General features: G+C 52.7%; 191 protein-coding genes and 1 tRNA gene (2 of these 192 running past the window's edge). 90 read left to right on the forward strand and 102 right to left on the reverse strand.

The window, feature by feature from the left end; genetic code table 11:
* A protein-coding gene (locus ACTJIK_RS01225) for a vWA domain-containing protein (RefSeq protein WP_440644433.1) crosses the window boundary here: on the forward strand, positions 1–431 show its 3' end. The gene continues 580 nt to the left of window position 1, outside the view; the window shows 431 of its 1,011 coding nt (coding positions 581–1,011); its start codon lies off the left edge, out of view; it ends in the stop codon at positions 429–431.
* Between the two features lie 33 nt (positions 432–464).
* Positions 465–1,394, forward strand: a complete 930-nt coding sequence (rsgA, locus tag ACTJIK_RS01230; protein WP_440644434.1) for a ribosome small subunit-dependent GTPase A — start codon at positions 465–467, stop codon at positions 1,392–1,394.
* Between the two features lie 7 nt (positions 1,395–1,401).
* On the opposite strand, the gene ACTJIK_RS01235 is transcribed toward rsgA, so the two are convergent.
* From ACTJIK_RS01235 to ACTJIK_RS01245, 3 genes are read right to left on the reverse strand one after another with little or no spacing between them, the layout of a single operon-like run.
* On the reverse strand, positions 1,402–1,569 hold the full coding sequence (locus tag ACTJIK_RS01235; protein WP_440644435.1) for a hypothetical protein: 168 nt from the start codon (positions 1,567–1,569) through the stop codon (positions 1,402–1,404).
* 11 nt (positions 1,570–1,580) lie between these two features.
* Positions 1,581–1,730 carry a hypothetical protein gene (locus ACTJIK_RS01240; RefSeq protein ID WP_440644436.1) on the reverse strand — a complete coding sequence of 50 codons (150 nt, stop codon included), beginning with the start codon at positions 1,728–1,730 and terminating at the stop codon, positions 1,581–1,583.
* Between the two features lie 50 nt (positions 1,731–1,780).
* Positions 1,781–2,302: a gamma carbonic anhydrase family protein gene (locus ACTJIK_RS01245; protein WP_440644437.1), complete on the reverse strand. Its 522-nt coding sequence runs from the start codon at positions 2,300–2,302 to the stop codon at positions 1,781–1,783.
* 35 nt (positions 2,303–2,337) lie between these two features.
* Here ACTJIK_RS01245 and ACTJIK_RS01250 point away from each other — a divergent pair, with 35 nt between their 5' ends.
* Positions 2,338–3,519 (forward strand): aspartate aminotransferase family protein, encoded by a 1,182-nt coding sequence (locus ACTJIK_RS01250; RefSeq protein WP_440644438.1) that lies wholly within the window; start codon positions 2,338–2,340, stop codon positions 3,517–3,519.
* A 17-nt stretch (positions 3,520–3,536) separates the two neighbouring features.
* Here ACTJIK_RS01250 and ACTJIK_RS01255 read toward each other — a convergent pair whose 3' ends face one another.
* The 4 genes from ACTJIK_RS01255 to prfA all read right to left on the reverse strand — a co-directional run bounded on the left by ACTJIK_RS01255 (position 3,537) and on the right by prfA (position 7,431).
* A complete protein-coding gene (locus tag ACTJIK_RS01255; protein WP_440644439.1) occupies positions 3,537–4,661 on the reverse strand; it encodes an SGNH/GDSL hydrolase family protein in 1,125 nt (374 codons plus the stop codon).
* 149 nt (positions 4,662–4,810) lie between these two features.
* The gene (locus ACTJIK_RS01260; protein ID WP_440644440.1) at positions 4,811–5,497 is read right to left on the reverse strand and encodes an OmpA family protein; all 687 of its coding nucleotides are present in this window, start codon (positions 5,495–5,497) and stop codon (positions 4,811–4,813) included.
* A 145-nt stretch (positions 5,498–5,642) separates the two neighbouring features.
* Positions 5,643–6,212 carry a hypothetical protein gene (locus ACTJIK_RS01265; RefSeq protein WP_440644441.1) on the reverse strand — a complete coding sequence of 190 codons (570 nt, stop codon included), beginning with the start codon at positions 6,210–6,212 and terminating at the stop codon, positions 5,643–5,645.
* Positions 6,213–6,360: 148 nt separating this feature from the next.
* Positions 6,361–7,431 (reverse strand): peptide chain release factor 1, encoded by a 1,071-nt coding sequence (prfA, locus tag ACTJIK_RS01270; protein ID WP_440644442.1) that lies wholly within the window; start codon positions 7,429–7,431, stop codon positions 6,361–6,363.
* Between the two features lie 165 nt (positions 7,432–7,596).
* Between prfA and ACTJIK_RS01275 the strand changes: the two genes are divergently transcribed.
* Both ACTJIK_RS01275 and ACTJIK_RS01280 read left to right on the forward strand, forming a co-directional pair.
* Positions 7,597–8,739: an amidohydrolase family protein gene (locus tag ACTJIK_RS01275; RefSeq protein ID WP_440644443.1), complete on the forward strand. Its 1,143-nt coding sequence runs from the start codon at positions 7,597–7,599 to the stop codon at positions 8,737–8,739.
* Between the two features lie 21 nt (positions 8,740–8,760).
* Positions 8,761–9,858, forward strand: coding sequence for a mechanosensitive ion channel family protein (locus ACTJIK_RS01280; protein WP_440644444.1), 1,098 nt, complete (start codon positions 8,761–8,763; stop codon positions 9,856–9,858).
* A gap of 64 nt (positions 9,859–9,922) precedes the next feature.
* Here the strand turns inward: ACTJIK_RS01280 and ACTJIK_RS01285 are convergent, their stop codons facing one another.
* The 3 genes from ACTJIK_RS01285 to ACTJIK_RS01295 form a co-directional block, all read right to left on the reverse strand.
* On the reverse strand, positions 9,923–10,438 hold the full coding sequence (locus ACTJIK_RS01285) for a hypothetical protein (RefSeq protein ID WP_440644445.1): 516 nt from the start codon (positions 10,436–10,438) through the stop codon (positions 9,923–9,925).
* Positions 10,439–10,449: 11 nt separating this feature from the next.
* Entirely contained in the window at positions 10,450–10,986 is a 537-nt protein-coding gene (locus tag ACTJIK_RS01290; RefSeq protein WP_440644446.1) for a MerR family transcriptional regulator, read from the reverse strand.
* A gap of 95 nt (positions 10,987–11,081) precedes the next feature.
* Complete coding sequence (locus tag ACTJIK_RS01295; protein ID WP_440644447.1) at positions 11,082–12,050, reverse strand: M23 family metallopeptidase; 969 nt, start codon at positions 12,048–12,050, stop codon at positions 11,082–11,084.
* Between the two features lie 328 nt (positions 12,051–12,378).
* Between ACTJIK_RS01295 and alaS the strand changes: the two genes are divergently transcribed.
* The 3 genes from alaS (at position 12,379) to ACTJIK_RS01310 (ending at position 17,689) form a co-directional block, all read left to right on the forward strand.
* Positions 12,379–14,994 carry an alanine--tRNA ligase gene (alaS, locus tag ACTJIK_RS01300; protein ID WP_440644448.1) on the forward strand — a complete coding sequence of 872 codons (2,616 nt, stop codon included), beginning with the start codon at positions 12,379–12,381 and terminating at the stop codon, positions 14,992–14,994.
* Between the two features lie 393 nt (positions 14,995–15,387).
* Positions 15,388–16,368 carry a PDZ domain-containing protein gene (locus ACTJIK_RS01305; RefSeq protein ID WP_440644449.1) on the forward strand — a complete coding sequence of 327 codons (981 nt, stop codon included), beginning with the start codon at positions 15,388–15,390 and terminating at the stop codon, positions 16,366–16,368.
* A 154-nt stretch (positions 16,369–16,522) separates the two neighbouring features.
* Entirely contained in the window at positions 16,523–17,689 is a 1,167-nt protein-coding gene (locus ACTJIK_RS01310; protein ID WP_440644450.1) for a M12 family metallopeptidase, read from the forward strand.
* A 62-nt stretch (positions 17,690–17,751) separates the two neighbouring features.
* Here ACTJIK_RS01310 and ACTJIK_RS01315 read toward each other — a convergent pair whose 3' ends face one another.
* Complete coding sequence (locus tag ACTJIK_RS01315) at positions 17,752–19,125, reverse strand: aldehyde dehydrogenase (RefSeq protein ID WP_440644451.1); 1,374 nt, start codon at positions 19,123–19,125, stop codon at positions 17,752–17,754.
* A 91-nt stretch (positions 19,126–19,216) separates the two neighbouring features.
* On the opposite strand from ACTJIK_RS01315, the gene gatB reads away from it, so the two are divergent.
* The gene (gene gatB / locus ACTJIK_RS01320; protein ID WP_440644452.1) at positions 19,217–20,674 is read left to right on the forward strand and encodes an Asp-tRNA(Asn)/Glu-tRNA(Gln) amidotransferase subunit GatB; all 1,458 of its coding nucleotides are present in this window, start codon (positions 19,217–19,219) and stop codon (positions 20,672–20,674) included.
* Between the two features lie 209 nt (positions 20,675–20,883).
* On the forward strand, positions 20,884–22,029 hold the full coding sequence (locus ACTJIK_RS01325; protein ID WP_440644453.1) for a redoxin domain-containing protein: 1,146 nt from the start codon (positions 20,884–20,886) through the stop codon (positions 22,027–22,029).
* Between the two features lie 65 nt (positions 22,030–22,094).
* On the opposite strand, the gene ACTJIK_RS01330 is transcribed toward ACTJIK_RS01325, so the two are convergent.
* The 6 genes from ACTJIK_RS01330 to ACTJIK_RS01355 all read right to left on the reverse strand — a co-directional run bounded on the left by ACTJIK_RS01330 (position 22,095) and on the right by ACTJIK_RS01355 (position 35,056).
* Entirely contained in the window at positions 22,095–23,489 is a 1,395-nt protein-coding gene (locus ACTJIK_RS01330) for a RagB/SusD family nutrient uptake outer membrane protein (protein WP_440644454.1), read from the reverse strand.
* A 3-nt stretch (positions 23,490–23,492) separates the two neighbouring features.
* Entirely contained in the window at positions 23,493–26,342 is a 2,850-nt protein-coding gene (locus tag ACTJIK_RS01335; protein ID WP_440644455.1) for a SusC/RagA family TonB-linked outer membrane protein, read from the reverse strand.
* Between the two features lie 185 nt (positions 26,343–26,527).
* Positions 26,528–27,976, reverse strand: a complete 1,449-nt coding sequence (locus ACTJIK_RS01340; protein ID WP_440644456.1) for a SusD/RagB family nutrient-binding outer membrane lipoprotein — start codon at positions 27,974–27,976, stop codon at positions 26,528–26,530.
* A 25-nt stretch (positions 27,977–28,001) separates the two neighbouring features.
* Positions 28,002–31,208 (reverse strand): SusC/RagA family TonB-linked outer membrane protein, encoded by a 3,207-nt coding sequence (locus ACTJIK_RS01345; protein WP_440644457.1) that lies wholly within the window; start codon positions 31,206–31,208, stop codon positions 28,002–28,004.
* Between the two features lie 500 nt (positions 31,209–31,708).
* On the reverse strand, positions 31,709–32,410 hold the full coding sequence (locus ACTJIK_RS01350) for an IS1595 family transposase (RefSeq protein WP_440644458.1): 702 nt from the start codon (positions 32,408–32,410) through the stop codon (positions 31,709–31,711).
* Between the two features lie 243 nt (positions 32,411–32,653).
* Positions 32,654–35,056, reverse strand: coding sequence for an efflux RND transporter permease subunit (locus ACTJIK_RS01355; protein ID WP_440644459.1), 2,403 nt, complete (start codon positions 35,054–35,056; stop codon positions 32,654–32,656).
* A gap of 94 nt (positions 35,057–35,150) precedes the next feature.
* On the opposite strand from ACTJIK_RS01355, the gene porZ reads away from it, so the two are divergent.
* Together porZ and recO are read left to right on the forward strand one after the other, a co-directional pair.
* On the forward strand, positions 35,151–37,361 hold the full coding sequence (gene porZ / locus ACTJIK_RS01360) for a type IX secretion system anionic LPS delivery protein PorZ (protein WP_440644460.1): 2,211 nt from the start codon (positions 35,151–35,153) through the stop codon (positions 37,359–37,361).
* Positions 37,362–37,379: 18 nt separating this feature from the next.
* Positions 37,380–38,114, forward strand: coding sequence for a DNA repair protein RecO (recO, locus tag ACTJIK_RS01365; RefSeq protein ID WP_440644461.1), 735 nt, complete (start codon positions 37,380–37,382; stop codon positions 38,112–38,114).
* On the opposite strand, the gene ACTJIK_RS01370 is transcribed toward recO, so the two are convergent.
* From ACTJIK_RS01370 to rsfS, 4 genes are all read right to left on the reverse strand, one after another.
* Positions 38,115–38,879, reverse strand: coding sequence for a UDP-2,3-diacylglucosamine diphosphatase (locus ACTJIK_RS01370; RefSeq protein WP_440644462.1), 765 nt, complete (start codon positions 38,877–38,879; stop codon positions 38,115–38,117).
* A gap of 103 nt (positions 38,880–38,982) precedes the next feature.
* A complete protein-coding gene (locus tag ACTJIK_RS01375; protein WP_440644463.1) occupies positions 38,983–39,618 on the reverse strand; it encodes a LutC/YkgG family protein in 636 nt (211 codons plus the stop codon).
* An 8-nt stretch (positions 39,619–39,626) separates the two neighbouring features.
* The gene (gene ftsH / locus ACTJIK_RS01380; RefSeq protein ID WP_440644464.1) at positions 39,627–41,666 is read right to left on the reverse strand and encodes an ATP-dependent zinc metalloprotease FtsH; all 2,040 of its coding nucleotides are present in this window, start codon (positions 41,664–41,666) and stop codon (positions 39,627–39,629) included.
* Between the two features lie 71 nt (positions 41,667–41,737).
* Positions 41,738–42,142, reverse strand: a complete 405-nt coding sequence (gene rsfS, locus ACTJIK_RS01385; protein ID WP_440644465.1) for a ribosome silencing factor — start codon at positions 42,140–42,142, stop codon at positions 41,738–41,740.
* A gap of 153 nt (positions 42,143–42,295) precedes the next feature.
* Between rsfS and ACTJIK_RS01390 the strand changes: the two genes are divergently transcribed.
* Together ACTJIK_RS01390 and ACTJIK_RS01395 are read left to right on the forward strand one after the other, a co-directional pair.
* Positions 42,296–43,036, forward strand: coding sequence for a biotin--[acetyl-CoA-carboxylase] ligase (locus ACTJIK_RS01390; RefSeq protein WP_440644466.1), 741 nt, complete (start codon positions 42,296–42,298; stop codon positions 43,034–43,036).
* 349 nt (positions 43,037–43,385) lie between these two features.
* Positions 43,386–44,369 carry an aldo/keto reductase gene (locus tag ACTJIK_RS01395; protein ID WP_440644467.1) on the forward strand — a complete coding sequence of 328 codons (984 nt, stop codon included), beginning with the start codon at positions 43,386–43,388 and terminating at the stop codon, positions 44,367–44,369.
* A 71-nt stretch (positions 44,370–44,440) separates the two neighbouring features.
* Here ACTJIK_RS01395 and ACTJIK_RS01400 read toward each other — a convergent pair whose 3' ends face one another.
* From ACTJIK_RS01400 to ACTJIK_RS01415, 4 genes are all read right to left on the reverse strand, one after another.
* Positions 44,441–44,773, reverse strand: coding sequence for a translation initiation factor (locus ACTJIK_RS01400; protein WP_440644469.1), 333 nt, complete (start codon positions 44,771–44,773; stop codon positions 44,441–44,443).
* Positions 44,774–44,784: 11 nt separating this feature from the next.
* A complete protein-coding gene (locus tag ACTJIK_RS01405) occupies positions 44,785–45,672 on the reverse strand; it encodes a diacylglycerol/lipid kinase family protein (protein WP_440644470.1) in 888 nt (295 codons plus the stop codon).
* A 6-nt stretch (positions 45,673–45,678) separates the two neighbouring features.
* Positions 45,679–46,539 carry a carboxylating nicotinate-nucleotide diphosphorylase gene (gene nadC, locus ACTJIK_RS01410; RefSeq protein WP_440644471.1) on the reverse strand — a complete coding sequence of 287 codons (861 nt, stop codon included), beginning with the start codon at positions 46,537–46,539 and terminating at the stop codon, positions 45,679–45,681.
* A gap of 93 nt (positions 46,540–46,632) precedes the next feature.
* Positions 46,633–47,028 (reverse strand): DUF4783 domain-containing protein, encoded by a 396-nt coding sequence (locus ACTJIK_RS01415; protein WP_440644472.1) that lies wholly within the window; start codon positions 47,026–47,028, stop codon positions 46,633–46,635.
* 268 nt (positions 47,029–47,296) lie between these two features.
* On the opposite strand from ACTJIK_RS01415, the gene gpmI reads away from it, so the two are divergent.
* The 4 genes from gpmI to uvrC all read left to right on the forward strand — a co-directional run bounded on the left by gpmI (position 47,297) and on the right by uvrC (position 52,744).
* Positions 47,297–48,820, forward strand: coding sequence for a 2,3-bisphosphoglycerate-independent phosphoglycerate mutase (gpmI, locus tag ACTJIK_RS01420; RefSeq protein ID WP_440644473.1), 1,524 nt, complete (start codon positions 47,297–47,299; stop codon positions 48,818–48,820).
* 128 nt (positions 48,821–48,948) lie between these two features.
* Positions 48,949–50,238, forward strand: coding sequence for an LVIVD repeat-containing protein (locus tag ACTJIK_RS01425; RefSeq protein WP_440644474.1), 1,290 nt, complete (start codon positions 48,949–48,951; stop codon positions 50,236–50,238).
* Between the two features lie 116 nt (positions 50,239–50,354).
* Positions 50,355–50,936 carry a hypothetical protein gene (locus ACTJIK_RS01430; RefSeq protein ID WP_440644475.1) on the forward strand — a complete coding sequence of 194 codons (582 nt, stop codon included), beginning with the start codon at positions 50,355–50,357 and terminating at the stop codon, positions 50,934–50,936.
* Positions 50,933–52,744: an excinuclease ABC subunit UvrC gene (uvrC, locus tag ACTJIK_RS01435; protein WP_440644476.1), complete on the forward strand. Its 1,812-nt coding sequence runs from the start codon at positions 50,933–50,935 to the stop codon at positions 52,742–52,744. The genes ACTJIK_RS01430 and uvrC overlap by 4 nt, the downstream gene beginning before the upstream one ends.
* Positions 52,745–53,082: 338 nt before the next feature.
* Here the strand turns inward: uvrC and ACTJIK_RS01440 are convergent, their stop codons facing one another.
* The 9 genes from ACTJIK_RS01440 to ACTJIK_RS01480 form a co-directional block, all read right to left on the reverse strand.
* Positions 53,083–53,709, reverse strand: a complete 627-nt coding sequence (locus tag ACTJIK_RS01440; protein ID WP_440644477.1) for a DinB family protein — start codon at positions 53,707–53,709, stop codon at positions 53,083–53,085.
* 141 nt (positions 53,710–53,850) lie between these two features.
* Complete coding sequence (locus ACTJIK_RS01445) at positions 53,851–54,423, reverse strand: Crp/Fnr family transcriptional regulator (protein WP_440644478.1); 573 nt, start codon at positions 54,421–54,423, stop codon at positions 53,851–53,853.
* An 83-nt stretch (positions 54,424–54,506) separates the two neighbouring features.
* Positions 54,507–55,514 carry a gliding motility protein GldN gene (gene gldN, locus ACTJIK_RS01450; RefSeq protein ID WP_440644479.1) on the reverse strand — a complete coding sequence of 336 codons (1,008 nt, stop codon included), beginning with the start codon at positions 55,512–55,514 and terminating at the stop codon, positions 54,507–54,509.
* Positions 55,515–55,583: 69 nt separating this feature from the next.
* Positions 55,584–57,125 carry a gliding motility protein GldM gene (gldM, locus tag ACTJIK_RS01455; RefSeq protein WP_440644480.1) on the reverse strand — a complete coding sequence of 514 codons (1,542 nt, stop codon included), beginning with the start codon at positions 57,123–57,125 and terminating at the stop codon, positions 55,584–55,586.
* Between the two features lie 54 nt (positions 57,126–57,179).
* Complete coding sequence (gene gldL / locus ACTJIK_RS01460; RefSeq protein ID WP_440644482.1) at positions 57,180–57,911, reverse strand: gliding motility protein GldL; 732 nt, start codon at positions 57,909–57,911, stop codon at positions 57,180–57,182.
* Positions 57,912–58,039: 128 nt separating this feature from the next.
* A complete protein-coding gene (locus tag ACTJIK_RS01465; RefSeq protein WP_440644483.1) occupies positions 58,040–59,335 on the reverse strand; it encodes an SUMF1/EgtB/PvdO family nonheme iron enzyme in 1,296 nt (431 codons plus the stop codon).
* 391 nt (positions 59,336–59,726) lie between these two features.
* Complete coding sequence (locus ACTJIK_RS01470; protein ID WP_440644485.1) at positions 59,727–61,772, reverse strand: thioredoxin domain-containing protein; 2,046 nt, start codon at positions 61,770–61,772, stop codon at positions 59,727–59,729.
* Between the two features lie 102 nt (positions 61,773–61,874).
* Positions 61,875–62,540, reverse strand: coding sequence for a uroporphyrinogen-III synthase (locus tag ACTJIK_RS01475; protein ID WP_440644486.1), 666 nt, complete (start codon positions 62,538–62,540; stop codon positions 61,875–61,877).
* 159 nt (positions 62,541–62,699) lie between these two features.
* Entirely contained in the window at positions 62,700–63,671 is a 972-nt protein-coding gene (locus ACTJIK_RS01480) for a DUF4271 domain-containing protein (protein WP_440644487.1), read from the reverse strand.
* 118 nt (positions 63,672–63,789) lie between these two features.
* On the opposite strand from ACTJIK_RS01480, the gene hemW reads away from it, so the two are divergent.
* Positions 63,790–64,914 carry a radical SAM family heme chaperone HemW gene (gene hemW / locus ACTJIK_RS01485; protein WP_440644488.1) on the forward strand — a complete coding sequence of 375 codons (1,125 nt, stop codon included), beginning with the start codon at positions 63,790–63,792 and terminating at the stop codon, positions 64,912–64,914.
* On the opposite strand, the gene ACTJIK_RS01490 is transcribed toward hemW, so the two are convergent.
* From ACTJIK_RS01490 to ACTJIK_RS01550, 13 genes are all read right to left on the reverse strand, one after another.
* Positions 64,911–65,930, reverse strand: a complete 1,020-nt coding sequence (locus tag ACTJIK_RS01490; RefSeq protein ID WP_440644489.1) for an NAD(P)H-dependent glycerol-3-phosphate dehydrogenase — start codon at positions 65,928–65,930, stop codon at positions 64,911–64,913. The two genes, hemW and ACTJIK_RS01490, sit on opposite strands and share 4 nt — an antisense overlap.
* Before the next feature lie 100 nt (positions 65,931–66,030).
* Complete coding sequence (locus ACTJIK_RS01495) at positions 66,031–67,413, reverse strand: efflux RND transporter periplasmic adaptor subunit (RefSeq protein ID WP_440644490.1); 1,383 nt, start codon at positions 67,411–67,413, stop codon at positions 66,031–66,033.
* Positions 67,414–67,443: 30 nt separating this feature from the next.
* Positions 67,444–68,883 (reverse strand): TolC family protein, encoded by a 1,440-nt coding sequence (locus ACTJIK_RS01500; RefSeq protein WP_440644491.1) that lies wholly within the window; start codon positions 68,881–68,883, stop codon positions 67,444–67,446.
* A 149-nt stretch (positions 68,884–69,032) separates the two neighbouring features.
* Positions 69,033–69,695: an ABC transporter ATP-binding protein gene (locus ACTJIK_RS01505; protein ID WP_440644492.1), complete on the reverse strand. Its 663-nt coding sequence runs from the start codon at positions 69,693–69,695 to the stop codon at positions 69,033–69,035.
* Between the two features lie 26 nt (positions 69,696–69,721).
* Positions 69,722–72,145, reverse strand: coding sequence for an ABC transporter permease (locus ACTJIK_RS01510; RefSeq protein WP_440644493.1), 2,424 nt, complete (start codon positions 72,143–72,145; stop codon positions 69,722–69,724).
* Positions 72,146–72,157: 12 nt separating this feature from the next.
* Positions 72,158–74,548, reverse strand: a complete 2,391-nt coding sequence (locus ACTJIK_RS01515; protein WP_440644494.1) for an ABC transporter permease — start codon at positions 74,546–74,548, stop codon at positions 72,158–72,160.
* Position 74,549: 1 nt separating this feature from the next.
* A complete protein-coding gene (locus tag ACTJIK_RS01520; protein ID WP_440644495.1) occupies positions 74,550–76,910 on the reverse strand; it encodes an ABC transporter permease in 2,361 nt (786 codons plus the stop codon).
* 1 nt (position 76,911) lies between these two features.
* Positions 76,912–79,335: an ABC transporter permease gene (locus ACTJIK_RS01525; protein WP_440644496.1), complete on the reverse strand. Its 2,424-nt coding sequence runs from the start codon at positions 79,333–79,335 to the stop codon at positions 76,912–76,914.
* A gap of 12 nt (positions 79,336–79,347) precedes the next feature.
* Positions 79,348–81,753: an ABC transporter permease gene (locus ACTJIK_RS01530; protein ID WP_440644497.1), complete on the reverse strand. Its 2,406-nt coding sequence runs from the start codon at positions 81,751–81,753 to the stop codon at positions 79,348–79,350.
* Between the two features lie 11 nt (positions 81,754–81,764).
* Entirely contained in the window at positions 81,765–81,965 is a 201-nt protein-coding gene (locus ACTJIK_RS01535) for a hypothetical protein (protein WP_440644498.1), read from the reverse strand.
* A 2-nt stretch (positions 81,966–81,967) separates the two neighbouring features.
* On the reverse strand, positions 81,968–84,313 hold the full coding sequence (locus tag ACTJIK_RS01540) for an ABC transporter permease (RefSeq protein ID WP_440644499.1): 2,346 nt from the start codon (positions 84,311–84,313) through the stop codon (positions 81,968–81,970).
* A 14-nt stretch (positions 84,314–84,327) separates the two neighbouring features.
* A complete protein-coding gene (locus ACTJIK_RS01545) occupies positions 84,328–85,017 on the reverse strand; it encodes an ABC transporter ATP-binding protein (RefSeq protein WP_120517577.1) in 690 nt (229 codons plus the stop codon).
* Positions 85,018–85,053: 36 nt separating this feature from the next.
* Positions 85,054–86,301, reverse strand: coding sequence for an efflux RND transporter periplasmic adaptor subunit (locus ACTJIK_RS01550; RefSeq protein WP_440644500.1), 1,248 nt, complete (start codon positions 86,299–86,301; stop codon positions 85,054–85,056).
* A 335-nt stretch (positions 86,302–86,636) separates the two neighbouring features.
* Between ACTJIK_RS01550 and ACTJIK_RS01555 the strand changes: the two genes are divergently transcribed.
* The 6 genes from ACTJIK_RS01555 to ACTJIK_RS01580 are packed head-to-tail and all read left to right on the forward strand — an operon-like array spanning position 86,637 to position 94,220.
* Positions 86,637–87,983, forward strand: a complete 1,347-nt coding sequence (locus ACTJIK_RS01555; RefSeq protein ID WP_440644501.1) for a sigma-54-dependent transcriptional regulator — start codon at positions 86,637–86,639, stop codon at positions 87,981–87,983.
* Entirely contained in the window at positions 87,983–89,317 is a 1,335-nt protein-coding gene (locus ACTJIK_RS01560) for a sensor histidine kinase (RefSeq protein WP_440644502.1), read from the forward strand. The genes ACTJIK_RS01555 and ACTJIK_RS01560 overlap by 1 nt, the downstream gene beginning before the upstream one ends.
* Positions 89,318–89,352: 35 nt before the next feature.
* Entirely contained in the window at positions 89,353–90,018 is a 666-nt protein-coding gene (locus ACTJIK_RS01565; RefSeq protein ID WP_440644503.1) for a lysoplasmalogenase, read from the forward strand.
* Between the two features lie 31 nt (positions 90,019–90,049).
* Positions 90,050–91,672 carry a serine hydrolase domain-containing protein gene (locus tag ACTJIK_RS01570; protein WP_440644504.1) on the forward strand — a complete coding sequence of 541 codons (1,623 nt, stop codon included), beginning with the start codon at positions 90,050–90,052 and terminating at the stop codon, positions 91,670–91,672.
* A gap of 29 nt (positions 91,673–91,701) precedes the next feature.
* Positions 91,702–93,300: an L-aspartate oxidase gene (nadB, locus tag ACTJIK_RS01575; RefSeq protein WP_440644505.1), complete on the forward strand. Its 1,599-nt coding sequence runs from the start codon at positions 91,702–91,704 to the stop codon at positions 93,298–93,300.
* 23 nt (positions 93,301–93,323) lie between these two features.
* A complete protein-coding gene (locus ACTJIK_RS01580; protein ID WP_440644506.1) occupies positions 93,324–94,220 on the forward strand; it encodes a lysophospholipid acyltransferase family protein in 897 nt (298 codons plus the stop codon).
* 60 nt (positions 94,221–94,280) lie between these two features.
* Here ACTJIK_RS01580 and ACTJIK_RS01585 read toward each other — a convergent pair whose 3' ends face one another.
* The 7 genes from ACTJIK_RS01585 to ACTJIK_RS01615 form a co-directional block, all read right to left on the reverse strand.
* Positions 94,281–94,655: a LysM peptidoglycan-binding domain-containing protein gene (locus tag ACTJIK_RS01585; RefSeq protein ID WP_440644507.1), complete on the reverse strand. Its 375-nt coding sequence runs from the start codon at positions 94,653–94,655 to the stop codon at positions 94,281–94,283.
* 43 nt (positions 94,656–94,698) lie between these two features.
* On the reverse strand, positions 94,699–95,190 hold the full coding sequence (locus tag ACTJIK_RS01590) for a BON domain-containing protein (RefSeq protein ID WP_440644508.1): 492 nt from the start codon (positions 95,188–95,190) through the stop codon (positions 94,699–94,701).
* Between the two features lie 318 nt (positions 95,191–95,508).
* Positions 95,509–96,912, reverse strand: coding sequence for an MBL fold metallo-hydrolase (locus tag ACTJIK_RS01595; RefSeq protein WP_440644509.1), 1,404 nt, complete (start codon positions 96,910–96,912; stop codon positions 95,509–95,511).
* A 207-nt stretch (positions 96,913–97,119) separates the two neighbouring features.
* Positions 97,120–97,371 (reverse strand): ArsR/SmtB family transcription factor, encoded by a 252-nt coding sequence (locus tag ACTJIK_RS01600; RefSeq protein WP_244173086.1) that lies wholly within the window; start codon positions 97,369–97,371, stop codon positions 97,120–97,122.
* Between the two features lie 413 nt (positions 97,372–97,784).
* On the reverse strand, positions 97,785–98,459 hold the full coding sequence (gene tsaB / locus ACTJIK_RS01605) for a tRNA (adenosine(37)-N6)-threonylcarbamoyltransferase complex dimerization subunit type 1 TsaB (protein WP_440644510.1): 675 nt from the start codon (positions 98,457–98,459) through the stop codon (positions 97,785–97,787).
* Positions 98,460–98,471: 12 nt separating this feature from the next.
* Positions 98,472–99,119: a 3-hydroxyacyl-CoA dehydrogenase family protein gene (locus ACTJIK_RS01610; RefSeq protein ID WP_440644511.1), complete on the reverse strand. Its 648-nt coding sequence runs from the start codon at positions 99,117–99,119 to the stop codon at positions 98,472–98,474.
* Positions 99,120–99,124: 5 nt separating this feature from the next.
* On the reverse strand, positions 99,125–99,505 hold the full coding sequence (locus ACTJIK_RS01615) for a RidA family protein (protein WP_440644512.1): 381 nt from the start codon (positions 99,503–99,505) through the stop codon (positions 99,125–99,127).
* Between the two features lie 99 nt (positions 99,506–99,604).
* Here ACTJIK_RS01615 and ACTJIK_RS01620 point away from each other — a divergent pair, with 99 nt between their 5' ends.
* The gene (locus ACTJIK_RS01620) at positions 99,605–100,417 is read left to right on the forward strand and encodes a lysostaphin resistance A-like protein (RefSeq protein WP_440644513.1); all 813 of its coding nucleotides are present in this window, start codon (positions 99,605–99,607) and stop codon (positions 100,415–100,417) included.
* Between the two features lie 79 nt (positions 100,418–100,496).
* Here the strand turns inward: ACTJIK_RS01620 and ACTJIK_RS01625 are convergent, their stop codons facing one another.
* The 4 genes from ACTJIK_RS01625 to ACTJIK_RS01640 all read right to left on the reverse strand — a co-directional run bounded on the left by ACTJIK_RS01625 (position 100,497) and on the right by ACTJIK_RS01640 (position 105,403).
* A complete protein-coding gene (locus ACTJIK_RS01625; RefSeq protein WP_440644514.1) occupies positions 100,497–102,116 on the reverse strand; it encodes a L,D-transpeptidase family protein in 1,620 nt (539 codons plus the stop codon).
* Positions 102,117–102,245: 129 nt separating this feature from the next.
* Positions 102,246–103,793 carry an Rne/Rng family ribonuclease gene (locus ACTJIK_RS01630; RefSeq protein ID WP_440644515.1) on the reverse strand — a complete coding sequence of 516 codons (1,548 nt, stop codon included), beginning with the start codon at positions 103,791–103,793 and terminating at the stop codon, positions 102,246–102,248.
* Between the two features lie 441 nt (positions 103,794–104,234).
* Positions 104,235–105,092: a tetratricopeptide repeat protein gene (locus ACTJIK_RS01635; protein WP_440644516.1), complete on the reverse strand. Its 858-nt coding sequence runs from the start codon at positions 105,090–105,092 to the stop codon at positions 104,235–104,237.
* 23 nt (positions 105,093–105,115) lie between these two features.
* Positions 105,116–105,403: an HU family DNA-binding protein gene (locus ACTJIK_RS01640; protein ID WP_073084475.1), complete on the reverse strand. Its 288-nt coding sequence runs from the start codon at positions 105,401–105,403 to the stop codon at positions 105,116–105,118.
* A gap of 225 nt (positions 105,404–105,628) precedes the next feature.
* On the opposite strand from ACTJIK_RS01640, the gene mutY reads away from it, so the two are divergent.
* The 6 genes from mutY (at position 105,629) to ACTJIK_RS01670 (ending at position 111,514) form a co-directional block, all read left to right on the forward strand.
* Entirely contained in the window at positions 105,629–106,678 is a 1,050-nt protein-coding gene (mutY, locus tag ACTJIK_RS01645) for an A/G-specific adenine glycosylase (protein WP_440644518.1), read from the forward strand.
* Between the two features lie 172 nt (positions 106,679–106,850).
* Positions 106,851–107,330, forward strand: a complete 480-nt coding sequence (locus tag ACTJIK_RS01650) for a single-stranded DNA-binding protein (RefSeq protein WP_440644519.1) — start codon at positions 106,851–106,853, stop codon at positions 107,328–107,330.
* Between the two features lie 174 nt (positions 107,331–107,504).
* Entirely contained in the window at positions 107,505–108,815 is a 1,311-nt protein-coding gene (gldE, locus tag ACTJIK_RS01655) for a gliding motility-associated protein GldE (RefSeq protein ID WP_440644520.1), read from the forward strand.
* Between the two features lie 8 nt (positions 108,816–108,823).
* Positions 108,824–109,423 (forward strand): gliding motility lipoprotein GldD, encoded by a 600-nt coding sequence (gldD, locus tag ACTJIK_RS01660; protein ID WP_440644521.1) that lies wholly within the window; start codon positions 108,824–108,826, stop codon positions 109,421–109,423.
* A 7-nt stretch (positions 109,424–109,430) separates the two neighbouring features.
* Positions 109,431–110,015: a DUF3109 family protein gene (locus ACTJIK_RS01665; protein WP_440644522.1), complete on the forward strand. Its 585-nt coding sequence runs from the start codon at positions 109,431–109,433 to the stop codon at positions 110,013–110,015.
* Between the two features lie 119 nt (positions 110,016–110,134).
* On the forward strand, positions 110,135–111,514 hold the full coding sequence (locus ACTJIK_RS01670; RefSeq protein ID WP_440644523.1) for a LutB/LldF family L-lactate oxidation iron-sulfur protein: 1,380 nt from the start codon (positions 110,135–110,137) through the stop codon (positions 111,512–111,514).
* 46 nt (positions 111,515–111,560) lie between these two features.
* Here the strand turns inward: ACTJIK_RS01670 and ACTJIK_RS01675 are convergent, their stop codons facing one another.
* The 7 genes from ACTJIK_RS01675 to ACTJIK_RS01705 form a co-directional block, all read right to left on the reverse strand.
* Positions 111,561–113,045 carry a carboxypeptidase-like regulatory domain-containing protein gene (locus ACTJIK_RS01675; RefSeq protein ID WP_440644524.1) on the reverse strand — a complete coding sequence of 495 codons (1,485 nt, stop codon included), beginning with the start codon at positions 113,043–113,045 and terminating at the stop codon, positions 111,561–111,563.
* Positions 113,045–113,587: an RNA polymerase sigma factor gene (locus ACTJIK_RS01680; protein ID WP_440644526.1), complete on the reverse strand. Its 543-nt coding sequence runs from the start codon at positions 113,585–113,587 to the stop codon at positions 113,045–113,047. The genes ACTJIK_RS01675 and ACTJIK_RS01680 overlap by 1 nt, the downstream gene beginning before the upstream one ends.
* A gap of 95 nt (positions 113,588–113,682) precedes the next feature.
* On the reverse strand, positions 113,683–115,200 hold the full coding sequence (gene purH / locus ACTJIK_RS01685; RefSeq protein WP_440644527.1) for a bifunctional phosphoribosylaminoimidazolecarboxamide formyltransferase/IMP cyclohydrolase: 1,518 nt from the start codon (positions 115,198–115,200) through the stop codon (positions 113,683–113,685).
* Between the two features lie 12 nt (positions 115,201–115,212).
* On the reverse strand, positions 115,213–117,372 hold the full coding sequence (locus ACTJIK_RS01690; RefSeq protein WP_440644528.1) for a ComEC/Rec2 family competence protein: 2,160 nt from the start codon (positions 117,370–117,372) through the stop codon (positions 115,213–115,215).
* 93 nt (positions 117,373–117,465) lie between these two features.
* Positions 117,466–120,282 (reverse strand): carbamoyl-phosphate synthase large subunit, encoded by a 2,817-nt coding sequence (gene carB / locus ACTJIK_RS01695; protein WP_440644529.1) that lies wholly within the window; start codon positions 120,280–120,282, stop codon positions 117,466–117,468.
* Between the two features lie 172 nt (positions 120,283–120,454).
* Complete coding sequence (locus tag ACTJIK_RS01700) at positions 120,455–120,886, reverse strand: hypothetical protein (RefSeq protein ID WP_440644530.1); 432 nt, start codon at positions 120,884–120,886, stop codon at positions 120,455–120,457.
* Positions 120,887–121,176: 290 nt separating this feature from the next.
* Entirely contained in the window at positions 121,177–121,749 is a 573-nt protein-coding gene (locus tag ACTJIK_RS01705) for a helix-turn-helix domain-containing protein (protein WP_440644531.1), read from the reverse strand.
* 124 nt (positions 121,750–121,873) lie between these two features.
* Here ACTJIK_RS01705 and ACTJIK_RS01710 point away from each other — a divergent pair, with 124 nt between their 5' ends.
* From ACTJIK_RS01710 to acs, 4 genes are all read left to right on the forward strand, one after another.
* Complete coding sequence (locus ACTJIK_RS01710) at positions 121,874–122,116, forward strand: hypothetical protein (protein ID WP_440644532.1); 243 nt, start codon at positions 121,874–121,876, stop codon at positions 122,114–122,116.
* A gap of 84 nt (positions 122,117–122,200) precedes the next feature.
* Positions 122,201–122,467: a hypothetical protein gene (locus ACTJIK_RS01715; RefSeq protein WP_440644534.1), complete on the forward strand. Its 267-nt coding sequence runs from the start codon at positions 122,201–122,203 to the stop codon at positions 122,465–122,467.
* A 255-nt stretch (positions 122,468–122,722) separates the two neighbouring features.
* The gene (locus tag ACTJIK_RS01720; protein ID WP_440644535.1) at positions 122,723–123,868 is read left to right on the forward strand and encodes a tetratricopeptide repeat protein; all 1,146 of its coding nucleotides are present in this window, start codon (positions 122,723–122,725) and stop codon (positions 123,866–123,868) included.
* Between the two features lie 168 nt (positions 123,869–124,036).
* Complete coding sequence (gene acs / locus ACTJIK_RS01725) at positions 124,037–125,950, forward strand: acetate--CoA ligase (protein WP_440644536.1); 1,914 nt, start codon at positions 124,037–124,039, stop codon at positions 125,948–125,950.
* Between the two features lie 84 nt (positions 125,951–126,034).
* Here the strand turns inward: acs and ACTJIK_RS01730 are convergent, their stop codons facing one another.
* The 6 genes from ACTJIK_RS01730 to ACTJIK_RS01755 all read right to left on the reverse strand — a co-directional run bounded on the left by ACTJIK_RS01730 (position 126,035) and on the right by ACTJIK_RS01755 (position 132,784).
* On the reverse strand, positions 126,035–126,589 hold the full coding sequence (locus tag ACTJIK_RS01730) for a L,D-transpeptidase family protein (RefSeq protein ID WP_440644537.1): 555 nt from the start codon (positions 126,587–126,589) through the stop codon (positions 126,035–126,037).
* Between the two features lie 118 nt (positions 126,590–126,707).
* The gene (locus tag ACTJIK_RS01735; protein WP_440644538.1) at positions 126,708–129,644 is read right to left on the reverse strand and encodes a M16 family metallopeptidase; all 2,937 of its coding nucleotides are present in this window, start codon (positions 129,642–129,644) and stop codon (positions 126,708–126,710) included.
* A gap of 117 nt (positions 129,645–129,761) precedes the next feature.
* Positions 129,762–130,106, reverse strand: coding sequence for a hypothetical protein (locus ACTJIK_RS01740; protein WP_440644539.1), 345 nt, complete (start codon positions 130,104–130,106; stop codon positions 129,762–129,764).
* Between the two features lie 132 nt (positions 130,107–130,238).
* Positions 130,239–131,168: an outer membrane beta-barrel protein gene (locus ACTJIK_RS01745; protein ID WP_440644541.1), complete on the reverse strand. Its 930-nt coding sequence runs from the start codon at positions 131,166–131,168 to the stop codon at positions 130,239–130,241.
* Positions 131,169–131,194: 26 nt separating this feature from the next.
* A complete protein-coding gene (locus ACTJIK_RS01750; RefSeq protein WP_440644542.1) occupies positions 131,195–132,271 on the reverse strand; it encodes an anti-sigma factor family protein in 1,077 nt (358 codons plus the stop codon).
* A 27-nt stretch (positions 132,272–132,298) separates the two neighbouring features.
* Positions 132,299–132,784 carry an RNA polymerase sigma factor gene (locus ACTJIK_RS01755; protein WP_440644543.1) on the reverse strand — a complete coding sequence of 162 codons (486 nt, stop codon included), beginning with the start codon at positions 132,782–132,784 and terminating at the stop codon, positions 132,299–132,301.
* Between the two features lie 448 nt (positions 132,785–133,232).
* Here ACTJIK_RS01755 and kbl point away from each other — a divergent pair, with 448 nt between their 5' ends.
* From kbl to ACTJIK_RS01775, 4 genes are all read left to right on the forward strand, one after another.
* A complete protein-coding gene (kbl, locus tag ACTJIK_RS01760; RefSeq protein ID WP_440644545.1) occupies positions 133,233–134,435 on the forward strand; it encodes a glycine C-acetyltransferase in 1,203 nt (400 codons plus the stop codon).
* Between the two features lie 225 nt (positions 134,436–134,660).
* Positions 134,661–135,464 carry a penicillin-binding transpeptidase domain-containing protein gene (locus ACTJIK_RS01765; protein ID WP_440644546.1) on the forward strand — a complete coding sequence of 268 codons (804 nt, stop codon included), beginning with the start codon at positions 134,661–134,663 and terminating at the stop codon, positions 135,462–135,464.
* A 109-nt stretch (positions 135,465–135,573) separates the two neighbouring features.
* Positions 135,574–136,617, forward strand: a complete 1,044-nt coding sequence (locus ACTJIK_RS01770) for a VWA domain-containing protein (RefSeq protein WP_440644547.1) — start codon at positions 135,574–135,576, stop codon at positions 136,615–136,617.
* A complete protein-coding gene (locus ACTJIK_RS01775; RefSeq protein ID WP_440644548.1) occupies positions 136,614–137,345 on the forward strand; it encodes a tetratricopeptide repeat protein in 732 nt (243 codons plus the stop codon). The genes ACTJIK_RS01770 and ACTJIK_RS01775 overlap by 4 nt, the downstream gene beginning before the upstream one ends.
* 193 nt (positions 137,346–137,538) lie before the next feature.
* On the opposite strand, the gene ACTJIK_RS01780 is transcribed toward ACTJIK_RS01775, so the two are convergent.
* Positions 137,539–138,411, reverse strand: coding sequence for a helix-turn-helix domain-containing protein (locus ACTJIK_RS01780; RefSeq protein WP_440644549.1), 873 nt, complete (start codon positions 138,409–138,411; stop codon positions 137,539–137,541).
* 155 nt (positions 138,412–138,566) lie between these two features.
* Here ACTJIK_RS01780 and ispG point away from each other — a divergent pair, with 155 nt between their 5' ends.
* Together ispG and ACTJIK_RS01790 are read left to right on the forward strand one after the other, a co-directional pair.
* On the forward strand, positions 138,567–140,555 hold the full coding sequence (gene ispG, locus ACTJIK_RS01785; protein WP_440644550.1) for a (E)-4-hydroxy-3-methylbut-2-enyl-diphosphate synthase: 1,989 nt from the start codon (positions 138,567–138,569) through the stop codon (positions 140,553–140,555).
* 294 nt (positions 140,556–140,849) lie between these two features.
* The gene (locus ACTJIK_RS01790) at positions 140,850–141,437 is read left to right on the forward strand and encodes a hypothetical protein (RefSeq protein ID WP_440644551.1); all 588 of its coding nucleotides are present in this window, start codon (positions 140,850–140,852) and stop codon (positions 141,435–141,437) included.
* A gap of 51 nt (positions 141,438–141,488) precedes the next feature.
* Here ACTJIK_RS01790 and metH read toward each other — a convergent pair whose 3' ends face one another.
* Complete coding sequence (gene metH / locus ACTJIK_RS01795) at positions 141,489–144,197, reverse strand: methionine synthase (RefSeq protein WP_440644552.1); 2,709 nt, start codon at positions 144,195–144,197, stop codon at positions 141,489–141,491.
* 20 nt (positions 144,198–144,217) lie between these two features.
* Positions 144,218–145,234 (reverse strand): homocysteine S-methyltransferase family protein, encoded by a 1,017-nt coding sequence (locus tag ACTJIK_RS01800; RefSeq protein WP_440644553.1) that lies wholly within the window; start codon positions 145,232–145,234, stop codon positions 144,218–144,220.
* Positions 145,235–145,688: 454 nt separating this feature from the next.
* On the opposite strand from ACTJIK_RS01800, the gene ACTJIK_RS01805 reads away from it, so the two are divergent.
* The gene (locus ACTJIK_RS01805; protein ID WP_440644554.1) at positions 145,689–145,889 is read left to right on the forward strand and encodes a hypothetical protein; all 201 of its coding nucleotides are present in this window, start codon (positions 145,689–145,691) and stop codon (positions 145,887–145,889) included.
* A 99-nt stretch (positions 145,890–145,988) separates the two neighbouring features.
* Here the strand turns inward: ACTJIK_RS01805 and ACTJIK_RS01810 are convergent, their stop codons facing one another.
* Both ACTJIK_RS01810 and radA read right to left on the reverse strand, forming a co-directional pair.
* Positions 145,989–146,672, reverse strand: coding sequence for a ComF family protein (locus tag ACTJIK_RS01810; RefSeq protein ID WP_440644555.1), 684 nt, complete (start codon positions 146,670–146,672; stop codon positions 145,989–145,991).
* 36 nt (positions 146,673–146,708) lie between these two features.
* Positions 146,709–148,085 (reverse strand): DNA repair protein RadA, encoded by a 1,377-nt coding sequence (radA, locus tag ACTJIK_RS01815; RefSeq protein ID WP_440644556.1) that lies wholly within the window; start codon positions 148,083–148,085, stop codon positions 146,709–146,711.
* A 584-nt stretch (positions 148,086–148,669) separates the two neighbouring features.
* Between radA and ACTJIK_RS01820 the strand changes: the two genes are divergently transcribed.
* The 6 genes from ACTJIK_RS01820 to pyrH all read left to right on the forward strand — a co-directional run bounded on the left by ACTJIK_RS01820 (position 148,670) and on the right by pyrH (position 153,324).
* Complete coding sequence (locus tag ACTJIK_RS01820) at positions 148,670–149,365, forward strand: zinc metallopeptidase (RefSeq protein WP_440644557.1); 696 nt, start codon at positions 148,670–148,672, stop codon at positions 149,363–149,365.
* A gap of 243 nt (positions 149,366–149,608) precedes the next feature.
* Complete coding sequence (rplM, locus tag ACTJIK_RS01825) at positions 149,609–150,052, forward strand: 50S ribosomal protein L13 (RefSeq protein ID WP_440644558.1); 444 nt, start codon at positions 149,609–149,611, stop codon at positions 150,050–150,052.
* A gap of 13 nt (positions 150,053–150,065) precedes the next feature.
* Positions 150,066–150,455, forward strand: a complete 390-nt coding sequence (gene rpsI, locus ACTJIK_RS01830; RefSeq protein ID WP_074241452.1) for a 30S ribosomal protein S9 — start codon at positions 150,066–150,068, stop codon at positions 150,453–150,455.
* A gap of 45 nt (positions 150,456–150,500) precedes the next feature.
* The gene (gene rpsB, locus ACTJIK_RS01835) at positions 150,501–151,517 is read left to right on the forward strand and encodes a 30S ribosomal protein S2 (protein WP_440644559.1); all 1,017 of its coding nucleotides are present in this window, start codon (positions 150,501–150,503) and stop codon (positions 151,515–151,517) included.
* Between the two features lie 118 nt (positions 151,518–151,635).
* Positions 151,636–152,460 carry a translation elongation factor Ts gene (tsf, locus tag ACTJIK_RS01840; RefSeq protein WP_440644560.1) on the forward strand — a complete coding sequence of 275 codons (825 nt, stop codon included), beginning with the start codon at positions 151,636–151,638 and terminating at the stop codon, positions 152,458–152,460.
* Between the two features lie 174 nt (positions 152,461–152,634).
* Entirely contained in the window at positions 152,635–153,324 is a 690-nt protein-coding gene (pyrH, locus tag ACTJIK_RS01845; protein WP_440644561.1) for a UMP kinase, read from the forward strand.
* Positions 153,325–153,676: 352 nt separating this feature from the next.
* On the opposite strand, the gene ACTJIK_RS01850 is transcribed toward pyrH, so the two are convergent.
* The 3 genes from ACTJIK_RS01850 to ACTJIK_RS01860 form a co-directional block, all read right to left on the reverse strand.
* Positions 153,677–154,357 carry a hypothetical protein gene (locus ACTJIK_RS01850; RefSeq protein WP_440644563.1) on the reverse strand — a complete coding sequence of 227 codons (681 nt, stop codon included), beginning with the start codon at positions 154,355–154,357 and terminating at the stop codon, positions 153,677–153,679.
* A 749-nt stretch (positions 154,358–155,106) separates the two neighbouring features.
* Entirely contained in the window at positions 155,107–155,286 is a 180-nt protein-coding gene (locus ACTJIK_RS01855) for a hypothetical protein (RefSeq protein WP_440644564.1), read from the reverse strand.
* Between the two features lie 368 nt (positions 155,287–155,654).
* Positions 155,655–157,625, reverse strand: coding sequence for a sensor histidine kinase (locus ACTJIK_RS01860; protein ID WP_440644565.1), 1,971 nt, complete (start codon positions 157,623–157,625; stop codon positions 155,655–155,657).
* A 419-nt stretch (positions 157,626–158,044) separates the two neighbouring features.
* On the opposite strand from ACTJIK_RS01860, the gene ACTJIK_RS01865 reads away from it, so the two are divergent.
* The 6 genes from ACTJIK_RS01865 to ACTJIK_RS01890 all read left to right on the forward strand — a co-directional run bounded on the left by ACTJIK_RS01865 (position 158,045) and on the right by ACTJIK_RS01890 (position 160,710).
* Positions 158,045–158,326 (forward strand): hypothetical protein, encoded by a 282-nt coding sequence (locus tag ACTJIK_RS01865; protein ID WP_440644566.1) that lies wholly within the window; start codon positions 158,045–158,047, stop codon positions 158,324–158,326.
* A 95-nt stretch (positions 158,327–158,421) separates the two neighbouring features.
* On the forward strand, positions 158,422–158,691 hold the full coding sequence (locus tag ACTJIK_RS01870; protein WP_440644567.1) for a hypothetical protein: 270 nt from the start codon (positions 158,422–158,424) through the stop codon (positions 158,689–158,691).
* Positions 158,692–158,862: 171 nt separating this feature from the next.
* A complete protein-coding gene (locus ACTJIK_RS01875) occupies positions 158,863–159,630 on the forward strand; it encodes an exodeoxyribonuclease III (protein WP_440644568.1) in 768 nt (255 codons plus the stop codon).
* Complete coding sequence (locus ACTJIK_RS01880; RefSeq protein ID WP_440644569.1) at positions 159,627–159,929, forward strand: DUF4286 family protein; 303 nt, start codon at positions 159,627–159,629, stop codon at positions 159,927–159,929. The genes ACTJIK_RS01875 and ACTJIK_RS01880 overlap by 4 nt, the downstream gene beginning before the upstream one ends.
* Positions 159,930–160,225: 296 nt before the next feature.
* Positions 160,226–160,495: an HU family DNA-binding protein gene (locus ACTJIK_RS01885; protein WP_074241463.1), complete on the forward strand. Its 270-nt coding sequence runs from the start codon at positions 160,226–160,228 to the stop codon at positions 160,493–160,495.
* Between the two features lie 98 nt (positions 160,496–160,593).
* Positions 160,594–160,710, forward strand: coding sequence for a 30S ribosomal protein THX (locus tag ACTJIK_RS01890; protein ID WP_440644571.1), 117 nt, complete (start codon positions 160,594–160,596; stop codon positions 160,708–160,710).
* 108 nt (positions 160,711–160,818) lie between these two features.
* Here the strand turns inward: ACTJIK_RS01890 and pdxH are convergent, their stop codons facing one another.
* Positions 160,819–161,466: a pyridoxamine 5'-phosphate oxidase gene (gene pdxH, locus ACTJIK_RS01895; RefSeq protein WP_440644572.1), complete on the reverse strand. Its 648-nt coding sequence runs from the start codon at positions 161,464–161,466 to the stop codon at positions 160,819–160,821.
* 95 nt (positions 161,467–161,561) lie between these two features.
* Between pdxH and ACTJIK_RS01900 the strand changes: the two genes are divergently transcribed.
* The 9 genes from ACTJIK_RS01900 (at position 161,562) to ACTJIK_RS01940 (ending at position 173,608) form a co-directional block, all read left to right on the forward strand.
* A complete protein-coding gene (locus ACTJIK_RS01900; protein WP_440644573.1) occupies positions 161,562–162,704 on the forward strand; it encodes a DUF3298 domain-containing protein in 1,143 nt (380 codons plus the stop codon).
* A 3-nt stretch (positions 162,705–162,707) separates the two neighbouring features.
* Entirely contained in the window at positions 162,708–165,866 is a 3,159-nt protein-coding gene (locus ACTJIK_RS01905) for an ATP-dependent helicase (protein WP_440644574.1), read from the forward strand.
* 50 nt (positions 165,867–165,916) lie between these two features.
* Positions 165,917–167,374: an Ig-like domain-containing protein gene (locus ACTJIK_RS01910; RefSeq protein ID WP_440644575.1), complete on the forward strand. Its 1,458-nt coding sequence runs from the start codon at positions 165,917–165,919 to the stop codon at positions 167,372–167,374.
* Positions 167,375–167,396: 22 nt separating this feature from the next.
* The gene (gene recR / locus ACTJIK_RS01915; RefSeq protein ID WP_440644576.1) at positions 167,397–168,020 is read left to right on the forward strand and encodes a recombination mediator RecR; all 624 of its coding nucleotides are present in this window, start codon (positions 167,397–167,399) and stop codon (positions 168,018–168,020) included.
* Between the two features lie 91 nt (positions 168,021–168,111).
* Entirely contained in the window at positions 168,112–168,636 is a 525-nt protein-coding gene (locus ACTJIK_RS01920; RefSeq protein WP_440644577.1) for a glutathione peroxidase, read from the forward strand.
* 5 nt (positions 168,637–168,641) lie between these two features.
* Entirely contained in the window at positions 168,642–169,169 is a 528-nt protein-coding gene (locus tag ACTJIK_RS01925; RefSeq protein ID WP_440644578.1) for a hypothetical protein, read from the forward strand.
* Between the two features lie 21 nt (positions 169,170–169,190).
* Complete coding sequence (locus ACTJIK_RS01930; RefSeq protein WP_440644579.1) at positions 169,191–170,327, forward strand: DNA polymerase III subunit; 1,137 nt, start codon at positions 169,191–169,193, stop codon at positions 170,325–170,327.
* Between the two features lie 255 nt (positions 170,328–170,582).
* Complete coding sequence (gene ricT / locus ACTJIK_RS01935) at positions 170,583–172,082, forward strand: regulatory iron-sulfur-containing complex subunit RicT (protein WP_440644580.1); 1,500 nt, start codon at positions 170,583–170,585, stop codon at positions 172,080–172,082.
* A gap of 65 nt (positions 172,083–172,147) precedes the next feature.
* Complete coding sequence (locus ACTJIK_RS01940) at positions 172,148–173,608, forward strand: rhomboid family intramembrane serine protease (protein ID WP_440644581.1); 1,461 nt, start codon at positions 172,148–172,150, stop codon at positions 173,606–173,608.
* Between the two features lie 2 nt (positions 173,609–173,610).
* Here ACTJIK_RS01940 and ACTJIK_RS01945 read toward each other — a convergent pair whose 3' ends face one another.
* The 4 genes from ACTJIK_RS01945 to lptB all read right to left on the reverse strand — a co-directional run bounded on the left by ACTJIK_RS01945 (position 173,611) and on the right by lptB (position 177,877).
* Entirely contained in the window at positions 173,611–174,660 is a 1,050-nt protein-coding gene (locus tag ACTJIK_RS01945; RefSeq protein ID WP_440644582.1) for a nucleoid-associated protein, read from the reverse strand.
* Between the two features lie 90 nt (positions 174,661–174,750).
* Positions 174,751–175,500 (reverse strand): 3-oxoacyl-[acyl-carrier-protein] reductase, encoded by a 750-nt coding sequence (fabG, locus tag ACTJIK_RS01950; RefSeq protein ID WP_440644583.1) that lies wholly within the window; start codon positions 175,498–175,500, stop codon positions 174,751–174,753.
* Positions 175,501–175,550: 50 nt separating this feature from the next.
* Positions 175,551–177,086 carry a GH3 auxin-responsive promoter family protein gene (locus tag ACTJIK_RS01955; protein ID WP_440644584.1) on the reverse strand — a complete coding sequence of 512 codons (1,536 nt, stop codon included), beginning with the start codon at positions 177,084–177,086 and terminating at the stop codon, positions 175,551–175,553.
* Positions 177,087–177,115: 29 nt separating this feature from the next.
* Positions 177,116–177,877 (reverse strand): LPS export ABC transporter ATP-binding protein, encoded by a 762-nt coding sequence (lptB, locus tag ACTJIK_RS01960; protein ID WP_440644585.1) that lies wholly within the window; start codon positions 177,875–177,877, stop codon positions 177,116–177,118.
* 146 nt (positions 177,878–178,023) lie between these two features.
* Between lptB and metF the strand changes: the two genes are divergently transcribed.
* The gene (gene metF, locus ACTJIK_RS01965; protein WP_440644586.1) at positions 178,024–178,977 is read left to right on the forward strand and encodes a methylenetetrahydrofolate reductase [NAD(P)H]; all 954 of its coding nucleotides are present in this window, start codon (positions 178,024–178,026) and stop codon (positions 178,975–178,977) included.
* A gap of 205 nt (positions 178,978–179,182) precedes the next feature.
* Here metF and ACTJIK_RS01970 read toward each other — a convergent pair whose 3' ends face one another.
* The 4 genes from ACTJIK_RS01970 to ACTJIK_RS01985 all read right to left on the reverse strand — a co-directional run bounded on the left by ACTJIK_RS01970 (position 179,183) and on the right by ACTJIK_RS01985 (position 183,136).
* On the reverse strand, positions 179,183–179,896 hold the full coding sequence (locus tag ACTJIK_RS01970) for a porin family protein (protein ID WP_440644587.1): 714 nt from the start codon (positions 179,894–179,896) through the stop codon (positions 179,183–179,185).
* 336 nt (positions 179,897–180,232) lie between these two features.
* On the reverse strand, positions 180,233–180,856 hold the full coding sequence (locus ACTJIK_RS01975; protein WP_440644588.1) for a porin family protein: 624 nt from the start codon (positions 180,854–180,856) through the stop codon (positions 180,233–180,235).
* An 80-nt stretch (positions 180,857–180,936) separates the two neighbouring features.
* Positions 180,937–181,635, reverse strand: a complete 699-nt coding sequence (locus ACTJIK_RS01980; RefSeq protein WP_440644589.1) for a porin family protein — start codon at positions 181,633–181,635, stop codon at positions 180,937–180,939.
* Between the two features lie 100 nt (positions 181,636–181,735).
* Positions 181,736–183,136, reverse strand: a complete 1,401-nt coding sequence (locus ACTJIK_RS01985) for a redoxin domain-containing protein (RefSeq protein ID WP_440644590.1) — start codon at positions 183,134–183,136, stop codon at positions 181,736–181,738.
* 42 nt (positions 183,137–183,178) lie between these two features.
* On the opposite strand from ACTJIK_RS01985, the gene rlmD reads away from it, so the two are divergent.
* From rlmD to ACTJIK_RS02025, 8 genes are all read left to right on the forward strand, one after another.
* Positions 183,179–184,588: a 23S rRNA (uracil(1939)-C(5))-methyltransferase RlmD gene (gene rlmD / locus ACTJIK_RS01990; protein WP_440644591.1), complete on the forward strand. Its 1,410-nt coding sequence runs from the start codon at positions 183,179–183,181 to the stop codon at positions 184,586–184,588.
* A gap of 40 nt (positions 184,589–184,628) precedes the next feature.
* The gene (locus tag ACTJIK_RS01995) at positions 184,629–185,483 is read left to right on the forward strand and encodes a rhomboid family intramembrane serine protease (protein ID WP_440644592.1); all 855 of its coding nucleotides are present in this window, start codon (positions 184,629–184,631) and stop codon (positions 185,481–185,483) included.
* A 37-nt stretch (positions 185,484–185,520) separates the two neighbouring features.
* On the forward strand, positions 185,521–186,495 hold the full coding sequence (locus ACTJIK_RS02000; RefSeq protein WP_440644593.1) for a rhomboid family intramembrane serine protease: 975 nt from the start codon (positions 185,521–185,523) through the stop codon (positions 186,493–186,495).
* Positions 186,496–186,570: 75 nt separating this feature from the next.
* Positions 186,571–187,659: an endonuclease/exonuclease/phosphatase family protein gene (locus ACTJIK_RS02005; RefSeq protein ID WP_440644594.1), complete on the forward strand. Its 1,089-nt coding sequence runs from the start codon at positions 186,571–186,573 to the stop codon at positions 187,657–187,659.
* A 120-nt stretch (positions 187,660–187,779) separates the two neighbouring features.
* A complete protein-coding gene (locus ACTJIK_RS02010) occupies positions 187,780–188,895 on the forward strand; it encodes an endonuclease/exonuclease/phosphatase family protein (protein WP_440644595.1) in 1,116 nt (371 codons plus the stop codon).
* A gap of 92 nt (positions 188,896–188,987) precedes the next feature.
* On the forward strand, positions 188,988–190,484 hold the full coding sequence (cysS, locus tag ACTJIK_RS02015; RefSeq protein ID WP_440644596.1) for a cysteine--tRNA ligase: 1,497 nt from the start codon (positions 188,988–188,990) through the stop codon (positions 190,482–190,484).
* 2 nt (positions 190,485–190,486) lie between these two features.
* Positions 190,487–191,452 (forward strand): M28 family peptidase, encoded by a 966-nt coding sequence (locus ACTJIK_RS02020; protein ID WP_440644597.1) that lies wholly within the window; start codon positions 190,487–190,489, stop codon positions 191,450–191,452.
* Positions 191,453–191,454: 2 nt separating this feature from the next.
* Positions 191,455–192,078: a DNA-3-methyladenine glycosylase family protein gene (locus tag ACTJIK_RS02025; protein ID WP_440644598.1), complete on the forward strand. Its 624-nt coding sequence runs from the start codon at positions 191,455–191,457 to the stop codon at positions 192,076–192,078.
* On the opposite strand, the gene ACTJIK_RS02030 is transcribed toward ACTJIK_RS02025, so the two are convergent.
* Positions 192,071–192,718 carry a hypothetical protein gene (locus ACTJIK_RS02030; RefSeq protein ID WP_440644599.1) on the reverse strand — a complete coding sequence of 216 codons (648 nt, stop codon included), beginning with the start codon at positions 192,716–192,718 and terminating at the stop codon, positions 192,071–192,073. The genes ACTJIK_RS02025 and ACTJIK_RS02030 overlap by 8 nt on opposite strands.
* Before the next feature lie 195 nt (positions 192,719–192,913).
* Between ACTJIK_RS02030 and ACTJIK_RS02035 the strand changes: the two genes are divergently transcribed.
* The 3 genes from ACTJIK_RS02035 to ACTJIK_RS02045 all read left to right on the forward strand — a co-directional run bounded on the left by ACTJIK_RS02035 (position 192,914) and on the right by ACTJIK_RS02045 (position 198,608).
* The gene (locus ACTJIK_RS02035) at positions 192,914–196,000 is read left to right on the forward strand and encodes a SusC/RagA family TonB-linked outer membrane protein (RefSeq protein ID WP_440644600.1); all 3,087 of its coding nucleotides are present in this window, start codon (positions 192,914–192,916) and stop codon (positions 195,998–196,000) included.
* A gap of 10 nt (positions 196,001–196,010) precedes the next feature.
* Positions 196,011–197,774, forward strand: coding sequence for a RagB/SusD family nutrient uptake outer membrane protein (locus ACTJIK_RS02040; protein ID WP_440644601.1), 1,764 nt, complete (start codon positions 196,011–196,013; stop codon positions 197,772–197,774).
* Positions 197,775–198,143: 369 nt separating this feature from the next.
* Positions 198,144–198,608 carry a hypothetical protein gene (locus ACTJIK_RS02045; protein ID WP_440644603.1) on the forward strand — a complete coding sequence of 155 codons (465 nt, stop codon included), beginning with the start codon at positions 198,144–198,146 and terminating at the stop codon, positions 198,606–198,608.
* 68 nt (positions 198,609–198,676) lie between these two features.
* Here ACTJIK_RS02045 and ACTJIK_RS02050 read toward each other — a convergent pair whose 3' ends face one another.
* On the reverse strand, positions 198,677–201,682 hold the full coding sequence (locus tag ACTJIK_RS02050; protein ID WP_440644605.1) for a glycoside hydrolase family 3 N-terminal domain-containing protein: 3,006 nt from the start codon (positions 201,680–201,682) through the stop codon (positions 198,677–198,679).
* Here ACTJIK_RS02050 and ACTJIK_RS02055 point away from each other — a divergent pair.
* The 4 genes from ACTJIK_RS02055 to ACTJIK_RS02070 all read left to right on the forward strand — a co-directional run bounded on the left by ACTJIK_RS02055 (position 201,671) and on the right by ACTJIK_RS02070 (position 204,015).
* Entirely contained in the window at positions 201,671–201,997 is a 327-nt protein-coding gene (locus ACTJIK_RS02055; protein WP_440644606.1) for a hypothetical protein, read from the forward strand. The genes ACTJIK_RS02050 and ACTJIK_RS02055 overlap by 12 nt on opposite strands.
* A gap of 31 nt (positions 201,998–202,028) precedes the next feature.
* Positions 202,029–202,637 carry an adenylate kinase gene (locus ACTJIK_RS02060; protein WP_440644607.1) on the forward strand — a complete coding sequence of 203 codons (609 nt, stop codon included), beginning with the start codon at positions 202,029–202,031 and terminating at the stop codon, positions 202,635–202,637.
* A gap of 215 nt (positions 202,638–202,852) precedes the next feature.
* Positions 202,853–203,884: a GTPase ObgE gene (gene obgE / locus ACTJIK_RS02065; protein WP_440644608.1), complete on the forward strand. Its 1,032-nt coding sequence runs from the start codon at positions 202,853–202,855 to the stop codon at positions 203,882–203,884.
* Between the two features lie 57 nt (positions 203,885–203,941).
* Positions 203,942–204,015 (forward strand) — tRNA-Thr (locus ACTJIK_RS02070).
* Here the strand turns inward: ACTJIK_RS02070 and ACTJIK_RS02075 are convergent.
* The 5 genes from ACTJIK_RS02075 to ACTJIK_RS02095 all read right to left on the reverse strand — a co-directional run bounded on the left by ACTJIK_RS02075 (position 204,015) and on the right by ACTJIK_RS02095 (position 209,435).
* Positions 204,015–205,259 (reverse strand): DnaJ domain-containing protein, encoded by a 1,245-nt coding sequence (locus ACTJIK_RS02075; protein ID WP_440644609.1) that lies wholly within the window; start codon positions 205,257–205,259, stop codon positions 204,015–204,017. The genes ACTJIK_RS02070 and ACTJIK_RS02075 overlap by 1 nt on opposite strands.
* A 144-nt stretch (positions 205,260–205,403) precedes the next feature.
* Positions 205,404–206,405, reverse strand: a complete 1,002-nt coding sequence (recA, locus tag ACTJIK_RS02080) for a recombinase RecA (protein WP_440644611.1) — start codon at positions 206,403–206,405, stop codon at positions 205,404–205,406.
* Between the two features lie 236 nt (positions 206,406–206,641).
* Complete coding sequence (locus ACTJIK_RS02085) at positions 206,642–207,307, reverse strand: hypothetical protein (RefSeq protein ID WP_440644613.1); 666 nt, start codon at positions 207,305–207,307, stop codon at positions 206,642–206,644.
* A gap of 15 nt (positions 207,308–207,322) precedes the next feature.
* Positions 207,323–208,747 carry an RNA polymerase factor sigma-54 gene (gene rpoN / locus ACTJIK_RS02090; RefSeq protein WP_440644614.1) on the reverse strand — a complete coding sequence of 475 codons (1,425 nt, stop codon included), beginning with the start codon at positions 208,745–208,747 and terminating at the stop codon, positions 207,323–207,325.
* A 76-nt stretch (positions 208,748–208,823) separates the two neighbouring features.
* A complete protein-coding gene (locus ACTJIK_RS02095; protein ID WP_440644615.1) occupies positions 208,824–209,435 on the reverse strand; it encodes a ribonuclease HII in 612 nt (203 codons plus the stop codon).
* 108 nt (positions 209,436–209,543) lie between these two features.
* Between ACTJIK_RS02095 and ACTJIK_RS02100 the strand changes: the two genes are divergently transcribed.
* The 3 genes from ACTJIK_RS02100 to typA all read left to right on the forward strand — a co-directional run bounded on the left by ACTJIK_RS02100 (position 209,544) and on the right by typA (position 214,882).
* A complete protein-coding gene (locus ACTJIK_RS02100; protein WP_440644616.1) occupies positions 209,544–210,584 on the forward strand; it encodes a COX15/CtaA family protein in 1,041 nt (346 codons plus the stop codon).
* Positions 210,585–210,630: 46 nt separating this feature from the next.
* Complete coding sequence (locus ACTJIK_RS02105) at positions 210,631–212,883, forward strand: patatin-like phospholipase family protein (RefSeq protein ID WP_440644617.1); 2,253 nt, start codon at positions 210,631–210,633, stop codon at positions 212,881–212,883.
* A gap of 184 nt (positions 212,884–213,067) precedes the next feature.
* On the forward strand, positions 213,068–214,882 hold the full coding sequence (gene typA, locus ACTJIK_RS02110; RefSeq protein WP_440644618.1) for a translational GTPase TypA: 1,815 nt from the start codon (positions 213,068–213,070) through the stop codon (positions 214,880–214,882).
* A gap of 65 nt (positions 214,883–214,947) precedes the next feature.
* On the opposite strand, the gene ACTJIK_RS02115 is transcribed toward typA, so the two are convergent.
* Positions 214,948–215,262, reverse strand: coding sequence for a YbaB/EbfC family nucleoid-associated protein (locus ACTJIK_RS02115; protein ID WP_440644619.1), 315 nt, complete (start codon positions 215,260–215,262; stop codon positions 214,948–214,950).
* A gap of 66 nt (positions 215,263–215,328) precedes the next feature.
* Here ACTJIK_RS02115 and ACTJIK_RS02120 point away from each other — a divergent pair, with 66 nt between their 5' ends.
* Genes ACTJIK_RS02120 through ACTJIK_RS02130 form a run of 3 tightly spaced genes read left to right on the forward strand, consistent with a single transcriptional unit; the run spans position 215,329 to position 218,363 of the window.
* A complete protein-coding gene (locus ACTJIK_RS02120; RefSeq protein ID WP_440644620.1) occupies positions 215,329–216,567 on the forward strand; it encodes an NAD(P)/FAD-dependent oxidoreductase in 1,239 nt (412 codons plus the stop codon).
* A 6-nt stretch (positions 216,568–216,573) separates the two neighbouring features.
* Positions 216,574–217,665, forward strand: a complete 1,092-nt coding sequence (locus ACTJIK_RS02125; RefSeq protein WP_440644621.1) for a DUF2891 domain-containing protein — start codon at positions 216,574–216,576, stop codon at positions 217,663–217,665.
* Between the two features lie 14 nt (positions 217,666–217,679).
* Positions 217,680–218,363: a DUF2569 family protein gene (locus tag ACTJIK_RS02130; RefSeq protein WP_440644622.1), complete on the forward strand. Its 684-nt coding sequence runs from the start codon at positions 217,680–217,682 to the stop codon at positions 218,361–218,363.
* 11 nt (positions 218,364–218,374) lie between these two features.
* Here ACTJIK_RS02130 and ACTJIK_RS02135 read toward each other — a convergent pair whose 3' ends face one another.
* From ACTJIK_RS02135 to ACTJIK_RS02155, 5 genes are all read right to left on the reverse strand, one after another.
* The gene (locus ACTJIK_RS02135; protein ID WP_440644623.1) at positions 218,375–218,701 is read right to left on the reverse strand and encodes a Dabb family protein; all 327 of its coding nucleotides are present in this window, start codon (positions 218,699–218,701) and stop codon (positions 218,375–218,377) included.
* Between the two features lie 3 nt (positions 218,702–218,704).
* On the reverse strand, positions 218,705–220,012 hold the full coding sequence (locus ACTJIK_RS02140; RefSeq protein ID WP_440644624.1) for an amidohydrolase family protein: 1,308 nt from the start codon (positions 220,010–220,012) through the stop codon (positions 218,705–218,707).
* Positions 220,013–220,039: 27 nt separating this feature from the next.
* The gene (locus tag ACTJIK_RS02145; protein ID WP_440644625.1) at positions 220,040–221,230 is read right to left on the reverse strand and encodes an FtsX-like permease family protein; all 1,191 of its coding nucleotides are present in this window, start codon (positions 221,228–221,230) and stop codon (positions 220,040–220,042) included.
* Between the two features lies 1 nt (position 221,231).
* Entirely contained in the window at positions 221,232–221,882 is a 651-nt protein-coding gene (locus ACTJIK_RS02150; protein ID WP_440644626.1) for an ATP-binding cassette domain-containing protein, read from the reverse strand.
* A 94-nt stretch (positions 221,883–221,976) separates the two neighbouring features.
* A complete protein-coding gene (locus ACTJIK_RS02155; protein ID WP_440644628.1) occupies positions 221,977–223,719 on the reverse strand; it encodes a DUF4836 family protein in 1,743 nt (580 codons plus the stop codon).
* A 167-nt stretch (positions 223,720–223,886) separates the two neighbouring features.
* On the opposite strand from ACTJIK_RS02155, the gene ACTJIK_RS02160 reads away from it, so the two are divergent.
* From ACTJIK_RS02160 to ACTJIK_RS02170, 3 genes are all read left to right on the forward strand, one after another.
* Positions 223,887–224,168, forward strand: coding sequence for a YciI family protein (locus tag ACTJIK_RS02160; protein WP_440644629.1), 282 nt, complete (start codon positions 223,887–223,889; stop codon positions 224,166–224,168).
* A gap of 401 nt (positions 224,169–224,569) precedes the next feature.
* Complete coding sequence (locus ACTJIK_RS02165) at positions 224,570–227,809, forward strand: SusC/RagA family TonB-linked outer membrane protein (RefSeq protein WP_440644630.1); 3,240 nt, start codon at positions 224,570–224,572, stop codon at positions 227,807–227,809.
* 17 nt (positions 227,810–227,826) lie between these two features.
* On the forward strand, positions 227,827–229,539 hold the full coding sequence (locus ACTJIK_RS02170) for a RagB/SusD family nutrient uptake outer membrane protein (protein ID WP_440644631.1): 1,713 nt from the start codon (positions 227,827–227,829) through the stop codon (positions 229,537–229,539).
* Positions 229,540–229,697: 158 nt separating this feature from the next.
* Here the strand turns inward: ACTJIK_RS02170 and msrB are convergent, their stop codons facing one another.
* Positions 229,698–230,162, reverse strand: a complete 465-nt coding sequence (gene msrB / locus ACTJIK_RS02175; protein WP_440644632.1) for a peptide-methionine (R)-S-oxide reductase MsrB — start codon at positions 230,160–230,162, stop codon at positions 229,698–229,700.
* Between the two features lie 257 nt (positions 230,163–230,419).
* Between msrB and mutL the strand changes: the two genes are divergently transcribed.
* A protein-coding gene (gene mutL / locus ACTJIK_RS02180) for a DNA mismatch repair endonuclease MutL (protein ID WP_440644634.1) crosses the window boundary here: on the forward strand, positions 230,420–230,686 show its 5' portion. The gene runs 1,584 nt beyond the window's last position; the window shows 267 of its 1,851 coding nt (coding positions 1–267); it begins with the start codon at positions 230,420–230,422; its stop codon lies off the right edge, out of view.

Consider the following 230,686-nt stretch of genomic DNA (forward strand, 5'->3'; position numbering starts at 1 on the left):
AAAGCAAGGTGATCGTGCTGCTGACGGACGGCGTGAACAACACCGGCCTGGTGGACCCGCTCACCGCGCTGGAGATCGCCAAAGCCTATAAAGTGAAAGTATACACAGTAGGCGTAGGCACCATCGGCAAAGCTCCCTCTCCCACCCCCATGCCGGACGGCAGCATACAGATGCAGATGGTGGATGTGCAGATAGACGAGCCGCTGATGAAAAAAATAGCCACCGAAACCGGCGGCCGCTACTTCCGCGCAACAGACAACACGTCCCTGCAAAACATCTACCACGAGATCGATAAGCTGGAACGCACCAAAGTGGAGATCACCTCTTACAAACGTTATAAAGAACATTTCTTCCCGCTGGCGATGATAGCGCTGGCCTGCATGCTGCTCGAAACAGTGCTGCGGTACACGCTCTTCAGGCGCCTGCCGTAAGGCCGCCTGCGCGATTTGCCTTATATTTACACCGTGCAAGCAACGATCTACAAGTCCACCGGCAGTTGGTACTCCGCTAAAACGATCACAGGCGATTTTTTACAGGCCCGCATCAAAGGCCTGTTCAAGATCGACGAGGATATTACTTCCACCAATCCCATCGCGGTGGGAGATGAAGTGAGCATTGAGCTCGAAGAAGGAGAGAACGCCCCCGCCATCATCACGGATATCGCCAAAAGGAAAAACTACATCGTGCGAAGCTCCCCGCAGGGCAAACACAAAAAACACATCGTTGCCTCCAACCTCGACCAGGCTATGCTGGTATGCACCGTCAAGGAACCCCGCACCTCACAGGGTTTCATCGACCGCTTCCTGGTTACGGCCGCTGCTTATCATATCCCGGTTATTCTTGTGTTCAATAAAAAAGATGTGTACAAAGCGAAGGAGATGGAAAAGTTTGAACATTGGAAAGCCGTGTACGAGGAGATCGGTTATACCGTGCTGCTCACCGCCGCCAGTGCGGGCGAGGGCATCGAAGAACTGAGAAATTTACTGAAAGATAAGACCACCCTGATCTCCGGCCATTCCGGCGTGGGAAAGTCCACCATCATCAACCAGCTGCTGCCGCTTTTGCAGCTGAAAACGAAGAACGTGAGCGGCTGGAGCGGCAAAGGCCTGCACACCACCACCTTCGCGGAAATGTTCGACCTGCCCGGTGGCGGACGGTTGATAGACACGCCGGGCGTGCGTGAGTTCGGTATCGTGGATATTCCCAAAACAGAGCTGTCCCACTATTTCCTGGAAATGCAGCCCTACCTTCCCGGCTGCCAGTTCAACAACTGCATTCATATGGATGAGCCCGGCTGTGCGGTGAAGGAGGCGGTAGAAGAAGGAGAGATCGATATGGACCGGTACGTGAGCTATGCCACCATACTGGCTACGATTGAAGAAACGACTTATTGATTATCACTTAATGCCGCCTCCGGAACAATCCTTTTTTGGGCGGTTTGCTCATTTCATCCATCACCCGTTCCGCACCCAGGTTCTTCACCGGCGTAGGGCAGCCCGTTTTCTGCGCCCGGCAGCCAAAGGCCATGATCCCGCAGGCCAGCATCATCCATAAACATAACTTACGCATAGCCAGGCAGTTTAGAAGAGTTTCATCTGTTTGCCGGCCTTGCTGTTCTGCTTCTGGTTACCGGAATTGTAGAAAGTGCTGCCTGGGCAACCTTGTTTCTGGGAGGCGCAACCAGCCGCTAAAAAGGCCAGCCAGAGCCATAACCACCATTTTCTTTTCATAGGTAAGGGCATTATATCTCATGCAATATAATGTTTTTTTATAACGCGTGTTACACCTGGTCACGGAACCAGTCCGCGTACATGATATAATTATTCGCGATCCGGTCTATCTCCCCATGGATCAGCTCCTGGCTGATGGTTTTCACCTTTTTGGCGGGCACGCCGGCATAAATGCAGCCCGCTTCCACCTGGGTGCCTTCCAGCACCACGGCGCCGGCTGCAATAATGGTGTTGCTGCCGATGTGCGCATTGTCCATCACGATAGCGCCCATGCCTATCAGCACATTATCTTCCACCGTACAGCCATGCACGATGGCATTGTGGCCCACGGAAACGTTATTCCCGATCACGGTCTTCGTTTTCTGGTACGTGGCGTGGATCACCGCGCCGTCCTGTATATTTACTTTATCTCCCATCCGGATGCTGTTCACATCCCCGCGCACAACGGCGTTGAACCATACGCTGCAATTCTTTCCCATTACAACGTCTCCCACGATAGTCGCATTCGGCGCGATAAAACAATTGGGCCCCATCTGCGGGTGCACTCCTTTAACTGGTAATATTACTGGCATGTTACAAATATAGAACTTCACTAACTTCGCCCCTAATGAATAACAGGCAGCTTTTTTTACAACATGTGGCGCAAACCTCCGACGCTCCCATGGCGCTGGAGATCGTGAAAGCCCGGGGCATGTACATGTGGGATGCGGACGGGAAACAATACCTCGACCTGATCGCCGGTATCAGCGTTTGTAATATCGGCCATTGCCACCCGGCGGTGGTAAAGGCTATCAGCGCGCAGGCGGAAACATACATGCACCTGCTGGTGTACGGGGAATTTGTGCAAAGCCCGCAGGTGGCCTACGCCAAATATCTTACGGATCATCTTCCGGCCGAGCTCAACAGCGTGTATTTCACCAATTCAGGAAGCGAGGCTACGGAAGGCGCTATGAAGCTGGCCAAACGTCATACCGGCAGAACGGAGATCATTGCCTTCAAAAACAGCTACCACGGCTCCACACAGGGCTCGCTGAGCATCATCGGCGACGAATACTGGCGCAATGCCTACCGCCCGCTGCTGCCGGACGTTCAGCATCTGCAGCATAATTCCATGGACATGCTCGGCAGCATCACGGAGCGCACTGCCTGCGTGATTGCGGAAACGGTCCAGGCGGAAGGCGGCGTGCTCGCCCCGCAAAAAGAATGGCTGCAGGCCCTCCGCCGCAGGTGCACCGAAACCGGTACTCTGCTGGTGCTGGATGAGATCCAGTGCGGCTTTGGCCGCAACGGCACGCTCTGGGCGTTTGAACAATATGATGTGATACCGGATATACTCCTGCTGGGAAAGGCCCTTGGCGGCGGAATGCCTTTAGGGGCGTTTATTGCCGGCCGCGAAATAATGTGGAGCCTGACGAACCAGCCCGTGCTGGGGCACATCACGACCTTCGGCGGTCACCCCGTGGCCTGTGCGGCCGGCCTCGCGGGAATGAAGGTGCTGGTAGAAGAGAACATGATGGCGGGCATTCCCGGGAAAGAGAAGCTGTTCCTGGAACTGCTGCAACATCCCAAAATTAAAGCGGTACGCTCCCGCGGGCTGATGCTGGCCGTGGAGCTGGAAAACTTCCCTGCCGTACAGAAAGTGATCGCGCATTGTATTGCCAATGGGGTGATCACGGACTGGTTCCTGTTTGCAGCCAACTGCATCCGCATTGTACCGCCGCTGATCATCAGCGACGAAGAGATCCGGAAGGCCTGCGGCGTGCTGCTGGCGGGACTGGATGCCTTATGAAGGAGAATTTAAAAATATTATTGAACGGCCTTAAGAAGCTCCGATTCCTTTTTTTCAACTGTAAGAAATGGGGGTATCGTTTGAAGATAATATAGTTTATGACCAAACTCCGTGGGGTGGTGATGGTAATCCCCCATCAGATCGCGGTATAACTTCTCTTTCGGCAAGGTTTCAAACTGCTGATAGATATCTGAAAAGTAGATCTTGTTCCTGGCCGCGATCTCGCGGAGCTTGTTGTTAAAATAGATTGTTGAAGACTCTACTTCCAGTTCCCAATAGGGGTTTTGCTGGAAAAAGCCAATGAGGATGCAGTCAATACCCGCCGCTGACAATCGTTTAATCCCTGCTTCTATTGCCGTTAAATTTCCGTCCATATTGGCCCCTTTGAGGTGCTCATTCATTCCAAACTCAACAATTACAACATCCGGCTTTTTTGCCACGAGGTAATCCAGTTTGGAAGTAAATAAACCGGTGGTGGCACCTCCTTCAGAATAATTTGTGACAGTAGGTTTGCAGCCGTATATATAGTTTATCGCTTTTGCCAGCAAACGAACATATATGGCTTGATCGCTGCTGTGAAAATATCGGGGCAAAGTATGTGCGCCAGCCGTTATAGATGTTCCAATGCAATCAATACTGATGTCGCTGCCAGAGGTAAGTTTCCCTTTTAACGATGTGGAAAGGAATGCTCCTTGTGGAGAAATTATTGAATCTTTGGAAGTGGTATAGTCCACCATCACCTGCCAGATTAAAGAAAGTTGCGGATTTCGGTTTGGATCTGGCTGCCAGGTGAATTTACCGTTCCCGTTCAGGACCATTTTATGCGTTGAAAAGTCCGGAATGGTTGAAAGTGCCCCTCTTTTAAGCCCTCCGTTTGATGTAACAAAATAGTCCGTTCCGGCTTTATATTCGGTTTGTTTCCCGGTTGCGTCAATTTTATACACCCGCTTGATCACTGCATCGTTTTTAAGGAGATAAGAAGGATTTTCGCTGGATAGGGCAATTGTCTCTCCCTGAACTTCGTAACGGGGAGTGGATGCGGCAGGTTTGTCCTTCCGGCAAGCAGAAAAAAGACAAACAAGAGCAAACAAAAAGGGAGCAACTCGGTATGCCAGGGATTTGTGATGAAGGTTTAGGGGCATCGGTAATAAGTATCAGTTAGGGGCAAATTTAGGGATTTTGTGTATTTGCACAGCCCTTTTTGTCCCTGCCTCACCTATAAACAAAGAATCCTCCCGGGAAACCGGGAGGATCGTTTCAAACTGCTTATGAGAAAATTCAACTAAAAGACTTATTGCTGGCCAGCTTCTTTCTTCGCTTCGGATTTCATTTTGTCGTTGGCGAAGATGGAGAATTCCACGCGGCGGTTTTGGGCACGGTTGGCCTCGCTGTCGTTCGGGAATTTAGGCTGGTTTTCGCCATACCAGAATGTTTGCACACGGTTGGCGGCTACGCCCTGCCCAACCAGGTAATTGGCTACCGATTTGGCGCGGCGTTCAGACAGTGAGTAGTTGTAGGAGTCCGCACCGGTATCGTCGGTATGGCCTTCCACGCGTACGTGCGTGTCAGGATATTTGTTCAGTACATCCGCCAGTTCGCGGATATTGCTTTGTGCGGTGGCGGTGAGGTCAGACTTGTCGAAGCCGAACAGCACGCCGGAGTTGAAGGTTACGTTGATGCCTTCACCCACGCGTTCAACGGTGGCATTGGGCACTTCGCTCTTGATCTCCTGTGCCTGTTTGTCCATTTTCTTACCGATGAGCACACCGGCGGTACCACCTACTGCCGCGCCGATGATGGCGCCGAGGGCTGTATTACCGGCTGCTTTCCCTATCACCGCACCGGCTGCGGCCCCGCCGCCGGTTCCTATTACCGCTCCTTTTTTCGTATTGTCCATGCCTTGCCAGGTGCTGCAGCCGCTGACAAGAAGTATCCCTGCTAAACCTATCGCCGCTAATGCATTCATTCGTTTCATCATAGTAAGTTTTATTTTGAGTATTAAAGCTTAAACAAATAGTCTGCCAAGAAAAAATCATCAGTAGTAAAGTTCCTGATAATCATATGCTTAAGGCAAAAGAAAACAGGCACACGGGTGCATTTGCCGCCTGCCTGTTCTCTTTGGCTTACTTACCGAAAAGGTTGCCCAATAAGCCGCCTAATCCGCCGCTGCCCTGTTGTTGTTTGGCGCCGCTGCTGATCATGCCTACAAGGTCCTGCATGTCCACATCTCCGTCTGCGTCCTTATCCAGGCCAAATTTGCCCAGCAGGCCGCCAAGGTTCACGCCGTTGGTGCTGCCGCCGGTAAGGGAACCGAAAATGCTGTCCAGCGAAAAACCGTTGTCAGACGGGTCGTTGGTCTTTTTAACCAGCGAGCCCAGCACGGCAGGGATGAGCGAAGCGGCAATGGAAGCGGCTGTGCCGCTGTTGAGGTTGAACTTCTGGGTGAGGTTGCTGATAAGATTACCGGAAATGTTGTTCACCACGGGGTTCTGGGAATCTACCTGGCCGTTGCTGTTGAACAGGCCCATAACTTCTTTTACATTTCCATTGGCAAGGGCATCCTGCAAACCGGAAGCGATAGAGTGAGTGGCTTCGCCGATAACTGCTTCATTCTGCTCATTGGGAATGGCAGGATTGGCCACCACTGTTTCCTGGGCGTTTTCACGCACCAATTGAACTAATTGATCTAACATTTTGTATGGGTTTAGGATGGATAAGAAAAACCGAGGTCACCGAACATTATGCATATCTCGATCTGGTAAACGGATCCGGGCCATTGTAGCATAATAACATCCCCGGCGAACAAATTGTTGCGGAAATTGTATAAGCGCTCAGTTAAATTTACATCCCGTCACCGGTCTTCATTTTCTCCGCATTTTCCGCGAACTGGAGTGCCTGCACCATGTCTTCTATTTCCCCGTTCATAAACGCGTCCATATTGTACACGGTCATGCCGATGCGGTGGTCCGTAATACGCCCCTGGGGATAATTATAAGTGCGGATCTTGGCGGAACGGTCCCCGGTGCTCACGAGGCTTTTCCTTTTCGAAGCGATCGCGTCCTCATGCTTGCGGACGGCGGCTTCGTATATGCGGGTGCGTAACATGCGCATGGCGATATCCCTGTTGGAGTGCTGGCTGCGGCCTTCCTGGCATTCCACCACCACGCCCGTCGGGATGTGGGTGAGCCTTACGGCAGACTCCGTTTTGTTTACGTGCTGGCCGCCCGCGCCGGAGGAACGGAACGTGTCCATTTTAATATCCGCTTCGCGAACGTCCACATCCACATCTTCCGCTTCCGGCAGCACGGCCACCGTGGCGGCCGAAGTATGCACGCGGCCGGATGCTTCCGTGGCCGGCACACGCTGCACGCGGTGCACGCCGGACTCAAACTTGAGTGTGCCATACACATCGTCGCCCGTCACTTCCACCACTACTTCCTTGTAACCGCCTACCGAGCCGGCGTTTTCGTTCATGATAGCCGTTTTCCAGCCTTTGTTCTCGCAATACCGCAGGTACATCCTCAGCAGGTCGCCGGCAAACAGCGCCGCTTCGTCGCCCCCCGTGCCACCCCTGATCTCCAGGATGGCATTCTTCTCATCCTGTGGGTCTTTCGGGATCAGCAGGTTGCGGATGTCCGCCTCCATCTGTTCCTTCTGTTCGTTCAGGCTTTCCGTTTCGTCCTTGGCCAGCTCGCGCATCTCTTCATCGCCGCTTTCCAGCACTTCTTTGTTGAAGGCAATGGAATCCAGCAGGTTGCGGTAAGCGTCGTACGCTTTCACGATCCTCTCCAGCTGGCGGTATTCCTTACTCAGCTTGCTGAACTGTTTATTATCCTTTACCACTTCAGGGTTGGTAAGCGCCAGGGATACCTGTTCGTACCGGCCTTTAATGGCATCTAATTTATCGATCATAATAAAATTTCTGTTTCCCTAAAGCGTTTACAGGCCACGGCGGATTATAATCATTCAGGGAAATTGCCGTATTTCGTAATTGCTTCGGGTTGCAAAATTACGTTTTTGCCCATTAATAAAAAGGGGGAAGCGGCCCGATCATTTTTAAATGTTAATTCGGAAAGCATGATCAAGCTAACAGCAGGGGATATATTCGACGGGCAGAAGTTCCTGGGGGCAGACCGCTGCCTCATTCTTGACGACGACGGCGCCATATCGGCAGTGGTGCCGCGCAGCTGGGCGGGAGACGGGATCATTGAAGTGGAAGGATGGCTCAGCCCCGGTTTTGTGAACACCCATTGCCATCTCGAATTAAGCCATATGCAGGGACTCATCCCCGAAGGCACCGGCCTGCCGGTTTTCCTGCAAACTGTCATGGAGCAGCGCGAAACGCCCGCGCCGGAGGTGATGCAGGACGCCATGGCCCGGGCCGCGGCCGCCATGAAAGCGGAAGGCGTTGTAGCCGTGGGCGACATCTGCAATACCGCAGCCAGCCTCGCGCTCAAAACGCAGCCCGGTATTTACTGGCACAGCTTCGTGGAATGTATGGGCTTTATTGACGCGGCCGCCCCGCGCAGGCTGGAACATTCGCTCGCCGTGCTCGCCCGCTTTAAGGAAAAGGGCCTGCCCTGCTCCATTGTGCCGCATGCGCCCTATTCCGTTTCCGCTACCTTATTCAGGCTGCTGGCCGGTATGGAAAACAATACGCCCGTTTCCATCCACAACCAGGAGTCTGCCTCCGAAGATTCCCTGTACCGTTCCAAAACAGGCGCTTTCCTGGATTTCTACCGGCATTTTAATATGGATATCTCGGGTTTCGGGATGACGGGCAAAAGCAGCCTCCGGAGCTATCTTCCTTATTTCGCCGCTACGCCGCGCATGCTGCTGGTGCATAACACCTACACCGAACCGGAAGACGTGCGCTACGCGGCTTCCCGCGAGCAGGAAATTTTCTGGTGCCTCTGCCCCAACGCCAACCTGTACATAGAAAGCCGCCTCCCCGATGTGAAAACACTCATGAACGAAGGCGCCCGCATCACATTGGGTACGGACAGCCTGGCGTCTAACAGGCAGCTGTCCATGTGGGAAGAGATCAGCGCCATCCACCGGCATTTCCCTGAAATACCGATGGCCGCCATTATGCAATGGGCAACCCTGAACGGGGCGCAGGCGCTGGGCATTTCAGCCACTTACGGCAGCTTCGAAAAAGGGAAAAAACCGGGGCTTGTGCAAATACACAATGGTAACGCGAAAGCATACACGATTTAATTATCTATACATTTGCCTCCTATGAACGATTTTTTAAACCAGCAATTCCTGGATAATTCCGTGAGGAACTATTTGATAGTGGCCGGTATTATCCTGTTCGTGTACTTCATCCGCCGCTACATTTCGAAAGGCCTTGCCGGGGGCATGTTCAGGCTCATCAGGCACTGGAGCCCCAGCATCGCGCAGCAGGAATTTGTGCAGCTGCTTTTTAAGCCGCTGGAATATTTCCTGCTCATGACCGCCTTTATCATGGCGAGCAACCACCTCGTATTCCCTTCCGAGCTGAACATCATCGTATACAACCGCACCGGCGACCCATACACCCTGCAAATGCTGCTGGGCACGCTGATCAAGATCGTGTTCAGCATAACCATCATCCTGATCCTTCTCCGCCTGATAGATTTCGTCTCGCTGATACTCGAAAAAAAAGCGGACCTCACGGAAGACAAAACAGACAACCAGTTCATCATTTTCTTCCGCGACTTTTTCAAAGCCATCATGTTCATCATCGGCGCCATGATCCTCATCAACATCCTGTTCGGGAAAGACGTGGTGGACAAGCTGGTAGCCGGCCTTGGCATAGGCGCGGCAGCCCTTGCCCTTGCCGCGAAAGAAAGCATCGAGAACCTCATCGGTTCGTTCATTATTTTCTCCGACAAACCTTTCCGCGTGGGGGATTTTGTGAAGGTGGATGCGTTCCAGGGTACGGTGGAAAAGATCGGCCTGCGCAGTACGCGCCTGCGCACGCTGGAAAAAACCTTCGTGACGGTGCCCAATAAAAAGATGGTGGACAGTGTGCTGGACAACCTCTCCCTGCGCACGCAACAACGCGTGGCGCTGAAGCTGGAGCTGGCGGGCGATACCCCTTCGGAAAAAGTGGCGGCCGTGGTAAAAGGCATTCAGGATTACCTGCAAAACCACGCAGATGTGGAACCGGGCTATTCCGTGAACCTGTTCGATTTCACCAAAGATTCCTACACCATACAGGTGATCTACATGACCAATATCCTGGAAGGCAACGCCTACCTGGAACTGCGGGAAAATGTGAACCTCGCCGCCATCAGCATCCTCGGAAAAAACGGGGTGCGGCTGGCTATAAGGCAGGACCCGGCGATGTGATCTCCTGTAAACGAAGAAGGCCGCCCAACAAGGCGGCCTTCTTCGTTATACGCAGTTTCACCTGCTACTCTTTTTTATCCATCTTCATGATGATCTGCGCCAGGTCCTGCTCCACAGATTCTTTGGAATTTCCGGAAATACGGCCTTCTTCTTTCCCATCGCGCATTACGAGGATGGTGGGCACGCGTTTTATTTTATACCCGTCCGCCACCTGGTTGCCGGTATTACCGGAATTGTCGGCGCCATACATGTGAATGCTTTCTTCGGGCACGCTGGCCAGGATCATTACTTTGTAAAAACGGCCCAGCAGGTTCTGGCTGGCTTCGTCGGTGGTGTTCACCAGCGCCACCAGCTGGATCTTGTCTTTATTGGATTTGATATAGTTCACCATTGTCGCGTTGGCGTCGTACCGGTTCACGCCGTTGTGGAACCAGGCAAACGCGGAATCGGCCAGCAGTTCTTTCATTTTGAATTCTCCTTTCAGCTGTTTGCCCTGAGCCGCGTGGTTGTGATTGCTCTGAGCCATGGTCACTGAGCTGAGCAACAGCCCGCATCCCAATAATACTTTGTGTAATCGCATAGTTTCGTGATTTATAATTGATCTTTTAACTCTGTCAGGAATTGCCTCACCTTTTGCAGGCTTTTGATCATCTCGAAGTTCCGGGAAGCGGAGCGTTTGTCTTCGCGCAGCTTCTGTTTCGCTCCTTCGATGGTGTACTTGCGCTCGCGCAGCAGGTGGTAGATGAGCTTCAGGTTATGGATGTCCTCCTGCCTGAAAAGCCTGTCGCCTTTCCGGTTCTTTTTGGGTTGAAGAATATCGAATTCATTTTCCCAGTAACGGATCAGGGAGGTGTTTACGCGGAACATGCCGGCTACTTCGCTGATGGAATAGTACTGCTTGTCTAACGTAAGCTTTTCCAGCTCCTGGATCACATGCGGGTCGCCAGCCAGTTCCTTCAGACTTTTGCGGCCCCGTTTTTTGCCTTTCGGCGGAGCGCCATCTACGGGAGCTTCTGCACCATTTGCCTCCACTTCGCCGTTCTCCGCGGTCTGCGGGCGGGCGGGCGTTTTGACGGGTGCGGGCTTTTGCGGCTCGGCGGCTCCGAATAAGTCCAGTTGCTGCATCATAACCGAAATGAATTGTATGGATAAAAAGAATACAGATACAATATTACGGAATCCCTTTTATGCACAACCCGCCTTTTCTTCCAATAATCATTCCATTAATCGAAAGACTGGTTGCCGGAACGGGCAATTTTCAGCATACGGTCAAATTGCTCGGGGGTGAGATCGTTATAGAAGAAGTACACGGGATCTACTTTGGTGCCATTTTTCATGACCTCGTAATGGCAGTGCGGGCCGGTGGATTTACCGGTGCTGCCTACCCAGCCCAGCACGTCGCCGCGCTTCACCTGCTGGCCGCGCTTCACTTTGATGCGCACCATGTGCCCGTACAGGGATTTATAGCCGTAACCATGGTTCACCACCACGTGGTTGCCGTAGCCCACGTCGCTGAGGGAAGCCTCTTCGATGGCCCCATCGCCCGTGGCGTAAATGGGCGTGCCCGAAGGCGCCGTGAAATCCAGGCCGCTGTGGAACTTCATGGTTTTGTAAATAGGATCGATGCGGTACCCGTAGCCGGAAGCGATACGGTCCAGGTCCTTATTGGCCACCGGCTGTATAGCCGGGATGGAGGCCAGCATTTTTTGTTTATTCTTGATAAGATCTTCGATCTGTATATATGATTTTTCCTGTGCTTTCACGCGGCTGTGCAGCTCGGCGAGCATATTGGCGGAAGCGGCAATGATCTCGGAGTTGGCTTTGGAGGCCAGCTGCGTGTTCTCTTCTTCCTTGGGTTTGCCCGCCCTCACGCTGTCCGGAATGGGCGCGGCTTCAAAAATAACACGGTAGATCTCGTTGTCGCGGTGCTGCAGCTCATCCAGCGAAGTTTTCATTTCCGCCATGCGGCCCTTCAGCGCGTCGTATTCTTCCTTCATGCTCTCAATATCCTGGCGCAGGAATTTTTCTTTGGGCGATTCCAGGAAACGGTAGGCGACGGACAGGAACAGGATGCCGGTTACAATGGCGGCGGACAGGAAACCGAGGATACGGAGGATCTTTACCCGTACGGAGACTACGAGCTTTTCGTATTTAAGCGTTTGTGTATTATAAAAATATTTGACCTTCTTCATGAACCTTGAGGGTTGATATGGTGCGCGCACGATTCAACGCGCTGCCCGGATTTTTAGTATCAGTGCATTCCCCGGTTTTTTCACAGGAAAACGGCGGTTATGCCTTGTTTTTATTTATTTCGATATTTTTGCACCGCATTCAACCTACGCTTAAAAAATTGTACGGTTAAACCGGGGTCCGCAAACCTAATGGAATTAGGTTAAAACGTCAACCTTTTGAATCTCAATTTCTCGGCGAGCCACTTTGCGATAAACACAAATTAAAGGGAAATTTGGGATGGATGCAATTATAAAGTTAAAATTAGATATTAATACACAGTAATATTTTATGACCGCAGCCGAGATCAGACAACAATTCCTCGATTTTTTCGCTTCAAAAGGCCACCAGATAGTGCCCAGCGCGCCCATCGTGGTGAAAAACGACCCTACCCTGCTGTTCACCAACGCAGGGATGAACCAGTTCAAAGACCTTTTCCTCGGCAATAAACCCGCGCCTTACAAAAGGGCGGCAGACACCCAGAAATGCCTGCGGGTAAGCGGTAAGCACAACGACCTGGAAGAGGTGGGCATCGATACCTATCACCACACCATGTTCGAAATGCTGGGCAACTGGAGCTTCGGCGATTATTTCAAGAAAGAAGCCATCCAGTGGAGCTGGGAACTGCTCACCGAAGTGTATAAACTACCGAAAGACCGTTTATACGTGACGGTGTTCGAAGGGGACGCCAGGGAGAACCTGCCGGCGGACACGGAAGCCATGGCCGCCTGGAAGGAATATATTGCGGAAGAACGCATCCTGATGGGCAACAAAAAGGATAACTTCTGGGAAATGGGCGATACCGGCCCCTGCGGCCCCTGTACCGAAATTCATGTGGACTGCCGTTCGGATGAAGAAAGGGCCAGTGTTCCCGGTAAAGACCTCGTGAACAACGACCATCCCCAGGTGATCGAGATATGGAACAACGTATTCATGCAGTTCAACCGCCTGAAAGATGGCAGCCTGGAACCGCTCCCCGCCAAACATGTGGACACCGGGATGGGCTTTGAGCGCCTCGTGCGCGTGCTTCAGGGCAAACAAAGCAACTACGATACAGACGTGTTCATGCCCCTCATTCACGCCACAGAGAAACTCTGCGGCAAACAATACGGGCAAACCGAAAAGACAGATATCGCCTTCCGCGTGATCGCGGACCACATCCGCGCCATCTGCTTCACGATCGCGGACGGGCAGCTGCCATCCAACAACGGGGCGGGTTACGTGATCCGCCGCATCCTGCGCCGCGCCGTGCGGTATTATTTCTCTTTCCTGGACGTGAAAAAGCCCCTGCTGCATGAGCTGGTACCCGTGCTGGGCGCACAGTTCAGCAAAGTGTTCCCCGAGCTGGAGCAGCAGGCCGATTTTGTGAAGAAAGTAGTGTTTGAAGAAGAGGCCGGCTTCCTCCGCACGCTGGACAGCGGGCTCAGCCGCCTGGACGTGATCACTGCCGGCGGAAAATCCAAAACCATCGAAGGCCCCGTTGCCTTTGAATTATACGATACATTCGGCTTCCCGCTGGACCTTACCATGCTGATCGCTTCCGAAAAAGGCTTTAAGGTGGACGAAGAAGGCTTCACCGCCGAAATGAAAAAGCAGAAAGACCGCTCCCGCGCAGCCACAGAGCTGGATATGGGCGACTGGACCCTTTTGCAGGATCAGCCTTCCGGCACCTTCATCGGCTACAACCAATTGAACGCGGAAGCCAAAGTGCTCAAATACCGCAAGATCAAAGCAAAAGGAAAAGAACAATACCAGCTGGTGCTGGACCAGACGCCCTTTTACGCCGAAAGCGGCGGCCAGGTAGGCGATACCGGCCTGCTGCGTTTCAACGGCGAAGCCATTGCCGTAACCGATACCAAAAAAGAAAACGACCTGATCGTTCATTTTGTGGACAGCCTGCCTGCTAAGATCGAAGGCACGGTACTGGCCGAAGTGGACGCTTCAAAACGGCGCGACACCGCCCGCCACCACTCCGCCACGCACCTGCTGCATGCAGCATTGCGCCAGGTACTGGGCACGCACGTAGCGCAGAAAGGCTCCCTCGTAAATGCGGACTACCTCCGTTTCGACTTCAGTCACTTTTCCAAAGTTACCGACGAAGAGCTGGCGCAGATCGAAACCATCGTAAATGAAAAGATCCGGGAAAACATTCCCGTGGTGATAAAGGAACTGCCCCGCGAAGAGGCGCTGAAACTGGGCGCTATGGCCCTTTTTGGCGAGAAGTACGGGGAAACCGTGCGGGTGGTGACCATCGATCCGGCTTATTCCATTGAGCTCTGCGGCGGCACGCATGTGGGCTATACCGGCGAACTGGGGCTGTTCAAATTCATCGCGGAAAGCGCGGTGGCAGCGGGCGTACGCAGGGTGGAAGCCGTAACCGGCGTCAAAGCTGAAACCTATGTGAACGAGCAGCTGGCGCAGCTGAAGGAGATCAAAGCGCTGATAAAAAATCCGAAGGAGCCCGCAAAGGCCCTGGAGACCATCATCAACGACAAATCCGCACTCGAAAAACAACTGGCTGCGCTGGAGCAGAAACAGGCCGCCCAACTCGCCGCTACGCTGCCACAGCAGGCCATAACGGTAAATGGGGTGCAGTTCCTCGGCGCAACGGTGGAAGCTGCCAGTGCGGATATGCTCCGCCAGGTGGCCGGGTCTGTGAAAGATCATTTAACAGCGCCATTCCTGGCAGTGCTCGTATCCAACATCGGCGGCAAGGCCCAGGTTTCCGTCGTACTGTCTGAAGATCTCGTGAAATCCAAAGGACTGAACGCGCAGAAAATTATCAAGGAGCAGGTAGCCGGCCTCATTAAAGGCGGCGGCGGCGGCCAGCCTACCCAGGCCAACGCCGGCGGCCAGGATGTAAGCCAGCTGCAGCAAGTGATCGATAATGTGAAGGGGATTTTGTAGTACGATTACAATTTTTAGCATAAACGGGCTTCCGGTCGGGAGCCCTTTTTTCTTTAATGATTATCCGCTTGTTCGTACGGGAAAGCCCCGTCATTGCGGAAGACTTGTGCAGGCAGGACGAACAAAGCCGTCATTGCGGGAAGCAGCAGCGCTAAAGCGGGCGGGGCGAAGCAATCTCTGCATTGGATTAGGAGATTGTTTCGTCGCGCTCCTGCACAAATCCCCCGCTGCTTCCCGCAATGACAGGCTTTCCTGATTAACGGGTAATCATTTTTATGGTTAACCCGGTAAATTCCCAACCGGCTTTTTAACAATCCCTTAAACCGCTATACCCGTTTTTAACATTTTTTTACCCTTCTATCCCATTAAATTTGCCCCAAAACCTTTAAAGCTATGCGCAAACTGTTGTACACTTTCAGCTTTGGCCTCCTGGCCATGGCAACACTGGTTCTCCCGGCAGCAGCCCAGGAAAAACGTTCCGGTAAACTGGGAGAGTATGATGAGATCGTGATCAAACGCAAAGGCGCCGCCAAAGACGCCAAAGTGACCGTCGAGATCAAAGACGGCGAGGTATTGATCGACGGGAAAAAGATCGACGAATACAAAGACGGCAACATTACCGTGCAACGCCGCGTGATCACGCCCCGCAACGGTAATATGAACAACGGCGGCATCCAGTTCTTCGACGATGAGGACAGCGATCTCCGTATCACTCCCGGCGCCGCGGTGCTGGGCGTTATCACGGAAAAGAAATCGCCCGAAGGCGCCACCGTTTCTTCCGTAGCGGAAGGCAGCGCGGCAGAGAAAGCCGGCCTGAAAGAAGGCGATGTGATCACCCGCGTGAATGACAAAAAAATAGCGGAACCGCAGGACCTCTTTGAGATCATCGGCACATTGAAGCCGGGAGACAAAGTGACTGTTACCTACCTCCGCGATAAAAAAGAACAGAAAACAGACGCCACGCTGGGCAAACGGGCTTCCATTTCCCCGCGCAGCTTCGGCCTCGATCCGGACGGCGATGAAGTGAATCCCTTCCGTTTCAGGATGCCGCAGTCGCCCGGCGGCCGCCCCTTCGGCGAGTTTTTTGGCGACCGGGCGCCTTCGCTGGGCCTCACTGTTCAGGATACTGAAGACGGCAAAGGCGCAAAAGTGACTGGCGTGAAAGAAGGCTCCGCTGCTGAGAAAGCCGGTTTCAAAACGGATGACCTGATCACGGAAATTGCGGGCGAAGCTGTAAAGAACGCGCGCGATGTAGCCGAGGCTTACCGAGGTCATAAAGACGAAGCCACCATTACCGCCAAAGGCACGCGCAACGGTTCAGCGCAAACCTACACCATCAAGGTGCCGAAGAACCTGCGCACGGAAAATTTGTAAAAAGTAAGGCAGATTATAGTTTAGTGTAAGCAAAGAGAAGCGGTCCGGTTTATCCGGGCCGTTTTTGGTTTTACTCACTGCGGCTTTATCGCAGCCGTTCGTTTTATCTTGTTTCTACCATGCAATCCCCTTTATTCATCTAAAAAAACGAACTATGAGAAACCAAATCGCAGCGTCCATCGCTGTAGTAATCCTGTTGCTCGCTACCGCCTGCAGTAAACCAGACAAGATATCCGAACTAAGCGGACCACCTGCTGAAAAATGCAACTCCTGCGGAGAGCTCTCAGGGCTCCAGCCTGGCGAAAAGCTCATTACTTTTGAGCGCAACGGCAGAAAAGTAACGCTAATCCAGAGCGGCAACAAATACAAGCTGGATCCCGATGTTTACCTGAGCGACCGGCAGATGGCCATCCTGAAAGGAGAATACAAAGGCGGTGAGGATAGCCGTACCGCAGGGCCTCCTACTTTCATACAACTCTGGCCCTCCAGAACTGTTTACTATACCCTTCACTGGAATCTTGCCAATCCGCAGGTCGTGGCCGATGCTATCGCTCACTGGCAGGCAAATACAAACCTGCAATTCGTTCTGCGGACCAACCAGCCGAACTTCATCGAATTTAAAACGGATGAAAACGCCTGCTGGTCGGAAAGCCTTGGCATGAAAGGCGGGTTGCAGATAGTAAACCTTGGATCATCCTGCACTGTCAGCAATGCAATTCACGAAATAGGCCATGCCATCGGGTTTTACCATGAATTAACAAGGAGAGATCGCGACTACTATGTTAACATGAACTGGGCTAACATCCATCCGGACTGGGTTTCCCAATACCAGACGTATTGGGAACGTGGTATTCCCGGCTTCGAAATCGGCACGATGGATTTCAATTCCATCATGATGTATGCTTCTTTCAACAGCAGCGCCCTGGATACAAACATACCGGTATGGACGGATAAGAACGGAAACACTCATTCACGTAGCACTACCTTGTCCGACGGCGATATCCAATTATACAACCTGCTCTACAACCCGCCAAGCATAGACATCGTTCGACTGAACCAGGTACGTGTTACGACCCCGGAAGGACGGGGATACGAATGGGAGGATGAGCTCAGGGTAACTACTTCGTTCAGTTGGCCCTGGCCGCTGGAGATCGCCATCTGGGTGCATGAAAGTGCCTACGGCGGCGGTTATAGCACGCACTACGAACATGTTACCCTCGACCCGGGGCAAACTACCCAGGCACTGGGTTCCGGATGGCAAATTAATGGCATAACTGGCGAATATTCCTATAAACGCACGGCCGCCACGGTTTACCAATAAAAAGTAAGCCAGGCGGACTTTCGCAAACAGGGCCGGCCAAAAGGTTGGCCCTGTTCGCATTCCTACTTCTGCACCATCTTCAGCATTTTCAGCTTGTTCTTAAACGGCGGGTATTTCACCGGAACATCCAGCCAGGTGGCGGTTTTCATCACGCTCTTTTCGTGTGTGAATTCGGAAAAGCTGTTGCGGCCGTGGTAGCGGCCCATGCCGCTGTAGCCGATGCCGCCGAAAGGCAGCTCTGAATTGGCGAAATGCACCAGCGTATTGTTGATGCAGCCGCCGCCGAATGCTACTTTTTCAATGAAGGCCTGCTCCGTTCTCCGGCTGCTGGAAAACACGTAAAGCGCCAGCGGGTATGGGTTGCGCGCGATCATGGCAATCGCGTCGTCTGTATCTTTGTAAGGAATAACAGGCAGCACGGGGCCGAAAATCTCTTCTTTCATCACGGGGGAATCAAAAGACACGTCTGTGAGTATAGTGGGGGCGATGAATTTATCCGCGCGGTTGGTTTGCCCGCCGGTATAAACGTTTCCCTGTGAGAGGTAAGCCTCTACCTGGCTGAACCGCTTGTCGTTGATGAGCCGCGGGAGATCAGGGCTTTCAGCGGGGTTTTCGCCGAAGAACTGGTGAATGGCCGCTTTCATGCGCTCCAGCAGCGGGTTCATCACCTTCTGGTGCACCAGCACATAATCCGGCGAAATGCAGGTCTGCCCCGCATTCCAGCACTTGCCCCAGATAATGCGCCGGGCGGCTACTTTCAGGTTCGCCTTTTCGTCCACGATACATGGGCTTTTACCGCCCAGCTCCAGCGTTACCGGGCTGAGGTGCGGCGCGGCCATTTCCAGTATCTTTTTTCCTACGGGAATGCTGCCGGTGAAAAAAATATGGTCAAAACGGTGCTGCATCAGCTCGGGGATCACCACATGCCCTTCCCCGGTCACCACCGCCACAAATTCAGGTTTAAACGCGTCCGCGATCACTTGCTGAATAACGGCTTCCGTGGCCGGGGCCATTTCGGAAGGTTTCAGGATGGCGCAGTTGCCCGCCGCTATGGCGCCGATCAGCGGGTTGATGAGCAGCTGGAAAGGGTAATTCCAGGGGCCGATCAGCAGGGTAAGCCCTTTCGGTTCGCGGTAGATCATGCTGCCGGAGGGATAATGCAGCAGCGGGGAACTTACCGGCTGGGGGCGCATCCACTGGCGAAGATTGGTGAGGGCGTGGTCTATTTCCTCGTACAGCAGTCCTATTTCACTGCCGTAAGCCTCCACGGGAGCCTTGCGCATATCCGCATACAAAGCCGCCAGGATAGCGTCCTCATGCCGTTTTATAGCCATCCTGAGTAGTTTGAGCTGCGTTTTCCTGAAAGCGGGCGGGCGGGTGGCGCCCGAGGCGAAGTAGCTGCGCTGGGCCTGGTAAATGTCGTGGATTGCCGTCATAGGGTATTGCTTGCCTGTACAATTTCGTGAAAATTCCCTGCTTTTTTGCAGTTTGAATATCTTTGTGCGAATCAGCAGGAAGAAAATCAATATGAGCGCGAGCATCGATTATAACAAGTATGAAGCGGTAATTGGCCTGGAAGTACACGCCCAGCTGCAAACGGAAAGCAAGCTGTTCAGCAGCGACAGCGCGGCTTTCGGCGGTTTGCCCAACACCCATATCAGCCCCGTTACCCTGGGCCACCCCGGTACCCTGCCCTTCCTGAACGGGAAAGCGGTGGAACTGGCCATCAGGCTGGGCTTTGCCTGCCATTGCGAGATCGAGAAAGAGAACTTTTTTGCCCGTAAGAACTACTTCTATCCGGACCTTCCCAAAGGTTACCAGATCAGCCAGCATACAGCACCTATCTGCATCGGCGGGTATGTCCCTATTTTTATTGACGGTAAAGGCCGCAACGTGCAGCTCAACCGCATCCACCTGGAAGAAGACGCAGGCAAAAGCATGCACGACCAGGACCCGGATAATACCATGGTGGACTACAACCGCGCCGGCGTGCCGCTGGTGGAGATCGTGACCGAGCCCGATATCCAAAATGCGGACGAAGCGTACGCCTACCTCACCGAGCTGCGCCGCCTCGTGCGCTGGCTGGAAGTGTGCGACGGCAACATGGAGGAAGGTTCCATGCGCTGCGACGCCAATGTTTCCATCCGCCTCAAAGGCGAAACCCGCCTCGGCACCAAGGTGGAAGTGAAGAACATGAACTCCATCCGCAACGTGAAGCGCGCCATCGAGAACGAGATCAAACGGCAGATAGAGCTGACGGAACAGGGCGGGCAGATCGTGCAGGAAACCCGCAGCTTCGACGCATCCAACGGCAGCTCCTTCCCGCTCCGCTCCAAGGAAGAAGCCAACGACTACCGTTATTTCCCCGAGCCGGACCTGGCGCCCTTCCGCCTTACCACTGAATACCTGGACAGCATCAAGGCTTCGCTGCCCGAGCTTCCGGAAGAAAAAGTGATCCGCTACACCAGCCAGCTGGGCCTTCGCGAGTACGACGCCCGCGTAATTGCCGACGATAAACCAACCGCCGATTATTTTGAAGCCCTCGCCGCCGCCACACCGCATTTACAGGCGGCAGCCAACTGGATGCTCGGCCCACTGAAATCATGGCTCAACGAGAACAATGCGGAGATCGGCAGCTTCCCCGTAAAACCCGCTGCCCTGGCGGAACTGATCGGTATTATTGCAGACGGGAAAGTGAACTTTTCCATCGCTTCCAGCCGCATACTGCCCGCCATGATTGCCGAACCGGGCAAAGGCGCCCTGGCCATCGCGAACGCGCTGAACCTGATACAGGACACAGACGCCGGCAGCATTATGCCGGTGATAGACGAAGTGCTGGCCAAATATCCCGCGAAAGTAGCCGAGTTCAGGTCCGGCAAAAAAGGGCTGATAGGATTGTTCGTAGGGGAAGTAATGAAGCTCAGCGGCGGAAAAGCAGACCCGAAGCTCACTAACGAATTATTAATGAAGCGTTTAAACGGTTGATAAGCCGCTCATCCCAAATAACGTGAATAAGGTGAATAAGCCCATATCACTGCCGGCTGGCTGCTGTGGCTTGTTATATGTTACATGCCGTTTTGACCGCGAAATGCATTAACATGCGCTCACCGGCTACATAATTTAACAAAACCAGGATAAGCTTCCCGGTAATTAACCCTATTTTTGAAATGAATATCAGATTTAAAGAAAAGCCCATGAAAAAATTAGCCATTTGGTTGTCTGCAACAGCCTTGCTGGCGGCGTGTAACAATCACCCGGAGAAAGGAGGATTCAAGATCGACCTGCAACTTGCCAACGCACCGCTCGAAAAAGTGTATCTCGAAGAAATTGTAGGACAATCTACCAAGATAGTGGATACCACTGCTGTGAAAGACGCATCCGGGAAACTGGAGCTGGACGGTATGGTGAGCGAACAGGGGTTGTACCGCATCCGTTTTGAGAACGGTAAATACATCCTGCTGGCCCTCGATGCCGGCGACATGAGTATCAAAGGCGATTACAACGAACTAGAAAAGATCCAGGTAAAAGGCTCCGAAGCCACCGAAGAAATACAGCAGCTCCTGAAATACTACAGCGACAAATCGCAGGTGCTCAGCAAGGAAATGCAGGCGATGGACAGCCTTCACCTCGCTAAAACGCCAGACAGCCTGCTGGCCGCACGCAGGGAGAGCTTCGAAAAAGAAGCCAATAATTTCAAACAACATTTCCTGGAAGCATCCAGGCAAAGCAAAAACCCCGTTCCCGCAGTATTTGCATTGCAGCTCGTAGGTTTCGAAGATGCGGAAGACCTGCTTTCACATAAAAAGGATTTTGAAGCGCTCGCCAAAAAATTCCCGGAGAACGCGATGGTGAAAGACCTGCTTTCCAATATCGCCGGCGTGGAGAAAGACTCCAAAACTGAAGCCAGCGGCGGCCCTTCGGCTATGATTGGCCAGCAGGCGCCGGACTTTACCCTGCCTGACCCGACCGGCAAACAGATCAGCCTCAGCTCTTTCAAAGGAAAATATGTGCTGGTGGATTTCTGGGCCAGCTGGTGCGGCCCCTGCCGCCAGGAAAACCCGAACGTGGTGCAGGCTTATCTCAAATACAAAAACAAGAACTTTACCATCCTCGGCGTATCGCTGGACAAAACGAAAGACGCATGGATGAAAGCCATTGCAGACGACGGCCTTGCATGGTCTCACGTTAGCGACCTCAAATTCTGGGAGTCTTCCGTAGTGCCCCTGTACGGCATTTCAGGCATTCCAACGAACATCCTCGTGGACCCTCAGGGTAAGATCGTAGCTGCGAACCTCCGCGGCAGCGGGCTGGAGCAAAAGCTCGGCGAACTATTGCAATAACATATTCCTCATAAAATAAAAAGGCGCCCCGCTTGGGACGCCTTTTTATTTTGCTGCAAACCCTGTCAGAATGCATATTTCGGATGCTGTGTCATATTCTGGTTCGCCTGTATTTCCTTCAGTGGAATGGGGAGATAATATGTCTTGTCGTTTGGCGTGAGCGTAGTGGGCTGGCCGGGAACCTGTATAACGTCTGCGGGTAAACGAACAATATTTTGTTTCCTGCGGCGCAGATCGTAATAACGGTGGCCCTCAAAAGCGAGTTCCCTGAAACGTTCCTGCTGCACCGCATCATTCAGCACATCCGCGTTCGCAAAGGTTTGGACAGTGTAGTTGCCGATACGTACAGCGCGCAGGTCGTTCAGATCGTCCGCCCCCCTGTTCAGCAGGCCTTTTTCGGCACAGGCCTCCGCACGGATCAGGTACATTTCCGAAACGCGGAACAGCTTGATATCTGCAAGGTTCGCCAGGGTGGGCTGCCCGCCCGCGTATTTCACCACGGTCCACCTGCGCGCGGCGCCGCCCGGGGAAAGGTCGCGGACGTATGCGTTGAACCGCACATCGCTGGCGGCATCCATTGCGGCCAGCAGCTTAAAGGAAGGCGCAAAGGCTACACGGCCAACACCGTCCCGGTAGAAGTCGCCGAACTTTGCATCCTGCGGTTCGCGTTTGAGTTTCCAGATCACGTCCGCCGTGCTTTTATCCGTCCAGATATCGGGGAACTGTGCGGCAGTGGCCAGCGGCACGGTGGTGATCACCTCGGTTGCGGCAGCAATGGCTGCATCCCAGTTCTGCTGGTAGAGCGCCGCGCGGGCCTGCATGGCGCTTATGCTTATGCGGGTAACACGGTCCAGGTCGTTGAAGGAAGCGGGAATATGTTGTTTTGCCAGCGCCAGGTCTTCATCGATCTGTTCGAAAACCTTGCGCACTTTGTCCCTGGCGGGCTTCCCGATATAAGAAGTGGTCATCACGGGGATGCCAAGAGAATCCGGGTGATAGTCCACGGCATAATGGCGCAGCAGCTCGAAGTGGCAGAAAGCGCGCAGGGCCAGCAGTTCGCCTTTCAGCTGGCGCAGCCAGGTTTCTTCCTGCGGGGAATAAGGCACATCGTCTATCACGTCAAGAATGCGGTTCGCCCTGTCCAGCACCTGGTAAAAGCTTTGCCAGGCAACGATCACATCGGGGTTCACGGGATCCTGCTTCCAGCTGAAAGCCTGTATGCCCCTGCCGCCGGTGTTTTCAACAGGCAGCATATTCTCATCCGCCAGCAGCGAGCTGATGCTGATGCTGGAAGTGCCCAGTCCCGCGTAAACACCCAGCACGCCGGTGTTTACATCGCTTACCGTTTCAAAGGCCACCGTCTGGTCCTTAATATCCGTAGGCTTGATGTCCAGCTCGCCCAGGCAGGACGTTGCAGCCATCCAGCAGCTTAATAAACCAAGTATGATAAAGTTCTTCATGTGCTAAAATTGTATGCTTACGCCCGCGGTAATGGTGCGTGGCGAAGGGTATTCAAAAAAAGCGTTGCCATTATTGTCTTCCGGGTCCAACCCGTCCCATTTCGTGAAGGTCAGCAGGTTCTGGCCTTGCAGGTAAACCGTTGCCTGGCGCAGGAACTGCGTAGGCTTTAATATTTGCGCCGGGATGTTGTAAGACAGTCTCGCGTTGCGCAGGCGAACATAGGACGCATCCTGCAGATCGCGGGACGTGAAGTTGCGCGTGTCCGAGAAGCTGGGAATGTCCGTTACGTCTCCCGGTTTGCGCCACCTGTCCAGCCACCTGCGGCTCTGGTTGCTGGCTGCGAAGGAATTGGTGTTCAGCGTATATACTTCAATAGAGTTGTAACGTAAAAAGTCCTGCGCGTAGGTGAAGAACACGTCCGCGGTAAATCCTTTCCAGTTCAGGCGGGTATAAAAACCGCCGTTGTAACGTGGTTCGGCGGAGCCGAAGTCTGCCACGCTCTGCGTGGCTACGTTGTAGTTGGAAGTGGGTTTACCTTCCCTGTCGTAATAAAATGCTTTCCCCGTCTGCGGGTCCACACCACCCCATTTTACGACATAATGCGAATTAACGGGTAAGCCTACACGGAGAATGTAGGTCCCTGCCGTGAACTCGTTCGTGCCGCCCAGGTCCATCACGCGGTTTTTATTGTATGCGATGTTGAAACCCGCCGTCCAGGTGAGGTCTTTGTTCCTGATGATGTCTCCGCTGATATCGGCTTCCACGCCGCGGTTACGGACGGTTCCGGCATTGATGGGGCGGGAAGAAAAGCCGCTCGTTTGTGAAAGCTGTTCTTCGAGGAAGAGCCCTTTCGTGCTGCGGTTATACCAGTCTGCGACCAGCCTGATGCGGCGGTTGAGCAGTTCTATATCGAGGCCGGTGTTGAATGTGTTGGTGTATTCCCAGTTGAATTCAGCATTGCCCGTTGAAGTGGGAACGATGGCGGGAGAGCCGTCGTAACGGCTGGCGCTGTAGCCTGCCGCATATGCGAAGTTCTGGGCAGACGGAGCGGCGGAAGAACCGTAGCTGGAACGCACCCGCAGCGTATTGATCCAGCTGAGCCCCTCCATGAAAGATTCCTTCCCGACATCATACCCCGCACCCACGGAATAGAAGCCATGCCAGCGGTTCTTTTCGGGCAGGGAAGAAGAGCCGTCTCTCCGGTAGCTAACGTTCAAGGAATATTTATCGTCATAGAGATAACGCGCCAGCCCCACCAGCGATATCAGTGCAGAACCCGTTTTGCGGCCTCCCACCTGCGGGATGAAGCTGTTGAGCGCAGAGCCCGGTGTTACGCCGGATAATGTGCCGTCCAGGCCGGGCGTAATGCCATAGCCCGTCACGGACATATTGGAATATTTGATGCGGTTGAATTCATAAAAAGCGCCCACGGTAAGGCGGTGCTTTTCCTGCAAGGTTCTGTCGAAAGTAAGGCCGGTAGTGGCGGTAAACTGGTAATAGCGGATCATTTCCTCGCGGTGCATACCCTGTTTGCCGGGCACGAAATCCTGGCTGCCGCTGTAGGAACCGGGCCTGATGGTGCGCGTCTCCACGTTCTCCCGGTAATCGAAACCCAGGTTGGATGAGGCGTACAGCCAGTCTGTAAAATAATATTTCAGGTCGGTATTGATCAGGCCTTTCAGCTGGTTCACTCTGTAGGTGCTGTTCTCCATCCTTTCAAGGGCATTGGATCCCTCTCTTGTGTCAAACGCTCCGCCGAGCTGGTTCTTGTTGCCGTTGTGCATCAGCACGCCGTTCACATAAGGAGCTTCATACGGCAGGGCGTAATACAGCGCCGCAATCGGATTGGGACCGGACGAGGTGTTCTCGCTTTCTATCAGGTCGTTATTCGTATAGCCGACAGCGGTATTAATGGCGGCGGAAAATCGTTTGGCGCGAACGTCCAGGTTGGTGCGGAAGGAATATCTTTCCAGCCCGGAGCGTTTTACGATGCCTTCCTGCTTCAGGTAACTGGCGGAAGAATAGAACCGGATGCTTTCGCTGCCGCCGGAAGCGCTGAGCTCGTATTCATGATAAGGCGCCGCCCTGCGCAGGAACTGGTCCTGCCAGTCTGTATTGATCCTGCGCATGCTGTCTAGAATGGCAGCATAGCGGGTTTGGGTGGCTGCGGGCAGCGCCGCGTTGGCGGGGTTGAGGGGGGAGAATATCCAGCCTGCTCCTAATGTGCGGCCTGTTTCCTGCCCTACTTCTTCTTCGAACCGGAGGCGCTCCTCGCTGTTCATCATGTCAAAATGCCTGCGCGCAACCTGCGAAAAGCCGTGCTGGGTGTTGAACCGCAGCGATATGTCCCCTGCCTTCCCTCTTTTGGTGTTGATCACAATTACCCCGTTGGCCCCGCGTGAGCCGTAGAGCGCAGTGGCGTTGGCATCTTTCAGTACGGTCACCGATTCAAAATCGGCAGGGTTCATTGACATAAACACACCGCTTTCCACCGCAATGCCATCCACTACATATAGCGGGGACACGGAGCCTCCGTAGGTAGCCTGGCCGCGGATAAGCACCCTCGCAGCCGCGCCGGGCTGGCCGCTGCCGGAAGCGACGTACAACCCGGCGGCACGTCCCTGCAACAGCTGGTCGAACGATGCCATGGGAATATTATTGATAGCGTTTCCGGGAATCGTGGAAACGGCGCCGGTGTATTGCCGGCGGGTGGCGGGAGAGTAGCCGGTGATCGCCACTTCATCCAGCATCCGGGGAACGTCCGTGGTGTCTGCCTTCCCGGATGGAACCTGTGCAACGCCGGGAATGCTTATGGCTGCCAGTAGCCATAAGTACAGCGTTTTTTTTCTCATGTTTTTCATTTGGGCCTCGTGAACAGATAGTTAATCAGGTAACAGAGGCCACAAAATACTGGTTTTCAGGGGCAAAAGCTACAACACAAACATGTGATAGAATATTATATAAAAGTTATCCTGACAGGTGGGACAAAAAAAGGGCCGGCATAATGCCGGCCCTTCTATCTGTAGAAGATAAATCTTTATTTTTTAGCCCACCAAACGGGTACGTCTATGGCTTGCAGGCCAGGGAAGTTGCCATTCCTGGTCAGCTCGGCCTGGGGATAAATAAAGCGCTGGGGGCGGTTGTTGTTACCGAGAACGGATGCCTGAGAACGTATCAGGAAGGTCGGGTAACCGGTACGGCGCCATTCGCTCCATGCTTCGAAGCCCTGCACGCCCACCATTGCAAAGTATTTCTGCGTGATGATGCGTTTGTGAAGGGTGTCTCTAACGGTAGGCGTCCATTTCACATCGGGCGCACCGCTGGCGATATAAGTATTTGCTTCGGTAGCGGAGCGGCCACCCCATGCAAAGCTCGCACGGATACCTGCCTCATACAGCGCCCTGGCATCGCCGGGAGCCCAGCCTTTCAGTACTGCTTCAGCTTGCAGGAAATAGCTTTCTGCTGCGCTGATCAGGATACCGGGAGTAGTGGTGCTTAACACACGTGCGCTCGGGTTAGACATGGGCGTGGTGCTGGGCACGTTATCAAATCCACCCTGGGGGATGGAACGGTACTGACCGGTAGAAAGGTTAAAGTAGCTGGCGATACGTGGATCGCTGTTCAGCTGCAACCGGCTGATGATGGTGCTGGAAGCTCCCTGGTTGCGGATCTGCAGCGCAGTGATCTCCGCAGCGATCGGGTATTGGTTACCGCCGGTAGTGGTGTAGTTCAGCTGCCAGTTGTTGGTGAGGAAAGCCGCGCCTGAAGCATATAACGCAGCGATACCTGCCTTAGCTTTCGTAGAATCCTCCGTGTTGGAAAGACGGAGATATGCACGAAGCTTCAGCGTATTGGCAAATGCAACCCATTCAGCGATAGGATCTGCTGCAGTTTCAGTGAACAGATCTTCAGAGCCAGGCTGATAGGCGTTATCAGGATCGATCATATTGGTCCCTTTGGTGATCCATGCAAAAATGCTGTCGTACACTCTACGCTGGGTATCATACTTGGGGCTGCGGTTGCCGGCTCCCATCAGTGCCTCGGTCATCGGCACATCACCGAAACCGTCTGTCAGCAATTGGTAAGCATATGCGCGCAGGATGTAGGCACGGGCAGACCACTGGTTAAATTTCGGCAGACGCTCGAGTACAACCAGGGAATCTATGTCAGACAGTGCGTTTGCATACAGGATAGCCCAGGCGCGGTCGAAGTCGCTGGGGCCGGAAGAGTACGCGTCAATGCTGCGGAACTGGCTGGCATTGGGTTTTTGCGTCCAGTACTGGCTCCAGAAGTTACCATATGTCTGGTATTGATAAGCGGTTACATGCGCAACAGACGCCTCGATAGAAGGCAGTATCTGATCCGGATTGGCTTTTGTGCTGGAGTTAGGGTTCACGTTGATGTCCAGGAAGTCTTTACAACCCGGCAGCGCGATCACCGCTAATGCTAAAGCCGCTATGATGGATTTTGTTTTTGTTATTTTCATGATCTTTCTCGTTTTCAGCTAAAGGTTAAAAACTCACTTTCAGGTTCACACCGAAGTTGCGGAGAGAAGGTTGTGCCGTAAAGTCAAAACCTTGCTCATTGCCTGCACCACCGGAGTTAACTTCCGGATCAGCAAACATGTTCTCTTTGGGTGTGGAGATCCAGAGGTTGTTGCCAAACAGGCCGAAAGAAGCATCGCCGAACGGAGTTCTGTTCAGCAAGGTCTTAGGCAGCCTGTAGGAAAGGCTTACTTCCCTCAGCTTGATATAGGAACCGTCGATGATGTGGGCTGCATCCGGTACGATCTGCTGGTTAGTCCAGAAGTCCATCCATTGCGTTTCCACAGCAGTGTTGGGAATGTACTTGCCAGGATTTGCCCTGTCCCTTACTACAGTGTTGGGAACTACATAGGGCTGACGGTCGTTTACAACCGTTCTCGGCGTAGTACCTACGAAGGTCATGATATCGCTGGTTCTTGAATAGAAATAACCGCCTTGTTTGGTATCGAACAATACGCTCAGGCTGATACCTTTGTAGCTGAGGTTGGTACCCCAGGAAGCCATCCACTTGGGATTGTAGGAACCGAAGTAACGCGCGTCGGGGGTCAGCTCGGGCAGACCGCTTTCGTCGTTGATCACCATTCTTCCCTGGTCGTCGCGGAGATAGTCGCGTGCGTAGAAGGTACCGTAAGGACGGCCAACTGCGGCAACGATGCTCATACCGGAGATACCGCCTACCACTACCTGGTCTACACCGGGCAGCAAGGATACAACGGTGTTATCGTTCTTGGTGTAAGTACCGAACAATTCCCAGGTAAAGCCTGTGGAGGTTCTGATCGGTGTAACACGCAGGCCGAGTTCCACGCCTTTATTTTCCACAACACCTGTGTTCATGATCTCGCTGGCGAAACCGGTGGAGGGAGCGATGGGCGCAGCCAGGATCTGGTCTTTAGACTTGTTCTGGTAATAAGAGAAGTCTACAGACAGCCTGTTGTCCCACATGTTCAGCTCTGTACCTATTTCAAACGCGTTGGTCCTTTCAGGCTTCAGGTTCGGGTTGCCGATGATGTTGCTCATGGTCAGGCCGGGAGTGCCGTTAAAAGGAAACAGCGTATTGGCGAAACCGCCCAGGATCTGGGTTCTTACATAATAGTTCAGCAGCTGGTACGGGTCGGCGTCGTTACCTACGGAAGCGTAGCTCGCGCGGATCTTACCATAGCTGAGGAACTCGCCTATTTTGCTATCCTTCAGCAGCTCGGTGAATACGAACGCACCGTTTACGCTGGGATAGAAGAAGGACCTGTTGGCGGAAGGCAGGGTGGAAGACCAGTCGTTACGTGCGGTTGCACCCAGGAACAACATGTTCTTGTAAGCCAGGTTCAGTTCACCATAGAGGCCTACCAGGCGGCGCTGACTGTAGAAGTTCTCCGCTACGGGAGCGCCATTACTGTTATCCAGGTTATACCATCCGGGGATCACCAGACCATCGGAGTTCGTCTCTGCATCCAGTGTGGTGAAAGTACGCTGGCGGATGTTGTTACCCACCATGAGCGTAGCATTGAAGTCTTTGCTGAAGTCATGTCTTGCGGTAACCATCAGGTCATGAACGATATCGCTCAGGTTGATCTTCGTTTCTTCGTAAGCGCCGGGCAGGTTCTTTTCCGACCAGTCACCGTCAACAGGCAGCAAGTCTGCTTTAGCCTGTTTGATGCGGCGGCGGTCAGAGTAAACGTCTGCACCCAGCCTTTCGGTGAAGGTCAGCCAGCTGAGCGGCTTATAGGTAACGGTAAAGTTACCGGTAACGCGGTCTACGTCGTTGAGGTTCTTGAATTCCCTCAGTACCCAGTAAGGCTGGTTGGTGTAAGCGCCGTAGTAACCGTATTGGGGGTTACCGTCAGCATCCTGCAGCACGTCGCCGTAGCTGTAATAAGGGTTCTTCAGGTCGCCCATATCCTGTAAAGGAATGTCACGGGGAGTTTGCAGCACGTTGTCATACACAGAGCCATCGCCTTGGCCGCCCTGGATCATGTTGCTGTTGATCTTGGTGTAGTTTACGCCGATGGAAGTGCTGAATTTGTTGCTCAGTTCGGTGCTGCCGTTGAAACGTACGCCATACTTGTTGTATTTGTCGTAGTTGCCGGGCATTACACCGTCGGAGTTCAGCGAGTTCAGAGACAGGTAGTAGGTGGATTTTTCGTTACCGCCGGAGAGCGATACGTTGTTGTTCCAGGCTTTACCCATCTCGAAGAATTTCTTCACGTTATCCGGCTGTGCAGACCAGGGTTTGGAGAGACGTTGGCCGTTGATCTCCTGGCCCCATTCTTTCTGGGTACCGTCGAATTTCGCACCCCAGCTGAAGTTTTCCAGCAGGTCGGGCTCGAAGTGGAAGCCCTGGCCGAATTCGTTCTGGAAAGTAGGCAGCTTCAGGATGTTGGACAGCGTCAAGGCAGAGGTGTAAGTGATCTCCTGCTTGCTGTTGCCGCCCTTCTTCCCTGATTTGGTGGTGATGATCAATGCGCCGTTGGATGCGCGTGAACCATACAAAGCCGCGGCGGCAGGACCTTTCAGGATAGAGATATTCTCGATATCGTCCGGGTTGATGTCGTTACCACGGTTACCGAAGTCGATAGCGGAACGGCTGTCGCCGCCGCCGATAATGCTTTCGTTGTCGATGGGAACACCATCTACAACAAGCAGTGCCTGGTTGTTGCCGGCAATAGAAGAACCGCCGCGGAGTACGATACGGGAAGAAGAACCGGGTGCGGAAGCTGTACCGGTGATGTTCACACCTGCCACTTTACCGGTAAGGGCGTTCAGCGGGCTAACGCTCTGGCCCCTGGTGATCTCTTCAGCTTTTACTGTGGGAGCTGCATAACCCAGGGAACGTTTGTCGCGGCGGATAGCCTGCGCGGTAACCACGGTTTCGGTGAGGTTTGTAACATCGGCGCTGAGCACAATATTCACAGTTTCACCAGAGATCCTGGCTTCCTGGTCGCGCATACCGATGAATCTGATCACCAGCGTAGTCGCGCCATCAGGTACATTGAGGGTGTAATCACCCGTGGAGTTGGTAACTGTACCAACATTTGTTCCTTTTGCTAAAACGGTGGCCCCAATAATCGGGGTGCCGTCGTCTGCGGCAGTAACCTTTCCTTTAATGGTTCGGCTCTGCGCTAATACCTGTCCTGAGAGGCATACCAGGAGCAGGAAAAGCACGGTTAGACCTTTCCTCATAAGCATAATTTAGTTGTTTAACGAAATTTTAACAGACAAATATAAATTACTTAACGGTTTTTTAACGCAATTGGATTGTAATTTTTTTGGAGGCGACATAGATTTTTTTTTAAGTAATGAGTAATACTGGATAAGTTTGACACTATAGAGAATGCCTGCTTTCCGCCGCCACCGGGGGTTTGGGTGGGGTATAAAAAAGAAAAGCAGGCGACAAGATTATCACCCGCTTATCATCAACCAAAATCTAAATCGAGATCTTTAATGATGTCGTATGCACAGACCCTGGGTCGGCGCACAATGTCTTTATTGGTTGAAATGCTTGCTAGTAAAGGATTTGAACTGTTACTGCATGTCTTGCTAATGGTTTGATCGGATATAGAACTATAATCCCATATCAAACAGTTTGATAATGTCTTTTTCATAAGCGACAGATTCTGGTGCTGTAAACATACCAAGCTCTCAGCGATTTCCAATCTGCCGCTTACCCGGGAAATACCCGGTCAGGATAAGTTCAGTGGAAACGTTTTTAAGAGGTTGAGCAATACAGCATATAACTCTTCATGGCGGTAATTGTACCTGAACTCGCATTCTTTCAGGTGCAGGTAGGCCGTGTTCCGGTTGAGCCCTTTGAATTTGGCCAGGCGGTGCTTGGTGAGGCCCCAGAAGCCGTCCACATCGTCCAGCCCGGATTTGGCCGCATCCACCTCGTGGTGGTGGTTGCCCAAATGGTATAAACGGTATTGTCCAAGGTCTACCACACCGTTAAAACGGCGGATACGCTCGGCGCTCCCCACCGTTTCCAGCACGGAACGGCCGCGGGCGATAGCCTGGATCATGGACCTGCTCACATCGGGAAGTATCTCCGTGAACACCTTGTTGTCCTGCTTGTAAATACCGAAAATTACCGGCTTGATGATGCGGTCTACGTCTGTTTTCACAGCTACAGCCGTATCATGGCCCTGGTGGAGGGAATTGGCCCTGTGCGCCCAGGAGGCGGCACTGGTGGCAGTTTCAGGTTGCAGCGACTCGCAATATTTCACGATCTGCAACCTTATTTTTTTCAGGTAACTGTTGATGGTTACCCTGCTGACGCCGCTGATATTCGCTATCTGCGTGGCCGTCAGGTCTTCGGAGAATAACTTAAGTATCTCCTTAAATTTGCGCTCGGACAAATGAGCGCCCTTCAGGAACTTATTTTTCATGGACTAAGAGGTTAGAAATGGCAGTCTAAACCTCATACTTTTTCCCCGCTATATATAATGCTTTATTATAAGCGGCGATTTGTGTGTGATGAGCGCACCCTACTAGATTATTTTATGAAGTGGGCAAAAAAAATCCGTGGCATTGAGCCACGGACTATAGTTTGACAGGAATCACATGCAGAATAATTATCATGTCCCTGTTATGTTAATTTGTTTAAACGGCAGTAATCAATGATAAACGCATCAATCCTGCTTATCATCAAGCCCCAGTTCCTTCATCTCAAGGTCTTTCTCCTCGTCCAGCGCCTTCCATAATTCTTTCTTCTGCGCCTTCTTCTTCAACGCCTTTTCCATCCACAACAGCATAGCCGGCAGGATCGTCAGGTTCGTTACCATGGCCATTACCAGCGTCAGCGACGTGAGCCAGCCGAGCGCTTTCGTGCCCTGGAACTCGGAGAACGCGAAGATCATAAAGCCCGCAAACAGGATCAGGGATGTGTAAATAATACTCAAACCCGTTTCGTTGATGGTCTGCCTAACGGTGGCGGATATATCGAAATTATTGAGCGGCAGCTCCTGCTTGAAATTTACCAGGAAACGTATAGTCACGTCTATCGCAATACCCAGCGCTATGCTGAATACCAGTACGGTAGAGGGCTTGATGGCAATGTTCAGCCAGCCCATCACACCGGCCGTTACCAGCAGCGGGATGATGTTGGGTACCAGCGAAATAATCAGCATGCGCCAGGAACGGAACAGGTACAACATGCAGAACACGATCAGCACAAAAGCCAGCAGGATGCTCTCCAGCAGGCCGTTGATGATGAAGCGGCTGCCTTCCAGGAAAATGATGCTGGTGCCGGTAAAGGTCACTTTGTAATGGGCCGTGTCAAATATTTCGTTCACATGCGGGCGCAGCGAATCGATGAGGCGCGGCAGCTCCACGGAGCCGACATCCGCCATATTCACGCTCATACGCCCCACCTGGCGGGTGCTGTCCATAAAGGATGATACCAGCCTGGTGAATACAGACGCATTGTCGCCCCCTTTCATACGCAGGTAAGGCGCCAGGAAGCCGATGTCAAACTGGTTTGGAACGGTATAATTCAGGCTGTCTCCGTTATAATATGCCTGCTTCGCGAATTTGATGCCCTCGGCTACAGACAGCGGGCGGGCAAAGGCAGGCTGCTGTGCGATAATTGCGCTCAACTCGTCCAGCTTGGTAAGCGTTTGCAGATTCACCACGCCGTTCTTTTTCTTCGTGTCTATAACGATCTCCAGCGGCATCACGCCTTTAAAGTTCTTCTCGAAGAACTTCAGATCGGTATACAGCTTGTCTTTTTTCGGAATGTCGTCCACGATATAACCCACCGGCTTCAGGCGCATCATACCCAGGATCGCGGCCAGCACCATCAGGCCGGTGAACAGGTATACCATAGGCCGGTATTTGAACACCAGCGTGTTCAGCAGGTTGAGCACGGCGCGGCAGAGCTTGTTGTCGAGATAACTGGTGTGCTTGGTTTTCGGCGGAGGCAGGTAGCTCAGCACCGCGGGCAGGAAAATGAAGGAAATGAGGAATACCAGCATGATATTCACCCCGGCCACCACGCCAAAATGTTTGAGCAGCTCGCTCCTTGTAAAATAGAATACCCCGAAACCGATGGCAGCCGTGAGGTTGGTGAACAGCGTCACGATACCCATGCGCTGCACCATGCGCACCAGCGCGGTCATCTTTTCGCCGTGAACAGCGTATTCGGTATGGTATTTATTGAGGAAATATACACAGTTAGGAATCCCAATGACCACGATCAGCGGCGGAATGAGGCCGGTGAGCAGGGTGATCTTGTACCCGCAAAGCACGATGGTGCCTACGGACCATATCACGCCCATCGCCACCACGATCATACTCATCAGTACCGCGCTGAAGGAACGGAAGAACAACAGGAGGATGAACGCCGTGAGCACAAAGGAAATGGCGAGGAACATCTTCAGCTCGTCCGCCACCTTGGTGGCCATGATGGTCCTGATCATGGGAAGGCCGCTCATCTTCACATCAAGGTTATGCTCTTTGCCGAAAGCCTGCGCTGTTTTAGAAATGGCTCTCACCACTTTGATGCGCCCGGCGGAATTGAGCACATCTTTGTTGATCTGCACCGCCAGCAGGTAAACATGCCCTTTCGGGCTGTATAACAGTCCTTTGTAGAAGGGCAGGGAATAAAAAATATTGGCAAGGCTGTCCAGCTCCGCCTGCGTTTGCGGCACGGGCTGGAAAAGGTTGACGGCCCTGAGCTTGCGGGTGCTGTCGTCTTTCACGAGGTTCACGGCTACGGGTATACTCAGCGTGTTCTCCACGGCAGGGATCTTCCGCAGTTCGTCGTTCAGCTTCACATAAGAAGAAAAGAAGGGCATGCTGAAAAGGCTGTCGGTTTCGATCCCGATCACCATCATATTGCCATCTTCCCCGAACATTTTCTTAAACGACTGGTATTCAAGCCATTTAGGATTGTCCCTCGGGATGGCGCCGGTGAATTCATAAGATAACTCCACCTTGCTGGCAAAATATGCCATGACGCCCGTGCCTACAAACAACAAAGCGAGAAGCCATAAACGGAATTTTAATACAAAACCTGCCAGGCGCTGCCACATATTTTTTCTTGGTTTGATTTGCTAAAGGCCATAAAGGTAACTATTCATTATGATTTATGCATAAGAGATAATTCGTAATTGTTACATTTGGATCATGTTCCTCCGATCGCTGTTGTGTCTGCTTCTTTTCTCCCCCGGTGCATATGCCCAGTTGCTGCCCATCGGGCAATGGCGCGAGCATGCTCCCTGCCGGGAAGCCATTGCAGTGGCCACCGGGCGGGACCTCATATTTTGCGCCACTCCCTACAGCCTGTTCTCCGTTTCCCGGCCGGGTCATGAATTTACCCGCTACAGCAAGGTGAACGGCCTGCACGACGCGGGCATTGCCGTCATCGGCTGGCACGAAGGCAGCGCGTCTCTCCTGATCGCTTACCGGAACAGCAACCTGGATGTGCTGCGGAACGAAAACGTGGTGAACATCCCCGAGATCATGCAAAGGCAAACCTCGGGGGACAAACAGATCCGGCATATCGCTTTCAGCGGGCAGCGGGCTTTGCTCTCCACCGGCCTGGGCATTATTGTACTGAACCTTGACCGGGATGAAATAGAAGACACCTGGCTGCCGGCACAGGGCGGTACAGTGTTTTCAACAGCAGTAAACGGCAACACCTGCTACGCCGCGACTTCCGAGGGCGTCAAAAGGGCTTCCCTGCAAAGCGGCAACCTGGCGGATCAGCGCAGCTGGACGGATGTTTCCGCCGGCCTTCCCTCCCAGCCCATGACGGAGATCGCGGTTTCGGGCACTTTGGTGATCGGCCGGGTGAGAGACACCCTTTTTTCCTTACAGGGTGATGCATGGGTGAAATGGTATACCGCTTCCGCGCCGGTGCAGCGGCTTTCGGTCCAGGCAGGTATCCTCCTGAGCCAGGCCGGCAAAGTGCTGCAGCTTTCGCAGCAGGCCACGGTGATAGCGGAATACAGCCAGGCCGGGCTGATCAGCTCGCCGATGGACGCGGTGATGGCTGGCAACAGCACATGGATCGCAGACGGGCGGAACGGTCTGGTGCTGTATGAAAACGGGGTGTATGAATCTTTAACGCCCAATTCACCGGCAGGCATCGCCACTGGCGACCTCTTCATTCATAACAATGCCCTCTGGGCCGCTTCGGGCGGGGTAAGCGCGGGTTGGCAGGCAACAGGCAACACACAGGGGCTTTACCGTTTTGAGCGGGAAGAATGGCATAATTATGCTTTCCCGCTGCCTTATCACGATATCATTTCATTATCGGGCAACGGGCAGGAAATATATGCCGGTTCATTCGGCGGCGGACTGCTCACCATTCCCGAAAGCGGCAACTACACAGGCCTAAGGCCATTGGGCGATTCACTGATCAGCGGGCTGGTGGCGGATGCGGAAGGCTACCTCTGGGCAAGCTCCTACGGTGTAAACGGCAACCTGCTCGTAAAACGAAGGGATAATACCTGGCAACGCCTCACCATTCCCATCTTCCACACCGCCAATGCGGTGAGCCAGATCCTGATAGATGATAACAACCAGAAGTGGATCGTATCGCCGCGGGGCAGCGGGGTGCTGGTATTGAATCATGGCGCCACGGTTGAAAATACACAGGATGACCAGTGGAAGCTGTTCCAGGCAGGCGCCGGCAGGGGCAACCTCCCTTCCGGAGAAGTGTATTGCCTGGCAAAAGATAAGGAAGGATGGATATGGATCGGTACGGCCCGCGGCATAGGCGTGGTGCAATGCGCACCGGAGGTGTTCAATACAACGGGCTGCGACGCCATCTGGCCGGTAGTGCGCCAGGATAATTTTGCCGGTTATCTCTTCCAGAACGAAAGGGTAAACACGATCGCGGTAGACGGCGCCAACCGCAAATGGGTCGGCACGCATAACGGCGCATGGCTCATCAGTGCAGACGGCAGCCGGATCATCCGGCAATTCAACACCGCCAACAGCCCTCTTCCCGATAACATCATCCACCGCATCGCGATACACCCGGAAACGGGAGAAGTATTTTTTGCCACCGCGGCCGGGCTCATCTCCTGGCGGGGCACAGCCACAGAAGGCACACCGCAGCAGGGCGATAATGTAATGGTATTCCCTAACCCCGTGCCCCATGGCTACGAAGGCATCATCGCCATCCGCGGGCTGGTGCAGAATGCTATCGTCAAGATCACCGATATTACAGGCAAACTCGTTTACCAAACGCGCGCCCAGGGCGGCCAGGCGGTATGGAACGGGAAGGACTACACGGGTTACCGCCCGCAGAGCGGCGTATACCTCGTATTGGCCTCAGACGATACAGGGAAAGAAAAGATCGTCACGAAGCTGGTATTTATCCGCTGATCACCGAATTTTGCCAACATGCTGCACAAAACACCGGGTATCGTATTACGGACCGTTAAATATGGGGACACCAGCCTCATCATGAGCATCTTCACGGAGCTGTTCGGCGTACAGTCCTACATCGTGAACGGCGTGCGCTCATCCAAGCCCAAAGCTTCCAAAGGCAATATCCTCCAGCCCGGCAATATCCTCGATCTCGTGGTGTATCATCACGAACAGAAAAATATCCAGCGCATTTCGGAATTCAAACTCGGGCATGTATACACCTCCATGCACGTGAACATCGTGAAGAATACGGTGGCGCTTTACCTGATAGAACTGTTGCAGAAAGTGATGAAGCAGCCGGAACATTCGCCCGAACTGTACCATTTCGCGGAAAGCACTTTTAAAGCGCTGGATACAGAATCAACGCCGGTGGCCGCCAACCTGCCGCTGTTCTTTACACTGAAACTGGCCGCACACCTGGGTTTCCATTTCGGCGGCCATTATTCTGAATACACGCCTTACCTGGATCTGCAGGAAGGCGTATTTACAGACCTTCCCCCGCACCACACCCATTACCTGGATGAAGTAAGCAGCGCTATTACAGACCGCCTGCAAAGCATACGCGTTTTCGCGGACCTCGAAAAAATTGAATTGAACAAAGAGCGGAGAAGGAATATGCTCTATGCTTACCTGGAGTTCTACAAACTGCATCTCCCCGACTTCACCGAGCTGCAATCGCCGCCCATCCTGCATGAAATTCTCGGGTGATCATTTCCCGTAATACTTCAGCTCAGTGGTACTCCCGTCGAACACGGCGTAGGAATTATAATTGAGCCAGTCACCAAGATTGATGTAACGGCTGCGTTCGCCCACTTTGAGGTCCAGCGGCAGGTGCCGGTGGCCGAAAATAAAATAATCGAAATGTTCTTTTTGCAGTATCTCCCTGCTGTAGATCGCCAGCCATTCATTCTCTTCGCCTAAAAACTGCTCCAGCTGGGAGCCGGTGGCAGCGCGGCTTTTGCGGCTCCAGTAATTGGCCATGGAAATGCCCCAGTTGGGCGGGATGCACGAAAACAGCCAGCGGCAAACAGGGTTGCGGAATATTTTTTTCAGGAACTTGTAACCATGATCGCCGGGGCCAAGGCCATCGCCATGACCGATATAAAATCTCTTCCCGCCGATGGTATACTGCTGCGGCTCGAAGTAGACGGGGATCTCCAGCTCTTCTTCAAAATAGCCGTCCATCCACATATCGTGGTTGCCGATGAACACGGTGAAACCGATACCCTTGTCGCGCAGCTCGGCGAGCTTGCCCAGCAGGCGGGTGTACCCCTTCGGGATCACATGTTTGTATTCGAACCAGAAATCGAAAAGGTCGCCTACCAGGAAGATGTGCGCCGCATCTTTCGCCGCTTCGTCCAGCCACTGAACAATGAGGCGTTCCCTGTCCCGGCTCTTCTCCATATCAGGAGCGCCCAGGTGGAAGTCTGATGCAAAATAAACGCGCTTGCCCGGTGGCAGTAGTATTTCCATGACGGCCTTGTCTTAAATGTAAAATGCAAAAGTGATAAAATCCTTTTGCATTTTACAAGATTGAAAGCAAATCACAACCAAGTATTGTATTCAACAAATCATGTTATTCGTCCAGCAGGAAAACATATACTTCCTTGGGCCCGTGCACGCCTACCACCAGTGTTTTCTCGATATCCGCGGTACGGCTTGGGCCGGTGGCGAATGAGATCATGGAGGGCAGCTGGCCGGGGTATTTTTCCTTCACTTTATTGATCCCGTCTTTCAGGTCAAACACGAGCTGGTGCGTATAGGCCACCACGATGTGAACGGGGGCGTACACCGGCAGCGAGCGGCCCGAGGGCTGCGCGGCGCTCATGATGATGGTGCCTGTGCGGGCAATAAGGTATTCGCAGTCCGTAATAGCGGCGTCGAGCGTATGCACATCGCCTACGTTGATGTACGCCGGGTTGTACGGGGCCAGGATACTTTCCAGGGAAGGCGTCTTGCAATGAACATGCGTCCATTCCTTATTCTCCACGAGGGTTTGCAGGTTTTCGGCCAGCTCGTCGCGGGAGGAGCAGAAGATGAATTTGCCCTGGAGTTTGGAGAACTCTTCGGCGAACTTTATCTCAAGTCCGTCGTGCGCTGTTTCGAACACGGAGTTGTTGCCTTCTGCATTGGGGAAAGGCAGCTGAACCGGTTGGCTCAGCGCGTTTCTTACCCTTTTGAGAATATTTTCTTTTGCCGGAGATACTTTCATGTTGATCCCTATTCTGAAATCACGTTTGCTGGTGAAGGGTTGATGATGTCTGTAGGATGAACGCCGTCGGTGGTCATACCTTCCTTATTAGGCACCAGGTGCTCCCTGTGCGTTTCATACGGGCGTTTGCCGATGAGGCGCTCCAGGTCGTCTTTGTACAGCACTTCTTTCTTCAGCAGTTCCTGCGCCAGCAGCTTCACATTATCCAGCCTTTCGGAAAGCAGCGCCTTGGTGCGGGCATATGCTTTTTCGATCAGCAGCCTCACTTCCGTGTCGATCATTTTGGCGGTTTCTTCGGAATAAGGTTTGGTGAATGCCTGTTCGCTGTTGGGATCGTAGAAGGAAACATTACCCACCTTGTCGTTCATACCGTACACCGTCACCATGGCGTAAGCCATGCGGGTGATCACCTGCAGGTCGTTCTGCGCGCCGGTGGAGATCTTGCCGAACACGAGGTCTTCCACCACACGGCCGCCAAGGGTCATGCAGATATCGTCCATCAGCTGTTCGGTGTTGTACAGGTATTGTTCTTTCGGAAGGTACTGCGCGTAACCCAGGGCTGCAACGCCGCGGGGCACGATGGTCACCTTCACGAGCGGGTTGGCATGTTCGAGATACCAGCCGCAGATGGCGTGGCCAGCTTCGTGGTAAGCGATCACTTCTTTCTCTTCCGGTGAAATGATCTTGTTCTTTTTCTCCAAACCACCGATCACACGGTCTATCGCGTCGTTGAAATCTTCCATTTCCACTTCGGTCTTTCCTTTACGCGCTGCAATGAGGGCGGCCTCGTTACACACGTTGGCGATGTCTGCGCCGGCAAAACCGGGGGTCATGGAGGCGAGCCGCTTGATATCGAGGTTGGGGGAAGTTTTGATCGGTTTGAGATGCACGTTGAAGATGTGCTCACGCCCGTTCAGATCCGGCTTGTCGATGGAGATCTGGCGGTCGAAGCGGCCGGGGCGCAGCAATGCGCTGTCCAGCACGTCAGGCCGGTTGGTGGCGGCGAGAATGATGATCCCGCTGTCTGTACCGAAACCGTCCATTTCCACGAGCAGCTGGTTGAGGGTGTTCTCGCGCTCATCGTTGCTCATCATCACGTTCTTTCCTCGGGCACGGCCGATCGCATCTATTTCATCGATAAAGATGATACAGGGCGCTTTTTCACGGGCCTGCTTGAACAGGTCGCGCACACGGCTGGCGCCTACGCCCACGAACAATTCCACGAAATCGGAACCGCTCATGGAGAAGAAAGGTACCTGCGCTTCACCTGCCATGGCTTTTGCCAGGAGGGTTTTACCGGTGCCCGGAGGGCCTACCAGCAACGCGCCTTTGGGTATCTTACCGCCGAGCGCGGTGTATTTTTTCGGATTTTTAAGGAAATCCACGATCTCCATCACTTCCACTTTGGCTTCGTCGAGACCGGCCACATCATTGAAGGTGATGGTCACGCGGGTGCCTTTGTCGAAGAGGGTGGCTTTGGATTTACCGATGTTGAAGATGCCGCCGGGCCCGCCGCTTCCGCCGGAAGGGCCGCCCATTTTACGCATCAGCAATACCCACATGCCTATCAGCAATAGGATGGGCAGTAATATCTGCATCAGCGGTTCAAACCAGTTGGGCCGGTCTATATAAGACACGTTCATCTGGTCTGCCAGCGGCATGTCTGTCTGCGCTTTATCCAGTTCCTTTTGGAAGCTTTCCACGCTGCCGATGGTGAACTGGAAATGCGGTCCGGGATTTTCGCTCCCGAAACGGCCTTTGGATACGTTTTCGTATTTAGGATCTTTCAGCCGGTCTTTCTTGACATATACTTCAACCAGCCGCTTGTTCACCACCACGAGCTTTTCAACGTCCCCGGTACGGAGATACTGTTGCTGGAACTCCTTAAAACCGGAAAGTTCCTTGGGCTGGTTGGTGAGTGGCGGCAGGAAATTCATTGCCAGCAAGGCTATGCCGATGAAGGCATAGACCCAGTATATATTGAACTTCGGGCCTTTTTTCGGAGATTTTTCTGATCCCTTGTTATAGTTATTGCCTCCTTTTTCCATGATCGTTCGCTCCTTTACGAATGAGTGTTGTCTGTTTATACAAATAATTAATACAAAACCAGAGGTTTTGTTCAGTTTTCAAGATGTTCCATGCGTTCTGCATCGCTCCACATCTCTTCCAGTTTGTAGAATTTGCGGGTTTCGGGTATGAAAATGTGCACCACGATGTTCACATAGTCCACCAGGATCCACTGCTGGGCTGTGAAACCTTCATGTTTGTACGGCGTTTCATCCGTACTTTTCTTCACTTCCTCCTCCACAAAGTCCGCAATCGCCTTAACTTGATTATTGGAATTGGCCTCACAAATGATAAAGAAGTCAGCTACCGCTTCAGGGATCTTGCGCAGATCAAGGGAAACGACATTCTCCCCTTTTTTCTCCTGTATGGCCTTTATGATAGTGGTAAATATCTTACTGTTCCTGTTAATGCGTGTTACCGCCTTTTTTCTGGTATTCAGAATGGTTAAGGGTGCCAATAAAATGCTGTTTTTGTTAAAAATAAACTTTAATCTTCAAAATTACTAAACCAGCATCAAAATATAACGCCAGCCCATAGTTAGGTAGACGAATGAGCCGGTAAAAAATTGTTAAAATGTTTTACTTTGCTTTTTTCAAGTAAAACAGGCTTTGTGATAGGTAACCCATTTCACGTGCTGGCCGTAGTAGACAGCACCAATAACTATGCCATGGGACAGGTGAATGCAGGGCCTGTGGCAGACGGGAGCACCTGGTTTGCCATGGAGCAAACCGCCGGAAAAGGGCAGCGTGGCAAGCAATGGCTTTCCGCCCCCGGGGAGAACATTATGCTCACCACCGTGCTGCAACCCGCCCTCACACTGAATCAGCAGTTTATGCTCAGCGTTGCCGTATCCCTCGGGGCCTTCGATTTCTTCAGTAAATACGCAGGGGAAGAGACCCGCATCAAGTGGAGCAACGACATCTACTGGCGTGACAGAAAGGCAGGAGGCATACTGATAGAGAATGTTTTACGCGGTAGCATCTGGCAATATGCCATCGCCGGGCTGGGGATCAACATTAACACTCCCAGGTTCCCGGAACATCTTGTGAACCCTGTGTCCCTCCGGCAGATCACCGGTAAGAACTGGGATAGCCTAGAGCTGGCCCACGACCTATGCCGCTGCCTGGAGGAGCGCTACAGCCGTTTGCACCCCGCTATATTCGACCAGCTGCTGATGGAATATAAAGAACATCTTTACCGCATCCACGAACCGGCCCTTTACAGGATCAACGGCGAGATCTTCCAGGGAACTATTCATGATGTGCTGCCGGACGGGCGGCTGTGCCTCGAAAAAGGAAAAGAAATGCTGGAACTGGGATTTGGAGAGGTGGAATTCATTTTTGCGGACTAAGGCTGAAAAGCATGCTGGTATTGCTGTTACAGGGGATAAAATGAAAAAGCCAGTTTAACAACTGGCTTTTGGAGAAGTGGAATTTGTAAAGACAATATTCGATCGGCTTCTCCAAAAACGCCAGTCACGGGACGACCCCCTGATTTTGGTCAATAAATGGAGGTGTACAAGATGTATATTCTTTTTTGACCTGCCAAATATAAAAATGCAACAACAGTTGCAATTTCCACAAAAACCGCTCTGGTACTGCATTTCAAAAATGCGTTGAATTTTGCAATTTCCCGTTTGAATCATGCAACTGCCGGGATTTGCGCCCTCCGTACATTTGTATCCATAAATCCTATTTACAATGCAATACAGAACTTTAGGCAAATCAGGAGAAAAAGTTTCAGCCATCGGGCTGGGCTGCATGGGCATGGCTTTCGCATACGGACCCCGCAACGACGAAGAGTCGCAGGCCACGCTGGAACTGGCGCTGGAACTGGGCATCAATTTCTGGGACACGGCGGATATGTACGGCCAGGGATACAACGAAGAACAGCTGTCCAAAGTGCTGGCCACCCGCAGAAAGGATGTGTTCCTCGCCACCAAATTTGGTTTCCGCTACAACCAGGACGGCAGCACTTATTTCGACGGCTCGCCCGAATATCTCAAAAAAGCCTGCGATGCAAGCCTGAAGCGGCTCGGCATAGACGTTATCGACCTTTATTATTCTCATCGTGTAGACGATAAAGTGCCCATCGAAGAAACCGTGGGCGCTATGGCAGACCTCGTGAAAGCCGGCAAAGTGCGCTACCTTGGCCTGTCCGAGGCTTCCGCCGCTTCACTCCGCAAAGCCAGCGCAGTGCACCCTATCACCGCATTGCAAAGCGAATATTCCCTTTTTGTACGCGATATTGAAGCGGAGATACTTCCCACCGCGCGCGAGCTCGGCATCGGCATCGTGCCTTACAGCCCGCTGGGCAGGGGCGCGCTCACCAATACTTTGAGAGATATCAGCGAACTCGATCCCACCGATTTCCGACGCACCCTTCCCCGGTTTCAGCAGGAAGCGTTTGAGCAGAACCTCCGCATCGTGAATAGCCTCGAGGAAGTGGCGAACGGCAAAAACTGCACGCTGGCCCAGCTGGCGCTTGCCTGGCTGCTGGCGCAGGGAGACGATATAGTGCCCATCCCCGGTACCAAACGCAGGAAATACCTGCAGGAAAATGCGGGAGCAGTAGATGTGAAACTCAGCAACGACGACCTCAACGCCATCAATTCACTGATGGCCGGTTACCAGATAAGCGGCGAACGATATAGCGAAGGAGCATTAAAACTGGTGAACCGCTGATCAGTTCTCTATAAACAAAAAGGAAGGCCCGCAAAAGCCTTCCTTTTTTATTTTCTTTACTATGCGATATTTTATGAAACCTTGTAACCCCAGTCCCGCAGCCACTTCATCACCTTTTCCTTGTAATCCCCCTGGATCAGTATCTGCCAGTCTTTTACGCTGCCGCCGGTGCCGCACTTTGTTTTCAGCTCCTTGCCCAGCTTTTCCAGGTCTTCTTCTTTGCCGATGAAACCATCTACCACCGTCACCGTTTTACCGGCGCGCTGCTTGGTGTCCAGCTTCACTTTCAGCCGCTGTTCAGCCGGGGCAAGGGTTTCCTGCTCCTGCTGTTCTTCTTCCTTGTATTGATAATCCGGGTTGGTGGAATATACGATGCCGTTGGCGGAATTTTTTTTCTTGCTCATGACCGTAAGTTTTAAGCCCCTTTGGGAACGATGATCTGCAAAGCGCCCGGGGCGATACGAAAATACACAGTTTTCCCATTTGTAAGCGGCACGGCGTCCCCGTCTACCTGGAGGCAGTTGAGGTCCGGGCTGCTGACTATAATTTCTTTGCCGGTGAAATGTTTCATGAAACGGCTGCGGTCGATGGTGCCGCGCAGGGAATGCAGGCTCACGGGCAGCAGGTGCCAGAACCTTACAGGCGGCATGAGGCATACATCCAGCAGGCCGTCGAACACGCTGGCCTGCGGCGCCAGCTTGAATTCGTAACCGAACTGGTTGCCATTTGCCACCGTCATCAGGAATGCTTTTTCATTACTTTCCACCCCGTCGGTATTGATGGAATAATGCGCGGGATCGTAACCGGAAAAGCCGCCGATCACCAGCCGCGCATAATTGATCAAACCTCTTTTTTTGGAATGCCTGAAACGGTCCGCAACCAAGGCGTCGAAGCCTACGCCTGCGTTGCTCAGAAAAAGGTGCTCGTTCGCGAAACCCGCGTCCATAGCCATTTTCTGGCCATCGGCCACTATCTGGAGCGCCTGCACCGCATCCAGCGGGATCTTCAGCGCGCGCGCCAGGCCGTTGCCGCTGCCGAGAGGTACAATGGCCAGTGCAGTGCGGGAACCGAGCAGGCCCTGGGCAATTTCGTTGATGGAACCATCGCCGCCCACGGCCACTACGGTGTCCACTCCGCGTTTCACAGCTTCCCTCGCAAGGTCCGCCCCGTGGCCAAGGTATTGCAGGTAGGTCACTTCCACGCTGAAGCGCTCCGGCGGCAGCTGCTGCCGGATGGCCGCACCCATCTGCTTCTCACGGTCCGTTCCGGCCTTCCGGTTAATGATGATGAGTATCTTCCTCAAGGGTCTTTATTTGTGGGGATGGATAACTGCTTTCAGGCTAAGGTCCAGGCTGACGGCGTGGTGAATGATGGCGCCGACGGATACGAAATCCACGCCTGTTCTGGCGTAAGCTTCCACGTTTTCCAGCGTGATGCCGCCGGAGGCCTCGGTTTCGTATTTGCCCTGTATGAGTTCAAGGGCGGGGGGGATCTGCTCAGGCGTAAAATTGTCGAGCATAATACGGTGCACCTGGCCTACGGACAATATCTCCTGCACATCGGCCAGGCTGCGGGCTTCCACTTCTATTTTGAGGTTAAGCCCGTGCTGCGCCAGGTAATCCACCACAGCATTCACCGCGGGTGTAATGCCGCCGCTGAAATCGATGTGGTTGTCTTTGAGCATGATCATATCGTATAGCCCGATGCGGTGGTTCACACCGCCGCCGATGCGAACGGCTTCTTTTTCGAGCATGCGGAAGTTAGGCGTGGTCTTGCGCGTATCCAGCACTTTTGTGCGGTAACCTTTCAGTTTATCGGTATACCTGCGCGTGAGCGACGCGATACCGCTCATGCGCTGCATGCAGTTGAGCACGAGGCGTTCGGCCATCAGCAGGGTGCGCACGGATGCTTCCACTTCAAAGGCCCGTTCGCCGGCAGTCATTTCGTCGCCGTCTTTTTTGAATGGTTTGAATTGCATTTGCGGATCGAGATGGCGGAAGACAGCTTCGGCTACTTCCATGCCGGCAAGGATGCCGTTCTCTTTGATCTTCAGCTGGGCGGTGCCGCGAACGCCCGCAGGGATGGAGGCCAGGGTGGAATGGTCGCCGCCGCCGATGTCTTCCGCCAGCGCACTGCTGATAAATTGTTCCAATGCTTCTTTCTGTAACATATCCATGCAAAGTTGACGGCAAGTTACAAACAAAAAGGCCATCCCGCGAAAAACGGGACAGCCTTCAATTCCTTTTGCCTAAGCTATCTTGCTTTATTTACTTTCGAATCTTAACTCATTCAGGAACACCTCATTCCCCTTCTTTTGCAGGAAAAACGAGGTCCTGAAATTACCTCCTGACGTAACCAGGTTACCGATGGCATACCTGGAACCGCCGCCGGCCTCACCCTGGTGAAGTATCTCGAAAGACTTCACCGTGTTCTTGGAAAAAAAGTCCTTCAGAATGATCTCCGCCTGTGCCTTGCTGTAAGAACTGCTTTTGCCGGCTATGTTGATCTCCACTGTTTTATCCAGCTGTTTGCTCAGGGCGGCAGCGTTCCCCTGTTTGATGGCGCTGATCACATCCTCAAAAGGGCCGGCCATCAAGGTAAAGGCTGTAAGCATACCACCCGCCAACAATACCCCCAGCACAAAGATTAACTTTTTCATTATCCGTTTTTTGATTCGACTTATACTTTTATCTGCTGCTGATGAAACTAAAACTATGCCAAACTGTTGATGGTCAAGGAATATCCCATTATTGTGCTATATACTTTGTTCTTCTGCATTAAGAACTAATGATATATAAAACGATTAAATACAATAACTCCGGGATGGTCATTCCGGGGTTTATGCGGTGCAACACAAAAATTTTAAATACGGAAAGGGATGTTATTATTAATTTCACGACCCGATTCATTCATCAACGGAATTAAGTATGGAAACTAAAAGAGCGATCCTGATCATCATGGATGGCTGGGGCGAGGGCAAAGTACCTGCCGCAGACGCCATCCAGCACGCAAATACTCCTTTTGTAGACAGTTTATATGAACAATATCCCCATAGTTCACTGATCACCTGCGGCGAAGACGTTGGTCTGCCCGAAGGACAGATGGGGAACTCAGAAGTGGGCCACCTCAATATCGGGGCAGGGAGGATCGTCTACCAGGAGCTGCAACGCATCAACGTAGCCGTACGCACCGGGGAACTGGCCGCCAATACGGCCCTCCAGGCTTCTATGGACTATGCCCTCAACAACGATAAACCCTTTCACCTCATTGGCCTGGTGAGCGATGGCGGGGTCCACTCCCACATCAATCACCTGAAAGCCCTCGCCAGCATTGCACACGCACGCGGGCTGAAAAAGGTGTTCATCCACGCCTTTACAGATGGCCGCGATACCGATCCGAAAAGCGGGCTTGGTTACCTGGAAGACCTGCAGGCCCATTTGCAGCAAACTACCGGCAGCATCGCATCCGTGACCGGCCGTTATTACGCCATGGACCGCGATAAGCGCTGGGAAAGGGTGAAGCTTGCTTACGATGCGCTGGTGCTGGGCCAGGGCACGCCTACCCGCGACCTGCTTACTGCCATCAAGGCCTCCTATGCGGAAGGCATCACCGACGAATTCATTAAGCCCATTATAGTCACCGATGAGGCGCAGAAGCCCATTGCCACCATCCAGGAAGGCGATGCCGTGCTGTGTTTCAACTTCCGTACGGACCGTTGCCGCGAGATCACCGAAGTGCTCACGCAGGAAGCGTTCCCGGCCTTCGGCATGCAGCCGCTGGCGCTGAACTATACCACCATGACGGAATACGATAAATCTTTCCGCGGTGTGCACGTTATTTTCGATAACGACAACCTGGTGATGACGCTCGGCGAAGTGCTGGAAAAATATGGCAAGACCCAGATCCGCATCGCGGAAACGGAGAAGTACCCGCACGTGTCCTTCTTCTTCTCCGGCGGACGTGAAACGCCTTTCACGGGTGAAAAGCGCCTGCTGGTGCCTTCGCCTAAAGTGGCCACTTACGACCTGAAGCCCGAAATGAGCGCCCCGGAACTGGCGGATGTTATCGTTCCCGAGCTGGAGCAACGCACGGCTGATTTCATCGTATTGAACTTTGCGAATGCGGACATGGTGGGGCATACCGGCGTTTGGCCTGCAGCCGTTAAAGCCGTTGAAACCGTGGACGCCTGCGTGGCGAAAGTGGTGACCACCGCGCTGCTGAATGATTACGTGATCTTCCTGACGGCAGACCATGGCAATGCGGATTTCATGATCAACGAGGACGGAACGCCCAACACCGCGCACACGCTCAACCTGGTGCCATTCTTCATCATCAGCCACGACTTCAAAGGGCCGATCAAAAATGGTAAGCTGGGCGACCTGGCGCCTACCATCCTGCATTTCATGGGGCTGCCCATACCGCCGGAAATGACCGGGAACGTGCTGGTATAAAAGGTCAGAACAGATTCATTATAAAAGAGGCTGTCCCTGCTGAGCGGGACGGCCTCTTTCCGTTTTATTTCCCGCGGCTGTAACTTTTTTGTTTCCCCTCCCGTTTTACCATGAAATTCCAACTCCCTATGCGCCGCACAATTTTATTCACCCCCCTTATCGTGGTGATGTTGCTGGTCCTGAGCGGTTGTGTGAAAGAGAATTGCCATAACATTACAAAAGCGAAGATTTTCATCCCTGTTTACAAGGGCCTGAGCGAGATAAGAGCTGCCGCCGTGCAGACGCTTCCTGCCAGGGAAATTGCCCAAACGGGTAAGATCTATGTAAAAGGGAAATACATCCTGGTGAATGAGCCTTTCGGGGGCATTCACATCATAGACAACAGCGATCCCAGGTCGCCCCGGAATGTTTCATTCCTGAACGTACTGGGAAACATCGACATAGCGGTGCAGGACAATATACTGTATGCGGACAGTTACCGCGACCTGCTGGTGTTCGATATCAGCAACCTGGATAATATCCGGTTCGTGAAGCGGTTCGAGGACGTGATGGGTTATTCAGTAGATGACAGAGGCCGGTGGCTGGGCACGCCCGGCGGGCTGACGAGAGATTCCCTGCTTGTGGGTTATATCGAACGGGATACTACTTACAATCACCCCTGCGAAAGCCCGAAAGGCGAAGATTTTGTGCTGTACGACAACCAGGCGCTTGCTTTCAGTTCTTCGAGCTTTAAGGCTTCCGCCGGATCGGGCGCGGGGAAAGGCGGTTCCATGGCCAGGTTCGCCATTGCCAAAGATCACCTTTACACGATAGACCAGTCCCGGTTGCACAGCTATGACATCTCTATGCCGGCCAGCCCTGTAAAAGCGCCCCAGGCCGTACAGGTCGGCGGCGGCATCGAAACCATCTTCCCGTACCGGGATTACCTGTACATCGGCAGCACCAGCGCTATGTACATCTACGACCTGGTGGATCCGAACACTCCGGCCCGGCGTTCCATGGTAAGCCATTTCAGGGCCTGCGACCCGGTGGTGGTGGAAGGAACAACCGCTTATGTGACCGTGCGTACCGGCACTTTCTGCCAGGGAAACCTAAACGAGCTGCAGGTGTACGACGTACAGGATGCGGACCGCCCCGTGAAGCTGGCCACTTACCAGATGCTCAATCCCCACGGGCTGGGCATCGACAACGGCAGGTTGTTTATCTGTGAAGGCGGGCATGGCCTGCGTTTCATGAATGCGCCGTCGCCGGATAAGATATCGCCGGCCAACATGCAAACAGGGCTCAATGCTTACGACGTGATCCCCTTTGCGGGGGAAAACCGCCTGCTGGTGAGCGCAGTGGAAGGCATTTATCAATATGATTACACATCCATGGGCAATCCCGTATTGCTCAGCCGGATCGCAGTGAAAAAATAACCTGACTATAACTTTTTAGTGCTCTCGACAGATTTGCTCATGCATCAGATGCGCCGTTTTCACGGCGCATTATTTTTTGCCGCTATTTTCCCCCTGTTCCCATTAAATTTGCCGGTATGAGACCTGTAGTTTGGATCATTTCCCTTTGTGCCCTGGCCGTTGCCGGATGTGACGGGCAGCCCGGCCGGCCGGATTCCCTTCAGAAAGACAAGAGTTACCGCGCCCTCGGCAATTATTCCCGGGAGGAAATTGCACGGATGAAGGCACAACAGATAGGCATTACCAAAGTTGTGCGCGTGAACGGAAAGGCCGATTCGCTGGCTGTGAAGGACAGCGCGGGACTGGAAGCCCTTTTCAGGCCGCTGATGGACGCAGATGTGAGCAAACCTTCCCACTCCGGTGCCTATAACATAGATACGATCGCGGACCAGTTCCATGGCGATACCACCTTCATTTATCAAACCCGGGGCAAACAGACCTGGCCCGCCCAGCTCATACTGGACGTGGATAAAGAAGGCCGCATCAAAACCGCGCAGGTGTCGTCGTACACCAAAAACCTGGTGTACGAATACCGCCAGGAAGTGCTATACGAGCGCAACAAACAGCTCAGGGTCAGCACTTTCCAGAAGATCATCTTCCTGAAACCCGAGCACCTGGAAGTACAGGCCTGGTTTCACCCGACAACAAAAAATACATGACAGCCGCCGAATTTCAACAGATAGCCCATACATTGCCCGTACAGGCCGGTATTTACAAGTATTTTGGTACCGGGGGAGAACTGCTGTATATCGGGAAGGCCAAGAGCCTCCGTAAAAGGGTCAGTTCCTATTTCGTAAAGAACCATGATAATTACAAAACGCGGAAGCTGGTGGAGTCTATCCACCATATCGAATTCACCATCGTGGATTCGGAGCAGGATGCGTTTTTGCTGGAAAATTCCCTCATCAAACAATTCCAGCCGAAGTTCAACATCAATTTAAAAGATGATAAGACCTACCCGTTCATCATCATCAAACATGAACCTTTCCCCCGCGTATTCCTCACCCGCCGCATCATCAAGGACGGCAGCGAATACCTCGGCCCTTTCACCTCGGTGGGCAGGGTGCGCGAAGTGCTGGAAGTGATCCGCTACAACATTCCGCTCCGCACCTGTTCCCTGAACCTCAGCGAGCAGAATATCAAAAAAGGGAAGTTCAAGGTCTGCCTCGAATACCACCTGGGCAACTGCAAAGGCCCCTGCGAAGGGCTGCAAACGCAGGAGGACTACCGCGAAGGGCTGCAGCAGGTAAAAGAGATCCTGCGCGGCAACCTCTCGCCCGTGCTGAATATTTTCAAGGCGAAAATGCAGGAGCATGCGATGAATATGGAATTCGAAAAGGCGGAGATACAGCGCAAAAAGATCGAAAGCCTGCAGGCTTACCAGAGCCGCTCCACCATCGTGAGCTCCCGGGTGGGTAATGTGGACGTGTTCACTATCCTTTCCGAAGGAAACTTCGCGTACGTGAATTACCTGCGCGTGCTGAACGGCACCATTGCCGATACCAAAACCGTGACGCTGGAAAAAAAGCTCGAAGAAACGGACGAAGAAGTGATGGCCTACGCCATCGCGTATCTCCGCGACGCCTTCCAGAGTATGGCGAAGGAGATCATCCTGCCGTTTGAAGTGGAATTCCCGGAAGAAGGTGTTGCCCTCACCGTTCCGAAAGGCGGCGACAAAAAGAAATTGCTCGACCTTTCCGAAAAGAACGTGACCTATTTCCGTGAAGAGCTGCAAAAAAAGAAGATGCTCCACCTGGAAGGGAAAACGGATATGGAGAAGAAAAAAGTGCTGTACCAGCTGCAGGCTGACCTTGAATTGCAGGAGCTTCCCGTGCATATCGAATGTTTCGATAACTCGAACTTCCAGGGCAGCTACCCGGTTTCCGCCTGTGTGGTGTTTAAGGACGGGGTGGCATCCAAAAAGGATTACCGCCATTTCAATATCAAAACGGTGGAGGGGATCAACGACTTCGCGTCTATGACTGAAGTAGTTTTCCGCCGTTATAACCGCCTTTTGAACGAAGAACAGCCGCTGCCCCAGCTGGTGATCATAGACGGCGGTAAAGGGCAGCTGGGCGCCGCCATGGAAAGCATCCGCAAGCTGGACCTCATCGGCAGCATGACCGTGGTGGGCCTGGCGAAAAATGAAGAAGAGATATTTTTCCCCGGGGATAAAGACAGCATTAAACTTCCCTACGACAGCGAAAGCCTGAAACTTATCCGCCGCATCCGCGACGAGGTGCATCGCTTTGGCATTACGTTCCACCGGCAAAAAAGGAGCAAGGGCACTTTTAAGAATGAGCTGGAAGGGATCAAAGGTATTGGTGCAAACACTGCCACACAACTGCTGCAAACTTTCCGTTCGGTGAATAAAGTGAAACAGCTGTCGCTGGAGGAGCTGGTGAAAGAGGTCGGTCAAAGCAAAGCCCAGCTTATCTATCAGCACTTTCATGGAACTACGTCCTGAAGCAGGGTTGCAGCTATAGTAACAACAATCAGGAATATTCAGCGGAAGACAATCAGCAAAACTTCACAAAAAATTTTTACAACGAGACCTATAAAATGATGAGAGCCCGGTTTGAGAACCAGGCTCTTTTCCCCAAGTTAACCATTAAAAGACACAGATTTATTTGGACAGTCCCGGTTTTTACCGGGACCAATCTTTTCAGGTTATTTTTCTTTTACTAAAGTAGTATGAACAACGTATAGCAGTTGTTAAGAATTTGTTATCACCACAAAAATACAAACATGTTGGAATGCCCAACAGGATTGACTTTCAAGCGATTTTTCTTACGGCTGTTATGATTAACGAAACTGGTCTTCGAGGTACTGCATTGTAACCGCAGTTTGGGTGCTGCCGGTAACGGAATTTATTGAGCGGAGCGCTTGTAACAGGTGGCGTTGCTCGTGTGCGATAAGAAAGCGGAAGGTGTCTCCTGCATTGAGTTTCAGAAGACTTGACAGTGAAGTGGGCACACGCAGGCGGGTGAGGTTGATCTTTCCTGCGCGTTGAAGGAGCGCCTGCGTTTTTTCCTGCTGCGCTATAAATTCAGCGAGGATGGCGGGCGCATCTAATTGGGGAATGGGGCGATGACCTTTCGGGGCTTTCATCTTTGAGCGCAAAGCCCCGTCTGGTTTGGGTTGCATGAGGTTGGCAAAATAATTTCCGAGCCATCCGCTGCGGAATTTCGGCACTGCCGTCCAGTTATTCTTTTCTGCTTTGTTAATAGCTTGTTCAAGGGCGGGCAGGTAAAAACGGCCGTAGCCGTTCAGGTGGTCGAGGCATTGGGCTGCGCTCCAGCTGCCGGGGGCGGGCTGCTGTAACAATACGGCCTGGGGCTGGCTGGCAATTTTTGTACGGAAGGCATTCAGAATACCGTCCACATCGTTCCGGAGGCTTTGCAGCAGGGCAGCTGCTTGGAAAACAGGCATGATGGTGATTTTTATTGAGAGCTCAAAGGTAAACCCGTATGGCAGTGTAAATCTTTGCCTGCGCCAAGATTTTTACGGAAAGAAGAAGTGATGTTTGTTCTGCCCGAGATAGCGTTTACAGGTAAGTTAGGATTCCAAAGCTCAAAGCCGGGCGCTGCCTAGCAGCTTGCTGAATGTAGCCGGGTCGATGCCGAGGTAGGACGCGAGGTATTTGTGCGGGATCATTTGCAGCACATGCGGGCTGCGTGCCAGCAGGCGCCGGAATTTATGTTCCGCTCCCAGCGTCTGTATCTCGATCAGCCGTTCCATGACCCCGGCCATGGCGTGCATGGTACTGAGGTGCACCCAATGCGCGATCGATGGGTACTGCTGCATGAGGCGGCTCACATCGGCAAAAGAGATGCGCAGGAAGGAGCTGTGCGTAAGCGTTTCCAGGTAATACCGGCTGGGCTGCTGCAGGAAAAATGAATCGATGATGCCGGAAAAGGAGCCTTTGTAGGAGAATATCAGCGTGGCCTCTTTCTCCCCTTCAGACAGGCTGAAGGCCCTTTGCAGGCCATCCAGCACAAAGTAACCGTAGCGTTCTGTGTCTCCCGCGGCGGTAATGACCGTTTTCCGTTTGAACTCCACGGGATGCCAGCAGGCGGCCATCGCTTCCCAGACATCGTCTGGCAGCGGCACCAGGGCATGTACGGCGGCACGGAGCTCTTGCATGGGCCTAAGATATAAAAAAAAGCTGCCTCCCGTACGGAAGGCAGCTTTTCATTATTGTTCGCAGGATTTGAACCCTATCGCTATTAATATTCCCAGAGATCCTGCTCTTTATTAAAGATCTTGTCTTTAATGGCCTGCCCTTCCAGGAGGCGCATTACGCCGTCTTTAATATAGCTGTTGATATCCCTGTTGAACGCGTTCTTTTCCTTCACTACGAAGCTGGTAAAGAAGCGCATTTCGAAAAGATCTTCCCAGGTCATGGTAGCTGCGTCGTTATTCTGGTTGTAAACGTCGTATTTGGCCAGTACGGGGCGGAGATCGGGGTAATACAGCCAGAAGAGGGGGATAGAGGCGCGAACGGACCCGTCGTCGTTGATACGGGATACCATGGGCGCAATACCCAGGATGCGGACCTTCAGCGCGGAGGCTTCCTGGTCGAACACCCATACTTCCTTGATCTTGTATTGTTTGATGCTTTCAGGGTTGAATTCATCCCTGGTTTCCACCAGTTTCTCTTCGCCTGTTACGGGGTCTACGCTCCTTACAGACCTAACCTCGCCGGTCAGCTTGGTCATGATCTCATCGTAGCTCATGATGGTGCTGAAGCGGTCGTCGATGGGGCTGAAGGCTTCTACTTCCTTCGTTCTGATCGCATTGAGCAGAATATTGATCAACAGCTGGTTTACGCCTGTTTCGTCTTCCACGTTGTACTGGAAGGGGAGATTCATTTTTTCGCGGATATCTATCACCTGCCAGATCTGTTTTTCCCAGAACTTGTCGTCTTCGCGGATGTGATCATACGTGATGGGCACACGGTCGCGGATCGGGCTTTTCTCGGAAACGCCATCTATGCGGAGGGATTTACGCGGCGTATCTACGGGCGTGCCAATGCCGTCCTGCCGTAAAGACGGAGGAGGGGCCTGCTGCTGCATGGAGGCCGGGTCTGTACCGGCCGGTGCGGGCGGTACATTTACGGGCCTGCCAGTAGCGGGGTTGGTAACAGGCTGCTGCTGCGCGGGTTGCTGCGCAGGCGGCGTTGTGTTACCACCGCGGCGGCGGCTTTGTGCGTCTGCCGTGGTAGAGGCAAGCATGATTGCTAAAAATGCACTCCAGCTGATTTGTTTCAATATTACTGCTCGCATAGCCCAGTAATTAATTTGTTAGTTAAGCTTAAAATTGATGTTCTGCATGGAACGTACCTTGTTATCCGGGCCTTTTACCCTGATGTTCTCGAAGTACACCATATCGCCGGGTTTCAGCTGACGGAGGGAATTCACGATCTCCGGGTTTTTAGGCCAGTATTCGGAAGTTGCCTCACCTTCGGCATATTCACGGCTTCTTGAATCGATGGACATACGATAGCCTACTACAGCATAACGCACGCCTTCGAATACGAAATCTTCCAGGTCTGCACGCAGGCCCAGCTGCGCTTTAAAGTCCGCCACTTTCATCAGGGGGCCTTTGCTGACGCCCACTTTCATAGTGGGGTCAGGCACCATTTTCACACGGAATTCTTTTGAATCCAGCGTTTTCATTTTACCGTCTATCTCCGCGGAAACGGTGATAACGGCTTTGGTGCCAGGCTGTGAAGCGGTTACGATAAATTCACCCGGACCTCTTTTGCTGATCTGGGCGCCGCCGCCGCTCACGGATGCAACGATCTTTTCAGCAGGCACGCCGGCAGCGGTGATAGACACCGGGTTTTGCAGTGCTGCGTAGATCACGTTCATCTTGTCCGCGGAAATAGAGGTGGCGGAAGCACCTACTTTATACGTTTCGGTAAACGGTCTTGTGATCACTTCGCCGTTGGGCTTGGTGAGCTGAACGGTACCGGAAATGGTATGTTCGCCGATAGCGCCTACCTGCGTGGTATAAACGCCTTTACCAGCCTGTGCGGAAACGGGCTGGCCGTTGATCACGATGGTGGGGTTTACAGTGGAGCTGTAAGCGCCCATTACCACGGTGGCTTCAAGGGTCTGGCCCGAAGTGAAGTTTTTAGAGTTCAGTGATACGAATGCATCCAGCTGATCGAATTTGAAGTCTTTTTCAGACACTTCGGACAGCAGTTTGTCGATGATCATCGCCTCTGAGTTCTTGACGTCGTTCTGGAACTTGCTCAGCAGGGTGATGGCGGCTATAGACGGTACCATGTTGAAGTGGTAGGTCGTCCAGCTTTTTTTCACCGGGCCTTTCTGTTCCGGATCATCCACCCTCAGCGGGAGGTTCGCTTCGAAAGCCTTACGGTCTTTCGGATCGATGAGCGCAAGCATTTTTGTTCTGAGTCCCTGAAGCTGTTGCTGTAATGCGGGGCCTTTCTTCTGGTTCTCCATGATGCGCGTTGCAGCATCAAGGTTATCCTTTCCTTTCATCTCACCTTTTTCATTCAGGCCGTCGCTTGCAGCGATGATTTCTTTTTTAAGATTTTCTATATAGGTATGGGCTTCTTCAGACAGTTTTTTTACTTCTTCTGCCTTTACTTTAAAGGGACCTACTTTCGTGGCATCGTTCTTCATCAGTTCGGTGAACTGGTTATACGTTACCTTGTTTTTGCTGTCGATCGAGGTATTGGATGTTGTGATTGAATTATTTACGATGTCAAATGCATTCAAAATTTCGGCGGATACGTTCAAAGCCAGCATGGCTGTGAGCACCAGGTACATGAAGTTGATCATCTTCTGCCTGGGGTCTTTTGGTAATGCCATAGTTAATTACAAGTTTTAGATGATTGTGTCTTGTTTGGTCACTATTGCGTTACCTTACCTGCCCTGCATTGCCGTGAGCATGTTACCGTAAACTGTGTTCAGGTTACCGAGGTTGCGGGCCAGCAGGGAGATTTGTTCCTGAGTTTTCTTGGCGTCGTCAACGGAGCCGCTCATAGCCTGGGAAGCGCTCAGCAGGTTGCTGTAGAAGCTGTTCATAGCTTTGAGGTGGTTGTTGGTATCCTGCAATTCCAGTTCATAGATAGCGTTGAGGGAGGCCAGATTTTTGGTCATGGACTGTACCTGCTCGTGGAAATTACGGGTAGATTCGGATGCGTTATTGAAAGTGGAAACGGCTGCTGCTGCGTTGGTGTAAGCTTGTGTTACACTACCGATAGCAGATGCTGCTTCGCGTGTTTTCTGGGTGTAATCGCCGGTAGCAGCAACCACGTCGCTGATATCGCGCATTTTGTCCACCGTAGAGCCCAGCTTGGTGAAGTTTTCGCTCAGGCGGCTCAGGTTGGCAGGCGTGATGTCTGCTTCCTGCAGCATTTTGTCCATGTTGGCCAGTGCGGGGCTGCCTCCTGCTACTACTGCCGGGGCGGGCGCGTGACTGGTGTCCGGCACAAATGCGTACACGAAAAAGATGAGTGCCTCCACGCTCAGACCGAGGATCAGCGCCACGTCAGCGCCAGGCCAGTGCTGGAGTTTGAACAATGCTCCGATGATCACGACAGATGCACCTACGCATACAAAGAAGTTTAGCCATTTCGCTGTGTTAGGATTCATAGCCATAGGTTAAAATTTAAGTTTATGGGTGATTAAAAGGTAAAAAGCTCGTTTCAGGTTTGTCATGTCTTTCATCTCAATTCGATTTTACGGTTTATCAAGGATGGTTTTCAGCTACTGATCCTTTTTTATTTGCGGTTGAAATCGTTCTTAGACCTGCTCAGGAAGGCGATCGTGCAGCGGAAGCCGATGTACGACTTCGCACTGTCCTGGTACTCATAAGAGCGCGTGCCGTTCTGAAGGAAGTGGCCAATATCTTTCCAGCTGCCGCCTCTCACTGTTTTCCGCTTCATTTTCGGAGCCGCGTTGTCAGGCACGTCCATGCGCAGGTACGGGTTCATGTCTGAAGTGAAAGAGTAAGCGTTCTGGTAGAAAATGTCCTGCGTCCATTCGGCTACGTTGCCTGCCATGTTGTACAGGCCGTAATCGTTGGGCCAGTAAGCATCCGCGCGTACGGTATAAAAACCACCGTCTTCAGGATAGTTACCACGGCCCGGTTTGAAGTTCGCGAGCAAACAGCCTTTTTTGTTGCGGATATAATAACCGCCCCAGGGATACGGGGCCTGCTCACGGCCGCCGCGGGCTGCATATTCCCACTGCGCTTCGGAAGGAAGCTGGAACTTATCTTCAGTGAATTGTCTCTTGGAGGTACGGTAGTCTTCCCAGAACTTACTGCGCCATTCGCAGAAAGTGCTGGCCTGGTGCCAGGTCACGCCCACCACCGGGTAGTTGTCGAAAGCCGGGTGCCAGAAGTACATACGCGTCATCGGCTCGTTGTAGGCGTATGAGAAATCCCTGATCCAACAAAGGGTATCAGGATAGATCGCCACGTCTTTCTTCTCGATGAAGGTGTTGCGCGCTTTGTCCTTATTCTCGCGCAGCTTCGCTTTTTCCCAGTTGAAAGTCTCCTGGTGATACAGCAGCTTGCGCACGTCAATGTCCTTACGGCCATACAGGCGGTCGTCCGGCGCATAGATCATCGCGTCGATCTTCTCGTAGGTAGACGGGTCTTTCCAGTTGATCTTCTGTTTCCAGTCCACATAATCCTGTCCGTTGTCGTTTTTCACGTGGCCAAGGAGAATGTGCGCAATGGAATCCGTTACCCAGTTCACGAACTGGCGGTATTCATTGTTCGTAATCTCGGTGGCATCCATGTAGAACCCGGAAATGGAGATGGCTTTGTTCCTGGCCGTATAGGCATAGTTCACATCCTCATCGCTGGGACCCATGTGAAAAGTTCCGGAAGGCACATATACCATTCCGTAAGGTACGGGGGGGGAGTACTTCGGCCGGGGACTTACACCTATCAGCTGACCTTGTGCGTTTTTGGGGGTTTTACCACCACCGCAGCTGGCCAGGAGAACCGGCAGCAGTATGACCAACAGCCCACTACAATAATTAAGCTTCATAAGGGTGACTTTCATTAGAATACGATGATTTTTCCTGAACCGGCCAGATGCAGACCCCGCACATAGTCCTATTTTAGTCATTATTTCACCTGGTTGTGTATCAGAAAGATAGCAAATGTAATAAATAATTTTAATCCGTAGTTAGTTTTCACCCAACTTTTTCAATTCCACATATCAGGGCTACGTAACATATTTAAACGCACCATTTAACATTTTATTATGTAAACCGCCTTCCCTCACACAAATTCACCATGGCGGCATCCCCTTCGGGGGTGTTCTGTAAACGCTTGCCAGTCAAGACCATACACGCATCTAATATAAATATAATATTTATTTTGATATTATTGCTGTTATTTTTTTGTCGTAAGCGCTAATATATCAAAGGGAATGCAATTTACAACAAATTTCATATTAAATTAGTTATTTCCGATATATATTCGACAGGCTTAACACATTGGTAATCCCTACAGAGGTATATCAGCGTCTTCCCGGCCTGCAGCCGCTGCTGTAAAAGCGGCATATCCTCCACATCAGCCTCAGCACCCAGCAACACTTTATAAGGAACATACAATTCCCCCAGCTCCCGCATCCGCTCTTTATACAAAGGCCCTGCCACCGCCAGCTCAGGCGTGCCCTGCACCAGCCGCAGGATCATCGCCGCCCAAACCCCGAAGGATGTGGGATAACGGACCACCGTCTGAGACAGCCCCGCCGTCATTGCCAGCGCCCTGTCCGCCCACTCTTTCCTTTCGAATACAACGGAAAGATGCCAGAGATTATGCGCCATTACCGCATTGCCGCTCGGCACCGCGCCGTCGTAGATCTCCTTCTTGCGCACGATCACATCTTCCTGCCCTGCCGCGGTATAATAGAAATAACGCGCATTCTCGTCGCTGAATTGTCCGGTCACAAATTCCGCCAGCCCCGCAGCGGTGCGGATCCACTCCAGGTTGCCGGAGGTTTCCTGCAAAGCGGTCAGCGCGCGGATGAGGTTGGCGTAATCGTCCAGGAAAGCGGGATAACGTGCGTTACCTCCTTTATACGTATGCCAGAACGCCAGGGATGCCCCGGGCCTGCGCATATTTTCAAGAATGCAGTTCATTGCCTTTTCCGCCATCGCGAGGTAAGCCTTCTCTCCCAAAGCCGCTGCCGCCTTGCAGCAGGCGTGTATCATCAACGCATTCCAGCCCAATAATATTTTATCGTCCAGCCCCGGGCGGATGCGTTTGTCGCGGGCTGCCATCAGCTTTGGACGGCTCCTTTCAAGCAGCGCTTCCAGCTCAGCCGGCGTCATGCCCTGCTCCTGCGCTATGGTTTCCAGCGGCCGCGGCGCCCAGAGAATGTTCACGTCTTCCCAGTTGCCATGACGGCTCACATCATAATATGCGTTGAACGCGGGCGCATCTGCGCCCAGCAATGCGTTGATCTCTTCTTCCTCCCACACATAAAATTTTCCCTCCACTCCTTCTGAATCCGCATCCAGCGCGGAATAGAAGCCGCCTTCGGGCGCGGTCATCTCGCGCTGCACAAATGCCAGCGTATGGCGGATGGTTTGCGCATACCGTTGGTTGCCGGTGAGCTGGTAGGCTTCGCACAGCGTGTCTACCAGCAGGGCATTGTCGTACAGCATTTTTTCGAAATGCGGGGCCAGCCATTTCTCATCGGTGGAATAACGCGCGAAACCGCCGCCCAGCTGGTCGTAAATACCGCCATCGATCATCTTGTCCAGCGAAAGAAGGGCTTGCTTTAGCGCCGTTTCATCCCTGCTCACACGGTAATGCCGCAGCAGGTACTGAATGGCGAAGCTGCCCGGGAACTTGGGCGCATGGCCGAATCCGCCCCATTCTTTATCCGCCTGGCCCATGAGCGCCAGCACCATCGCATCCGCCTGCGCCTGCGTGAAAAGCTCGTCCTTCGGCAAACCGAGGTCCACTGTATTGACGCCGAACTGGTTGCTTTGCTGAAGATGCTGCGTGAGGTTGGCGGCCTGCTCTTCCAGGTCCTGCCGCTTGGTTTTGAATGCCTCGGAAACGGCCAGTAGCACTTCCGTCCACGAGGGGCGGTTGTAGGCTTTCTGCGGCGGGAAATAGGTGCCGCCATAGAAAGGCTGCCGGTCCGGCAGCAGGAACATGTTCAGCGGCCATCCGCCGTTACCGGCCATGGCCTGCAATGCGTCCATGTAGATATGATCGATGTCCGGGCGTTCTTCCCGGTCTATCTTGATATTCACGAAATGCTCGTTCATGAGCTTCGCGGTGGCCTCATTTTCAAAACTTTCCCGCTCCATTACATGGCACCAGTGGCAGGCGGCGTAGCCGATGCTCACCAGGATGGGCTTATTTTCTTCTTCAGCTTTCCGGAACGCCTCTTCTCCCCAGGGATACCAGTCCACCGGGTTATGGGCGTGCTGAAGCAGGTAGGGGCTGGTTTCCTTTGCAAGACGGTTTGCCATGGATCGGTCGAGTTAATGGTATAATAATCAGTACGAAAGTAGGATAAAACAAAAAGGGAACATCGTGAGGATGCTCCCTTTCCTATAAAATTTTTGTTACGCTTACTTTTTTGTCAGCCCCTGCAGGAACTGTTCCAGCGCGGCTACCATGGAAGGCGCCTGTGGTGCGGGCGCTTTCACGTCCAGGCGAAGGCCGGCCTCTTCCACGGCTGCGGAAGTGGTAGGACCGAATGCCCCGATGTGGGTGCCGTTCTGCTTGAATTTCGGCACGTTCTCGAAGAGAGACTTTACGCCGGAAGGACTGAAGAATACGATCATATCATATTCGGTGTTCGTCAGTACGTCCTTCACATCGTTCGAAACAGTTTTGTACAGGGAGGCTGTGGCATATTCGCACTTGTTGGCTTTCAACCACTCCTCGATGTCCTTTTTCTGACTGTCTGAGCTCGGGAAAAGGAATTTTTCATTCTCCCGGTGTTTGTTCATCACTTCCAGCAAGCTTTTGGTAGAGCCGTCGGCCCCATAAAACACCTTGCGTTTGCGGTAAAGGATGAACTTTTGCAGGTACAACGCCACGGCTTCTGTGATACAGAAGTACTTACAATCCTGTGAGACTTTTACTTTCAGTTCCTCGCATACGCGGAAGAAGTGGTCTACCGAATTCCGGCTGGTGAAGATCACGGCAGTGTAAGTGATGATGTCCACTTTCTGCTTTCTGAAATCTTTACCCGGCACTCCTTCCACACGGATGAAAGGATGGAAATCCAAGCGAACGTTGAATTTCTTAGCTAAGTCGAAATAAGGTGATTTCTCTGTCTCTGGCTTAGGTTGGGAAATTAGGATCGTTAGTTGTTTCTCCTGCAAATCTTTTTTTGGCCCGCCTTTTATCATACGTAATTTGCTCTTGTGTTAACAATAGCAGTAATCTTACGGATTACCAGTTAACCAAAGTAAAAGTACCTTTGTAATTATTAAAACCGGCACTACTTCGAATGCGCAAAGGTAAAGAAAAAAATGCAATTTGCTGAAAGAGAGATATTGACGGACCAGTGAATAGGACCTTACGTACCTGTATACAACCAGTAATACAATAAAGAATATTGAAATATAGAGGCAGATCGCCGCAATTTCAGGTTTACAGAACGCCAGTATCACCAGGAACGGCGCCAGCAAAATACCCAGTACTTTATTGATCAGGTAGAGAATAAACACGTAAGCGTCTATCAGCTCCTCGTTCCCGAACAGCCAGCCGCAAAATCTCAACACGAGGTATTTCACCATGTAGATCACGCCTACCAGCAGCATCAGCCCGGGTATCAGCATCCAGGCGATCGCGCCGGTGGGGTAATCCAGCCGGTACATGAGCAGGTAGAGGTAGAGCCCGAGGCTTACCACGAAAAACACATTCAGGAGGAAGTTGGGGAACGGCGACTGCGAAAGCTGGTCCTTCAGCTGCCGCTGGCTGAGCGTGGGGTTAAAGAAAGCCCTGAACAGGTCCGAAAAATATTTGAGGTAAGCACTCCGGATGATGCCCAACAGCAGGATCACCCCGGCCACCACGTACACCAGCCAGTCCTGCGAAGGATCCCTCCGCATGGGGTTGATGTCGTACTGCACCTGTTTGCCTTCGCGGTTGAGATACATATGCTTTTTTTCCAGCGCCGCCATGATGGTGTCGTAAGCATGCACTTTGGGCGCAGCGGCCGCTGCCAGGGAATCACGCAGCGCGATGGAGTCCCGCGCGATAGAGTCCTTTATGGCAACGGAATCTGCCTTAACTTTGCGTACAGCCGCAGCGGCGGGTTTGGGGGAAACCGTTTTCTTAACAGCGCTGTCTGACTGCGCCCGGAGGGACAGTGAGCAGGTAACCAGCAGTAAGAACAACATCCAGGTTCGCAACGGTCTGTAAAATTTATAATGATGCAATTAACTATTCTTGTTCCAAAAATATCAACAAAACTCACATGTATTTTCGAGGTTTGCAAATAATCCCGACAATTCTTTCTTAAAACAACTCATGGCCGGTATCTATATCCACATCCCTTTCTGCAAAAAGGCTTGTCACTACTGCAACTTTCATTTCTCCACCTCGCTCCAGTACCGGGATGAAGTTTTGGAATGCATACATACGGAAGCATCCCTTCAGCAGGCATATCTCGGAGAAGAGGCCGTGCAGACCGTCTATTTCGGCGGCGGAACGCCCAGCCTGCTGGCGGGCACGGCCATCCGCGCGCTGCTGGATACGCTCAGGAAACATTACGCCATTGAGGAAAACGCCGAGATCACGCTGGAAGCCAATCCTGACGACCTTTCGGCAGACAATCTCCAGGCGCTCCGCGACGCCGGGGTGAACCGCCTGAGCATCGGGGTGCAGTCTTTTTTTGAAGAAGACCTGAAATGGATGAACCGCGCCCATAACGCCGCCCAATCCATCCAATGCCTGGAAACCGCCAGGGAAAAGGGGTTCGACAATATCAGCATAGACCTCATTTACGGCGGCCCTACCCTCACCGATGCGCGCTGGGAAGAGAACATTGCGAAGGCCATCAGCCTCAACATCCCGCATCTCTCCTGCTATGCGCTCACCGTGGAGCCGGGCACCGCGCTGGACAACTTCATACAACACCACAAGATCCCGCCCATCGATCCTGACCGCGCGGCGCATCATTTCGGGATGCTCATGCAGGCGCTTGAAAAGGCGGGGTACGAACATTACGAGATCTCCAATTTCGCCAAACCGGGCATGTATTCGCGGCATAACAGCAGTTACTGGCAGGGGAAGCCCTACCTGGGGCTGGGGCCGAGCGCACATTCGTACAACGGGCAGAGCCGGCAATGGAATGTGGCCAATAATTCGCTGTACATGCAAAGCATCCGCAAAGGCACGGTGCCTTTTGAGAAGGAGGTGCTGAGCCCGCAAATGGCGCTGAACGAATACATCATGATATCGCTGCGCACCCAGGCAGGCTGCAGCCTGGAAAGGGTTTCCTCGCAGTTCGGGGAGGACAAGAGCCGGCAGCTGCTCTCCGCCGGCGCTGAATTCATCGAAAAAGGATGGATGCTGCAGGAAGCCTCCATGCTCAGGCTTACCCGCGAAGGGAAATTTTTTGCGGACGGCATCGCCGCTGCTATGTTCTTCTAAACCAGCCCCTTTTCTATTTCCAGGAAAGCTTCTTCCATATGCAGGTGTTCCCAGAGGATGCTGTAGATCTTTTGCGCAATGGGCATATAGGCCCCTATTTCCTGGTTGATCTCGAAAATGCAGCGGCTGGCGTAATACCCTTCCGCGATCATATTCAACTCAAGCTGGGCGGCCTTTACGCTATACCCTTTCCCGATCATGTTCCCGAAAGTGCGGTTGCGGCTGTGCAGTGAATAACAGGTCACCAGCAGGTCGCCAAGGTAAGCGCTGGCGTTGTAATTATGCACCACGGCCTCTTTGCCGTGCCCTGCCTGGAATTGTTCGTATTTTTCGAGGAACTCCTGCATTTCGCGGAAGCAGTTGGTGATGAACACGCTCAGGAAATTATCGCCGTATTCGAGGCCGTGGGCGATGCCCGCGCCCATGGCGTAGATATTCTTCAGCACGGAGGCAAACTGCACGCCGTACAGGTCTTTATTCACGATGGTTTGCAGGTAGCTGTTGTTGAAACGGGCGGCCAGCTCTTCGGTGCCTTCGGCGTCGAGGCCGGAAAAGGTGAGATAGGAGAGCTTTTCATTGGCTACTTCTTCCGCGTGGCAGGGGCCGGTGATGGTGAAATAATTTTCCACCGGCAGGTTGAAGCGGTCCGCCAGGTAATCGTTGATGAGCTGGTTGGTGCCGGGCACCAGGCCTTTGATGGCCGAAACCACTTTTTTGCCGCTGAAAGCATCTGCGGGGAGGGCTTCCAGCACCTGCCGCAGGAAAGCGGAAGGAACGGCCAGTATCACGGTATCGCTGGCCTTCACGACAGCTTCAAGATCGTTGTTGACCTGCAGCAGCCTGGTATCGAAATAAACCGAAGTGAGGTAATGTTTGTTGTGGTGCCGGGATTGCAGGTGGCGGATAGTCTCTTCGCTGCGTATCCACCAATGTATGTTCTGGTTGTTATCCGTCAGTATCTTAGCGATGGCTGTAGCCCAACTGCCGCTCCCGATTATTCCTGTATGATGACCCATGCTCAACTTTCCCTGAATTTTCCTGCAATGTAATTAAATTCAGGGGGACAATAAAAAAGGAGGCATACAGATACGTATGCCTCCTTTTTTTATTATGTGTTTATTTCGTTTCTTCGAAGAGCTGCGATTTAGGCACCACCTTCACTTTCTTCCCGTTTTCCAGCAGCCGCGAAACGGCTGTGTACGGGCCGCTGATCACCTCCTGGCCTTCAGTGATGCCGGATTTGATCTGGATATTGTTATCGTCCTGGATGCCTACGGTCACCTCGGCCATTTTAACGGTATTGTCTTTTTGCAGGATGAACACCACTTCCTTGAAGTCGCGCTTGCCCTCTTCCGCAACGGGGGCGCCGCCTTCGGGCTTGGCGGCCGGTCCTTTCTTTTCTTTTTCGTCTTTCTTCAGGGTGTCCGCCGGGTTGCGCGTGGTTACCGCGTTGATGGGGATGGACAGCACCTGTTTTTCAGTACGCGTCTGGATGTCCACATTAGCGCTCATACCGGGCCTGAAGGGGAACCTGCGCGGGAATTTCGGATCCATGAGGTCTGCATAGGAAGCCGGCAGGATGCGGATATGCACCACATAGTTGGTCACCTGCTCCGCGGAGGAAGTGGACGCAGTAGCGGTGGCCGCGCCTTTGCTGGAACTGGCGATCTGCGTCACCAGGCCTTTGAATTTGCGGTTGGTATAAGCATCCACCTCGATGAGGGCGGAATCGCCGTATTTTACTTTCGGAATATCGTTTTCTCCAACATCCACCTGCACTTCCATGGTAGCCATGTCTGCAATGCGGAGCATTTCGGTGCCCGTCATCTGCGCGGTACCTACCACGCGTTCGCCTTTCTTAACGGAAAGCAGGGAAACGGTGCCGCCCATGGGTGAAAGAATGGTGGTCCTTCCCAGGTTCTTGTTGGCTTCGGTAAGGTTGGCCTGCGCGCTGGAAACGGCGAACTTCGCGCTGTTGATGCGCTGAAGGGCGGCGTTGTAATCAGACTGGGCGGCTTTATAGGTGGCCTCTGCTGTTTCGAATTCAGAACGGGAGATCACTTTCTGTTTGAGCAGTTCGGAATTTCGGTCGAAAGCCGCTTTGGACTGGTCCAGCCGGGCTTTGAAGGCGCTGAGCGCCGCGTCGCTGTTGGCCAGCTCGGCCTGGCTCTGGCTAACGGAGGCGGCTGCACGATCGCGGGCGGAGCCGTAGATATCTGCGTATATGCGTGCCAGTACCTGCCCCTTCACCACGGAATCTCCTTCTTCCACCATCAGGTCGGTAATTTCCCCGGAGATATCGGAGCTTACCTTCACCTCTACTTCAGGGAAGATCTTTCCGCTGGCAGAAACCACTTCAATAATGTCCCTTTTTGCAACCTTATCGACGGCTACTTTGACGCCCTCGTCTTTGCCGGAACCTTTTATAAATGCGATAAGGACTACCAGCACCACCAGGCCGCCGATAATCCAAAAAAGCAGTTTCTTTTTTTTCTTCATATACGCTTTGTATTTCTGTGCCCCGGAATACTATAGCGTTATTCGCTGGTCGCGATAGAATTCCAGTAATTTGATTTTAAATATATAGTCGTACAGGGCCGATACCCTGTCTATCTGCGCTCTGAAAAGGTTTGTTTGCGTGGTAACATACTCCACGGTGTTCATCAGGCCTACGTTGAAGCGTTTGGTGGCAAAGTCGTACGCTTTCTGCGAAGCCCTTTCGGTGGTAACGGCCGCCTGGTATTTCTGCAGGGCGCCTACCGCGTCCGCATGGGCGGTGTAGATGTCCTGGCGGAGCTTCTGGCGGTTGATGTCCAGCGTGAGCAGTTTATCCTGCATGTCGATTTTCGCTCTTTCCACATTGCCTCTCAGCTGCCACGCGTTCAGGATGGGTATGCTGAGGGTGACGCCGATGTTCTGCCCGAAGTTGTTGCTGAACTGTTCCCCGAAAGGCGTCAGCTTGCTTTGCCGGAATGCACCTGCTTTGAGGGCAGGGTATGTGGACCCGTTCACCGTCACGAAGCCGGTGGTATCCACATACGGGATGGGCGGGCCGAACTGCTGGTAATTGGAGTTGGCGTAATTGGTGCCTGCCCCGCCGCCGATGCTCAGGCTGGGGTACAGGGCGCCCTTGGCGGCAGCAAGGTTCCGGTTTGCCGCCTTCACCATCGCTTCATCGGCCTTGTAGCCCGGCTGGTTGGCCAGCGCGGCGCTGAATACCATTTCCGGATCGGTTTCGGCCAGGTTGAGCAGGGAAACGGACTCCACGTTCTCCGGCAGCTCGGTATTAAAAGGAACCGCGAAATCGAGGTTCAGCAAGGCTTTCATGGTCAGCACCCGGATAATGGAGTTGTTCTCCGCGGTAACGAGGGCGGAGCTGTCGCGCGCCAGCTGGGCTTCCAGGTCCGCCTGGTTGCTTTCCGGAACGGAGCCGGCAGCCACGAGTTTTTTGGTATTGTCCAGCTGGGCGATGCTCAGGTCTACCTGCGATTTGCTGATCTTCACCTGTTCGTTGGCCAGCAGTATCTGTAAAAATGCATTGGCAACGTTCACGCCCATATCATTCCGGGCCTTTTCCAGCTGGAAATTGGCCGCATATACCTGGTATTTGGAGGCCTTAATGGTGTTCTGCTTGGTGAACCACCCGAACAGGTCAGCGTCCAGGTTCATATTCAGCCCGGCATTAAAGAGGGTCTGGGTAACGAAGGTGTTGGTAGTGGGGTCGATGGAGCGGCCGAAACGGTAACCGGCGTTAGCCCCGGCGCCTATCGTAGGCAGCTGCGACATCCGGTTCTGCTTCAGGGTCAGCTCCTGTAAACGCTTTTGCAGCACGCTCTGCTGGAGGGTCAGGTTGTGGGTAAGCGCATAGTCCAGGCAACGCTGGTAGCTCCAGTTATCCTGGGCGGCCACCGGGTTGGCAAACAACAGAAAAGCCAGTAACGATGCAATTGCAAGGGACTTTATTTTCATAGCCTGACAAAAATATATTAATTGAGATGACTCCATTCGGCCGTACTTGATAGATGGCAAATTACTAGTAGGTATGGCTCCGGGCCACACGAATTTAAGGTAAAACATCATATGATGAGTTTTTAGCTTCCGGAAAAATGATGAAGAGTTTATTTCACCCGTCCGTCCATGATCTGGATAACCTTGTTGCCGTATCCGGCATTCAGGTCTGAGTGGGTTACCTGGACGATCGTGATCCCGTCCTTTTTATTAAGCTCGGCGAACAGCTCCATAATGGTTTTGGCCTGGTCTGAGTGCAGGTTGCCGGTAGGCTCGTCCGCAAAAATGACCGTGGGTTCGGCCACAATGGCCCTTGCTATGCCCACCAGCTGCTGCTGGCCGCCTGAAAGCTGGTTCGGGAACAGGTCTTTCTTGGCCACCATGTTAAAGCGGTCGAGGATATCCGCAACCCGGCTTTTACGTTCGGAAGAAGGCATGTTCTTATAGAGGAGAGGCGTTTCGATGTTTTCATACACGGTCAGCTCGTCTATCAGGTGGTAGGCCTGGAACACGAATCCGATCGCGCCACGGTGGAGCTGCGTCCTTTTTTTATCGTTCATTCTGTGGACCAGCTCGCCCTGGAAAAGATATTCCCCTTCTGACGGCTCTTCCAGCAGGCCGAGGATGTGCAACAGGGTAGACTTCCCCGAGCCGGAAGGGCCCATGATAGACACAAACTCCCCCTCGTGGATCACCAGATTCACATCCTTTAATATTTCATGTTTGCCAAACCCGACCGGGTAATGTTTTGAGATGTTGCGCAGTTGAATCATGATATTAATGTAAAATATTTTATTGATTATTCTGAACGAAGCGATTTCACAGGATTCATCAGCGCCGCGCGGATGCTCTGGAAGCTCACGGTGACTGCGGCGATCAGCACTGCCAGCAGGCCTGCCAGCACAAACACCCACCAGCTGATCTCGATCCGGTAGGCATAACTTTTCAGCCATTCGCTCATGATGTACCAGGCCACCGGCGTAGCGATCAGGATGGCCAGGGCCACCAGTTTCAGGAAGTCGGTTGCTATCAGCCCGGCAATGCCTGCCGCGCTCGCACCCAGCACTTTCCGGATGCCGATCTCTTTGGTGCGGCGCCCGATGGCGAGCATCGCGATCGCAAACAGGCCCATGCAGGAAATGATGATCGTGAGTACCGCGCCGCTGATAAATATTTTCATCAGCGTTCTTTCGAACTTGTATTGTTTTTCTGTGTTCTCATTTACGAAGGAGGCCAGGAAAGTTTGACCGGGTGCGGCTTTTCTAAATGCAGCTTCGATGGTTTTCATGGAAGCGGGCAGGTTGCCGGGCTTCGTTTTCACGAAAATATATTCCGGCTGCTCTTCCGGCCGGTTGAGATGCATGGTGAGCGGCCCTATTTCCTCATGTAGTGATTTGAAGTTGAAATCTTTCACTACGCCGTTGATGTGATGTTCCGGCCCGTCGTCGTCTATCCTGAAACGATAACCTACAGGATCTTTCACGCCCAGCGCAGCCAGTTGCTTGGCCATTTTTTCGTTGATCACAAGGCCGAATGAGTCAAGCCCCATGGAACGGTCGAAATCTTTGCCGCCAATGAGCTGAAGGTCCATAGTCTTTACATAGTCATAATCCACCGCCTGCCAGTGCGAGTGCACATCCTTATCGAACAGCTGGAAATTGATGAAGGAGGTGGACTGCACGCCGTCTAGCCCACGGCCGAAATTATTACCGGATGCGGTGAGCGAGAGGATATCCTGCTGCTGCCCCAGTTCCGCGCGCAGGCGCGCCAGCAGCTGGTGGCCGTCCAGGTCTTTGCCGACGGGTATGCTCACCACTTCGTGCGTATTGAAGCCAAGCGGCCTGTTGCGCAGGTAGCTCATTTGCTGCCATGCAATGATGGTGCCGCAGATCAGCAGGCAGGAAAAAACGAACTGGGTAACGATAAGGGAATTGCGGAAATAATTGGTCCTTCCCGTGGAAACTTTCCCTTTCAGCACCAGCAGCGTGTGTGTGCGCGACAGTACCCATGCAGGGTAGCCTCCTGCGAGGAGGCTGATGAGAAGCAGCGCCACGAGAATGCCTACGAGGAATTTTGGCTGGAGCAGCATGCTGAAAGCATATACTGCTTTGGAAAAAAACGCAGCGTTGTAATAAGGCAGTATAAAGTACGTGATGGCCAGCCCCAGCACAAGCGAGATCAGGAACAGCACCAGCGCTTCACCGCAGAGTTGCAGTACGAGCTGCCCTCTTGCCGCGCCGAGCGTTTTGCGCATGCCCACTTCCTTTGCGCGGGTGAAAGCGCGGGCCAGCGTGAGGTTCAGGAAGTTGATGCTGGCAATGAAAAGCAGGAAAGCAGCGATGAACAGCAGCATGTAAAGGATAGGCTTCTTGGCGTCCTGCAGGTTGCTGTAGTCGCTGAAATGTATTTCGTTCAAGGGAAGCAGCCCCAGGTGCTGCACGCCGCCGAACTTGTCTTTCCGGGCGCCGGCGGCTTTCATCCGCTGGATATCTTCAGCATAATATTTTTCCATGAAGGCCTTGCCTCTCCGCTCAATGTCTTCGGGGTTCGCGCCGGGGTTCAGCTGAACGAATACTTCCAGGCTGAAATTCCCCCAATGCTCACGGTCTTCCAGGTAGCTGGGATGGTTTTCCAGCCGCAGCAACGCATCGAAGCGGATACTGGAATTATTGGGCGCATTTTTTAATACGCCGCTTACAGTATAACTTTTCCACGCATTCCCCACGCGCAGAAGAACGGTTTTGCCCACCGGGTCCTGGCCTTTAAAAAAGATATCCGCCATTTTTTCGGTGATAAGCGCGCTGTTCATATCCAGCACACGGTTGCCGCGGGCAGCGGGGAAGCTGAAGATGTTCAGGAAAGCGCTGTCCACATACCTAAGCCCGATGCTTTGCGAGGTTTCCCCCACTTTCATTACGGAACCGCTGTTGGCCAGGCGGGTCATTTCTTTGATACCCGGCAATTCCTCTTTCATGGCCGGCCCCATAGGGTAGCTCATGTTGGAGTGCGACACGGTTTTTTCCGCATGAAATTCCTCCCGGTATGCCTGGTAGACAAAATCTTTCTTTTCGTGGAAATCATTGAAGGAAAACTCCCGGTACACCGTCATGCATAACAGCAAAGCGCCTGCAATAGCCACGGCCAGGCCGATGATGTTCACGGCAGACACCTGTTTTGCTTTCCAGATATTCCTCCACGCTATTTTGAGATAATTCCTGAACATAATGCTTGTTTTTTATTCTGATTTCAACGAACGCACGGGATTGACCATGGCCGCCTTTAAAGCCTGCGTGGCTACCGTAGCCAGCGCCAGCAGCAGCGCTGCAGCGGCGGCGGCAGGAAACACCCACCAGGGAATATTGATATGATAGGCAAAGTTCTGCAGCCAGCTGTTCATGGCATACCAGGCCACGCCTGAAGCGATGAAGGCGGCGATGCATACCAGTTTCGTCACGTCTTTGCTGAACAGCATCACGATGCTGCCCACGCTGGCGCCCAATACCTTCCGTATGCCGATCTCCTTGGTGCGCTGGCGCGTGGCGTATATAGCCAGGCCCAGCAGGCCGAGGCAGCTGATGAAGATAGCCACGCCGGTTGCCCAGGTAAGCAGCTTGCTTAATTTCTTTTCGCCGGCGTAAAACTGCGCTACTGTGTCGTCTACATAAGTGGCTTTAAATTCGTCGTCCGGGAACACCTGTTCCCATGCGGCTTTTATCTTGTCCATTGCACGGTGCGCGTCCGCATTCTTCCGCAGGGAAACGTGCAGTGAGGTTTTTGCCATCGGGCCTGCGGTGAGCGCCAAAGGAGGTATTTTCGCCTGCATTCCCTTGGTATGGAAATCGGCTATCACACCAACTACAGGCTTTTTTATATCGTTGAAGGTGAGCAGCTGCCCGACAGCGTCTTCCGGTTTTGTAAAGCCCGCGGCCCGGGCAAAGCTTTCATTGACAAGCATTTCCTTCACCGTATCCGACGGAAGCAGGTTGCGGCCCGCTGCCAGTTTGAGGTTATAGAAAGGAACATATTTTTCGTCGATGTATTTCACTTCCACCATAGAGGCTTCCGCCATGGCTCCTGTACCGAGCGCCATAGTAGTAGAGCTGGTGCCGGGTGAAGAAGGAGGAGCATATCCATAACTAAGCCCTTCCACTTCCGGGATCGCTTCCAGCTTTGATTTCAATGCAACGGTGTTATACTTCCAGCCCGGCGCTTTCAGGAAAAACCGGGCATCTTTGTCGAACCCGAGGCTCTTGCGGTAAGCGTACTTTGTTTGTTCTCCCACGATCACCGTAGCCATGATCAGCGCCAATGCAATAGCGAACTGCGAAACAGTGAGCACCTGGCGCAGGCGGGCTTTGCTGTTCACGCCGTACACCTGGTTCTTCAGCACTTTCACCGGCTGGAACCGTGCCAGCACAAAGGCCGGGTAAATACCTGCCAGCAGGCTCACCACCAATACCAGTAAGGGAATGAACAGGAACACCTGCCATTCGGCGAACATAGCCATGGTTACGCCATCGGGAATAAAGCTGCTGAATGCGTACAAAATACCCGGCACCAGGAACACGGACAGTATCGCGGCAAATGTGGTAAGCACAAAACTTTCACCGAGGAACTGCGCCATCACTTTCCCCCTGGAGCTGCCCAGCGATTTGCGTATCCCGATCTCCCTCGCCCTTTCACCCGCCTGCGCGGTTTGCAGGTTCACGAAGTTGATGCAGCCCAGCAGCAGCAGGAACACCACCAGCGCGCCCAGCTTGTAGAGCACGGGCAGGTCTGCCTGCCGTTGGTCGAACGCGCCGAAATCGGATTGAAAATGCAGGTCGCGGAGGGGCTGGAGGAAATATTGGTTCTTGGAATCTTTGTCCGCATGGTCTTTTATAATGTTCTCCAGCTGCGTGTTAATCTTCTCAGGCGCAACCCCGGGCTTCAGCAGCACGAACATGCTGATGGCGGAGTTAAAATTGTTCCAGTTGTCCCAGCCCCGCGTGCTTCTCATCCCCTTGTCGGATATGACGGTCTGCATAGACACAAATTCCTGGAAAGTGAAGTCTGTTCTGCCTTTCAGCGATTCCACGATACCACCCACTGTAACTCTCACTGAATCGTCGTACCGCACTTCTCTGCCGATCACGTCCGGCAAAGCCGTTCCGGGAAAATATTGCGCCGCCCGCTCTTCGGTGAGCACTACCTGCAAAGGGCTTTTCAGCACGGCAGGCGAGCCATACAGCCATTTGTATTCGAACAGGCTGAAATATTCAGGCTCTGCAAAGGTGATGCGTTTCTGCACGCCGAACTTCTGTTCCTGTACTTTAACATTCGGCGAATACTGGTAAAGGAATGTTGACTTCTCCACGCCGGTGCTCTGCTCGCGCAACTTGCCCAGCATACCGATGGGCACGCCGGAGGTTTTGATCTGCATCCCGCTGAAATCCAGCTGGGACACGATCCGGTACACGCGGTCGCGGTCTTTATGAAATTTATCGAAGGAAAGATCATAATGCACTATCATCCATATCACAAGCGCCGCGCTGATACCCACGCTGAGGCCCAGTATGTTCACGGCGGACATAAACCTGTTTTTCCAGAGGGTTCGCAATGCGATCCTGATGTAGTTCCTGATCATATTATTCAGTTCTGAGTGATTTCACAGGGTTCATGCGGGCGGTTTTCACCGATTGGTAGCTTACCGTGAGCATTGCCAGCACCAGGGCCAGCAGCGCGGTTGCGGCAAATACCCACCAGGAGATCTCCACATGGTACGCGAATTTGTCCAGCCAGCCGTGCATGAAATACGCGGCCAGCGGCATGGCAATGGCAACGGCTATCAGCACCAGCCGCAGGAATTCTTTGCTGAGCAGCACCAGTATCTGGCCGATGGTGGCGCCCAGCACCTTGCGGATGCCGATCTCTTTCGTGCGTTGCTGCGCGGTGAAAGTAGCCAGGCCAAACAATCCAAGGCATGCCACAAAAATAGCCAGCACGGTGAAGCTGGCGGAAAGACGGCCGATCACCTGCTCGCTGGTATACATCTTCGCAAAAGACTCGTCCATGTATTTTACGCTGAAGGGATATTCGGGATTGAATTTTTTGTAAACGGATTCGAGGCTGGCAAGCGCGGCTTCCGTCTTGTCGGGCTGAATACGCACGAGGAAGAAGCGGTTGGTGCCGCTGGCGTACCGGATAAGGGTGGGCGCGATCTTTTTTGAAAGATGTGAGCTGGAAAAATCTTTTACGACGCCGATCACCGGTTGTTTCTGGTCATCCACGGTCAGCAGCTGGCCCACGTACGGCGGTTTCAGCTTCATCAGCCTTGCGGCAGTCTCGTTGATCACCAGTCCCTGCTGATCTGTGGGATATTCGGCGGAAAAAGTCCTTCCTTCCACCATTTCCAGCTGCATTGTTTTCGCAAAATCGTAACCCACCCAGAGGTAATCGATCAGCACGGATTCATCGGCGCCTTTACCCGGCCAGGACAGGCCCTGGAAGTTGCTGCCAATGCGGATCGGCAGCTGGTCTGATGTGGAGGAGGCCACTATGCCGGGCATGCCTTTCAGCGCATTCATGAAAGCATTTTCGTTCCTGATAACGTTGCCTTCGTTCGTTATGTACACCACCTGGTCTTTGTTCAGGCCCAGGTTGCGGTTCTTGATGAACCTTATCTGCTGGTATATCAGGAAGGCCGCCACGATCAGGATGGTGGAGATCGCGAACTGGAAAACCACCAGCCCCTTCCTCAGCCAGATGGCGCTTGCGCGCAGCCGCAGCATGCCGCCTTTCAGCGTGGCCACGGGGTCGAGGGAAGAGAGGTAGAAAGCGGGATAACTGCCGGCGATGAAACCGGTGAAAAGCGCCAGGAAGAACAGTCCCAGCACATTGTACCAGGTAAATACCTTTACGCTCAGCGTTACGTTCACCATCTTTTCAAAGGAAGGCATCAATATCCACACCAGCAGTACAGACAATGCCGAAGCAATGAACACCAGCGCGAAGGATTCTCCCAGGAACTGCGAGATCAATGCCGGGCGGCCCGCGCCGATACTTTTGCGCACGCCCACTTCCTTGCTCCGCTGGATGGCCCTTGCGGTGGAAAGGTTCATGAAATTGATGCAGGCGATCAGCAAAACAAAAATGGCCACGATGATGAACAGGCGCACGTATTCAATACGTCCGCCGGCGAGCTTGCCCTTGTCGAACTGGCCTTTGAGGTAAATATCGGAAAAGGGATAAAGGAACACTTCTGTTTTGGAATCAGCCAGATTGCGCTGGATAACGCCTTTTGCGCGGGCGTTCACCTGGCGGAAATCCGCTTTGGGATCGAGCAGCACGTAAGTACGGGGAGCGTTGCTGTCCCAGTTCTTCAGCCACTGGTTCTCTTCCACTACTCTTTCAAAGGGCAGCAGCCAGGTGAAAGTGAAACTTGAATTGGCCGGCAGGTCTTTGATCACACCGCAAACCATATAATCCTCCTTGCCGTCCAGCCTGATGATCCGGCCGACAGCCTTTGCATCGCCAAACAGGCTCCTGGCCACCTTTTCCGTGAGCACGATATCGTTCGGGCGCTTCAGGGCGGTGGCGGGGTCGCCTTCAATAAAAGGAAAGGAAAAGATGGAAAAAACATCGTTGTTGGCGTACTGCCCTTCGAATTTCAGGTTCTTCTCCCCGACAGAAAAAAGTTTTTCGTTTAGCCACGACAGGTGGCCGGCTTTCAGGATGCCGGGCGTTTCAGCCTTCAGCGCATCTGCCAGCGGGCCGGGAGTGGCGGTTACCGTAAGTATTTCGTCGTGTGAATAGTACTGGTGCTCGTATACCTGGTAAATATTTTCCAGCTTCTGGTGGCTGCGGTTGAAGTTCCATTCATTGGCCACCCACAGCAGGATGAACATGCAACAGGTGAGGCCGATGGTAAGACCGGCTATATTGATGATGCCGAACGCCTTGTTGTTCCAAAGGTTCCTCCATGCGATCTTGATATAATTTCTCAGCATACTATTCTGTTTTAAGGGATTTGACAGGGTTGGCAAATGCCGCCCTGAGAGATTGGTACCCTATCGTACAAAGCGCCACGGCAAGGGCAAGAAGTCCTGCTGCCAGCAGCCACCACCATTTTATCTGAACGCTGAATGCAAAATTTTCCAGCCATGTGTTCATAAAATACCAGGCCAGCGGCGTGGCGATGATCATGGCAATGAATATCAGCTTTACAAAGTCTTTCGTAATAAGTTGTACAATGCTGCCGGAAGAAGCGCCCAAAGCCTTTCGTATCCCGATCTCGCGGGTACGCTGCATAATGGCCAGCACCGCCAGTGCGAAAAGGCCGAGGCATGACAATACGATGGCTACCGCTGCGGCATACACAAATATTTGAGTGAACCTTTCTTCACGGTTATATTGCCGGTTGATGTTCTCATCAATAAAACTGCCCCTGAAATCTGAACGCGGCGCGATCTGCGCCCATATAGCCTTCAGCTTGTCCATGATCCCGGGCAGGTTGTCCGGCCGCACTTTTACGAGCAGGTAATTGATGGGCATATCCGCGTACATCACCAGGCCCATGGGTTCCACGGGTTTGTGCAGGCTTTGGAAATTGAAGTCCTTAATGACGCCCAGCACTTTCATCTGCGTCTGGTTCAACGCATCCACCTGCAATATTTCACCGACAGGATTGACCACGCCCATTTTGCGGGCCATCTGCTCGTTGATGATGATCCCCGTACTGTCCGACCCGAAGCTTTGCGAAAAATCGCGGCCGTATTTTATGGAGAGGTCCATCGTTTTTGTAAAATCATATCCCACGTTCAGCCATGCCATGCTGATATTCCGGTTGTGGTAATCGAAGCCTATGGAATAGGAATAACTGCCACCGTCCTCGCCCATGCCGAGGTTGTTGGAGATGCCAGAAACGCTCAGCACGGAAGGCTCCGCGGCCAGCTTCTGGCGGAGGAGGGCCAGCGCTTCACGGCCGCCTATTTCCTGGCCAACGGGTATGCTCACAACCTGGCTGCTATTGTAGCCCAGCGGGCGGGCACGCAGGAAGTTCAGCTGCTGCCAGGCGATAAGCGTGCAGCCTATCAGCAGGATGGCAATGGCAAACTGCCCGATGATAAGGCCATTGCGAAGGCTGCCGGAGGTTTTGAGCTTCAGCTTCCCTTTAAGGATATTCACCGCGTCCATCCTGGTCATCACCAGCGCGGGATAACCGCCCGCCAGTACTGTTACGAGCAGGAACCCGCCGATCACCGAGGCGATCACCAGCGGCTGTTGCAACACGGCCGTTTCCAGCGAACTGCCGAAGATCAGCTTGTATTGCGGCAGTACGGCATAAAAAAGCGGGATGCTGATCAGCAGGGCCGCGGCGCAAACAATAGCCGCTTCGCCCCAGAACTGCATGCCTACCTGGAAGGGCAACGCGCCAAGCGTTTTGCGCAATCCCACTTCACGCGAACGGGTGAAGGATCGGCCGACAGAAAGATTGATAAAGTTGATGCAGGCGATGAAAAGTACGAACACCGACACCGCCAGCAGCATGTACAGGTAAGAGCGGCTGATGGTATCTCCCAGCCCGCGCATGTCCACATCCACATGCGCACTGAGCAGCGGCTGCAGGAGCAGCTGCATATATTGCCCGTTGGGTGCGGGCCGTGCGCCGTCGCGTTTGAGATCGCCGATATAATCGGCGTATTGTTTGCTGATGAAACCCTGCGCGGCCTTTTCGAAAGCGGCTTTATCCGCTCCCGGCTTCAGCCGCAGGATAAGATCGTGGTTGGTCACATCCCATTTGCCGACGCTGTTGGGATAAGTATATCCATGCTCGAAGAGCACTATTGCATCGAAGCGGATGCTGGAATTGGCCGGCATATCCGCCGCTACCGCGCTTACGGTAAACACTTTCCACGGCCCGCCGGACTGCACGCGCAGCTGCTTGCCGATAGGATCTTCCTTCCCGAATATTGCATCGGCTACGGGCCGGGTGAGCACGATATTATCACGTCCGGCCAGCGCCTGCGGCGCATTGCCTTTTTCGAGCGGGAAGGAGAACATGCTGAAGAAATCCGCATCGCCAAAACCCAGTTCCTTAAAAAAATGTTTGCCTTTATATTCTATTTCGCTGCTGTTGCGGTTATAGCGCGTGCCGTATTCCACGGCAGGGAATTGTTCCTTCAAAGCCTTCAGCATCGGCTCGGGCATGGAAGGCTGTAAGTCCGTGCGCTCAGGCTGCTGAACGGAAAAATAGGCGCGGTAAAGATCCTGCGGGTCCTTATGGAACTTGTTGAAGGAAAACTCATAGTACACGCTCAGCAACAGCAGCAGGCAAATGGTAAATGCCACGGTAAGCCCCAGCAGGTTGATAAGCGTATTGGTCTTGTGTTTCCACAGGTTACGCAGCGCTATTTTCAGGTAGTTACGGATCATTACCGGTAAAAGTTATTCCGAGCGCAATGAGCGCACGGGGTTCAATAATGCAGCCTTTACTGACTGGAAACTGATGGTCAGGAAGGCGATCAGCAAAGCCAGCAGGCCGGCCGCGGCGAAGGACCACCAGGGGAAATCCACCCTGAATGGGAATTCAGCCAGCCATTTGTTCATCCCGTACCAGGCCAGCGGCGAGGAAATGAGGATAGCTATGGCTACCAGCTGCAGGAAGTCTTTCGACAATAACGCCGTAATGCTTCCCACCGATGCGCCCAGCACTTTGCGGATGCCGATCTCTTTGGTACGCTGCCTGGCTACGAGCATGGCGAGGCCGAACAGGCCCAGGCAGGCGATTACTACCGCCAGCATGGCATAAGCCCCGAAGAGGCTGCCGGAGCGTTGTTCAACAAGATATTCACGGCCCAGCTCGTTTTCCACGAAGCGGTAATTGAACGGGAATGCGGGCATCAGTTTCTTCCATACTCCTTCTATCTGCGCCATCTGCTTCTGCCGGTCGCCTGGTTGGAGGCGCACCGTGAGCATGCCCGCCCTGCCATTGCGTATCAAAGCCACCATCGGCTCAATGGGCAGGCGGAGGTTCTGCATGTTGAAATCTTCCACCACACCGATCACCTTGCCGCTCCGCGGTACGGAGCTACCGCGCCATACTATCCTGCTGCCGATCACCGGTTCTTTCAGCTGGAGTTTTTTAACAGCCGACTTGTTGATCACAAAAGCATCCAGCGAATCGGTGGGATATTTTTCTGAAAAATCCCTTCCGGCCGCGAACTTTGCGCCGATATAAGTGAAATAATTGAAGTCTGCGCTGATCACGATCGCCTGCACGCTTTCGTCTTCCCTGGAACCTTCGCGGCCTACGGGGTTGTTGCTGACGCTCTGCCCGCCCAGCGGCATATTGGTGAAGGCCATTTGCTTCACAAACGGAAGCCGGCCCAGTTCTGTCTTGAAAGCTTCCCGGTACGGCGCCTGCTTGCCTGTATTCAGGTAAAAATTCACGAGCCCGCGTTTATCGTACCCGAGATCTTTCTCCTGCATGTAGCGCAACTGGGAATATATCACCACTGTGGCAATGATGAGCGCGATGGCGATCGTGAATTGCGACACAACAAGCGTTTTGCGGAAAAGTGAATTTCCGCCGCCTGCTTTCATGCCGCCTTTCAGAATGCGGACCGGCAAAAAGCCGGATAGGTACAACGCGGGATAACTGCCCGCCAACAGACCCACTACAAGCGCCAGCAACAGCAATCCGCCGTAAAGTGGCACCAGTTCCCGGCTGAACAGTTCCATCGTTTTATCGGTTACGAAATTGAAGCCGGGCAGCAGGATGGCCGCCAGCAAAATGGCCAGCAGGAACGACAGCAGGCTGATGATCACGGATTCCACGAGGAATTGCAGGATGAGCGCTTTTCTTTCGGCGCCCATTACTTTACGGAGACCTACTTCCATCGCCCTTTCGTTGCCGCGGGCTGTCACAAGGTTCATAAAGTTGATGCAGGCGATCAGGATGATGAACAGCCCGATGAAACCATAGATGTAAAGGCGCGACACTTTGTCCGTCTCGCTGGTATCTCCGTCGGGATAAAGGTGGATCCTGCTAAGCGGTTGAAGGACATACCAGAATTCATCGCCCAGCTTCCTGGCGTCCGGACGTACATGTTTTTCGGCGAAGGCGTCCAGCTCCGCCGTCATGGCTGAAGGCGCCACGCCTGGCGTCAGGGTCACAAAGGTCTGGTTAGACGTGAACCCGAACCAGGTATCTTCAGGCTTGTAACCCACTTTTGCGCTGTTCTGCAAAAAGGTGGAGAAAGGCATTAGCACATCGAACTTAAGGTCGCTGTCTGACGGAAGGTCTTTCGCCACAGCGGTCACGATGCAATCATAATCGTCCTGGATGCGGATCACTTTGCCAATGGGGTTCTCATTCCCGAAATATTTTTTCGCTGTGCTTTCTGTGAGCACAACGGTATAGGGGTCTTTCAGCGCAGTGGCGGGGTTGCCGCTCACCAGCGGGAAGCTGAACATCTGGAAAAAACCGTCGTCTGCAAAAACAGTATTCTGCTGGCGGTATTCTTCATTATTGGCTGAAATGATCACTTCATTCACTTCATAGAAACGCACCGCTTCCTTCACGCGGCTCAGCTCGCGCTTAAGGTTGGGCGCGGCGCCGAACTGGGTGATGCTCATCTGCCCGACGTCTCCCGCATTGCCTTTGATCTGCGAATTCAAACGGAAAATATCGTTGGCATGAAAGCGGTTATAGCCCAGCTCATGTTTGATGAACAGCACGATCAGGATGCAGCAGGCCATACCGATGGCCAGCCCGGAAATATTGATGGCTGTAATTCCTTTGTTGCGCAGCAGGTGCCGCAGGGCTACTTTGATGTAATTCCTGATCATGGTCGAAAGCTTTAAATAGTTGTTTTCCTCCGGTACTGGTCTATCAGGCAAAGGCCCGCTATCAGCACCAGCAGGAAGGGTACGATCACAAAAGGCGTCAGCGTAAGGAAGTCGTATCCGGAAAAGGAAGCACGTTCCGTTCCGCCGGAAAATGTAACCGGACTTAACTGGAAATCCAGCACCTTATGAATAAAACAATGCATCTTGCTCATAACTATTCAGTTTTCAGGGTGCGCACAGGGTTGGCCAGCGCGGCTTTTACGGATTGAAGGCCAATGGTGCCAACGGCTACCAGTACGGCCACTCCGCCTGCTGCGAGGAAAACCCAGAATGGTATGATGGTACGGTATTCATAACCCTGCAGCCACTGGTCTGTGGCATACCAGCTCAAAGGCGTGGCCAGCAGGATGGCGATGAACACCAGCTTCAGAAAGTCTTTGGTGATGAGCTGAACGATACCGGTAATGGAAGCGCCCAGCACTTTTCGGATGCCGATCTCCTTGGTGCGCTGGTGAATGGTGAATGTAGCCAGGCCGAACAAACCAAGACAGGACAAAAAGATGGCGACGCCCGCAAACCAGGTGAACAGCTTGCCGGTGCGTATCTCGTCGCTATGTAGTTTCGTGAATGTGTTTTCCACGAACGAATAATCAAAGCGGTAATCAGGATTGTATTCTTTCCATATTTTTTCTATCGCCGCGATAACCGCGGGTGTATTCTGTCCCGTGGTTTTTACGTACAATTGCCAGGTATCGGGCTTGTAACGCATGATCACGGGAGGTATTTTATCGTGCATGGAACCGATGTGGAAGTTCTTCACCACGCCGATGATAGTGCCGTCCACATCCAGCAGCTTGAACCTTTTGCCCACCGGGTCTTTCATCCCGATGATCTTCACTGCTTCCTCGTTGAGGATATAGCTGGTGGAATCGGCTTTGCCTCCGCGGAACATCCTGCCTTCTTTCATCTCCATTTCCATGGCGGGCATAAAATTTTCATCCACGCCAATGTGTTTGACGTTCAGGCTCATGTCCGCTGCGCGGCCGTCCCAGTCGGTATCGCTGGTGCTGTTGCCCAGAGCGGAGATGTTTGCATCGCCGAAGGTTACCACTCTTACGCCGGGGATCTTTCCCAGCCTGTCTTTTACGGCCTGCGCATGATATTGCATGTCGCGTACGGAGAACATCAGCAGGTTGTTCTTATTATAACCCAGCGGCTTGCTGTTGATATATTTCAGCTGCATGCCTATCACGAGCGTACAGCCTATCAGTACTACGGAAATAAAGAACTGTACCACCACCAGCGTTTTCCTGAACATGCCGCCGCTCATCGCGGTTCTGCCTTTCAGGTTCTGGAGCGGGTTGAAGCGGGTAAGATGGAAAGCGGGATATATAGCCGCCATCAGCAACATGATCGCGCCGCTGGCAACGAGCGTGAGCAGTATCTGCCCGCTGAGCATGGAAAACTTCACGGATTTCCCGGTAAGCTCGTTGTAGAAAGGCAGCAGCAGCCAGATAACAAGCACGGATAACAGCACCGCCAATACAAATACGATGGACGATTCTGTCATGAACTGGCGGAAAAGCTGCCAGCGGCTGGCCCCTATCAGCTTGCGCACGCTTATTTCAACAGCGCGCTGATGTGCGCGGGCAGTAGCGAGGTTCACATAATTGATACCGGCGATCAGCAGTATCACGAGGGCAACGATGAAAAAGATGCGCACGACTTTCATCAGGCTTTCTTCGCCGGTGATGTCGTACAAATGCAGGTCGCGCAGCGGCTGAAGGTTGTACCCCCTGCCCTGTGTGGCCTCGCCCGTGCTTCCTTTTATCCATTGCTGGCCGAGCAGCTTGCCGGTTTTCGCAATGTCCACGTTGGGCTGCATCAGCAGGTAAGTGGAAAGATAAAAGTTGCCCCAGTCGTCGTTCATAGACTTCCAGTAGTCCGGCGTGTAGTTGTCTATCCTCAATTTGAGCGGAAAAAGCATATTGTACCGGATGCTGGAGTTGCGCGGCATGTCTGCCATCACACCGCATACGGTGAACTGGAAATCTTTATCCACCGTGATCAGTTTACCGATGGGATTTTCGTTGCCGAAATATTTCTTCGCGGCAGATTCCGTGAGCACCACCGAATGATTATCCGGGAACACTTTTCCTTTCAGGATAGGAAAATCGAATACGGTGAAAAAAGAAGGATCGGTGTAGGCAACGGCGGATTCATAAAAGGTCTTCCCGCCGCCTTCAAATTTGGACATATCCCAGGCAACCGCCACACGCACCGCATCCAGCACACCGGGCACGGAACTGAGGGCATGCGGGGCCACGGCGGGTTGCGTTGCCTGCCAGTTCTGCATCCTGGCGCCGCTCATGAAGTGACTGTGTACTTCGTAAATATCTTTCCCTTTGGAGTGGAAATTGTCGTAGCTCCGCTCGTCCTGCACCCAGGTGAGCAGCAAAGTGCTCACGGCCAGGCCGATGCCCAGGCCCACGATGATGATGGAGGCGTAGAGCTTCTGCGAGAAGAGCGTTCTGAATGCGACTTTGATATTACGAAACATGGGCCGGTGTTTGTTTATACGTGAAATTGTTCCTTGATGTTCTCAGTTACCACCTTACCATCAAACAGGTTCACGATACGGTGGGCAAAGCCCGCGTCGTAAGGCGAGTGGGTCACCATGATGAGGGTGGTGCCTGCGTCGTTCAGTTCCTGGAGCAGCTTCATTACTTCTTCGCCGTTGGTGGAGTCCAGGTTACCGGTCGGTTCATCCGCCAGTATCAGCTTGGGTTTGGCCACTACTGCGCGGGCAATGGCCACACGTTGTTGCTGGCCGCCGGAAAGCTGTTGCGGGAAGTGATTGCGGCGGTGCATGATATTCATGCGTTCCAGCACTTCTTCCACTCTTTTTTTGCGGTCGGCTGCGGGTACTTTCAGGTACAGGAGGGGCAGTTCCACGTTTTCGAAAACGGTCAGTTCGTCTATGAGGTTAAAGCTCTGGAATACGAAGCCGATCGCTCCTTTACGCAGCTGCGCGCGCTGGCGTTCGCTCATGCGGGCCACTTCCTTGTCCCAGAAATGATATTCGCCGTGAGAAGGATTATCCAGCAGGCCGAGGATGTTGAGCAAAGTGGACTTTCCGCAGCCGGAAGGGCCCATGATGGCTACAAACTCACCATCCTGCACGTCCATATTGATGCCGTTAAGAGCGGTCGTTTCTACTTCTTCCGTAGTAAAGAGCTTTTGTAAATTGACTGTTCTGATCATTGTTGTGGTTTGTTAGTGATTGGATTGGTGAGCGGGTTAAAATTCCAGTACTTCCTTGTCCCCGAAGTTCTCATAGGATGAAGTGATCACCTGTTCGCCTTCGTTGAGGCCCTCCAGTACTTCGAAATACACAGGGTTTTTGCGGCCCAGGGATATTTTGCGTTTCACGGCGCGGTTGCCGCCTTTTTCAACTACATATACCCAGTTTCCGCCGGTATCTGAGAAGAACCCGCCCGCAGGCAAAAGTAAGGCTTCGGAAGATTTCCCGAGTTCGAGGCGGATAGGAGAGGATTGCCCGCGGCGGATACCTTCAGGTGCGGCTTTAACAAAGTTCATATCTACTTCAAAACGGCCGTTCTTTACTTCGGGATACACTTTCGTGATCTCCATCTCGTTCACCTTGCCGTTGAATTCAAAGTTGGCCTTCAGCCCGGCGAATATGCGCGAGATATAATGCTCGTCCACTTCGGCGCGCATCTTGAACCCGTCCATATCGTCGATCTGCCCGATATTCTGGCCGGCCTGTATGCTGGTGCCCACTTCCACGTTGATGGAAGACAGCTGCCCGTCTACCGGGGCGCGTACCACCAGGTTGCTCAGGTTCTCCTTCATCAGGCTCAGGTTACGCTGGGTGCGGGCAATGGTGCCTTCCAGCTGGATGATCTGGGTCCTGGCATTCTCCAGCTGATATTCCTGGCTCTGCACTTCGATCTGGCGCTGGCGGGAGAGGCGTTCAAATTCGCGCTTGGTTTTCAGGTACTCCTGCTCGGCCACCACTTTGTCTTTCCAGAGCTTATTGTTGCGGTCGTACAGGTCCTTTGCCTGGTCTACCTGGTAATCCAGGTCGCTGAGTGCCTTTTCCAGGGCAAACCGGTCCTGCTTCAGGCGCAGGCGGGTATTCTGCAGCTCGTTGATGAGGCGGTACATCTCGGTTTCACGGTTCACAAAGTCCATCATGAGCCGCTGGTTCTCAAGGGCCAGGATGGAATCCCCCCTTTTCACCATGCTGCCGCCTTCGAGGAATTTGCGGGCCACGTAACCGCCTTCGATGGCATCCAGGCGGATGGTCTTGAGCGGGTGCACCACCGCCGTTACAGCGATGTATTCGTCAAAGGAACCTTTGGTAACGGGAGAAATAGTGATCTTGTCCTTTTCCACGTTCAGCTTGCTCCTTTTGTCCGCGAAAATAAAGCTCCACAACACCAGCAGCACCAGGGCGCCGCCGCCGCCAAACAGGAATATCCTTTGTTTGTTCCAGAATTTCTTTTTGAGTTGTCTGTCCATGTTAGTAATTGCTGCCCCCGGTAAGTCAATCCATGTGCCAAGCCGTGCCAATTCGCCAAAAGCGCTACCATGGCCGACTTTAAGGCTATCCCCGCGTCCGCTCCTGTTCCAAAGCGGACAGGCGGTGTCCGAATCCGGACATTCCCCTGAACGCCCGCGCAGCTCCGAAAAATACCCCGGGGCTAAAAAAATCTTGTTTAATATTGTTGCCAGGGCGGTTTTAGGCAATCCGCCGCCCCTTGGAACCTGCTCATGGCATACGGCCGGAATACGTTTTGCAGTATGCCGATAACAAAATCTTTTGCAGTATATTCAAATAATAACTTTACAAGCTCATGAGTACCCAGCAAGGAAAAATTCTGATCGTAGATGATGATGTAGACGTATTACGCGCGGCGCGGCTGCTGCTGAAACGCCATTTCACCCAGGTGGATTTTGAAAAGAACCCGCAAAAGATACCCTACCTGGTGAGCAATTTTGAATATGACGTGATCCTGCTGGACATGAACTTTACTCGCGACCTCAGCAGCGGCAAAGAAGGCTTCGAGTGGCTGGACCGCATCCTGGATATCAATCCCAAAGCCACCGTGGTGCTCTTCACCGCTTATGGCGATGTGGAAATGGCCGTTCGCGCCATTAAAGCCGGCGCGGTGGATTTTGTGCTGAAGCCCTGGGAGAACGATAAGCTCCTGGCCACCCTGCAAACCGCCGTGCAAACCCATCAGTCCAAACAGGAAAAGAAAGCCGGAGGCGCCACCCTGCACACCGATAACGTGCTGATCGGCGACAGCCCCTCCATGCAGGAAGTGATGGAAACCGTTTCCCGGGTGGCCGGAACAGACGCCAATATCCTCATCCTTGGCGAGAACGGTACCGGTAAGGACCTGCTGGCCCGGCATATTCACTCCCTGAGCCTGCGCCGCGACAAATCTTTCGTGAGCGTGGACCTTGGCGCGCTCAGCGAATCCCTTTTCGAAAGCGAGCTGTTCGGCCACGTCAAAGGCGCCTTCACCGACGCGCGCGACGACCGCAGCGGCCGTTTCGAAGAAGCTAACGGCGGCTCTATTTTCCTGGACGAGATCGGTAATATCTCCATTCCCTTCCAGGCCAAGCTGCTCACCGTGCTGCAGAACCGGTCCGTTACCCGCGTGGGCTCCAATAAAGCACAGCCGGTAGACGTGCGCCTGATCTGCGCCACCAACCGCAACATTACCCAAATGGCCGCCCAGCAATTGTTCCGGCAGGATCTGCTGTACCGCGTGAACACCATCGAAATTCACCTTCCCCCCCTGCGGGACAGGAAAGAGGATATTGTGCCGCTGGCGGAATATTTCCTGGGCCTGTACCGCAAAAAATACAACCGCCCCGTTGCTTTCCTCCACGAATCGCTGACGGCCCAGCTGGAAAAATACGACTGGCCGGGCAACATCCGGGAACTGCAGCATGCTATCGAACGCGCCGTGATCCTTTGCCAGGGCAAAACCCTGATGCCGAAAGACGTGTTCGTGAAAACAAATGCCGCCGCCGAATCGCTGGATACCGGTTTCAACCTGGAGGAAATGGAACGCAATATGATCTCGCAGGCCCTGAAAAAATGCAACGGCAATATCACGGATGCAGCCAGGGAACTGGGTTTAAGCCGGGCCGCCCTGTACAGGCGCATGGAAAAATATAATCTCTGATGAACCGGTTTAGCTCGAATATCCTTTTACGCATCGTGGTGCTCATCCTCACGATCATGGCCGGCTGCTGGTTGTGGTGGAACGGTTACCCGCTGGTAGTGCTGCTGCTGGTGCCTTTCCTCATTGCGCAGGTCATGAACCTGTATTATTACCTCAACCGTGTGAACCGCAAGCTCACGCTGTTCCTGGAAGCCATCCGGTACGAGGATTTTTCCATCCGGTTCAGCGCAGACAATAAGCTGGGCAAGAGTTTCAGCGCCCTCAACCACCAGTTCAACGAAGTGCTGGAAGCATTCCGGCAAACGCGCGCCGAAAGGGAAGCCAACCTGAAATACATCGATACCATCATCCAGCATATCAGCATCGGCGTACTTTCCTTCGACGCCGACGGGAAGATCGAGCTGATCAATCCCGCCGCATTCAGGCTGATGGGCATTTACCGCCTGCGTTACCTGGACGAGCTGAAGAATGCACACCCCGATCTTGCAGAGCTTTTATTACAGCTGCCCGCCGGGCATAAGTCGTTGTACGCCACGCAAAACGGCCAGCAGCTGTCTATCCACGCAGCCACCGTACGTTTGCAGGGCCGGCTCGTGAAGCTGATCTCATTGCAGAACATCCATGCGGAGCTGCAGCAGAAAGAGCTGGAAGCATGGCAGAACCTCACCAAGATCCTGCGCCACGAGATCATGAATTCCGTAACGCCTATCGTGAGCCTCATCGGCACCATGCAGGAGATCGTGCAGCACGACATCCAGGCCTCCGAAGAGCAGGTGGAAGCTGTGGACGACCTGAAAGAAGCGCTCGAGACCATCGAGAGCCGCAGCAAGGGCATCATGAACTTCGTGAATGCCTACCGCGACTACACCACTTTACCCAAGCCGCAGTTCACCACCCTCAACCTCAAGCAGCTCATACAATCCGTGAGCAACCTGTTGCTGGCGGACATGAAGGCAGCCGGGATCTCTTACCGGGCGCATGTTTCGCCGGATAACATCGAGATACACGCGGATGAAACACAATTGCAGATGGTGCTGATCAATCTCATCAAAAACGCGATGGATGCGCTGGAACATACAGACAAACCGTTCATTCACGTGAAAGGTTCGCTGGGCAACGCACAGCAGATCGTCATAGAAATTACCGACAACGGGCCCGGCATCGAAACCGAAGCGATGGAAAAGATCTTCATTCCCTTCTTTACCACGAAAAAGAAAGGTTCCGGCATCGGGCTGAGCCTTTCGCAACAGATCATACAATCGCACGGCGGCCAGCTGAAAGTAGTGAGCCCTCCAGGAAAGGGTACAACTTTTTTTGTATTGCTCACTAACTAAAAAAGCGTATGTTGCCTGCCGAATTCCACAAGCGTATGCAACCAAAACACTGGGGAATAATATATTTCCTCATACTGCTGGCCGATTTGTGTGTGATAGCTTTCGACGTTCCCTATGCCCGCTTCGCCACGAAACCACTGCTCATGATCCTGCTCGGCTTCTACGGATGGTCGCAGGCCGGATCGCTGCCTCACCGCAGTAAAAATTTTATCCTGGCCGCCATCATTTTCTCATGGTCCGGCGATGTATTCCTGCTTTTCCCGCATTATTTCCTGGCAGGGCTCATCAGCTTCCTCACGGCGCACCTGCTGTATACCGGCTTTTTCCTCAGCGTTCAGCCCAAACCGAAGCCCGGCTGGAAAGAAGGCGCGGTGCTGGTGGTGATGATCGTATATGCATCCAGGTTAGTACAACGGATCACCGCAGATATGGGCGACCTGAAGCCGGCCGTGATCGCCTACACCGTGATCATATCCCTGATGTTCCTTTCCGCCGTGCGCGCCTTCGGGCTGAACAGCGGCAGGGCCGGGCGGTTCTGCATCAGCGGGGCTTTGCTGTTCGTGCTGTCTGATTCCATGCTGGCCGTGGAGAAATTCCTCATGCCCTTTCCCGGCAGCGGCATACTCGTGATGCTTACCTACGGCATGGCCCAGTTTATGATCGTGGACGGGAGCCTGCGGCATCTGCAAACAGCGAAATAATTTGTTATTTTTATAGAAACCCTTACCCCACATGAAAAGATTCCTTCTCCTTTTCTTCGTTGCCTTTTCCGCCGCCGGAGCTTATGCGCAAACCTGGCAGGATACCCTTACCCGTATTGAAGCCGCCTTTGCAAGATATAAGCCTGAAGGGCCGGGCGCTCAGATGGCCATCAGCCGGAACGGCAAAGTGATCTTTTCAAAAGCCTGGGGCATGGCGGACCTGGAGCATAACGTGCCCATGACTGCACAATCCCTCATCGAAGCGGGCTCAGTGAGCAAGCAGTTCACCGCCGCCGCTATCCTGCTGCTGGAGCAGCAGGGCAAACTTTCCCTGGACGATGACATTCACAAATACGTGCCCGAGCTGCCTGATTATGGCTATCCCATCACGCTCAGGCAGATGATGCAGCATACCAGCGGGCTGAAGGATTGGGGAAGCATAGCAGGCATTAGCGGCTGGCCGCGCGGCACAAAAGGATATAGCAACGACGATGCGCTGGCCATCATGATCAGGCAGAAAACCCTGAACAATGTGCCGGGCGCGGAATATATCTACAGCAACTCTAATTACAACCTGCTGGCCATCGTGGTGAAAAGGATAACCGGCCGCGAACTGGCAAGATTCTCCGAACAAGCCATTTTCCAGCCCGCCGGTATGCCGCTGAGCGTATGGCGGCTCAGCTACCGCCTGGTTGTAAAAAACCGTGCCATGGCCTATGCCCGCACGAACAGGGGTTTTGAGAACGACATGCCCAACGAAAGCGTGTACGGCCAGGGCGGATTGCTCACCACCGCCGAAGAGCTCATTAAATGGACGGAGTTTTACAGCAGCGGGAAATTCGGTTCTCCGTCCCTTTACCCGCAACAGGTCAAAACCGGGAACTTCAATAACGGCAAGCCTGGCAACTATGCCGCCGGCCTGGTGATAACGCCCGTCAACGGGCAGGACGCCATCATCCACAGCGGCGCCACCGCCAGCTACCGGGCCAACCTGGAATATTTCCCGAAACTCGGGCTGGTGTTCGCTTTCCTCAGCAACACTTCCGCGTTCGACGGTGATTCTACCAACCCCGCTTCGCTGGCTCGCAATATTTTTGTGCCGGAACCCGCGGCCGCCAAGAAACCTGCGGTTAAAAGCACTTTTAAAACAACTGAGGAAATGCTCCGGAATTATACGGGCTGGTATAAACGCAGTTCTGACGGCCGCGGAATTAAATTATCGCTGCATAACGACAGCCTTCTCTTTGGCAGCACCCCGCTGTTGCCTGCAGCGAAAAACACCTTCAAGACCGCCGCGGGCAGCACGGTCTTATTTTCTGAAGGGCAGTTCGTGCAGATCATGCCCAACAGCGACAGCCTCCTCTATACCGCCGTCGAGTTCGCCAATATAAACAACGACGGCGCTGCCGCCCGTTATGCCGGCGAATATTATTCCGAAGAAGCGGATGCGCCCATCACCATCAAAGCCGAAGGCACTGCCATATGGTTCATTCAAAAGATCGACCAGAAATTTCCCCTCACGCCACAGTACCGGGACGGGTTCGACAGCCCCTACGGGCCGCTGTACTTCGAACGGGACGCGCAGAACAGGATATCCGGCTTTAAAATATCCCCCGGCAGAGCGCGGAACATCCCCTTCGTAAAGGTTAAATAACGGGTATAATTACCTAATTTTGATGTTCTATGCATCAAACAGATTTCCTGGTAGTAGGCTCAGGAATTGCAGGGCTCACGTATGCCCTGAAAGTGGCCGAGCAATGTCCGGATAAAAAGGTAACCATCATTACCAAAACCCGGGAAGACGAAACCAATACCAAATATGCACAGGGCGGCGTAGCCGTGGTGAATGACCTGGAGAACGACAGCTTTGAAAAGCACATCGAAGATACCCTGATCGCGGGAGACGGCCTCTGCAACGAACAGGTGGTGGAGATCGTGGTGAAAGAAGGCCCGGACCGGGTGAATGAGCTTATCTCCTGGGGCGCCCAGTTCGACAAATCGCCTGACGGCGACTATGCCCTCGGCAAAGAAGGCGGGCATTCCGAGTTCCGCGTCATCCACCACAAAGACGTGACGGGCCGCGAAATAGAACGCGCCCTGCTCGAAGCCGTCCGCCGCAAAAAAAATATTGAACTGATCACCCACTGCTTCGTGGTGGAACTGATCACCCAGCACCACCTGGGTTACCTGGTTACAAAATCCACGCAGGACATTGAGTGTTACGGCATCTACGTCCTCAATCTCAAGACCAACAAGATAGAAAAGATATTGTCGCGGCTCACGCTGCTGGCCACCGGCGGCAACGGGCAGGTATACCGCACCACCACCAATCCCGTGATAGCCACGGGCGACGGCGTGGCCATGGTTTACCGCGCAAAGGGCAGGATCGAGAACATGGAGTTCATCCAGTTCCACCCCACCGCCCTCTACCAGCCCGGCGAAAGCCCTTCGTTCCTCATCACCGAAGCCGTGCGCGGCGACGGCGGCATCCTGCGCAACAAGAACGGGGAAGACTTCATGCACAAATATGATGAGCGCCTCAGCCTCGCCCCCCGCGATATTGTGGCCCGCGCGATAGACAGTGAAATGAAGATCACCGGTACCGAACATGTGTATCTCGATTGCCGGCATATGGACATGGAGAAGTTCATTCATCACTTCCCGAACATCTACGAAAAGTGCAAATCCATAGGCATAGACGTTAGCAGGGATATGATACCCGTGGCCCCGGCCGCGCACTACAGCTGCGGCGGCATTAAGACCGACGAGCACGGCCATACTTCCATCCGCAACCTGTACGCAGCCGGCGAATGCGCCAGCACAGGGCTTCACGGGGCAAACCGCCTCGCTTCCAACTCCCTGCTGGAAGCCATGGTATTCGCCCACCGTTGTTACCTGGATGCGGTGAAAGTGATAGATACCATCAGGCTGAAAGAAAATGTGCCGGACTGGAATACCCTGGGTACCACCGCTCCCCGCGAAATGATCCTCATTACGCAAAGCCTTAAAGAGCTGAAGCAGATCATGAGCGACTACGTGGGCATCGTGCGCACCAATGTGCGTTTGGAGCGCGCTATGCGCAGGCTGGACATACTGCATCTCGAAACGGAAGCCCTGTATAAGGAAACCGCCGTATCACCTCAGCTTTGCGAACTGCGCAACCTTATCACGGCGGGGTACCTCATCGTGAAAGGGGCGGCCTTCCGCAAAGAAAGCAGGGGCCTGCATTACAACACCGATTATCCATACAAAAGCGACCTCGTCGAAAATATTATCCTGTAGGGTACTTAAAGAGAAAGCGATCCATGTATTATATTTTACTGGCATTCTGTTACGGCGTTTCCATCCTTCCCCTGTGGCTGCTTTATTTCATCAGCGACGGGCTGTACGTGCTCGTGTACCATATACTCGGGTACCGCCGCAAAGTGGTGCTGGAAAACCTTCGCCAGGCATTCCCCGAAAAAACAGACAAAGAGCGCAGGCTGCTGGCCCGCAAATACTACCGCAACCTGACGGATATGATGGTGGAAACCATCAAGCTGCTTACCATGAGCAGCAAATCGCTGAACAAACGTTTTGACTGTGACCTTTCCGTTTTTCATAAGATCTATGCGGAAGGCCGGAGCGTGCAGCTCCACCTGGGCCATAATTTCAACTGGGAATGGGCGAACCTTTTTGCCAAGAACGGCGTGCAGTTTCCTTTCCTCGTTGTGTTCATGCCCATCAGCAATTCCGCGGTAAACCGCATGTTCAGGCACTTCCGCGAGAAATTCGGTTCAGTGATGATACCTGCCAACGATATGCGCAACGGTATGGCTCCCTGGATCGGGAAACAATACCTGCTGGGCCTGGTGGCGGACCAGAACCCAGGCAACCCGCGCCGCTGCTACTGGTACCCTTTCCTCAATAAGATGACCGCTTTCTACAAAGGCCCTGAAATGAGCGCGCGCCGTTACAACATCCCTGTGGTATTTGGCGATATCCGGAAAGTGCGGAGAGGTTATTACAAAGCAAAGCTTACCCTCGCGTTCGAAAACCCGATCAACGAGCCGGAAGGCCGCGTCACCGAAGCGTTTGTACAGTTCCTTGAGCGGAACATCCGCGAGCAGCCGGAAGTATGGGTGTGGAGCCACCGCCGCTGGAAACATGAGTATAAGGATGAGTATGCGTTTGAGAACGGCGGCGAAGACTACCCGCGCTGAAAGACATAAAAAACCCCGGCCATTGCGGCCGGGGTTTTACTTTTTATGACTCAGACAAGGTTATGCCGAAGGTATTTTCAGTTTCCAGCCCGGCTGGATCATATCAGGATCTTTTATCTTGTCTTTATTCGCTTCAAAGATCTTTTGCCAGGTAAGGCCGGGGTATTTCTTCGCGATCTTGCTGAGGTTATCGCCCGCCTGTACTTCATATTCCTGTTCGGCGCCTTCGGCCAGGGATATGTTCAGCACAAGATCTCCCGCGCGCATTTCCGGGTCCAGTTTTTCGTAGATGCCCCAGAGCTGGTCTTTTACCGCTGAAGATGGCGCTGTGCCGGTTACATACAGCACGCCGTTCTGTTCCGCTACCTGCAGGCTGCTAACGCCGCCGGTGTTGGCTGCCTGAACGAGTTCTGCGTATTTATCTTGTAATGCCATGATCGTACTTTTTTAAGGTTAATGGTGGATTGAAAAGCCGTGACTATTGCAGGGTGAGTTTGTTGTTCACCTTTTTGGGCTTGGCTTCATTGGCCGCCTGCATCACTTTGCGGAGGTCCGCTTTTTTGATGGTGCCGGTGAGGGTCACTTCGCCGTTCGCAATGGTAGCGGTTACCCCGGTAATGCCCGCTGCATTAATGGAAGAATCCACGCTGGATTTGAGCACATCGTCCGGGTTAATGGATACCGGCGGGGCGGGCGGAGGAGGCGGGGTGAGCATAACGTTGTTCACAACGGATTTAACGCCTTTTACGCTTTTGGCTGCGTCTTCAGCTGCGGTTTTGGCTGCATCGTCCATCACTTCTCCACTGAGGGTGGCAACACCTCCCTTTACTTCGGCTATCACACCCGGCGAAGCGGTAGACAGCTTGTCGTTCACTTCCTTCTGGAGTTTTGCATCGCTTGGCTTACAAGCATAAAGGAACACGCCTATCCCCAACAGGAAGGCGAGCAAAATGGGTTTGCGTTGTTTCATATGATTAGAATTTTATAGGAATTTAGCCAATTCCGGGCTAAACGACAATTATTTTTTCGTTTAATTAATTGTTAAGCAATTATTTATGCAATAGTAAATAATAAATGTAAGTGTAAAACTTTATATGTGTTTAAACCGCAAACTATATAACGAAGTATGACAAACCATGGCAAAGGCAGCAGCATAACCGCAGCCAACGAGCTTGCGTGCGCATGTTGGCAATGATGAAAATGTGGTTGGTCCCATTAACATTTGATTCCGCATGGAAATAAAAAACGCCGGAGCAATGCCCCGGCGTTCGGTATCGTCTGGAAAAGCTTAGTTCAGGATGTTCTTCTCCTGCACCGTTGTCAGCCCTTCCTGGTCTTTCATTTTGCCGTATCCGCCGTTCACATTGCGGAGGTTGTGAATGCCTTCCCGTTTCATGATGGAACAGGCTATAACGCTGCGGTAACCGCCCTGGCAGTGAACGTAGAGGTTCATGTGATCGTCCAGGTCCGCGAGGGTGCCGGGATCGGTCATTTCACCGAGTGTGATGTTGATGGCGTTCTTAATATGCCCGTCCGCATACTCTGCGGGCTTGCGCACGTCCACCACTACCAGGTTCGGATCGTGGGGAATGTCCATCGCCAGTTCATCGGGATCCACGGAAATGACCAGGTCGATCTTTTCACCGGCAGCCTGCCAGGCTTCATAACCGCCTTCCAGGTAACCTTCCACCTTATCGAAACCAACACGGGCCAGCCTTACGATCGTTTCTTCTTCCTGCCCGGCCGCCGTTACCAGCAGCATGGGCTGGTTAAAAGGCAGCAGGCTTCCCGCCCATTCCGCGAAGCGGCCTTCCAGGCCGATGCTGATAGAACCGGGCACAAAACCTTCCGTAAAAACATTCGCGTTCCGGGTATCCAGTATCACGGCGCCGGCAGCGGCCTTTTCTGAAAAATCTTTTATAGATAAGGGTTTCAGGCTTCTTTCCATGATGGTGTTCATCGCGTCGTAACCTTCTTTATTGATCTGCGCGTTGATGGGGAAATACTGCGGAGGCGCAGCCAGCCCTTCGGTCACCTGTTTGATGAAATCCGCCTTGTCTTCTGCCAGCAGCGCATAATTGCCGCGCTTTTCGTCGCCAATGGTGCTGTAAGTATTGGGACCGAGATTTTTGCCGCACGCGGAGCCCGGGCCATGCGCGGGATACACGGTTACATGATCGGGCAGGGTCTTGATCTTGTTCTTCAGCGATTCGAACAGGTAGCCTGCAAGTTCTTCCTTGCTGAGGCTCCCGCTGAAGAGGTCCGGCCGACCCACATCCCCGACAAATAAAGTATCGCCGGTGAAAATCGCGTTAGGCTCCCCTTTCTCATCCAGCAGCAGATAGCAGGTAGATTCCATGGTGTGGCCCGGCGTGTGCAGGGCTTTTATGGTCACCTTCCCTATTTTAAAATCCTCTCCGTCTTTGGCTATATGCACGGGGAAGCTGGTCACCGTCTCGGGACCATACACGATAGGCGCTTTGGTGGCTGCCGCAAGGTCCAGGTGGCCGGAAACAAAATCCGCGTGAAAATGTGTTTCGAAAATATATTTGATGGAGGCGTTCCTTTCATGCGCAAGCTCCAGGTAAGGCTCGATGTCTCTCAGCGGGTCTATGATAGCGGCTTCCCCTTCGGACTCTATGTAATATGCTGCTTCCGATAAGCAACCTGTATACAACTGCTTAATGAACATAATGGTTTTTGATTTTGGCAAAAATACGAAGAAGTTTTTCAACGGCCGATGACGGTTGTCAGCGCCCGGTCAAACTGTTGCCCGGTAGGATAAGGGGGATAAAAGGGCATAAAAAAGACTGTCTTCCCCGGAGGAGAAGACAGTCAGTTTCAGTATGGTGCAGGGCCTCTCTTCAGGCCACTTTTTTGGAAAAAGATTGTAGATGGATTATCCCACCAGTTCTTCGACAAACTTAGCTACTTCGGCAATACGCTGCTTGTTGATGGTATAGTGGATAAACTTACCGTCTCTTTCGGTAATCACGATGCCCGCGCGCCTCAGGATGGCCAGGTGCTGGCTTGCTACAGACTGTTCCAAACGCAGCTTCACATAGATCTCCGTTACAGTCATGCGCTTATGGTCCTCCAGCAGCTTGATCATTTGCTGGCGCAGTTTGTGGTTGATCGCTCTCAACACCATCGCGGCCTTTTTAACGGCAATGTAATCCAATTTGATCTGATCTTTTTCATTGTTACCTCTAGAAATAATAAGAGTATTAGAAGAGGTAGTTAATAATTGTTTTTCCATCGCAAAATAGTTTTTAAAAATAAACGAAATGACAGGGATCAACGGACAGTAAAACGCGATTGTTAGACAACAACCACGGATATTGATTATACAAAATTATAATATCTGTCACAATAAAAAAAATTTCTATACCTTCTTTTTTAATATATAATTCGGAATATGCCCCTTTTTTCCACAATTTGACGCTCGCATGACATTTCCGGGCGCGTTTTACTGTCCATACTGCCGTTCTCAGATTATAACGCGTTTCAATGCGTAATATGATGCGGCGAAATGCTAAAAATCTGCTAAAAAAATGGAGGATGTTATTGTTTTCCGGGGTGGAAGAAGGCTTTGAGATAGTGCGGAGCGAAGTACGCCACATCCTGGAAATCCTTGCTGGCAAAGGCTTTCTCGGCCAAAGGTATCATATGTGCGGCGGAAATCTGATAGGGGGGAAAAATGGCATTTGTAGGCGATCCTAACAATTCTTGCCATTTGGGGGCACCGTCACCGAAGAAAAATGTCGTTTTCTGCCCTAAAAGGGCACTGAATGCATGCGGTGAAAGTACCATCGCCTGCGGAGGCATTTCGGCCTGTAATGTATTGTTATACACCGCGGTAAACACTTCCATCCGCCGCGCATCGATCATGGGAACGTACCAGGCATCCTGCGGGTATTCCGCCTGCAACCCCGAGGCCATCATTTGTAAAGTGGATATTGCGATCAGCGGTTTTTTCCAGGCATAGCATAATCCTTTTACGGTGGCGGCGCCCACACGCAGACCGGTATATGAACCGGGGCCGGCGCTCACCGCAATGGCGTCCAGCTCTTCGTGCCTGATGCCGTGGCCGGCAAGCAGGCGCTGGATGAACAGGCCTGCCGTTGCGGCATGGTCTTTCTGGTCTGCATTGTGCAAGGTCTCAAGCTCTTCCCCATCCCTCGAAAGGCATACGGAGCCCAGCGCGGTGGCTGTGTCGATATGTAAGATCAGTGCCAAACTATAATTCTTTTAGAACGGCAGCGCCTCGTATTCCTCCCGCAGCAGCGGGCTGGGTTGGTAACGTTCGTTGCCGGTTTCCTGGTAAACGGCCTGCAGTATTTCGTATACGTTGCGCAGGCCTATTTTCTTGCTCCATTCAAAAGGGCCGAAAGGATAATTGGTGCCCAGTTTCATGGATGTATCAATGTCTTCCCGCGAAGCGGTGCCTTCCGCCGCGGTAAAATAGGCTTCGTTGATGATCATGGATACCACCCTCGGCGTTACCATCCCCGTTGCGGCTTTCACCAGCTGGTAATCCCATCCCAGCGCTTTCATCAGCTCATCAAACTTTTCACCATCACCGGTTGCGGATAATGCAGTTTCCAGCGGGTTCATGCCCATGAAGCCGGGCAGCCAGTTTGCCGCATAAATATGCGGGTACTGTTCCCATACTGGAGGCGATAGTTTCACGAGGCAGCCCAGCACGGGCACCTCCGGCTTCATTGCATAGAGCATAAGGTTCTCCGGCCGCTCGTCCAGCGAAAGGTCTATCACCAGGTCCGTTTCGCTGCTGATAAGCTGCAGTTCCGGCTCCCAGGTGCAATTGTGGCCCCCGGTGCTGCGGGCAGCGCGGAAGGCTTCCCAGCGCGTGGCTTCGCCTGTTACGAGGATGTCCATACGGTCTATTTAACAGCGATCATGGAAATCTCAACATTCACGCCTTTTGGCAAAGCCGTTACCTGCACGGTTTCGCGGGTGGGGAAGTAGCCGGAGAAATATTTTCCGTACACTTCGTTGATCTGCGAAAAATCATTCATATCCGTAATAAAAATAGTGCTCTTTACCACGTCTGAGAACTCCATGCCGGCTTCCGTCAGGATGTTCCGCAGGTTCTGCATCACGCGGTGCGTTTCGGTGATGATATCATCTTTCTCCAGCTGCCCGGTTTCAGGGTTTATGGCTATCTGCCCTGAAATGAACAGCATGTTGCCGGCTTTCACGGCCTGGTTGTACGGCCCGATAGGCGCCGGGGCATTATTGGTGTTGATGATCAGTTTTTCCATATGCGGAAAAAATAAGATTTTAGATACGCAAATTGCTTATATTAGCATTATAGTGTCAACCAAAGAAGCACCGTATCCCGCAACATTATCCGCACGGTTATGTATGTCAAAACCCAGTATGGTCTTTCATTAAACGGCGCATGGAAAATGCAGCTCAGCCTTTATGCCGGCTGGATTGCCGGTGCCGGCCTTCTTTATTTTTTTACCGGCAGCGACCTTTTGCTGTACACTTCCCTGCTCATCACTATTCACCTGCTCAGCGGCATCAGCGTTATTCTTTGCACGCTCATCAATAAAAAGGATAATTTCCGGCTCATCCCGAAGATCAATATTTCAGTGGAAACCTTCCTGATGGCATTCTCCATGGCGCTTGCGCTGGTAATGGTGAAAGACGGGCTCGGCTACCTGCTGCCCCTCCCTGCCTGGCCCGAACTGTCATTTACCTCCATCCACACCGGCTCCGGCTATATGATCATTGTATCGGTAATGCTGACCGCTTTTATGGAAGAGCTGCTGTTCCGCGGCATTATTATGGAAGCCTTGCTGCACCGGTACTCCGGCGGCGTGGCCCTGCTGCAAAGCTCGCTGCTTTTTATGCTGGCCCATCCCGATCCCGCGCAAATGCCGGGCACCTTCCTGCTCGGGCTGCTCACGGGCATATTCTACCTCCGCTTTCGCGACCTCTGCTCCTGCTTCCTCATACACCTTACACATAACGTTGCAGCCGCCCTGCTTATTTCGGCGGGCACATTCCAGTTCATGGCAGCGTCGCCGGTGATGTACACGATGATCATCGCAGGATGCGTGGTGGTGCTCACGGCAGGTTATTTCATGCTCAGGAAACTTACTCCCGCCGCGGCCAAACCGCTGCCGGAAAAGATCCGCCCGAAAGCCGTGCTGCTGACCAAATAAGAAAGCAAGGAACGCAAAGCCGCTTATCATCGACCAAAAGCCGCCCCAGGCAAAGCAATGCAGTGTTGCAAACCGCTTATCATTGACCAAATAACAATTTCGCCAGCTTGGCGTCGTGGCCGTATACGTCGTCGCGGAAATTGAGCCGGCCCTGGCTGTCTACCCAGGCAGTGAAATACCCGATGTACACGGGAAGCTTCGTCTTCAGCGTGACATACTTTTCTTTGCCCGCGTTCATGGCGGCGTCTATCTTCTGTTCCGTCCAGCTGGAGTCTTTCCGCAGCACCCATTGCGCCAGGCGTTTGGGCTCCGATACGCGGATGCAGCCGTGGCTGAAGGAACGTTTGGCTTCGTTGAAAAGGTTTTTGGCCGGGGTGTCGTGCAGGTAGATGTTGTATTCGTTCGGGAAAAGGAATTTCACTTTGCCGAGGGAGTTGCTGGGCCCGGGTTTCTGCCGCACGCTAATATTGTTGCCGCTGCCGGTCATCTCCATGTTATGCCTCCGCAGGTACGCGCTGCCGCTTTTGCGGATGCCGGGCAGCACTTCTTTTTTGAGGATGCCGGGCGGCACATTCCAGTAAGGGCTGAACACTACGTACTGCATTTCTTTGCTGAAGATCACCGTGCTGGCGCCGGGTGTGCCCACCACCACGTTGCAGCTCCAGGCCAGCTTACCGTCTTCATATGCATGCAGCCGGAACTCGGGGATGTTCACCAGGATGTAATCCGTCGTCACTTCCACAGGCACCCAGCGCAGGCGCTCCATGTTGAGCAACAGCTGGTGCATGTAGTGCTGCAGCGGGCGGTTCAGCGCATCCACGGTTTGCTGGCGGATAATGCCGTCCGGCTTGTGGCCCATGCGGGCCTGGTAATTGCGCAAAGCGGAATCCAGCAGGGGCGTGAACTTCGTAGTAGTGTCTTTTTCTTTATAATCACCGTAAAGCGCCAGGCGCGATTTTACGGCGGCGATCACATCGGAGGAATCGCCGGATTTGAATGTTTTCTTTTTATCCGCCAGCCTGATGGAATCATGCTGCGGATACTTTTTCACGAAGTCGCCCATTTTAGTAAGCTCGTCGCGGAGCAGCTTGTACTGGCGGTTCACAGGCTCTGTTGAGGCCAGCGCTTTCCTCGGGTTGCGGACGATCGAGTCCAGCAGGCTTTCCACGTTGATCTTTTTGCGGGGGATGAACCACTCCAGGTCTTTGGCATTGTCGCTGGTCATGCCCCCCCATACCTTATTCGCATATACGAAAAACTGCCCGGTGAGGCTCAGCTCTGCAACGGATACGATGGTATCCCTTCGGTTGAGGCTGTCGCCCATCAGCGCGATGGAATCGTAGAGGGCGCTCACGCGGCTGTTGTTCAGCGTGCTGTCTTTGATGCCGCTTTCCGCATCCTGGCGCATCATGTTCAGCAGGCCGCCGGCCTGTTCGGTGATGCCTTCTTCGTTGATCCATGCATAGTGGAAATCGCGTTTGCGGTAAAAGTCTTTGATCAGTTCGCTGTAGGGCCCGAATTCCGCATGCCGGGCAAGGAAGTCGCCAACCTGGTTGCTGTCCAGCGCCTGGGCGATGTATTCCTCTTTGGTGTAGTGCGTGGTATCGCGGTTGATGGCTTCAGACTTCGATTGTCCGCCTTGTTTACAGGCGGCCAGGGTCAGGACGGCGAATGCGGGCAGCAGGTATTTTTTCAGCATAGAAACGGAGTGGTTTACGAGGTATAACAATTGAATACCGTGTATGTTGAATGGCTATCAACAATTCAGCAACAATCATGCAAAAGGGCGTACCATTTGTCTGGCACGCCCCTTTTGCAATATCTTTTTTTACAATTTGATCTCTTCGTCGTTGGCGTCAAAGAAGTGGTATTCCGTGAGGTGATAGTTGGAATCCGCCCGCAGCTTGATCCATTTTTTGTGGGCGAAGTACCATTTCCACTGGCGGCTCCGCAGCCAGCCTTTGGTGAGGAAGGCGTACAATATCGGGTGCATGCGGATGGTGAGGCCTTTGTGCTGGTGGTTGAGCAGGTACAGGAGGTTCTTTTCGATGTCCTCAACGATCAGCATGGAAGCGCCTATTTTGCCGGTGCCTTTACAGGCCGGGCAATCTTCGGCCACGGAAATGGTGATCTCCGGTTTCACGCGCTGGCGGGTGATCTGCATCAGGCCGAACTTGGAAATGGGCAGGATGGTGTGTTTGGCCCTGTCCGGCGCCATGAACCGCTCCATGGCTTCGTACACCGTTTTTTTGTTCTCCGGCAGCTTCATATCGATGAAATCGATGATGATGATGCCGCCCAGGTCGCGCAGGCGCAGCTGGCGCGCGATCTCTGCCGCTGCTTCCAGGTTGGAGGCGAGGGCGTTCTGCTCCTGGTTGTTGCTGGAACTTTTATAGCCGCTGTTCACGTCTATCACATGCAGGGCTTCGGTGGCTTCGATAATGAGGTACACCCCGCTGTCCAGGTTCACGGTTTTACCGAACGACGCCTTTACCTGGCGGGTAACGCCAAAATGGTCGAAGATGGGGGCGCCGTTGTGGTAATAGGTCACGATGTCCTGCTTTTCCGGCGCGATCTTCTGGATATACGTCTTGGTGTCCGTATAAATATTTTTATCATTGATCACGATGCGGTTGAAGCTTTCGTTGAGCAGGTCGCGCAGGATGCTGGTAGTCTTGGTCTGCTCGCTGAGTATCTTTTGCGGGGCCTGGCCGTTGCGCAGGTTCTCCTGGATGGTTTTCCAGGTGTTCACCAGGGTGGTCAGGTCTTCGTGCAGTTCGGCGGTTTTCTTTCCTTCGGCGGCGGTGCGTACGATCACCCCGAAATTGGGCGGTTTGATGGCCTCTACGATCTTCTGCAACCGCTTCCTTTCCTCCGATGAATGTATCTTTTTGGATACAGCCACAATATTGTTGAAGGGGGTGATAACGATGAACCGGCCCGGCAGGGATATTTCGCAGCTGAGCCTGGGTCCTTTGGAAGAAATGGGTTCTTTGAGGATCTGTACGAGTATGTTGGGTTTACCGCCGAGCACTTCGGTGATCTTGCCTGTCTTTATGATCTCCGGTTCATTTTTGAATTTCCCGAAATCGAACGATTCGGATTTATCCGAAATGGATTGTTGGGTGAACTTTAAGAGAGACCGGATGTAGGGGCTGAGATCAGTATAGTGGAGGAAGGCGTCTTTTTCGAAGCCTACATCTACAAAGGCCGCGTTGAGGCCGGGAATGAGTTTCTTTACTTTGCCCAAATAAAGGTCCCCTACCGCAAAATTAGGATTGCCGCTTTCATGATGCAGCTCCACTAACTTCTTATCTTCCAGCAATGCAATTTCCACACCGGATGGTGCTGCATTTATAATCAATTCCTTATTCAAGCGTCAAAATTTTATCCATAAATACTTCACTTTAGTGCACCCGCAGTGTTAACACGGGAATACAACATGCCCAAATGAGAGGCCGGAATCTGGGACCGGCGATTCACTACGAGGAGAGGATTGTGCAAAGGGTTCAGTGATATACAGGATAAGTTCCGGAATCTGTAGGCCGGACTACGAAAACAACCTGCATGACTTTAGCAATTTAACAATTAAAGCTAAAATCATGCAGGATCGCTTAAAAAAATTTATCGTGTCGGGCCCTACCGTCTACTTATACCTGTTAGTATAAATGGCGGGGAAACAGGAGAATTATTTCTTACCTTTCTTATGACGGTTTTTTCTCAACCTTTTTTTGCGTTTGTGGGTTGCGATTTTATGTCTTTTTCTTTTCTTTCCGCAGGGCATACCTTTTTACGTTTTTAATGTTTTATAATATTATTACTTAATGCTCTTTATATACTCGTCTATCTCAGCGGCCAGGGCCGGATCTTTGATCAGCTTGCGGCATTGACGGAGAAGATCTATTGCTTTATCGTTCTCGCCTTTGCTCTGATGGGCCACTGCCAGCAGGAACATGGCTTTCGGCTCATCGGGCTTGCGTTCCAGCACTTTTTCCATGCGTTCGATCGCTTTGTCGAACTGGCCGGAGGTGATACTGAAGTTGGCCAAAGTAAGCTGAGCGTCCAGGAAATCCGGGTTCCGCTCCGCTACTTCCCTCAGAATGCCGATGCCTTCCATGGGCGCCGTGCTATTGCTGATAACAAGCAGCGTACCTTTCTTTACTTTCAGCGTGTCATTGTTTGGTTCAAGCGCGATAGCCCTGTCAAGCAACTCAAGGGCCTTGCCGGCCTCCCACTGTCTTACGCCCGCGTCCTGCGTGTGCGAGAGATGATCTAAAAATAAATTGGCTGCAAAGGTGAGGCTTTTTCCCGAATTTTCCAACTTAGCGGCTTCGGCGGCATAATGCGCAGCGATGGGGAGCTCGTTCAGATTGTCCCAGATAGTGTACAATTGCCGGTAAGCGGTGATCTGCTGGGTCTGGACATCACCGCGTACGACAGTATTTTCAAGCCCGGTAATTTCCACGAGCTTGTCTGCAGGCACTTTTTCCTTGGCCTTTTTGAGCAGATCATTAAAATCGGCAGCCTTAGCGCCCGCCATGGGAGCGCCTTCAGCGCTGTGGTCATGACCGGCATGGTCATGCCCCTGCACTTTGGGCGTTATACGGCCAAACGCAAACAGTACCGTAATCACGGCAACAGCAAGGCCAAGAAGGAGTAGTTGATTTCTTTGCACCTAATAAATGTTAGGATGCAAATCTAAGAACTTTTGAGCTTTTTAACTTCTGCTACAAACTCTTTAGATGGCTTAAATGCTGGAATGAAGTGTTCCGGGATCTCCACGGCCACGTTCTTCTTGATGTTACGGCCAATCTTGGCAGCTCTTTTCTTCGTGATAAAGCTACCAAACCCGCGGATGTAGATATGCTCGCCATTTGCTAACGCCTCCTTAACTTCCTTGAACATGGCTTCGAGTGTTACTAACACATCTACTTTGGGGATGCCGGTTTTTTCAGCAATGTTGTTAATCAAATCAGCTTTTCTCATAATGAAGCGGAGGATTACTTGTTTTCCAAAGTTATTAAAAAAAATTTAATTGCTGAATTTTCAAGCAAATAAAATTTATCTTTTTTTGTTATAGATACTGCGTTCTAAAAATACGTTTATTTGTGCTTCCGCTAATGCCTAAATCACTGCAAGTCAGCACTAATAAAGACTTTCAGAACACGAATATATAAAAAAACATCGACATATATAAATTATTTTGACCAAATGACCGATACAAAAAGATTTTTTACTGACCGTATTCTGACCTGGAACCGCTCCCACAACGACCGGAGCATGCCCTGGAAGAACGAAAAAAATCCCTATTTCATCTGGTTATCGGAGATCATCCTGCAGCAAACCCGCGTGGAACAGGGATGGCCTTATTACGAACGTTTCACCGCCGCGTACCCCACCGTGAACGATCTCGCCAAAGCCCCGGAGGAAGAGGTTTTCCGCCTCTGGCAAGGGCTCGGCTACTATGCGCGCTGCAAAAATATGCTCGCCGCCGCCCGCTCCATCGCCGCCGCCGGCAAATTCCCGGACACCTACGAAGGCATTGCCGCACTCAAAGGCGTTGGCGCATATACCGCGGCCGCCATCGCTTCTTTTGCCTACAACCTTCCCCACGCTGTGCTCGACGGAAATGTTTACCGTGTGCTCGCCCGCTATTTTGGCATAGACACGCCCGTGGATACCACCGCTGGCAAAAAACTTTTCACTCTACTGGCCAATGATGTGCTCCCCAAAAACCAGGCTGGCATTTATAATCAGGCGATTATGGATTTCGGGGCGGTAGTCTGCAAACCTCAGCAGCCGCGCTGCAAAACCTGTACGCTCTCGCTCCACTGCGAAGCTTTTCAAAAAGGATTAACAGACCTCGTACCCGTAAAATCCAAAAAATTAGTCGTAAAAAAAAGATATTTCCATTTTTTACTCCTCGAACAGAACGGGAAGATCTGGATCCGCAAACGCACCGCCAAAGACATCTGGCAGAACCTGCACGAATTCCCGCTCGTGGAAACTCCCGCCCCTGCCGGTATTGAAGCCCTCCGCCAAACCCCTGGTTTTCAACGCCTGCTGCCTGGCAAGGCCAAAGCGCTGGAACCCGGCGTGGAACTGAAGCAGCAGCTTACCCATCAAACCATCCATGCCAGCTTCATCCGCTTCAGCCTCTCCCCCGATTTCAGCCTGCCGGAAGATTATATGCTCGTGCCGGCCAACCAGCTGGAGAAATACGCCTTCCCGAAAATCATCACCGATTACCTGAAACGATAGACGACGTGCCGGAACGGCTTTAGTACCATATCATCCTGTAACCTTACCCGTAAGCCTTACCTGTCAATGGAAAAGGTAAAAATTCTATGCCTTGATTTGAAAAAAACATTAACTTTAGTAAGGTTGACCGTGAGATGAATAATTTATATCGGACAGATTAAAACCTACAATTATGAGAGGTGTTAATAAAGTAATCCTGATTGGCAATCTTGGCAGAGACCCCGATGTTCAATTCCTGGAAGGTAATATTGCAGTGGCTAAATTCTCCCTCGCCACTACCGAAACGTTTAAAGACAGAGCCGGCAAGTTGATTTCCCAAACAGAATGGCATACGGTTGTTCTTTGGAGAGGGCTGGCAGAACTGGCCCAGAAGTACCTCCACAAAGGCAGCCTCGTTTATATCGAAGGACGCCTCCGCACCCGCAGCTGGGAAGACAAGGAGGGCAACAAAAAATTCGCCACCGAAGTGGTGGGAGATAACCTGGTGATGCTGGACAAAAGGATGGATGTCAGCAACGGCGACCACCCCGTTCCCCATCACAGCACCGGTACCACTACCTCCACCTCTACCGGAGCCCCGCATCACGGAGAAGGTTATTCAGGCCTGGATATACCTCCCATGAGCGAACCGGCGGACGATCTGCCGTTCTAACACCCACCCGGCAGGTTAAATCTTTCCAACTATCCGCCCGTAACGGTACATTCTTTATATTTGCATGCGGGAAAGCGATTCAATCATTACAGACCTGAATTACTTTCCCATTATTTTTGACCAATACATTATAACTTGGCTTACCTGACGGCTAGCATTTTTTCGAAGAGTGTTTTGTTACAAGAGCTGGCATCGAATGCACCCAACCTGAATATAGTGGTGTTCCTGCTGGTCATATTCATTTTGTTACTGCTCACTTTCATTGTTTCCGGGGCAGAAGTGGCGTTTTTTTCCCTGAATTATAAAGACCTGAATGTGCTCAAAACCAGGCAGAGCAATGCCGGTAAAATGATCACCAGGCTGCTGGAAAAACCCAAATCACTGCTCGCATCGCTCCAGATCGCGAACATCCTGTTCAACATCGCCTTCATTTTTATTACCAATTACCTGATCGCCCAGGTGGAAACGTTAAGGGACCTGGAATTCCTGTCCTTCATCGTAAGGATCGCCATCATCACTTTCGTGCTGCTGTTCTTCGGCCAGATCCTTCCCCGCGTATGGGCCACCCAGAATAATATGCGCTTCGCCACCTATTTCGCCTGGTTCGTGCACCTCATCCACGCCACGCTGGAACCGGTGAGCGACTTCTTCGTGAACATGAGCGAAGGCATCGAAGCGCGCCTTTTCCACCGCAGCACCCGCCCCATCAACTACCACGAGATAGACGAGGTGATCGAAATGAGCGTGGAACCGGGCGCTTCACAGGAAGAAAAGAATATCGTGCGCGGCATCCTCAAATTCGGCAACATTGCCGTGAAACAGATCATGCGCACCCGGCTGGACGTGAACGGCCTGGAATATGACATGCCTTTCAGCCAGGTCGTGAAACAGGTGGCAGACCTCCATTACTCCCGCCTGCCCGTTTATAAAGTAAACCTGGACACCATTGTGGGCGTGGTGCATACCAAAGACCTTTTGCAGCACCTGGATAAAAAGGACGATTTCGACTGGCACGAAGTACTGCGCCAGCCCTTTTTTGTGCACGAACATAAACTCATCGAAGACCTGCTGAACGAGTTCCAGACGCGGCATATGCATTTTGCCGTGGTGGTGGACGAATTCGGCGGCACCTCGGGCATCGTGACGCTGGAAGACATCATGGAAGAAGTGATCGGGGATATCAAGGATGAATTTGACGAGGAAGAATTCAATTACAACAAGGTAAACGAGCATACATACGTATTTGAAGGCAAAACCATGCTGAACGACGTTTGCCGCATCCTCAACATCGCGCCGGACACCTTTGAAACCGTAAAAGGCGAAAGCGATTCCATCGGCGGGCTGATACTGGAACTTTCCGGGAAATTCCCCGAAGAGAACAGCGTGATCAGCTACGGGAATTTCGATTTCACCATCCTGGAAGTGACCAAGATGCGCATCCAGAAAGTACAGGTGAGCATTAAATCTGGTATTGAAACTGAATGAGACCGGCCGTGAAAAATTTACGCTATTTAGTCCTGGCAGCCCTTCTGCCCTTTTTCGGCGCCTGCCAGCAACAGGGCTACACACCCAAGCCCAGGGGCTTCTTCCGCATAGACCTCCCGGAGAAAAAATACCAGGTGTTCAACGAGCCGGGCTATCCCTACACTTTCGAGTACCCCGTATATGCCCGCATCGTGAAAGACAGCCTCTTTTTTGATGAAAAAGCCGAAAATCCCTGGTGGATCAATGTGGACGTCCCTGAGCTGAACGGCAAGATCTACATGAGCTACAAGGTGATAGGCCCTAAAAATGCGCTGGACAAGCTCATCAACGATGCCTTCAAACTGACCTACAAACATACCTATAAAGCGGAATCCATTGAGGAGCAGGACATTCACACGCCCAACAACGTGCATGGCCTGTTCTACGAAGTGGGCGGCAACGCCGCTTCCGCCAAACAATTCTACGCCACGGACTCCAATGCGCATTTTTTGCGCGGAGCTTTGTATTTTTACGCTCCGCCCAATGCGGATTCCCTGGCCCCGGTGAACAAATTCCTGGAAGAGGATATGCGGCACCTGGTCGAAACGCTGAAATGGAAAGCTAACTGAGCGAACGATGATAGTGATAGATGATAAATACATCAGTGACGATGTAGTTGAAAAGAACTTTGTATGCAACCTGAACGCATGCAAGGGCGCCTGTTGTGTGGCCGGAGATTGCGGCGCACCGCTGGAAGAGGAAGAACTGAAAATACTGAAGAAGATCTATCCCAAAGTAAAGCCCTTCCTCCGCCCGCAGGGCATTGAAGAAATAGAACGCACGGGGCTGCATACCTGGGACGATGAGCACGGCCATGTAACCCCCATCGTAAACGGCGCCATCTGCGCCTACGCCACCATAGACGATAACGGCATTGTAGGCTGCGGCATCGAAAAGGCCTGGAAAGCCGGTGCCATCGATTACCGGAAGCCCATTTCCTGTCACCTCTACCCCATCCGCATTACAAAATACGAGAGCTTCGAAGCAGTGAACTACGACAAGTGGAGCATCTGCAAACCCGCGTGCAAGCTCGGCAACCAGCTCCAGGTGCCCGTGTACAAATTCCTGAAAGAGGCCATCACGCGGAAATACGGCGAAGAATTCTACGAAGTGCTGGACAAGATCGCCAGCAAACAATACGAAACGGAAGACGATGAATAACCACCGGGCAGGTAGGTACAGGATGATAATTGATATAATTTTTCTGAATATTGATAGAATAGGCGCAATCTTTGCCCCGCAAAAACACGCGAACACTTTTTGACTATCTTTACAGGCATATGAACAAGACGGCAAGCACCTTTCTCTCCGAAAGCGAGATCAAAGCGGCTGATCTGGGTCACCGCAAAACGATCAACTTCAATATAGGCAAGTATAACGCCGCTGTGAAGAACGGCAAGCTCCAGTTCGCAGATCTGCCAACGGCGCGGGAACGCGCCAAGAACGTGAAATGGAAAGCCATCGAGAACCTGGACAAGCACCTGGAAGATTTCGAGATGAACTTCATCAAACGCGGCGGTAAAGTGATCTGGGCCGAAACGGCCGAACAGGCGCGCGAAGAGATACTGGCCATCTGCAAAGCGAAGAACTGCAAGACCGTGGTGAAGAGCAAATCCATGGCCACGGAAGAGATACACCTGAACGATTTCCTGCACGAAAACAATATCGAGAGCGTAGAAACGGACCTCGGCGAATACATCCAGCAGCTGGACGATGAGCCGCCTTACCACATCGTAACGCCCGCCATGCATAAAAGCAAGGAGCAGGTGGCGCAGCTCTTCCACGAGAAGCTCGGCTCCAGCCCCACGCTCAGCCCCGAAGAGCTTACGCTCGTGGCACGCGACAAGCTCCGCCAGAAATACCTGGAAGCGGAAGTAGGCATCACCGGCGCGAATTTCATCATTGCGGACATTGGCGGCATCGCCGTTACCGAAAATGAAGGCAACGCGCGCCTCAGTACTTCTTTCCCCAAAACGCATATCGCGCTGGTGGGCATCGAAAAAGTGCTACCCTCCATCAACGACCTCGCACTGTTCTGGCCGCTGCTGGCCACTTACGGCACGGGCCAGCAGATCACTTCCTACAATACCATTTTCACCGGCCCCCGCCAGGAAGGCGAAATCGACGGCCCGGAAGAGATGTACGTAATATTCCTGGACAACGGCCGCACGAACATCCTGCAGGACGTTGAAGCCCGGGAAAGCCTTTACTGCATCCGCTGCGGCTCCTGTTTGAATGCCTGCCCGGTGTACAAGAACATTGGCGGCCATACTTACAAAACCACCTACAGCGGCCCCATCGGCGCGGTGATCACCCCGCACCTGCAGGGGATCGAGAAATACATGCACCTCAGCTTCGCTTCATCGCTCTGCGGCAACTGTACGGAAGTATGCCCGGTGCGCATCAACCTGCACGAGCTGCTGTTGCATAACCGCCATAAGGCCGTGGAAGAACATCATACCACCGGCGCTGAAAAGCTCGGCTGGTTTGGCTGGAAACAAGCCTGCCTCAGCAGGCGCATGATGAACCTGGTAGGCGGCAAGACCAAAAACCTGGTGATCGGGAAACTGTTCGGCAACGCATGGGGCGACGATGAAAGAGGGCTGCCCATATTCGCGCCCAAATCGTTCAACCAGCTGTGGAAAGAAAGGAAAAAATAGAATTTATTATCTTTTTTATACGGGGGCTGAGGGATCAGCCCCTTTTTTATTCCGCGGGAACCAGCTCCACAGGCACTTGCAGGTGAACGGTGGATTTTTTCCCGTTCGAAGCGGGGAACCATTGAGGCCCGCCCTTGATATTTTCTACAGCGGCTTTGCCGGCTTCTTCATGGAAAGGCTGATGCGCTTTGATGTTTTTCAGCGTACCATCGGGCATTACGGTAAAGGAGACGGTTACCTCGCCGGAGAGTTTTTCTTTCAAACCTTTTACCGGAACGGTTTTGATGCTTTCGAGGTATTTTTTATACGCAGAATCTCCGTAGTATGGAGCAGCCGGGGCATTCTTCTTTTTCCTGACGGTGCCGTAACCTGCTACCACCACACTGCTGAGAGCCTGGCTGTTCTGCGGCAGGCTCACGTTCAGGTGGTTTTGATTGCCGGCAACTGCAACATTGGTCCTTTCGTATCCAATGTAGGAAAAATCGAGATTGAGCTTTTTATTCGGTTCCACTTTGAGGGCAAAATAACCCGCCGTGTCTGTCACCGCGGCTTTGTCTGTACCCTGCACCTGGATGGTCACGCCAGGCAGCTTCTGGCCGTTCATCGCGTCAATTACCTGGCCGCTGAGGATGCGGAGGTCGTTTTCTTCGGAATAGCGGCGATATTGGGATTCAGCACCGGTTACCACGCCTTCCACTTTGTTGCCCTGTGCCAGGGCTTTCCGCACGGCAAGCTCACTGCCGGTATCTTGTTTAGTACTGCCGATCAGTATTGTGTCTATGATATTACTCTTTACCTGCGTTTTTTCCTCTTTCATGACGAGTGGGGCGGGAGCGGCCGCATACGCAGAGGTTTCAGCAGCCCTGGCGGCCGGAGGAGGCGGTGGGACAGCGGTTCTGGCAGTCTGTGCTTTCTTTGCATCTTTCATCTTTGCCCGGGTCACAGCATCTTCTCCCGGCCGGTCTGAACGTGCCTGCTGCTGGGCATTCTGAAGGGCCAGGTCCTCAGCGGGAGGAATTGCTGCGCGGGGCGCGGAATCTTGCTGCACGGCCGCCGATCCCGAAAACGTATCCGCTGCATCCGCCGCATTCATATCCGGTTTGGTCAGTTCTACAGTGTCTTTTGCTCGCGGTGCTTGCGCAATATTTTGCTCACGTGGATCTTTATTCAACAACAATACCCCGCCAACAGACAATATCACGAGAATGATAGCAGCCGCAGCCCAGCGGTAATCCAGGCGGCGGACCTTGCCTTTTGCCGGCTCAACAGCCGTTTCAGACCCGGTGGCGGCTACAGGAATGGCAGTTTCATTCCCCCTGTTAACGCGCTCATCCAGGCGAGCCTGGAGGTCTGCAATGGCCGCAGACTGGTCCGGCTCATACATAGCATACCCTTCCAGCGCGTCAGCCAGGAACGGATCGTCCAGCGCCTGTTTTTCCAGGGCGTGCATGGTCTTATCGTCCAGCTCGCCGGCCAGGTACCGACGGATGAGGTCCGCAGTTGGTTTGATATGTTTTTGATTATCAGGCATTAATTCTTCTCCATACAAATTTTGAGATTCCTCTTCCCGTTCTGTATATAACTCTTCACCTTCGTCATTTCGTACCCGGTGATCTCAGCCACTTCACGGTAGCTTTTCTCCTGCAGGTAAAACAGGTTCACACTGCGCTTTTGCTCTTCCGGCAAGGTTTCCAGGCATCTTTCCATGGCCTGGAGGTTCGCTTCCAGGTTAAACCCGTTTTCAGGATGAATATTTTCGCCGGATTCCATAAATCCATTATCGTCTATGGAAACAACCCTGCCTTTGGCAGCCCTGATCTTCATCAGGCAATGGTTACGGCTCAGCACATGCAGCCAGCCCCTGAAATTCTGCACCTCGTGGTTCTTCACCTTTTCGATCAGTTCCTCGAAGATCTGCATCACGGCGTCTTTGCTGCTCTCTTCGTCCAGGTACTTGAGGCAAACGCCGTAAACGAGGTTCATATACCGTTCATATAATGCCGCCAGATAGTCCAGCCGGCCGGTTTCCTTGTATTCCCGGACCAGCGCGGCATCATCGGCTTCCTTCATCATATGTTGCTGTAAAAAGGGCATCTGCGTTGGCAATACTACAAAAAAAAGGCTGCATCCGGTCCGGATGCAGCCCTGTTTATACGGTAAAAATGCGTTTAGTGACGGAAGTGCCTCATGCCGGTGATCACCATGACCATGCCGTTCTCTTTGGCAAAAGTGATGGAATCGTTGTCGCGGATGGAGCCGCCGGGTTGGATCACGGCGCTGATGCCTTCTTCGTGTGCGATGCGTACGCAATCGTCGAAGGGGAAGAACGCATCGGAGGCCATCACGGCGCCTTTCAGCTCAAAGCTGAATTGTTTCGCCTTTTCGATGGCATGGCGCAGCGCGTCGATGCGGGAGGTCTGGCCGCAGCCCTTGCCTACCAGCTGGCGGTCTTTCACCAGGGCGATCGCGTTGGATTTCAGGTGTTTGCACACGATGTTGGCAAACTCCAGGTCGGAGCGCTGTTCAGCAGTGGCGGGCTGGGCCCCGGTGTCGTTCCAGGTGTCGAAGCTGCCTTCGTCGTTATCCTGCACCAGTACGCCGTTCAGCACGTTCTTGAACATTTTCGCGGTTTTCAGCGGCTGTTTTTGCAGCAGCAGGATGCGGTTCTTCTTAGCCTGGAGTATTTCCAGCGCGGCGGGCTCAAACCCGGGCGCAATCAATATTTCGAAGAAAATTTCGCTGATGGCTTTGGCGGATTCCGCGTCCACTGGTTTGTTGCAGGCCAGCACACCGCCGAAGGCGCTTTCTTTATCGCCTGCCAGCGCGGCTTCCCAGGCTTCCAGCAAGGTAGGCCTGCTGGCAATGCCGCATACGTTGGTATGTTTGATCACGGCGAAAGTGGTTTCCCTGAACTCGGCGATCAGCTGCACGGCAGCGTCAACATCCACGAGATTGTTGTAGGAAAGCTCTTTGCCATGCAGCTTGTCGAACAGGTCGTTCAGGTTGCCGTAGAAAATGCCTTTCTGGTGGGGGTTTTCGCCGTAGCGGCAAACCTGGCCCTGCGGAACAGACAGCTGGAAATGATCTTTCTCCTCTTCGTTGCGCAGCCACCAGGAAGCGATGGCCACGTCGTAGTGGGCGCAAACTTCAAAAGCTTTCGCGGCGAAGTTCCTGCGTTGCTCCAGCGTAGTGGCGCCTTTTCCGTCTACCAGCGCTTTCTCAAGGTCAGCATACTGGTTTTTGGAAGCCACGATCACCACGTCTTTATAGTTCTTACCAGCGGCACGGATCAGGGAAACGCCGCCGATATCGATCTTTTCGATGATGGCTTGTTCTTCGGTAGTGCTTTTAACAGTTTCTTCGAAGGGATAGAGGTCTACGATCACGAGGTCTATCTCGGGAATTTCGTACTGGGCAAGCTGCTCCAGGTCCTGCGGATTTTCCCTGCGGGCGAGAATGCCGCCAAACACTTTAGGGTGGAGGGTTTTAACACGGCCGCCCAGGATGGAGGGATAAGCGGTGAGGTCTTCCACGGCCACGCATTTCACACCCAGCTCTTCGATGAACTTCTGCGTTCCGCCGGTAGAGTAGATGGTTACGCCTTGCTGGCCCAATGTTTTAACGATATTCTCCAGGTTGTCCTTATAGAAAACGGAGATCAAAGCTGATTTGATTTGCTTTTGCATGCACAGTAATAATTAGAGATTTACAACAAAGGCTCCTTGCTCCGGAACCGAAAAGCAGCGCAAAGGTAGTTCGTTGCAGGCATTTTTCCACTTCCTGATCTGGAAAGCTGAACACGACGCGTCAAAAATGAGCATGTCGTATGTAAAAAATTCCTGCAACCGGCTGATATCGACCTTCGGAGTATGTGACAACAATATGTAATTTATTTTGATCTTTTTTGACAGGGGCGGCGCATGCTGCAGGTTGCCGGTGAGCACCAGCAGGCGTTTGTTCCCCAGGCTCACCAGGCAACCTCCCCGGATATACGAAAGATGGAATGAGCCGTTGTCGGGAAGATCATGCGTGCGCCGGCCGTTGTTGCCCGTAAGCGTAATATGTTTCCTTGTATGCCCTGAATCCTGCTGCCAATGCAGGCTGCAAGCCATGATGATCTTCTTCACGCCCAGTTCCGGCTGCGATATGGATAGCTGCGGATGTTCCAGCCCCGCGCTGTCTCCCACCCTGAAACTTCCTCTCCCCGCGATATATTCAACAGCCGTCTGCTTCGGAAGGTTGTATATCACCAGCCGTTGTTGCTGCCGCCACTGGATACGCTGCCAGGCCCCGAGGCCCGTGAAAGCCGCCATCCATCCCAAAGCCCACCACAGGGCTCCTTTTTTCTTCAGCAACAATGCCGCCAGGCAGGCCACTGTAAAGCCGTACAGCAGGAACATCCCGGTCATGTTCATCCGGATGCCGCTCACTACCGCTCCCGGGATACTGTCCACCCACCGGATAACCGAGTTCATGGCGAAAATGCCGTATTCCAGTCCTTTCCCTGCAAAAGCCGCCACCACCGGCATTTCCGCAATCGCCATCAATACGATCTCGCCATACAGCAGCACGGTGGATAAAGGCACGGCCACCACGTTGGCCAGCAGAAAATAATTCGGGAACTGGCGGAAATAGAACAGGCAAACCGGCCAGGTGAAAGCCTGCGCTGCCAGCGAGACGGCCACCATCTGCCAAAGGTTGTCCGGCCATTTCCACCGGATCATCCACAGGTCGTACAGCGGCTGGTAGCAGATCACAATGCCCGCCACGGCGAGGAACGACAGCTGGAAACCCGCATCCACGAGGAAAAAGGGATTGTAGCACAACAACACGAAAGCTGCGGCCGCAAGCGTGTTATAGATATTGGAATGCCTGGCGATCACAAACTGCCCCAATGCAATGGTGGTGAACATCACGGCGGAACGCAGCACGGAAGCGGAAGCGCCCGTCAGCAAAGAAAATCCCCAGAGCACCGCGATAAGCACGAATGCTTTCAGCAGGTCCGCCCAGCGCCGGCGCGGCAACCATTTCAGCAGCTGCAGCAAACTCACGTAGATCAACCCGAGGTGCAGCCCGGAAATGGCAATGATATGCACTACGCCTGTATTCGTATATGCTTGTACGATATCTGCATCCAGCTCGTCGCGGTAGCCGATCAGCAGGGCCTGCGCCACACCGTATTCTTCTTTTCCCGGGATATATTTTTTTAAGGTGTTCAATGCATACTGCCGCGCCGCGGATAACCAATGCCCTGAAAGGTTTCCGCCATTGCCTGGCAGTTTCCGCCAGGCAGAATCGCTGAGGAATGCCTGGTGGTAAATATTCCGGTAGCTGCAATATCGCGCATAATCGAAGGCCCCGGGGTTGCCGGAACTCCTTATCCGTTGCGGTTCCCCGCGGAACATCAGCCGGCTTCCGTAACCCAGCTGCGGCGTATCCCTGAAATACAGGAGAACCCTTCCCCGCACTGCTTTCCATTTCCTCTCATGCGCCAGCACCACTTCTACCTCTGCTTTCCATGAGCGCCTTTTCTTTACCGGCGGCTCTTTCAGCACGGCCACGTAATACATGCTGTCTTTTATATGATGGCCAAGCCAGCTGCTGTGGCGCTTTACATCGTATGTGCATGCCAGCGTCATCCCCAGGCAGCATACAAGCGCCAGCACCGCCGCGCCCCGGTAATGCCGCCAGGCAAAACGTTTCTGAATGCTGAAAAATGAAGGTACCACCCACACCAGCGCGCAAACGATCATACACTCCCATGGGATCAGCGGGTAATACATCCCGGCTGTAATGCCTGCCGCGAAAGGCAGCAGCAATCGAAGGAAGGGCGCGGTGCGCCACAGGTTAACAAACATCGGTTACAAACAATGATACTTCCTAAATGTAGGAAATAAAACAAGCCGCTCCTTTTTTGGAAGCGGCTTGTTGTGATATTTTTTTTGACCTGTTTATTTGCTCAGGTGCATGCTTCTTTCTTTGTAAAGCGTGCGGAAGTAAGGGTCGCGGAGGTCTTTGATGAAGCGGATGGCTTCGCCGGTAGACTTCATTTCGGGACCCAGCTCCTTGTTCACACCGGGGAACTTGTTGAAGGAGAACACCGGTTCTTTGATCGCAAAGCCTTTCAGCTTTTTCTCGATCTTGAAATCGGTGAGTTTATTGTGACCGAGCATCACTTTGGTAGCGATGTTCAGGTAAGGCACCTGGTATGCTTTGGCAATGAAAGGAGTGGTGCGGGATGCGCGCGGGTTGGCTTCGATCACGAACACCTGCCCGCCCTTGATGGCGAACTGGATGTTGATCAATCCGCGGATGTCCAGCGCACGGGCGATCTTCTCCGCATAATATTCCATGGTGGTCACGATCAGCTGGCTGAGGTTGAACGCAGGCAGCACGGCGTTACTGTCGCCGCTGTGAATGCCCGCGGGCTCAATGTGCTCCATCACGCCCATCACGTGAAAGTTCTCCCCGTCGAAGATGGCGTCTATCTCGGCTTCCTGGCAGCGGTCCAGGAAGTGGTCGATCAGAATCTTGTTGCCGGGCAGGTGCTTCAGCAGGCTGAGCACAGATGCTTCCAGCTCTTCTTCGTTGATCACGATACGCATGCGCTGGCCGCCCAGAACGTAGGAGGGGCGCACCAGTACGGGGTAACCCACTTCTTTCGCCACTTCAATGGCATCGTCTGTATTAAATGCGGTGCCGTATTTCGGGTAAGGGATGCCCAGCTCCTTCAGCAGGTCGGAGAAGCGGCCGCGGTCTTCGGCGATGTCCATATTATCGAACGATGTGCCGATGATGCGGATGCCTTTTTCGGTCAGCCTCTTGGCGAGCTTCAGCGCCGTCTGGCCGCCGAGCTGCACGATCACGCCCTCGGGCTTTTCCAGCTCGATGATCTCCCAGAGATGCTCCCAGAACACGGGTTCGAAGTAGAGTTTATCCGCCATGTCGAAGTCTGTAGACACCGTTTCGGGGTTACAGTTCACCATGATGGCCTCGTAACCGCACTCCTGGATGGCTTGCAGGCCATGGGTGCAGCAGTAGTCGAACTCAATACCCTGGCCGATCCTGTTGGGGCCGGAACCGAGCACGATCACTTTCTTTTTATCGGAAGGGATGCTTTCGTTTTGCGTATCGAATGTGGAATAGAAGTAAGGCGTTTTGGCCTCGAACTCTGCGGAACAGGTGTCCACCATCTTGTAAGTGCGGGTAATACCGATGGCTTTACGTTTCTCGTACACTTCCTCTTCTTCGCAGTTGGTGAAGATGAGCGCCAGCTGTTTGTCGGAGAAGCCCATTTCCTTGGCTTCCTTCAGCATGGAAGCAGGTACGGAATCGAGATCATGCTCCATCAGCTGTTTTTCCAGCGTTACGATGTCGTTGATCTGGTGCAGGAACCAGCGGTCTATCTGCGTGGCCTGGTGGATGGACTTCACGGACATCCCTTCCATGAGCGCGTCTTTGATGCGGAAGATGCGGTCCCAGGTGGGGCGCTTCAGCTTTTCGATCAATTGTTCGCTTTTCATGAGCGATTTACCGTAGTAGCCAAGGCCTACAGCTTCGTTCTCCAGGCTCTGGCAGGCTTTCTGGATGGCTTCGGGGAAAGTGCGGCCGATGGCCATTACTTCGCCTACCGATTTCATCTGCAGGCCGAGGGTATCGTCAGCTCCTTTGAATTTATCGAAGTTCCAGCGCGGCATTTTTACGATCACGTAATCCAGCGCGGGTTCAAAATATGCGGAAGTGGTGCGGGTGATCTGGTTTTCCAGCTCATCCAGGGTGTAGCCGATCGCGAGTTTGGAAGCGATCTTGGCGATGGGGTAACCGGTTGCCTTGGATGCAAGAGCGGAAGAGCGGCTTACGCGGGGATTGATCTCGATGGCGATCAGCTCTTCATTTTCAGGGTTCATCGCGAACTGTACGTTACAGCCGCCCGCGAAGTTGCCCAGCTGGCGCATCATCATGATGGCCTTGTTGCGCATATCCTGGAAAGCGGTGTCGCTCAGGGTCATGGCCGGGGCCACGGTGATGGAGTCTCCCGTGTGGATGCCCATCGGGTCGAGGTTTTCGACGGTACAGATGATCACCACGTTGTCGTTCATGTCGCGCAGCAGCTCCAGTTCGTATTCTTTCCAGCCGAGCACCGCTTTTTCCACGAGCACTTCGTGAACGGGTGAGGCTTTCAGGCCACGGTCCAGCGCCTCATCCAGGTCTTCCTTGCCATGTACGAAACCGCCGCCGGTGCCGCCGAGGGTGAAGGAAGGACGAATAACGAGGGGGAAACCGATCTCCTGGGCAAATTCCTTGCCTTCGAGCAGGGAGTTGGCCGTGCGCGCAGGCGCCACGGGTATACCCAACTGGATCATCCACTGGCGGAACTGTTCGCGGTCTTCAGCTTTGTCGATGGCTTTGATGTCCACACCAATCAGCCTCACATTATTCTTTTCCCAGATACCCAGCTCATCCACCTCTTTACAGAGGTTGAGGGCCGTTTGCCCGCCCATGGTGGGAAGTACGGCATCGATCTCGTGCTCTTCCAGTATCTGTTCAATGCTTTCCACGGTGAGGGGCAACAGATATACCTTGTCAGCCATCATAGGGTCCGTCATGATCGTTGCGGGATTGCTGTTGATCAGGATCACTTTAATCCCTTCTTCCCTGAGCGAACGCGCCGCCTGGGAGCCGGAATAGTCAAATTCACAGGCCTGACCAATAATAATGGGACCGGAACCGATAATGAGAACTGATTTGATAGATGTGTCTTTGGGCATCTTTTTTTATTAGCTGTTGTTAATGAAAAAACCATGCGATTTTCCAGCGCGAAGCGAACTAAAAAATCGTGCAAAGTTACGGGAATAATTAATTATTCACCGGAGAAATTTAAGATGCCGGGTAGAAATTATCGGTGTGGGTTTATTTTATATTTAAATAATTCTCAATTCCTTACTCATTCGCGGTGGCGTAGACGTACACGAGTTTCCACTCGCCGTCCACCTTCTGGAACTCGAAGTCTTCGATCGTGGCGGAATCTTCGTCCACCATCGTTCTGTCGTCGTCGCTGAGTGTTTTGCGCGCGCGGAGCAGGCCATATTTATTGATGAATTCGTCTTTGGCCGGCAGGTCCAGGTAACCGGAGAAAAACCCGGGGAACTCCTGGCGGCCGATGGTCTGCACGGCAGTGTCCGCGAGGTTCTTTTTAACGACGAGCGGGAACTCGATGTATTCGCACACGGCGTTATAGTCTTTTTTGACGATGGCGGTGTAGAGTTTTTTCCAGAATACTTCAAATTCCTTTACTTCTGGAGCGGAGGCCGGTTGGGCTTTTACCACCAGCAGGAACAGGCACGTGGCCAGGGATAGCAAGGCTCTTTTCATAGTTCCAGGGATAGTTTATTATAAATAAAGAAATGCTAATATATGTAATTATGGGGTAAAAAGGAAGTTTCCGGGCAGGGATTTTTCCGGATTCGCGAAAATATTTTCCCGATATGCGCTGATTATGAAGGTTGGGCAGGGTATTTTTGTGGTATCATCCCGGCTTGTTAACATCAGAAACCCCGTTGTGATTTGCTTTCAATTTAACTGGTATCTAAGTTCTTACACCTGTGATGACCCTGGGATGCTGTTGCCGCTGGCAGCGGCATCTTTTTTTTGGGATGGTCTTATTATGAACGGGTCAGCTCTCTCAGCCTGGAAATTTCCACCAGCGCCCTGTTGTAATCTTCCAGCAACTTATAGTATTTGTCTTTCCAGCTTTCTATTTCCGGTGCTTCGGGATCGTTTTCGTCCACATGGTTGGCGCCCAGGAAGTCTTTGGCGCTGATCTCCAGTACCAGGCATACTTTCTTCAGCTGCTCGGGGGTGAACACAGGTTTTTCTATCAGGTTGTACAACGCGCGGCGGCTGAGGTTCATCCGGTTGGCCAGGCGGGTTTTGTTGAGCCCCTTTTCTTCTATCAGCTCATCCAGGCGGTGCCCCTGGTGCAGGTCCGTGGCGGGCTGGGAAGGCACGCGGCGGGGGTGCGTCCAGGCATAGAATTCATCGAGGGTGATGCCGAGCAGGTTGCAGAATTCCTGGAGCTTGGTCCTTTTAATGGCCTCCTGCCGGAAGTAATAATGGGCGATCTGGTTGGAAAAATGCGCCTTCCGCGCGAAATCCAGGATCTTCATGTGTTTGTCCCGCACGATCTGTTTTAAACGGGCGCCCTCGTGAATAATATTTTTGGGAATTAAATCCACTGTAAATAATTTTTATTATACTTGTAACAGGTGTCAATAAATAGTGTGATGCTTCTATTATCAATATAACATTTTTATTGACATTTTGAGAAAACTTGAATCAAAATGACAAATTTAACTGCTAATGGAAACAAACCAACTTTCATCCAACAACCTCCTGCTGGACCTGCATGCTGAGATGGTCCAGCTGCCAAAAAGCTTCCGGGACCGCGTATGTAAGGAATGCGGCTGGAGCGAGGCGACCTTTTACCGGAAAGCGAAGGGTACTTATCCCTTCAGCAACGCGGAACGGGATAAGATCCTGGCCGTTGGGGACGGCCTGCTGAAGCGTATCCGGGAAAGGAGCAACAAATACCGGGGGCGTTAAACTGCACAACAGCGTAAACATTCACCCCGGTACGGGCAATTTTTCAGGCCAACCCCGCTTATTTCAAAATCCCAAACCTCCACCATGCTAAACACTGAAACCAACCTCAAAACCCTTATCGCCGGTTTTATCCGGCGAATGCACGCCGAGTCGGGCGAATCTATCAGACATATTACGGTCACCGTTCACGGCCGGCAGGAACATTTCGAGCCGGACCGGCGCATCCAGCACCTTGCAGCGGAAAACACGCCGGGCGTGGCCACCATTTCTTACCAGGAAATGTCGCTGGAAGGGCCGATCGACAATCTTGTAGTGTTCATCGCCTCCAGCAGGCGGCCCATGAGACTGTAACAGGCGCGGCGCTTAAAAGCATTACTGTTATCGCTGCACAACCCTGCGGGTGTATGCCCGCATCCCTATCCCCATTTTGAACGTCAGGGGCATCCCGGATCTGATTCCGGTTTGATGCCCCTGCTTTTATATGCCCGCTTTTTTGCCGATCGAAAGGTCCGCAAATCTGCCTGCGCGGCCACCGGCTGAAAAAGATATTAACTAAACTCTTCGTTATTTAAAACTAAACACTTAGTTTTATGGAAACGAACAGCTATGCTCCGCAGATCTTCGACATTACTATTGCTGCTTTGCAGCACCTTTGCCGCTTTTGGGCAAGACCAGTACGACAAAGCCATGCTGATGGATTATTTCCAGGAACAGCAGTACGACAAAGTGATCGCCTATATGGAAGGGACCGTGAAACCTGTGCATGTGAACGGTCTTGCCGTGCTGGCCAACGCCTACCTGCAGAACGGGCAAACGGCGGATGCGGAAAGAACTTACCAGCGCGTGCTCGAAAAAGATTCCAACAATATCGCCGCCCTGCAACAGCTGGGTAATATCGCCCGGGCCCAGCAGCAGTACGTAAACGCGATCACCCATTATTCGAAGCTGGTGGCATTGCGCCCGGATAATGCCATCTATTATAAACAGCTCGCCAACGCGGCCGCCAACATTACCGGCTTGCAGGATACTGCTTTCGCACTCATGAAAATTTCGTATAGCCTTAACCGGAAAGACGCTTCCGTGGTGACCTTTCTTGCCGAGGAATACCTGGACCGCAAGGATTACCTGCATACAGACAGCGTGCTGCAACAATATTACCAGTTCGATTCCACCAATACCTTGGTAGTGGCCGCGCTCGTCAAATCCTCCTACCAGCAGAAAAAATACCGGGAGGTGGTGACCTATGGAGAACAGCTGATCAATGCCAATTCCGTACACTCGTTCGCATACCTCTGCCTCGCGGTGTCGCATTATTCACTGGACCACTACGACAGCACGATCAGGGTATATGATAAAATGATGGAACTGACGCAAAGCGAACCTGAAACATTGAAGTATTATGCTGCGCTGTCGTACGCCAAACTCAAACAATACAACAAAAGCAACGAGATGCTGGAACAATGCATCTCTTCCGCCAAAAGCCGCTCGCTGGACGCATATTACACAGCGCTGGCCAGCAATTTCGAAGAAATGAAACAGTACCGCTCCGCCATTGCCCACTACGACACGGCTTATTACCTCTTCAAAGACCCTATGCGCCAGTACGGCATTGCGCGCATCTACGACCAGTATGTGCAGGACCCGCAGAAAGCGAAAAGATATTACCAGCTGTTCCTGAAAAACGCGAAACCCGGAAGCAAAAATGAAAAAGACATCCAGACTTATGTGAAGGAACGGGTAAAGAGCCTTTAAAACATCCTTACACTTATTCTTTGAAACCCGGCTCCTGTGGCCGGGTTTTTATATTCCAATTTGAATTAATTCAACGTTATTCTGACATTATTTGATATTGTTCAATCTTAAATCATTAAATTTAAGCCCCGTTAAAAAACCGATAACAAATAAATCTTTTTGGGAATCATGTCGTACCCATACCAACTCAAGAGCTTCGAAGAATACCAGCAGGCCTGGCAGCACAGTGTAACTGATCCGGAAGGATTCTGGGCCAACGTGGCCGATCATTTTTACTGGCGCCGTAAATGGGACAAAGTGCTGGAGTGGGATTTCAAGAAACCGGACGTGAAATGGTTTTCGGGCGCCCGCCTCAACATCACTGAAAACTGCCTGGACAGGCACCTGGGCACGCTGGGCAACCAGCCGGCCATTATCTGGGAGCCGAATGACCCGGAAGAAAGGCACCGCATTCTTACTTACAGGGAATTATATAACAAGGTTTGCCAGTTCGCCAATGTGCTCAAGAACAACGGCGTGAAAAAAGGCGACAGGGTCTGCATCTACATGGGCATGATCCCCGAGCTGGCCATTGCGGTGCTTGCCTGCGCGCGCATCGGCGCCATTCATTCCGTGGTGTTCGGCGGCTTCAGCGCGCAATCTATTGCAGACCGTATACAGGACGCGCAGGCCACCCTCGTGATCACCTGCGACGGCGCTTTCCGCGGCGCGAAGGACATTCCGCTCAAATCTGTGATAGACGATGCGCTGATGGCCTGCCCTTCCGTGAAAAAAGTGATCGTATGCACCCGCACCCGCACGCCTGTAAGCATGCTCAAAGGCCGCGACGTGTGGTGGGAAGACGAGATCAAACAAGTGGAAACCATGGGCAACCCGCCCGTGCCCGCCGAGGAAATGGAAGCGGAAGACATGCTGTTCATCCTCTACACTTCAGGCTCCACCGGCAAACCCAAAGGCGTAGTGCATACCTGCGCGGGTTACATGGTGTACGCCAACTATACTTTCATTAACTCATTCCAATACAAACCCGGCCAGGTATATTTCTGCACGGCAGACATCGGCTGGATCACCGGTCACAGCTACATCGTGTACGGTCCGCTGAGCGCAGGCGCCACCACCCTGATGTTCGAAGGCGTGCCCACTTACCCTGACGCAGGGCGTTTCTGGGATATCGTGGACAAATTCAGGGTGAACGTCCTGTACACCGCGCCCACAGCCATCCGCAGCCTCATGGGCTTCGGGCTCGGGCCGGTGAATCATAAAGACCTCAGCTCGCTCACCACGCTGGGCACCGTAGGCGAACCCATCAACGAAGAGGCCTGGCATTGGTACAAAGACCAGATCGGGAAAGGCAAATGCCCTATTACCGACACCTGGTGGCAGACTGAAACAGGCGGTATCATGATAGCGCCCATCGCAGGCATTACACCCGAAAAACCAGGCTATGCCACGCTGCCCCTGCCCGGCATACAGCCGATACTGGTGGATGAAACGGGGAAGGAAATAGAAGGGAACGGCGTGAACGGGAACCTCTGCATCAAGTTCCCCTGGCCCGGCATGATCCGCACCACGTACGGCGATCATGAACGTTGCCGCACCACGTATTTCTCCACTTATGAAAATCTCTACTTCACCGGCGACGGCTGCCTCCGCGACGAAGACGGCTATTACCGCATCACCGGCCGGGTGGACGATGTATTGAATGTAAGCGGCCACCGCATTGGCACCGCAGAGGTGGAAAACGCGATCAATATGCACGCGGGCGTTGTGGAAAGCGCCGTGGTAGGCTATCCGCATGAGATCAAAGGCCAGGGCATCTATGCATTCGTGATCGCTGAAAAACAGGTGAAAGACCCGGAGCTTACCCGGAAAGATATCATGCAAACGGTATCCCGCATCATCGGCCCTATCGCGAAACCGGACAAGATCCAGTTTGTGAGCGGCCTCCCGAAAACGCGTTCCGGGAAGATCATGCGCCGCATCCTGCGCAAGATCGCGGAAGGCGAAATGGATAACCTCGGTGATACCACCACCCTGCTCGATCCTGCTGTAGTGGAAGAGATCAAGGCGGGGAAGTTATAAGCACTGACTAAAACTAAAATATAACGGCTGTCGCTTTTTAAGGTGACAGCCGTTTTTCTTATTCTTCCATATCCGTGATGAACCTTAAGGGCGGATCACTACCGGTGTTCCTACTTTCACTACATCATAAATTTCATTGATATCCCCGTTCTTCAGGCTCACGCATCCCAGCGTCCAGTTAATGCGCTGGTCCACGTAATAATCCCTGATACCTGAAGCATACTCCACGCCATGCAGCCCGATGCCGCCGCCGATATCCGCGCCGCGGGATATTTGCCCGTTGGCCTGGCGCTGCTGGAATTTGGAATAGGATTCCGCGTTGGGATAATCCAGCAACAGGAAGCGGCTCCAGCGGTTGTCGTAACGTTTGGCGGAAATGCGGAAAGTGCCGTCGGGCGTACGTTTGTCGCCCTGCATATATTTGTCGGCAGTGGAATTGCTGCCGAACACTACTTTGTAGATCTTGATCAATGTTACGTCTTCATAAACGTACATGCGGTAATCGCTCTTATCGACGAGCAGGAAAACCTTGTCGACATCTATCCTGGAAGGGTTGAGCCTAACGGAATACAGATCGGAAATATTGTGCTCAAACGCAAAAAGCGGTAATACGACAATCAAAAAGCAAAAGCGCCACATGGTAACATAGGTGGTTTATCGAATTCTAGAACGGCGGGTAAAGTGTGAATATTGTGTTAAAAAGAAGAGACGCGCAATTGCGCGTCTCATTCCTGTATTTTTAGTTGGATGTAAAGGATCAGTAGCCGAAGATCTCCTCCAGTGAAACTTTCTGTACATCGCCGTATTTTTTCAGGTCATCGAGGCTCACTTTTTTCTCGGAAGCCAGGATGCAGTAGGAATAAGGCTTACCGGCAATATTTTGCTGATGGAGCTTTTTCACGTCGTCAAATTTCAGGTTATCCACCGTTTCATACACGCTCTTGCGGATATCCGTATCCAGCCCAAGCTTTTGCGCGTTGAGATAGCTGAACACGATGCCGTCCTGCGTGATCCTTTCTGTTTCCAGGTCTTTCTTGAGGCTGCTGCGCGCAGTCTCGAAATTCTTTTCGGATTCGGGGATCGCGTTCAGCAGTTCGTTCATCCCGGCGATCGCTTCATTGATCTTGTCTGCCTGGCTGCCTACATAGGCAAGTACGGCGTAGCGGTCTGTTTTTTTGTTGGGCTGTGCATATACCGCGTAAGTGGAATACGCCAGCGCCTTGGATTCACGGATGGTCTGGAACACGATAGAGCCCATACCGCCGCCGAAGTAATTGTTGAAAAGATTTACCACGGCTGCCTGGCTCGGGTCGTACAGCTCTCCGTTGCGCACCCAGTTCACTTCCGCCTGCACCATGTCGTAGTCTGCAAACAGCACTCTGTTCTGCTGCATAACAGTTTTCTCAAACTTCTGCTGCGGCATGTTTTCTTTGAATGAAGCCGGCTGCTGGTGCAGCTTCGCGATCTTCGCGGATGCGGTTTCCAGCTGATCGGGGCCGTAGTAGATAACAGTATGGCGGTACGAGGGCAGCTCATGCAGGATGGCTACCAGTTCCGCAGCGGTGAGCGCGTTCAGCTCTTCGGTGCTCAGCTGGTTATTGAACGGGTTCCTGGCCCCGTAGGTTGCGTAAGAACGCAGGCCATTGAGTATCTGCGCTTTGTTCAGCTTATTGTCGGCCCGCGCTTTTTGCAGCCTGTTCTTCATGCCGGCCAGCACCTGCTCGTCTGCCTTGCAGTTGTTGATCAGGTGGTCGAACAGTTCAACCGCCTTGTCAAAATTCTCCTGTAAACCGGTGATGGTAATGGTGGTTTCCTCGTTGCCGGGCTGCACGTTAAAGTTGCACGCGATATTGTAGAACTGTTTGCTGATCTCTTCGGAGGAATATTTGTCTGTGCCCAGGAATTGCAGGTACTGCGCGGCCAGCGGCAGCTTTTTGTTGTTCCAGCTGCCCATGTCGAAGCGGTAGTACAAACGGAACAGGCCGTTGTCTTTATTCTGCACATACAGCAGGTCCGCATTGCCGGCCTTCCCTTTCTGAATGTCTTTCCCATAATCCAGCCACTGCGGTTTCACAGGGGTTTCGGGCATGGCGGCTACCTTTTGCAGGAAGTCGGACTGTGCGTTGCGGTTCACTTCCACGGGAGTGATGGGCGGTTTTTCCACTTTCACGATATCCTTGTCTTCGCCTTTGCGTTTGTAGAGAAGCACATAATTGTTGCTGAGATATTTGTTGGCAAAGTCCACGATCTGTTTCTTGGTCACCTTGCTCATGTCGTTGATGTAAGCCACATCGTACAGCCAGTTCTGGCCACGGTGTTTGATAAAGGCGTCCATCAGGCTGTTGGCGCGGTTGCCGTTGCTTTCCAGGCCCTGTATCTCATACAGCTTGAAGTTGTTTACAATAGCGGTGATCAGTTTTTCATCGAATTCGCCTTTGCGGAGGATCTCTACCTGGGCCAACAGGAGGTCTTTCACCTCGTCCAGGCTCTGACCTTGCTTGGCGCGGCCGCTGAGGGCGAATACGGTATAGTCTTTCCAGGGCAGGGTGCTCACACCGGCGCCCAGCACTTTCTGTTGTTTGTTCAGGTTCAGGTCCAGCAGGCCGGCTTTGCCGTTGGAGAGTATCTGCGACAGCACAGTGAGGACCACGGCGTTTTTGGTGTCCAGCGCGCCGGGCATGCGGTAGGCCAGGTTCACGTTCTCAGCGTCAGGGCCGAACACTTCTTTCACGATGGGGCTGGTGATGGGTTTTTCCACCGGGGCTTTGTATTCGGGAACGGGTTTCTTTTGCATGAAAGCAAAAGCTTCATCGATGCGTTTTATCACGTAATCGGGATCAAAATCCCCGGCCATCACGATGGCCATATTGTTGGGAACGTAGTATTCGTTGTAGAATTTGCGGATGGCGACCAGCGAGGGGTTCTTGAGGTGCTCCACGGTACCGATGGTGGACTGCTGGCCGTAGTTGTGCGTGGGGAACAGGGTGGCCAGCATGGTTTCGTACATTTTGCGGCCATCGTTGTCCAGCCCGCGGTTCTTTTCTTCGTACACGGCTTCCAGCTCGGTGTGGAAGATGCGGAACACGGGGTTTTTAAACCGTTCGGCCTGAACGGCCAGGAACTTGTCTACAGCGGTAGACGGGATGTCTTCCTCGTAAACGGTCTCTTCCACCCAGGTATGCGCGTTGGTACCCTGGGCGCCCATGTTGGTCATCATTTTATCGTATTCATTGGCGATCGCGTATTTCGCCGCGAGGCCTGAAACGCTGTCTATCTGGTGGTAAACGGCTTTGCGGGCGTCTGTGCCGGTCGTTTGATTGTATTTATCGTAGAGCGCGGTGATCTGGTCCAGGTAAGGTTTTTCCTTTGCCCAGTCCAGCGAGCCGAAGTGGGTGGTGCCTTTGAACAGCAGGTGTTCCAGGTAGTGCGCCAGGCCGGTATGGTCTTTCGGATCGTTGTTGCTGCCGGCTCTAACGCCGATGAGGGTTTGAATGCGGGGATCTTTTTTATTGACGCTGAGTATAACGGTAAGGCCGTTTTTCAGGGTATAAAAGCGGGCCTGCATGGGGTCGCCGGAAATGTAGCGGTAAGAAAATCCCCCGGAGGAGGCATCTTTCCATTCATGCTTTACCTGGGCGGTTGTTGGCTGGGTGGCAGCCAGCGCCAGGACGAAGAACAGGTTTATAATTCTCATACAGTTGGTTTGAAGATTTCAAACCAAATATAAAAATGCGCGGGCACATTCGGTGCTTAAACCTTGAAAATATGTGCCTGGACTGGATGAGCGGTGAAAAAGGCCTGCTGCAACCGGTTACCTGTAGTACATCAGGCTGGTAGCGAACACGCGGTGGGGTACCAGCGGGCTGGCTGCAGTCTGGAACGTCGAGTCCGTTTTGATGTACAATACGTGATAATGATTGGTAACGTACAGGTTATGATCCCCTCGGTAGGCCTGGAAGAGGCTGTCGGGCATATAAACCAGTGATTCCGTTGCCTGGGGGGCAGGTAATTTGGGTGTGCTTCCGGGGATATTCACTTCGGATTGGGGGTTCGGGGCTCCGCTCAGTTCCGTAGGATTGGCCGGTAATTTCAATTTGCTTGCATGCATCAACACTATTCCACTCACTACAGCAACAAACGACAAGATGGATCGCATACTTCTCAAGTTTGGTTGTGTACAGTTTTAATAGGATAACTTAAACCATAGGATTGTTACCCAACCTATTCATATATTTTATTTCCTGGTTTCCATACTTTTTGCTTCTATACGGTTCTGTAAAGGTAAGTATTAGAATCCGTTAAACCGAAAACCGACTGAAAAAGGGTACTGTTCAAGGCCGTAATCGTGTAACGGGGTCAGCGCAAAATTACTGTAGAGCTTAATGGGCCCGTAGGCTACTTCACCAGTAAGTCCGAACCTCCATTTATTCAGGCTGAAATCGTCAGTCAATCTTACTTTGCCCCGTTCCTCGCTCACCTGTTTGGTACGGGATTTAAGCAGGTAACCGCCCTGAACGCCTAAACTTACTTCAAAACTCCTGCCAGGTCTTGCAGGATTGGAATTAAAGTTCAGCATGAGCGGGATGGACAGGTATTGCGCATATAATTTATTCTTGGAAAAATTCACCGAATCTCGGATAACAGTGGTGGAGTAACCTGGTACATACGTGATGTTGCGGGCGAAGCGGTAGTTGTTCATCTCCAGGCCCAGCGCGTATATCAGGTTAAGCTTATGTTTCCGGATGTTCAGCCTTTGCATGATCACCCACACGTTGAAGTTGATGGATTTGGCGGGCATCACCTTGAATTCCGCGGGCGTGAGCGGTTCACTGGCCATGCGGGGGGCAAAGCTGTTGAGGGCCGCGCCTGAATAATCGAAGCTTTTGTTGGCGTAGGCCTGGCTGTAACTCACGCCGGGATAGTACTGTGCGCCGCCCGGGTGCAGGGACATGATCATGGCGGCGGGATAATCGCTTTTGTCCCGGTAATTATTAAAGCCAAGGTCCAGCACCAGCCACTTGGTATGCAGGTTCTTTTTCAGCTTCTGGCGCGCATAGGCTGTATCCTGGTAGGCTTTGAAAACACTCTTCCCTTCGGCAGTTTTACCCTTTACGATGATCAATCCCTTGATCTGTATGGTATCTATGGCCGCCTGCTGGGCAAAAGCGCCCGCAGACAGGAAGATCGTAAAAAAGGTGAGTAAAATTCTATACTTCATATGACTCTGCCATTTATGACGGTCCATTATTTATTCCTTTTTCTTGAAAATAGCTTCGCCACATTCGTGACTTTATCCAGCACCCTGCTTTCCAGCCCGTTGCCGGTTACGGACATGATCAGCTCCCCGGGCTCCTGCGCAGGCGGCGGAGTAGCCAGTGTGGCGGCTGCCTGGATATCGATGGACGGCTTGTTGTTCATGGCCAGTACCGTTTCACTTTCTTTTACTTTCGGAACGCTGGTGGTCAGGTCCGCGTTAACTGCCTGGCGGGTGGCGGGTTCAGGGGCAGCCTGCGTGCGGATGCTGGAAAGGTCCGCTGCTATGGCAGCCCGTTCCGCTTCCCGGGTCCCGTTCAAAGTAGTTTCGGTATTGGCAGTATTATCGGTGGAAGCCTGCGCCAGCACGGGGGAAGCAGCGGGCGGGGCGGTATTTTCCCTTTCAGCCGGAGCCTGCCCGGTTGTTTTATTCTGCGCCAGCGCGGGAGACGACGCTGCGTTCTCCGGAACCGGTTGTGTACCGGCTTTATTTTCCGGCGCCGCGGGGGCGGTTGGCCCGGCTGGCTGATTATTAGCGGCGGTAGTGGCAGGGGTGGCCGCTTCATCCTGCGTAAAGGAGTTCCTTAACAGGAAAAGCGCGCCGGCAAGCATGGCTGCAGCTGCCCACCAATAAGCGGGGCGCATGCGAACCGTGCGGGCGGTATGGCGGTAAAGCACTGATTTGTTCTCAAAACGAACCGAAAGATCCGGCTCCAGGCGCGTTTTCTCCCACACGGCCAGTTCCTGCCGGAGCTGCGGATGCGCATCCATAAAGCTCTCCAGGTCCCTGGCCGCCTGGGGGCTCAGCTCGCCGTCCATATAACTAAGCAGCTGGCTTTCGAAGTTCTCTTCCTGCGCCTGGCTGCTTTTATAAAGGCTGGCCTTATTGCTGAAAACGACGGCTTCCGGCTGGAGGCGGGTAGCCATCAGTTGGTCCAGCTCGGCACGGAGGTGCGGATGCTGGTCAAGGAAAAGTTCCAGCGCAACGGCCTCTTCCGGCGTCAGTTCCCCGTCTACATAACTGTAGAGATACTCCTCGTAGTTTGATATGTGAATGTCGATTGACATAAAGTGCTGATTTTGAATACCTTTTTTCTAAATCACGTTTTCCATTTTCACCAGATATTCCTTCAGGTGGGCTCTTGCCCGGTGCAGGTATACTTTCACCTGCGAGGGGTTGAGCTTCATGATCTCGCCTATTTCTTCATAGGTGTATCCTTCATAGTCCTTCAGGACTATCAGGGACCGCTGTACGTCGCTGAGGCGGTTGAGCGCCTTTTCTATAATGGCCCTGGCATTGTGTATCTTCTGGTCCGTCACCTTCGCCTCTTCCCGGAACTCCTCCACCAGCGACACTCTTTTCACCTTCCTCACATGATCGATCATATTATGGTACGCTACGGTAAACAGGTAACTTTTGGCCTTTTCAAAAGGCACATCATTACAATGTTTCCATAATATTTCAAACGCATTCTGTACCACATCCCTGGCATCTTCCGCATTTTCCAGGTTTTTGACTATAAAACGGAAGAGATTATCGCTATACAGATCCACGCATTTGTTGTACTCCTTTTCCGTCATCCGGCGATAGGTTCTTTAGAGTGCTAATTTCCGACAAATTGTTGAATAGCGCCGACTTTCCCTTCGGATGGGGACCGGACCGGCCGATATATCACCAGTTTCATGACAGAAATTCCACCATACGCCACGCTTTTTACGATTCCCCGCTCAGCAACAACCAGGGCATCAGCGCACCTTAGGCGGCGCCTGACGGGCATCCGGCCTCCAAAACAGCCCTGAAAAGGCCGGGAGGCAGAAGGCGGACAGAGCATACCACCGGATCATGGGGCGAACAGTACTTTCGTCATAATCTACCGTCTATGATAATTGTATGACGCAAACCGGCAAACAAATGTTACACCTCCGTCAAACTTTTTATCCTTCCCGGATTTACCCGGCCCACCCTTTGCAATCCTTGATACATTTATTGCCCTAACTTTGTTAGTGACAGACCAAAACACTCAAAATCATGAACCAAAATTTCATCAAACGTTTACAAACCGAGCTGGATGAAATCAATACTGCCGGGCTGTATAAGCGGGAAAGGATCATTACCTCGGAGCAGGGCGCGGAAATTACCGTGGGTGGTAAGACCGTGATCAACCTCTGCGCCAACAACTACCTGGGCCTTTCCTCCCACCCCAAAGTGGTGGCGGCAGCGAAAGAAGCCATAGACACCCATGGCTACGGCATGAGCAGCGTCCGCTTCATTTGCGGCACGCAGGACATTCACGCCGAGCTGGAGCAAAAAATATCTAAATTCCTCGGAACGGAAGACACCATTCTCTACGTGGCTGCCTTCGACGCCAACGGTGGCGTGTTCGAGCCCCTGTTCTCCGAGCAGGACGCCATCATTTCCGACGCCCTCAACCATGCCTCCATTATAGACGGCGTACGCCTCTGTAAAGCCCAGCGCTTCCGCTACGAACACAACAACATGGCAGACCTGGAAGCCAAGCTCAAAGAAGCCGCCGGCGCGCGCAGCCGCATTATCGTGACAGACGGCTCTTTCAGCATGGACGGCACCATTGCCCAGCTGGACAAGATCTGTGACCTGGCCGATAAATACGACGCCATCGTGATGAGCGACGAAAGCCACAGCAGCGGCTTCCTCGGTAAAACGGGCCGCGGCACCCACGAATACCGCGGGGTAATGGGCCGGGTAGACATCATTACCGGCACCCTCGGCAAGGCCCTGGGCGGTGCTTCCGGCGGTTTCACCAGCGGTAAGAAAGAGGTGATAGACATGCTCCGCCAACGCAGCAGACCCTATCTTTTTTCCAATTCCGTAGCTCCCAGCATCGTGGGCGCCTCCATCGCCGTGCTGGACATGCTGAGCGAAACCACCGAGCTGCGCGATAAACTCGAATTCAATACCCGTTATTTCCGGGAAAAAATAACCGCCGCCGGCTTCGACATTAAGCCCGGCGACCATCCCATCGTTCCCGTTATGCTCTACGACGCCAAGCTGAGCCAGGACTTTGCGGACAAGCTGCTCCAGGAAGGTATCTATGTGATCGGGTTCTTCTACCCCGTGGTGCCCAAAGGCCAGGCCCGCATCCGCGTACAGCTGAGCGCCGCGCATACACAGGCCCACCTGGACAAGGCGATTGCCGCCTTCACCAAGATCGGGAAAGAACTGGGCGTGCTGAAAACCGCCGCTGCTGTTTAAATTGTACCATCCGCCCCGGTGCTGAACTGATATGATATTACCGCGAGAACCCTATCATGTTGGAAGGAATTCTACGGTTCCGGGTGGTTGTCTGAAGCGACCAAGCTTATAAATGTTCAAATAGTACCAGGTATATTCCAGGATGACGGGCAGAAACAAATGCCCGTCATTCTTTTTTATGGCGGCTTACCGTACTTTTGCCCCGTCAACAAAAAACGTATACTGATGAAATTGTCCGGCCTGCTGCTGCTGACCATCGCCATCCTTTTCGGCGCCTGCTCACCCAACAACGTGAAAGATGCGAAAGAATGGGAGAAATATTTTACCAAACACAAGCTGGAAGGCACTTTCATGATGTTCGACAATGGCCAGGGCTCCTTTAGGGTATACAATATAGACCGGGCCAAACAGCGCTTCACGCCGGCTTCCACCTTCAAAATATTCAACGCCCTCACCGCGCTGCACACCGGGGCGGCCAGCGATACCAATATGGTCATCAAATGGGACAGCATTTACCGGCCGGATACTATCTGGAATCGTGATATGAGCATGGCAGAGGCTTTCCGCGTTTCTTCCGTACCTTATTTCCAGGAGATCGCCCGCCGCATCGGCAAGGATACCATGCAACGCTGGCTGGATTCCGTAGGTTATGGCAACAAAAAGATCAGCAGGATCGATACTTTCTGGCTGGACAACTCCCTCCAGATATCGCCCGACGAGCAGCTGGGCTTTGTAAAACAATTGTATTTCAACCAGTTGCCTTACCAGAAACGCGCGCAGCAACTGGTTTGCGGCATGATGATCCGGGAAAAGACCCCTAAATACATCCTGGCCTGGAAAGGCGGCTGGGGCCGCACCGGCAATAAACACATCGGCTGGATGGTTGGCTGGGTGGAAGAAAACCTTCACCCGACCTTCTTTGTGCTGAATTTCGAAACGGAAGACCCGAACCCCGATATCCAAGGGCTGCAAATGGAGCTGACCCGCGGCATTCTCACCGAAGAAGGCTTTTTCAAAGGCGAAAAATAGGCTGCTGTTAAAAAACTCCTAAATCATTTCAAAACACCCTTGTAATACGTTATAAAAAAATTATTTTTGAAACTGCTCCCCGGCCTGAGCCGGGGTTGCTGTTTTAACCATGTTAAGATTTCAACATACTGAATACCTGTGGGCCTTCGTCCTGCTGATCGTTATTTTGCTCGCCTTCGCCTGGGTTACCTGGTGGAAGCGCCGTTCCATACGCCGTATAGGCGATCCTGTTATGGTGGAAAAGCTCTTCAGCGGATACTCCCGGCGGCTCTTCACTTTCAAGTTCCTCCTGCTGTTCACCGCCTTCTTTTTCGGCGTGATCGGCCTGGCCAATCTCCAGAAAGGCAGCCGCGTGGATAAGATCACGCGCAAAGGCGTGGATGTGATCATTGCGCTGGACGTGAGCAAAAGCATGCTGGCCACGGACGCGAAGCCGGACAGGCTCACGCGCGCCAAGCAGCTGGTCACCAAACTGATGGAAAAGCTGGACAACGACCGGGTAGGCCTGGTGGTGTTCGCCGGCAACGCTTACCTGCAAATGCCGCTTACCATCGACTATTCCGCCGCCCGCATGTACCTGGGCAGCATAACCCCGGACCTTATCCCACGCCAGGGCACGGAGATCAACGAAGCCATCCGCGTGTCCGACGAAGCATTTAATAAAAAAGAACGCAAACATAAGGCCCTCATTATTATTTCAGACGGCGAAGACCATAACGAAGGCGCCATCAACGAAGCCAAAAAAGCGCTGGAGAACGGCGTGGTGATCAACACCGTCGGCATCGGCTCCCCCACCGGCTCGCCCCTACCCGATCCCGAAACAGGCGGGCTGAAAAAAGACAATGAAGGCAATACCGTCGTATCCAAGCTCAATGAAGACGCGCTCAAATCCCTTGCTTCCACCGGCAAAGGCATGTACCTGCACCTGATGAACAATACAGACGAGGTGGTGGATGCGCTGGCGGACAAGATCGACAAGATGGAGCAGAAGGAGTTCGGCGAAAACGTGTTCACCGATTACAACAGTTATTTTCAATACTTCCTGGGCATCTGCCTGATACTGATATTGCTGGAGTTCTTTGTGCCGGAAGGCAGGAAGAAAAAAGCAGATGACGCAGCATTGCCAGGTCTTAAAACCGCGGAAGCAGCATGAAGAAACACATTTTTCATATAACCATTACCGTTATATCGCTCCTGTTAGTACAGGCAGGCGCGTTTGCGCAGGAAGGCACCAGCAAACTGATCCGCCAGGGCAATGCCCAGTACAAAAAGCAGCAGTACGCCGATGCCGAAGCCAGCTACAAAAAGGCGCTGGAACGGAACAACAAATCCATAGAAGGCAACTACAACCTGGCTAATTCCCTCTACGAACAAAAACGTTTCGACGCCGCGCGCCAGCAATATGCCAACACCATCAAAACCGCCACAGGAAAGGATGTGAAGGCAGATGCAAGCTACAATATCGGCAACACTTTCATGGAGGATAAAAAGTGGGAAGAAAGCATCAAAAGCTACAAGGCTTCCCTCAAAGCCAACCCCCACGATGAACAGGCCCGCTACAACCTCGCCTATGCCCAGGCCATGCTGAAAAAACAGCAGCAGCAGGGCGGCGGCAAAGACAATAAAGAGAACAAGGACAAGCAGAAAGATCAGAAAGACAAGAAGGACCAGGATAAAAAAGACCAGCAGAAGCAGGATCAGAAACAAAACCAGGACGAGAAAGAGCAGGACAAAGAACAGCCGCAGCCTAAGCCCAGCAAGCTGTCGCCCGAAGAGGCCAAACGTCTTTTGCAGAACCTTGCCCAGCAGGAAAAAAAGCTGCAGGAAGATAAAATGAAGAAGGTGAAAGGCACGCCGGGCAGCGTGGAGAAAGATTGGTAATTAACGCTTGAGCAGCATAAAAAATAGAACCGCCCCGGGTAAACCGGGGCGGTTTCTTATTTCTACTTTCCTTTCCAAATAAAGAAACGCGTTCACCTAAAAACGCGTCTAAAGCATGGGTTCCGTTAAAACGTGGTGTAAAATTACTTCGCAAATATCCTCCCCGTTTGGACAAAGGGAAGATTAACTGGTATTATTTGAACATTGTTTCCCGAAATTCGTGCGGCGAGGTGCCGGCATGGTTCCGGAAAAAACGGCTGAAATAGGCCGGGTCCTCGAACCCCAGCTCATAACAGATCTCTTTCACGCTGCGGTTGCTGAAGGCCAGCTGGCGCTTAGCTTCCAGCACCAGGCGGTCGTGCACCATATCCGTTACCGTTTTATTGATGGCGTCTCTCGTGATCTCGTTCAGCCGTTTGGGCGTTAGGGAAAACTGCTGCGCGTAAAAGCCGGCCTGGTGTTCCGTTCTGAAATGCTTTTCCACCAGCCTGCGCAGCTGGATGATCCGCGTATCGTGGTTCAGCAGGATGGGTGAGTTCGCAACGTTGTGTTTTTTCTCCCGCTCCGCCAGCAAAAGGAAAGCGTTCAGGTAATGTTTGATCACGCTGCTGCTGCTGCCTTCGAACTGCGCGGCCAGCTCCTGCCGCATGAGCGTAACGATCATGCCCAGGTTGGCCGCCGCGGGCTTGCTGATGAAGATGGGAGCGTATTCCTGCGAATCGTCGAACAGCGTGGTGAAATCGTATAAGGTTTCGCGTTCGTGCTTGTTGGAAAAATAGAACTTCTCGGTGAACGTGATGCTGAACCCGTAGATGCCTTTGGCAGGCAACTGGTGCACCTGCCCCGGCCTCAGAAGGAAGAGCACATTGTCTTTCAGCTCATAGGTCACGAAATCCACGATATGATCCCCCGATGCCCTGGTGAACCATAATATCTGGAAATCGTGGTGCCGGTGGGGAATACCCGCCAGTTCCGTTTTGAAGCTTTCCACCTCGAACACGCTGAATTGCCCGGTGAGCGGTAATTGTTGATAGGGTATGGTATCCACGGTATTATTTTGCTGCATATACTGGTTAAATAGCTGGTTACAAACAAATTGACGCGATAAAACTAGGGAAATTAACCCCGTGTGCGTTACCGCTCATATAAAATAACAAAATATGAAGAAGAAGGATCGGGGAATAATTCACTAATTTTGTTGCACAACTTAGACTCAAATTCATGCAATTATATTGCCCTTCGCTGACAAAATATGAGCGGCTGGCCACACTGGAAGTTAAAGTGGGGGACCTAACCATCGGAAATTACCATCCTATCCGCATTCAGACGATGACGACTACGGACACCATGGATACCAAAGGTACCGTGGAGCAGTCCATCCGCTGCATAGAAGCGGGTGCGGAGCTGGTGCGCATTACCGCGCCCAACAAGAATGAGGCGGAAAACCTGCTGAACATTAAGAACGAATTACGCAAAAGAGGCTATAACACCCCGCTGGTGGCGGATATCCACTTTACGCCCAATGCCGCCGAGGTGGCGGCCCGCATTGTTGAAAAGGTGCGCGTGAACCCGGGCAATTACGTGGATAAAAAGAAATTCGAACTGCTGGAATATACCGATTCGGAATACCAGGAGGAGATCGACCGCATCCGCGAACGTTTTACCCCACTGGTGAACATCTGCAGGGAATACGGCACCGCCATGCGCATCGGTACCAACCACGGTTCCCTCAGCGACCGCATAATGAGCCGCTATGGAGACACGCCCATGGGCATGGTAGAAAGCGCCATGGAATTCCTCCGCATCGCCGAAGACCTGCATTACCGCAACATTGTGCTGAGCATGAAGGCCAGCAACCCGCAGGTAATGGTACAGGCATACCGCCTGCTGGTGAGCACCATGCAGCAGGAGCTGGGCCATTGCTACCCGCTTCACCTCGGCGTAACCGAAGCCGGCGACGGGGAAGACGGCCGCATCAAATCGGCCGTAGGCATCGGCACCCTGCTGGAAGACGGTGTGGGCGACACTATCCGCGTATCCCTCACGGAAGACCCGGAATTTGAGCTGCCCGTATGCCGCGACATCGTGAAACGCTACAGCAGCCGCGTTTCCCATGCGCCCATCCAGCCCCTGAGCAATCCTGAGAAACTGCCTTATTCCCCTTTCAGCTTTGCCAAAAGGGAAAGCATCGCGGTGGACAACATCGGCGGGAAACAGGTGCCGGTTGTGGTGGCGGACCTCAGTCATCTCAAAACCATTACCCACCACGATCTCCGCGGCATCGGCTATCACTACGACGAGGCTACCGATAAATGGAACATCGGTGATGCGGCCGCGGATTATATCTTCACCGGCCATCACATATTGCCATTCGCATTGCCCGGCACGCTCAAGGTGATCGTGCAGCACCCGGCATGGCTGCATGCGGAAGACAAAGAAAAATATTTCCCCTACCTGGACGTGCACAGCTACCTGGCCGCCCGCCATGAAGGCCGCCTGGCGAAAATGAATTTCGTGGCCGCCCACGCGGACGATTTCGGTTCCGCCGAATTCTCATCCTTCCTGGAAACGCTGGCTGAGGCCAAAGACGCGGTGCCGGTGCTGTATTCCAATTCGGCCCACGCCATGGCTATGGTGAGGCGGGCGCTTATTGCCATGATGGAGCAACAAATTCCCCAACCCGTTGTGCTTATGTGCAACAGTGGCCATGGCAATGCAGAAGACGACCTGATACACTACGCCACTGAAACCGGCGCCCTGCTGCTGGATGGTTTCGGCGAAGGCCTGTGGCTCAAAGCCCTGCCTGATCCCTCGCTAAACAGGCAACCCGGCACTGTGAAAGAGCCGCTGGAACTGATCAACAACATTGCTTTCGGCATCCTGCAGGCCACCCGCTCCAGGATCTCCAGGACAGAATATATCTCCTGCCCTTCCTGCGGCAGAACGCTCTTCGACCTGCAGGAAACCACCGCCCGCATCCGCGCGGTGACCAATCATCTCAAAGGCGTGAAGATCGCCATCATGGGCTGCATCGTGAACGGCCCCGGCGAAATGGCCGATGCAGATTTCGGTTACGTGGGCAGCGGCGTGGGCAAGATCACGCTCTACCGGGGCAAGGAAGTGGTGAAACGCGGCCTCAGCAGCGATGTGGCCGTAAGCGAGCTGATCAACCTCATCAGGGATAACGGGATGTGGGTGGACGTGAAGTAAGATGCCCTCAAAAAAAGAGGCCGCTCACGGATGAGCGGCCCTAAAACTGTAACTGGGGTTAACAACATTGTGTACCTTAACTTTTCTTATTCTGAACTGCTTATTTGGGGTTAAATGCGATCCTTAAGCATGTCACAAAACTACTACCCTCCTGAGGGTATATCAAGCGTAGTTTTACGCAATTTTATGCGTGTTTTCCCTGTAAACCAGCTTTTTGCCATCCCGCTATTTTCACCGCCCGGTGAAGTTTGGTATTGAGATTGCGGTAATAACCTGCAAACTAAATTGTATTTTATGAAGAACCTGCTATATGCCGGAGGAATGCTCCTGTTGCTCGCGGCCTGCGGCCCCAATACTTCCCAGACTACTGTTACCCAGGAGGAGAAACAGGAACAGGGGGATACGCTCAACGAACTGGTAGCCTTTCAGAAAGATATCGTGATCAAGCCGATGAGCGGTTATTTCGTGAAGAACACCATTAAGCAGAACGACAGCGTCGTTTGCTGGGTGATCAATAACCCCCAGGAAATGCAAAGGGTATTCGGCATGGCTAAAACAGTGAATAACGTGATCGACACCGTGGACTTCAACAGCCACCTGCTGACGGCGGTTACGCTGCGCGTCAGTTCCCTGGTGCAAAAGATCGAGCTTACCAGCAGCAAGCAGGAAGGCAATACCGTTGAGCTGCATTTCGCCATCCGCGACGAAGAGCCCACCCAGCAATCCTTTTCAATGGCTGCGGCATGGCTGGGCGCTATACCTAAAGACCCTGCCGTGAAAACCGTGAAATTCTACAGCGGCGATAAACTGATCCAAAGCGTGGACGTCGGGCTGCTGGATAATGTGATGAAAGAGGACAGCACCCTGAAAAAAAGATATTAAGACGAAACAAAAAGCCCTGGAGTACTTCCAGGGCTTTTTTATGCGGTTGCATTACATATCATATTCAAGGTTCGGGCGCAGCCATCTTTCCGCTTCTTCCAGCGGCCAGCCTTTGCGCGCGGCGTAATCTTCCACCTGGTCTTTCTCGATCTTGCCCAAACCGAAATATTTCGATTGCGGGTTCGCGAAATACCAGCCGCTAACGCTTGCCGCGGGGTACATCGCCAGGGATTCCGTGAGCGTGATACCGGTTGCCTCGGTGGCGTTCAGCAGGTCGAACAGCTTGTATTTTTCCGTATGCTCCGGGCAGGCGGGGTAGCCGGGCGCGGGGCGGATGCCGAGGTATTCTTCCTTGATCAGCTGATCGTTGGTAAGGTGCTCGTCTGTAGCATAAGCCCAGAACTCTTTTCTCACGCGCTCATGCAGCAGTTCGGTGAAAGCCTCCGCCAGGCGGTCTGCCAGCGCTTTCAGCATAATGCTGCTATAATCGTCGTGCTCTTTTTTGAATTGATCCAGCCATTTTTCAATGCCTTCACCGGCCGTCACTGCAAAGCCGCCGATGTAGTCCTGCTTTTGCGTATCTGCCGGCGCAATGTAATCCGCGAGGCTGATATTCGGCTGGCCCGACGCCTTTTTGATCTGCTGGCGCAGGAATTCGAGCGATACTTCCGCACCGTCTGCCGCCGTCACCTTCACGGTGTCCTCACCGTTGGAATTGGCGGGGAACAAGCCTATCACGGCCCTGGCCCTCAGCCATTTTTCAGCGACGATCTTTTTCAGCATTGCCTGCGCATCGTTGTAGAGCTTAGTGGCTTCTTTGCCCACCACCTCGTCTTCCAGTATCTGCGGGAATTTGCCGTGCAACTCCCAGGCAATGAAGAAAGGCTGCCAGTCGATATACTCCGCGATCTCGCCGAGATCATAGTTATCGAACACCTGTGTGCCAAGCTGGGCCGGCTTTACAGGGTTAAACGCCGCCCAGTCGATATTCACTTTCTGCTTGCGTGCATCGGCGATGGACAGGTATTGTTTAACGGGTCTTTTATTCTTGAACTGCTCGTTGAGCTTAACGTATTCTTCTTTTATCTCCGTGAGGAAATTCTTGTGGAGCGCTTTGTTCAGCAGGTTGCCGGTAACGGTTACGCTGCGCGAAGCATCCAGCACGTGCACTACACCGTTCTCATATTCCGGCGCGATCTTCACGGCGGTATGGGTGCGGGAAGTAGTGGCGCCGCCGATCAGCAGGGGAATGTTGAACTGCTGGCGTTTCAGCTCCCGGGCGATGTGCACCATTTCATCCAGGCTGGGCGTGATGAGGCCGCTGAGGCCGATGATATCTACTTTATGCTCGCGGGCGGCCTGCAATATTTTTTCCGCGGGCACCATCACACCGAGGTCGATGATGTCGTAGCCGTTACAGCCCAATACCACGCCTACAATGTTCTTCCCGATGTCGTGCACGTCGCCTTTTACGGTGGCGAGCAATATTTTCCCGGCGGATTTGATCTCGCTGCCGTTCTTTGCAAACAGATCAGCCTTTTCCTGTTCGATAAAAGGAGTGAGCACGGCCACGGATTTTTTCATCACGCGGGCGCTTTTCACTACCTGGGGCAGGAACATCTTGCCGCTGCCGAAGAGGTCGCCCACGATGTTCATACCGTCCATGAGCGGGCCTTCGATCACTTCGAGGGGGCGGGGATATTTCTGGCGTGCTTCTTCAGTATCTGCTTCGATATAATCGGTGATGCCGTTCACGAGCGCGTGGCTGAGCCTTTGCTCCACTGTGCCGGCGCGCCAGGCTTCGTCTTTTTCAATTACTTTCCCTTTGGCCTTCACGGTTTCGGCGAACGAGATGAGGCGTTCGGTGGCATCGTCGCGGCGGTTGAGGATGGCGTCTTCGCAAAGCTCCCGCAGCTGCGGTTCAATCTCGTCGTAGATCTGGATCATACCGGCGTTCACGATCCCCATGTCCAGCCCGGCCCTGATGGCATGGAACAGGAACACGGCGTGCATCGCTTCGCGCACGGCATCGTTGCCCCTGAAGGAGAACGATACGTTGCTCACGCCGCCGCTGATCTTGGCGAGGGGCATCAGCTTTTTGATCCGGCGGCAGGCTTCAATGAAGTCTACCGCGTAGTTGTTATGCTCTTCAATGCCGGTGGCAATGGCAAATATGTTCGGGTCGAAGATGATGTCCTGCGGGTCGAAGCCTACTTTATCCACGAGGATGTTGTAAGCGCGGTGGCAGAAGCTCACGCGTTTTTCCAGCGTATCCGCCTGGCCGTTTTCATCGAAGGCCATTACCACTACCGAAGCGCCGTAGCTCTGGCAGATGATGGCATGCTCGATAAATTTCTCCTCTCCTTCCTTCAGGCTGATGGAATTCACGATACACTTGCCCTGCAGGCATTTCAGGCCGGCTTCTATCACGCTGAATTTGCTGGAATCGATCATCACGGGGATGCGGGAGATGTCCGGCTCAGAGGCAAGCAGGTTGAGGAAGGTGGTCATGGCCTTTTCGCCGTCGAGCAGCGCATCGTCCATGTTCACGTCCAGTATCTGCGCGCCGCTTTCCACCTGCTGGCGGGCTACGGACAGCGCTTCTTCGAACTGGCCTTCACGGATGAGGCGGGCGAATTTTTTGGAGCCGGTAACGTTGGTTCTTTCCCCTACGTTAATAAAGTTGGTCTCAGGTCTTACTACGAGCGGTTCCAGGCCGCTCAGTCTCAGGTAAGGCTTGATCGTATGCGTTGTGTTCATGCTTAGTTTCCTCGTTCTTCTTATGCCAGGGTAGTTTCCACTACCGGCAGGGGGCGCGGGGTAATGGTCTTTACATTTTCAGCGATGTGACGAATGTGATCGGGCGTGGTGCCGCAGCAGCCGCCCACGATATTTACGAAACCCTCACGGGCAAAGTCTTCTATGATGTGCGCCGTTTCGTGCGGCTGTTCGTCGTATTCTCCGAAGGTGTTGGGCAGGCCGGCGTTCGGGTAGCAGCTTACGTAGCAGCTCGCGATGTTCGCCAGTTCTTCCACATAAGGCCTCATCTGGCTACCGCCCAGTGCGCAGTTCAACCCTATGGAGAAAGGTTTGGCATGCATCACGGAAATATAGAACGCTTCCAGCGTTTGCCCGCTCAGCGTGCGGCCCGAGGCATCGGTGATGGTACCGGAGATCATGATGGGCAGCTCGGGTTTGCCTGAATCGCGGAAGTATTTTTTGATGGCGAAGATGGCGCCTTTGCAGTTCAGCGTATCGAATATCGTTTCGATCAGCAGGAGGTCGGCACCGGCTTCAGACAAGGCTTTCACCTGTTCATAATAAGCGTTTACCACTTCGTCGAAAGTAACGGAGCGGAAGCCGGGATTGTTCACGTCAGGGGAGATGGACAGCGTTTTATTCAACGGGCCGATGGCGCCTGCCACGAACCGGGGCTTGTCCGGGTTCCTGCGGGTATAGTCATCTGCCGCGCGCCTGGCTATCTGAACGGAAGCGGTGTTCATTTCAAAAGCAAGGTGCTGCATGTCGTAGTCCGCCTGGGCGATCACGGTGCTGCTGAAGGTGTTGGTCTCGATAATATCCGCGCCGGCTTCCAGGTACTCCCGGTGAATGGCTTCAATGATAGCCGGCTGGGTGAGCGACAATAAATCGCTGTTACCTTTCACATCTGTGTGGAAGCTGGCAAATCGTTCCCCTCTGTAATCGGATTCCTGGAGTTTATAGCGTTGGATCATGGTGCCCATAGCACCGTCGATGATCAGAATGCGCTCATTGGCGCACTGTTGTAATGATTTCATGGCAATAACGTTTATTAGTTACGGTTTACGATGAACCCGGGGGCCGAACAATAAACAAATCTACCCACGGGCATTTGCAAAGATAGAAAAGTCCCGGTTAATAATGTTCAATCCTTCTTTCAACGGCCCGGGGTTTGATGCTAAAAAAAACTTACCGCTATAATTACATGATTTACAATATATTGCCTCCATATTTCTTTTAAAGCGTAAAAATATATTTGTTTAGTCTACAAATCCTATTATTTTTGTAGGGTATTACAACAAGATCGTAAACAAACCAGAAACCAACCGTTTAACTTTTAAGACTATGCTTTTTAAGGAGATGCAACAAGGCTCATATCAGGTTCAGCGGGCATACCCCTACCACCACCGTGCCGCTGCCGGGTGCTGTTCGATGCGCTGCTGTTAAGTGACCCATTAACGCAACACATTACATCACCAAAAACTTTTAGCAATGAACATTGAGGATGATTTAAGGCAACTGAGCCTCCGGCTTGCCAGGCTGGGACTGGAACAGGTTGTGGCCGAAAAGAGCGCCGCAGGCGAGACCTTCAGAGTCGTTTATGTGAATAAAAATGCAAAAGCGCAGCCGGTAAATGAGCCGAACGCTGCTTCCCCTAAAGGGAACAAAAACAAGACTTCCTCTAAGCTGTAGTTGACATAATGCAACAATTGCGTATTCATAACGTGGAATAGTTACCAGAGACAGGTGTTTTCGAACACCTGTATTTTTTTGTACCTGCCCCATTCGCTTTCAGGCTGCGCAGGCCAGCACACAGGCGCTCACCTTCACTCCTTTTCCTGCCTGCAACACGGCCTGCGCGCAGGCTTCCAGCGTGGCGCCGGTGGTCATCACATCGTCTACCAGCAGCACATGCGGCGAGCTTTCGAATATACGGCGGTTCCAGGCGAAGATGTTTTCCACGTTCGTCCAGCGGTCCGTCCTGGATTTGCGGGTCTGCGTTTCAGAAAAGCCGGTCCTTTTCAGCCCGTCCGCCCATATGCTGCATTCCAGCACTTCGGCCATTCCTTCGGCCAGCAGCGCGGCCTGGTTGTAGCCGCGGTGGCGCGCCTTTGCGGCATGGAGCGGAACGGGCACCAGCGCGGTGACCTCTTTCCACCAGGCGCTTTCCTTCAGCTGCAGGCCCAGCTGGCGGCCAAGAAAAACGGCCACGTCTTCCCGCTTCCTGTATTTGAAACTGTGGATCAGGTGCTGCAGCACACCTTGTTTGTAAAAATAATACCCGGCCATCGCGTGCTGTATGGGTACCCTGCCCCAGAATATCTTTTCAGCGGGGTTGCCGGTAATTTTCTGGAAACCGGTGACCGGCAGCTGCAGGGAGCAGCGGATGCATAATATCTTTTCCGTACGGCTGAGTTCATGCCCGCATCCTTCGCAGGTATGCGGGTAAAACAGGTGCAAGAATGCCTGCAGCATGATTGAAAGGTTTCAGGTTAACAAACGGGCGCCTGATCAGAAGAGCAGGCGGTATACTTCTTCCACTCTTCCCAGCGGCACTACTTCGATATTCAATTTACTGAAATCAATTCCTTTCTTGTGATATTTGGAGATAAAAATCTTTTCGAAGCCCAGCTTCTCGGCTTCGGCAATGCGCTGCTCTATCCGGTTCACCGCCCTGATCTCGCCGCTGAGGCCTACTTCGCCCGCAAAACAGTTCTTGTGCGAAACGCCTGTGTCTTCGAACGACGACAGCAGTGCCACCAGCACCGCCAGGTCGATGGAAGGATCCTCTATCCTCAGGCCACCCGCGATGTTGAGGAATACATCCTTCACGCCAAAGTGAAAGCCGCCGCGTTTTTCCAGCACGGCCAGCAACAGCTGCAGCCTGCGCAGGTCGAAGCCGGTGGCGGTGCGCTGGGGAGTGCCGTAAACGGATTGTGTTACCAGCGCCTGCACTTCCACCAACATCGGCCTGAGCCCTTCGATGGTGGAGGCGATGGCTACTCCGCTGAGCATATCGTCGCGCTGGGAGATAAGTATTTCTGAGGGATTGCTCACCTGCCTGAGCCCGGCGCCGGTCATTTCGTAAATGCCCAGCTCGGCGGTAGACCCGAAGCGGTTCTTGATGGTGCGCAGGATGCGGTAGGCGTAATGCTGGTCGCCTTCGAACTGCAATACCGTGTCCACCATATGTTCCAGTATCTTCGGGCCCGCAATGGCGCCGTCTTTCGTGATGTGGCCGATAAGGAAAACCGGCGTATTGGTTTCTTTTGCGAAGCGTTGCATTTCGGCGGCCGTTTCGCGTATCTGCGAAACGCTTCCGGGAGCGGATTCGATCAGCGGCGATTGAAGGGTTTGTATCGAATCGATGATCACGAGACCGGGCTGTAGTTTTTTGATCTCCTGGAAGATCACCTGCGTGGAAGTTTCTGTGAGGAGATAGAACTGGTCGTTGCTGATCTTCAACCTGTCTGCCCGCATCTTGATCTGTTGTTCACTTTCTTCGCCACTGATATACAGTGTTTTAATGCCTTTCAGCAACAAAGCGTTCTGCAGGAACAAAGTGGATTTGCCGATGCCCGGCTCGCCGCCTACCAATACCAGCGAACCCGCTACTATACCGCCTCCCAGCACCCTGTTGAGTTCTGCGTCGGGTGTAAGCCAGCGTTTTTCCTCCAGGCCTTCCACGGCATCGAGATGCACAGTTCGGGGTGCTTTAAATGCGCTGGGAGTTTCCGCTTTCCATTCCATCTGGCGCATGGGAATATCTTTCTGAACTTTTTCTTCCACGAAAGTGTTCCATTGACTACATGAAGGACATTTACCTGTCCATTTCGCTGATTCGTATCCGCAGTTCTGGCAAAAAAAAGCTGTTCTGATTTTACTCATGCAACAAAGTAAAATGAAAAAAAGGAGAAGAGAGCGATTGTTGATTTTTGATAAAGCGAAGGAGAAAAATGTGCGCTTCTCCGGGAAGAAAAACGCTAAAATGAGAAAAGAGCCAACGGAAGATTCCGCTGACTCTTTCTACTTACTAACCCATTAAATTCAGGACTAAATTACTAAATGGGTTCAGAATAAAAAAGTTTATTTAATGGATGTTAATAACTTTTAACGTGTTAATTCCGTTGGCAGTCAGTCGGCTGGAAGTCCCTGTTGTAGCCTGTTTCGCCTGCAAATAATTTCTTATAAGCTTTCGTAAATTATTGATAGAGAGGGGTGGTAATATTGAGTTTGATATATTAATTTTCGCACATATTATAATTTAAAATAACTATTAATATTAAGGGGGAAAGTGGGCGGGAAAGGGCATGTTCCGGTCAAAGTGGCAGTGTTAAATTTTTGCGCTGACAAATTCCTTTATGTAACCTGCCGGTTACATACCAGAACTGGCAGTTTTGGCAACTGGTAGGGGATTTGATAGAAATAAAGGGTATTTTTATAACAAGAACTAAACAAAACAGCAATAGAGTATGATACCTGACATGAGTATAATGATCATTTCCCTGGTTTTCGTGGGGATCAGTGCGTTAGTGAGCTATGTCTTGAAGAGCAAATTCAAAAAATACAGCGAAGTAGCCACGTCCTCCGGCCTTACCGGCCACGAGATCGCCGAGAAGATGCTGCGGGACAACGGGATCTACGACGTGAAGGTGGTGCAGGGCGAGGGTTTCCTCAGCGACCACTACAACCCGGCCACCAAGGTCGTGAACCTGAGCCCGGACGTATACGGAACGGCCAGTGTAGCGGCGGCGGCGGTAGCGGCCCACGAGTGCGGCCACGCCGTACAGCATGCCACGGCTTACCCATGGCTGACCATGCGCTCCAAGCTGGTGCCCGTGGTACAGGTCAGCTCCTACCTGGTGCAGATCGTACTGGTGGTGGGCATCTTGATGGTACAGGCGTTCCCACAGCTGTTGCTGGCCGGTATTGTCCTGTTCGGCGTAACCACCCTTTTTTCCGTGATAACGCTCCCGGTGGAGTTCGACGCGTCTAACCGGGCGCTGAAATGGCTGGATAGTGCGGGTATTACCTATAAGCAGGAGCACGACATGGCCAAGGACGCGTTGAAATGGGCTGCCATGACCTATGTGGTAGCGGCGGTATCTTCCGTAGTGATCTTAATACGCTATATAATGATATACCTGGGGGCAAGCAGAAGGGATTAATGTTGTTTCCCCCGGAAAATAATGCAGGAAGGGCCGCGATCGCGGTCTTTTTTGTTGGCGGAAACCCTGTAAAACCGGGCCCTGCATAAGGTGTTGATAATTGTTTGTCAAAATTTTTATTGAAAATCAATCTATTACAACACCTCCTTCAAAAAAAGTCGCTCAAATTGATGGTTATTTTCAATTTACAACTTAGCTTTGCACTCCCAAATAGGGCGAGATTAAATTTTATTTTATTAAGCAATGAATACTTTAAGCTTTAAAACAAAATCTGCTAACGACGCTTACGTAAAGCGTGACTGGTACATTGTAGATGCTACCAACCAAACTGTAGGCAGAATGAGCGCCAGGATCGCGGCAATTCTGAGAGGTAAGAACAAACCTTACTATACTCCGCATACTGACTGTGGCGACAATATCATCGTGATCAACGCTGAGAAGGTTGTTTTCACCGGCAACAAACTCAACGACAAGGAATACCTGACCTATTCCGGTTACCCCGGTGGTCAGAAAGGCGAGGCTGCCAAGGATCTGCTGAAGCGCCGTCCTGAGGTGGTGATCGAAAGAGCGGTGAAGGGCATGCTGCCTAAGAACCGTCTGGGCCGCGCGATGTATAAGAAACTCTTCGTTTATGCCGGTGCGGAACATCCGCATGCTGCCCAGAAACCGCAGTCTTTAACTTTCTAATCACACCTGAATAATGGAAAAACAAAAAAATACTATCGGCCGTCGTAAGGAAGCAGTTGCCCGCGTATACGTGAGCAAAGGTACCGGCACCATTCTGGTGAACGACAAGGATTATAAAACATATTTCGCGCTGATTTACCTGCAAAACCAGGTTGAAGCGCCTTTCAAGACCATTGACGCGCTGGATAAATTCGATGTAAAAGTGAATGCACAGGGTGGTGGTATCAAAGGTCAGGCTGAAGCTGTAAAACTGGGTATCGCCCGCGCACTATGCGAGATCAACCCTGAGTTTCGCCCTGCACTGAAAGCCGCCGGCCTGCTGAAACGTGATCCGAGATCAGTTGAACGTAAGAAACCCGGTAAAGCTAAAGCCAGAAGGAGCTTCCAGTTCTCTAAACGTTAATGATTGTATCATTCAATTTTTGAACATCAATTTGATTAAAACAACATGGAAAATAATACTTCATTACAGCAGCAGTTACTGGAAGCCGGTGTACACTTCGGTCACCTGAAGAAGAAATGGAACCCGAAGATGCTGCCTTATATTTTCGCTGAAAAGAAAGGTATCCACATCATCGACCTGAACAAAACCGTTGAAGGCCTTCAGGAAACAGCCGCTGCGCTGAAATCCATTGCCAAGAGCGGTAAAAAGATCATGTTCGTTGCTACCAAAAAGCAGGCGAAAGAGATCGTTGCAGACGCGGCAAAACGCGTGAACATGCCTTACGTTACCGAAAGGTGGCTGGGTGGTATGCTCACCAACTTCGCGACCATCCGCAAGAGCGTTAAGAAAATGCAGAGCATTGAGAAAATGCTGGCGGACGGCACTTTCGACAATATCACCAAAAAAGAGCGTCTCACGCTCTCCCGCGATAAGGACAAGATGGAAAAAGTGCTGGGCGGTATTGCCCAACTGGCACGTGTTCCGGCTGCCCTCTTCATCGTAGACATCAGCCACGAGCACATCGCCCTGGCCGAAGCAAAACGTCTCGGTGTATCCACTTTCGGTATGGTTGATACCAATTCCGATCCTACCAAGGTTGACTTCGCGATCCCCGCGAACGACGACGCTACCAAATCCATCGCTATCATCGTTAGCTACATTGCTGCAGCTATCGCGGAAGGCCTGGCGGAAAGAGCCGTTGAGAAAACCGACGAAGTAGAAGAAGAAGAAACAGACAACAAACTGCGCAAGTTTGAGCTGGAAGGCGGCGACGAACGCGGTGAACGCGGACGCAGGCCTGGTGGCCCCGGTGGCAGAACCGGCGGTCCTGGTGGCCAGCGTGGTCCTGGCGGCCCCGGTGGTAACCGTGGCGGCGGCGGCAACCGTCCTGGTGGCGGTGGCGGAAGAAGCGGCGGCGGTAATCGTCCCGGTGGCGGCGGCAGCCGTCCTGGTGGCAACCGTCCCGGCGGCGGTGGCGGATTCCGTCCCTCCGGCGCAGGCAGACCCGGCCCGGCCAGATAATTGAACATCATACAATATCAATAGTGAATCGTGAATGATACCTGTCGTTCACGATTCACATTATACCCCTCCCGGTAAATTCTTCATAAAACATTAACATATAAACTGATTATATACGATGGCAACAATTACAGCAGCTGATGTAAACAAACTGCGTCAGCAAACAGGAGCCGGAATGATGGATTGCAGAAAGGCGCTGGTTGAAACAGACGGCGATTTCGAAAAAGCAGTGGATTACCTGCGTAAAAAAGGTCAGAAAGTAGCTGCGCTCCGTTCCGACCGTGAAACCAAGGAAGGCGTTGTGATCGCAAAAACCACCGCCGACGCGAAAGCAGGCGTGGTATTGCTGCTGAGCTGCGAAACCGACTTCGTGGCTAAAAATGAAGATTTCGTGAAATTCGCCCAGTCTATCGCAGACCTGGCGCTGGCCAGCAATATCCAGACCGTTGACGAACTGAACGCTGCTCCCCTGGACGGCGCTACCGTTGCGGATAAAGTGAACGACCAGGTGGCCAAGATCGGCGAAAAGATCACCCTGAGCCGTTTTGAAAGGGTTGAAGCTGCCGCCGTTACTGCTTACATCCACGGTAACTACCGTATGGGCGTGCTCGTTGGTTTCAGCAAACCTGTTTCTGAAGAAGTGGGTAAAGACATCGCTATGCAGATCGCAGCTATGAACCCCATTGCTGTGGATGCAGACGGCGTTCCCGCTGAACTGGTTGCCCGTGAGAAAGAGATCGCGATCGAGCAGATCAAAGCTGAAGGCAAACCTGCTGAAATGGCTGAGAAGATCGCTACCGGCAAGATCCAGAAATTCTACAAAGAAAGCACCCTGCTGCAACAGGCCTTCGTAAAAGACGGCAACAAATCCGTTGCAGACCACCTGAAGAGCGTGGACGGCGAGCTGAAAGTGAACACTTTCAAGCGTGTGGCGTTAGGATAATAACTTTTAATGATATAAAAGGAGAGAATGGAAAAATTCTCTCCTTTTTTTTGCTTATCCGTATTCAGGGGATAATTTTGGGATCGGAATTGTATATTAGCACTATTCGAGAATTAAGGAGTATTAGATCTTACAATAATCATAGCTGACATGTTGCCAAAGTACAAACGAATTTTGCTCAAGCTGAGTGGGGAATCCCTGATGGGAGACAGCAATTATGGGATTGACCCGAAAGTGATATCCCAGTATGCACAGGATATTAAGGGGGTAACGGACCTTGGGGTGCAGGTTGCCATTGTGATAGGCGGGGGGAATATATACCGCGGGATGAACGAAGCGGAAACCGGTATTGAGCGGGCACAGGGCGACTATATGGGTATGCTGGCCACGGTGATCAACGGGATGGCTATGCAAAGCGGGCTGGAACGCGCCGGGATGTATACCAGGCTGCAGTCTGCCATAAAAATGGAGCAAATTGCAGAACCTTATATCCGCCGCCGGGCTATCCGCCACCTTGAAAAAGGCCGTGTGGTGATATTCGGAGCCGGTACAGGCAATCCCTATTTTACGACAGACACCGCGGCTTCGCTCCGCGCGATCGAGATCCAGGCGGACGTGATCCTGAAAGGCACCCGCGTAGATGGCATTTACACGGCCGACCCGGAAAAAAATCCTACCGCGACCAAATTTGAAACCATCACTTTTTCCGAAGTATACCAGAAATCCCTGAATGTAATGGACATGACGGCCTTTACATTATGCCAGGAAAACAACCTGCCCATCATCGTGTTTGACATGAATAAGATAGGTAACCTTCTGCATGTGATCATGGGAAGGAATGTAGGAACCCTGGTGAAGGGCTGATTTCGGAGCAGAGATATTTTAAAAAAGCCGGGGAATCTCCGGCTTTTTTTTATTCGCCTGAAACCCCAATCCCAATCCCCAACATTTCCAGAATCCTAAAAAGTCGATAAAAGCCGGGTACGCCGGTAAAATACCTGGCGTATTCCCGGCTTGTGCTTATGAAGAATATTCCGGGGGAAGATTCCCCCGGACTGTCATGGATCTGAAGTGTTTGAACGAATACCCGACATGTAGCGTAAAAAAATGAGCAGCCGGAACCTGTGCTCTTCTATTGTTCCATTATCCTGAATTCTCCCGGCAACAAAGCCTTAAAAAGGTAAGCCGCCGGAACCCGTGCTCTTCTATTGTTCCATTATCCTGCATTCTCCCGGCAACAAATGCATGCGGTATCAAAGGCCGTCCTAAAATCAGTGACGATCAACCGCCCGTTCGTTTCCCCGCCCGGCGGCTTGCAGTGGCTGCTATCCGCCGGATGCAGGAGTATTCCGGCTGCTTCAGATATATGATATAACCATGAACTTTCCCCTGTTGTACGGGTGATGGGTGATACTCCCGCCCCCCGTTTCCTTTCCTGCTGACTGATTGCGTAACACCTTGCCGAGGAATACAGGTATTCTTCAGGCGTAGCACATAATCCGTTACTGACGGGCACTTCGTGCAACAGGCCCATCGTTTCGCCTGCCATTTCCGGGGAAACAATGGTGGTTGTTCCGGGGTTCTTCTCCCAAAAATGGTATAGCCGGTCGTTCCGGCTGCTTTTATATTTTTCCAGCTCCGGAGAGCGGATGCAGCGGAGCCTGTGCTTGATCTGCTGAGCGATAAACTTCAGCATCATCTGCCGGATATTTTTTGTTTCCCAGGCCGGTTGCTTTTTCCACAGCAGGTGAAATTCATCGTCGAGGATAACGAATCCATACAGCCAGATCCTTTGCTCACGGGTCAGGAACCCGAGGCTTTGCAGTACGATCTGCTTATGTTCATCTGCCTTCAGTAACAGTTTTCCCTGCCGGCAACAGGCGGTAAAAAGCTCCATTTTCTTGCTCCTTTTGGTTTCCTGTTTCGGTCTCTTCCATGCGAATGACGACTCTTTTGTATTTAAGCGATGTTTAAACTCTCGCCAAGTTCCCGTCCCTTGTTGTAAGTAACGAACTGCGTGCGCAAACGTCTACTCTCACCTGAAATTCTTCACGCGTTTATCGTTTCTTTATCACAAGCTTCTCCTTCCCTGTTGTAAGTCACGAACAACGTGTGCAAATGTCTCCTCTCACCTGAATGCCTTTCACGCGTGTATCGTTTCCTTATCACAAAGCTTCTCCTTCCCTGTTGTAAGTCACGAACTGCGTGCACAAACGTCTTCCCCTCACGTGAAATTCTTCACGCGTTTATCGTTTCTTTATCACAAGCTTCTCCTTCCCTGTTGTGAGTAACGAACAGCTTGCACAAACGTCTTCCCCTCACGTGAAATTCTTTCACGCGCGTTTATCGTTTCCTTATCACAAAGCTTCTCCTCCCCGCTTACATCTTAAGCGGGAACAAAAGGGATCATTGGCCGGAAATGGCCGCCCCTGGCGGATAGCCGGCGATGCATTGTTGTACAAAAGATGTCCTGCTGCTCGTGCTTGACGAATCAACCCGGCGTAAGCAGTATGAGTATGCTTGCGTATAAGCCGGATACACCCTAACCCCTTAATGTGTGTTGATGCAAACCTGCGGCAAAATCATCTGCCGGCCATCCACCCGGAGCAAGCCATTGCCCGGTTCAATGATGATCCCTCAGACCCTTCAGGCTGAAATCGGGGCCTGAGATATGTCTATGGAAGAACGGCAGCCTTTAAAATGACCTGATAGTTTTGTAAGAATACCACTGGTTCCCTGGTAAGCCGGCAGGTTGGTTTTTTCAGGAGCGGCGGCAGGCTTTGCACCTTCGCCCTTGGTCGTTTTGCGTGATTTGATCTTTTTCATCAGAAATACATCCTGGTGTTGTGAAAAAAGCTGGTCTGGTATCACAACGGGTTAACAATATTTTTCTATTCCCTGGTTGTTGTATGCGGCGCGGCGTGCGCGGCGTAATGGGTTAACAATGATAACAACACTTGCAATTTAAGAAGGAGGATTGAAATAAAAGCCGTTCACTTTGTTCATTTCACAAGGCGGTGTTAACACCGGAGAGGTGACGCGAAATCCCGGTAAATTCACGGCGATGGAAGAGAAAAACCCCAGGGAATTGTTTGGATGATTGCGTGGAAAAGCTTACCGGAAAAGGGTTCCGGCCACGGGGTATAAACAGGCCAAAGCAGGTATAGCCGGGATTTTAATCGCCTCATCACCCCTTATGCTGCCTGGTCATCCGCGTCCACCAACAGCGTATACTCAAACGATGTATACGTTTCTCCGTCGCTCGCCACAGATATCGTTCCATCCATCTTTTCAATGAAATCCTTGCAGATGATCAAAGCAAGACCAGCACCCCGGCCGGTTTCCCGGGTAATAGCGCCCGGAACGCGATAGGTGAAAATGTAAGGCATGTCTATCTCCGTGATCCCACTGCCGCCGTTTGTGACCGTTACCACCACGCGGTCGCCCTGCCGGCGCGCCACAATGGAAACAGGGCTTCCACGGTAGGAATATTTGATCGCATTATGCAACAGGTTCCGGTTCACGAATTGCAGCATTTCACGATCGGCCCGCACGGTCAGCCCCTCCGGGATCTTCAGTTCCATGGCCAGCGCCTTATCCCTGATATCAGCCATCATCGGCTCTTTCACCTCATCCCAAAGACCCTGCAACGACCAGGGCTGGGCATTATAGACGAACCCGCTCAGCTGCGTCTTGATCCAGCTCAGTACCGTTTCAAACAGCTCCAGCGTTTCTTCGGCCTGGGAAAATATGCTGTTGGCAATCTCCCGGAACTCGTCCGGCCTGATATCTTTCCGCTGGAAAAGGTGCGCCACGCTGATCATATTGCTGAGCGGCAGCCTGAAATCATGGGCAAGGATAGACAGCAGCTTGTTCTTAAAATCGTCATGCCGCTGCAGCTGCCGGTTCTTCTCCATCATCATCCTGTTCACCTCCTTCAGGCGTTTGGCGCTCATGTGCGATTCCTTCGTGGATTTGTAATAGATATAGACCAAACCCGCGGCCAGCAAGCTGCACACCGCGAGAAAAACAATGATCATCAGCCGGTGCCTGCTTTCCAGCTTATCCGAAACGGCGGTCTGCTCCTTCAGTTCGTTATTCAGCCGCAAGGCCCTCAGTTCCTGTTCCTGCATGAATGATTCCATGTAATCCTGTTCGCCCTGCGTGCGGAGGTCTTCCTGGTGCGTGGCTATTTCGCAAAGCACATCCGCGTAAGGAACCGCCAGGGCCGGGCTTACCGCCTTATAATACCGGTACAGGGAAGCTACCGGGCGCACCATCAGTTTTTTGTAACCGCCGAGTATGGCCGCATCCAGCATATCTTTTTTATAGGTGATGGAATCGCCCTTGCCGGCATAGCTGGAATAGATGTCCATCTGCGCGTTTGCATACAGGGCGAGATAGGCATACCCCTGCTCAACGGAATGCCTGGCGAGCCGTTGGAGGTTTTGCATGGCCCGGTCCAGCCGGCCGGCCTTTACTTCTTCGTGGGCGAGGAAAAGACCGGTATAAGTGATAATGCGGTCGTCGTGGTAACGGGTGGCGATATCGCGGGCCTTTTGCAGCGCCCACCGGGCGGAATCCTGCCGGAGGCTGTCTTCCGCGAACACGAGGTAATAATTGGCCAGCATGGAAGCCCAGACCGAATCCTTCAGCAGGCGGCTGCCTACGCCCATGGATTCTTCCATATAAGGAACGGCCAGCTCGTCTTTCCCTTCATAATGATAATAGCTGCCGATGCAATAGAGCGCCTGGCAGATGCCAGCGGAATCGCCGAGGTTGCGGTAGCGCATGAGGCCTTCGAGATAGAAGCGATGGGCGAGTTTGCTGTTATTCTGAAACGAGAAGCTGGCGCCAAGGTTCATATATGCATCCGCTAATCCTTTGTGGTAGCGGATCCTAAGGGCAATGGCCTTGGCTTGTTCGGCATAGATGTATGTGCTGTCCAGCTGGTGCACCAGTGAAAGGGCGCTGATGCGGTTGAGCAGGTCTGTGTATTGGGTGCTGTCTTTCACCTGCCCGCTGTGCAGGATGGATTTAAGGGAGCGGATCAGGTGTTGCTGGCCGCGGGCAGCATTTGACAGGATAAATAAGCAACATAGCAGCGGAAGCAGGCGAATATTGCTCCCGTTGGGGAAAATCCGGGGCGGGGAATTTTTTGTCATGGTCTATTGTGTGTACCCGAAGAATTACAGGCGGCATTGTCAAAAACCTCTTTGGCAGCGGCCCGGGGCCGGTGTTTGCTACCTATAATTTACGTAAAACGGTTGGATTTATTGGTATTTCAATATGCAGGGAATTCCCGGTATAAAATGTTAACCGATTGCTAACGGCAATTTGTTCAAAAAATGAACAGAGGAGACAATAAAGTCTTGAAAATGAACAAACTGAACGGCTTTAGATCGATTGCAGCGCAGTAATTTACAGTCTGTCATCAAGTTTTATCGAGGTTGTTCCCCGACAGAGCGTTCCAAAAGACCCTGCCATGAAAGTCCGAGCCCCCGGGATTCATCTCTCCGATACCCATCCTGCCAGCCAGGAATGACAGCCAACAAAACCGTTTTTTAACCAAACCTCCTATAATATGGAAAGCTTGCAAGTACACAACTACGGTTGCCAGGAACTGGATGCAACCACGACCAGAGAAGTTAACGGCGGATTCCTCTCACTGGGTATCAACAACGTTAACGGCAAAATCACTATCGGCGGTCAGCTCGACACCAATGCCCTCCTCTCCGGCTTACCCGGCCTGCCCGGCACCGGCGGCGGTATTCCCGGCGTTGGCGGTCTCGGCAACTTACTCGCCCCTGTTACGAACCTGCTGAACAGCCTGCTTGGCGGCCTCGGCGGCGGTATACTGGGCTAGTACCCGTTAACCGGTTTAAAACCAGGTGGCGCCCCCGGTACAGGGCGTCACCTTCTTTCTTTCACTCTTTTCTTTTCACCACTAAATCCATTCTTATGCAAAACCTCCAGTCTCAATTTTTCGGATGCGAAGAACTCAGCGCCACAGACGCCGGCAACATCAACGGCGGCCTCGACCTCGGCGGTATCGGCGGGCTTGACGGCATCCTCGGCACCGTTACCAACCTCGTTAACGGGCTGCTTGGCGGTATCGGCGGCGGCGAAACCCCTGGCGGCGGCCTGGGTAATATCCTCGGCACGGTGACCAACCTGCTGAACAGCCTGCTCGGCGGCCTCGGTGTCGGCGATATCGTTAATCCATTGTAAACGGGCCATCCCTTTAATCACGTTACCAAACATTTCAACGGACACCGGTAACCAAACGGAACGGCTTGTACAGGCAAACCGGACCATACACAAACAATCTTTAAAGACTGACGTGCGATAATACGTCAGTCTTTTTTATGTGAATCCTTACTTTTGTTGAAATTATTCAACATGAGGATCGTCACCTACAATGTGAATGGCTTGCGCTCAGCCATGACCAAAGGATTCTGCGAATGGCTCAAAACTGATCCGGCAGACGTTATCTGCCTGCAGGAAGTAAAAGCCCACCGCGAAAACGTGGATTTCCAGCAATTCGAGCAGCTCGGCTACACCGACTACTGGTACCCCGCCCAGAAAAAAGGCTACAGCGGCGTGGCCATCCTGACCAAAATAAAACCCGACCACGTTCAATACGGTAACGGATATATGCAAAGCGATGCCGAAGGAAGGGTGATAAGAGCCGATTTCGGAGACGTAACGCTCATCAATGCCTATTTCCCCTCCGGCACCACGGGAGACGAAAGACAGACCTATAAATACCAGTGGCTGGACGAATTCTACGGATACCTCCAGCAGCTCCGCCAGGAAAAGCCCAACCTGGTGGTAGTGGGAGATTATAATATTGCGCACCAGAACATCGATATCCACAACCCCGTCAGCAACAAAGATTCTTCCGGCTTCCTGCCCGAAGAAAGGGCCTGGCTGACCAAATTGTTAGACAGCGGTTTCGTGGATACATTCCGCCAGTTCCACCCGGAGCCGGATCAATACAGCTGGTGGAGCTTCCGTGCCAACGCCCGCAACAATAACAAAGGCTGGCGCATCGATTACATCAACGTCACCGAACCGCTCCGCGGCAGGCTCCAGGACGCAGCCATCTGGCAACAGGTGAAACATTCGGACCACTGCCCCGTTTACCTCCAACTTAAAAAGGCATGATCATATATAATGTTACCACCAAAGTATCGGTGCCGGTAAAAGACAGGTGGGTGGAATGGATGAAGCAGGAACATATCCCCGAGATCATGGCCACCGGCCTGTTTCACGACTACCGCTTCTGCCGCCTGCTGGAGCAGGACGATTCAGACGGGCCTACTTATACCATCCAGTACTTTACAGACACCCTCGAAAACTATTATACCTTTCTCCAGGAATATGCGCCGGTGCTCAGGCAAAAGGGCTTCGATGCTTTCGGAGACCAGTTTGTAGCCTTCAGGACCGTGATGCAGGTGGTATAACGCGTATAACTTATCCACAGGAAATTCACTATTTTCAAGGGGTTGGAGCTTTGGTACAATACTTGGTAGAAGTACGCGTTTTATTACGAAGTATATTAAAAGTCAATGCAGTAGCGCGTTTCATTAGAAACTCCCGATCTGGTAATTTAGTCCGGAGCAATGCCCAATCAGCTGTAAACGTTACCTGTAGGGTTTTTCAGCCTCCAAAAAAAAGTTTTAAAAATTTGGTAATCTTATAAAACGCGCTATATTTGCTCACATCAAACATTTTCTCACTAGTTAAATCTTAACTAACTATGAACAAAGCCGAATTGATCGACAAACTCGCCAAAGACGCTGGCGTTACCAAAACCCAAGCAAACGACGCTCTGGATTCTTTCACTAAAGCTGTTGCTGACACCCTGAAAAAAGGTGGTAAGGTAACTCTGGTTGGTTTCGGTACTTTCTCCGTTTCCAAACGTGCTGCTCGTAACGGCAGAAATCCCCAGACTGGCCAGATCATCAAGATCAAAGCTAAAAAAGTTGCTAAATTCAAAGCTGGTAAAGCTCTGTCTGACAAGCTCTAGGAGTTGGCGACCCAACATTATTTAAGCAAGGAACATTATTTGTTTCTTGCTTTTTTTATTTTTGCACTACATTCATCATTTATTAAAAACAATTAAAAATGGGTAGAGGAGATATCAAAACCAAGAAAGGAAAGATTTCCAACGGATCTTTCGGTAAAAGCCGTCCGGCTAAAACCAAGAAAGCTACTGCCGCAAAGGCTGCTAAAAAGGCTTAATTCACCAGGCCAGATATAGGGGATTCCGGTTATTTGCACGCTGCAAACACCCGGAATCCCTTTATTTTTGCCTGTTTCCAGGATAAATGCTTTATAGGCCCGACCAGTTCAGGGCGCCAGGCGCTCTATTTTCCAGCCCTGCTGCCCGTCTGGCGTATACCGCAACCTGTCGTGCAGCCGGCTGCTGCGCCCCTGCCAGAACTCCACCAGCCCAGGTTTCACCAGGTATCCGCCCCAGTGCGCAGGCCGTTCCGGCGCATGTTGCAGGTGCGCCGCTTCCAGCGTTCTCACCTTTTCTTCCAGGAATTCCCTGCCCGGTATCACCTGGCTCTGCGGCGATGCGATAGCCCCGATGCGGCTGCCTACCGGCCTGGAATGGAAGTACTCATCGCTCACCGCTTCCGGCGCCTTGCTAACGGTGCCCTCTATACGCACCTGCCGCTCCAGCTCTTTCCAGAAAAACAGGAGGGTGACATGCGGGTTCTCCGCCAGCTCCTGCCCCTTGCGGCTTTCGTAATTGGTAAAAAAAAGGAACCCGTTCGCGTCGAAACTTTTCAATAATACGATCCTGGCCGACGGCCGCCCGTCTGCCGTGCTGGTGGCCAGCGTCATCGCATTCGGCTCTTCCAGCTCGCTTTGTATCACTTCCTCCCACCAGTGGCTGAACTGCTGCACAGGGTCAGCCGCCACTTCCTTTTCATTCAGCGTGGCCAGCCGGTAATCCTGCCGGAGGTCCGCTATCTTTTGATTGATCATTGTAGCCCTTTTTCGCAAAATTACGGCATATACCGGCACAGATGCGACCGGTATCTCTATAAGTGGTAATTTACACCTGTTTTAAACCGGAAAGCATGAGAATCCTGACTTGTCTGATCACCACACTGGCCTGCCTCAGCGCTTGCCAGCCGAAAAATACCGGCGCCGGCGGGGACAGCACTGCCATTACTTCCCCGAAAGACACCACCATCGCCATCATGCCGGCGGGCGGCGGCGTTTTTTACAAGCACCTGAAAGGCACGCTGGCGGGGCAACCCGTGACCATGGAGCTTGTTGGCCATGGAGCAGGCCGCTATTCCGCATGGTATTATTACGACAAAGTGGGCGACCCCATCGCGCTGCTCACAAGCGATATGACGGCAGACAGCCTGAACTTTACCGAATACGGCGCCAGCGACGAGGCGAACACCCTCCGGGGGAAATTATCGCCGGACGCGGCTTATAAAGGCACATGGACCGGCGGCGGGAAAAGTTATCCGTTCGACCTCCATGAAGCGGCCGATTCTTCCATCCACTTCACCGTTGCCTCTTATGACGACTCCGCCGCGTTGCTGCCCGGCCGTCATGATTCTCCCGTTGCCACGGCCAGCAGCAGCACCGTATGGCCCGCCGGGGGCGCGGACGATGCCGTGCTTGCATTCATTCGTGAAACCATCGCACCGAAGGCGGGCAGCGACAGCCCCAAAACATTCCTGAAAGAAGATGTGGACAGCTTCCTTAGTGAATACCGCGGCAATAAAAACGACGTGGACACCACGGAACTGAAAGAGCACGGTTTCAGCTGGAACTGGAACGCTTCCACCTCCATCACTGTGGTGTACAACGAATGGCCCCTGCTTGCCCTGGAAAACTTCAGTTCCGCCTTCACCGGCGGCGCTCATGGCAACCACGGCTCAAATTTCATCGCGCTGGACCTTGCCGCCAAAAAAGTGCTGAAGCCTTCAGACGTATTTAAACCGGGTTATAAAAAAGCGCTCTCCGCCGCGCTGGATAAGTCTTTCCGCAAGAAATACAAAATTCCCGCAGGCCAGCCGCTGGATGAGCAATACCTCTTTAAAAAAACCATCGAACCGAACGATAATTTTTTCATTGCCAAAAAAGGCGTCGTATTCAGCTACACGCCTTACGAGATCGGCCCCTATGCAGTCGGGCAGATCACTTTATTCATACCTTTTACAGACATTAAAGGCATCGTACAGGAGAGGTACCTTCAATAATCTATGAGCAACAAAGACAGCCAACAATATAACCAACGGTTCCAGGAAGTATACGAGCGCCTGAACGAGCGCCAGCGCGAGGCAGTGGACAATACCGAGGGCCCTGTAATGGTGATCGCGGGCCCCGGCACGGGCAAAACGCAGATACTCGCCTCACGCATCGGCAAGATCCTGCACGACACCGATTTCCTGCCGCACAATATCCTTTGCCTTACCTACACCGACGCCGGCACCGTGGCCATGCGTAAGCGCCTTACCGATTTTATCGGTCCGGATGCCTACCGGGTGAACATCCATACCTTCCACTCCTTTTGTAATGAAGTGATACAGGACAACCTGTCCCTCTTCGAAAAGAACGTGCTGGACCCGATCTCCGACCTTGAAAAGATCCAGCTGCTCAAAACGCTGATAGACGGTTTCACCAAAGACAACCCGCTCAAACGCTACCGCGGCGATGTTTACTTTGATATGCGCAACCTCGCCAACCTGTTCTCCACCATGAAACGCGAGGGCTGGACGGTGCCTTTCATCAGGGAAAAGGTGGAAGAATACGTTGCGTCGCTGCCGCAGCGCGAGGATTTTATCTACAAACGCGCCAGCGGCCGCTTCAAAAAAGGCGACCTGAAAGAAGAAAAGCTGGCGGGGGAAAAGGAAAAGATGATCCGCCTGCTGGCCGCCGTAGAGCAGTTCGACGTGTTCCAGCAGCTGATGCACAAAGCCAACCGCTACGACTTCGACGATATGATCAACTGGGTGATCCGCGCATTTGAGCAGCATCCGAACCTGCTGCTGGATTACAAAGAGCGTTTCCAGTATATTCTCGTGGACGAGTACCAGGATACCAGCGGTACACAGAACCGGCTCATCCAGCTGCTGACCGGCGGGGAAGAAAAACCGAACGTGTTCGTGGTGGGAGACGACGACCAGTCCATTTACCGTTTCCAGGGCGCCAACATCGAGAACATGGAACAGTTTGCCGGCGAGCACTTCGCGCAGGACCTGCGCACCATCGTGCTCACACAGAATTACCGTTCCGTGCAGAACATCCTGGACGTGAGCATGTCCGTAATAGGCCACAACAAAGGCTCCCGGCTGGTGGACAAGCTGGACGGCCTCAGCAAGCAGCTGCTTGCCTCCAACCTCGTGCTTACTCCGCTGGACATTCCGCCCGTGATCCGCCGCTACAACACCTCCCGCGACGAGATGGTGAGCATCACCACCGAAGTGGAGCAGATACTGGCGCAGGGCGTAATGCCGGGAAAGATCGCCGTTATTTATAAAGAGAATAAATACGGGGAAGAACTGGCGCAATATTTCCGGCTCAAAAAACTTCCCTTCTATTCCAAACGCAACATCAACCTGTTCGAACAGCCCTTCGCCAAAAAGGTCATCCACATCCTGCGCTACATAGCCTGCGAGCTGGAAACGCCCTACAGCGGCGACGACCTGCTGTTCGAGATCATGCACTATGATTTCTACAAAATACCGCCCATAGAGGCCGCGCGCATCAGCATCGAAGTGGCGGAGAAAGGCTACAGCGAAAAATTCTCCATCCGCAAATATCTTCAGGACTGGAACAAAACCCGCAACCCGACGCTTTTTTCCCTGGCGCCCCACGAAGAGGCCATGCGGCTGGGCAACCTGCTCGAAAAATGGATCGCGGACGCGCATAACGTCACCCTCCAGCAGCTGTTCTCCAACATCGTGAGCGAAGGCGGCATCCTGTCGTACATCATGGCTTCGCCGGAGAAGATCTGGCTCATGAAGAACCTCCAGGCGCTGTTCGACTTCATCAAGGACGAAACGCACCGCCACCCCGAAATGAACATCGTATCGTTCATGGAAACGGTGGACCTTATGGAAAGCAATGCCCTGCCCATTCCGCTGGTGCAGGTTTCCGGGAACGAAAAAGGCGTGAACCTGCTCACCGCCCATGGCGCGAAGGGGCTGGAATTCGAATACGTGTTCGTGGCGGGCACCAATTCACACCTCTGGGAAAAGAAGAAAAAAAACGCCGCGGGCTTTTCCTTCCCCGACACCGTGTTTGTCACCGAGGCCACGTCTACCGACGAACAGGAGCTGCGCCGTCTTTTTTACGTGGCCATCACCCGCGCCGAAAAGCACCTGGTGATCAGCTACCCCGAGTTCCGGCAGGACGGTAAGCCGCTGGAGCCCAGCATGTTCATCAGCGAGATCTTACAGGCCCACATCCTGCCGCAGCATAAAATAGAAGTGCCCGAAGAAACCCTGTTCGACTTCGAGGCCCTGCAATACGGCAAAGAGCTGGCGCCCGAGATCGAAAAGGTGGACCAGCTGTTCATAGACACCCTGCTGAACGGCTTTACCATGAACGTGACCGCGCTGAACAATTACCTGCGCTGCCCGCTTTCCTTCTATTACCAGAACCTCGTGCGCGTGCCTTCCGGCCGCTCCGAGAGCACCGAATTCGGTTCAGCAGTGCACTTTGCGCTGGAAAAGCTGTTCCAGAAAATGCAGGAAAAGAACGCGTTCCCGCCGCGGGAAGAGTTCATCAAAGACTTCAAATACAGTATGACCCGCAACCGGGAATGCTTCACCAAAGAGGCTTTCAAGCGGAGGATCGAATACGGGGAAGACATTCTCAGCGCATACTACGACAAATACATTCACACCTGGAACACCGTGGTGAGCATAGAAAGGAATATCCGGAACGTGGTGGTGAACGGCGTGCCCCTCAAAGGGAAGATAGACAAGCTGGAATTCAACGGCAACGAGGTGAACGTGGTGGATTACAAGACCGGGGATTACGAAAAGACGAAGAACAACCTCCGCAAGTTCGACCGGCCTAACCAACGCGATCCCAACGGCGGGGATTACTGGCGGCAGGCCGTATTCTATAAAATTTTGTTAGATAATTATAAACAGAAGAACTGGCAGGTTGTTAGCACGGAATTTGATTTCATAGAGCCCAACAAACAAAAGGAGTATTTCAGGGAAAAGATCGACATTCTCCCGGAAGACATCACCACCGTGAGCCAGCAGATCAAAGACAGCTGGATCAGGATACAGAACAAGGAATTCTATACCGGCTGCGGCAAGGAAGATTGCAAATGGTGCGGCTTCGTAAAGGACAACAAGCTGGAAATCGCCCTGCATTCCCTCGTGGAAGAGGAGGATGAATAATGAACAACAAACAGTAAGTTTGCAAATAATTTAATTCACAGGTCAGGATCATGAATCAGAACATGCGGGGCTGGACAGTCTCATTCCTCATATTGGCTTTCTGCTCTTTTTTCACCCAATGCGCGAACATCGTACCTCCGGGAGGCGGCTCCAGGGATACCCTGCCGCCCAGGCTGGTTAATGTTAACCCTGAAGATTCCACCCTGAACTTCAAGTCGAATAAAGTTGTTTTCCATTTCAACGAATTCGTGGAGCTTGACAACGTGATCGAGAAGCTGATCGTGTCTCCCACCATGAAACGCACCCCGGTGATCACCGCCAAGCTGCGCGTGGTGACCCTTGAGATCAAAGACACCCTTCAGCCCAATACCACTTACACCTTCAACTTCGGCGACGCCGTGAAGGATGTGAACGAACGCAATCCCATCGAGGATTTCCAATACGTGGTGTCTACCGGCACCTATATGGACTCCCTGCAGATAACCGGGAAGGTGCTGATAGCGGAAACCGGCAAGCCCGACAGCAATGTGGCCGTTATGCTTTACGGCAACCTGGAAGATTCCGTAGTGTCTAAGGAAAAGCCGCTGTACCTGGCTAAAACCAAGGGCGACGGCAGTTACCGCTTCAAGAACCTGAAGCCCGGCACTTACCGTCTTTTTGCGTTAAAAGAAGAAGACCGCGATTTTCAATACACCCAGCCGGACGAGCTGATCGCGTTTTCCGACAGCCTGGTGCGGCTGAGCGACAACCTGTCTGAGATGAACCTCGCGCTGTTCAACGAAATAGATACCGTACCCGCAGAGGAAGAGCAGCCCGAAGCCGAGCCGCCTTCCGCAAGGGAAAAAGATAAGAAGAAGGCCAAACCCCGGCTCCAGGTTGGTTTCGATCTCAACGGCGGGCAGCAGGAACTGGGCGATTCCCTCACCATGAGCTTCAACTTCCCCATCAAAACCTTAGACTCGGCGCAGATAGGGCTGTATGAGGACACTACCCGCAAAAAAGTGGCCTTCACCCTTCACCAGGCCGATACCACCGCCAAGAATTTCAAGATCGTTTACAACTGGAAACCCGGCAAACCCTACGAGATCATTTTGCCGGCGGGCTTTGCCACAGACACTTCCGGGCTGCAGACCACCAAGGCGGATACCGTGAACTTCGAGGCCAAAGACCTCGACGATTACGGCACCGTTAAAATAGCGCTCACCGTGAGCGACAGCGCCCGCAACGTATTGCCGGAATCCGACACCAGCTACCAGTTCGTGGTACAGCTCGTTTCCGGCTCTGACATCAAATATACCGGCGTGGTGCGTAACGGCCGTTGGGAAAGAGGGCTCATCCAGCCCGGGGAGTACCAGATCAGGGTGGTGGTAGACCGGGATAAGAACGGCGTATGGGATACCGGCGTGTATTACGGTGTGCCCAGGAAGCAGCCGGAAACCGTATTTTCGTTCAAAGACCCTATCAACATCAAAAAGAACTGGACGGTCAGCCCATCGGTCAAACTATAGCCTTTATCCGTAATTTTGCATAATGATCTTCTCCTCCGCATTGATTGAAAATGCTGTAAATGAATTTGCAAGGCTGCCGGGCGTTGGTAAAAAAACAGCCCTGCGGCTGGTGCTGCACCTGCTGAAGCAAGATACCGCCCAGGTGGAGCTGTTTTCCGAAACCATTGCTCGCATGCGCCGCCAGATCAAGTTCTGCCAGTATTGCCACAATGTGAGCGACGACGATACCTGCAGCATCTGCGCCAACCATTCCCGCAACAGCCATGTGGTGTGCGTGGTGGAAAGCATCCGCGACGTGATCGCCATTGAGAACACCCAGCAGTTCAACGGCGTGTACCATGTGCTGGGAGGCATCATCTCCCCCATCGACGGCATCGGGCCGGACCAGCTGCAGATCCATTCCCTCGTGGAAAGGGTGCAGCAGCAGGGCATCGAAGAGGTGATCATGGCGCTGAGCCCGACCATTGAAGGCGATACCACCATCTATTACCTGTCCAAGAAACTGAAGGACTTCCCCGTGAAGATCACCACCATCGCCAGGGGCATCGCTTTCGGCGGAGAACTGGAATATGCGGACGAAATGACGCTGGCCCGTTCCCTTACCAACCGGCTGCCGCTGGAAAACTACCTCCAGCAGGGGAAATAACACAATAAGTTCATCCCCGGATTTCCGCCAGGATAACTATCTTTATACCTCGTAATCATTATCTAACTGCACACTCCAAAAAGGCCAGATCATGTTCAAATTAGCACTACTCTCCCTTTTTTTCTCCTTCGCCTTCGGTAACGTATACGACTTCAAAGTTGATGCGCTGGAAGGAGGAAAGATAGATTTCTCCAAATACAAAGGAAAGAAGATCCTGATCGTAAATACAGCATCCATGTGCGGCAACACCCCGCAATACGCTGAACTCGAAAAGCTGTATAAAAAATACAAGGGCAAGCTGGTGATCGTGGGTTTCCCCGCCAATAACTTCGGCGGGCAGGAACCGGGCTCCAATGAAGAAATTAAGGCGTTCTGCAGCAAAGAATACGCCGTTACTTTCCCTATGGCCGCCAAGGTTTCCGTGAAAGGGTCAGACATCCATCCCCTGTACCAGTGGCTGATAGCCGAAAGCAAGGCCAAACAATTCTCTCCGGAAGAAGTGACCTGGAATTTCCAAAAGTACCTGCTGAACGAGAAAGGTGAGCTGGTGGCCGTTTTCAAGCCCCGCACCCTGCCGTCTTCACCGGAAGTGATCGAGGCGATAGAAAAACACTGACCGATATGCACAAACATCTGCTGAAATTCCTCACGGCCACCGGCTGCGCTGCCTTATTGTTTACCGCCTGTTCCAGCTACGATCCCAACGAGCTGCTGAACTGCGAAAACGCGGCCTTCAGCCTCTCCGGCAGCGGGGATGCCAGATCCCTTAAATTACTTAGCGCCAACATGTTGCGCAGCCAGAACCTGAAGCTGCTGGCCGTGGAAGCCTATTATAAAGACAGCGTGCGGGTGCTGCTGAACCTTGCCGCCGCGGGCTTCACTGCAGACGGACTGAAGAGCGACAGTCTCCCTTCCGGCACTTTCGTTTTCTCCCTCCGCCAGGCCAGCGCCTCTCCCGGTAAAGTGATACTGGGCTTCAAAACAGGAAAGGAATACCAGTTCCTCACTACAGACAGCTCTTCCATTACCATCACGGAAATAAACGCCGCCAGCCGCACGGTTTCCGGTACTTACCATGTGGAAACCCTGAACCCGGCCATGGAAATGCAGGGCAGTTTCAGCAAAGTCTGTTTTCGGTCCATCCAATAATAAAGCAGTATTTTTACGGCCATGTTTTTCTCTGATATCATAGGGCAGCAGGCAGCGCGGGATCAATTGCTGCATGCCGTGGAACAGAACCGCCTCAGTCATGCCATGATACTGCTGGCGCCGGAAGGCGCGGGCGGATTGCCCGTAGGGCTGGCATTTGCGCAATACATCGTGTGTGAGAACCGGCAGCTGCAGGATGCATGCGGCCAGTGTTCCGCCTGTAAAAAAGCCGCACAATACATTCACCCGGATATTCATTTTTCCTACCCCGTCATTCCCCGCAAACCGGGCGACAAGCCCGTCAGCACGGATTACATTACCGAATGGCGGGAATTCATCGCCGGGCAGCCGTACGGCAATGCTTACGACTGGCTGCAGTTCATCGGTGCGGAAAACAAGCAGGGCAATATCACGGCGCACGAATGTTCCGACATTATCCGCAAGCTGAACCTGAAAAGTTTCGAAAGCGACTATAAGATCCTGTTCATGTGGATGCCTGAATACCTGGGCAACGAGGGCAACCGCCTGCTGAAGCTGATCGAGGAGCCGCCGGCCAATACCATTTTTATACTCGTGGCTGAGAACCAGGAGCAGATACTGGCCACCATTCTCTCGCGCACGCAGCTCGTGAAGATCAACCCGCTTTCCAAGCAGGAGGTGGTGAATGCCCTGGTGGCCCGCAATCAGGCCCCCGAGCCCCGTGCCCGGCAGATCGCCACCATTGCTTCCGGTAATTACCGGGAAGCATTGCAACTGCTGCAACACGCCGAAAACGATTACCATGAATTGTTGCGGAACTGGCTGAACTGCATTTTCATGCAAAACCGGCAGGGATTGCAGGATTGGGTGGAGCATATTGCCAGCGCCAAAATGGGCCGGGAAAACCAGAAGCAGTTCCTCCGGTATTTCATCAATGTGCTGGAGCACAGCCTGCGCGTGCAGTATATGGACCGCAGTCACCTGGCTTTTTCAGACGAGGAGGTGGACTTTGCGGAGAAGCTGAGAAAGCTGGCCAACCTGGGCCAGATGGAGCAGATCACGGAGGAGCTGGACAATGCTTACTATCATATTGAGCGCAATGCCAATGGCAAAATACTCTTCCACGCGCTGTCCATCAGGCTTCAGTACATTTTTAAGGGCCGGGCGCTGCCGGTATAGGCTGTCAACAATTTGCCGTACCTTTGACCCTTAATTCCCTGTACGTCTTTGTGAATCTGAAAGTAAATATGTACTTTTAGTGACCTGCGGACGCAGGGATAAGTATTTTTTAAAATAATAAACCAAAATAATATGGCTTGTGCCGGATGTGGTACGGGTGCAGATGGGAAGCCGGCGGGATGCAAGAGTAATGGAGGTTGCAGCAGCGGAGGCTGTAACAGGTTGAATGTTTTCGACTGGCTGTCCAATATTCCCTTGACTGATAGTTTAGCACCATTTGACATCATAGAAGTAAGTTTTAATAACGGTAGTCGCAAAGATTTCTTCAGGAATTCCACCAAACAGCTTTTCGAAAAGGGCGAAATGGTGGCGGTTGAAGGGGTCAGCGGTTTTGACGTGGGTATGGTGAACCTTACCGGGGAACTGGTAAAGCTGCAGATGAAAAAACGCCGGGTGGAAGATACCCCCGAGGTGAAAAAGCTGCTGCGCCGTGCCTCTGCGGAAGACATGAACCGCATGTCTGAAAACAAAAAACGCGAAACCGAAGCGCTTATCAAAGCCCGGGCAATTGCCCGGAGCATAGGCCTGGAAATGAAGCTCGCAGAAGTGGAGATCCAGGCAGACGGCCGTAAGGCGACCTTCTTTTACACGGCTGACGACCGCGTGGATTTCCGTGAACTGATCAAGATATATGCCTCCGAATTCAGGGTGAAGGTGGAAATGCGCCAGATAGGCGCCCGCCAGGAAGCCGGGAAAGTAGGCGGTATCGGCAGTTGCGGCCGGGAGCTTTGCTGCTCTACCTGGCTTACGGATTTTAAATCGGTGAACACCACCGCGGCGCGTTACCAGAACCTCTCTATCAACCAGGCCAAGCTTTCCGGCCAGTGCGGCCGCCTGAAATGCTGCCTCAACTACGAGCTGGATACTTACCTGGACGCCCTTAAAGATTTCCCGGACGACTGCGACCTGATCGAAACTGCCAGCGGCAATGCTACCTTGCAAAAACGCGACATTTTCAAGAACCTCATGTGGTATTCCTACGACAACAGCAATAAACAATACCCGCTGACCATCACCCGCGTGAAGGAAATACGCCAGCTGAACAGGCAGGGCGTTAAGCCGGAAGAACTGAAAGCCGTTGAGGTAGTTACCTCCAAACCTAATAAGGACGTGGATCTCGGCTTTGCCGACGTAGTGGGCCAGATCAGCCTCCGCTCCCTGGAAAAAGCTTCGCAGAAACGCAAACAGAAATCCAAAGAGAAACATAAGGAGCAACACCAGAAAGACAGGCCCAAAGGTGGTGGCGGCCAGCAGCAGCCCGCACAGGCTGGCGGTGCCCAGCAGGGCCGGCCTCAGAAGGAACAGCGCCCGCAGGGCGACCGCCCCCCGAGGCAGGAACAAAAACCCCGCGGCGAACAGAAACCGCGCAACGAACGGGGCGAACAAAAGCCCCGCGAAGGCGCTCAGCCTCGTGAACCACGAGGTGACCAGAGAGGCGGCGAACCGCGAGGCGATCAAAAGCCCCGCAATGAGAGGGGTGAACAGCGCCCGCCCCGCGGCGAACAAAAGCCCCGCGAACCACGCGAAGGCGGACAGCCGGGAGCGCCTCGTCCACAGGGCGGCGAGCAGAAGCCCCGCGAACCCCGTGAAGGCGGCCCAAAGCCGCAGCAGCAGGGCGGCGGAGGTCAGCGTAACCAGAACCGGAACCGCCCCCCGCGGAAACCGGACAATAAACAACCGGATAACAAACAATAAAACAGTTATTGTTCCGTATATAGTAGAGGCGCTCTTTGCAGCGTCTCTACGTTTTATTACCCATCATGATCGGATTTCCTCCCCGATACGGCACCACCTACTCCCTTGAAAACCGCAGCTCAGCGGAGCAGCTTACCATTTTCTGGCTGGCCGTGGAAAAAATGGACTGGCAGGTCAGCGAAGTAACGCCCAACAGCATCACCGCCTTCACGAATTTCAGCCTTCGTTCCTGGAACGAACAGGTCAGCATCCGCTTTGCGGCTGAAGAGATCGGCCTGTTCAGCGTTTCCACCGGCGTACAGGTGCTCGATTTCGGAAGGAACAGGCAGAACATCAAACGGTTGCTGAAAGCGGTTGCTGCAATTGCAGCGGAAACAAGCGCTGAAACTCTGGAAGAAATTTACACGGAAAGGCAGCAACGCATCCGGCCGGAGGGCGAAGCCATCCACCTCACCCGCAGCAGGCAGGTGGTAGCCGGTTTTATGCAGGTGTTCAGGCCGGTGAAAGGATATTACATCACCCCGATACTGATCGTGCTGAACGTATTTATTTTCCTGCTGCTTACCAACAAATGGCTGTTCCCCGCCAGCAGCGGCTGGGCGCCGGACCTGCAGGTGCTGGAACAGGCAGGCGCCAGCTTCAAACCGCTTACGCTTTTCGGGGAGCCCTGGCGGCTGCTCACATCCGGTTTCCTGCATGCGGATGTGCTGCACCTGTTCTTTAACATGTACGGCATCATGGTATCCGGCATATACCTGGAGCCCTTGCTGGGCCGCTGGCGTTTTTTGCTCGTGTATCTTTTATGCGGCATCATGGCCAGCCTTACCAGCCTCTGGTGGTACGACATCACGCCCACGCTCGGCGCTTCCGGCGCAGTGTTCGGGCTTTTCGGCTTCATACTTACCCTTTCGCTGCACCGCTTCCTGGAACCGGGCGAAAGAAAAGCGCTGCTCACCAGCATCGGTCTGTATATCGTGATGAGCCTTTCCACCATTTTCCTCTCCACCAACTTCGACCATGCCTCTCATATCGGCGGCCTGCTCTCGGGCATGCTGCTGGCCCAGCTGCTCTACCCCGGCCTGCAAAAGAACGCCGCCCGCAACGTCATCGTACGCAGCACGGTATTGGCGGCCACACTGGTGCTGGCCGTTATTGCGGCAGTGTACCTGCTGCTGCCCCGCGATGTGAATGATTATATGGCCAAACGCGCCCGGCTGGACGAGAATTACATCCTGGCTTCCGGCGTATACCACGCCCGGAATGATGAGGAAAAAATGAACTGGCTGAAGAACTACGCTATTTATTACATGGATGAGAACCTCCGCATTATGGACGAAATAGACAGCCTATCGCTGAGCTTTGATTCAAAGCGGCAGAATAAGCTGCTGCGCAGGCTCTACAGCACCCGCAGGCAGATCTTCACCTGGAACTACCGCACGCTCCACGAAGGCCGCAACAAATACGACGCACAGATCATCAAAGCCGTGCATGAGCTGGAAGAAATGCACCGGCAGCTCAATTACTGACCTTATTTTTCGTCCTGGAAATAGAGCTTGTAGTAGTTCATATTCCGCTCTTCATCGTAGCCCCGCTCGATCATTTCGCGGTTGCCATGGATGTATACGTGGAAGTTCTTGTCCAGCTTGAGAATGCTCTTGAAGAACTTTTGCTGCTTTTTTACAGCGGGATTGGAGATATCGAATTCATCGGGTACATCCAGCCGGTGTTCGTCACGGAAATGCTCGCGGTAGTTGCGGAAAGCGTCCACCGCGTCGGGGTGGCCGAGCACTTCTTCCGCAAATTCATCCATCTGGAACTGTTCTTTTTCCTTGAAATAGGTCGCGGATTTTTTGAGCAGCTCGATCTGGTCCACCCGGTTCATTTCAAACTCTTCGGGCAGCTTCTGCTGGATGAACTGCTGGCAGAGCGTCACCATCGTTTCTGTCTGGTGATAGCTGTCTGCCTTCCTTTCCACCTGCAGGAACGCATCTTTCCAGTACACGGCCTCGTTCTTGCTGTTGCTGTCCACAATGCTCACCTTGTACCCTTCTTCCTGCCCGATGTTGAACACCAGGCAGCCTTTGTCCAGCTTGTTGATATTAATACCGTCGTCGTAATTTAGCTCGTAGTTCTCGTCGGAAAGATACACTTTGAGGTAGGTGTCCCGGTTCTCCGACTTGAAAATGCCGACGGCTTCCACTTCTTCGCCGTCTACCTGGCATTTGGAAAAATGGACGATGTACAGCTCCCCGCCTTTGATCTTGGGGTGGGTAGACACTTTATAGAGATGTTTGGCGATGTTGACGGATTGTTCCTGGAAGCTTTCATGATCTTCGAAAATGAGGCTGCAATACTTGAAAACCTCGTTCAGATGGAGGTCTGCATCGTGGGTGAACCTGAAATACTCGGCATTGTTGGTAAATGGCTGGATGAAATAGCTCAGCAGCAGGTTGCCGATGGTTTCATCCTTCAGTTCCAGCGGCTGCTGCGAGAGCACCAGCGGGTCTTCGTTGGAGGCGTTCCCCACCTTATGGATCGTAAGCCTTTCCAGGTCTTTGATATCTGATACGTGAATCATACGGGCTGCAAATTAGGGGAATTGCAGGACAAGAAGAAGGCTGCCTTTGAACCGGGCAGCCTTCTTCTTTTTATAAAATGAAATAATGATCTAGGTATTCAACCCTCCGCAAACGCTCAGCACCTGGCCGGTTACGTAAGCGGACATTTCGGACGCGAGGAAGAGGCATACATTGGCAATGTCTTCCGGCGAGCCGAATTTGCCCAGGGGAATTTTGTCCAGGTACGCTTTCGCGCCTTCCCCGTCTTTCAGGTAATGGGTCATGTCCGTTTCCACGAAACCCGGTGCCACAGCGTTCACACGGATGTTGCGGCTGCCTATTTCCTGGGCAATGGATTTGGAAAAACCGATGATGCCGGCTTTGGACGCTGCGTAGCTGCTTTGGCCCGCGTTGCCTTTCATTCCGATGATGGAGCTCATATTGATGATGCTGCCGCTTTTGGCTTTCATCATCGGGCGCATCACCAGCTTGGTCATATTGTATACGCTTTTCAGGTTCACGTCCATCACTTCGTCCCATTGTTCGGGGCTCATGCGAAGCAGGAGATTGTCTTTCGAAATACCGGCGTTGTTCACGCAAATGTCTACTGTACCAAACTCTTTCACCACATCGTTCACCAGCGCTTCGCATTCTTCAAATACGCCTGCGTTGCTTTTATAGGCTTTTGCTTTCACGCCTTTTTCCGCGAGCCTGGCTTCCAGTGCTTTTGCTTTTTCATCTGAACTTACATAGGTAAAAGCAACATTGGCCCCTTCTTCTGCAAATTTCAGTGCAATAGCCTCCCCGATCCCGCGGCTTGCTCCCGTTACGATGGCTACTTTGTTGTTAAGTAATTTCATTTTTGACTGATAGGTTTTAGCTTTAGTATGATGGACGAAGGTAATGGAAATTATCCCTCCGCCTGGTGTTTTCCAACAAACCGGAGGATCTCCTCCAGTACATTTCTTTCGTTGTTGAGGCGCGGAACTTTATGCTGGCCGCCCAGTTTGCCTTTGCTTTTCAGCCATTCGGTAAATGTGCCCTGCGCCATTACATGAATGGTGGGGCGGCACAAAGCGATGTCCTTATGGCGCTTGGCTTCGTAGTCGGAGTTGATGGCCTTGAGCGTAGTATCCAGCACGGTTACGAACTGCCCCAGGTCCGCCGGCGCCTGCTCAAACTCGATCAGCCATTCGTGGCCGCCGTTGCCGCTTTCGCTGAAGTAGATCGGCGCCGCGGTATAATCGTTGACGATCGCCCCGGTGGCTTCGCAGGCTTTGGCAATGGCATTGTCTGTATTATCCACGATCAGCTCTTCGCCGAACGCGTTGATAAACGACTTGGTTCTCCCGCTCACGCGTATGCGGTAAGGCGCCATGGATACGAACTGGATGGTATCGCCCACGAGGTAGCGCCAGAGGCCGCCGTTGGTGCTGATGATAAGGGCATAGTTCTTCCCGGCCTCCACTTCATGCAATTGCAGCGTACGCGGAAATTCTTTACCATATTCTTCCATCGGCATGAATTCGTAGAAGATGCCGTGGTTGAGGAACAGCAGCAATCCATCTTCGCCGATCACGTCCTGCGCGGCGAAGAAACCTTCGGATGCGTTGTAAGACTCCAGGTAATTCATGCCCGGCTTGCGGATCAGGCGTTTGAACTGTTCGCGGTAAGGCGTAAAGCTTACCCCGCCGTGCATGTACACTTCCAGGTTGGGCCAAACGTCCGCCAGGTTGTCGGTGCCGGTGAGTTCAAATATGCGTTTGATGAGCACGATGGTCCAGGTGGGAACACCGGCTATGGAAGTAACGTTCTCGTGTATCACCGCCTGCGCCATGCGTTCGATCTTTTCCTCCCACTCGTCCATCAGGGCGATGGAAAGGTCCGGCGTGCGCACGAGGTTGCCGTAAAAAGGCATGTTTTGCAGCATCACGGCGCTCAGATCGCCGAAATAGCTGTCGCTTTCTGCGGATAATTTATTCACCTGGTGGCTGCCGCCGATCACCAGCGATTTGCCGGTAAGCACATCTGAATCAGGGAAGTTGTTGTAATAAAGGGAAAAAACGTCGCGGCCCGCGCGGTAGTGGCATTCGTCGAGGCTTTCAACGGAAACGGGGATGAACTTGCTTTTGTCTGCCGTGGTGCCGCTGCTTTTGGCGAACCATTTGATGGGCGTGTTCCAGAGCACGTTCTGCTCCCCTTCCATCACGCGCTGGATATAGGGTTTAATGGATTCGTAGTTGTGAACGGGGACCCTTTGCTTGAATTCGTCTATTTTAAAAATATTGGAAAAGCCGTACTGTTTGCCGAATTCGGTGTACTGGGCCGCGCTGAGCAGGTTCTGGAACACCTGCTGCTGTACCTGCAGCGGGTATTGCATGAAGTGCTCTATGCGCCCCATCCGTAATCTGGCTAGTTGTGACAGCGCTGGACTTAAAATCTTCATACCAGGTTTTAACTAGGGTTTGATAGTGATTATTGTTTTGCTGCTTCGTCCAGGTAATCTTTCCTGCGAAGTACGAAATTCTGGCCAAGATACACTTTTCTAACCTGTTCGTCTTCTGCCAGTTCTTCCGCGGTGCCGGCCTTGAGTATTTTGCCTTCAAACAATAAATACGCCCTGTCTGTAATGGAGAGGGTCTCCTGTACGTTGTGGTCCGTAATGAGGATGCCGATATTCCGGTATTTGAGTTTGGCCACGATGCCCTGGATATCTTCCACGGCAATGGGGTCGATGCCGGCAAAGGGCTCATCCAGGAGGATGAACTTGGGGTCTACCGCCAAGGCGCGGGCTATTTCCGTTCTGCGGCGCTCGCCCCCGCTGAGCACGTCTCCCGGGCTTTTGCGCACATGCTGCAGGCGGAATTCGCTAAGCAGCGTTTCCAGCTTTTCCTTTTGTTCGGCCTTTTTCAGCTTCGTCATTTCCAACACGGCAGCGATATTGTCTTCCACGCTCAGCTTCCTGAACACGCTGGCTTCCTGCGGCAGGTAACCTATCCCCATCTGCGCCCGTTTGTACATCGGCAGCTTGGTAATATTCAGATCATTGAGGAAAACCTCCCCTTCATCGGGCTTTATGAGGCCCACCACCATGTAGAACGTGGTGGTCTTACCCGCCCCATTGGGCCCCAGGAGGCCCACGATCTCACCCTGCGTAACCTCCACCGACACGTGGTTTACCACGGTCCTGGCCCGGTAACGCTTAACCAGTTGCTGCGTATGTATTCTTAATGCCATAAGTTGAATCTGAGCAAAAATAATAAAATCGGCGAATGGACAAGGTTTTCACCCGGTCAGATGGAATATTTTAACCATTTATTTGCTATTAGATAAATAGTAGGGGATATATTATTTTTGCGAGGTTTTTAAAGATAACTCCATATATGAAAGTTACGGAACATATTGCGCAAGCCAAGGGAACATTAATTTCCTTCGAGATTCTGCCGCCCCTTAAAGGTAAAAGCATTGAATCCATTTACGACCACCTTGACCCGCTCATGGAGTTCAAACCCTCGTATATCAATGTGACCTACCATCGCAGTGAGCATATGTTCAAGAAACGTGCAGACGGCTCGTTCGACAAAGTGGAGATCCGCAAGCGCCCCGGTACCGTGGGTATTTGCGCGGCCATCATGAACCACTACCAGATCGATGCCGTGCCTCACCTTATCTGTGGCGGGTTTAGCAAGGAAGAAACGGAAAATGCACTGATCGACCTCAATTTCCTGGGGATAGACAACGTGCTGGTGCTCCGCGGCGATGCGCCGAAGAACGAAACCTTCTTCGAAGCCCATCCCAACGGTCACCGCTATGCGTTAGAGCTGCTCCAGCAGGTAACCGCCATGAACAACGGCATCTACCTGGAAGACGACCTGATGGGCGGCATCAAAACCAAATTCTGCATCGGCGTGGCCGGCTACCCCGAAAAACATTTCGAGGCGCCCAACCTGCAGACGGATATGGCTTACCTCAAAAAGAAAGTGGAAGCCGGCGCCGATTACATCGTGACCCAGATGTTCTTCGACAATAAAAAATTCTTTGACTTTGTAGCCAAATGCCGCGAAAACGGGATCAATGTACCCATTATCCCCGGCCTGAAACCGCTCACTACCCGCAAGCAGCTGATGGTACTGCCCCGTACTTTCCATGTGGATATGCCGGAAGACCTGGCTACGGAAGTGCAAAAATGCAAAACGGATAAGGAAGTGGAAGTTGTAGGCACGGAATGGCTCCTCCAGCAGTCGAAAGAACTGAAGGCCGCGGGCTCTCCCGTACTTCATTATTACACCCTGGGTAAACCGCATGTGATCCAGCAGGTAGTATCCGCCATCATTTAACGGTACTGCCTTCCGGCAAATAAAAAAACCATTGCGTTGACACGCAATGGTATAATTTCCCTATAACTGTCACACCTTTGTTTAGAACTTATTGGTGATGTATTGCTGATATTATGACGCGGGTAAATTCACTTACCCCTATCAGCAGGCAAAAAAAAGCGGGACTGTTTCAGAACAGTCCCGCTTTCCATTTTTTATAATGTTATCAGTAATCTTCCCTGCTGAAAAGAAAACCCAGGCTTATGCCTACGTAGCGGTTCTTGCTGGAAGTAAGCTCCTGCCGGTCGATATCGGTAAGGCCCAGGCTATAATTCGCGCCCAGCATCAGGCAGCTGAAAAATTCGTAGCCTATGGAGAAGTTCGCGCCTGCATCCCAGGGGTGCATCCGCAGCACGGCCAGGTTATCGTTGTTTTTGCGGGTAAACTGCACGTCCTTCGAATTCCTGGATATGGTGCGCCCATCCTGCATGATATTATAAGAATACCTGCCATTCAGCCCGTACGCGATATAGAGGCCTGCTCCCGCAGTGATCCTTCCTTTCCCTAACGGGTATTTATACACGATGTTCAGGGGGAATTCGAGGTAATTTAACCGGAGGCGGTTTCCATGCGGGATGAATATTCCCGAAAGCTCCGCTTTGGGATCCGGCGTTTCTTTCAGCCCTGTACCTTTGGTGATATACCGGAAGGCTGGCTGGAGGTACAGGCCCGGCGTTAACGGCACGTCCAGGAAAAGTTCCAGGTGCCAGCCATGGTAAGCCTCCATAGAGCCGCCGGAAACAGAAAAGATGCCAGGGGCTTCCCCGGTAATATGCATGTTGGATGAGTTGTACCCCGTACGGATACCCAAACTGACCTGGGAAGATGCGGGTGTTATACAGCTAACAAGCATCGCCAGCAACAGCGCGATAGTTCTCATGAAATCGGTTTTTAATAGGGATCGCCTTGAAGCTATAGGAGAAAGTAACGGGGTATATTATGCGCTCGCACAGACAGGTCTCTCACAGCTAATATAAATGCGGCGTAAACATACAGCAAACTTTCTCGATTTCACAACTTGCTGAAAGTGAATTGGGCAGGAATCATCAAAAAATAACGTTGAACTGTCGGTAATTCAGGATCATTGGCGAGAAAATAACGCTGAAGCGCCCGTCATTGTTCATAACGGGCATAAAAAAACCGGCAGGAAATGCATAAAAGTAAACCTTTATGCATAACCCGCCGGCCTATTGAATAGTTGCGATGAAAATGCGGATTATTGTCCGCCGAATTTGTAACCGACAGTAATACCAAATGCGGTATTCCTGTAAGAGTTATCGCTGTCCCCGTTGCCGCGGAGGTTGAGTAGGCCAAGGTCTGTGAACAGGCCGAAGTTCAGGCCCATGGGTAATTCATACCCTACCTGGAAGTTCGCGCCGGCGTCAAACCTTTTCATTTCACCGTTTTCGTCACCGAACTCGATGTCGTTTTCCACCACGGAGTTGCCTACCACGGTTTCGCCTTTACCGCTTAAACCAACGGCAAGGTAGGGGCCGAGGCCAATGAACAGGTTACCGTTGCCTACTTCAGGTTTGTACATGAAGTTGATCGGCAGCTCAAGGTAGTTGATACGGGTTTTCGTGTCAAATCCCAGCACTTCCTGTTTTCCGCCTTTACCTGTATACAACAGGCTGGGCTGGATGTAAAATTCATCTGCCAGCTGGAGGTCCGCCGTAAGGCCGGCTCTGAACCCTACCAGCAGGTCGCTGGTCTCCTTATCCCCGTTTACTTTGTAAGTGTAGCTCGAAAAGCTAGGGCCTGCCACAATCCCGAATTTGGTCTGGGCAAATGTAGCGCCGGCTATCAGCATGGCTGCAACGGATAAGAGTGCTTTTTTCATGTTTTGCTTTTGTGTTTTTGAAATTTATATGTCAGGATGAAATGGTGTTCCTATAAAAAACTCTCTTTTGGCAAAATTGTTTACCTGGTGCCGCCAAAAAGATAACCAACGGAGAAGCTCCATACACGGTTCTTACTCTTGTCGGAGCGGCTGTCGTCCGACCCGGAATAGATCTTACCGAAGCCCATGCCGTACTGCGCGGATACCAGGAAGTTGCCGAATTCGGCGCCGGCCAGGAGGTTACCGCCATAGTCGAATCTTTTGTACTTGTCATAACCCTGGTTGGGGTCGCCTGAATTCAGGGGGGTGTCGTCGTCCCACTTGATGTTGGATTCGCCGTTGCTATGCACACCTGCTACAGTGGACTCATATTTGTTCTTACCCGCTACCCCGAATGCCGCATACGGACCCACACCGAGGAAAAGCTTCGTATTCTGCCCTACGGGGATCTTACCAACAAAGTTTACTGGAATTTCGATGTACTGGGGATTGGTGGTGGATTTGAAATAAGCCACATCTCCAGGCTCGCCGCTTTCAACTTTTGTACCCTTGCCGGTGTAGAACACACCCGGCTGGAGGGAGATTATTTCAGAAAGCGGGAAATCCGCGATAGCGCCTACATGGAAAGAATTCAGCGCCCGGCTGTTGTCTGTGCCGCCGCTGTTGGTGTTGGTAACATTAGCGATGTTCCAACCGCCTTTTACACCTACTCTAACCTGCGCCATCGCCGCTACCGATAAACCGATAGCCATACATGAGAGAACAATCTTTTTCGTCATAACCTAAGGTTTTGGTGATGACGGTATAAATCCAAAGACTGTGCCAAAGGAGAAATTGCTATTCCTATCAAGCTGAAAATGAATTGCTTGCAAACAGCTGTTATAGGTTACTGCCGCTTAGCGCACGTTGCAGGAATTCATCTAACTGTGTGACGCCAAGACGTTTGGCCAGTATTTTTTTATGCTCATCCAGCAGGTACACTACCGGTGTAGCATACACATCATAGAACTTACGGTAGTTGCTTTTATACTCCGGATCCCAGGCGTGTATCCATCCTTTGAGGTGTTTTTCCCGGATAAATTTCGTCCATTCGTCCTTCGTGCCATCTGTTCTCACGCCGTACATGGCTACGCCTTTTTTCTTCCAGCTGGCGTTGAAGGCGGAATCCAGTTTAGGCACTTCCGTTATACAATGGCCGCAGGTGGGGTCCCAGAACACGACAACGGTGTATTTGGATTTAATGTCGTACAGGGATGCGCGTTTGGCGGCAGTGTCCTGGAGCACCAGCGGCGCCGCCTGTTGTCCGATCAGGTTGGGCGCAATGGTCACCGCCCGCTCGATGATCTTGTTCTTCTGTTCTTCGCTCAGCCAGTAAGCGTCCCCTTTCATATAATATTTTTCCACGAGGTGCACGAACACGGCGTCCATGCCCATAATGGAGGAGCTTTCATAATTTCGCGTGATCCACCACAGCACAAATTTGAAACTCTCTTTATCTTTTTTTGTTTTCGCGATAACCGCGTCCGCTTCCAGGATCACAGAATCCGGAACGGGGGGAACGAGCTGGTTGAAATACCGGTCCAGGCGGGTTTCCAGCACGGGCGTGCGGGCCAGCCTGCCGTCCGCCAGGTTCACTTCTTTCCAGTAATTGCTTTTATAAACGCGGTAAGGGTAGGTTGAATCGAGCGAACCGTCCGCCTTTTTAGGCATTGGCGGTATGGCCGGCTCGCGCATGGCCTTGAAAATACTGGCCAGCAGCGACTGCGGGTGCTCCGTTACCACGCGGCCCCGGTAATCCTGCAATTGTTTGCCGAACGAATCCATAAGGGGCCGCACTTTGGCGGAATCTTCCGCGGTACGGGCCGCGGCCAGCTTCTGCTGTATTTCGGCGGAGTTCTGCGCTATGAATTTGTTGTAATTGCTGAACATGGTATTGTCCGGCGAATTTTTGAATTCGGTGCCGGTGACCAGGTTCGCCGTGTCCGCCACGATGGAAAAGCTCTGCGTTTTATCCAGCAGTATCTCGAAATAACGTTGTTTGCCGGGTAACACGATCAGGTAAATGCCCCCTGGCTGCGTTTCCCCGCCTTTCAGCACGGCAGTGCCGTCAGGGCCGATCTGCGCGGAATCCATCACATAGGTGGTTTTCCCCATATAATGACCGAGATAGACGGTTCCGGCCTTGTATCCTTTCAATTGTACAGCGATATTATAACCCTGTCCGTGCAGGGCCGAAGCGCCGCCAAGGCAGCAAATAAGAAGATATAGCAGTTTTTGCATAGGTGCAATAAAAGTAACTAAAACCGTCCTACCTTTGCACCCGTGAGGAAAAAAAATGTTGTACTTGAAAATGTGCCCGTAACCGCTTATGCCGCTGAAGGCAAGGCATTGGCGCGGGTAGACGGTAAAGTTGTTTTTATTGAAGGCGGAGTGGTGCCCGGCGATGTGGTGGACGTAAAGCTCAGTAAAAGTAAAAAAGACTGGGCCGAAGGCAAGGCCATCCGCATCCACACCCTTTCCCCTGACCGGACGGAGCCTTTCTGCCAGCATTTCGGGCTGTGCGGCGGCTGCAAATGGCAGATGCTGCCGTATGAAAAACAGCTGGCTTACAAACAACAGCAGGTGGAAGACCATCTTCGCCGCATCGGCCACCTGGAACTGCCTTTCATGCCCCCGATCCTCGGGGCAAAGGAAACACGCCGCTATCGTAACAAGCTGGAATTCACCTTCTCCAACAAAGCTTACCTGACGGACGAAGAGATACGCGCCGCCGGGGAAGACTGGCCCCGCCGCAACGCTTTGGGGTTCCATATACCCAGGTTATTCGACAAGGTGCTGGATATCCAGACCTGCCATTTGCAGGAAGAGCCGGCCAACCTGATCAAAAATACGGTCCGCAGCCGGGCCGAAGAACGGAAGCTTTCCTTTTACGACATCCGCCAGCAGCAAGGCTGGCTGCGCAACCTGGTGCTGCGCATCTGCACCACCGGCGAGGTGATGGTGAACCTGGTGATCCACCACGAGGATAAAGAAGAGCGCGAGGCGCTGCTGAATCACCTGCTGGAGAAGGTTCCGGCCATCACTACCCTGCTTTACACCATCAACCCCAAGAAGAATGACAGTATCTTTGACCTGGAGCCGCGTGTGTTCTACGGGAAAGGCTATGTGGAGGAAAAACTGGAAGATTTCACCTTCAAGATAGGCCCCAAGTCGTTTTTCCAGACGAATACTTACCAGGGCGAAGCGCTGTACCGCATTACGCGGGAATTTGCCGGCCTTACGGGCAGCGAAACCGTATACGACCTGTATTGCGGAACCGGCAGCATCGGTATATTTGTGAGCCGGCAGGCGGCCAAGGTGGTGGGCATAGAGCTCATCAGCGAGGCGATAGACGATGCACGGGAAAATGCGGCAGCCAATGGCGTAAATAACGCCACGTTTTTTGCAGGGGATGTGATCGATATTTGCGACGACGCATTTTTCGCCACGCACGGGGCGCCCGATGTGATCATAACGGACCCGCCCAGGGCAGGCATGCACGAAAAGCTGACGGCCAAGCTGCTGGAAGTGGCGGCCCCGCGGATCGTGTATGTGTCCTGTAACCCGGCAACCCAGGCGAGGGACCTTGCCCTGCTGAGCGAAAAATATACCGTGGAAAAAGTGCAGGCAGTGGATATGTTCCCGCACACACATCATATTGAGAACGTAGCCCTGCTGCAACGCAGGTATTAAACAGTGAAACAGTAACCATAACGATTAAGTACACACGAAAATGAGTGAATTCAGGCCCGGGAGATTCCAGATGTTACCTCTCGTAATAAAGAATCTCCTTATTATCAACGGATTGGTCTACCTCGCCCAGGTTACCCTTCAAAACCTGTTTCAGATAGACCTGGATGTGATGTTCGGACTGCATTACTGGGGGTCTGAGCTCTTCCGCCCGCACCAGATCATCACTCACCTGTTCATGCACGGGGGATTTGCGCACCTTTTCTCCAATATGTTCGCGTTATGGATGTTCGGCAGCACCCTGGAAAACCGCTGGGGTCCCAAACGTTTCCTGATATTTTATATGGTCTGCGGCATTGGTGCGGCGCTGTGTCACCTGGGCGTGCTCACGTATGACAATATGCAGCTTTCCGCCGCCCTGCAGGATTTCAACGTCAATCCTTCCTTTGACACCTTTGTGAAGATCTACGATAAATATGGCCTGGCGGGCTTTACCATCACCGAAGGCCCCCGCACCATTACCTTCCAGAGTTTCAGGGACGCCTGGGCGGCCATGCCTCCCGAATCGGCGGACATGATCACTTATGCGAGGCTGTACCTGTCCAATTTTGCAGAGCTGTACCGCAACATTCCGACAGTAGGCGCATCCGGCGCAGTGTTCGGAGTGCTCTTTGCATTCGGGTACCTTTTTCCCAACAGTTTTCTCTTCATTTTGCCCATTCCTTTCCCCATTAAAGCAAAATATTTTATCGGCGGATACATCCTGCTGGAGCTGTTCTTAGGGTTCAAAAACTCCGGCGGCGACAATGTGGCGCACTTTGCGCACCTCGGTGGCGTATTATTTGCTTACATCCTTTTAAAGATATGGAACAAGGGAAACCGGCGGGATTTTTATTGACCGCAAAATCTTAAATTTGTATACAAACACCAGAACCATGGAAGTAGCCGAAAAAGAACGGATGCCCCGCCTGTCACTGGGGGAAGAGAGGAATATGGTAACCCAGCTACTGCTCGTGAATATCACCGTATATATCCTGCTGTACTTCATCAAGATCATCTACCAGATGGAAAACCTGACCATCGCTGATTTTGACAGGGACATCCTCCGGAATGCGGTCGTTTCAGCGCAGCCCATGACCCTCCTCACCAAGCCGTGGACGCTGATCACGGCAATGTTCACGCACGTTGCATTTTGGGATGTGTTCTCCAACATGGTCTGGCTTTACTGCTTCGGCTCGCTGCTACAGCAGTTTTCAGGCGTGAGGCTGGTGATACCTTTATATGTTTTCGGCAGCCTTTGCGGATTTGCTTTTTATGTAGCCGGCGTGAACCTCATTCCCGGCCTGAAGCCCCTCGCGGCCGCGGGTCCCGGCATGATGGGCGCAGGCGCAGGCGTTATGGCCATCGCCATCGGGCTCACCGCCCTGGCTCCCGGCAACCGCGTATTTCCCCTCGTACTGAGAGGCGGCATTCCTATCTGGATCATCACCTGTATTTATATCGCCCTTCACCTCACCGCGGTATTCACCGGCAACAGCAGGACCAGCTCCCTGATCTACCTGCTGGGCGGCGCTTTCCTCGGCTTTATGTTCATTGCCAGCGGTACGTTCATGGGCTTCATGTTCGATTCTCAAAAGAGCGGCAAATGGGGCGCGGGCGTCAGCAAAGTGATCTTCAACTTCACCCACCTGTTCCACCCCAAAACCAATATGGACAGCGAAGACGTACCGGAGCCCGAAAAGCACGACCGTAAAGGCAACCCCGTTCCCTACGTGAAAGTGGGCCATGTGCCCGAACATAAGGTGAACGAGCTGCTCGACAAGATCAACGAGCAGGGTTTCAAAAGCCTCAGCGCCGAGGAAAGGGAAATACTGATCCGCGCCAGCAGGGAGCAGGACTCTGAAATTTAACCCTCTTTTACATCAAAAATCGCGGCGGCATAGTTATATTAGCGTTATAAACGTTAACGCCCTCAAGTCAAACCTATGCCTGCTTTTTTCCACCGTTTGTTCCTTTATGGAAATGTGCTCATCGCCGCCGGCCTGATCGGCTCCGCTTTTTTACCGATGATGAACCCCGCATCGTTCTGGCCTGCCGGGTTTGCCGGGCTTGCTTTTCCCCTCCTGTGGCTGCTTTCCGTTATTTTTATTCCTGGCTGGCTGATCGCCCGCAAAAAATACTGGCTGATCTCTGTATTTGCTTTGATCGTTTCTTTCCGCGGCATGGCACTTTCCTGGGGCTTCAGCCTTTCCGGCCACGGCAAAGCCGCTACTGCGGAATCGTTTACCGTGATGAGCTTCAACTCCAGCTCCATGGGGCTTTTAGACTATTCGGAGAATCCGAAGGTCAGGGAACATATCTATCAGATCCTGAAAACTGCCCGGCCGGATGTGCTTTGCATACAGGAATTTTATACCAACGAACACCCGGCCCAGCAGCCACACCTGGAGAATATTCTCAGCGCCGGCGACTATCCGTATCATTATTTCGCCAAACATTACACCAACTGGAAAACCTGGCATTACGGCACCATTGTCTTTTCCCGTTTCCCCATCCTGGATACCGCCAGGATCGCGTTCAACGGCGGGTACAAAGGCAATGAATACCTTGTGAGCGTGAAGCTGCTGGCACATGGAGATACTGTGCAGGTACTCAGCGGCCACCTCTCGTCGCACCGGCTGAACAGCCACGATTACCAGGCTGTGGGCAGCCCCGATGGCGGAAAGATCAAATCCATGATGGGCAAAATGCGCCGCAGCTTTGCCAACCGGGCGAAACAGGCGCAGATCATGGCCAGCGAGATCAGCCGCAGCAAATATCCGCTGGTGGTAACCGGCGATTTCAACGACATTCCCCTTTCCCACACTTACCGCACCATCCGCGGCAGCACCCTGCAGGACGCGTTCCTGGAAAAGGGCTTCGGTTTCGGAAGAACTTTTTCAGCGCTTTCCCCCACGCTTCGCATAGACTACGTGCTGGCAGGCAGGGAATTTTCAGTGGAAGATTTTTCCATCTACCGCGAAAAAGGATTACAACACTTTCCCGTGATGGCGCGTTTATCCCTGGAACGCTGATTTGGTGTCACAATAAAATGAATTCAAATACGAAAACGGTTGTTCCACAACGAAGCGTCAAATTTATTAACGTGTTGTCTTTTAATGCGTTAAATTTATAGCGGCCAAATATCTAGTTTGTTGAAATTTTTACGACTATTTACAAAGGGGTTCTTCCTTACCGTGAACATTGTTGTTGTTCTGTTTTTTCTCCTTGCCTGCCTGGTGCCTTTCATATCGCCGGTGAGGTTCTGGCCTATCAGTTTCATCACCCTCGGGTTTCCTTTCCTCCTGATCGCGCTGCTGCTGTTCATGATATTCTGGCTGGTCTTTCACCCGAAATACGCGCTCATCCCGCTTATAGCCCTGCTGCTCGGCTGGAAGTCCGTTTCCGCGTTCATTTCCATCCGCTGGCCGTCTAAATGGGAAACCAGCAACAAGCCTGAAGGAACCTTTAACGTGATGAGCTACAACGTAGCCCTGTTCGGCCTTTATACGAAGAAAGACAGCAAGCCCGTGCGTGAAGGCATTTTTAAGCTGATAGAACAGCAGCAACCGGATGTGCTCTGCCTGCAGGATTTTTATACCTCGGAAAAACCCGGGGATTTTAATAACCGGGAAGACATCAGCAGCCTCATGAACATGCCGCACCGCTTCTTTTCCAGCGATTTTAACCGCGGCGGCAGCCAGCATTGGGGCAGCATCATCTTTTCCCGTTACCCGATCCTGAAGTCGGACAAAGTGAAATTGTCTCCCGGCCCGCTGGGCGAAAGCCTCATTTTTGCGGATGTGCGGAAGGGGAAAGACACGATCCGCATCGTGAACATGCACCTGGAATCGTACCGCTTCAACGCGCAGGATTATGAGAGCATCGAAAAGATCAGGAAACAGGAAGATACCGGGCTCGTAGCCGCCAAAGGCATCATCTTCAAAATGCGCGACGCATACATCCGCCGCAGCCGCCAGGCCAATATCGTAGCGGATTTCATCAGAACCAGCCCGCACCCCGTGATCGTTTGCGGCGACTTCAACGATACACCCGCATCCTACACCTATTTCACCGTAAAAGGCAACCTGCAGGACGCGTTCCTGAAAAAAGGCAGCGGCATCGGGCGTACTTTCTCCGGCATTTCGCCCACACTGCGGATAGATTACATTTTTGCGGACAAAGCCTTTGCCGTAAAAGGTTTCCGCACCATCCACTCCGGCCTCAGCGATCATTATCCCGTGATCACCAACCTGCGGCTGAGCCGCTGACGAGTGCCATTCGTAAATTGTCTGCTCCTTTTGGCTAAAAAATTCGAAATTAGGGTGATAAAATCCGAAATTCGCCGACCGAACCAATTGATATGTCAGAACAGCTAAAACTACACAATACCCTAAGCCGACAAAAAGAAGTATTCACTCCGTTATATCCCGGGCATGTGGGCATGTACGTGTGCGGCCCTACTGTATCCGGCGAATCGCACATGGGGCATGCCAGGCCGTTCATCACATTCGACGTGCTGTTCCGCTACCTCCTGCACCTCGGTTATAAAGTGCGCTACGTGCGCAATATCACCGATGCGGGGCATTTTGAAGAAGAGGGCCGCGCCGCGGAAGACAAGATCGCGAAAGGCGCCCTGCTCGAAAAACTGGAGCCCATGGAACTGGTGCAGAAATACACCAACCTCTACCACTGGGCCATGGAACAGTTCAACAACCTCAAGCCCAGCATAGAACCCACCGCCACCGGTCACATCGTGGAACAGATCGAAATGATCAAAAAGATCATGGCAGACGGTTACGCTTACGAAGCCAACGGTTCCGTTTATTTCGACGTGAAAAAATATTCTGAAAATCATCATTACGGCATCCTCAGCGGCCGCGTGATCGAAGATCAGCTGGAAACCACCCGCGAACTGGATAACCAGGACGAAAAGAAAAACAAGGTCGATTTCGCCCTCTGGAAAAAAGCGCCGCCGGAGCACCTGATGCGCTGGCCAAGCCCATGGGGCGACGGTTTCCCGGGATGGCACATTGAATGCTCCGCCATGAGCAGCAAATACCTCGGCAAGCAGTTCGACATTCACGGCGGCGGTATGGACCTCCAGTTCCCCCACCACGAATGCGAAATTGCCCAGAGCGAAGTAGCCCACGGCGAAATGATGGCCCGTTACTGGGTCCATAACAACATGATCACCATCAACGGGAAAAAAATGGGCAAAAGCTACGGCAACGTGATCCGCCTGACGGAACTGTTTGCCGGCACGCATCCCTTGCTGGAAAAGGCTTACAGCCCAATGACCATCCGTTTCTTCATTCTGCAGACCCACTACCGCAGCACGCTGGACTTCTCCAACGAAGCCCTCCAGGCCGCGGAGAAAGGCCTTGCCCGCCTCTGGTACGCCTACGAAGTGTTGCAAAAGCTCAGCTATAGCAGCAACGGCGCAGCTGTCAACGAAGAGCTGGACAAGCAGGTGCAGGAATGGTGCCGCGATTGCGCCGCCTCCATGAACGACGACCTTAGCACCGCGAAAGTGCTGGCTAATCTTTTTGAACTGGCCCCCGTGATCAATTCACTCCGCGGCGGGCAGGTGAAAATGCATGAGATCAGCCAGGAAACGTTCGACCTGCTGAAGACCACCTGGCAAACTTACCTCATCGATATCCTGGGCCTGCAGCCTGAAAAGCCCGAAGACAGCGACAAGCTGGACGGTGTGCTGCAATTGCTGATAGATATCCGCAAAGAAGCCAAAGGCAAAAAAGATTACGCCACTTCAGACAAGATCAGGAACCAGCTGCTCTCCATCGGCATCCAGCTGAAAGACGAGAAAGACGGTACCGTTACATACGCCATCGAATAAAAATGCGGAAGTACATCCTTTGGGCCGCTCTCGTTTTTACGGCCTGCAAAACCGGCAACAAGCCGCCTGCCGCTACAGACAATACTACCGGGAATAAACCGGCAGCCGTTGCCGCGCCCGTATTTTCGGCGGACAGTGCTTATGCGCATATCGAAAAGCAGCTCTCATTCGGCCCGCGCGTACCCGGCACCAAAGCGCAGGCGCAGTGTGGCGGCTGGCTCATTTCCAGCCTGCGCCCACTGGCCGATACCGTATACGTTCAGCGCGTAAATGTGAATACGAAAGGAAAAAATCTTCCCTGCATCAATATCATCGCTTCCTTCAACCCTGCGGAAAAAAGGCGCATCCTTTTGCTGACCCACTGGGATACGCGGCCCGTTGCCGATAAAGATGCATTCGACCCCAAGAAGGCCTTCGACGGGGCCGACGATGGCGCCAGCGGTACGGCCGTGCTGCTGGAAACAGCGCGTCACATTAAAGCCAGGAATCCCGGTTATGGCATAGACATCCTCTTTACCGACGTGGAAGATTACGGCGACGACTATTGCCTGGGCACCCAATACTGGGCCCGCACACCGCATGTGGCGGGCTACACCGCGGCATACGGCATCCTGCTGGACATGGTGGGCGCACGCAATGCGCGCTTCTACATGGAAGGCACTTCCCAGCAATTCGCTTCCGCGCAGATGAAACTTTTCTGGGACGTAGCCAACCAGCTGGGGTATTCAGCGTATTTCCGCTACGAAACACCGGGCAATGGCCCTTTCTACATCGAAGACGATCATACCTACGTGAACAATATCCTGAAAGTGCCCACATTCGACATCATTGCCACCCAGCCTAGCGGCGAGCTGATGACGCACCATCACACCACGAACGACAACATTTCAGTGATAGACCGGCAAACCCTCGCCGCCGTGGGCCAGCCTTTGCTGGGCCTGCTTTACGGAGAACCTTTCAAATACTGATTATGACGCACCATGATGTGTATATCGCCCATCTCAGTAAAGACAAGAAGCTGAAGACCATCATCAGCTCGCCGCTCAGCGAGCTGGCCGTGAAAAAGAACATCGCGCTGAAGCTGATCGGTTCCATCATGAGCCAGCAGCTCTCCGTGAAAGTGGCCGACGTGATCTACAAACGTTTCCTCCAGCTATACGGCGGCAAAGAACCGCGCGCACAGCAGATCCTGGACACTCCGCCCGAAACGCTCCGCTCCATCGGCCTTTCCAACGCCAAGGTGAGCTACGTGCAGAACGTTGCCCGCTTCGTGATAGAAGAAAAACTGACCGATGCGAAACTGCGCAAAATGGAAGACGCCGAAGTGCTGGCTTACCTGACGCAGATCAAAGGCGTGGGCAGGTGGACGGTGGAAATGCTGCTGATGTTCTACCTCGGCCGGGAAGATATATTCGCCATGGACGATCTCGGGCTGCAGCAGGCCATGAATAAACTCTACAAGCTCGACCCCGCCGATAAAAAGGCCTACAAAGCAAAGCTCCTGTCGCTTTCCGCGCGCTGGGCGCCTTACAGAACGCACGCCTGCAGGTATTTGTGGATGTGGAAAGATGCGAAAAAGCAACCGGTTATTTAACCAGCGTGTAAGATTTCAGCCGGGTGGTATCTTCAAACCTGTCCACCTGGATAAGCCCGACTCCCTTTGCATAAAAATTCGTGGTCAGCGTTTCCGGTGGTAAAACAGGCGGAACGGACACTTCCATGCGGACGCCGATCACATCGTTGTAGCGCGTGCCCAGCACGTCTTTGCTGGTGCCCTTCTGCATGACGGTGTAGGTAATGGTGATATTAATATCGCCGATCACAGGCAGGGTAACGGGCAGCAGCTCCTCCCAGGACTGGCCCAGCGCGATATCGTCTTTCAGGTAAACAGTTTTGATCGGGTCGGCGGGCGCGTTGGGAATGGCGGAAACATCCAGCAGCTGCTCATAATCCCCGCCACCGCAGCGGAACAGCGAATATTCCCCCGTGAAATCGTCCGTCAGCTTGCGGAAATCGTCGCCGTTATAGATTGTATCCCCTTCCACGCGCAGCGTGTAATCCAGCGTGTCCTGCGTGGCTACGTCCACCATCTCGTATTCAAAAACAGAACCTTTGGTATACGGCGCATAATCGCATGCATTGGCTGTGACAGGTTCTTCCACACTCACTTCTTTTTTACATGCGGCGAATATCAGGAGGGTAATGACAAGGCCGGCCAGGGGTATCCTTTTCATAACTGACGGGTTCTGTAATCTAAGTTACCGGTTATTTTTTTAAAGAAGAGGGTACTTCGTACGCTTATTTTAGAAAATATTTAAAGAAAAACAAGATAACTTGGCCCGATAACCTTATCTAGTCATTCTCATTAGTAACAGTGAACTTTTTTTAAACAACAGTGAGCATTTTATAACCCAACACAAGTAACCGTTATGAAAACCATTCCACGTTATGGCGGAGCCATTATCATGGCCGCCTTTGCCTTGTTTGCCGGAGGCATGCCCGTCTCCCAGGCACAAAACGTCACCCAGCAATCATCATCGAAAAACATCACGGTAAAAGGCAGGATCAGGGACGGCAAGAACGTTTCCCTACCCGGCGTGACCGTAGTGGTAAAAGGCAACACCTCCAAAGGTACCGCCTCAGATGAAAAGGGCGTTTTCACACTCACCGATGTGGACCCGCAGGCCGTGCTGGTGCTGCAATACATCGGATACGAAACCCAGGAATTTCCGCTGAACGGGCTGACGGCGGTAAATATCCTTCTGAAAGAAACCGAAAAACAGTTGGACGAGTACGTCGTTACCGGTTACGGCACCACTAAAAAGGTGACCAAAACCGGGTCCGTTAGTACGGTGAAAGGCTCCGAGATCAAGCAGGCACCCACCGTGAATGTATCCAATGCCCTCGTAGGGCGCGTTTCGGGCCTTATGGCCATCAATAGCAGCGGCGAGCCAGGCTACGACGGGTCCCGCATCCTTATCCGCGGCCGCAGCACTTATGGCAACTCCGATCCGCTCGTGGTGATCGATGGTATTCCCAGGGACGGCTATCAGCGCCTGAACCCGAACGACATCGAGAATATCTCCGTGCTGAAAGATGCTTCCGCGGCGATCTTCGGCTCCCGCGCTGCCAACGGCGTTATCCTCATCACCACCAAACGCGGGAAAACCGGCAAGCCGCTGCTGAGCTACAGCTTCAACCAGGGCCTCACCCAGCCTACCCGCATGCCCAAAATGGCCGATGCGCCCACCTACGCGCGTATCGTGAACGAGATCAACATCAACGCCGGCGACCAGCCCAGCTTTACCGAAGAAAAGATCCAGAAATTCGCGGACGGCTCCGACCCCTGGGCTTACCCGAACACCGATTGGGTGGATGAAGTGGTGAAGCCCCTCAGCGGCCAGAACCGCCACGACCTCAGCCTGCGCGGCGGCTCGGACAAGTTCATTTATTATGTGTCTATCGGAACGCTTTTCCAGGACGGTATCTTCAAGCACAGCGCCACCAAATACCGCCAGCACAATGCCCGTGTGAACCTGGACGCCAATGTGAACAAATACCTGACCATTAAGCTGGACCTTGCCGGCAGGCTGGAAGACCGCAACTTCCCGCCCCGCAGCGCAGGCTCCATCTTCCGCGCCCTGCTGCGTGGCCGGCCCACGGAAGCAGCCCGCTGGCCTAACGGCCTGCCTGGCCCCGACATCGAGTACGGCGACAACCCCGTAGTGACCAGCACCAACGAAATAGGCTACCAGCGCGACCGTCTTTATGCCCTCAACAGCAACCTTGGCGTGGTGCTTTATATCCCGAAAGTGGAAGGGCTTTTCGTGGACGCCAACTTTGCCGTGGACCAGAACTTCAACTTCAACAAACGTTTCATCAAACCCTGGACGCTGTATACTTTCCAGGGCTACGACGCCAACAACCAGCCGGTGCTGGAGGCCAGCAAAAGAGGCGTGAGCGCGCCGGAGCTGGAAGAGAACTATGCGCAGAACAGCAGCATCACCATCAATGGTAAGATCAACTACATAAAGAGTTTCGGCAAACACAATACCTCCGCCATCCTCGCGATCGAGCGGAATGAAATGAAGAACGACAACTTCTGGGCACGTCGCCGCTATTATATTTCCAGCGCGGTAGACCAGCTGTTTGCCGGCAGCAACGAAGAAAAAGACAATACCGGCCGCGGGTTCGACTATGCACGCCTTAACTATTTCGGCCGCCTGTCTTACAACTACGATGAAAAGTATCTTTTCGACTTCAACTGGCGTTACGACGGCTCGCAGAACTTCCCGCGCGACAAACGGTTCGGCTTCTTCCCTGGCGTATCCGCAGGCTGGGTAGTTTCCCGTGAGAGCTTCTGGAAATCGGCCATTGGCAGCACGGTGGATTATTTCAAGATCCGCGGTTCCTGGGGCCAGATGGGCAACGACCAGATCAACCCGTTCCAGTACATGAACACCTACGGCATCTCCGAAGGCGGCACTATAATCGGAGACAAGCTGAACACCGGTATCAACTCCCTCCGCATCCCCAACCCGAATATCACCTGGGAAGTGTCCAACAACATGGACCTCGCCATCGAGGCCAAACTCTTCAACGGGCTGATCGGCATCGAAGCGGAGTATTTCTTTACACGCCGCCACAGCATCCTTTCCCAGCGTTCCGCTTCCATTCCCATCTACACCGGGCTCACGCTGCCGGATGAAAATATCGGGAAAGTGCAGAACCAGGGTATCGACCTTCACCTGACCCACAAACGCACCGTACGCAAGTTTACCTACGAAGTGGTGGCCAATATTTCCACTGCCCGCAACAAGATCCTGTTCTGGGACGAAGTGCCCAACCAGCCTGAATGGCAGCAGTCCACCGGCCGGCAGATCGGCGCCAATCTTTATTACGAAGCCATGGGTATTTTCCGCGACCAGCGCGCCGTGGATGAGTACCCGCATATCGGCGGCGCCATTCCCGGCGACGTGATCTTCAGGGACGTGAACGAAGACGGCAAGATCGACGACCTGGACCGTGTGCGCGTGAACCGCTCCGAGTATCCCGTCTGGAACTACGGGCTCACCCTGGGTGCGGACTACGCCAACTTTGACCTCACTATGCTCTGGCAGGGTGCAACAGGAGCCAGCCAGTACATCCGCACCGAGTCTGGCCTGATCGGCAACTTCCCGATGAAGATCGCCGAAGACCGCTGGACCCCTGAAAACCCGGATGGTTCCATGCCGCGACCCTACGACCGCGACAAGGAATACTGGGTAAGCCGCCAGAACACTTTCTGGCTGTGGAATACAGACTATCTGCGCCTGAAAACCCTGGAGCTTGGCTACACCCTCCCCGAAGCCACACAAAAACGCCTCGGGCTGGACGATCTGCGCCTTTACATCAGCGGCCAGAACCTCATCACTTTCGACAAGGTGAAGATCTTTGATCCTGAATCGCCCACCGGCAGCGGCCAGTTTTACCCGCAAACAAGGATCTTCAATGTTGGCCTGAATGTAACCTTCTAAAACATGCGTTATGAAAAGAACAATCACTCTCCTCAGTTATAGTTTATTTATTTGTGCGATACTGTTCACACCGGCCTGTAATAAAGATTTCCTTGAAAAAAGGCCGCTCAACGAATACACCGAAGACGACGTGTGGAAAGACCCGAACATGGTGCAGGCCTATGTGAACGACCTGTACGCCAAGATGCGCCACGGTTTCATGGAAGTGATGCTCAGCTCCATGACAGACGAAAGCCGCTTCATCCACAACTATGGCACCACTACATCCGTCACCGAAGCCATGAGCCCTGAAGACCTTGGCGCGCTGAACCTTTTCGGCGAATGGGAAAAACATTACCGGGCCATCCGCAACTGCAACATCTTTTTTGCCCAGGTGGACGATGTGCCCTTCACCGATGACGCGCAGCGCGACCGCCTCAAGGGCGAAGTGCATTTCCTGCGCGCATATTTCTTTCATATGCTCGTGAAATACTGGGGCGGCGTGCCTTTGGTGACGCAGATCTTCCAGCTTACAGACGGCGAAGCCATGTTCATTCCGCGTAACAGTTTCGAGGAATGCGTGAGCTACATTGTTTCAGAATGCGACAAAGCCGCGGCGCTGCTGCCCGAAGCGCACGATCGCGACAATAAAGGCCGCGCCACCAAATATGCTGCCATGGCGTTAAAATCCCGCATACTGCTCTACGCCGCCAGCGACCTCTTCAACAAAGCAGGCAACACCCGGCCCGAGACCGGATACGTTGGCGGAGACCGGCAGGCACGCTGGAAAGCCGCACAGGACGCAGCGTCGGCACTGATCCTCACCAACAAGTTCGCCGTTTACAAACCCACTTCCTCCGGCGTGGACAATTACACCCGTGTGTTCATGGACAAGGATAACGCCGAGATCATTTTCTGCAAGTACTTCAACAAGCAGCTGCTCGGCACCTCACATGATCTTTACAACGGACCGAACGGTTATCACAACTGGGGCGGCAACGTACCGCTGGAAAATTTCGTGGAAGGTTACCAGATGAGCGACGGCACGCCTTTTAACTGGAGCAACCCGGCGATGGCCGCAAAGCCATACGACAACCGCGATCCGCGCTTCTACGCCACCATCCTTTACAACGGTACAAAATGGAAAAAGCGCCCCAGCGACGCCATTGGCCTCGATCCCGTGGGGGTGATTCAGACCGGGAAATATGAAAAGAGAAATGCTTCCGGCGGCATAGACGTGATCAGCGGGCTGGATTCCCGCAGCGGCCCGATCGAGAACTGGAACGGATCCTACACCGGTTATTACCTCCGCAAGTTCATGGACCAGAACCTTGATGCGCAGTTCTTCCGCGGCGACCAGTCCTGGCCTTTCTTCCGTTATGCGGAGATCAAGCTGAACTATGCCGAGGCAAGCCTGGCGCTGGGACAGGAAACCGCCGCGCGGGACGCCATCAACGAAATACGCACCCGTTCAGGCATGCCGGCTATTCCCACATCCGTTACCGGAGCCGCGCTGGTAGCGCAATACCGCTACGAACGACGGTATGAGCTGGCCTTCGAGGAACACCGTTATTTTGATGCGCGCCGCTGGCTGATCGCTGAAACGGTTTTCAGCGGACCGGCCAAAGCCATTGAGATTTACGGTAAGCTGAACCCGGACACCCTGTTATATACTTACAAAGTATTAACAAGTGGCGTGCAGGACCGGAAGTTTACGGCGAAGCACTATCTGTTACCGATAATGGCCGCTGAGATCCGCCGGAACGACAAGATGACCCAGAACCCGAATTATTAGGAAAACCCATATCGTACAGGGCCTGGCTTCAAATTGAGGCCGGGCCTTGTTATTGTATATCGTACACGATCCCGTTAACAAAAAAAATGCGGCCCGTTAGCATTTTGTATTTCTAAATAATCCTACATTCGCCTTCCACGATTAACAATTGATTAACACCAAAAAGAAAGAATCAGCTTAAAGACCTCAATTCCAATTAGCCCGGCACTCATCCGTAACATTAAGGCAATGATCTGCTCACATTTACTTAATGCGCCCTTAATGTTAGCTTAATCATACGGTCAGAACTTTGCATCGGAAATTAAAAAGACAGACACCTGCTTATTAAACTGACCCGTTAGAGTTAACTATTAAAATAATTTAATTAACATGAAACACAGTATTGTAAAAGCACCGAAACGAGTACTTACAGCATTAGCACTCATTCTGGGCATTAGCTTACAGGCATCAGCGCAAAATGAAGTATTTGCGCTTGCAAACAACCCCGCAGAAAAAATAACCCATGCCGCAACAGCCCCTGAAGAAGCCAACACGATGATCAAAAGAGGCTGCAAGATAGACGTATTGCAGGAAGGAACTGCAGCTTTACGTTTTCTTGTTCAGGTAGACAATCCCAGCCAGGACAAACTGGTTCTGTACATTAAAGACGGCAACAGCAACACGCTTCATAAAGAAGTGCTGGATGGCAACCCCAGGTTCGTGGGCCGTTTTAACATGGAAAAACTGGAAGACGGCGCTTACACGTTCGAGATCCGCAACGGTAAGAACAAACTGGAAAAATCCGTCGATATTAAAACACAGTTCCTGGTGAACCGCGTGGTATCTGTTGAGTAGCAGGCGCGCACAGGCATAAAAAAAGAGGGTGCATCGCAACGGTGCACCCTCTTTCGTTTCAGGCTGTTCTATTGCAGGTTTGTTCCGGATAACTTCGGCGTCATGGCGTCGTATAAAGTTTCCATCATATTGGCCCGCACATTGAGCGTGGATAATTTGAGATTGGCGCCGCCGTTCGGGCAAACGCGGTTGCTGAGGAAAATAAACGCCAGCTTGTATTGCGGGTCTATCCACACGCAGGTGCCCGTAAACCCGGTATGGCCGTAGGTAAGCAGGGAAGCGCTGCGTGCGGGGTATGGATCCTGGCGCGTTGCATTGTCTTTCTCCGGCTTGTCGAACCCAAGGCCGCGGCGGCTGATCTCCGAATGATAGGCGGAGAACATTTGGATCGTTTCAGGATGGATGTACGATTTCCCGTTATAAGTTCCCCCGTTCAGCAGCATCTGCACCAGCACGCCGAGATCGGTGGCATTGGAGAACAATCCCGCGTGCCCGGCCACCCCGCCGAACATCGCTGCCCCGGGGTCATGCACGTCGCCCCTGATCCATTGCACCCTGAAATTATTTTCGAATTCGGTAGGCACCAGCTGACTGAGCGGCAGGCGGCTGCGCGGCTCAAACCCCGTGGTGATAAGGCCCAGCGGTTCATAAAAAGTTTCACGCACGTAATGGTCCAGGCGTTTACCGGTGACTGCTTCCACGATCTTGCCGAGGAAAATAAAATCGTTGTCGCTGTAAATATACCGGCTGCCTGCGGGTATCAACCTGCTGTCCAGTATCCGGCGGAACATCGTGTCGTTGTACCGAGGATCCATATAGAGGTTTTCCGCAACGCGGAGGCTGTGCAAAGAATCCATGCGGGTGGCGAAAAGCGTGGTATCGGGCCAGCCGTTTTCATAAAGGAACTCCCTGTAAAAAGGAATATAAGAAACCAGGCCGGCCTGGTGCAGCAGCACATCGCGGATCAGGAGATTCTCCTTACCGGAACCGCGCACCCATGGCAGGTAAGTGCCCAGCGTGGAGTCCAGCGATATTTTACCTTCGTCGTACAGGCGCATCACGGATAAAGTGGTAGCGCATATTTTTGTCACTGAAGCGAGGTCGTACACGGAACTGTCTGTCACGGCTTCTTTCCGGCTGTAGTCATAGAACCCGAAGTTTTTATGATAAACCATTTTCCCGTCTTTCATGGCCAGCACCTGGCAACCGGGCGCCGCGCCTTTATAGATCATATCATAGGCCAGTGAATCGATCCTGTTCAGGGTGAAGCTATTCAGGCCTACGGACTCGGGAACGGCCGCTTCCAGCTGGCTGGGGCGCACCTCGGGTTTCAGCGAAGTGATGCCAATGCCGAACTTGAAATTGTTGCACACGGTTACGGGCAGCTTCCCCTTTGGTTCCAGCTTGCCGAATAACACGGCGGCAGCAGCTTTATGGGTCAGGCTATCGTCCTCATACGCGGCAATGATGGTGGGGGCGTCGCAGAAATAACGGATAGCGTAAGGGTTGCCGAATGTGATGGTAGCCGCGGGCATTTCTTCCTGCAGCTGGTTCACGATAGCTTTTTCCGCGCGGTTGATGCCGTAATCGTTCGCGGGCCGGCGGCTGTAGTTCTGCACGGCAATGATCACCGCGTCGTATTGGCTTTTGAGGCGCTTCACCATGGCAGACACCTGGGCTTCAGACTGCCGGGGGCTGAACACGTAAGCATCTACGTCGGCCCTGTGCTGGCGCACCGCGTCAATGAAAGTGTTATTCCCTCCATCAACCCCAACGGCCACCACAGCGAGCTTTTTGTTGCCGATCGTAACCGGCAGCGGGAGAAGGTGATTGTCGTTGCGAAGCAGCGTAATGGCTTCTTCGGAGATCCTTCTCCGCAAAGGCAGCACGGCGGCGTTCAGGTCTTCCGTAATATTTACCGGGTCGATGGGCTGCACATTCGCCAGCCCCAGGTCATACTTGGCGCGCAGCACTTTTTTCACCCTGCGGTACACTTCTGCGCGACTGATAGTTCCTCTTTTGATGGCCGTGGCGATCGCGCTGACGCTGCCTTTGGCGGTAGAGGGCAGCTCCATCAGGTCGTTGCCCGCCAGCAGGCTTTGTAATGATTCCTGCCCATGATTATAATATTTTGAAATGCCTTTCATTTCCAGGGCATCGGTTACGATCAGGCCGTCGAAGCCCATCTTTTTCTGCAACAGGCTGGTAACGGCTTTATAGGAAATGGAAGTGGGCGTATTGGCTTTGCTGTCGATAGCCGGGATGTAAAGATGCGCGATCATGATAGAGCCTACACCCGCTTCTATGGCCCGTTGGAAGGGATACAGCTCCAGCGAATCCAGTTCAGGAATGGTTTTATTGATGGACGGCAGATCGTAGTGGCTGTCCACATCGGTATCGCCATGGCCGGGAAAATGTTTGGCGCAAGCCATCACCCCCGCCTCCTGCATGCCTTTTATCATGGCAACACCCAGGCGGGCCACCTGGTATTTATCTTCCCCGAAAGACCGGTCGTTGATCACCGGGTTGTTGGGATTGTTATTCACGTCCAGCACGGGCGCGAAATTGTATTGAATGCCCATGCGTTTACATTGTTCGCCGATGGCCTTGCCTACCTCGTAGATGAGCGCACTGTCCTGCACAGCGCCGAGCATCAGGTTTCGGGGGAAAGCCATCACGCTGTCCACGAACCGCATGCCGAGGCCCCACTCCCCGTCTGTAGCCACCAGCAGCGGCACTTTGCTGGCTGCCTGGTAACGGTTCACCAGCACGGCCTGCCTTACCGGCCCGCCCTGGAAAGTGACCAAACCGCCCACCTTGTTATTCCGGATATCGTTCAGCACGCTGTTGATATGATCCTGCCCCAGATTGGAATGCATGCGGATCATGATAAGCTGCGCGATCTTTTCTTCGTGGGTCAGGGAGTTAAAAACACTGTCTACCCAGCGGTCTGCCTGGCTTTGAGGTTTTTTCTCTTTCGCGGGCTTATCTTTTTCATGTGATGTGGTTCCCGGTTGTGCATTAGCTGCAAGCAACAGCCCGGAGAGTACTGCTACTAAAAAATGCTTCATCATGCTCTAAACATACAAAATTTTCAAGCTCATTCCGGCGGGGAATTGACTGGCGGCGAACGCATTGCGTTAATTCAACATATATTTATAGCCGGTTGTCATGTGGCTGAATACGTTTTTCAATTCCTCTACCTTTTTTCGGTTTTTATTGAAAGATTTTTATTAATTTTTGCTTATTCTGTAAAAGAATTCATCAATCTGAATATTAATTACCAACTCATTCAATTGTTTGTTATATTTGCACCTTACGTAACGGTCATCCTTAAACCTTTTGAGAGCATATCTGTAGAAGATGGGGACAACCAGGGGCAACTGTAACACTTTTTAAGGCGTAAGTATGTCACTTACGATGAATACATTATCGAAGAACATGGTCAATCTTATTTTATTTGGCCCTCCCGGAAGCGGTAAAGGAACCCAGAGTGCCAACATTATCGAGAAATACGGTCTGCTTCACCTGTCCACCGGCGATCTGCTGCGTTCTGAGATCGCAGGAAAAACGCCTTTGGGTACGGAAGCGCAGAAATTCATAGACCAGGGTTTGCTTGTGCCTGACGAAGTGGTGATCGGCATGATCAGCACCAAGCTGGACGCGAATCCCGAGGCCCGTGGCTTTATTTTCGATGGTTTCCCCCGTACCACGGTGCAGGCGGAAGCGCTGGATAAGCTGCTGTCCCTGAAAAAGACCGGCATTTCCGTGGTACTGAGCCTGGAAGTTCCGGAAGACGAGCTGGTACGCCGCCTGTTGGACCGTGGGCTTACCTCCGGCCGTTCAGACGATGCCAGCGAAGACGTGGTGAAGAAACGCATCGTGGAATACCACAACAAAACCGCTCCCGTGGCCGATCACTACGCTAAATTCGGAAAACTGAAGAAAGTGAAAGGCGAAGGCACCATCGAAAATATTTTCGAGCTGCTGAGCAAAGAAATCGAAGAACTGATGGGGGTTCGCGTTTAACCGGGCGCCCTGAAGCATACATATTGCAACGCAAAGATCATGTAAGGCCAAACTTTACGATCTTTGCGTTTTGCTTTTTACGGGGCTGAAGCCGGGAAAGGGGTCATTTTTCACCCTTACGCTTTTCCTGCCCCTGCCAAAAGCCTTACTGGTGGCGGGAATTATCAGTCACCGGCAGAAAAACCGGCTCCGGGAGCCGGGAGGAGAATTGAATTATGGAGAATTTTGTAGACTACATACGGGTATTTTGTAAATCCGGCCATGGCGGCGCCGGCAGCAGGCATTTTATGCGCACCAAGTTCAAAGCCATGGCGGGCCCCGACGGGGGCGACGGCGGAAGGGGCGGCCACCTCATCCTGCGCGGCAACGCCCAGCTGTGGACCCTTTTGCACCTTCGCTGGTACAAGAACGTACTAGCCGAGAACGGCGAGAACGGCAGCGGCGACAATTGTACAGGCGCCAACGGGAAGGATATTGTAATTGAAGTGCCCCTCGGCACCATTGTTCGTGATGAGGAAACCGGGGAAGTGGAAGCTGAAGTGCTGCGCGACGGGGAAGAGATCATCTTTATGCCCGGTGGCCAGGGCGGCCGCGGCAACGCCTATTTCAAAAGCGCCACGAACCAGGCTCCTGAATACGCCCAGCCCGGCGAACCCGGCCAGGAAGGCTGGAAACTGCTGGAACTCAAAGTGCTGGCTGATGTTGGGCTGGTAGGATTCCCGAACGCGGGCAAATCCACCCTGCTGTCTTCCATCACCGCCGCCAGGCCCAAGATCGCGAATTACGCCTTCACCACCCTCACGCCACAGCTGGGCATGGTGCCCTACCGCGACGATAAATCCTTCTGCATGGCGGATCTTCCCGGCATCATCGAAGGGGCGCATGAAGGGAAAGGCCTGGGCCACCGCTTCCTCCGGCATATAGAACGGAACGCGGTGCTGCTGTTCGTGATCCCGGCGGATAGTCCCGATCACCTGAAAGAATTCAACATCCTCGTGAACGAGCTGGAACAATATAATCCTGAAATGCTGGATAAACAGTTCCTCATCGCCATCAGCAAAAGCGACATGCTGGACGATGAGCTGAAAACCGCTATCTCGGCCGAACTCCCGGAAGATGTGCCGCATGTTTTTATCTCGTCCGTTACCCAGTCGGGCTTGCAGGAGCTGAAAGACATACTCTGGGATGCGCTGATTGCTGAAGTGAATGCGAACCCGGAAGAAGAAACAGAAGAGGAAACGGAATAATGATTTTTCTTCGCGGGTAATACATTGTATTCTTCCCTCGCTTATTTTTGTATGGTTGCCACCCTAGCTCAGTTGGTCAGAGCGGTTGTTTCGTAAATAACAGGTCGTCGGTTCGATCCCGATGGGTGGCTCAAAAAACCTCCTTGTTGCTAAATGCGGCATTGGAGGTTATTTTTTGGGCGTAATTCCGGATAATGGATTGGGCGTCTTTCCAGACAGCATCTTCATCTTTACCGTTGTAATATTTCCGGAACAGCTTTTCTGTTTTTTCGAAGCTCAGGTTATTGAAGTAACAGGTGATCACCTGACGCAGGTATTCCTTCCGTATACCGCCATCCTGGCCGCTCTCAAGCTCAGGAACGTCAAGGCCGCTGAGGTATACAAGGCTTTCTTCCAATATTTTATTCCTGTAATCATAGTCCCTGGAAAACTGCAGTTTGCCTTTGTCGGCTATGAGGTAAATACCCGGTTTATTATTCTTGTAAGGCATCCCGGATACATTGCAGCTGCCGCAGGATTTGTAGGTTTCAACAGCGGCATCGAAATATAGCCGGATGTTGTTCCCGACGATATACATGCCGCCGGTGTGGTCAAAAAATTCTTCATATGCAGGGCTGCTATGCGGCTTCCCCGTTTCCTTTACAATAGCATCCTGGAGATTATGTCTTCGTTTCAGGATAATGTCCCGGTCGGTATACTGCTCCTGGTTGCGGTGAGTGATGGAAATATGCATTTCTTTCGCGCCGTCGTTATCAATGTCTTCCATAGACTGGATATTTGTTGCATTCTCATCATGCCCTAACAGGTCTTCCAGCGAAATACGTGATCCATCCTGCATTTTCACATACGTTAGCTTCTGCACAAGAGACGGTGTTGACATTATATTTTTTGCAGTATCGAATCTCTTGAAATCGAATTCGGGCACGTAAGTTCTCCGGTCATCGAGCGAGAACAGTACCATTTTAATAAAAAAGACGAACAGAATGCCGAGCGACCAACGGGAAATCCTGGCAAACCATGGTTTTACCGGTTCAGGTGGCGGCGTGTATGTCCGCCTTTCCTGCGTTTGCTGGTAAGCATATTGGTCATATGGAGGCTGGTAGGAATGGCCGGCGTTGCTTTGCGTATTACTTTGCTGGTAATAATCCTGCCTTGGCTGGCGGCTATAATATAGCTGCCGGTCGTACCAGTGTTTTTGATCGGGATCAGACAATACTTTGTAGGCGTCCAGGATACCGCGGAATATTTCCTCGCTCTGCTTGTCGCCATTGTTCCGGTCCGGGTGGTAGCGGAGCGACAGCTTGCGGAAGGCGGATTTGATTTCCGGTAGGGATGCGGTTTCAGGGATACCTAATGTCTGGTAATGTGTTGGCATGCTAAAACATGAACGCTAAAGTTAATACATCCATTGTAAATGTCACCGAAAAAGGAGAGGTCCGTTAGACAACGGACCTTCTACTAAACTAACCCAAACAAACGTTTAATGAACGTTTAAAAATCTTTAGAATCGGTACAAGCCTCAGGCCTGTTCTGCCAGCTTTGCTTTGATCTTGGCTTCCACTTCGGTGGCTACCTCGGGATTGTCCAGCAGGAGCTGTTTCACGGCATCGCGGCCCTGGCCCAGTTTGTTGCCTTCGTAGCTGAACCAGCTACCGCTTTTCTGGATAATGCCATATTCCACGCCCATGTCTATCAGCTCACCCACTTTGGATATACCCATTCCGAATATAATGTCGAACTCTGCCTGGCGGAAGGGAGGAGCGACCTTATTTTTAACTACTTTAACTTTTACGCGGTTGCCCACTGCTTCGTCGCCGTCTTTGATCTGGCTCATACGGCGGATATCCAGCCTCACGGAAGCGTAGAATTTCAGGGCGTTACCACCGGTGGTGGTTTCGGGGTTGCCGAACATTACGCCGATCTTTTCACGCAGCTGGTTGATGAATATGCAGCAGCAATTTGTTTTGGAGATCGTGGCAGTCAGCTTACGGAGGGCCTGGCTCATGAGGCGGGCCTGTAAGCCCATTTTGCTTTCACCCATTTCGCCTTCCAGCTCTCCTTTGGGCACCAGGGCGGCCACGGAGTCTATCACCACTACATCTACCGCTCCGGAAAGGATCAGCCTGTCCGCAATTTCCAGCGCCTGCTCGCCATGGTCCGGCTGGGAAACCAGCAGGGAATCCACATCCACTCCCAATTTACGGGCATAGGAGCTGTCAAAGGCGTGTTCCGCATCTATAATGGCACAGATGCCGCCTTTTTTTTGCGCTTCTGCAATAGTATGTATCGCCAAGGTTGTTTTACCGGAAGATTCAGGGCCATATATTTCAACCACCCTGCCTTTGGGAAGGCCGCCGATACCCAGCGCAATGTCCAGCCCCAGGGAACCGGTGGATATGAATTCCAACGGAATGTCGGGCTTTTCGCCCAGCATCATCACGGCACCTTTGCCGAAATCCTTATCGATCTTATCCATTGTAAGGCGGAGGGCCTTCAGTTTATCAGTATTGCCGTTTGACATAATCTTTGAATTAGTAAGTAAGTATTTGTTACAAATTTAATGGTAATGCAAGGTATAATTATTTCCGGTAAAACTCCTAAAATTTTTAGCATTTTTTTCTAAATACTAATTATTATAGCATCCGGTGTTTAAACTTAAATTGGGGTAACACGCAATGGACAATACAAAGGTGCATTCCCCTTACGCAGGGGATATGCGCAGTGAAAAAATATTTTCAGAAAAGGAAAAATCCGCGCTCAGCCTACAATGGCATACGCGATAACCTGTGAAAGAATGCCCACCAGCAGGCCGGTATAGATCTCGCGCGTGGTATGCGCGTCCAGTATCAGCCTTGCCGTTGCGGCCAGCCCCGCAAGCACAAAAGCCAGCGCCAGCGGTACGCTCACGTTCATGCCCATGCCCCACATCAGCACCATCAGGAAACCCAGCACGCCGCCCCAGCCCGTGGTGTGCATGCTGATCTTCACGAAGCTGTTGGCTACGAAACAGACCACCACGGCAATGAAAATGCCGAGGAAAAACGCGTTGAAAAAGCCGGGGGTAACGCCCTGGCGTTTGAAGGTATAGAACACCCAGAAGTAGAAGATCGTGGTCGCGACATAAGGAATGATCCTGTCCATGCGGTTTTCCAGCTGCACGCTGTTAACGAAACCCAGCAATTTGGACAATACCACCGCCAGCAAAGGAAACAGCAGGCTGCCCACGCCTACACGCAAATACAGCACGTCGAACGGGAACCGGAAGCTGTTGTGCTTAAATGCCATGAAGTATTCCGGCAGCGCGGTAACCACTATAAAAGTGATGAGCAGGGGAATGAATAAAGGATGCAGCAAATATGAAAATACTGTTGCTGCGGCCCGTAATGCGGGCGGAAAGGTGACGGACGGTTTCTGCTCTTCCATGAAAATTTGTAATGATTATAATTCCTTGCGTAAACGCGCAACGGGTATGTTCAGCTGCTCGCGGTATTTGGCCACGGTGCGGCGCGCAATGTTGTAACCTTTGTCCTGCAGCATCTTCGTAAGGTTCTCGTCGCTGAGCGGCTTGCGTTTGTTTTCGCCGCCGATCATGTCGGACAGGATCTTTTTTACCTCGCGCGTGCTTACTTCCTCGCCGCTGTCTGTAGACAATGATTCGGAGAAGAAGAACTTGAGCTTGAATGTACCGAACTCTGTCTGCACATATTTACTGTTGGCCACGCGGCTCACTGTAGAAATGTCCAGCTGGGTGATGTCCGCAATGTCCTTCAGGATCATGGGTTTCATGGTGGTTTCGTCGCCGGTGAGGAAGAACTCGTGCTGGTAGCTCATAATGGCCTCCATGGTGCTCAGCAGCGTATGCTGGCGCTGCTTGATGGCGTCTATGAACCATTTGGCCGCGTCTATCTTCTGTTTGATGAACAGTACGGCCTCTTTCTGGCGTTTATCTTTTTTATCCCCGCGGTCGTATTCCTTCAGCATTTCGCGGTAACCTTCGGAAATACGCAGGTCCGGCGCGTTCTTGCTATTGAGGGACAGTTCCAGCTTGCCGTTGTTGTTAAGTATGAAGAAGTCCGGGATCACATAGCTCTCGGCTTTGTTCATCAGGCTGTAATTGCCGCCCGGCTTGGGGTTGAGCTTGATGATCTGGCCAATGGCCTCGCGCAGGTCTTCGTCTGACAGGTTGAGCGAGCGCTGGATCTTTTCGTAGTGTTTTTTGGTGAACTCGTCGAAATAATTGTCGAGTATCTCGATGGCGGTCTGCACGCCCGGATCGTCGGGGTTCTTCCGTTTGAGCTGCAGCAGCAGGCATTCTTTCAGGTCCGCACAGCAAACGCCGGCGGGGTCGAAGGTCTGGATAAGCTTGATGAGCAGCCTGATCTCGTCTTCCTCCGCCTGTATATTCTGTGAAAATGAAAGATCGTCTACAATGGCGCTGGTTTCGCGGCGCAGGTACCCGTCGTCGTCTATGCTGCCAATGATCTGCTCCGCGATGCGGCGCTGGCGGTCGTCCAGCGTTTGCAGGCCCAGCTGGCTGAGCAGGTGATCGTGAAAGGTGGTTTCAACGCGAACGGGAATGGTGCGGGATTCGTCGGGGTCGGGATAATTATCGTCCCGCAGCTTATAATCCGCAATGTCATCGTCGCCTTCTGAAACGTATTCGGAGATATCGATGTTGTCGTATTCGTTTTCGCTGCCATCCGGTTCAAATTCGTCCTCGGTATTGGCTTCAAATTCTTCGGTATTGTCTTTCGTGAGCTCGTCTTCCTGGCCGTCTTCGCTGTACTCAAGGGCGGGGTTTTCTTCCAGTTCCTCTTTGATCCTTTCTTCCAGGTTGGCAGTAGGCACCTGCAACAGTTTCATGAGCTGAATCTGTTGGGGTGACAACTTCTGTAATAATTTCTGTTGTTGCGTTTGCTTTAACATGGTTCGTTCCTTTTTACCACCTTTCCTCCTCGTCCAGGCTAAGCTGGTCTGGCAATAAGCGGAACGTCCTGCGGTGATAGGGCGTGTCGCCGTGGGCCCGGATCGCATCCCGGTGATGCCTGGTCGGATAACCTTTGTTCTCCTTCCATCCGTATTGCGGGAACTGCTCGTGCAGTCCCTGCATGTATTCGTCCCGGTAAGTTTTTGCCAGCACAGATGCTGCTGCTATGGATGCATATTTTCCGTCGCCCTGTATGATGCAGGTATGCGGGATGTCGCCATAGGGATGAAAACGGTTCCCATCAATGAGTAACATTTGGGGCTGTAGCGATAATCGTGCCAAAGCTTCGTGCATGGCCTTGAATGAGGCTTTCAGGATATTGATCTTGTCAATTTCCACGTTGCACACGCTGGCCACCGCAAACGACACGGCCTCCCGTTCTATCACCACCCGTAAAACGTTCCTTTCGTCTTCCGTCAGCTGTTTTGAATCATTCAGAAGAGGGTGCCGGAAGGTTCTCGGCAAAATCACCGCCGCCGCAAACACGGGTCCTGCGAGGCAGCCTCTCCCGGCTTCATCGCAACCCGCTTCCGTTAATACATCCTGGTAATATGGCAGCAACAAGTTAACTGATTTTGTTGGCGCTAAAATTACAAAAACCGGCGGAATGATTCCGCAATTGATAAAAATCATCCATCACGGGCGGGATTTACCCTTATTTTTGCAGGGTTTATGGAAATGCAGCAAAATAAAGGAAACCGGGCCATCGTCATCTGGCTTTTTACCGGGGTGGCCATGATCATTGTACAGGTGCTCCTGGGCGGCATCACCCGCCTCACGGGCTCCGGCCTGAGCATTACGGAATGGAAGCCCATCCTGGGCGCGCTCCCTCCCATGAATGAAGCCGCCTGGCAGGCCGCTTTTGAAAAATACCAGCAGATCGGCCAGTCTAAATACATCAACAGCCACTTCACGCTGTCCGATTTTAAATGGATCTATTTCTGGGAATGGCTGCACCGCAACTGGGCCCGCCTGATCGGTGTGGTCTTTTTCGTGCCTTTCGTCTGGTTCATCATCAAAAAGAAAATAGACCGCGGCATGATCAACCCCATGATCGTGCTTTTCCTGCTCGGCGCCCTACAGGGGCTTATCGGCTGGATCATGGTGAAAAGCGGGCTGAACGAGGAAAACCTTTACGTTTCCCATATTCGTTTAGCCATTCACTTTATGGCCGCGCTGGGACTTCTCTGGTACGTGCTCTGGTTCGCTCTGAAGCTGAGCGTGCCCGCATCCGCCATGGTACAGGCGCCCGGGCTGCGTAAACTCTCCGGCTGGATCCTCGGGCTGCTCGTGCTCCAGCTGATCTACGGCGCTTTCATGGCCGGGCTTCACGCCGCGCTGGCCGCCACTACCTGGCCTTCCATCAACGGCGCCTTTGTGCCGTCAGGCATGCTTTCGCAGGGCGGGTTCCTCGAAGATATCACCCACAACCAGATCACCATCCAGTTCATCCACCGCAGCCTGGCGTACCTGCTCACGCTGCTGATCGCCGCATGGTACCTGCGCTCCGCCAAACTGCCGCAGCTGGCCACCGTGCGTGCGCTTGCCCTGCTGGTTGTGCTGCTGCAGGTCTTTTTAGGCGTGCTCACCGTGATGAACAGCGAGGTGAAAATCCCGCTGGGCTTCGCGCTGGCACACCAGTTCACCGGCATGGCGCTGCTCATGGTAATGATCTGGGGGCGCTTCGTTACTCCGCGCCCAAATCACATTTAATTTATTTTTAATTTTACATTGCGGATATTTGCCTTAATTTAAGGTGGTGAAAAGATTCTGGTTACGATTTTTCTACTCCTTCCCTATTCAGCTGCTGTTGCTGCACTTCCGCAAGTACCAGGTTCTGCTGATCTTCTGGGCCATATTGTTCAGCACCATCAACGGCGGCTTTGCCAAAACGTTTGGCGGTGATGCGCTGTTCCTTGCGCCGGAATACCTGGGAAGGGTGAATTTCTACAGCACTACGGTGACCGGCGTGGCCACCGCCATCTTCACCATGAGCTGGAATATCACCACTTTTATCCTTCACAGCGGCCGGTTCAAATTCCTGGCTACCACCTCGCAGCCTTTTTCGCGCTACTGCCTGAACAACGCCGTCATTCCCGGCATTTTCCTTATCATGCTGCTATGGCGCGGCTGGCAATACCAGCGCTGGCAGGAACTGAACTCCGTTCCCCAGATACTTCTGCTGGCGGAAGGTTTTATCTGCGGCTATCTCGCAGTTATTTTCTTTTCCTTCTTTTATTTTTTCAACGCGGACAAAAACATCGGGCGGCGGCTGATGAAAAAATTCGGCAACCCGCGCAATTTTCTCCGCACAGTGCTCAAACCGAACCAGGAAAGAGACGAGAACGCATTGCCCGTGTACAGCTACTTTTCCAGTCCCTGGCGTATCCGCCGCGCGAGGAATGTGGACCACTACAACAAACATTACCTGGATAATATCTTCCGCCAGCACCACTTTGCGGCGATGATCACCATCGGGCTGGCGCTGGTGTTCCTTGTTATTATGGCTTACCTGATGGACTACAACGCCTTCCGCATACCGGCCGGCGCCAGCGTGCTCATTTTCTTTGCCTTCCTGATCGGCGTGGCCGGCGCTTACGCCTACCTGCTGGAAAGCTGGGCCATCCCGGTGCTGGTGTTCCTTGTTGTGGGGCTGAACTGGATGGTGAAGAACCAGTGGATAGACAACCGCAATAAAGCCTACGGCCTCAACTATCTCGATAAAAAAGACCGTCCCGCATACAGCCTGCAAAGCCTCCAGGATTTTTTCACCCAGGCCCGCAGCGATGCGGACCGGAAAAATACCCTGGAGATACTGGAGAACTGGAAAGCGAAATTTCCGCCGGGCTCCAAGCCGCCTATCATCATCATCAACACCAGCGGGGGCGGCAGCCGTTCCGCCGCATGGACCATGAACGTGCTGCAGCGGTACGACAGCCTGCTGAAAGGTAAATTGCTGAAACATACTTTCCTCATGACCGGCGCATCCGGGGGCATGCTGGGCGCCGCATATTTCCGCGAGCTGTACCTCCGCCAGCAGGAAGGGAAGATGCCCGCGCCGGCAAAATTGTACGACAGCCTGTATTGCGAAAAGATCTCCCGCGATCTGTTGAATTCCGTGTTCAGTTCCTTTGCAGTGAATGATTTCATTACCCCTTTCCGGCATTTTAAGATCGGGAAGAATTCATATGCAAAAGACCGCGGCTACGCTTTCGAAATGCAGCTGAACCTTAATACGGACAACGTTCTGAACAAAACCATCGGCGACTATAAACAACCCGAATACGAAGCCAGGATACCTATGCTGGTATGGTGCGCCACCATTAATGCGGACGGGCGCAGGCTGTTTATGAGCCCGCAGCCGGTGAGTTACCTCTGCGCGGCCGATTACCGCTACCCAACCCGCGCCGTACGGGATGTGGACGGGGTGGACTTCAGCCAGTTCTTCGCCAACCAGCACGCCAGCGAACTGCGCGTTACCAGCGCCATCCGCATGAGCGCCACGTTCCCCTACGTATTGCCCAACGTGTTCCTTCCCAGCAATCCTATTGTGGACGTGATGGATGCCGGCATCCGCGATAATTTCGGGCAGGAGACCAGCGTCCGTTTCCTTTATACTTTCCGTGAGTGGATCAATGAAAATACCGGCGGGGTGATATTCCTGCAGATCAGGGATACGCGCAAGAACGACATATCGCCCATCAAGCAGCAGAAAGACCTCGGCGACCTGATCTTTGAACCGCTTTTTACCATGCAGGCGCACTGGATGAGCATGCAGGATTTCCACCAGGACCAGCTGGTAAATTATATTGAAGCCTATTTTCCCAATAAATTCAAGCGGCTGATCTTTCAATACGTACCGCAACAGGTGGAAAAGGCCGCCGCGCTGAGCTGGCATCTTACGCCGCGCGAGAAACTGGATATTGCCCGGGCTTTGGACAATCCCGGCAATCAGCAGGCGTTTGGCCAGCTGAATGAAGCGCTGATGGGCGCGCTTTCGCAGCAACAGTAGCGCTAAGTGATTGATTTTTAATTACTATTGCATTATTTGTCTGCCTTCTGACATTTCACAGTTATTTAAGGTATCCCTACACCGAATTCCCCTTAATATTCGTACCTTTGCGCCTTCATTTGGAGCTGCCCGGAAAAATAATCCCCCGGAAGGTCTTCAAAATGCGGCTAAATCACACATTGTCATGCAAATTAGAAACATCGCCATTATCGCGCACGTAGACCACGGTAAAACTACCCTGGTGGATAAAATCCTTCACTCTACAAACGTTTTCCGGGCCAACCAGGAAACCGGGGACCTGATCATGGACAACAACGACCTGGAAAGGGAACGTGGTATCACCATCCTCAGCAAAAACGTATCCGTAGAATATAAAGGAGTAAAGATCAACGTGATAGACACTCCGGGCCACGCCGACTTCGGTGGCGAGGTGGAGCGTGTATTAAAAATGGCCGATGGCGTGATCCTGCTTGTGGATGCCTTTGAAGGCCCCATGCCGCAGACCCGCTTCGTACTGCAGAAAGCGCTCCAGCTGAACCTGAAACCCATCGTGGTGATCAATAAGGTGGATAAAGCCAACTGCCGTCCCGATGAAGTGCATGACGCCGTATTTGAACTGTTCTTTAACCTGGACGCTACCGAAGAACAGCTGAACTTCCCGACCTATTACGGTTCCGGCAAGAACGGCTGGTTCAACGATTCGCTGGAGCCCCGCGAAGACATCATCCCCCTGCTCGACGGTATCCTTACCCACGTTCCCGAGCCTAAAGTAAGCGAAGGAACCCTGCAGCTGCAGATCACTTCCCTCGATTACTCTACTTTCCTGGGCCGTATCGCCGTAGGCAAGGTTACCCGCGGCAAGATCGCAGAAAACCAGCCTATCAGCCTGGTTCAGGTAGATGGCTCCATTAAAAAGACCCGCGTACGTGAATTATATATATTCGAATCGCTTGGTAAAAAACGTGTGCAGGAAGTGATGGCCGGTGACATTTGCGCTGTAGTAGGTATCGAAGATTTCGGTATCGGCGACACCATCGCTGATTTCGAAAACCCTGAAGCATTACCGGTTATCAGCGTAGACGAACCGACGATGAACATGCTGTTCAGCATCAATAACTCTCCCTTCTTTGGTAAAGACGGCAAGTTCGTGACCTCCCGTCACCTGCGCGACCGCCTGATGAAAGAAACCGAGAAGAACCTGGCACTGCGTGTACACGATACAGAAGCTGCGGACAGCTTCATGGTATACGGCCGCGGGATCCTTCACTTGGGCGTGCTGGTAGAAACCATGCGCCGCGAAGGATATGAGCTGACCGTAGGCCAGCCGCAGGTAATAACAAAGATCATCGACGGCAAAAAGAGCGAACCGTTTGAAATCCTCGTGGTAGACGTTCCGCAGGAATTTGCTTCCAAAGTGATTGACCTGGTGACCCGCCGCAGAGGTGAAATGCTGATCATGGAAACCAAAGGTGAAATGCAGCACCTGGAATTCGAGATCCCTTCCCGTGGTTTGATCGGCCTGCGTACGCAGATGCTGACCAACACTGCCGGTGAAGCTGTAATGGCGCACCGCTTTAATGACTACAAACCCTGGAAAGGCCCTATCCCCGGCCGTAACAACGGTGTTCTCGTAGCCAAGGAAGCCGGTACCACTACCGGTTATTCCCTCGACAAACTGCAGGACAGGGGTTCATTCTTCGTGGATCCGGGAGAAGAGGTTTACAGAGGCATGATCATCGGTGAGAACAACAAACCCGGCGACCTGGTGGTGAATCCCAATGAAGGCAAAAAATTGACCAACATGCGCGCAAGCGGTACCGATGGTGCTGCCAACATTGCGCCTAAAATACTGATGACGCTTGAAGAATGCATGGAATACATCCAGCAGGACGAGTGCATCGAAGTAACGCCCAACCACATCCGTATGCGTAAAACCATCCTGGACGAAGAAGAAAGGAAGAAGTATCAGAAGATGCTGAAGGCAGAAGAGGTTGGCTGAGATAGGTAGATTCAGACAAAAGGATAATGAAAACGTCCCGGCTGGCCGGGACGTTTTTTTATGCCTTACATCCCCGGAAGGCCCATGCCGCCCAGCATGCCGCCGGCGACATTTTTCATTTCAGCTTCCCAGGCGTTCTCCGCATTTTTGAGGGCGCGGTTCAAAGCGGTGATCAGCAAATCTTCCAGCTCTTCTTTCCTTTCCGTACTCAATAAAGCCGGGGCTATTTCCAGGCTCTGCACTTCGCGGGCGCCCGTTACCAGCACCTTTACTGCGCCATTGCCCGCTTCGCCTTCAACAGTGATAAGTTTGAGGCGCTCTTTGCTGTCGTTCATTTTCTGCTGCGCTTCCTGCAGCTTTCCGAACAAGTCTCCGAACATATTTCCAGGTTTTCCGCAAAGATATATATTTCCTCCGCGGCGCCGGATTACGTATCTTGGCACCCTATGATCACCACTTCAGTTTGTATAATAGGAGCAGGACCCGGAGGCGCCACCACGGCGCTCCAGCTGGACAGGCTGGGCATCCCCTGCGTGGTTGTGGACAAGGCCGTGTTCCCCCGCGATAAAGTGTGCGGCGACGGGCTCAGCGGCAAAGTAATTACCGGTCTTGAAAAGATCGACAAAGGGATCGCGGAGCGGCTCAGGGCCTTTTCAGAAAAAGAGAACAGCTGGGGCGTTACTTTTGTTTCCCCCGGCCGCCAAGGCATGGATGTGCCTTACAAGCCCAATTACAACAAGCAGGCTGACGCGCCGCTCGGTTTCGTTTGCAAGCGCATCCATTTCGATAATTTCATGGTGGAAGAGCTGAAGCGCAGCCCGAACGTACAGCTTTTTGAAGGCGTTACCATCGATAAATATTCCCTGGAAGAAGACGGCTACACCGTCCGCAACAATGCCGGCGATTTCGTGGTGAAAGCGAAGCTGCTCATCATTGCCAACGGCGCGCATTCTTCTTTCACGAAGGACGTTGCCGGCATCCGTATGGAGCCGAAGTATTACGCGGCGGGCATCCGGGCTTATTACAAAGGAGTGAAGGGCACGCATCAGGACAGTTTCATTGAACTGCATTTCCTGAAAAACCTGCTGCCCGGCTACCTCTGGATCTTTCCGCTGCCCAACGGCGAAGCCAATGTGGGCATGGATATGCTGAGCGACGCCGTGCGCGACCGCAAGGTGAACCTCAAACAATTGCTCACCGAAACGCTGCAGCAGGATCCCGTTTTCGCAGAACGTTTCCGCGATGCGGAAATGACCAGCAGCCTGGATGGTTACGGCCTGCCGCTGGGTTCCAAAAAACGCCGCCTTTCCGGCAACCGCTATATGCTGGTGGGAGATGCGGCGTACATCATCGATCCGTTCACCGGCGAAGGCATAGGCAACGCCATTTACACCGGGGCTATTGCCGCAAAACAGGCAGCAGCCTGCCTGGAAGCGGATAATTTCAGCGAAGAGGTAATGATGGCATACGACGAAAGCGTGTACCGCGTGCTGGGCCCGGAGCTGAAGCTCAGTTACAAATTGCAGCAGCTGGTAAAATACCCGCGGCTGTTCAACTGGCTCATGAAAATGGGCATGCGCAACAAGCAGCTCCGGGACGTGATCTCCAGCATGTTCTACGAAGTGGACCTGCGGAAAAAACTGACCAAACCGTCTTTTTACGTTAAACTTTTACTGAACCGGTAATTACTTATGAAAGGAATATCCCTGCTGCTATGCTTATGCTGCTTCCTCTCCGGCTTCTCACAGATGCCGCTCTACGAGGAAAAGAACGGGCAGCTTCGCCTTACCACCGAAGGCGCCGCGCATTTATCCGCCCTGCCGCTGAAATGCATGCAGCACGAGTTCCCTTACAAAACCGGCATCGTATATACGGACTCTTCCTTCCTCGCGGCCCCGAAAACCTATCACCCCGCTTTCTACGGCTGCTACGACTGGCACAGCAGCGTGCACGGCCACTGGATGCTCGTGCGCCTGCTGAAGATGTACCCGCAGCTTCCTAATGCCCCGCTGATCAGGCAGAAGCTGGCGGAAAACCTTTCGCAGGAAAACATCCGCAAGGAGATACACCTCTTCCGCAATAAGGAAAACAAGGGCTTTGAACGCATTTACGGCTGGAGCTGGCTGCTGCAGCTGCAACAGGAGCTTGTGACCTGGAACGACCCGCTGGCTGCGCAATTGCGACAAAGCATCGCGCCGCTGGCCTTCTATTTCAGCAATGCCTACCGCGACTTCCTTAAAAAGATCGCCTACCCCATCAGGGTGGGAGAACATACTAACCTTGCCTTCGGCCTGCGGCTGGCCTGGGATTACGCCGTTACCCTGAGAGACACCGCCCTGCAGGCATCCATCAAAAGCACCGCCATGCGGTTCTATGCGAACGATAAGAACTGTCCTGCCAGCTGGGAACCCGGCGGATATGATTTCCTTTCTCCCTGCCTCGAAGAGGCGGATCTGATGTGGCGAATCCTTCCGGCCGATGCGTATGCTAAATGGGTGCGGGAATTTTTGCCGGGCCTTTTCCAGGAAGGATCTTCCCTTTTTACCATCGCCACGGTGAACGACCGTACCGACGGAAAGCTGGTGCATCTTGACGGATTAAACCTCAGCCGCGCCTGGTGCCTCTACGGCATTGCGAAACACTGCGGGAATCAGCAGGAAGCCGTGCGCGCGCTGGCCACGATTCACCTGAAAGCCGCCCTGCCGCATGTTGCCAGCGGCGATTATGCCGGTGAGCACTGGCTGGCGACCTTCGCGGTTTACGCGCTTACTGTTGAATTCTGATAAAACACTTCCCTATGACCGTCCTGAATTCCATGCTTGTGCTCGCCGCCGGGCTCAACCTTTCTTCCACGCTGATCACGCTGACGTCTCTCGCCGGTTTTACCGTTGTGGCGTTCTATATATTCCGGCTTTCCCTGCCGGTGCAATATCCCACGCCTATTCCCTGGAACATCAGCGGAGGCCTGGTATTCATTGCGCTCGTTTTAGTGCTGCGGCAGCTCACGGCTATCTGGAGCCTGACGCAGATGGAAGTGTGGGGTGAAGACTTTTGGGTCAACCTTTCGGAACGGTTTGAAGGCGGGCAGGCTTTGCTCCTGAAGCTGATCATTTCGCTGGAGATCATCACCAACGCTTTCCTGATAGTAGGATCGGGATTCCTGTTAGTACTCTTTTTCAAGACCCGCGATATTTTCCCGCGCACGTTCATGGTCGTCCTCATTGCGCAGGAAGTGTTCGTACTGGCGGATACGGTTGGCGTGAGCCTGCTGTTTCAGCAGTTCGTTACGGAGGATATGAGGATGCTCATGATAAAAAGCATTGGCCGATGGGTGGTGATCATGCTGCTGATCAGGTATGTAATGCGATCGGAAAGAGCAGGCAAAACCTTTGTGTTGCCGCATAGCAGCCTGGTGAATGAAGAAGACCCGGATTTTTTGGCTGACCTTGAGGAAGAAGCGCATCAAAAAGGAGCTCATTAAGCTCCTTTTCTTTATAGAAGATCTATTGTTTCAGAATCGAAGATCACTACTTTGTCCCAGAGCATGTTGCAGTTCTCGATGAACTCCAGGTGCACGGGATGTTCCTGGTAAACGTCGTGGCCGGCAACGTCGTTGAAAACGGTGAGCAGGCAGTAGCTGTAGCTCCTGTCTATCACCGGACGGTCTGTAGCGGCAGGTTTGCCAACATTAAACACGATCAGGCTTTCTATTTTCCCGAGCGAGCTAACGCCTTCCTCGAACTTCCTTATATCTGCCGCGGACAGGTCCGGTTTCAGATAGAAATTAACAACGTGCACGAATTTTTTGGTGTGTGGCATAACCTAGTTTTTTACGGATGCCAAGTTAGCGGTTCCCTGCTTAAAAATCAAGCCATCCTTCATCACGAAGCTCACTTTCCCCATCACCTGTATGTCCTTCAGCGGGTCGCCGTCCACAGCGGTAAAGTCTGCTAGTTTCCCCGCCTCCACGCTGCCCATCTGGCTTTCCATGCCCAGCAGTTCCGCAGCTTTGATGGTGGCGGATTTGATGGCGTCCATCGCGGGCATGCCTGCTTCCACCATGTACACAAATTCAAGCCAGTTGCGCCCGTGCATGTACACGCCGGCATCGGTGCCAAAGGCGATCTTCACGCCTTTTTTCCAGGCCTTGCCAAAAGTGACCTGTATCTGCGGGCCGATGGCTTCTGCTTTCGGTTTCACAATGTCCGGGTAATAACCGGGTATCTTGGCGGAATCCGCTACGGAACGGCCTGCCGTGATGGTGGGCACATACCAGGTACCGTGTTTGATGGCGAGGGCCATCGCCTCATCGTCCATCAAGGTGCCGTGTTCGATGGAGTTCACACCAGCGCGGATAGCGCGTTTGATGCCCTCTGTGCCGTGTGCGTGCGCAGCTACTTTGAAGTTGTAATCTTTCGCGGTGCTGACGATGGCGGCCAGTTCTTCGTCCGTAAACTGCGGGCTGCTGCCGTCTTTCGCCACGCTCAGCACGCCGCCGGTGGCTGTTATCTTGATGAGGTCGGAACCATTCTTGTAAGCCTGCCGCACCGCTTTGCGGCATTCTTCGGGCCCGTTGGCCACGCCGGCATCCGGCCCGGGATCGCCCATGAGCGCGCGGCTGAAGCCGTTGGTAGGATCCGCATGCCCGCCGGTGGTGGCAATGGACTTGCCTGCCGTAAACACTCGCGGGCCAACGATCAGCCCTTTGTTGATGGCGTTGCGCAGGGCGATGTTCACACCGGTGCCGCCCAGGTCGCGCACGGTGGTGAAACCGGTCATGAGCGTACGCTCCGCGTAACGCACGCTCTGGTAAGCAAGATCCGCGGGGTTCTGCGTGAATTTTTCGGTGTAGGCATTTTTATTGGTTTCGCCTTCCAGGTGCACGTGCATGTCCATCCACCCGGGCATCACGGTTTGGCTCTTCAGGTCTATCACCTTGTCGGCGGGGCCGGGAGTGGTATAACCAGCCTGCACGGCCGATATCTTTTTGCCTTCGATGATCACGGTCACCTGCTGCCGCGGTTTGTCGCTCACTCCGTCTATCAGCGTGCCGCAATGCAGGATGGTGCGCTGCGCAGATGCCGTCAGCGCGCCGCACAGGGAAAACAGGAGGATCAGGGTCTTTTTCATATGTCCGGGTATATGTATGATGGTTGATCAGGTATGTTCGGCGATATGCTTGCGCACGGCCAGCCAGTTCACCGTATAAACAAGCGCCAGTATCGCGACGGTAGCCAGCAGGGCCATAATGCCCGGCCATTGCGACACGAACATGTTGCGCGACGCCAGCAGGCCGGAAGCCCACCATTGCAGGCCGGTAACCGCCGCAAAAGCGATAATGCCGGTAACGATGTACATCGGGATGAACTGTTTCAGCAGGTACCGTTGCAATTGCCCGGGAGACGCACCCAGCGTGATCAGCAGCCGTATCTCGTTCCGGTACGATTCTATCACCAGTTGAACGAACATGCTGAACACCAGCAGCGCAAACATCAGCAATACCAGCCCGAAAAAGCCCACGGCCGATACGATGATCTGCACAATGCCCCTGATCTTGCTGTATTTGGTCTTCTCTTCGTCTGTAATGTATTTATGCTCTTCCAGGTAAGAGGTGAGCACGGTGCTGCTGGGGTCTTTGGTTTTGATGATCACGCGGGAAGGCGCTTTGGCAGCGCCCGTGCCGTAAATATTGTTGGCCCAGTCCATAAAGGATTGCGGCACCAGCACGGTGGAAATGCGGTCGCTGAAACCCACGATCCTGCCCATAAAGCGGCCGGTGCGCATGCCCTGGCTGATCACGATGCCGGGACTGAGCGTTTTGATCGTTTCTTCGGAGAACTGCGGCATGTTGTTGCCCAGTGCAAAACCAAAGTTGAACATATTGGTGAAATCGCGGGGAACAATGATCGGAACGGTCTGTTCGCCTTCCTTCCATTTCCAGTCTGTTGTTTGCACGTCAATAAAATTATCCGGTACGGACTCGAAGAACGCGAGGGTGGAAAAGCCCAGCTGGTCCGCCTCCAGGCGCACGTTGTATTGCGCGGCGGTGATCACGCTAAAGTCTTCCACGAAGGGCTGCGCGGCAATATCTTTCAGTTCTTCCGGCCTGAAAACCGTCAGCTCCGGCCGGCCCATCATATCGTTGGTGATCTTTTTGTTCACCACCAGGTAATCCGCCCTTTCGTTCTGGTTCCGCTGGCCATACAACAGTTCGTTGAAGTTGGTATGCACCTGCAATGCCACGAGTATCAGCAGCATGGCTATCCCCAGCCCGATGGACGCCATCCAGAAGCGGCCCCGCCCAACACCGGTGTGAATGATCTTCTTTAAAATCTCGTTGAACTGCATGTTATAAAAGATAGCTTACGGTGTAGTCAAATCGTTGGTCGTGGTCAAGGTCGGTAAGAATGAACCCGGCTTTGCGCGCGGTGCATTCTTCCGCGATGAGCTTTGCGGCTTTGCCGGCATTGTCATCGTCCAGGTGGCTGAAAGGTTCGTCCATCATAAGCCATTCAAAAGGCTGCATCAGCGCCCTGATGATGGCGATGCGCTGGCGTTCGCCGTAAGACAGGGTGGCGCCGCTCTGCTTCAGCACATGCGTAACGCCCAGGCGCTCCGCAAATTCCAGCGCTTTTTCCTGCGGATAATATGGCTGCGGGTGCATCACCCGTTTCAATTCAATGTTCTCCAACGCCGTCAGCTGGTCGAACAGGCGGAGGTCCTGGAACACGACGCTCACCTGCTGCTGGCGGATGGCGCTCAGCTGGTCGCGGTTATAGCTCTGCCAGGGCTTGCCGTTCACGCTCACTGTGCCCGTATAGTCGTACCGGATATGATAGAGGTAATGCACCAGCGTGGTCTTACCGGTGCCCGAAGGGGCTTTGATCTTGATGAATTGTCCCGGTTGGAAAGTAACGTCGCGGTTCCAGATGTCGGACTGCCGCTGCAAAATCCTTTCGCGCAGCGGAACCGGCACAACCGCAGAAAGCTGGATCTGCATATGTTCCTGTTGTAGAAGCTTAAATATAGGCAAAAAAAAGAAGCTGCCCGTAGCAGGCAGCTTCTTCCTCCGCAAAGGGGATAAAAAATTTATGTTACGGCGCGGGAACGGCAACAGCAGAATCAATTACTGCGGTGCTGTCTGAAGGCTGCGCCCAGGCTGCCTCGTCCTCTGCCTTTTTAGATTCGTAATAAGCCCACATCTTTTTGGTGAAGTTCACCAGCTGTACCAGCGTGTTCTGGCTTTCATTCTTGAAATTCAGTTCCAGTACGGATTTCTGGTTCTTGCCGTTGAAGGGTTCGGAAGAAACGGTGAAGTTCTTCAGCAGGCCTTTCAAATCGTTGGCAATGCTGTCTGGCAGCTCTTTCATTTCCTTTTCGGGAATATTGTTCACGATCTTTTCGATATCGAGATATATGCCGAGCACGCTGCCTTTGGCGGCTTTCACCGCTACGTCTTCCAGCTTGGCTTTGGATTTGCCGGCTTCATAAGCGGTCAGCAGTGCTTCGTCGGAAGCAGCCAGGATGCGTTTGTCGTTGATGGAAACGGCCACATCGCCCATCGGCTGCTGCGGCACGTACTGGTCGCCCTGTTTGGAGAACATCGGCGCGATCATCTTGCTGCTCATTACTTTTTCGAAAGCGGCCTTATCGCCCACTTTCATGTTGAAAACGAATTTAACATCCGGTTTTTCCGTGGTCACGGTAGAATCCCAGGGAGAAGGCTGGCTCACTACGGCAAAGTCTGAACCGATAATAGCGATCTCGCCTTTGAATGCTTTCAGCACATCGTCGAGCGTCAGCTGCGCTTCGGCGAGGCCCATATTCACCAGGCCGTCCATGCCCACCAGTTTCAGGATCTCTCCTACCATACGCAGGTCGAAGTTCATCACGGCGAAACCGAGGATATTTTCGGAAGGATAATTTTCGATCATCTCCATGTTCACTTTCTCCATGGGATATTTTTTCATGATCTCAGACATTTCCTTACCTGCGTAAGAAGTGCTGTTCACTTTGATCTTCCCGTTCTCGAAGTGTGCGGCGGCGGTAGTGAACGCGCCTTCCGTCAGCTTCTTGATATTGCCGCTCATGAGCGCGGCCATGCCGGAGGGGGTACCGGGGTTGAAGGCGTAGATCTGCTCGCTGCTCATCCAGAAGAACACGTCGCCTTTTTCTTTCTGTATGTCTTTGAAAGATTCAACAGCGGCGATGGATTCGTCTTTTTTCAGGTGGAACAGCTTGTTGAGCGTTTCAACATTGTTTACGGCTTTGGGCGCAGCGGGAGCGGGCGCGGTAGTGTCGCCGAAGGCGTCCATATCAGCGTAGGCTGACTGGCCGTCGAGATCGCTCGGATCGAAAGCAAAAACGCCGATGAGGGTTTCTTTGTCGAAACCAACGATAGCGTTGTCTTCTTCCACATATTTAAAGTCGGTGCCGGCTTTTACTTCTTTCTTTGATTTCTCTTTCACGAAAGCTTCGAATTTGGCAGCGTCTTTCAGCTTGGCGGTAGCGGTAAAATAACCTTTGCTGCCGGCTTCACCGGGAACCATGGCGATGAAAACGTCGCCTTTCAGGTCGATGCCTGAGTTCTCAGCGTCTTTCAGGGCTTTGCCCAGGGAGTTGGAGGTATCTTTGGTCTGCACGGCGTCGAACAGCTTATCTACTGTCAGCCCTTCCGTAACCAGCTTCTCCTGTATCTGTGCAGAGTTTATGCCCAGCACGAGCGCAGCGGTTTTGGGAATATGCTTGCCCTGCTCCGGGGTCTTAGAACAGGCGGATAACAATAACACCGCTGCCCCGGAAAAAACGAGCAGCGTTCTTGAGATCATTCTTTTCATAAAGAGAAAGATGTTAAATGGATTTGAAAATTACCGGTAAAAATACAAGCTTTTTTGCTAATACGTTTAAATTTATTGATATGCGGCCTAAAACCGGCTACTTTCAACAATTTGTCTACCTTTGCATATATCTGAATTTTAACCATTTACCGAAGAACCGTTTAATTATGTACCTGATCCTCTTACAGTACATCCGGCCTGTTGCGGCTATAGAGCATTATCTGGCTGCGCACAACGCCTTCCTGGAAAAACAATACCGGGAGGGAAAATTCATCATCTCCGGCCGCAGGAAACCCCGCACCGGCTCCATCATCCTCTGCAAGGCCGGCAGCCGCCGCGAAGTAGAGGCCATTCTCGCCGAAGATCCTTTGGACAAATTCCAGCTGGCCGTGTACGACATCATTGAATTTGAGCCGAACACTTTCGAAATGGCGGATATCAGTTCCTGATCCACTTATTATTCCTTCCCCCAGTTTATCGCACCGGCTATGCCCGGCCTGCACCGCCAACGGTTATTCAAAAAAAGCCCATCCTTTTAAAATAAAGTTGTAAATTCAGAAGAGCACAGATAGAGAAAGAAAACCTGTAATTGTTTTATTGACCTTTTAAAACCTAACACACGTTATGCACAGTACCATTTACCCGTTAGTACACTAGCGCCCCCGCATTTTTTTACGCCATATCTGAATCGAGTCCTCATTCTTCATCACCAAAATCACTTCCGTTATGACTAAGAAGTACGATCAACTCGCGCCGTAAAACGGCTGCCAACAACCAAAACGCCAAAGCTAAATCGATTTTGTCAACCGGGGGAGTCAACCGATTTTCCATCCTGTAAACTAAAACATCTATGTCATTCCACGTAAACTGCGGAGCCCGCAGGCTGCTGGCCTTATGGCTATTGGTATTGCCATGCCTGGCCTCATGGGCACAATCCGGTAAGATCACGGGCAGAGTATCCGGCAAACTGGACAAATCGCCGCTGCCCGGCGTTACCGTTGTCATCAAAGGTACCAAGACCGGTACCGTTACAGACCCACAGGGCGTTTATTCCATTACCGCCAAAAGCGGCGATGTGCTGCAATTCTCTTTCGTAGGCTTCGGACAGAAAGAAGTAACGGTAGGGAGCGCCACCACCATCGATGTAGAGCTGGACGAAAATGCAGGCCAGCTGAACGAAGTGGTGGTGACCGGTTATGGCAGCCAGTCTAAAAAAGACATCACCGGCGCCGTGGCCACCGTTAATGTAAAACAGCTTCTTTCCGCGCCCGCCGCCAACGTGGGCCAGGCCCTCCAGGGCCGTGTAGCCGGCGTTACCATCGGCAACGAGAACGCGCCCGGCGGCAACGTAATGGTGCGCATCCGCGGCTTCGGCACCATCAACGACAACTCGCCGCTGTATATCATAGACGGGGTGCCCACCAAAGGGAACCTGAATATGCTCAACCTGAACGATATCGAGAGCATGCAGGTGCTGAAAGACGCTTCCGCATCTTCCATCTATGGTTCCCGCGCAGGCAACGGCGTGGTGATCATCACCACCCGCAGGGGAAAGCCCGGCAAACCCAAGCTCACCTACGACATGTATTATGGCACCCAGCGCGCCGCCAAATTCCTGGACCTGCTCAATACCCGGGAGTATGCGGACCTGCTCTGGGAATCGCGCATCAACGCCGGTAACGTGGACGCTGCCACCGGCTTCCCCAAACACGCACAGTTCGGCAGCGGCGCAACCCCCGTGGTCCCGGATTACATTTTCCCGGACGGCGCTTCCGCCAGCGATCCACGCGTGAATCCCGAAAACTACAGCGCCGATATAGACGCGCCGGAATTCAGGAAAACCAAATGGCTGATCACAAAAGCCAACAAAGAAGGCACGGACTGGATGGACGAGATCTTTGACCCGGCCCCCATCCAGAGCCACCAGGTGGGCGTTTCCGGCGGCAACGACGGCGGGCGTTATGCCATGAGCCTGAACTATTTTAACCAGCAGGGCATCATGATCCACACTTACTTCAAACGTTATTCCATCCGTGCCAATACCGAATTTAACGTGAACAAACGCATCCGCGCCGGGGAGAACCTGCAGGTAGCGTATGGCGAAAGAGTGGGCCAGCCCGCGGGCAACCAGAACGAAGGCAACCCCGTTTCCTTCGCATACCGCCTCCAGCCTATCATTCCCGTGTACGACATCATGGGCAACTTTGCCGGCACCAAAGGCGGCGACCTGGACAATGCGCGCAATCCCGTAGCTTTGCTCTACCGCAACAAAGACAACGTGGGCAAAGACCTCCGCATTTTCGGCAATGCCTTCCTGGAAGCTGACATCCTGCCCAACCTCACTGCGCGTACCAGCTTCGGCGTGGATTACACCACTTTCAATATCCGCACCTTCAACATCCGTGATATTGAATCCTCCGAATCAGCGTCTAACAGCAACCTGAGCACGAACAACAACTACGAGGCCACCTGGACCTGGTACAATACGCTCACCTACAAATTCAGGCTTGGCGCGTACCACCGGTTCAACGTGATCCTCGGCACCGAGTCCATCAGCAGCTACTTCGAGCAATTCGCCGCCGGCCGCGCCAACTTTTTCCTGGACGACCTGGACAACCGCTTCCTGGACGCCGGTAACGCCGGTACCTCCACCAACAGCGGCAATGCGTCCAACTGGCGCCTTGCTTCAGAATTCGGGAAGGTCAACTATGCATTCGGCGAAAAGTACCTGGTAGACCTCACCCTTCGCCGCGACCGTTCCAGCCGTTTTGCGCAGGACTACCGCGTTGCGTACTTCCCCGCGGCCAGCGTTGGCTGGCGCGTTACGGAAGAAGAGTTCCTGAAAGGCGGCCGCATCCTCAGCGACCTCAAGCTGCGCGCGGCGTACGGGCAGACGGGGAACCAGGAGATCGGTAACTACAACCCCTATACGTTCTTCGGAACCAATCCTACCACATCCTTCTACGACCTGAACGGCGCGCGCACCACCTCGCTGCAGGGTTACGAAATCACCCAGTTCGGCAACACCAATGCCAAGTGGGAAACCACTTCCAGCATCGACCTCGGGTTCGACGCGAGCCTGCTGGAAGGCCGCCTGGGCGTGGCTTTTGACTGGTATACCCGCAAAACCACGGACATGCTGTTTCCCGTAGAGCTGCAGTTCACACAGGGCATTGCCACCAATCCCTTCCGCAACATCGGCACTATGGTGAACAAAGGGATCGAGCTCGGCATCAATTACGTGGGAGACGCTGCCGCTGGCGATTTCCGCTACGACATCGGCGTCAATTTCTCCACCTACCGCAACAATGTTGAAGTAACCGACGGCAATCCGAATACCCGTTACTTCGGCTTCACCACCCGCCTTCCATCCATGACTGTTACCCAGGCCGGCTACCCCATCTCTTCCTTCTTCGGCTACCAGATAGACGGTATTTTCCAGACAGACGAAGAAGCCGCTAAACATGCCACACAATTTGGCGGAGGGGCGAACAACAAAGCCGGCCAGTTTATTTTCCACGACCGCGACGGCAACGGGGTGATCAATGCAGAAGACCGTATGGTCATCGGCAGCCCGCACCCCGATTTCACTTACGGGGCCAACATCCAGCTGGGTTACAAGAACTGGGGCCTGACGCTTTTTGCAGCCGGCGTACAGGGCAGCAAGATCTTCAACTACGTGCGCTACTGGACCGACTTCCCGACATTCGGCGGCAACCGCAGCCGTGAAATGAAGGATAATTCCTGGAGGCCGGGCAAAACCGACGCCAAGCTGCCGCAGCTGCGTTCCAACGACGTGATCAGCTCCAACCCGTCTACCTACTACCTCGAAGACGGTTCCTACTTCAGGATGAAGAACATCCAGCTGTCCTACAAGCTGCCGGAAAGCCTGCTGCGCAAAGTAGGCGTTGAAATGTTCCAGGTGTACGTGCAGGCGCAGAACATGTTCACCATCACCAAATACACCGGCCTTGATCCTGAGATCAACCTGCGCGCGTACGGCGCGAACAACGACCGGCATATGGGTGTGGACGAAGGCGCTTACCCGGCGGCTAAAACATTCCTGATCGGCGCAAACCTGAGCTTCTAATTCTTAAACTGATCGTTATGCAACTACGTAAAATATTTACCGCTCTCGTGCTCATCCTGATAGCGGTTTCGTGCAGCAACAAATTCCTGGACGTGAAGCCCAAAGCCGTGCTGCTGCCGGACCAGCTGAATAATAAAAAAGGTGTGAACGCATTGCTCGTGGCCGCTTATTCGCTGCTGGACGGCGTGGGCGCCGGCGGCACATCCTGGCATGGCTCCGCGGACAACTGGATCTACGGCGCCGTGGCTTCAGACGATGCCTACAAAGGTTCCACCTCAGGCGACCAACCCGAAATTTCTTTCATAGAAGCCCGTAAGATACTGCCGGACAATAACCACTTCAGGGGCAAGTGGCGCGCCGTGTACGATGGCGTTGCCCGCAGCAACGATGTGCTCATTGCGCTGGGCAAAGCCACGGACATAGACGAAACCGAGAAGCAGCAGATCATTGCGCAGGCCCGGTTCCTCCGCGCGCATTATCATTTTGAAGCGAAAAAGATGTGGAAGAACGTGCCGTATGTGGATGAAACAACTTACAACCCGGAAGATCCCAACAGCACGAAAGTTCCCAATAAAGAAGACATCTGGCCCAAGATAGAAGCGGACCTCCTGTTTGGATGGGCAAATCTTCCTCACCGGCAGACCCAGCCCGGACGCGCCACCAGGTGGGCCGCGGCGGCCATGCTGGCCAAAGCGTACCTGTTCCAGCAGAAATTCGCGCAAGCCAAGCCCCTGCTGGATTCCATCTATATCCGCGGCGGCTTTTCGCTCATGCCCCGTTATTCCGAGAACTTCCGCGCAGCCACCAACAACAACGCGGAATCCATTTTTGAAGTGGAGCACTCCGTGAACGACGGCGCCGGCGGCGGTGAAAACGGTAACCAGGGCGTAACGCTCAACTACCCATACGGCGGGCCCACCACCTGCTGCGGCTTCTTTCAGCCTTCGCAGAACATGGTGAACGCATTCAAAACAGACGCCAACGGTCTTCCCATGCTCGATACCTTCAACGATACCGACGTTAAGAACGACCAGGGCCTTGAATCAACCCAGCCCTTCACCCCCTACACCGGCCAGCTGGACCCGCGCCTGGATTGGACCGTAGGCCGCCGCGGCATTCCTTACCTTGACCATGGCGACCACCCCGGCAAGGCATACATCAGGGACCAGTCGTACGCCGGGCCCTATTCACCCAAAAAGCACCTCTTTTCCAAATCAGAGATCGGCAACTCCACCTGGACGGGCAACCCGCGCCAGAATGCGAACAATTACCGCATGATCCGCTTCTCCCACGCCATATTGTGGCTGGCCGAATGCGAGATAGAGCTGGGCAACCTGGAAAGAGCCAGAACGCTGGTGAACCAGATCCGTGCCCGTGCCCAGAACGCCGCCGGGTTTGTGAAAAGGGCAGACGGCACCAATGCCGCGAATTACGTGATAGGCCAATATACCGCGGCCTGGACGGATCCCGTGTTCGCCCGGAAGGCCGTGCGTTTCGAGGAAAGGCTGGAATTCGGCATGGAAGGGCACCGCTTTTTTGACCTGGTGCGCTGGGGCATAGCGGACCAGGTGCTGAACGCCTACTATGCGAAGGAGAAGCTGAAACGCACGTATTTCAACGACGTGACGTTCGAGAAAGGAAAACACGAGTACTACCCGATACCCGCCCAGGAAATACTGAACAGCAGCCTGAACGGGACGCCCACCATGGAGCAGAACCCCAATTATTAATACCATCCAAAAGAAAAGAGCCCCGGCGGCATGCCGGGGCTCTTTTTTATTTCCACGAAACCCTCATGAATAATTTATGCATTCCCGGCGCTGGTTAAAAACCCAGCCGCGGGCACAAGCCTGTTTTGCCGCAACATACAGTCAGGTTGGTGGAAAACTTATTCTTTCTCCTTATACTTCTTTTCGGCATCCTGCGCTTTGTCGAAATCGAGGATCACCGAGTTGATGCAGTAACGGAGGCCTGTTGGTGGAGGCCCGTCGTCGAAAACATGTCCCAGGTGGGCTTTGCAGCGGCCGCATTGTACTTCGGTGCGCTGCATGCCATGCGAATTGTCCGGCGTATAGATCACGCTGGTTTTGCTGATGGGCTGGTAAAAGCTCGGCCAGCCGCAGCCGCTTTCAAATTTGGTGTCTGACACGAACAGCGGATTGCCGCATGCTGCGCAATAGTAAGTGCCTTTGTCTTTTGCGTTCCAGTATTTTCCCGTAAATGCCCATTCGGTGCCCTTTCCGCGGGCAATTTCATAAACATCCTTGGGTAATAGGTTTTTCCACTCTGCGTCTGTTAGGTTTACTTTACCAGTATCCGTGCGGGAGTACACCGGATTCTTTTTTTCATCCATTGTATTGGTTTTTTTCCCGTTTTGAGAGTATGTGCATTGGCTGATCAATAACGTCAGCCCTAAAATTAGAAGATTCCACAATTTCATACCAGTTATTTGATTTCGCGTTAACTACGCCTTAACGTCATTGTTAATACCAGGGATTCTTGTCTTAGCTCAGCCTCCATAAAGGTACGAAACGCGGCCCCGAATGGATTGCCGGGGTATTGTATTTAACAATATTTTTTATTCCTACCTTTACGCCAAAAGGCAGGCAAGTGGCGGATATCATCAATTTACTACCGGACAATTTAGCGAACCAGATAGCAGCAGGGGAAGTGATCCAACGGCCGGCCTCGGCAGTAAAGGAATTGCTCGAAAATGCAGTAGACGCGGGCGCTACAGAGATCCAGCTTTTTATTAAGGACGCCGGCAAAGAGCTGGTGCAGGTAATAGATAACGGCAGCGGCATGAGCGATACGGACGCCCGCATGTGCTTTGAGCGCCATGCCACTTCCAAGATCCGTTCTATAGACGATCTTTTC

The sequence above is a fragment of the Chitinophaga sp. 22620 genome, assembly GCF_052044405.1.
Classification (GTDB): Bacteria; Bacteroidota; Bacteroidia; order Chitinophagales; family Chitinophagaceae; genus Chitinophaga.

Coding starts and splice junctions, on each gene's coding strand:
- ACTJIK_RS01245 (WP_440644437.1), bottom strand. CDS start 2,302: ATGCCAGTAATATTACCAGTTAAAGGAGTGCACCCGCAGATGGGGCCC.
- ACTJIK_RS01940 (WP_440644581.1), top strand. CDS start 172,148: ATGATCGGATTTCCTCCCCGATACGGCACCACCTACTCCCTTGAAAAC.
- ACTJIK_RS01920 (WP_440644577.1), top strand. CDS start 168,112: ATGTTCAAATTAGCACTACTCTCCCTTTTTTTCTCCTTCGCCTTCGGT.
- ACTJIK_RS01465 (WP_440644483.1), bottom strand. CDS start 59,335: ATGAAAGTCACCCTTATGAAGCTTAATTATTGTAGTGGGCTGTTGGTC.
- ACTJIK_RS01330 (WP_440644454.1), bottom strand. CDS start 23,489: ATGAAGAACTTTATCATACTTGGTTTATTAAGCTGCTGGATGGCTGCA.
- ACTJIK_RS02155 (WP_440644628.1), bottom strand. CDS start 223,719: ATGAAAAGAATGATCTCAAGAACGCTGCTCGTTTTTTCCGGGGCAGCG.
- ACTJIK_RS02030 (WP_440644599.1), bottom strand. CDS start 192,718: ATGAAAAGGATACCCCTGGCCGGCCTTGTCATTACCCTCCTGATATTC.
- porZ (WP_440644460.1), top strand. CDS start 35,151: ATGTTCCTCCGATCGCTGTTGTGTCTGCTTCTTTTCTCCCCCGGTGCA.
- carB (WP_440644529.1), bottom strand. CDS start 120,282: ATGCCCAAAGACACATCTATCAAATCAGTTCTCATTATCGGTTCCGGT.
- ACTJIK_RS02130 (WP_440644622.1), top strand. CDS start 217,680: ATGACCGTCCTGAATTCCATGCTTGTGCTCGCCGCCGGGCTCAACCTT.
- obgE (WP_440644608.1), top strand. CDS start 202,853: ATGGAGAATTTTGTAGACTACATACGGGTATTTTGTAAATCCGGCCAT.
- ACTJIK_RS01850 (WP_440644563.1), bottom strand. CDS start 154,357: ATGGAGCTTTTTACCGCCTGTTGCCGGCAGGGAAAACTGTTACTGAAG.
- tsf (WP_440644560.1), top strand. CDS start 151,636: ATGGCAACAATTACAGCAGCTGATGTAAACAAACTGCGTCAGCAAACA.
- ACTJIK_RS01865 (WP_440644566.1), top strand. CDS start 158,045: ATGGAAAGCTTGCAAGTACACAACTACGGTTGCCAGGAACTGGATGCA.
- ACTJIK_RS01745 (WP_440644541.1), bottom strand. CDS start 131,168: ATGAAGTATAGAATTTTACTCACCTTTTTTACGATCTTCCTGTCTGCG.
- ACTJIK_RS01275 (WP_440644443.1), top strand. CDS start 7,597: ATGATCAAGCTAACAGCAGGGGATATATTCGACGGGCAGAAGTTCCTG.
- ACTJIK_RS02125 (WP_440644621.1), top strand. CDS start 216,574: ATGAAAGGAATATCCCTGCTGCTATGCTTATGCTGCTTCCTCTCCGGC.
- ACTJIK_RS02000 (WP_440644593.1), top strand. CDS start 185,521: ATGGAAGTAGCCGAAAAAGAACGGATGCCCCGCCTGTCACTGGGGGAA.
- ACTJIK_RS01470 (WP_440644485.1), bottom strand. CDS start 61,772: ATGGCAAACCGTCTTGCAAAGGAAACCAGCCCCTACCTGCTTCAGCAC.
- kbl (WP_440644545.1), top strand. CDS start 133,233: ATGAACCAAAATTTCATCAAACGTTTACAAACCGAGCTGGATGAAATC.
- ACTJIK_RS01585 (WP_440644507.1), bottom strand. CDS start 94,655: ATGGCATTACAAGATAAATACGCAGAACTCGTTCAGGCAGCCAACACC.
- ACTJIK_RS01280 (WP_440644444.1), top strand. CDS start 8,761: ATGAACGATTTTTTAAACCAGCAATTCCTGGATAATTCCGTGAGGAAC.
- ACTJIK_RS01730 (WP_440644537.1), bottom strand. CDS start 126,589: ATGTGGCGCTTTTGCTTTTTGATTGTCGTATTACCGCTTTTTGCGTTT.
- ACTJIK_RS01905 (WP_440644574.1), top strand. CDS start 162,708: ATGAGCAACAAAGACAGCCAACAATATAACCAACGGTTCCAGGAAGTA.
- ACTJIK_RS01290 (WP_440644446.1), bottom strand. CDS start 10,986: ATGATGCAGCAACTGGACTTATTCGGAGCCGCCGAGCCGCAAAAGCCC.
- ACTJIK_RS01560 (WP_440644502.1), top strand. CDS start 87,983: ATGAACCGGTTTAGCTCGAATATCCTTTTACGCATCGTGGTGCTCATC.
- ACTJIK_RS01875 (WP_440644568.1), top strand. CDS start 158,863: ATGAGGATCGTCACCTACAATGTGAATGGCTTGCGCTCAGCCATGACC.
- ACTJIK_RS01310 (WP_440644450.1), top strand. CDS start 16,523: ATGAGAAACCAAATCGCAGCGTCCATCGCTGTAGTAATCCTGTTGCTC.
- ACTJIK_RS02040 (WP_440644601.1), top strand. CDS start 196,011: ATGAAAAGAACAATCACTCTCCTCAGTTATAGTTTATTTATTTGTGCG.
- recR (WP_440644576.1), top strand. CDS start 167,397: ATGATCTTCTCCTCCGCATTGATTGAAAATGCTGTAAATGAATTTGCA.
- ACTJIK_RS01900 (WP_440644573.1), top strand. CDS start 161,562: ATGAGAATCCTGACTTGTCTGATCACCACACTGGCCTGCCTCAGCGCT.
- ACTJIK_RS02085 (WP_440644613.1), bottom strand. CDS start 207,307: ATGGAAGAGCAGAAACCGTCCGTCACCTTTCCGCCCGCATTACGGGCC.
- ACTJIK_RS01995 (WP_440644592.1), top strand. CDS start 184,629: ATGAGTGAATTCAGGCCCGGGAGATTCCAGATGTTACCTCTCGTAATA.
- ACTJIK_RS01720 (WP_440644535.1), top strand. CDS start 122,723: ATGCTCCGCAGATCTTCGACATTACTATTGCTGCTTTGCAGCACCTTT.
- ACTJIK_RS01945 (WP_440644582.1), bottom strand. CDS start 174,660: ATGATTCACGTATCAGATATCAAAGACCTGGAAAGGCTTACGATCCAT.
- ACTJIK_RS01520 (WP_440644495.1), bottom strand. CDS start 76,910: ATGCTGAGAAATTATATCAAGATCGCATGGAGGAACCTTTGGAACAAC.
- ACTJIK_RS01285 (WP_440644445.1), bottom strand. CDS start 10,438: ATGCGATTACACAAAGTATTATTGGGATGCGGGCTGTTGCTCAGCTCA.
- ACTJIK_RS01670 (WP_440644523.1), top strand. CDS start 110,135: ATGAACAAGACGGCAAGCACCTTTCTCTCCGAAAGCGAGATCAAAGCG.
- nadC (WP_440644471.1), bottom strand. CDS start 46,539: ATGTTACAGAAAGAAGCATTGGAACAATTTATCAGCAGTGCGCTGGCG.
- ACTJIK_RS01540 (WP_440644499.1), bottom strand. CDS start 84,313: ATGTTTCGTAATATCAAAGTCGCATTCAGAACGCTCTTCTCGCAGAAG.
- ACTJIK_RS01440 (WP_440644477.1), bottom strand. CDS start 53,709: ATGCCTGTTTTCCAAGCAGCTGCCCTGCTGCAAAGCCTCCGGAACGAT.
- ACTJIK_RS01615 (WP_440644512.1), bottom strand. CDS start 99,505: ATGGAAAAACTGATCATCAACACCAATAATGCCCCGGCGCCTATCGGG.
- metH (WP_440644552.1), bottom strand. CDS start 144,197: ATGAACACAACGCATACGATCAAGCCTTACCTGAGACTGAGCGGCCTG.
- ACTJIK_RS01260 (WP_440644440.1), bottom strand. CDS start 5,497: ATGATGAAACGAATGAATGCATTAGCGGCGATAGGTTTAGCAGGGATA.
- ACTJIK_RS01675 (WP_440644524.1), bottom strand. CDS start 113,045: ATGCCTGATAATCAAAAACATATCAAACCAACTGCGGACCTCATCCGT.
- typA (WP_440644618.1), top strand. CDS start 213,068: ATGCAAATTAGAAACATCGCCATTATCGCGCACGTAGACCACGGTAAA.
- ACTJIK_RS02055 (WP_440644606.1), top strand. CDS start 201,671: ATGCTTCATCATGCTCTAAACATACAAAATTTTCAAGCTCATTCCGGC.
- ACTJIK_RS01910 (WP_440644575.1), top strand. CDS start 165,917: ATGAATCAGAACATGCGGGGCTGGACAGTCTCATTCCTCATATTGGCT.
- ACTJIK_RS02075 (WP_440644609.1), bottom strand. CDS start 205,259: ATGCCAACACATTACCAGACATTAGGTATCCCTGAAACCGCATCCCTA.
- ACTJIK_RS01240 (WP_440644436.1), bottom strand. CDS start 1,730: ATGAAAAGAAAATGGTGGTTATGGCTCTGGCTGGCCTTTTTAGCGGCT.
- ACTJIK_RS01750 (WP_440644542.1), bottom strand. CDS start 132,271: ATGTCAATCGACATTCACATATCAAACTACGAGGAGTATCTCTACAGT.
- ACTJIK_RS01570 (WP_440644504.1), top strand. CDS start 90,050: ATGAAAAGATTCCTTCTCCTTTTCTTCGTTGCCTTTTCCGCCGCCGGA.
- ACTJIK_RS02160 (WP_440644629.1), top strand. CDS start 223,887: ATGTACCTGATCCTCTTACAGTACATCCGGCCTGTTGCGGCTATAGAG.
- ACTJIK_RS01340 (WP_440644456.1), bottom strand. CDS start 27,976: ATGAAAATAACAAAAACAAAATCCATCATAGCGGCTTTAGCATTAGCG.
- ACTJIK_RS01985 (WP_440644590.1), bottom strand. CDS start 183,136: ATGCAAAAACTGCTATATCTTCTTATTTGCTGCCTTGGCGGCGCTTCG.
- ACTJIK_RS01445 (WP_440644478.1), bottom strand. CDS start 54,423: ATGCAAGAGCTCCGTGCCGCCGTACATGCCCTGGTGCCGCTGCCAGAC.
- mutY (WP_440644518.1), top strand. CDS start 105,629: ATGACCGATACAAAAAGATTTTTTACTGACCGTATTCTGACCTGGAAC.
- hemW (WP_440644488.1), top strand. CDS start 63,790: ATGGCCGGTATCTATATCCACATCCCTTTCTGCAAAAAGGCTTGTCAC.
- ACTJIK_RS01780 (WP_440644549.1), bottom strand. CDS start 138,411: ATGCAGCAAAATAATACCGTGGATACCATACCCTATCAACAATTACCG.
- purH (WP_440644527.1), bottom strand. CDS start 115,200: ATGCAAAAGCAAATCAAATCAGCTTTGATCTCCGTTTTCTATAAGGAC.
- ACTJIK_RS01295 (WP_440644447.1), bottom strand. CDS start 12,050: ATGAAGAAGGTCAAATATTTTTATAATACACAAACGCTTAAATACGAA.
- ACTJIK_RS02170 (WP_440644631.1), top strand. CDS start 227,827: ATGCAACTACGTAAAATATTTACCGCTCTCGTGCTCATCCTGATAGCG.
- ACTJIK_RS01690 (WP_440644528.1), bottom strand. CDS start 117,372: ATGTTTGTTAACCTGTGGCGCACCGCGCCCTTCCTTCGATTGCTGCTG.
- ACTJIK_RS01955 (WP_440644584.1), bottom strand. CDS start 177,086: ATGAAGATTTTAAGTCCAGCGCTGTCACAACTAGCCAGATTACGGATG.
- ACTJIK_RS01510 (WP_440644493.1), bottom strand. CDS start 72,145: ATGTTCAGGAATTATCTCAAAATAGCGTGGAGGAATATCTGGAAAGCA.
- ACTJIK_RS01545 (WP_120517577.1), bottom strand. CDS start 85,017: ATGATCAGAACAGTCAATTTACAAAAGCTCTTTACTACGGAAGAAGTA.
- prfA (WP_440644442.1), bottom strand. CDS start 7,431: ATGATCGATAAATTAGATGCCATTAAAGGCCGGTACGAACAGGTATCC.
- ACTJIK_RS01250 (WP_440644438.1), top strand. CDS start 2,338: ATGAATAACAGGCAGCTTTTTTTACAACATGTGGCGCAAACCTCCGAC.
- ACTJIK_RS01395 (WP_440644467.1), top strand. CDS start 43,386: ATGCAATACAGAACTTTAGGCAAATCAGGAGAAAAAGTTTCAGCCATC.
- msrB (WP_440644632.1), bottom strand. CDS start 230,162: ATGGATGAAAAAAAGAATCCGGTGTACTCCCGCACGGATACTGGTAAA.
- ACTJIK_RS01415 (WP_440644472.1), bottom strand. CDS start 47,028: ATGAAAAAGTTAATCTTTGTGCTGGGGGTATTGTTGGCGGGTGGTATG.
- ACTJIK_RS02100 (WP_440644616.1), top strand. CDS start 209,544: ATGGAAATGCAGCAAAATAAAGGAAACCGGGCCATCGTCATCTGGCTT.
- gldM (WP_440644480.1), bottom strand. CDS start 57,125: ATGGCATTACCAAAAGACCCCAGGCAGAAGATGATCAACTTCATGTAC.
- ACTJIK_RS01775 (WP_440644548.1), top strand. CDS start 136,614: ATGAAGAAACACATTTTTCATATAACCATTACCGTTATATCGCTCCTG.
- recO (WP_440644461.1), top strand. CDS start 37,380: ATGCTGCACAAAACACCGGGTATCGTATTACGGACCGTTAAATATGGG.
- ACTJIK_RS01700 (WP_440644530.1), bottom strand. CDS start 120,886: ATGAAAAGAGCCTTGCTATCCCTGGCCACGTGCCTGTTCCTGCTGGTG.
- ACTJIK_RS01790 (WP_440644551.1), top strand. CDS start 140,850: ATGAAGAACCTGCTATATGCCGGAGGAATGCTCCTGTTGCTCGCGGCC.
- ACTJIK_RS02140 (WP_440644624.1), bottom strand. CDS start 220,012: ATGAAAAAGACCCTGATCCTCCTGTTTTCCCTGTGCGGCGCGCTGACG.
- ACTJIK_RS01235 (WP_440644435.1), bottom strand. CDS start 1,569: ATGCGTAAGTTATGTTTATGGATGATGCTGGCCTGCGGGATCATGGCC.
- ACTJIK_RS01970 (WP_440644587.1), bottom strand. CDS start 179,896: ATGAGAACTATCGCGCTGTTGCTGGCGATGCTTGTTAGCTGTATAACA.
- uvrC (WP_440644476.1), top strand. CDS start 50,933: ATGACAGCCGCCGAATTTCAACAGATAGCCCATACATTGCCCGTACAG.
- ACTJIK_RS01870 (WP_440644567.1), top strand. CDS start 158,422: ATGCAAAACCTCCAGTCTCAATTTTTCGGATGCGAAGAACTCAGCGCC.
- ACTJIK_RS01350 (WP_440644458.1), bottom strand. CDS start 32,410: ATGAAAAATAAGTTCCTGAAGGGCGCTCATTTGTCCGAGCGCAAATTT.
- ACTJIK_RS01680 (WP_440644526.1), bottom strand. CDS start 113,587: ATGATGAAGGAAGCCGATGATGCCGCGCTGGTCCGGGAATACAAGGAA.
- ACTJIK_RS01265 (WP_440644441.1), bottom strand. CDS start 6,212: ATGTTAGATCAATTAGTTCAATTGGTGCGTGAAAACGCCCAGGAAACA.
- ACTJIK_RS02035 (WP_440644600.1), top strand. CDS start 192,914: ATGAAAACCATTCCACGTTATGGCGGAGCCATTATCATGGCCGCCTTT.
- ACTJIK_RS01640 (WP_073084475.1), bottom strand. CDS start 105,403: ATGAGAAAAGCTGATTTGATTAACAACATTGCTGAAAAAACCGGCATC.
- lptB (WP_440644585.1), bottom strand. CDS start 177,877: ATGGCATTAAGAATACATACGCAGCAACTGGTTAAGCGTTACCGGGCC.
- ACTJIK_RS01345 (WP_440644457.1), bottom strand. CDS start 31,208: ATGAGGAAAGGTCTAACCGTGCTTTTCCTGCTCCTGGTATGCCTCTCA.
- ACTJIK_RS01880 (WP_440644569.1), top strand. CDS start 159,627: ATGATCATATATAATGTTACCACCAAAGTATCGGTGCCGGTAAAAGAC.
- ACTJIK_RS01400 (WP_440644469.1), bottom strand. CDS start 44,773: ATGAGCAAGAAAAAAAATTCCGCCAACGGCATCGTATATTCCACCAAC.
- rplM (WP_440644558.1), top strand. CDS start 149,609: ATGAATACTTTAAGCTTTAAAACAAAATCTGCTAACGACGCTTACGTA.
- ACTJIK_RS01975 (WP_440644588.1), bottom strand. CDS start 180,856: ATGAAAAAAGCACTCTTATCCGTTGCAGCCATGCTGATAGCCGGCGCT.
- gatB (WP_440644452.1), top strand. CDS start 19,217: ATGAGCGCGAGCATCGATTATAACAAGTATGAAGCGGTAATTGGCCTG.
- ACTJIK_RS01495 (WP_440644490.1), bottom strand. CDS start 67,413: ATGAAGAAAAAAAAGAAACTGCTTTTTTGGATTATCGGCGGCCTGGTG.
- ispG (WP_440644550.1), top strand. CDS start 138,567: ATGCAATTATATTGCCCTTCGCTGACAAAATATGAGCGGCTGGCCACA.
- ACTJIK_RS01820 (WP_440644557.1), top strand. CDS start 148,670: ATGATACCTGACATGAGTATAATGATCATTTCCCTGGTTTTCGTGGGG.
- ACTJIK_RS01590 (WP_440644508.1), bottom strand. CDS start 95,190: ATGAAACAACGCAAACCCATTTTGCTCGCCTTCCTGTTGGGGATAGGC.
- ACTJIK_RS01530 (WP_440644497.1), bottom strand. CDS start 81,753: ATGATCAGGAATTACATCAAAGTAGCCCTGCGGCACCTGCTGCGCAAC.
- recA (WP_440644611.1), bottom strand. CDS start 206,405: ATGTCAAACGGCAATACTGATAAACTGAAGGCCCTCCGCCTTACAATG.
- ACTJIK_RS02025 (WP_440644598.1), top strand. CDS start 191,455: ATGACGCACCATGATGTGTATATCGCCCATCTCAGTAAAGACAAGAAG.
- rpoN (WP_440644614.1), bottom strand. CDS start 208,747: ATGAAACTGTTGCAGGTGCCTACTGCCAACCTGGAAGAAAGGATCAAA.
- ACTJIK_RS01765 (WP_440644546.1), top strand. CDS start 134,661: ATGAAATTGTCCGGCCTGCTGCTGCTGACCATCGCCATCCTTTTCGGC.
- ACTJIK_RS02145 (WP_440644625.1), bottom strand. CDS start 221,230: ATGCAGTTCAACGAGATTTTAAAGAAGATCATTCACACCGGTGTTGGG.
- ACTJIK_RS01885 (WP_074241463.1), top strand. CDS start 160,226: ATGAACAAAGCCGAATTGATCGACAAACTCGCCAAAGACGCTGGCGTT.
- metF (WP_440644586.1), top strand. CDS start 178,024: ATGAAAGTTACGGAACATATTGCGCAAGCCAAGGGAACATTAATTTCC.
- ACTJIK_RS01800 (WP_440644553.1), bottom strand. CDS start 145,234: ATGAAATCATTACAACAGTGCGCCAATGAGCGCATTCTGATCATCGAC.
- ACTJIK_RS01315 (WP_440644451.1), bottom strand. CDS start 19,125: ATGACGGCAATCCACGACATTTACCAGGCCCAGCGCAGCTACTTCGCC.
- ACTJIK_RS01490 (WP_440644489.1), bottom strand. CDS start 65,930: ATGGGTCATCATACAGGAATAATCGGGAGCGGCAGTTGGGCTACAGCC.
- ACTJIK_RS02115 (WP_440644619.1), bottom strand. CDS start 215,262: ATGTTCGGAGACTTGTTCGGAAAGCTGCAGGAAGCGCAGCAGAAAATG.
- ACTJIK_RS02060 (WP_440644607.1), top strand. CDS start 202,029: ATGAATACATTATCGAAGAACATGGTCAATCTTATTTTATTTGGCCCT.
- gldL (WP_440644482.1), bottom strand. CDS start 57,911: ATGAATCCTAACACAGCGAAATGGCTAAACTTCTTTGTATGCGTAGGT.
- ACTJIK_RS01740 (WP_440644539.1), bottom strand. CDS start 130,106: ATGCGATCCATCTTGTCGTTTGTTGCTGTAGTGAGTGGAATAGTGTTG.
- ACTJIK_RS01980 (WP_440644589.1), bottom strand. CDS start 181,635: ATGACGAAAAAGATTGTTCTCTCATGTATGGCTATCGGTTTATCGGTA.
- ACTJIK_RS01715 (WP_440644534.1), top strand. CDS start 122,201: ATGCTAAACACTGAAACCAACCTCAAAACCCTTATCGCCGGTTTTATC.
- ACTJIK_RS02165 (WP_440644630.1), top strand. CDS start 224,570: ATGTCATTCCACGTAAACTGCGGAGCCCGCAGGCTGCTGGCCTTATGG.
- ACTJIK_RS01610 (WP_440644511.1), bottom strand. CDS start 99,119: ATGGACATCCTCGTAACAGGCGAAGCCACGCGCTGGGAAGCCTTCCGC.
- ACTJIK_RS02045 (WP_440644603.1), top strand. CDS start 198,144: ATGAAACACAGTATTGTAAAAGCACCGAAACGAGTACTTACAGCATTA.
- gpmI (WP_440644473.1), top strand. CDS start 47,297: ATGGAAACTAAAAGAGCGATCCTGATCATCATGGATGGCTGGGGCGAG.
- ACTJIK_RS02150 (WP_440644626.1), bottom strand. CDS start 221,882: ATGCAGATCCAGCTTTCTGCGGTTGTGCCGGTTCCGCTGCGCGAAAGG.
- ACTJIK_RS01335 (WP_440644455.1), bottom strand. CDS start 26,342: ATGAGAAAAAAAACGCTGTACTTATGGCTACTGGCAGCCATAAGCATT.
- ACTJIK_RS01430 (WP_440644475.1), top strand. CDS start 50,355: ATGAGACCTGTAGTTTGGATCATTTCCCTTTGTGCCCTGGCCGTTGCC.
- rpsB (WP_440644559.1), top strand. CDS start 150,501: ATGGAAAATAATACTTCATTACAGCAGCAGTTACTGGAAGCCGGTGTA.
- radA (WP_440644556.1), bottom strand. CDS start 148,085: ATGAGTAAAATCAGAACAGCTTTTTTTTGCCAGAACTGCGGATACGAA.
- ACTJIK_RS01925 (WP_440644578.1), top strand. CDS start 168,642: ATGCACAAACATCTGCTGAAATTCCTCACGGCCACCGGCTGCGCTGCC.
- ACTJIK_RS01805 (WP_440644554.1), top strand. CDS start 145,689: ATGAACATTGAGGATGATTTAAGGCAACTGAGCCTCCGGCTTGCCAGG.
- ACTJIK_RS01810 (WP_440644555.1), bottom strand. CDS start 146,672: ATGCTGCAGGCATTCTTGCACCTGTTTTACCCGCATACCTGCGAAGGA.
- ACTJIK_RS01355 (WP_440644459.1), bottom strand. CDS start 35,056: ATGTGGCAGCGCCTGGCAGGTTTTGTATTAAAATTCCGTTTATGGCTT.
- rpsI (WP_074241452.1), top strand. CDS start 150,066: ATGGAAAAACAAAAAAATACTATCGGCCGTCGTAAGGAAGCAGTTGCC.
- ACTJIK_RS01890 (WP_440644571.1), top strand. CDS start 160,594: ATGGGTAGAGGAGATATCAAAACCAAGAAAGGAAAGATTTCCAACGGA.
- ACTJIK_RS01855 (WP_440644564.1), bottom strand. CDS start 155,286: ATGAAAAAGATCAAATCACGCAAAACGACCAAGGGCGAAGGTGCAAAG.
- ACTJIK_RS01305 (WP_440644449.1), top strand. CDS start 15,388: ATGCGCAAACTGTTGTACACTTTCAGCTTTGGCCTCCTGGCCATGGCA.
- ACTJIK_RS01515 (WP_440644494.1), bottom strand. CDS start 74,548: ATGATCAGGAACTACATCAGGATCGCATTGCGAACCCTCTGGAAAAAC.
- ACTJIK_RS02135 (WP_440644623.1), bottom strand. CDS start 218,701: ATGCCACACACCAAAAAATTCGTGCACGTTGTTAATTTCTATCTGAAA.
- ACTJIK_RS01425 (WP_440644474.1), top strand. CDS start 48,949: ATGCGCCGCACAATTTTATTCACCCCCCTTATCGTGGTGATGTTGCTG.
- ACTJIK_RS02005 (WP_440644594.1), top strand. CDS start 186,571: ATGCCTGCTTTTTTCCACCGTTTGTTCCTTTATGGAAATGTGCTCATC.
- ACTJIK_RS01735 (WP_440644538.1), bottom strand. CDS start 129,644: ATGAGAATTATAAACCTGTTCTTCGTCCTGGCGCTGGCTGCCACCCAG.
- ACTJIK_RS01550 (WP_440644500.1), bottom strand. CDS start 86,301: ATGGACAGACAACTCAAAAAGAAATTCTGGAACAAACAAAGGATATTC.
- ACTJIK_RS01535 (WP_440644498.1), bottom strand. CDS start 81,965: ATGAGCAAGATGCATTGTTTTATTCATAAGGTGCTGGATTTCCAGTTA.
- ACTJIK_RS01325 (WP_440644453.1), top strand. CDS start 20,884: ATGAAAAAATTAGCCATTTGGTTGTCTGCAACAGCCTTGCTGGCGGCG.
- ACTJIK_RS01555 (WP_440644501.1), top strand. CDS start 86,637: ATGAGTACCCAGCAAGGAAAAATTCTGATCGTAGATGATGATGTAGAC.
- ACTJIK_RS01595 (WP_440644509.1), bottom strand. CDS start 96,912: ATGTTCATTAAGCAGTTGTATACAGGTTGCTTATCGGAAGCAGCATAT.
- ACTJIK_RS01620 (WP_440644513.1), top strand. CDS start 99,605: ATGTATGTCAAAACCCAGTATGGTCTTTCATTAAACGGCGCATGGAAA.
- ACTJIK_RS01565 (WP_440644503.1), top strand. CDS start 89,353: ATGCAACCAAAACACTGGGGAATAATATATTTCCTCATACTGCTGGCC.
- ACTJIK_RS01370 (WP_440644462.1), bottom strand. CDS start 38,879: ATGGAAATACTACTGCCACCGGGCAAGCGCGTTTATTTTGCATCAGAC.
- ACTJIK_RS01580 (WP_440644506.1), top strand. CDS start 93,324: ATGTATTATATTTTACTGGCATTCTGTTACGGCGTTTCCATCCTTCCC.
- pdxH (WP_440644572.1), bottom strand. CDS start 161,466: ATGATCAATCAAAAGATAGCGGACCTCCGGCAGGATTACCGGCTGGCC.
- ACTJIK_RS01505 (WP_440644492.1), bottom strand. CDS start 69,695: ATGATTCAACTGCGCAACATCTCAAAACATTACCCGGTCGGGTTTGGC.
- ACTJIK_RS01860 (WP_440644565.1), bottom strand. CDS start 157,625: ATGACAAAAAATTCCCCGCCCCGGATTTTCCCCAACGGGAGCAATATT.
- ACTJIK_RS02120 (WP_440644620.1), top strand. CDS start 215,329: ATGATCACCACTTCAGTTTGTATAATAGGAGCAGGACCCGGAGGCGCC.
- ACTJIK_RS01755 (WP_440644543.1), bottom strand. CDS start 132,784: ATGACGGAAAAGGAGTACAACAAATGCGTGGATCTGTATAGCGATAAT.
- ACTJIK_RS02020 (WP_440644597.1), top strand. CDS start 190,487: ATGCGGAAGTACATCCTTTGGGCCGCTCTCGTTTTTACGGCCTGCAAA.
- cysS (WP_440644596.1), top strand. CDS start 188,988: ATGTCAGAACAGCTAAAACTACACAATACCCTAAGCCGACAAAAAGAA.
- ACTJIK_RS01650 (WP_440644519.1), top strand. CDS start 106,851: ATGAGAGGTGTTAATAAAGTAATCCTGATTGGCAATCTTGGCAGAGAC.
- ftsH (WP_440644464.1), bottom strand. CDS start 41,666: ATGGAAAAAGGAGGCAATAACTATAACAAGGGATCAGAAAAATCTCCG.
- ACTJIK_RS01500 (WP_440644491.1), bottom strand. CDS start 68,883: ATGAAAATAAAGTCCCTTGCAATTGCATCGTTACTGGCTTTTCTGTTG.
- ACTJIK_RS01375 (WP_440644463.1), bottom strand. CDS start 39,618: ATGAAAGTATCTCCGGCAAAAGAAAATATTCTCAAAAGGGTAAGAAAC.
- fabG (WP_440644583.1), bottom strand. CDS start 175,500: ATGAAATTACTTAACAACAAAGTAGCCATCGTAACGGGAGCAAGCCGC.
- gldN (WP_440644479.1), bottom strand. CDS start 55,514: ATGCTTGCCTCTACCACGGCAGACGCACAAAGCCGCCGCCGCGGTGGT.
- ACTJIK_RS01710 (WP_440644532.1), top strand. CDS start 121,874: ATGGAAACAAACCAACTTTCATCCAACAACCTCCTGCTGGACCTGCAT.
- nadB (WP_440644505.1), top strand. CDS start 91,702: ATGCATCAAACAGATTTCCTGGTAGTAGGCTCAGGAATTGCAGGGCTC.
- ACTJIK_RS01600 (WP_244173086.1), bottom strand. CDS start 97,371: ATGGTGTTGAGAGCGATCAACCACAAACTGCGCCAGCAAATGATCAAG.
- ACTJIK_RS01255 (WP_440644439.1), bottom strand. CDS start 4,661: ATGCCCCTAAACCTTCATCACAAATCCCTGGCATACCGAGTTGCTCCC.
- ACTJIK_RS01525 (WP_440644496.1), bottom strand. CDS start 79,335: ATGATCCGTAACTACCTGAAAATAGCGCTGCGTAACCTGTGGAAACAC.
- ACTJIK_RS01625 (WP_440644514.1), bottom strand. CDS start 102,116: ATGCTGAAAAAATACCTGCTGCCCGCATTCGCCGTCCTGACCCTGGCC.
- ACTJIK_RS01930 (WP_440644579.1), top strand. CDS start 169,191: ATGTTTTTCTCTGATATCATAGGGCAGCAGGCAGCGCGGGATCAATTG.
- ACTJIK_RS02050 (WP_440644605.1), bottom strand. CDS start 201,682: ATGATGAAGCATTTTTTAGTAGCAGTACTCTCCGGGCTGTTGCTTGCA.
- alaS (WP_440644448.1), top strand. CDS start 12,379: ATGACCGCAGCCGAGATCAGACAACAATTCCTCGATTTTTTCGCTTCA.
- ACTJIK_RS01770 (WP_440644547.1), top strand. CDS start 135,574: ATGTTAAGATTTCAACATACTGAATACCTGTGGGCCTTCGTCCTGCTG.
- ACTJIK_RS01665 (WP_440644522.1), top strand. CDS start 109,431: ATGATAGTGATAGATGATAAATACATCAGTGACGATGTAGTTGAAAAG.
- acs (WP_440644536.1), top strand. CDS start 124,037: ATGTCGTACCCATACCAACTCAAGAGCTTCGAAGAATACCAGCAGGCC.